Below are 230686 nucleotides of genomic sequence, written 5' to 3'. Positions count from 1 at the left end.
AAGAAGGGAAATAACGCATGAAGATTCATGAGTATCAAGGTAAGGAAATTCTCCGAAGATTTGGAGTGGCGGTGCCTCGTGGCATTCCAGCATTTTCGGTCGATGAAGCCGTTAAGGCAGCTGAAGAACTTCGCGGTTCGGTTTGGGTTGTCAAAGCCCAGATTCACGCAGGTGGCCGTGGTAAAGGCGGTGGTGTGAAGGTTGCAAAGTCGATCGAACAAGTGCGTGAATATGCTAACGAGATTCTCGGCATGCAATTGGTCACGCACCAGACTGGGCCGGAAGGTCAGAAAGTAAACCGTCTGTTGATTGAGGAAGGAGCGGACATTAAGAACGAGCTCTATGTCGGTCTCATCGTAGACCGATTATCGCAGAAGATTGTGCTGATGGGCTCGAGCCAAGGTGGAATGGATATTGAAGAAGTTGCCGATAAAAATCCAGAATTGATCCACAAGGTAATTATTGATCCACTGAAAGGTATACAGGATCTAGATGCTGATGATTTAGCCAAAAAGATTGGAGTCCCTGATACTTCCATAATTCAAGCCCGCGAAATTCTCAAGGCTTTGTACAAAGCCTTTTGGGAAACTGATGCATCTTTGGTAGAAATTAATCCATTAAACGTTTCTAGTGACGGTACGGTTACTGCTCTTGATGCTAAGTTTAATTTCGATTCGAATGCACTGTTCCGCCATCCAGAAATTTTTGCTTATCGCGATTTGGACGAAGAAGATCCGGCAGAAGTGGAGGCTTCAACGTTTGATTTGGCTTACATTTCGCTCGAAGGTGATATTGGCTGTTTAGTTAACGGTGCAGGCTTGGCGATGGCTACAATGGATACCATTAAGCTGTTCGGAGGCGAGCCTGCTAATTTCTTGGATGTAGGCGGTGGTGCAACGACAGAGAAAGTGACTGAAGCTTTCAAGATTATGCTAAAGAACCCGGGTTTAAAAGCTATTCTTGTCAATATATTCGGGGGTATTATGCGCTGTGACGTCATTGCAGAAGGTGTCATCGCGGCCTCGAACGCTGTCTCGTTAAAGGTTCCGTTAGTGGTCCGTATGAAGGGCACCAACGAAGACTTGGGTAAGAAAATGCTGGCAGAATCCGGTTTGCCAATTATTGCTGCAGATAGTATGGAAGAAGCCGCCCAGAAAGTTGTCACCGCGGCCAAGGGCAACTAACAAAAAAATGTTGAAGTGGTAGTTAGGGTGCTATGCTATTTTCTGTGCCCTTTTGCTTTTCGGCAACCGGAAGAGGGAAATCAATCAATGTCGATTCTGATTAATAAAGACACAAAGGTCATAACTCAAGGTATCACTGGCAAGACTGGTCAGTTTCACACTCGTATGTGTCGTGAGTATGCAAACGGTAAGAATGCTTATGTTGGCGGCGTCAATCCGAAGCGAGCTGGAGAAAACTTTGAGGGTATTCCAATTTTTGGTTCTGTCAAAGATGCGAAGAATCAAACTGGTGCGAATGTGTCGGTAATTTATGTGCCGCCTGCAAGCGCTGCTGCTGCGATTTGGGAAGCTGTCGAAGCTGAATTAGACTTGGTGATCTGTATCACGGAAGGTATTCCTGTACGCGATATGATCGAATTAAAGGCACAGATGAAGGAATGTGGTAGCAGGACGTTATTGTTGGGTCCTAACTGTCCGGGGGTTATTACACCTGATGAGCTGAAGATTGGCATTATGCCGGGCCATATCCACAAGAAAGGACGTATCGGTGTCGTCTCTCGTTCGGGCACATTGACGTATGAAGCTGTGGGACAGTTGACTGCATTGGGTTTGGGTCAATCATCAGCTGTTGGTATCGGCGGTGATCCGATCAATGGTTTGAAGCATATTGACGTTATGAAGATGTTCAACGACGATCCCGATACGGATGCCGTCATTATGATCGGCGAAATTGGTGGTCCGGACGAAGCCAATGCTGCATGCTGGATTAAAGCCAATATGAAGAAACCAGTCATTGGATTTATAGCTGGTGTTACAGCACCTTCGGGTAAACGTATGGGTCATGCTGGTGCTCTGATATCAGGGGGCGCTGATACAGCAGAGGCAAAGTTGGAAATAATGGAGGCCAGTGGCATAAAAGTTACGAAGAACCCATCAGAAATGGCTCGTCTATTGAAGTCGGTATTATAGCGAGTTCGCTTTTCGTTATTGAATGTGTGTCTTTGTCCTCGAGTTGGGCGTGTGCACTAAGGTAAAATAGAGGGAATCTGACGGCATGTCCGTTTTGATTCCCTTTACAGTTTTGTGGTTGCGTTTTTTTACCAATGAAAGGTGAGTGTTTTGGAAGAGGCCTTTGGCATGACCTCATTGTTAGAGAATCTCAATTGGATGACAATCTTGAAAATTACCATCATTGACATCTTGTTGAGTGGAGATAACGCGGTCGTGATTGCATTGTTATGTCGTAATTTACCCGAAAAACAGCGTCTAAAAGGGGTCTTGTTGGGTGCCATTGCTGCAATTGTGCTGCGTGTCATTTTGATTTTTTTTGCGTTTAGGTTGCTAAATATTCCGTTCTTGAAGGTGTTTGGTAGTTTGCTGCTATTTTGGATCGGACTAAAAATCTTATCATCCCAGGATGGTTTTAATGATATTAAACCTGCAGATAAGCTATGGGTGGCACTCAAAAGTATCATCGTCGTCGATTTTGTAATGAGTGTCGATAACGTTATTGCACTCGCTGGAGCAACGCAAGAGATTGTCGTTCATTATCGAATGCCTTTCGTGATTTTTGGGTTATTCATTTCGATTCCATTGATTGTTTGTGGTTCCCAAATCGTAATGAAGTTACTTGATCGTTTTCCATTGGTTCGGATCTGTGGTGCTGTATTAATGGGTTGGATTGCAGGTGGCTTATGGGTGACGGACAAGGGTATTACCGAGCATTTACAATTCGATCCTGATAGAATCTACTATGCAGCTGCGTTTTTCGGAGCACTTTTTATGATGGGATTTGGAATAATTCTTAAAAAATGGAAGCCGGTAGACCAGGCCAGTGCATCAGCCAAGGTTTATAACAGTTAGTCAAGAAGGGACTCCGAAGACATTTCGGTAGCGCCGCACATTGGACTCATGTCGAATCAGCGGGTAGACTTGCTAAGTATTAGGTATTCTTGAGGTTTTAATTTGAAGCAATGTTGGCGCGCTACGTTTATGACAGGTATACTTTCAATTAACCTCTTCTTGAACAGCGCTATTAATAGTTTTCGATTTTTTTACGCATTACATTACTTCTTTTCTAAAGGAGTTCACAATGTCTGGTACCAGCGGTCAATATGGTTGTGGCACTAAAGCTAGGGGCTTTACTCTCATTGGTCTGATGATCGTACTCGCGCTTATTGGCGTGTTAATCACAGTTGCTTTGCCGTATTTTCAAAACTATTTGGCGCGCGCGCGCGTACTGGAGGGATTGGGTGCTACAGAGAGTACCAAAGCCTTGATTAATAAGAATGCTATGCTTGGTTTACCGTTCGCAAATGGTTGGGTGATTCCAGAACCGACGGATAATGTAAGAAAGTTGAGCGTTGATGATGTCAGTGGAGCCATCACTATAGTTTATACGAAACGTGCAGGTGATGGTGCTATCGTGCTAGTACCTATGGTTCAGCTGCTCGGCGGTGAAAAACATACGCTTTCTTCATTAAGAAAAGTGCCCAATGGTGAGATTTTTTGGACTTGCTATGCAAAAGGCAAGTTTCAGGCACCTGTAGAAGCGACGTTGCCAGCTAAGTATGCGCCCACCGAATGTCGTGATGTCATCGTAAGAAGTGCTTCTTAATTAGAGCTGAAGATAAACTTGTTTACTTCTTTACGCTTTTTTTTAAGCGGCTTTACTGTCTTTTTGATTTGGGGGTTACCCTACAATTTGGTGCCCCACAGCTATCCCATTCCTACATTCTACTCTGAAACTTTTTCATTCTCATTGTTTATTGTTTTGGCTGGATTCTTAATGTTCGCTGTTTGGCGACAGGATGCGAGACAGCTTCAAACACCAAGTATCGCGTGGCTCCCTATTGGTTTTTTGGGGTTGATCGAGGTACAGATGCTCTGGCTGCGGACGAATGTGCCTGAGCTAGAAATAATCACAATTTTGTATGGCGTCGCTATGTTTCTTGCCATTAATAGCGGGTTTTGGGTCGCCCGACTTGGATGGTGCAATCCTTTTATGTATTGGACTGCTGCTAGTCTAATTTTAGGGGGAATTTTCTCAGTGATTGTGCAGATAGTGCAAGTGTTTCATCTTGAAGCCACGGCGCCATGGCTTTTTGCTCAATATACGACCAAAATGGCTCGCAGAGTTTTTGGAAATATGTATCAGCCTAATCATTTGGCGACTTATCTGTCTTTAGCCACTGCTGGTGCATTTTATCTTTGGTATCAACGGCGGTTGTCCGGCTGGTGCTGGTTATTATTATCTGTGATACTTAATATTGGAATTGTTTTGACGGCATCGCGTATGCCTTGGTTACAGTTAACATTGTTGACGCTTGCTGGAATATGGATGGTGGTGTACTTGGAACGAGTAGAGGGTAACTCAATGCACCATTCGCTGCTACGTTGGTGGGTGCCCGTTGCTATTCTACCCTTAATGGTCATTGTCACAGAAGTGATTCAATGGGCTAATGTAGCCCTCCAGTTACAGCTGGAGGGCAGTGCGTTTGATCGATTGCAACAAGCTGGGCAGGTAAGTGGCCGTCTAAATCTTTGGCGATATGGATGGAAAATTTTTCAACATCACTGGCTTTTGGGGGCTGGTTGGGTGAATTATGCGGACGCACAGTTTGCGTTGGCTGGCAAGCTTGGTCCTGTGGAAATGGCTGACAATGCTCACAATGTCGTGTTCGATGTGTTTGCGAAGGGCGGGGTGATCGGTGCAATTTTAGTATTTTTGCCGTTGCTGCTTTGGGTAGTTCGGGCAGTAAAGCGCTTAAAAACATCAGCACCAACTGCCTTTGCATTCATCATACTTGGAATCTTATTTATACATGCGCTCTTGGAGTATCCTCAAAACTATGCTTTCTTTTTGATGCCATCGATGTTTCTGCTCGGGCTTACCGATACACGTGCATTGCCTTGGATGAAACCGCTGGCTGTTGGTTTTCTGAATATGTTAATCTTTGTCGCAGGTATTGGTTTTTTAGTCTATCTATATCGGGACTATCGACGCGTGGAAGTTGCTTATTGTGCTGGGCAGATCGAGAGATATCGTCGGAATCCATCTTATTTTTTTTCCCCATATGGAGATTACGCCTTGGCGCATGCCTTGGTGCTAAATCGTGATGCATTAAATGCAAAATTAGATGCTCATCGGCGTGCGATGTCAATCGGGGCGGGACCAAGCATGATAAAGCGTTATACGATCTTGCTGGCTTTGGCAGGTCGTGATGATGATGCGCTCCAGGCCGTCCAACGGTTGAAGCAATATAATATTAAACGGTTTGAACGAGAGTATGCGTCATTACTTTTTATGTGCGAAGAGCAAGGTCATGCTTTAGGTGGCTTTGTATCCAAATTAATACAAACGTTTGGTAACGTAATGGATAATCGTTAAAAATTGTTATCGAATTAAACGATGAATTATTCTGATAATTGAACAATTTCAGTTCTATAAACACAGTGAGGTGATGATTGAGAGTCATTCATTAGTATAGTAATTGCTATGACAGAGAAGGTTCTCGATGACTATAGCGACTTCATATTTGGAACGCGTTCAAATATGTTTGAGAAATATGAAGTTGTAAGTTCGTTCTAGGACTTTTCGGCGAGATGAACACGAAGCTACGGCCATATGCCGACAGTCTGTGGTAACGTTTTCTTTAGAGAATTTGCTTTTGCACATAATCGAAATTTTTCGATTATGTATGTTGGTGTCTCTTGGACTAAATGCTTGCTGGTTAATAAAAAAATTGACCACGAAGAGGTGGTTTCGTAATGATCGTTGACAGGTTCTGCGATGTTACCCCATTTGATGGTGGTGTTAAGTTTTTGAAGGTGATTTGATTATGGGTATTTATTCGTGCAACATATGATTTTCTTGAATGATGATCAAGTTGATCGATGGAATTTTATTTGTATCAATTACTATTAGTTTGCAGATGTAGACCTGGTAAGTGATTGGGTTCCACGGTAGCATTATATTTTGAGTTGTTGTAACCGTAACGGAGTACTTGTGTTATTGAAGAAGTATGGAATATAAGAGCTGGATGTGCCTAATTTGTGGGTGGGTGTATGATGAAGTTGAGGGAGCACCTGATGACGATATTGCGCCAGGTACGCTATGGGAGGATATCCCTATGAACTGGATGTGTCCAGAATGTGGGGCGCGTAAGGAAGATTTTGAAATGATCCAGATCTAAATTTTTCATAACTATTTGAATTTTCGTCAACCCTCCTGAAGAGAAGACTCGATGGATCTGGTCTTACATATCTTAGATACCTTGTTCTTCATGCTCAAGGTATCTAACACCATGACTCATGATTTTGAGAGAATACTTTAGCGCTGAGAAAAAACCGATATGCCTGCTGATGTATGTATCGATATTGATCTGACAACTTATGCAGTGCATTGGTGATTATAGATGTGTTGTGTGGCACTTTCGCGAATTTGAATGGGCCATTTTAAGGGTATATAGATTTAGTATTACTGACTTAGATTTTTCCTATTTGTGATTCAGTAATGAACTATGTTGGGGGCGAGTGTATTTGGGTTGAACACATGCCTTATATGTTATGTGTTTGCGCTAACGAAGCATATATTGGAATTTGCTGAGTTAGACTTGATCTGTTATGGGGCTAGGCCGTGGTGAATGATTTTCAGGAAATTCTCGACAGACGGTATAGAGGCTTTGATACACTTGGAGCTATGTCAAATAATCGTATTAACCTTACTAATCAGTTCCTGATTGCTATGCCTGGGATGGCTGACCCCACTTTTTCTGGAACTGTGGTTTATCTTTGTCAACATAATGAACGTGGTGCTATCGGCCTTGTGATTAACAAACCAACTGATATTAATTTGCAATCGCTGTTTGATCGGCTTGATCTTAAACTTGAGATTGAACCTTTAATTCACCAGCCTGTTTTTTTTGGTGGACCACTTCAGATGGAGCAGGGTTTTGTATTACATGAATCGAATGGAACATCTTATAGTTCATCATTATCAGTTGCAGGCGGGCTTGAGATGACCACTTCGAAGGATGTTCTAGAAGCCGTAGCTCAAGGTGAAGGATTCAACCGTTTTTTGCTCACACTTGGTCATGCAGGTTGGAGTGCAGGACAACTCGAAGATGAAATTGGTAAGAATGGATGGCTTACTGTTGATGCTGATTCGAATATTCTATTCAATATACCTCCGGCTGATCGATTTGAGGCAGCACTTGCATTACTTGGTATTTCATCGATGATGCTCTCTGCCGATGCGGGTCATGCATGACAATCGGAAGTGCTACGGTACTTGCTTTCGATTACGGTGCGAGACGTATAGGTGTGGCGATTGGCAACACGGTATTACTTCAGGCCCGTGCGCTTACTATGATTACTAATTTGAATTGTCAAGTGCGCTTTGGCGAGGTTGGTAAACTGATTGCTGAGTGGCAACCAGAATGCATTGTTGTTGGCTTGCCTACTCATCCGGATGGAACACCTCACGATATGACGAAGCGAGCTAAACGTTTTGGTAATCAGCTTAACGGTCGTTTTCATGTGCCTGTGGTGTGGGTCGACGAACGCTATTCATCAGTGGCTGCAAAGATTTCGTTTGTCGAAACGGGAAAAGTTATAAATAGACTTGATGCTCATGCAGCAAAAATTATATTGCAGCAATATTTTGATGAAAGTGTGATGGCCTAATGCTTGCCTATTGTGGGGATGAATAAGGTTGATTTTATAAAAGATTTCTGTTTTAAAAATTTATTATTAAGCGCAGGTCAGATATGTGCTCAAACAACAGACAATACTATTTTCATTGAGCGGTTACCTTTGTAGTAACGAGCGCGATATTCATATAATAGCCATATTCCGATCTTTCCATTGACTTTGGTCTAGCGATAGAAGATTGTAGACACTGGCCTTTACATTTTTCTGGGAAGTTATTATTTCAATCCAACCTTACGCTGGAGCTGAATAAGCAAAGGTTAGCAGAGATGTTAAGGCATATTGAGGTTATGATTAGATAGTAGCTCGAACAGCTGGTCTATTTTAATGATGCCTAGTGAACCAGTGAGGGATCAATATAGTGAACAGAGAAGGTTTTTCATTTTTTTTATCGAATAGGGTTAAAACTTACTAACATTTTTGGCAGTTGACTTGTAAAAAATTGCGCTCAGAAGGCTTTTCCGTTAGTTTGAAAGCTGTGAGTTGGCCGCCCCATACACAGCCTGTGTCGAGGCCGATCAAGTTATCTCGCGTGAGTAATCCCAATGCTGACCAGTGGCCGAAAAGAACCACAGTATCTGCCGTTCGTCGCCCTGGGACGTCGAACCAGGGCATTAGATTGGGAATAGCTGTATCAGGACCGGTTTTGTGATCGAAATCCATCCGGCCTTCTACTGTGCAAAAACGCAAGCGAGTGAGCGCATTGATTGTTAATCGATGGCGATCGTCGTTTTTTAGATTATCTTGCCATTGATCTGGTTGATTACCGAACATCCTTCTGAGAAAGACTTTCCAGTTTTCACTACGCAGTGCATGTTCGACCTCTTGAGCGAGTAGCACCGTTTGTGTGGTGCTCCATTGCGGTAAAACACCAGCATGCACCATGAGATAACCATTGGCGAAATGGGCTATTGGACGATGGCGTATCCAATCGATTAAGATATCTATATCCGGTGCATTCAGGATTTCATCGATGATGTGTGTTTTATTTAGTGGTTGTATCCCTGCTGCGATGGCTAGCAAGTATAGATCGTGATTGCCTAACACAACAGTCGAACGTTGTTCGAGCGACATTACGTGACGGAGCGTGCCGAGTGAGTTAGGACCACGATTGATAAGATCTCCGCAAAACCATAGTTCTGCGTTGGTAGGTAAGCGTGCGAGTATCTGCTTAAGTGCGGGAAGGCAGCCATGCAGGTCACCAATTGCATAAATGGGGCGGATTTTTGAAATGAAAGCTGTCATGTCTCGTGGGAAGTTTTTCGTTGGTGCGTTGATCGTGAACTTATATCACTATTTTTTCTATAGATCAGCCAACGGGGTGCTTTGAAACGTATGATACGTACGTAGAGCCATACATAGATCATCATGAAAGCTAGGCAACACAGGACAAGAATAGTTGTGTTTCGCCAAAAAATTGTTGCTGGGACGACCGCTAATAAGCATAACAGCCAAAGGTAAGGCGAGGTCAAAGAATTACGTTTTGTTAACGCTCGGACCGTTTTTTTACCGCAGGTCGACCGCATTAACCGTTTGTAGACTAGCATGTGTAGATGGACGCCATCTGGGATACTTGGTGATATACCTCGGACGATGAGTTTTCGATAAATTGAAAAGCAGACTTCGAAGACTGGATAGATCACCATTAATGCAGGATACCAAGGAGAAACTTGTGGATTATGCATGACGAGTAGGATTGATAACTCGGCGAGAATAAATCCGATGAAATAAGCCCCACCATCGCCGAGGAAAATCAAACCACTGGGAAAGTTCAGCATGAAGAAGCCAAGAATCGCGCCGATCATAATCATTGATGTTGTTAGCACAATTAAGTCTTGCGATTTCAATCCGACGTAACCAAGGGAGGCGAACATTATCACTGCAATCATTGGTGCGAGGCCGTTGAAGCCATCGATGATATTCAGCGCATTTGCCATACCTGCGGTGCACAATACGGTGAAAATGACTGAGATGCTGGTAAGGGTTAGTAAACGATCAAGTGGTCCAATACCGATACGCGTGATATGAATGTCTAGTATTACATATGCACACAGGGCGGAAATCATCGTCGCGATCAAACGTATACGAGGAGAGAGACTTTTTGTGAGATCTTCAAAAAAACCACTTATGAAGGCAGGTAGACCACAGACACTGAGAAAGAGGATACTCTGCGCCATCTGTGTATGCAGTGGTGCTAAGGCGAGTGTGGCAGTAATGATACCGAGCAAGATGCTGATACCACCAATGCGAGGCACTGTACGTGCATGAAATTTCTGTATGCCGGTGGTATCACTGTCACCCGAGAAACGCTTATGGACATTGGCATAACGAACGATCATCAGCGTACTGAAGAATGAGACCACCATGGCGATAACGAGACTGAGCATTATTGAAAGTGATGCTATCAGAAAACTGTTTTTGGCATATGCCGTTAGACATCATAACGAAAGGTGTTGGGCTATTAATTGATCCTTGTGAGGATTCGGAGGTACTGTGCAATTACCCTATGCTCGCTGAATTCACGCGCTACTTTAGCCCGCCCAGCATTGCCGATGCGTTGTAACTCTTTACGAGGCAGCCTTGCCACCATGCGCATACGGGTCGTGAGGGCGGCTGTATCACGTACTGGGACTTTCCATCCCGTGATGCCGTCATCGACGACATCACGACAGCCTGGAGCATCGCTAGTTATGATTGGACGGCATAATGCTCCAGCTTCTAGCAACGTGCGTGGTAACCCTTCACGATAAGACGGCAACACGATGCATTGTGCCGCCGCAATGAAGGGCCGCACATCAGATGTTGTGTCGAGATACTCGATGCTTCCTTGAAGCTGCCAACCATCTATGGTTTCACGAAGGATCCTGCTTGGGTTCGAGACGTCAGCAGGCCCGAGTATTTGACAGATGACGTTTGGCAGTTCACGTTTTAACGCACGTGCAGCCTCCACATATTCAATGACGCCTTTGTCACGCAGTAAACGACAAATTAACAGAAAACGAAACGGAGTTTCATCTGATGGCCAAGGTGATTTGTCGAAATGGTAGAGATTGATACCTTCTCCGGGGAGCAAACGAGTTTTTTGCTGCGCCACGAGTCCCTCGGATACAAACGTGCGTAGATCTTCTTGATTGAGGAACCAATTTTCGTCAGTATGACGAAACGCGTAGCGATACAAGCCACGTACGATGTGCGTGGTGATCGAATCGTTGATAAAAACATAGCCGAGACCTGTTGTGACTGATACTGAAGGGATGCCTGCCCAATGAGAAACTATCGAGCCGTAGATGTTGGGTTTAATCGTGTAGTGAAAAACTACTCTGGGCTTGATGTGCCGATATAAACGGTATAGCCGATAAACCAATATCAAATCTTGTAGCGGATTTTTGCCATTAGCAGCCATCGGTATCTCGTGAACAATACATCCTATTGCCCGTAACATCGGTGCGAATGTATCATTTTGTGTCGCTGCCGCTGCTACATGCACCGGGTGTCCCACAGAGAGCATGGCTGTAATTGCGCCTCGTCGAAAATTATAGATTGACCAAAATGTGTTGGAACATAGTAAAACTGGTGCTGACGAGGTCATAAGATAGATTTCGGATGAATAATTCGTGCGTAACAAGTGAGCCAGCATTCAACGATATTGTCGAGTGAGTAGTGTGCCACAATACGTGCTCGCTGTGCTGCAGCAATGCGTGATCGCTTCTCAGGGGTGAGTGAGAGCGCTAGGATGAGAGCTTGGGCAAGACCCTTATCATCACCCACTTCGGAAAGCCCTGGGGCGATATTACCCATATCATTTCCGAGCAGCTCACCAACACCGCCGCAATCTGTTGACACGATGGGTAATCCAGTCGCCATTGCTTCGCAAATTACGAGAGGCAAGCCCTCCCAAACCGAGGACATTAAGAAGGCATCAGCCGCAGAGAGTAAAGCTGGTATATCGTCACGTCGGCCAAGTAAAGTAATGGTGTTTTGCAGATTTTGATCGCTTATCTCCTTAGCGATCGAGTCACGCATAGGCCCCTCACCAGCGATATACAGGTGTGCCGAAGGTAAACTTTGTAGAGTGCGTGCGAATGCACGTAACATTGTCGAGTAATCCTTTGCAGGGACCAGTCGGCCAACGGCGAGTACCATCGCCATCTCATCTCCTATCCCAAGGGTTGCTCGGACACGTTGTCGTATGCTTTTATCTGCTCGGAAAAGTGTGGTATCGATACAGTTTGGTATGTTGATGATCCGATGCGCAGGTACCGCGCCCTGTGCAATGAATGCTGCGACGGCATCTTTGCTTACATTAGTTGTTATGCTTGCTAGTCGATCCGTCCAGCGATAGGCTAACATTCGCAAGCGACCTCCTTCATTTCGGCTGTGTGCGCTGCATACCAGTGCTGGTATTGGTGCGAGTAGGCGAGTGAGTCGTGCTATGAGATTAGCGTGTACCATATGGCTATGAACGACATGAGGTCGGATTTTGTGTACATACATAGCCAGTTGTAGGATTGCACTAAACAATGAGATAGGTGATTTTTTTGCTCGTAGTTCAATACATCGAAATCCAGGGTGTTTTGGGAGACAAATTACACAATCACCAGTTAGCGAGACGAGGGTTACATCGTGACCACGATTTAGGATTGCTTTTGCTAAAGTAACAACTTGAGTCTCAGCACCGCCTAGTTGTAGACCAGTGAGGAAAAAAAGGATCTTCATGAAATTGCCTTTTGGTTGGCAGAGTTTCTCAGCATGCAGCAATGTCATTCGTGGTGGCGAAAAAAATGACTTGCTTCGCAATTCTAGCAAACTGTTTTTCGAGTGTTTTGTCCATCGGTAATCACCGACAATACGGGGTTGCTAACCACATGTTGTAAGTCAGTACTGGTCACTAATGAGATTAGGGAAGAGCTGAATTGATGTGTCTTTCTTCGGAGTCCCTTTACTATTGGCATTTGTCAATAGGACGATAACCTCGCTACCGGAAGGATCTAGGTAGCGTATAGGATAAGTAATGGGTCCAAGATTGCTTTTGTAAGCGCTGTTCTCCCAGTCATGCTTTGCACCGATAGACGTAATGTTGCAGGTTCCGTGAATTATATTGCCATGAGCCTAACATCAATAAGTGGTCTACTGATTGCGTCAGTGTGTAAATAATGATGGATGTTATGTAGCACCTACAGAAAATGATGCCATAAAATGATATATGGCAATCGTATAATGACTCGTGGAGTATTACTATAAAATGGCAGCATCTCCTCCATTGTGTTACCAAATACATTGGATGGCTTGAGCGCATTCGTAATGCGCAGTGACCTCTCGCTTTATTCCCATCTCCCCAAAAAGACAGATGGAGTGAAAAAGCAAGATCCCCGATCGAGTGCTGTCATTGATCGCGTCCTGTTAGCCAAACACCCACTGCAATCGCCACGACGTAACCTACTCCATAGCCAGCTAACCCGGCCAAGGCGCCGAGATGTGGCGCGAGTGATGTGACCGTTGCGAAGGCTGCACCGCTTGCGCTTAGCCATTTTGCGATGATCCAATGTCCTTCTCCTCGTCGGACTAAGCTCAAATTGAGCGCAGCATCTGCAAAAACGAGTATGCCAAGTAGAGCAGAAATACGGAGAATTTTGGCCGCTTCTGTGAAAGCTGGACCATAGATGAGATGTATGATAGATGGTGAAAAAAGTGCAATTGGTACTGCTAAACACGTTCCTGATGTCACAATTATTACTGTTGCCTTCCAAGCATTACGTCGGGCAACGATGGTATCTTTTACTTGTAGAAAAAAAGGTGTCGCCAGTGAGTTTGCAATAATTGGTGCCACCAGTACAAAGTTTTCTGTTATCTGCATCGCAGCCACGTAAGTACCGAGTTCTGATAAGGGAATAACCAGTTTTAGCACGAGTTGGTCTATCCGTTTAAAGAAAAACATCAACAGCAGCCCAGCCCAGAATGTCATGCCAGAATGCAGTAATTCGCGGAGTAGCGTAGGATTCCATGATATCCGATGCACCGGTATTTGCCACCTGTAGTAAATGACAAGAATCGCTGCGGCGATGAGAGCTTCGATGGCGTAGACGACAGAGAAAGCGACCAATGAAGCTTTTAAAAAATATAGGATTGTGATCAATAAAACTTTGATAGCTAGTGCAATCAGATTGGCTTGGACACTTGGACGGTTGAAATTTTTTATCTGTAACCATGTTGTGATAACACCGAATGGTTCGCGTAATAGTAAGGCAATACCGAGCCAAAGAATGACACCGCGTAGTATTGGTTCGGAGACAAACAACGCGTAAATAGCGAGTAAGGCGTAAGTGACGATAGCTGCCCCTATCCTTAGCACGAGCGCGTGTACCATGACGTGCTGCCTTACTACTTCTGTTTTGTCGACCAACCGTGGCAGGACGACTTCGGCGCTGCATAGTAGCGTGATTGCACTGGCGAGGAAAACGAGAGATTGACTATATTGGAATAAGCCGAATTGTGCAGCCCCTAGGCCACGTGCTAGCAGTCCTGAAACGATGATGCCGGCGACAATCTGTGAGCTGCGCTCAAGCAGCATCCAGAGAATGTTACGAAGGATGATCCGATATAACATGAATACAACCTGTATCAGCGTAATACTGGAGGGAACTCAGATCAACTAAACGTTTGATAGCGACCGAGGGTGAGTTGGAAATAAGTTAACCTCGATCGACCGAGATATCTGTGAACCCGAAAATTAACAGGCAAATTGTGACATCGATGTTAGATGATTATTTTTACGTGAATTACTTGGGATACTCAGCGTTCCAGGGTCCTTTATAACTGTATCGTAAGGTGTTTTTGCATTTCGGTTTTCACGGGTCAGCAGCTCTCACATGAATTCTTTTCTAAGAATTTCAGTTTCTCAATTATGTATTGTGCGTCGAACACGCAGTATGATGAAACAATATTATTGATTTCCATCCAATTTTCATCAGTAGAAAATTAGCTCATGAGCCAAAACACTCTACCCTCGCATTTAATCTTTAAAGTATATGATATTCGTGGCGTTGTTGGTGATTCGCTTAATGCGAATGTGGCGTATCAGATCGGTTTGGCTTTTGGTACACATGTCCGTCGCGAAGGTGGGCATGCCGTTATAATGGGCCGTGATGGCCGTATATCGGGATCAGAGCTGAGCTGTGCTTTGTCAGAGGGTTTGTGTGCCACGGGTGTTGACATTGTTGATATCGGTATGGTGACTACACCATTGATGTATTTCGCGACGAACGTATTGATAAATGGTTGCAAAGTTGATTCTGGCATTATGGTTACAGGGAGCCATAATCCGTCTAATTACAATGGTTTTAAAATGGTTTTACGTGGCGATGCCATCTACGGTGATGCCATTCAGGCCCTCTACCGCACAATTGAAAAACAGGATTATGAGACCGGTAAAGGTATTTATTCGGTGAGAAATGTTACCGATGCATATCAGACACGTGTCGTTTCAGACATTGTTCTAAAGCGTCCCATGAAAATTGCGATCGATTGCGGTAATGGCGTCGCGGGTGCGTTCGCCCCGCAACTTTTCCGTGCTATTGGCTGTGATGTTGCTGAGTTGTTTTGCGATGTAGATGGGACCTTTCCAAATCATCATCCCGATCCAGCTCATCCAGAGAATCTTCGGGATTTGATTGAATGCATACGTGAGACAAATTCGGAGCTCGGACTTGCGTTCGATGGGGATGGGGATCGTCTGGGTGTAGTGACGAAAGATGGAGAAATTATCTATCCTGATCGACAACTTATGTTATTCGCAGCAGAAGTTTTGAGGCGATTTCCTGGTGAGACTATTATCTATGATGTTAAATGCACACGTAATCTTGCTGCTTGGGTGACAAAGCATGGTGGTTATCCAAAGATGTGGAAAACTGGCCATTCGCTCATGAAGGCTAAGTTGAAAGAGATGGGTGCGCCGTTGGCGGGGGAAATGAGTGGGCATATCTTCTTCAAAGACCGTTGGTATGGTTTTGATGATGGATTATATACTGGTGCTCGTTTGTTGGAAATTTTGTCTGAGTCAGCCCATCCAAGTGAAGTCCTTAATGCTTTGCCAAGTTCGCTTTCGACACCAGAGTTACACATTAAGTGTACAGAAGGAGAAAACTTCCTATTGATTGATAAATTGAGGGAGACTGCAAATTTTGCCAATGCTGAGCAAGTGGTGAAAATTGATGGTTTACGCGTCGAGTACGCAGATGGTTTCGGTTTGGTGCGAGCATCGAATACCACACCCGCGATTGTGCTTCGTTTTGAAGCCGATAACGAGGTCGCCATTCGTCGTATTCAGAAAAGCTTCAGGGAGGCTATTTTGAAGTTGAAACTGGATGCGATTTTGCCTTTTTGAGGGAAAATTAGAGTTCGTGGGGATAGCTAGCAAATAGTGCTCTTTTTATGAAAGTCTATATACGTTCTTCTGATAATATCTTCAATCTCGGGATATCCTTATTTTTGATGGATAAGACATTTTTTTTGAACTGGCGTGAGTATGACGTCAGATTTTCCTGCTACAGGTGCTTTACTCTATTTTTGAGCAGGCCGCCATGCGTTACTTTGAAATATTGAGGCTAATTTATGGCGCTTTATGGTTTTTCATTGCACCGATAGCTCTTGCGCGCCTTTGGTGGCGTGGACGTTTCGAGCCAGGCTATCGTCTTCATGTCAAAGAACATTTTGGTTTTTACGCTACATTACCTTGGGAGGGGCGTCCAATAATTTGGGTGCATGCGGTGTCGGTGGGCGAGACACGTGCCGCTCAACCACTTATCGAGATGTTGCTTTCACGCTATCCAGATCATGCTTTACTACTTACACACATGACACCAACAGGTCGTGCTACCGGTTATCAACTCTTTGGAGAGCGCGTGATACGTTGCTATTTGCCTTACGACATGGCTGGTGCCGTGAAGCGATTTCTGAATTATTATAAACCTCGTTTAGGAGTTCTGCTGGAGACGGAGGTTTGGCCAAATCTTATCCACATTTGCAAGCAATTGGCTATTCCTTTGGTGTTGGCGAATGCTCGTATGTCCGACCGTTCGTTCAAACGTGCATTGACATTTGGACATGCCGTAGTTTCGGTGTTTTCTGGTTTTTCAGGCGTATTGGCCCAAAGCAATGCTGATGCCCAGCGTTTACGTATGTTAGGTGCTGTTAATGTTCATATGCTTGGGAATCTTAAGTTCGATTTGGCACCTTCTATGGCTTTACAAGCAGTAGGTAGACAGTGGCGGTCTCGGTTCAGTCAACGACCTGTTTGGTTAGCAGCCAGTACACGAGATGGCGAGGAAATGTTGCTCTTGCAAGCGCGTCGCGAGCTTATGAGCAATGGAGGGAAAGCGGCACGTGCTTTGTTGATATTGGTGCCGCGCCATCCCCAACGTTTTGATGCTGTCATATCACTCATGAAAAAATCTGGTTTGCGTGTCATGCGTCGTAGTGAATGGGGCGATGGAGAAGATCAGCTTCCTTTGGATGTTGATGTGCTTTTTGGGGATTCGATGGGTGAGATGACTGCGTACTTTACAGCCAGCGATATTGCATTCATTGGCGGTAGTTTGCGTCCTTTTGGAGGACAGAACTTGATTGAGGCCTGTGCGGTGGGTACACCGGTTTTGTTTGGACCTCATATGTTTAATTTTGCGCAGGTGAGTGAAGATGCATTAGATGCAGGTGCTGCTTGGCGAGTATCTGATAATAATCCTACCGAATTAGGAACTGCAATGGCCGCATTGCTTTGTTCGGATCAGAAGAGGGCAATAATGAGTGCGGCGGCGCTTTCATTTGCTCGTGAGCATCGCGGAGCTACCGAGCGGACGGTTCATATACTTGATCACTGGTTAGGATAGTCTGGTAAGTAAATGTAGGTAGTGAGAGTTTTTATGTACGGATTTGCTACAGAGTTAGATGAAATTTACTTGCCTGAGACAGGAACCTCTCGCTGGTCTCTGAGTGCTGGGTGAGCATCAGTCTTTTCAAGCAGTTGTGAAACATGTATTTTAGCAGTCAGTGATTTGGTAAATCCCAGTCAATGTGTTGGTTACATGAAGAGCTATTTAAACAGTTATTTATCTAGAAGATTTTTAAATTTTTTAAAATTTGAATGATGATGGTTGTGGTGCTATGAGGCGCGATATCAGTGTTTGAAACAGATTTTCTGTATGATATTCTATGTTTGAAACGCGTTTGATTAATTGCACTTGCATTGCTGGTGCATTACCCACAACGGCAACCATGCGTCCTCCAACTTTCAGCTGTTCCAGTAATTTTTGTGGAAGTGCAGTAAGCGCCCCCGAAAGCGCAATCACATCATAAGGCGCCATGACTGACCAGCCTTGAGCACCATCGGCATTCACAACTTCCACATTGCTCATCCCGTTATGCTGAAGGATCCCGGCTGCCTTTTCAGAGAGGTTTCTATCGATTTCAAGTGTTGTGACATGGTGAACACTGTAACCTAGCAGGGCAGCCATGTAACCTGAGCCTGTACCAATTTCTAAAGCGGTGTCATTTTTTCGAGGTGCAAGCGCCTGTAGAATGCGAGCTTCGACACGCGGAGCGAGCATATGTTGACCAGTGTTCGGTTCGGATGCACCTAGAAGTGGAATTTCAAAATCCGTAAATGCAAGATCGTGGTATGCATTTGGTACGAATTCTTCGCGTTTAATGAAACTCAGAAGGTCGAGAACATGTGGGTCTAGTACACTCCACGGACGAATCTGCTGCTCGATCATATTATAGCGCGCTAACTCGTGGTTCATTTCGAATATCGTTGGATGAAAAGCCAGAACATACCATGATTTTATCAAATCTTGTGGATAGCCGATACCGACTGGTGTGCGAAGCATTTTAAACAGAGATATGTCTTTGAAATATGCCCTTCGTGATCTATTTATTTGACTTAGAATAGACGTTATATCGCTGGATTTTACACAGGCCAGACCGTGCTGACGTATATCGACGAGTGCGGGATGTGCTGAACTAAACGACGAACTTGTTATTCATGCTGAGTCTACTTTATTGAAGATAAATTTGGATATTTTTCAGATTTTAAAATCCCTAGCTTACCAGGCTTTCTATCAATTTCAGACACAGATGGTTTTTATAGAGAAAATTTTATTCTTTCCTTTATGTTTGATTGAAAAAAACCGGCGTATTTCACTACGCCGGTTGGGAGGAGGAAGACGAGGAAGTTTTTAAGTGATTTTATGCAGTACCGCGTTACGACGTGCGTAAATAAAGTAAATCGCCAGTCCAGCGCCAAGCCACGAGAGAAAGGCAATCCAGGTTTTGGATTGTAAGTGAGCCATTAGAAAGATACAAAGTCCAGCTGACAGCAATGGTACCACTGGCGTGCCTGGGCAACGAAACGCGCGCGGTAGATCAGGGTGCGTTTTTCGCAATACAAGGACGGCAATAGCGACTAGAGAGAAAGCTGCGAGAGTACCAATATTAATAAGTTCAGCTAGGATATCGAGAGGCACGAATGCAGCTATTGCTGCGAAAACGGTGCCTACGATCCAAGTTGCTGCGAATGGGGTTGAGTGCTTGGGGTGAATTTTCGAAAGAATTGGGGGCATTAGACCATCGCGTGACATGGCAAAGATGATACGTGTTTGCCCATATGTCATAACCAAAATGACAGTCGTCATACCGAGAATTGCGCCTAGGTCGATGAAACCTGCAATCCAGTTTTGACCAGCATATTGCAAAGCAAGTGAAATGGGGTGATCTATACCAGCGAAATCAGGAAATGGTACGATACCGGTCATAATCGCAGCAACGGTCACATACAAAACTGTACATACAAGTAGGGATCCGATGATGCCGATAGGCAAATCACGAGCTGGATTGCGTACTTCTTCAGCAGCGGAGGTGACAGCGTCGAAGCCAATAAATGCGAAGAAGACCACTGCGGCGGCATTAAAAACTCCAGAAATGCCGAAAGGCATAAACGGCTGCCAGTTCATTGGTTTTACATGCCAAACACCTACGGTAATGAATAAGACCACCACACTGATCTTAATCGCAACCATGATGTTGTTAAGACGTGCTGATTCACGCATTCCATAGGACAACACCCATGTTATGAGGAGCATGATGAGCAACGCTGGTAGATTAATAAATGTCGTAACGCCACGAAGGCTTCCAGGTGCAGCGGTGATCTCGATGGGTAAGTGTAAACCAAAGCCTGCAGCAAGAGATTGAAAATATCCAGACCAACCGATGGAGACGGCAGAACTTGCGAGACCGTACTCAAGCATCAGATCCCAGCCGATCATCCAGGCTACAATTTCGCCAAGAGTGGCATAGCTATAAGTGTAGATGGAACCGGAAACCGGGATCGTCGAGGCGAATTCAGCGTAACACAGTGCAGCAAAACCACAAGCCAAGGCGGCAATAATGAACGAAAAAGTTAAGCCTGGGCCTGCAGTGAGGGCGCCTGTGCCAGTGAGCACGAAGATACCAGTGCCGATAATCGCGCCGATGCCTAATAGGACGAGGTCCACTGGACCAAGCACTTTTTGGAGGCTTTGATCGGGTTTGGCGGCTAGCATGGCCGAAATATCTTTAGTACGGAATAGACTCATCGATGCGTTTTCCTAATAAGCTAGTCGCTGCTGGTGGCAGTATTCTTTGCCGGTTTGAAATCCTTCAAAGGGTTGAGATGCCGGAGCAGCTAGGAGGGAAGAATGAAGCAGCACGACGCTTTCTTTTAAACGTGACAGATATTGTCATCTACCTGAAGACCGATTATAAAAATACCCCCGTATGATCTCTCATAGAAATTCTAATCGAGCTTTTTGTAATCTGTAAAGATAATTTTTTATATTCTCTTATTGGGAAAGTTCGGGAAGAATTTTTTCTGAAAAACAATGTCCCATACCTTGTGTCCAAGGAGTACTCCACGATTTTCGAATTTTGTGACGGGGCGATAGTTGGGTCTTGTGGTGTAATGATCGGTGATATTTTTGAGACTAGTTTCAATGTTTAATACCTCAAGTATTTGTTCTGCATATTCTTGCCAGTCTGTCGCACAATGTACGTAACCGCCAGGTTTAAGGCGTGAGGCGAGTAGAGCGACAAATGGTGATTGGAGCAAACGGCGCTTATGATGCCGCTTTTTATGCCAAGGATCGGGAAAGAAAATATGGACACCATCAATTGAAGCTTCCGACAACATGTTTTCGACTACCTCGACAGCGTCGTGTTGAATAATACGGATGTTTGAGAGGGGTATTTGACCGATTAGTTTAAGGAGTGCGCCAATTCCAGGCTCATGGACCTCGACAGCGATAAAGTCTTCATTGGGTCGATTTCTGGCGATATGTGCAGTTGTTTCGCCCATCCCGAAACCAATTTCAAGGATGCGAGGGCAGTTGTCGCGACCAAAGGCAGTGAGCCAATTGATCGTGGAGGATTGATAGGCTATTTTGAATTGTGGTCCAAGGGACTCAAACGCGCGTTTTTGTGCTTTTGAGCTGCGGCCACTGCGACGTACAAATGAGCGGATGCGTTGTAGATAAAGCGCTCTATTAGTTTCACTGAGGTCTCCCACATTGTGAGATGCAATGGATAATTGAGCGTTTTTTTTGATTGGGATTCCATTGTTTTGGAGCTTATTCATGGGTGTCTTCATGAAGCAAAAAACCGTTTGCGAGACGGCTTCTTAACAAAGATCAGTTACAAAAAACGGGTGGTGGTGTGAATGCAATCTAAGACTCTGAGTTTAGAAGGCAGAGTCTTATTAAGACACAATAATCAGACGTTTTTATTTTGACATTGTACTCAAATTTTGGATTCTAGTGATTGACATAATGTCTGCATTATATGCCTAGTTTAGGGTTTGGACAGCCAACTCACATTGGCGCCGACGGAACGCAGATTTTCGACGAAATGGGGATGCGCACGCTTGATAGGAAGCGCGTTTTTAATCGTAGATTGTCCGTTGATGCTTGCCGCTACCATCAATAGGGCGATAGCCACACGAATGATATAAGGGCTGTCAACTATAGCTGGTGACAACGATAACCCACCGAATGTAACTAGCCGATGTGGGTCAGCAAGGAAGACATGTGCCCCAAATTTCGACAACTCTGTAGACCAGCCCATTGCTCCATCGTAGACTTTATTCCAAAACATGGCACTGCCTTCCGATTTAACACCGAGAGCAATAAAAATCGGTAATAAATCGACTGGAAAATAGGGCCAAGGCGCGGCTTCAATCTTTGTCAGAATGTTTTGTGTAAAGGGTGGCTGAACCTTGAGTGTTCCATTGCGTTTGGCAGTAGACCAGCCGTCACGATGCTCAACTGTCACGCCGAACTTTGCAAACGTGCGGTCGATCAACGGAAATTGATCCGGCAAAGAGTTTTTAACCGCTATTTCACCGCCGGTGATCGCGCCAAGTGCAAGGAACGTCGTAATCTCATGAAAATCTTCGCTGAAGCGAAACTCTCCCCCACTGAACTGATTATTGCCTTCGATCACAAGCTGTGAGGTCCCGATGCCCTCGATGTGTACACCGAGCATCTGCATAAAATGGCAAAATTCCTGTACATGAGGTTCACAGGCGGCATTCGTTAATTGCGAACGGCCACGTGCTGTCGCAGCACACAATACAAAATTCTCCGTGGTGGTGACTGAGGCATAATCGAGCCAGTGATGTACTGCCGGCCGATCATTACTGGCATGAATGACGAGTGAGCCCACTTTGCGTTCAACGTGTCCGCCAAAGTGATGAAAGACCTCAATGTGCGGATCAATTTCCCGCACTCCTAGTGTACAACCTTTTACGTTGTCTTCGATGCGTGCAGTCCCGAATCGGGCCAATAGGCCCGGCACTAGCATAATCGATGAGCGCATTTCCTCAGGCAAGTGATCGTGTGATGGATCAAAGCGTATGTTTCTATGATGTAGATCGAGTGTACCGGTTGAAAAATCCATCTTGATCTCGCTGCCAAGCTGGCGGAAGATATCAAGGATGTTACGTACGTCAGTGATTTCGGGCACGCCGATGAGACGCACTGGTTCTAGAGTTAAGAGCGTGGCACACAAAATTGGTAGCACAGCATTTTTGTTCGCAGAGGGTGTTATGCGGCCACGTAGCGGCTGGCCACCATGGACCACGAGATTGGACATGAGATTCCTTCAAACAGCTTGTATCGCAGTGGGAGTAGTAAACACTTAAAATATACTCTGGTTCAGTAAATTTTGGTTTATGGATTTGTTTGCAGCACGTAATTTGGGCTTATATTAAGTGTGACCATTGGAGCTGTTTTCATTTTTGGTTAAGATTTGTGTATGATCGGGTCGGCATCGGCACTCGTTATTCGTTAAATAACGGATGAGGGTACTTTCCTTTATATCTATTACGACTTTGTGTTGTACGTCGATACCACTGGCACATTGTTAGTGCGACGGTTATTTCGGTTGCCAGCTTGACGATTTTATGAATAAGTCTGTGGTTTCGGGTTCGATGAAGTAAAAAGACAAGAAAAAAGTCTTGCTAGGAGGAAACGTTTTAAGCCCCAAGATTTTAATTTTTTGCAATTTTTGAAAAGATTTAAATACAAGAGTGATTGCAACATTCTTTGCTAATGTGCTTATTGGAGTGCCTAGAATTTCCGTTTGAGCAGATATTTTTGCGAGTGATCGGGCTATGAGATCGACGAGTCAAAATCAATAAACTCCTACTACAGTGTGTGAAAGAAATTCCTTACAGACCCAATGCACTTCATTTTTACCGAAATAAGCGAATCTGCAGAGATTGCGTAATTTAGGTTTTATCGAGTTTTTTGCGCGAATATTATCCGCTTTATTCAACAAAAATATAAGGGTGAGATTATAGTTTTTCATCAGATCAGTGATGAATTATTTTCGCGATTTAGGGAAAAGACAGGTTTGCAACCATTGATACGAAGATTAGCGTTTGATACGACATTAATTTGGGTGAGGTCGGTGTTTTACTGAATTTTGGATTCGGCATCCCATCAAGGTGGAGAAGGCATCCCATCAAGGTGGAGAAGCACTGATTTTTATTTTGGTGCTCGATACATACTGGTCTCGGTCTGGACCTCCGTTCGGTAATATGTTTTGGAGAAGTATGTTGAGTGGATTGGCGCATGGATACTTCTATTTAGCTTTATCTACTTATTTCTCCTTAGCTGTCCTGAGGGTGATTACTTGATGCTGATCTAATGAGAAATGCATCACTTTGGAGATTTGTACATTGACTAGATTTTTTGGTATTTAGAGTGATTAAGAGAAGAGGTTAATGAGCCGTTAAATAAAATACCGGGATTATAACAATTTTATGTTGACAATAAGTTGTATGCTAGGTATAAAAGCGGCTGCGGATTGTCAAGCAGCGAAGTGTTTGTTCGAGTCAGTATTCAGCGTTTCGCCGGTGCACTAGTACTTCATATTCCCTTGATTTTCAGCGTATCCCGGGGGTTTCGACCTCAGATTTAGTTTTTTTTGGAAAAAAGTATCATGGCAACCGGTATTGTTAAGTGGTTCAACGACGCTAAAGGTTTTGGTTTTATAACCCCAGATGACGGTGGTGAAGACCTGTTTGCACATTTCTCGGAAATTCAATCGAATGGCTTCAAATCTCTTCAAGAGGGTCAAAAGGTAAGCTTTGAAGTGAAGATGGGTCCGAAAGGTAAGCAAGCTTCGAAGATTGCTCCGATTTAAGTTATTTTTTGGCTCTTGTTGGCCGATAGCACATTATGGTGCATGCTTCAAAAGCCTCCCGAGATTGGGGGGCTTTTTCTTATGATAGCCAGATTTTGTAATCTAGCAAGGTTTCTTTTTTGAGAAGGAGTCGTCTTAGTAGGAATAGGTTCCCGTGTTTTTTACTGACGAGCTGTGCGTTTGTTTTTGGGTAGAGGCACATTGAAGTTCGTGCGGAATGGGTTGATATCGAGACCGCCCCGGCGCGTATAACGAGCATATACGGATAACTTTGAGGGTTGGCATTGTCGCATGATGTCTATAAAAATGTGTTCTACACATTGTTCGTGAAAACCAGTATGTTGTCGGAAGGAAATAATATACTTTAGAAGTCCTTTTTGATCGATTGGTTTGCCAAAATAGTGGATTTTTACGCTACCCCAGTCGGGTTGTCCTGTGACCGGGCAATTTGATTTAAGAAGATTTGACATGAGTGTTTCCTCGATGGGTGCCTTATGAGTGCATGTGTTTAGCAGCGAGGAATCTGGTTTATAAATAGTTGTCTCGATATCGAGATCGTCAAGTAAGAGGGAGTCGGGTTTATCAAACTCAATATCCCTGAAGTCGGATTGTTTGGTCAACTGCACTTGTACAGATTTGCCACATGCTTTAGAAAGGTCGTGTTCGAGTAATTCACGCAATGTATCATTACTATCAATTTTTGTTTGCGCGAACGAGCAGAGATAGAGTTTAAGCGATTTCGATTCGATAATGTTAGGTGAATCGGCTGGCACGATCAATGTGGCTATTGTGATTTGTGGTTTGCCTTTTTTGTTAAGCCATGAAAGTTCGTATGCTGTCCAAAGATCCGCCCCGAAAAAAGGCAACTTGACGGGCACACCAATTTCTTTCCGTGCATTATCGCGTGAGATGGAAAATAGTAGCGATGGTTCGTACTGTTCAGTGTGGGCGATTTTTTTGCCGAGAGGTGATTTTTCAGGTGTCATAAGCAACAATGTCAAGAGTCGTTGACTTGCCCGGTATGTGCGGTGCAGGCCAATTTTCAGGCTAGGAAGAGTCGATATGCCGGATTATCGGTTTCATCTTTATAATGATAACCGAGTGTTGCAAGGAAATTTCGGAAGGCGGACATTTCATCTGCTGGCACCTGTATCCCGATAAGAATCTGGCCATAGTCTGCACCTTGGTTTCGATAGTGAAACAGGCTGATATTCCAGTTTGGGTTCATTGCAGATAGAAACTTCATCAGTGCAGAGGGTCGTTCAGGAAAAGTGAAACGGTATAGCACTTCGTCCTTTGCGAGAGCTGATCGGCCACCAACCATATGGCGGATGTGTTGCTTTGAGAGTTCATCATTCGATAAATCGAATGTGCTGAAACCGTGGTGTTCGAAGTTTTCTGCGATCAGGGTGGCTTCATCTCGGTTATGGATTTGCACACCGACAAAAATATGGGCATTCGACGAGTCCCTGATGCGGTAGTTAAACTCGGTGACGTTGCGGTTACCGAGGAGTTCGCAGAATCGTTTGAAACTGCCACGTGCTTCTGGAATTGTCACTGCGAATACACCTTCGCGTGCCTCGCCAACTTCGGCACGTTCGGCCACAAAGCGTAGACGATCAAAGTTCATATTGGCCCCTGAAGTGACGGCGACCAGTGTTTTGCCTTTTAATTTTCGGTTTTCAGCGTAAATTTTTGCCCCAGCAACTGACAGAGCTCCCGATGGTTCCAGCACGCTGCGAGTGTCCTGGAAGACATCTTTTATAGCAGCGCACAGCTGATCAGTATTAACTAGAACCACCTCGTCTAGAAAGGTGCGACAGAGTTGAAAGGTTTCTGCCCCTACATATTTGACGGCGGTGCCATCGGCAAATAGACCAACATCAGATAGTTGCACGCGGTCGCCTTTTTCAATTGACTGGGCCATGGCGTTTGAGTCCAAAGACTGCACACCAATGACACGAATTTCTGGACGTACGGATTTTACGTAGGCAGCAACGCCTGCAGCGAGACCACCACCGCCGATTGGCACGAAAATGGCGTGTAGTGCACCCGGATGTTGGCGAAGAATTTCCATGCCTACAGTGCCTTGTCCTGCAATGACATCAGGATCATCAAATGGAGGTATGAAGGTAAAGCCTTTTTGGGTTTGTAGTCTCATGGCGTGGTCGTATGCGTCGCTATATGAATCCCCAGCCAACACGACTTCGACTGAACATCCGCCATGGGTTTTTACCGCGTCGATCTTTACCTGAGGTGTTGTGATAGGCATTACGATTACGGCATGGCATCCAAGTTTCGCTGCAGAATAGGCAACTCCTTGCGCATGATTGCCGGCGGAGGCAGTCAGTACACCACGTGCGAGTGCGTCCGGATGCAGATTTGCCATCTTGTTGTACGCACCACGAATTTTGAAGGAGAATACCGTTTGGTTATCCTCACGCTTCAGATAAATTCGGTTGTTTAGGCGTGTTGATAGTGTATGTGCGAATGCGAGTTCCGTTTCTCGGGCAACATCGTAGACTTTGGCGGTAAGGATTTTTTTCAAATACTCTTGGGTAGTATATGACATGATGATTTTTTGGGATGGTGGATTGAAAGCTTGAATGGCCAATTCACATGATTGGTTATTCGAATCGTCGACTAAAATGGCACATTATTCAATGGTAGTGAACGGATGCATCGAGACTCGAGTTACCTTGCCGCTTCGGCCAGCGGCTTGACAAGAACATTATGCACTTGCTCTAGCGATTGTGCCAACTGATCAGCCCTTCAGCTCGTAGAGGGATGAATATTTGTGGGACTTTATGGAATATCCTTATTTATTTTAAGGAGCGGATAGTGTGTATTCCAGCTAATCTCGAGTCGGAAAAAATAAATGCATCTTCCTCTATATTCTACCCTCACGACGCTAAGCTTTTTGAGTGCATCCCTATACTTTCACATCGGTTTCATTGCAACTATTTTTTTTGATCGCGAAATCGTTGCTCGCTTTTTGAGTAAGGCTGCCTGTATAAGGAAGTACGCTTTAAAAAGTATAGAAGCCATGTATGCTCTGCGGCGTAATCCTTAATTGAGAAATTTCATGTCCTTGTGTGACTAAATATGAAAGGATTTCAAGTGTAGCTATGATGGCATTGAACAATTGTGTTAGCACGATGCGCTGTTAGGGCGTTTGCTGGCGAGTTTTACGTTAGACGTTCAGGAATTTTCCGTACTGTGGTGATGGAGATTGTATGTCTGATAATTTTTGACACTGCATTCTGCATTACAATGATGCACGTATCTATGGCTACATTGTGCTTTGGTATGAAGTTACTTTTTTGCGTTCGATAACTGGTCTCTGAGCGGAAAATTCTGTTAGCGTTTTGCACATGAAGTGGTTATTGGCTATGGATTGTGTCAGGTTTATTGTTTTTGATCCGGGATTAATTTGAACGAATTAGTATTGATGAGGCCTGTGAAATCGAAGTTGGTGAAGAAGAAAGTGATCCAATGCTCCTATTTCTGATCAAAAATATGATGGTGGCCAGTGATAGAAAAATGTGAAATAGGAAAAATAAAGCCATGGAATGTGCATTCTGCACGACTGATGGAGGGGATGTGTTGTGGCGTACACGACTTCTGCGTGTAATTTTGGCTAATGAGCCCGGTTATCCGGGGTTTTGTCGAGTTATCTGGAATGAGCATGTTGCTGAGATGACGGATTTGTCAGAGATTGCGCGCGAACATTTAATGCACACTGTTTTTGCGGTTGAAAAAGCACAGCGTGCCGTGTTGGTGCCGCATAAGGTAAATATAGTTAGTCTCGGTAATATAGTGCCTCATGTGCATTGGCATGTTATTCCACGTTACATAGATGATATCCATTTTCCTTATTCAATTTGGAGTGTTCCACAACGTGAGTCTAATGTTGCGTCAATGAAGGTGCGTTTTGGTCAGTTACAGGAGTTGCGTGGAACTATACTGGCAGAATTGCATCGATTACCTACATGGCCTGAGTTATTGCTAACTTAATCTGGCCTTGCATGTGCAATGAGGTTTTGTTTGGGTTAGTCTTATGAGGGGTTAACACGTATTCTGTTAGATCGATCACGTGGTATATTTTTGAGAAATCGTCGACTGCTCCTGTAAATTGTAAATACATGTTTTTTCTTATTTCATTCGGAGTTACGAACGACGTTGAGGTGCTTGAGGTTTTGTGATTTCGAATGGAGGGATCTGTCTAAGCAGAAAATGCTTTCCACATTGGAAAATTTGACATTGAATTGAGGAGACTTCAATCAGTTCGGAACCACGTGGTGTCGTTTCTTTGTTTTGGTTGGAGCGACAATGGGATCTATTCCTACATCTTCTAATTCTAACATGCGTGTGTTGATGGTGTTTTGATAAAAAATCAGATTAGCTTTGCAGTTGACTCCGGTTGGCCTGCATCGATTATCGTGGTCAGCTATCCTAGCGATGCTTTCAGTGCTGACCATGTCATTATTAATGAAGGGGTTGAATAGCAATGATGAAGACTCACTTCGGTTTCGAGATGGTCCAAGAGCAAGAAAAGGCAAGTAAAGTTGCGGAAATTTTCGATTCTGTCGCGAGTAAGTACGATCTGATGAATGATCTTATGTCGTGCGGATTGCACCGGATTTGGAAGAAATTTACCATCGCGCGTGCTTCTGTGCGTCCGGGGGATAAGGTCCTTGACATTGCTGGTGGTACCGGTGACCTATCGCGAGTATTTGCCAAAAAAACGGCGCCAAACGGTGAAGTTTGGTTAACTGATATTAATGAATCTATGCTTCGGATTGGGCGCGATCGCCTCCTTGATGCTGGGCAGATTACACCAGTATTACTGTGTGACGCGGAAAAATTACCATTCCAGGATAATTATTTCGATCTGGTCACAGTGGCTTTTGGTTTGCGTAATATGACTTACAAGAAAACCGCACTTGCCGAAATGTACCGTATTATTAAGCCGGCTGGTAAGGTCCTAGTGTTAGAATTCTCAAAGATTTGTCCAGTACTCGAAAAAGCTTATGATACCTATTCCTTCAAAGTGCTCCCGTGGCTGGGATCACGTTTTGTGGGCGATGCAAAAAGCTATCGTTATTTAGCTGAATCGATTCGCATGCATCCAGATCAAGAAATTTTGAAAAGCATGATGGAAGAGGTTGGACTGGAGTGTGTGGAATATCACAATATGACGGCTGGAGTGGTCGCGTTGCATACTGGATATAAATTTTGATAGATAGTGTTGCCTGTTGGCAATAAACCAAATTTTGCTGTTAATATTTATTTGCAGTGCCTAATTCTTAGGAGAATTATAGTGATTTTTCAGTTTTTAAAACATAAGTGTTTTTTGGGTGCGATTGCTGGCATGATGGCACTTGGCATGACGATTGCTGATGCTGATGCTAAACGCTTGGGTGGTGGGCGAAATATTGGTAAACAGTGGAATAACGTTACTCAACGTCAACAAACGCCAAGAAAACCAACACAGGCTACCCCACGACAAACTTCAGGTGCTAGTGGCGCTGCCCAATCTACTCGTAATCGTTGGATTGCTCCGATTGCTGGTTTGGCAGCAGGTTTTGGCATTGCAACATTGTTGTCTCACCTTGGCTTGGGTGGTGCGTTTGCCAGTGTGATCGCCAATATAATTATGATTGCGTTGATTGGTTTTGTGGCCATTTGGTTAATTCGCTTCTTAAAAAGCAGGTTTTCATCGCAACAATTTTCTTACCCGGGCACTTTGCGTCGGGAAGGTGGTAACCGCCAACCGGCACTACGTCAAGTTTTGGATTCTAATAAGGCGTTGTCATCGATACCGGATTATGCCGGATCGATTGTAGAAGGTGGTCAGGTTGGGACCTGCTCTTTAGGCGTGTCGAATGATTTTGATATAGAAAGCTTTTTGCGTCATGCGAAGGTTAACTTTGTGCGTATGCAGACTGCTTGGGATGCAGGTAAGTTGTCTGACATTCATGAGTTTACTACCCCACAAATGTTTGCCGAAATTAGGCTTGATTTCGATGAACGTGGTGATGAAGTGAATCGTACTGACATCGTAAAATTGGATGCCGAAATGTTGGGGATCGATGAAATTGACGGCGAATATCGAGCCAGCATTCGTTTCTCTGGGTTGCTGCGAGAGTCGGAAAATAGTGGTGCGGCGCCATTCGCAGAAGTCTGGAGTTTGACTAAACCGCAACAGGGTAATAGCGGTTGGCTATTGGCTGCTATTGAGCAAGCACAGTAAGCTGTTGTCTATTCTCTCGTGCAGGAACTACAGTAAAGTATGGCATTGGTTACGATGTATATCCTGTTTTGTCTTTCATTCGACGTGAGGCTGATAACAGCCTGCGGCCCGCGCAGTAGGCGCGGGCTTTTATTTTGATGCTGTGCTATAGCTTGTCTTGACGGATATCATTCCTTTTTCTTTCTAATGACCATAACTACCAAAGCTTTTGCTATTGTCGTGAATCACTTGCTTGCTCGTGAGTCGTGGGCGAAGGCCTGTCTTTCTCATCATGCTGGTGCCAGCGCGAAGTTGACAGTTTATCCGTTTGATATAAATGTTTGCATTCGTGATGACGGTTATCTTGTGGCTACGGTCCCAGAACATAATAGCGACGTTAGTATCGACGTATCACTTTCCGGATTGGTCGATTTAGCGGTTGAGGGATATCCGGCCATGATGCGACATGTTCGGATTGAGGGAGATGCTAAATTTGCGAACACCTTATTTTATTTGACAAAGTATTTACGTTGGGAGATTGCGGAAGACTTGAGCGAATGGGTTGGTGATGCTGCTGCATATCGCATTACAAAATTATTTCGCAGTATTCTGAATGATCTATCCTCGAAAGGAAAAACTACGATTCGTAGCTTTGTTGATTATCTAGTTGAGGAAGAACAGTTGCTGATTACGCAGGCGAGTTTGAGGGCACTAAGCGACGAGGTCGCTAGAACGCGTGATGATTTGGCTAGGCTTGAAAAGCGTATTGAATATTTAGAATGTCCCGAATGCCTTTTCTTGCCCTCTCCGGGTTCTGTTCTTACTCAAACCTGAGTTCTATGCGAATTTTTCGTCTGGCTAAAATTTTTCTGATCCTTTATCGATACGGTTTGGATGACATTGTATTGTCTAGTATTCGCCATCCTTCCACTCGCATGCTGCAGCGCTTCCTCTCGATAGGACGTCAGATATCTGCTCCTCGCGGAGAGCGTCTACGATTGGCTTTGGAACATCTTGGTCCCATCTTTGTTAAATTTGGACAGGTGCTCTCTACTCGTCGGGATCTTATGCCAGCAGACATAGTGACCGAATTGACACGACTGCAGGATCAGGTATCACCATTCGATTCCGAAGTGGCACGTGTACAGATTGAGCGGTCACTGGGTCGTCCACTTGATGAGGTTTTCGTCGAATTTGCGACTGAACCTATTGCCAGTGCATCTATTGCTCAGGTGCATTTCGCACGTTTGCGCGAAGGCATCCATGCAGGGAAAGAAGTCGCTGTGAAGGTATTGCGGCCGAACATGTTGCATGTGATTGAAAGTGATTTGGCGCTGCTTCGAGATTTGGCCGCTTTCGGTGAGCGTTTGTGGTCTGATGGAAAAAGGCTCAGACTACGTGAAGTGGTTGCTGAATTCGATAGGTATTTGCATGATGAACTCGACTTAATGCATGAGGCAGCCAACGCGACACAACTGCGTCGGAATTTCATGGATTCTGGGCTATTGATGGTTCCGGAAATATATTGGGAATATAGCAGTAGTAATGTATTGGTGATGGAACGTATGGCTGGTGTGCAGATTAGTCAGATCGATTTGCTGCGCGAAGCGAAAATTGATTTGCAGAAGCTCGCCCGGGATGGAATAGAGATCTTTTTTACTCAATTTCTGCGAGATGGTTTTTTTCATGCAGACATGCATCCTGGTAATATTTTCGTGAGTCTTGATCCAGATACTTTTGGGCGTTATATCGCGCTTGATTGCGGTATCGTTGGTGTATTGTCTGAGTTCGATAAAAATTATCTTTCGCAGAATTTTCTCGCATTTTTTCGTCGGGATTACCATCGTGTGGCAACTCTTCATCTGGAATCTGGGTGGATTCCACGGAATACCCGTGTCGAGGAATTAGAGGGGGAGATACGCGCATGCTGTGAGCCGTATTTTGATCGCCCCCTCAAAGAGATATCATTGGGATTGGTGTTGATGCGTTTGTTTCAGACATCGCGTCGTTTCAACGTCGAGATTCAGCCACAACTTGTTTTATTACAAAAGACCTTACTCAATATTGAAGGTTTAGGACGTCAGCTCGATCCGGAACTTGATTTATGGAAAACAGCGAAGCCATTCTTGGAACGTTGGATGGCTAATCAGATTGGTTTTAATGGCTGGTTCGAGCGTTTAAAAGCGGAGGCCCCACAGTGGAGTCAAACCTTGCCACAACTGCCGCGGCTATTACATCAAGCGCTTGTTTCCCGTACACAGTCGGTGGTGGATGAATCTGTCTGGAAATTGTTGAGTGCACAGCAACGCACAAATAGTTTGCTGACTGGAATATTGGGTCTTATGAGCTGTGTTCTCATAGGGATCACTATAATTTTTATTTTGTTATATTGGTAATGTAAATGTTATTCATGAGTATTCATAACGCTATTGTTGATAGCGTTTATATAGCTCTGCATCTTTATGTTTATCCTCTGGGCTATATTGCTAGCAGTGTACTAAATCCTTGCTTTTGACTGCTAGTCAATCAGGATTGCCGTCGCGTTATTGGTGTCTGATACGTTGATTTTTCGAATAGGATGTTATGGTATTCACAATCTTCCTCTATCTTTAGAATTTGAGGTTGATTTGATTTTATGTGTTCGTTGATAAATTTACCCTAAGGCTAAACAGGAAGAAATTCCGAAAGTTTTCTAGGGTGATTATAATGTGGAATTTTATGTATTTTTTTCCTCATTGGAAGTAAAGAATCATGCCTATCTATGCTTACCGTTGCGAAGCCTGTGGTTTCGCGAAAGATTTCCTGCAAAAAATTAGTGATCTGCCACTTTCTCAGTGTCCTGAATGTGATGAAGGAGTGCTTCATAAGCAAGTGACTGCAGCTGGTTTTCAGCTAAAAGGGTCAGGTTGGTATGCGACCGATTTTCGAGGGGGCGCGTCCAGCAATTCCACGAATACAGATGAGGTGGCGAATGTTGGGGGGGCAACTGCTGCTGGCGCAGAATTAGAAGTTTCATCAACTTGTTCAGCAGGTGATGTATCTGCGTCGAGTTCTATTTCCGGCAGCAGCAGTTGCACTGATGGATGTGTATCATTGTCATCTAATGACTGATCGATGTTAGATATATCTAAACGTCTAATTCTTTTCTACCAAGAGTCGAGAGTGCTCCTATGAGCGTGAAAAAACCGGCGCTAAAGACGATTTTCCTAACTGGGTTACTGGTGTTAGTGCCATTTGCGATCACTTTATGGGTATTGGGGCTTATTATTGGCTTGATGGATCAGACACTTTTGTTATTGCCAGATAAATGGCAGCCAGTACGTCTAATCGGGATGCGTGTGCCGGGTTTAGGCGTTATTGTTACGCTTGCTTTTGTATTCCTGGTTGGATTGTTGTCGCATAATTTTATCGGTCAGAAACTTGTGCTTTGGTGGGAAGCGATCCTGATCCGAATCCCTGTGGTGGGCCCCTTGTATGGGAGTGTCAAGCAAGTTTCTGATACTCTACTTTCTTCTAGTGGAGAAGCATTTCGTCGGGCGCTTTTAGTTCGATATCCACACGGTGATTCTTGGACGATTGCATTCTTGACTGGGGCGCCTCGCGGTGACATCGTGAACCATCTGCAAGGCGACGACTATGTCAGCGTATATGTCCCGACAACACCGAATCCAACATCGGGCTTTTTTTTGATGATGAAGGCTAGTGATGTTATTGAGCTTAATATGAGCGTTGATGTCGCGTTGAAGTACATCGTATCGATGGGTGTGGTTGCACCAGTTAATAACTCTCGTCATTCCCATACTGGTCCACTACTTTGAAGTGACCACACAGGGCGATTAATACATAATTTTTGTGAAAATATCCATGCGTACATCCTACTGCGGTCTGGTGACCGAGCAGCAATTGGGCCAGACGGTCAAGCTTTGTGGCTGGGTGCAACGTCGCCGCGATCATGGTGGTTTGATATTTATTGATCTGCGCGACTATAAAGGTTTGGTACAGGTGGTGTGTGATCCAGAGCATTTAGAAATGTTCAAAGTCGCTAAAGATGTTCGAAATGAGTTCTGCGTGCAGATCACTGGTCTTGTACACGCACGTCCGGCTGGTACGGAAAATACCAACTTGACAAGTGGTAACATCGAGGTGATGTGCTATGAGCTAGTTATTTTGAATGCTTCGTTGACGCCACCATTCCAACTTGACGATGAAAATTTGTCAGAAACGACACGTCTAACACATCGTGTGCTGGATCTCCGTCGTCCGCAGATGCAATATAACTTGCGTCTTAGATATAAAGTGGCGATGGAAGTTCGTAAATATCTCGATGCGGAAGGTTTCATCGACATTGAAACACCGATGCTCACTAAGAGTACACCAGAAGGGGCCCGTGATTATCTTGTGCCGTCACGGATCAATACGGGTCAGTTTTTTGCGTTACCGCAGTCACCGCAGCTTTTCAAACAATTGCTAATGATTTCGGGATTTGATCGTTACTATCAGATCACCAAGTGTTTCCGAGATGAAGATTTGCGTGCTGATCGTCAACCTGAATTCACGCAAATTGACTGTGAAACGTCGTTCCTGGGTGAGCAAGAGATTCGCGAGCTTTTCGAGAACATGATTCGCCATGTATTCAAGGAAGCGATCAATGTGTCTCTCGACAAACCATTCCCAGTTATACAGTATGAAGAAGCGATGCGTTTGTATGGTTCGGATAAGCCTGATCTTCGGGTAAAGATGGAATTCACTGAATTGACGGACACTATGCGTGATGTAAATTTTAAGGTGTTTTCGACTGCTGCGATGACCGAGGGTGGTCGCGTCGCAGCGCTACGCGTGCTTGGCGGTGCGGAGCTATCAAGGGGTGATATCGATTTTTACTCCGAATTTGTGAAGATTTACGGAGCGAAAGGTTTGGCGTGGATAAAAGTCCACGAAGTGATGAAGGGACGTGATGGATTGACAAGTCCAATTGTGAAGAATCTACACGATGACTCCATTGCTAGTATCTTACAGCGCAGCGGTGCGAAAGATGGGGACATCATTTTTTTCTTGGCTGATAAGGCTAAGATAGTCAATGATGCTTTGGGTGCATTGCGTTTAAAGATTGGGCACTCTGATTTTGGTAAAAATCACGGTTTGTTTGAAGCAGGCTGGTGTCCGCTATGGGTTGTCGACTTCCCCATGTTTGAGTACGATGATAGTGAGAGTAGATGGGTAGCGTGCCACCATCCATTTACATGTCCGAAGGATGAACACATCGATTATTTGGATACTACTCCTGGTAAATGTTTGGCAAAATCCTACGATATGGTACTCAATGGGTGGGAAATTGGTGGTGGCTCGGTCAGAATTTTCGAGGAAGAGGTGCAAAGTAAAGTATTCCGTGTACTTAACCTTCAGGAAGAAGAAGCGCGTGCAAAGTTTGGTTTTTTGCTAGATGCCTTAAAATATGGTGCACCACCGCATGGTGGAATTGCATTTGGCTTAGATCGTATTGTTACAATGATGGTTGGTGCGGATTCGATTCGTGATGTGATTGCTTTTCCGAAGACTCAGCGTTCACAGGATCTACTGACGCAGGCACCTTCCCCGGTTCATGATCGTCAACTACGTGAATTGCATATTCGTTTAAGTAAAACAGAAGAATTAACAAAGTTTTAACCTTGTTTCCCTGGTATCTTTGATGAATTACCTTTCATCAATTGTAGCTGTGGTGTTGGGGTCATGTGCTATTTAATCTTTGGGTAGATGACGACTCAAGTGATGGAGCGGATGATCCACGATAAGTTGTGATGATTGTATATATGCAGCTCAGATTTTGGAAAATCGAGAGCATTAAGCTTTTTCGTAAAGCATATCTTGTAGTAAGAAGGTTCTTATCATAAGGATGTGATGGTTTGGAGTAGGCTATCTGTTGGTCCTTGAAAGTAATGTCGACGTTTAGGATTCTTTTGCATTCTTCTGGTTTATTATGGTCATGCAAATTTTATCAATTTGGGCCTACTGCGCTATAGATGCTGAATTTTTATAAATGCTTAGTACAATGACAGTTCCATTTAAGAAACCATGCGTCCTTTTTACTCGATGAAGTCTTTAAAGATTCCAGAATCTGTGCTCGTCGTAATTTATACGCCTCTACTCGATGTTCTCCTTATTGAACGTGCAGATTGTCCTGGTTTTTGGCAATCTGTGACTGGCAGTAAAGATCATGTCGATGAACTCATTGCTGAAACTGCTGCCCGTGAAGTTGCTGAAGAGACTGGAATTATCGTTGGTTCATTTGAGATACCAAGTGATAGACTGGTGGATTGGGATCACTTCATCCAATATCATATCTATCCGCAATGGCGTCATCGTTATGCACCTGGTGTTTTCCTTAATACTGAACACTGGTTTGGTTTATGCGTGCCTGAAAAAACTCGAGTGAAACTTTCGCCCCACGAACATGTCGAGTATGTCTGGTTGCCATGGTCGGAGGCTGCGCACAACTGCTTCTCTCCATCTAACGGTGATGCAATTCGGCAACTTCCATCGCGCCACGGTATGTAGCAAATACGATGGCTAAATATATCTGGACTTTCTTGAGGATAAAGACATTCATTTCCTATGATTGTCCGATAATCTTTTTGCGACTGTTATTCGTTATGAAAAACGTGCTGCATATGAGGTAATGAGGGAGAGTGTCCAGTCTTTGGTCTCATCGGATTGGTTCGTTTAGAGTTAGAGTGACCAGTGTGATTTGATAGGCTGTTGTGTGTCGTATAATCCACTTCAAAGGCGATTCTGAGAGCTTGTATGCTGCCTCCAGATAGTTGCTGGTATTGTTTTGCATTTGGCAGCAGTGCGATGAGCTCTTTAATTATTATTAAAAACTATGCTTTTTATATTGGCGTTTCAGATAATGAAATGAGCGATGTAGAGAAATAAACGTGATCTCATGAAGTTATTTGTAATAAATGATCAGCGAGATTGTAACGGTGTCGATGCAGTGTATCTGATTCATAATTCTTCTCAGAATGAGTGCCACGTGTTTCTGATTTTTTGGTTTTGTCTTTCTTGTCATGACTTCGAAGTTGGAAGCCTGCGCGGTCGACGGCTTTCATCAGTAGCTACGTAAGTCAGGGTTGCCTCTGTGACCTTCACGATCTCATGTGAAAGCCGCATCCGTTGGGCATATGTTTCTACTTCGACGGTGATCGATGTATGTCCTGTTTTTACGATCGTCGCATAAAAGCTTAGTAAATCTCCGACGAAGACTGGCTGTTTGAATAGAAACTGATTGACTGCAATCGTGGCCACACGTCCGTTGGCGAGTTGTGCTGCAGGGATTGAGCCTGCGATATCGACTTGGGCCATGATCCACCCACCGAACACATCTCCATGAGCATTTGCATTTGCGGGCATCGGCATGACACGTAGGGTCAAGAGTTTTTCGTCGGGCAAGCAGGAGGGGGTCGAAACATTCGTCATTGAAGATATCCCTGATTTGAGAGGATTTTTTATAGGAGATGCTATTTTTTGTTAACCTAGAGCCGTCTGGAAAATAGGCCAATGTCGATTTTAACGGAAAGTCTGTTTCTCAATTCAACTCAGTGTTGTGACTAAAAAATGATGCAGAAACGGGAAATGCTTAGTAATAGGCTATTGAGCTTTTTTTGCTGTATTTCTCATTTTAGAATACGCTATTTTCATCTCGCGCTTTTCTTTTTTTATGGTGAAAACAATATTTGGCCACTAAAACCCCCAGATTAAACGAGATTTTCCAGACTTATTAGTAATTTTTGGATTTTTACTGGTAGGAGTTATTTGCTTCGTTTCCCTTTATTGTGCGGAGTATCACAGTATACTTTTCAGGTGTTCAACATTTTGTAAATGAAAACGTAATATAGGCATTGGTTCGGCACAGTTTATTAAAGACAGTTTGAAGATGGTACGAGATAACCTTTGAAATTTTCAATTTACCGTACGTTGCGGTAACCCAGAATACCCATTAAAGAAAATGATATAACAATTGTATTCAAATCCATCGATTCGATAACTGCGAAATTTCATCCGTATTTTAAGTACGCTAACTTGTTGGTAGGATTCCCGCGACCCGTCATGATTCCAAAATTGACTCTTACCCGTCCCGACGATTGTCACCTGCATTTACGTGATGGTGCGCTTTTACAAGGTGTTCTACCTGACACTGCTCGCCAGTTTGGTCGTGCGATCGTTATGCCAAATTTGAAGCCACCAGTGACCACAACTGAACAGGCTGATGCCTACCGCGCACGCATTTTGGCTGCACGCCCGGCAGGCAATACATTTGAACCATTGATGACATTGTATTTGACAGATAACATGGAGGCTTCTGAAATTCGACGAGCCAAGGCATCGGGTTTCATTCATGGTGTCAAGCTATATCCGGTAGGCGCTACGACTAATTCAGAGGCTGGGGTGACCAACATTCTGAAATGTCAGGGGGCACTCGATGCGATGCAAGACTTCGGCATTCCATTGTTAGTGCATGGTGAAATGGCCGATGTGTCGATCGACATTTTTGATCGAGAAAAGGTATTCATCGATCGTTTTCTGGTACCGCTAAACCATGATTTTCCTGCCCTAAAGGTGGTGCTCGAGCACATCACAACTCAGGAAGCAGTCGACTATGTAGCACAGGCTAGTGTTCCGATTGGTGCGACTATCACGGCACATCATTTGCTTTATAATCGAAATGCACTGTTCACTGGAGGGATTCGTCCGCATTATTATTGTTTGCCAGTGCTTAAGGGAGAAAAGCATCGCAAGGCACTCCTTACAGCGGCGACGTCGGGTAATCCCCGTTTTTTTCTTGGTACCGACAGTGCGCCGCATCCACGAACCTTGAAAGAGAATGCTTGTGGTTGTGCAGGTTGCTATACTGCTTTGCACGCTATTGAACTGTATGCGAAGGCCTTTGATGAGGTGGGTGCGCTCGATAAACTAGAAGGATTCGCCAGTTTTTTTGGTGCGGATTTCTATGGTCTACCTCGAAATACCGATACGATTACTTTGGTGCCGGAAGTTTGGCAATTGCCGGTTGAGTTATTCATAGCAGATTCAACCATCGTGCCTTTGTGTGCTGGTGAGACGATGGGTTGGAAGCTGTGGACTAGTATTCCTACGATCGAAATTTAAAGGGCTTCAGTAGCATGCGGGTTGTTTTGCGGGATAGATAAGAATTTTTCGAGACAGCTTAAGATCGATTAGCCACGGTTTTTTATTATAGAGATAGAAAGTGTTGTTTCATGTTTGGAGAAGTTTTAAAAAAGATGATTCACTAATACGTATGCGACCATTGGTGGACTAGCTTTGAAGTTAGTCCACCTAACTAAAATTGCTGTGTGTCTCACAATGAGAATCATTGTTCGACGTATATTGATGAGCGTGAGGATTTAAAATTGATGGTGTTGGTTTTTGAAATATACACGCTATTTATGTTAGACTAGATCTGCAGAGTTAGTCTGACAGTCGCTGCCTTTGAATTTGAAAGAAGGGAGAGGAAAGTCCGGACTCCATAGGGCAGGGTGATGGCTAGCGGCCATCCGTGGCAACACGCGGAATAGGGCCACAGAGAATAGACCGCCGATGATCTCTGGTGTAAGCTGGATATCAGGTAAGGGTGAAACGGTGCGGTAAGAGCGCACCGCGGCGTGCGGTAACGCACACGGCAAGGCAACCTCCACCCGGAGCAATTCCAAATAGGCAGGTGATTGGTGTATGTTTTACTGTACGCCAGCAATGGGGCCCCCGGGTACCTGCGGGTAGGAAGCTTGAGCTCCACAGAGATGTGGAGCCTAGATGAATGACTGTCAACGCTGGTTTCGAATCAGCGTCACAGAATCCGGCTTATCGACTAGCTCTGCGTATTTTGATCTTGATCTTTGTGCTCATCCTCAGTTGGCTTCCTATCGGCCAGATTTTCATCTATCCTCAATACGAGGCATGAGCGTGCTGATGTCATCTTAGAAAGAAAACTTCAACGCTTTCAGGCTTTGACGATCTTGGATCTCATATGGATTTGTATTTTTTATTTATGAAAGTAAGCTTCCAAAGTGAATTTTTGTAAAAGCAGCCTTTTTGATTCACTAGTTCGTGAGCGTTATATCGCTCTATTTCTCTGGTTTCCATTGACACCAGTATTATTTTATTTCCCGACACATTCTCCATCAATGATGGTGTATGGTAGGAATAATACCGTTGTTTATTCGAAGTTCAATTTTGAAAATCTAATTCAAGATTAGAAAAAATGATGAGTTTGTTAGGCTTGCATCAGACATTTCTTGTTAGGTAATGTTGTTTTGCATAAAAATTTACATCTCCTGAGCACTCTGTCTGTTCCATTGAAATTTAACTCTCATTTTGATCAGATTTTTTGTATTAGCAAAAGTCAAGTGCAGAGCCATTGATTGAACCTCTGTATTATTTTTTATCGTCTTTATAAAAACACTGATCCCTAGTTTGAGAACACATTTATTGTGTTTGTTGTTTCGTATATTTTCATATACAATAAGAGACTTTCCCGGGATTGCCCACGGGAGAACATCAGGAAATCTCTGCGGTTAAGGGTGCGCGCGTCGGAAAGATCCTAAGGAACATGATAGAGTGTCCGTGCGGTGGGGTGGTGACGTGGGCGGCAAGACAAGCAGGAAGTTGGTGTCGATCGACGCTTATATGGGCAAGTTTTTCATTTGGATCGATCATGAAGACGTTTTCCGCAAAACCGCATGAGGTGAGGCGCGAATGGTTTGTGATTGACGCGACGGACAAAGTCCTCGGCCGTGTCGCCAGCGAAGTGGCATGCCATTTACGCGGAAAGCATAAACCTGAATTCACCCCGCACGTTGATGTTGGTGATTACATCATCATTATCAATGCTGAAAAGCTCAAAGTGACGGGCGCGAAGCAAACTGATAAGAAGTACTATCGTCACTCGGGTTATCCGGGTGGTATTTATCAAACCACATTTGGCAAAATGCAAGAGCGTTTCCCGGGCCGTGTGCTCGAGAAAGCTGTGAAGGGTATGTTGCCGAAGGGTCCGTTGGGCTATGCAATGATTAAGAAGTTGAAAATTTACGCCAAAAACGGGCATCCGCATGAAGCGCAGCAACCTAAGTCGCTCGAGATCTAAGGGCATCTCATGTTTAAAAATGATTGGAATTACGGAACCGGCCGTCGCAAGAGTGCAGTGGCACGTGTTTTCATGAAGGCTGGTAACGGTGCCATTGTTGTTAATGGTAAAATGATTAGCGACTACTTTGCACGTGAAACATCACTGATGATTGTACGTCAGCCACTGGAATGTACTAACAATGTTAGTACATTCGATATTAAGATCAATGTATCGGGTGGTGGTGAAACTGGTCAAGCAGGAGCGGTTCGCCATGGTATTACTCGTGCTCTGATCGACTGCGATGCATCGCTTAAATCAGCTTTGTCAACCGCTGGTTTTGTTACGCGCGATTCACGTGAGGTTGAGCGCAAGAAAGTTGGATTTCACAAAGCTCGCCGTCGCAAGCAATTCTCGAAGCGTTAGTTTTTGGGATATTGTTTTATCATTTATTTAAAAAAAGAGAGGCCGCATTTAGCGGTCTCTCTTTTTTTAAATAAATGGGCTACGTGCGTTGCAGAAGCTTGTTAGAATCGACATCTATTCAATGAAATTGTGTGAGGGCTTGAATATGATTAAGGTGGGCCTCGTTGGAGGCACTGGTTATACCGGTGTGGAGCTACTAAGGCTTTTAGCACAGCATCCACAAGTGCACTTACACGCGATTACCTCTCGTAAAGAAGCTGGCTTGGCGGTTGCAGATTTATATCCAAATTTACGTGGTCATGTCGATTTGATATTTGCCATGCCGGATGACGCAAGCTTGACTGATTGCGATGTCGTTTTTTTTGCCACTCCACATGGTGTAGCGATGAGACAAACGCCAGGTTTGCTAGCTGCTGGAGTTCGTGTCATTGATCTTGCTGCTGACTTTCGTCTTAAGGATGCGGCGGTTTTTGAGCAATGGTATGGAATACCACATTCATGTCCAAAGCTTCTTGATGAAGCCGTATACGGTTTGCCGGAAATTAACCGCGAACAGATTAGGAATGCCCGTGTTATTGGTTTGCCTGGGTGTTATCCAACCTCTATTCAGTTAGGCTTTGCGCCACTGTTGGCTGGAGGACGTAAGTTGGTTGATCCACGGCATTTGATTGCTGATGCGAAGTCGGGAGCTTCCGGCGCTGGCCGCAAGGCGGAGACATCGCTTATCTTGACTGAAAATTACGACAATTTTAAGGCGTATGGAGTCAAAGGTCACCGCCATCATCCGGAAATAAAGCAGGGGCTAGAGGCGATTGCAAACAGTGAGATTGGTTTGACTTTTGTTCCGCATTTGCTTCCGACGATTCGTGGCATTCACTCGACATTGTATGCGTCCATTTTACCTGATGCACAGGGTACTAATTTTCAACAATTGTTTGAACAGTATTTTTCCAACGAACCCTTTGTGGATGTTCTGCCAGCGGGCAGTATGCCGGAAACTCGATGGGTGCGTGCTTCGAACTACGTACGGGTATCCGTACATCGCCCCAACGATGGGGATATGCTTATAATTCTTGTAGTTGAAGATAACCTTGTCAAAGGTGCTTCTGGTCAAGGTGTGCAGTGTATGAATTTGATGTTTGGTTTGCCAGAGGAGATGGGATTGACTCATATTCCAGTGATGCCTTAGAATTTTGCCCTCAATAAGGGTGTTGATACGCGTGTTCTCCTTGATTTTAAGGTGTATGATTTATCATTTTTGAATGATATCGTATGGAACTGGAGAAGAGATGATGGATGTATCTATTGAGGCAACTGTTGGTGAAATTCCGATTGTGTTTACAGACAGTGCAGCTCACAGTGTCAAGCATTTAATTGAAGAAGAGGGGAATCCTGAACTTAAGTTACGTGTTTTTATTCAAGGTGGTGGATGTTCGGGTTTTCAGTATGGTTTTACATTCGATGAAGATATCAACGAAGATGATACTGTTGTTGATAAGAATGGAGTTTCCTTGGTCATTGACGCTATGAGTTACCAGTATTTGGTAGGAGCAGAAATTGACTATAAGGAAGATATTAATGGTGCACAATTCATTATCAAGAATCCGAATGCTTCTACAACCTGTGGTTGCGGTTCTTCATTTTCGGTCTAATTAGGAAACACTTTTTTTAGATGCCTTTGTGTGGGGTATTCAATCCTTATTTTTCATCAATCAAATTCTTTTGACTTCTTACTGGTTGAAGCAGATTAAAAAATAACTGAGTGATAAATGAGGTGGTAAAGCAATGTGTAAAAATAAAAACTAAAGTTTTCCATTATGGAAGCGAGGTTTTTTATTCGACTTGCTATCCCTTTATTATTCCATTGTCTATAGCAATAGATGACTGCAACTTCAAGTGAGAGATATGCCTGGGGCTTCTCGATTACGTAGATTGATATCTATAAGTCAGAAGCCATGGAAAGATTTAAAAATCAAAACGCCTAGCTGCCATAGACTCTCGATTGAGATAGCAGACTGAAAAAAGTGTGGAGGACTACTTTAGTCGGAGGATAATCGAATTTGCTCATATCGATAAATATTCGTGCACCCGTTCTAGGGAGATGGGTGTTAGTCTCGTTTTTTTGTAACTTTTAGCGCGCGCATTAGGTTGATGTATTTGAGTAAATTTTCTGTATACATATCGAAAAGTTTAAGGCGATGTCCTGATAACGGGGCTACGGCTGCTATGTTTTTTGAGAAAGGGTTGTGCGGTTTGCCTTTGTGGCGTAGTTCATAATGCAGATGAGGGCCAGTGGCCCAGCCAGTTTGTCCTATGTACCCAATGATTTGGCCTTGTGTTACACGTGTGCCAGTTCGAACTTTGGGGCTAAAGGCCGACAAATGAGCATAACGTGTTTGATAATCACTGTGATGATTTATCATGACGATGTTGCCATAACCATTTTTTCTGCCTACGAAGTTTACCACCCCATCACCGGCAGCAAACACACACGTGCCAGTGGGAGCCGCAAGATCGACACCTTGATGCTGTTTCCACTGACGGGCAAGTGGATGTTCACGTCCACCAAAGGTGGATGAAATTCTCGAAAATTCGACAGGTGTGCGTAGGAAAACTTGATTCAACTTGCGGCCATCGAAGCCATAGTATGAACCTTCACTATTACCGTCTGGCTCTGTGTACCAGATTGCTTGATGCGTTTTACCTCGATTTACGAATTCGATGGCCAGTAGACGACCGGCTTCTGCAGTGCGATCTTGCTGCATTGTATTTTCGTATATAAGGTTAAAATAATCGCCAGGCCCAACTTCTTTCTCGAAGTTGATCACCCCAGAGAAAATGTTGACTATTTGAGTAACTACTGTGTCTGGTACGCCCGCATCCCTCATTGCATTGAAAAAATTATTGTCAACGGCGACTGAGCACATTGCCCAGTCGCTATTATTGTTTAGCAACCTATCAATGCGTGCGTGGAAAACACCCGTATCGTTGCGTTCTAGCACCAATTTTTTAGCATTTGATGCCCCATTTGGTGGGATACTTGAAAGTGATATAAGGTGACCATTTTTATCGGTCTTGGCTTGTATTACTCGTCCGGCAGTTGTGCCAACGAGGCGCCGCGCGACGACATTGTTACGGATGAATCGTTGAGCAGCATTATCGTTAACAGACAAACGCGCCAAGATATCATTGAGCGTCTCACCTCGCCGCACAGCGATTTGATGAATGAAGGTCTCGGTTTGTGCGTCGATTTGCTGTTTGGCCAGGCTGGGAAATCGCAATGGCAGGTTTGTGCTTGCAGCAGCATGGGAAGAATTCGGTACCATGGGTGCTACGTTAAACAAGGTGACTATTCCCAACAACGTTAAGGCAAAGCTGACCGTCGCCACGATTTGCACCTTGCGTTTTTGGTGCTCGGATTGGGTGGGATCGATCAAAATCAGCAGTTCGCGTACAAAAAAATCACGGAGGTTAGTATACATCACGTAAAATTCTGAGCAACTGGTTGAAAAAGTATCGGAAAAAGTATCGTCCACTTAGATTTTTTTTGCACTTCTAAGTGTGACATTATTTTCGGCCGATCCAAGAGTTGAAAGAGATTATAACAAAATTGTTGCGTACTCCTGATTTGGAATGCTCTTGATGTCGAATGGACAGAAATATCACAATGAAAAAAGAAAACCTAATCTATGAAAAACTCTTTCCTGTGACCGATACTGTTCAGGCGGCGTTGGCTTTGGTTAAACGAGGCTGCAGCGAACTGCTGCTGGAAGAGCATTTTTTGCAGAAGCTGGCATGGAGTGAAGCGACAGGTAAGCCTTTGCGAATCAAGTTAGGACTTGACCCCACAGCGCAAGATATTCATATCGGTCATATGGTGGTGCTTAACAAGCTGCGTCAGCTCCAAGAGCTTGGACACACTGTGATTTTTCTCATCGGAGATTTCACGGCACTAATTGGTGATCCATCTGGTCGTAATAGTATGCGCCCTCCACTCACGCAGGATCAGATTCGAGAGAATGCTAGAACATATTTTGAACAGGCATCGCTTATTCTTGATCGAGAAAAAACGGAAATTCGCTACAATAGTGAGTGGTTAATGAAGCTTGGTGCAGATGGTATGATCAAGCTCGCTTCCCGCTACACTATGGCACGTATGCTCGAACGGGACGACTTTACCAATCGATTTCAATCAGGGATGCCGATCGCAATTCACGAATTTCTGTATCCCCTGATGCAGGGCTATGATTCTGTTGTGTTGGAATCGGATTTGGAACTAGGCGGAACAGACCAAAAATTTAATCTTTTGGTTGGCCGTGAACTGCAGAAGCAGTATGGTCAAGTGCCCCAATCCATATTGACGATGCCGCTTCTTCAAGGACTGGATGGTGTCGAGAAGATGTCGAAGTCTAAAGGTAATTATATCGGTATCACTGAGAAACCTGAGGAGATGTTTGGTAAATTGATGAGTATCTCAGATGATCTAATGTGGAGCTATTACGAGCTGCTGTCTTGCCGATCGATGGATGAAATTGCCTTATTGATGAAATCTGTCGAATCTGGAGTGAATCCCAAGGACGTGAAAGTTCTGTTAGCACAGGAAATTGTCGGAAGATTTCATTCGCAATCTCATGCAGAACGTGCATTGGAAGACTTCAATAATCGTGCTCGTGGCTGTATTCCAGATGATATACCCGAGGTTCATATCGTGGGGGTTCCCATGGCCATTGCGCAAGTTGTCAAGCACTCTGGACTGGCTCCTTCGACATCTGAGGCTATGCGTAACCTTGAACAAGGCGGTGTCCGAGTAAACGGCACTCAAATTTTGGATAAGGGACTTAAACTTGATACTGGGACTTACGTCGTGCAGGTTGGTAAACGGAAGTTTGTGCGCGTTACTCTGCTATAAAATCAATTTGATTTGCATTCCTGTATTTCGTCTAACCATGTAGATATTAGCGATTGTACGAGTATGTCTTCTGTGAGATTTGGCTAGGATAACCTTTGATTCAGGTCTATTGTCTTCTGTCCAGGATATTTTTATTGCTGTCCTACAGATGTCTAAGACTCACTTTTTGCCTGTACCTCAGTTGCTCGCCCGATACTAGAAATGAAATTTTTATGTATATTTTCAGTTTCACTCGTGCCGTGGGTGCATACATATATTTATCTATTTTTGATATTTTGAATGGGGAAAATCTGATGAAACTTTGGAGTAATTCATTCGTTGATAATGGCGTAATTTCGACAGAATTTGCTTTCTTTAAACTAGATATTGATGGGCATGTTGTTTTGTCGAGTAATAAGAATCCGCATCTAGCATGGGAAGATGCGCCATCAGGTACTCAATCTTTTGTCATCATCTGTCGTGATGTTGATGCCCCGACTCATGGTGATGATATGAATCGGGAAGGATGTGAAATTCCGTTGGATTTGCCGCGAGTGACTTTCTTACATTGGGTACTTGTTGATGTGCCACTTACTGTCAGCGAAATTGCGGCGGCTAGTCATAGTCAAGGGGTTACGCCGCGCGGCAAGTTTGGTCCGGAAGCGCTCGATGGTTTGCGACATGGTACTAACGACTTCACCAATTGGTTTAGATTCTCTGGTGATCAGTCAATGCAGGGTAGCTACTATGGTTACGATGGTCCATGCCCACCCTGGAATGATGCGCGGATTCATCATTACGTCTTCACCCTGTATGCACTCAATATTCCGAAAGTGTTGTTATCAGGGAGCTTTGACGGACATCAGGTGTATAGTTCAATTAAATCTCATGTGTTGGCGGAAGCATCGATTACCGGGACTTATACACTCAACCCTCGTTTAGTTAGGTAATTTCTAATTTTTGAGTTAAAAAGATGGTGTATAGTGTTTTTTTGGCAGTACCGTTTTCATGTTTCTCGATTTTATCTCCATTGGCTCAAAGGAGACCTGTATTGGGTGTCGGGAGACCAAAGTGGCTGTAAGCGAGTTGTGTGGCGATGCGTCCGCGAGGTGTGCGTTGAAGAAATCCTTGTTGGATCAGATACGGTTCAATGATGTCTTCGATGGTGTCTCTTACTTCACCGATAGCGGCAGCGAGGTTGTCGACTCCGACGGGACCGCCATCAAATTTATAAAGCACAGCTTCGAGCAGTTTTTGGTCCATTAGGTCCAAACCGACAGCATCGACATCTAGTATTGACAGGGCTGCATTCGATATGTTGGCGGTAATGATTCCATTCGACTTGACTTCAGCGTAGTCGCGGACGCGTCGTAGGAGCCGATTGGCGATTCGTGGTGTGCAGCGGGCACGTCTGGCAATCTCGGCAGCGCCGTCGTCTGCGATGACGGCGCCCATTAGATTGGCTGTGCGTTTCACGATGTGTGTGAGCTCCTCTGTCGAATAAAATTCGAGTCGTGCGATGATGCCAAAACGGTCCCGAAGCGGATTGGTTAGCATGCCTGCGCGAGTTGTTGCGCCTACCAGTGTGAAGGGCTGTAAATCTAGCTTGACGCTTCTGGCGGCGGGCCCTTCGCCAATCATAATATCGATCTGGTAATCTTCAAGCGCAGGGTACAGAATTTCCTCGACGACAGGTGAGAGGCGGTGGATCTCGTCGATGAATAGCACGTCGTTGGCTTCGAGATTGGTCAGAATGGCAGCTAAGTCACCAGGTCGTTCGAGTACGGGGCCGGAAGTTTGACGCAACTGGACACCCATTTCTCGTGCCACGATATGAGCTAGCGTAGTTTTCCCTAGCCCTGGGGGACCAAATAGAAGTACGTGGTCGAGCGGTTCAGACCTATTTTTGGCGGCAGTGATAAAAATTTCGAGCTGTTCGCGAATTTTGGTTTGGCCGATATACTCATCCAGCATTTTTGGGCGCAATGCTCGCTCGAACGCTTCTTCGCTGCGTGGTGAGGATTGTGTAGGTGAGACGACACGCTCGTTAGAGAATTTATCAGTTTCAATCATGTTTCCATTGTAGCGCTTTCGGAATCTTTTGGAGTTATTCGTGGGTTATAGAGGTAGAGGTATTTGACTTTGATTGACTTATCCAATCAATCGGCCACGTCGCATGTGCAGACCCTTGTGAGCGAGTGTTAGAGAGAAACCACTCAAGGCTGTAAGGCAGTCACTACTGTGTGCGTGACAGATGGCGACGCCGAGGGCATCAGCAGCATCTACGCTTGGTATATCGGATAACATTAGCAGTCGCATCACCATTTCCTGTACCTGGATTTTTTGAGCTTGACCGTGACCAACAGTAGCTTTTTTTAGCTGCAAAGCAGTGTACTCAAAGATTGGAAGTCCACCGACGGCAAGAGCACACATAGCTACACCGCGAGCTTGTCCGAGTAAAAGTGTTGATTTTGGATTGACATTAAGGAAAACTTTTTCGATAGCAGCCTGATGAGGGCGATGTAAGGTAACTAACTCGCTAATATTTGTGAAGATGACTTTTAGACGTTCAGATAGTGTTCCTTCACCAGAACGAATCACCCCGCTCGTTACATATTTCAGACGAGTGCCATGTTTCTCAAGAATACCGAAGCCTGTTACTCTCAGCCCCGGATCGATACCTAATATTTTCATGTTGTGAGAGGTAAGAGTTGTTGCATGTACTCTGAATTAAGGCATTGCATATGTGTATTCTGGCATATACTTGCGAGATATTGTTGTGTCCGAAGGACTGGATGCTGTTAGATAGTTTGTCATATCAGCCGAATACGCTGGTTAGGATCTTTTAAATTCATTCTTTTAAATTCTCATTAAGAAGACTTCGTTGCTATGTTTTGGATCAAAGCCTTCCACATTGTTTTTGTTATCTCATGGTTCGCAGGTCTTTTCTATTTGCCGCGTTTTTTCGTCAATTTGGCAATGGAAAAGAATCAAATATCCAAGAATCGGCTTTTGCTGATGGCTCGTAAGCTTTATCAGTTTATGACGTTGCTTGCGGTACCTGCTCTAATTTTTGGACTGATTCTTTGGATATATTATGGCATTGGCCGTGCGAGCAATTGGATGCACGTGAAATTGCTCTTGGTAGTGTTATTGCTTGGTTATCATCATGCTTGTGGTCGTTTGCTTCGCAAGTTTGAGGCGGGTGGTAATACATACTCGCATCAATTGTATCGTTATTTTAATGAATTTCCAGTTCTTGTCTTACTGGTGGTTGTCATTTTGGTTGTGGTAAAGCCGTTTTGAAGCGTAGCAAACACCCTGCATATATAAAATAAAGCTTTATTTATCATTTTCCAAAGCGCTTACGCGACCAATTGTATACATAATCTTATGGGTTCCTTTGATTTTTTCGCTTCTTGCCCACGTGGTTTAGAGGAGGCGCTTGCCGCTGAGCTGTCGGAGTTGGGTCATCAGGTAACACTGTCGGTTGGTAAGCAGGTGCCAGGTGGCGTCCATTTTTCTGGCCGTTGGGCTGCAGGTATGGCAACGAATTTTCATTCGCATATCGCGAACCGGGTATTTTTGCGGATTGTCGTACAAAGTTACCAAAATGAGCAAGATATATATGATCTTGCTGCTACTCAACCTTGGGAAGAGTGGTTTTCTTACGAACAGGCTTTGCGCATTGACGTTACTGGTATTAAGACGTCCATACACAGTTTAGAGTTTGTTACCTTGCGGATCAAGGATGCCATTTGTGATCGCTTCCGCGAGAGGACTGGGAGGCGTCCTAACATTGATAGGTTCAAACCGGATGTGCGTGTATTCGTTTTTTTGACAGCCACAGACACGACGATCTATATAGATACGTCGGGTGAAGCATTGTTCAAACGAGGTTGGCGACTTAATAAGGGTACAGCACCGTTACGTGAAAATCTTGCGGCAGGTATCCTACGTTTGGCGGGTTGGCGTGCGGACAGCGCAGAATCGATGGTTCTTTATGATCCGATGTGTGGTAGTGGGACATTTCTGGTTGAAGCGGCGCAGATTCTTCTGTCAGTACCACCGGGAGCAAATCGTCGTTTCGGATTTGAGAAATTGAAGCATTGGGATATTTCGGCATGGAAAGAGTTGAAAGCTGCTGCGATGGATGCGGAAAGTGACGCACGTGCGCGCAGGTTGCCTGGTAACATTTTTGGTAGCGATATTTCTGGTGATATGCTCATCAAAGCGCGCGCTAACTTCGAGCGTGCAGGAGTCAGTGATATGATTGGCTTGAAACAAATTGACGCTCGTGATATCAAGCCACCCGTTGATGGTTTTGGAATCCTGGTTACCAATCCACCTTATGGAAAACGTATTGAAGTACGAGGTCGCCGTTCATCTCGCGAAATGAATGATGGTGGTGCGCGGTTTGCGCGTGCACATATTGATTTTCTCGATGCAGATTTTTATCGTACATTTGGGGATACGCTTAAGCATCATTTTTCGGGGTGGAGTGCATTTTTTTTAACGAGTGATATGAATTTGCCAGGTCAACTCCGTTTGCGTGAATCACGGAGAGCACCGTTGTTCAACGGTGCTCTCGAATGCCGGTTATTCCGTTTTGATATGGTCACAGGTCGTTTGCAAAAGAAAAAGGACGTGCTTGGAAATTCTGCTGGCTATGCAAGCGAGGATTTTGCCCTGTGATTTTCAGCTTCAAATAAAAAAGACCGGGATTAACTTAACCGGTCTTTTTTATTTGGACACCATTGCTGGCGGAATTGTAAGACGAAACGAAACTATTGATTGATCCGTCTCATTTTTTGTATGGCTGAGGAAAAGAACTCACTACATTTTATATGACAGTAAGTCAATCTACCGCCTTCACCATATCTTCCACGATTTTTTTGGCATCGCCAAATACCATCATCGTTTTATCAAGATAGAACAATTCATTGTCTAGTCCTGCATAACCAGCCGCCATCGACCGTTTATTAACGATGACGTTTTTCCCCTTGTAAGCCTCGAGTATTGGCATACCCGCAATCGGGGATTGGGGATCATTTGCTATTGGATTCACGACATCGTTTGCTCCAAGGACGAGCACAACATCTGTTTGTGAGAATTCTGCGTTAATTTCCTCCATTTCGAAGACTTGATCGTAGGGTACTTCTGCTTCGGCTAAGAGCACATTCATATGGCCAGGCATACGACCTGCCACGGGATGAATCGCATAACGTACCTGGATTCCTTTTTCAACGAGCTTGTCTGTAAGCTTTTTAAGTGCATGCTGTGCCCGTGCGACTGCTAAACCATAGCCTGGGACGATTATCAGGGACTCAGCATTACTCATTAGGAATGCCGCGTCATCTGCTGAGCCAGATTTAACTGGACGTTGCTGCGGTGAATTGCCGTGAACGGCAATATTTCCGATCGTGGCGCCGAATCCGCCGATCAATACATTGAAGAACGAACGGTTCATGGCACGGCACATAATGTATGAAAGGATCGCCCCAGATGAGCCTACGAGTGAGCCCGAGATAATCAGCATTGGATTGTTAAGTGAGAATCCTATGCCTGCAGCCGCCCAGCCAGAATAGGAGTTCAGCATGGATATTACTACGGGCATATCCGCTCCGCCAATCGGGATGATAATTAACACCCCCAGTACGAATGCAATACCCACCATAACGCAGAATGCAAGCCAGCTCTGTGACAGACAGAAGCTTATTCCAAAGCTGATCATCCCGATGGCGAGTATAAGGTTAACCATATGTTGTCCTCTGAACAATACAGGTGCACCTTGAAACAAGCGAAACTTGTAGCGTCCAGAGAGTTTACCAAAGGCGATGATTGAGCCAGAGAATGTAATTGCACCGACAAAAGTTCCGATGAATAACTCGATTTTATTGCTCATTGGAATTGAAGTTTCCACAGACGAAGCAATACCTAATGCAGAAGGTTCAGCCACGGCAGCTATAGCAATGCAGACTGCGGCCAAGCCAATTAGCGAGTGCATAGCAGCGACTAGCTCCGGCATCTTGGTCATCTCGACTTTACGAGCTAAATATGATCCCATGCCGCCCCCGATAACTAATCCTGAAAGGATGAGGATTAAACCGGAGGTATCACTATTGGATAGCTTGTGTAACTCGAGGATGAGCATAATTGTTGTGAGCGCAGCAATCGACATGCCTATCATGCCAAATACATTACCGCATCGTGCTGTCTTCGGAGTAGATAACCCCTTGAGTGCTTGGATGAAACAGATTGATGCCAATAGATATAATAGAGTTGCGAGATTCATGCTCATTAATGGTCTCCCTTATTATTTTCTGCTTTGCTTGAGGCGTGTTGTGAGCTATTTCCGAGCACAGGAGGACTGCTTCTCTCTGTTTTCTTTTTGAACATAGCGAGCATACGCTGTGTAACGAGAAAGCCTCCGAATACATTGACGGCGGCAAGTGTGACGGCTACGACCCCCATAGTTTTTCCGAGATTTCCTTGGGTGAGACCCGCTGCTAGCATTGCGCCGATGATGATGATCGCTGAGATCGCATTGGTGACTGCCATGAGGGGTGTATGCAGTGCGGGTGTGACATTCCATACTACGTGATAGCCAATGTATATCGATAGCACGAAGATGATTAGATTGGTCATCGTGTGATTAATCATGTCCATAAGGTTTCCTAGTATTTATGCGTTGCGTAGTACTTGACCGTTAAGGCATATGAGACATGCAGCAACGATATCGTCGTTTACATCGATGTTAAGCTGACCTTCTTTGTCAGTGATGAGTTTTAGGAACTCCAGCACGTTGCGTGCATAAAGTGAGGAGGCATCAGCGGCAACCATGCTTGGTAGATTGGTGTATCCGGCGATATGCACACCATGTATATTCACTATTTCGTCGGGGACTGAGAGAGTACAGTTGCCTCCACCGTTAGCGCCGCGTCCTGCTGCTATATCAATTATGACCGAACCCGGTTTCATTTCTTTGACGGTATCTGCTGCGATTAATGTTGGTGCAAGACTTCCAGGAATTAGCGCAGTGGTGATAACAACATCGGCTTGAACGATGCGTGAGTGGACGAGTTTTGATTGACGTGCAAGCCATGCTGCAGGCATTGGCCGGGCGTACCCACCGATTCCCTGCGAAATATCACGTTCTTCCTCACTTTCGAAAGGCACATCGATAAATTTTGCGCCGAGTGATTCTATTTGTTCCCTTACATTAGGGCGTACATCTGACGCTTCAACTATTGCTCCTAAACGCTTAGCTGTGGCAATAGCCTGCAACCCTGCTACCCCTGCACCTAAAATGACCACGCGGGCTGCTTGCACAGTTCCGGCAGCGGTCATTAACATCGGCATGAAACGTTGATGGAGATTGGCCGCAAGTATGACTGCCTTATAACCCGCAATGTTGGCTTGCGATGAGAGTACGTCTATGCTCTGTGCACGGGTGATACGCGGTGCCGCTTCTAGCGAAAAGGCCTGAATACCAGCAGCTGCCATGCGATTATTGTTTTCGGTGTCGAATGGATTGAGCATCCCGATTAGCACACTGCCTGGCGCGATGTGCTTGAGCTCTTCCGCCGATGGTGCACGGACTTTAAGTATGATGTCGGCACCAAAGGCTTCATCTTTTGAGCCGAGGGTCGCCCCGGCCGATTCGAATGCTGTATCTGGCACATTAGCGTTCAAACCTGCATTGCGAGTAACGATGAGCTGGTGTTTGGCGGCAACCAATTTCTTAATGGTCTCTGGTGTTGCCGCGACACGAGTTTCACCGAATATTGTTTCGGCTGGAATGCCTATTTTCATTACATTTCTCCTTGGTAATGGCAAACTTATCCAACAACGGTAAGATTAAGATCTTGTCCGTTGTTGGATAAGTTTCACATATACCTGTTGGCGTTGAAATAGAAATATTTCTAGGAACCCTTGTATGAAGAAGATAAACGATATGGTGTTCTGCAAACTGCATGCTTGCAGAGCTTACCTTAAGATTGGACGAAAGCCTATGCAAAAAATGTATGTTGAATAAAGCCTACGAGGTTATAACACCTATAATGCGACCACCTATGTTATATCATGGTCACCCTGCACAAATTACCGTCTCACAGTAGAATTGGATAGAGTCTCTTGAAGAGAAGCTAGAATATTGTAATTATGCAGAATCCAACACTGGATGCACCGCTATAAAATCGCTTGAGCAAGACAGAAAATTTATTGAGGACACGATGTTAAAAGATATTCTCAATTCGGATATTTCGCGGAGCCTCATCTCGGCTGGATGATTACTGCACTGGGTTGGTAATTATCTTATTCGGCACCATTTTGATTTGGTACTTCTTTATATAATTACCTAGCATTGGATGGGTAAGCAGGACAAATACATGGGTCAAAAGTGTGTAGTGGTTGGAATGTCAGGGGGAGTTGATTCTTCGGTGGCGGCGTGGTTGCTTAAACAACAAGGTTATGATGTTGTTGGACTCTTCATGAAGAACTGGGAAGATGATGACGATGGCGAATACTGTTCGACTCGGCAAGATTGGATAGACGTAGTTTCAGTTGCTGATTTGATCGGAATCCCTGTGGAGGCAGTGAATTTTGCTACAGAGTATAAAGATCGTGTATTCGGAGAGTTCCTGAGAGAGTACTCTATGGGACGCACACCGAATCCTGATGTGCTTTGTAACGCCGAAATAAAATTCAAAGCTTTTCTTAATCATGCTATTTCACTAGGTTGTGAAATGATTGCGACAGGACATTATGCGCGTATTCGAGAACGGGCGGATCATTTTGAATTACTTAAAGCGTGTGATCACACGAAGGATCAGAGCTACTTTTTGCACCGTTTGAATCAGCGTCAGTTGTCGCATACTTTTTTCCCATTGGGAAAAATACAAAAGACGAAGGTTCGTGAGATTGCTGCGAGTATTGGGTTGCCAAATGCCAAGAAAAAAGATTCCACTGGTATTTGCTTTATTGGTGAGCGTTCATTCCGTGATTTTCTTGGCCGCTATTTACCGATCAAACCTGGTCCGGTGAAAAATCCAGAGGGCATAATCGTTGGAGAACACATGGGCTTGGCTTTCTACACATTGGGTCAGCGAAAAGGCATTGGTTTAGGAGGTAGGCGTGATGGTAACGGTAAGCCTTGGTTCGTAGCCAAAAAGGACATAGTGACAAACACATTATATGTGGTGCAGGGTCAAGAGCATCCATGGTTACTGTCAGATGTAGTTAGTGTGGAAGACCTTTCGTGGATATCTGGCGAAGCTCCTGCGGTTGGTGCTGTGTGCGGTGCTAAAACACGTTATCGTCAATCAGACGAAGTTTGTTGGATGAATCTTGTTGATAGTAATCAGGTGATGTTGTCGTTCGCCTCGCCCCAATGGGCGGTGACGCCGGGACAATCAGCGGTGCTGTACGACGGCGAAGTGTGCCTAGGGGGAGGCTTTATTGGAAGTGCCTCGCTTCATGGGATTTGATGTTGTTGAGCTTAATCGTAGATATCGATCAGACAAGAAGACAATCAGATTTATCGTTTACTGCGAAATTGACAGATCATACGGTCTTCCGGCCGTAAACGTTATTTATTCTTAAAACGGAATTAAAAATATCTATAAATAGTTGAGTGAAAAACAAGCAAAGCTATTGACAGTCAATATTGACAGTAGTTTTCGTGGCACCTGGTCTAGTTATTCTCAGACTTATCAACAGCGATTGTGGATATCCTTTTTGAGGAAAGAAAAAGTACACTGGTGTGTTTTTAATTTAGAAGACTTGCTTGTTATACGAGCCACAATAGACATTCGCTGAAAGATAAATCGTTATCCCGTTTTCTTTAAAAAAGATGTGAAAGGCAAGTAGGATGAAACTCGGTCGGTTATACATCACCATCTCCCAATGGTGATGTTCCTTGATATCTTGACAGACATTATTGATTTTTTATGCGTGGATTGCATACAAAATTTTCCCCTTCACTTCTATCAATTTAAAAAGCAAGAGCAGAACTCTGAGAAAAGCTTAGGCTTACTAAACTTGAGAGGGCTATCTGACGGTAAAATGGTATTACATTACGCTCTGTTTAATTAGTGTCATAGAATGAGATGACCATAAACAGCTAGCTTTTCGGATTTTTCACCCAGTTCATAATGATATTATGAACATTATTTTGATAAAGCCATGAAGGCTTAGAGAAGCACATACGGGAGTTGTATAACAGAGCTGTTCAAGAGAAATTTTCTGTCGATTTGCTTTTCTAACTTGATGCAAAATGAAAGTAGATTTGGACGATGCCCTTTTCATAAAGAAAAGGGCATATAACCTTAATATATTGTGGTTTGATCTGGTCGGGGCGAGAGGATTTGAACCTCCGACCACCTGCACCCCATACAGGTACGCTACCAGGCTGCGCTACGCCCCGTGAGTGTAATCTTAAAATTATCTCAGATTTTGATTATATCTGAGCTCTGAGGAGAAAGGAAACGGGGGGAGTGATTTTTTCGTTTTGTGATTTAATTAGATGCTGTTTTTGATCATCTGGCAGTATCTAAAAGTGTCTGTTATTGGACTAAATCCTTCAGTTTCGGTTATGCTCACATTTAACAGTAGATCATTGTACTCATGCTTAGATACAGATGCGGTAGAGCCTCCTCGTACGCGTCATTTAGGCATGAGTGGTTTGTCGAGATCCTGCTTCAAACGAGGGAGGAACGTTGGAAAAAAAGAATTACCTAAATTTAGATTCGGCTCTTTACCAGCGCCGTCTTTCGCTTTTTTCTCAGTTTGATCATCGATCGCTGTTGTGCGAGGGACTGTCTGGTGTCGAGCGTGAAACGTTAAGGATCGATAAGCTCGGTGCGCTTGCATTGACTCCTCATCCACAGGCGTTGGGTAGCGCCCTCACAAACGATGAAATTACTACTGATTATTCAGAGGCGCTTCTTGAATTTATCACTCCTCCTCAGAACGATCCGGAAAAAGTAATTGCACGGCTGGAGGAGATCCATCGTTTCACATATCAGGTGCTAGATGATGAAATGCTTTGGGTCGCCTCGATGCCCCCGACGTTGCCTAGCGAGAGTATTATTCCAATTGCGTGGTATGGGACGTCGAATATTGGGAAGCTAAAACATGTTTACCGCCGTGGCTTGGCATTTCGCTACGGTAAGAGGATGCAATGTATAGCAGGTATTCACTATAATTTTTCTTTGGCTGATTCTCTATGGGCAATTTTTCATAATATTGAAAATTCAGATCTTTCCCTGCGTGATTATCAATCGCTATGCTATATCGGGATGATTCGTAATTTTCATCGCTATAGCTGGTTGCTGATGTACCTCTTTGGTGCATCGCCTGCTTTGCAGGCTAACTTTTTAGACGGTCTCAAGCATGATCTCGAACGTTACGATGACGAGACACTTTACCTGCCATATGCGACCAGCTTACGCATGAGTGATTTGGGTTATCAAAGTAATGCGCAGTCTGGAGTGTCTTCATGTTATGACTCGTTGACTGGCTATATCGCAGCGCTAGTACAAGCCGTTAGTCAACCTCATCCGCCATATGAGACAATAGGTACGCAGCGTGACGGTGAGTGGCTCCAACTATCAACGAATCTGCTTCAAATTGAAAATGAATTTTATGCGACGATTCGTCCAAAGCGTGTGACTTATAGTGGAGAGAAGCCTGTTCAAGCACTTGCTCGACGTGGGGTGCAGTATGTAGAGGTGCGTTGTATAGATATCGATCCTTTCAACCCGGTTGGTATTGACGTGAGCACTGCGCGTTTTATTGATGCATTTTTGTTGTTTTGTGCCCTTGAGGAGAGCCCGAAATGTTCGGTCGAGGAAAACCTTGAGAATCGAAATAATTTCTCGCTTGTTGTGAAGGAAGGACGCAAACCTGGGCTGACCTTGCACTGCAATGGTGCCCCAATCACCCTAAAAAAATGGGCGAATGATTTGCTAAAGCGTATTGATTTGGCAGCAGAACAGTTTGATTCTCAGCGAGGTGGTACCCACTATGCTGAGGCTATGGCGATTAAACGTGCTTTACTCGACGATCCCTCTTTGACCCCATCTGCTAGGGTACTCCATGGGATGGCTGATTTTCGTAATGTGCCGGGAGGTGCTTTCCAAGCGTTTACACTATTGCAAAGTCAACGACATGCTGAGCGATTTCGGTTATATCCACTAGATGCCTTGCAAACGGAACGCTTTCAGTCGCTTGCGCAAAAATCCCTTGACGCTCAGGTTCAGCTCGAGAGTGCGCAAATAGATGACTTTGAGAAATTTTTAGCAGCGTATAATGCGGGGACATTAGGTGCTGTTCCTGCATAGAGTTTTGTCACATGTATGGCTGAATTCGTTGAATTGGCACATTATATTGGGCTGCGCACCCCACCTATTTGGAAATAGAAAAGGTCTTTTAAATGTCTTTAGCAGGAAACGAGTCTTCCTGCTTTAGCCAAATGTGTTCAGGGAATGGATTGCCGAAGAAAGCGAGAGGAGATTATCACTATCCTATATTAATTGTTGGTCCGTTGTTATTGACGCATGTAATGGGCTAGTGTAGCTTTCCATAAAAAAGTACTCTTGATTTTTAGGATCACGTTTTTCTTGACAGGATGTTTTAGCTTTCTTTATTTAAAGATGATTCTTCCTTTTCATATTATTCCTAGATGACAAACTTTATTGAATTCCACTGAAAATTAGAGCTCGCATGCGCGAAGGCCTAAAGTGAACTCAGTAGTGTTTACGCTTCACTATACGGTGAAAGAATTGGATTTTTACATTTGTGTTGACTATTTCAGTACTGTGATCCGGATGCGTAATAGAGTTGAAAATTCGATAGCTGGCAGATATTTCTCTATAGTGTTTAGTAATAGGAAAACGTGATATGCTGCGCAGCGTGATTTACCCGGTCCTTCCGAGCACTACTTGATTCACGCAATCCGCTTCTGGTCAGGCCTTGTCGCGGAAGGTTTCAGTAACCCCCTGTTTCTCGAGACACTCGATGAAAAGGTGAGTGAGAAATGAGTTTGATGGAAAAATTCCAAGCGAACTCGTACTTGTTCGGTGGCAATGCTCCGTATGTTGAAGAACTGTACGAATCGTATTTAGACAATCCTGCCTCGGTGCCAGATAACTGGCGCCAGTATTTTGACGCTCTACAGAGTATCCCTGCGGTGGATGGTTCGAACGCCAACGATGTGGCGCACGCCCCAATCGTGCAATCGTTTGCACAACGTGCGAAGGCCAACGCTTTCTTGCCTCGTACTGGCGCTTCTGAGATGGTGGTTGCACGAAAACAGGTACACGTACAGTCCCTGGTCGCGGCTTATCGATTCCTGGGTGCCCGTTGGGCTAATTTAGATCCACTCAAACGTCAAGAACGTGCGGCAATCCCTGAACTTGAGCCCGCCTTCTATGACTTCACGGAAGCGGATATGGACAGCACCTATAGTGCTGAAAATACGTATTTCGGCTTTGATCAAGCCAGCCTACGTGATATTTTCAAGGCCTTGCGCGATACATACTGCGGTTCGATTGGTGCCGAGTACATGTATATCAGCGACCCTGAGCAAAAGCGTTGGTGGCAAGAAAAGCTTGAGCGTACTCGTGCAACACCGACATTTTCGCCCGAGAAGAAGAAACATATTCTCGAAAGGTTAACTGCAGCTGAAGGTTTAGAACGTTATCTCCACACCAAATTTGTTGGACAGAAGCGTTTTTCATTGGAGGGTAGTGAATCGTTTATCGTGGCGATGGATGAACTGGTGCATCATGCTGGAAGCAAGGGTGTACAAGAAATTGTGATCGGAATGGCGCACCGTGGTCGTCTGAATGTTCTAGTTAATACATTAGGAAAAATGCCGGCGGATTTGTTTGCTGAATTTGAAAACAAGCACGTTGATGATTTGCCAGCAGGTGACGTTAAGTATCACAAAGGTTTTTCGAGTGATGTATCAACTAGGGGTGGTCCTGTCCACTTGTCGCTGGCTTTCAACCCTTCGCATTTGGAAATTGTTAACCCGGTTGTCGAAGGCTCGGCAAAGGCACGTATGGACCGTTGTGGAGAGTTAGATGCTCCCCAAGTGCTTCCTGTGCAGATTCATGGTGATGCTGCTTTTGCGGGGCAGGGCGTGGTGATGGAGACGCTGAATTTAGCGCAAACGCGCGGTTACGGGACACACGGTACTGTCCACATTGTTATTAACAATCAGATTGGTTTTACTACATCAGATCCGCGTGATTCTCGCTCGACAATCTATTGTTCTGACGTAGTTAAGATGATCGAAGCACCGGTCCTGCATGTTAACGGTGACGATCCTGAAGCCGTTGTGTTGGCGATGCAACTGGCTCTTGATTTTCGCCAGGAATTCAAAAAAGATGCCGTTGTTGATATTGTATGTTTTAGAAAGCTAGGTCATAACGAGCAAGACACTCCGGCAGTCACGCAACCGCTGATGTATAAGAAGATAGCACAGCATCCTGGCACGCGTGCATTATATGCCGAGAAATTGGTTACGCAAGGTGTGATTACGGCGGAAGAAGGCGATGGGTTCGTTAAAGCATATCGAAAGGCTATGGATGAGGGTCATCATACTACGGATCCAGTACTTTCGAACTATAAAAGCAAATATGCAGTTGACTGGGTGCCTTTTTTAAATCGTAAGTGGACTGACCATGCTGATACCGCTATACCTCTCGCTGAACTTAAGCGTTTGGCTGAGTGTATTACTACTATTCCAGAGAACTTTAAAGTTCATTCATTGGTTGAAAAAGTCCTCAATGATCGTCGTAATATGGGCCGTGGTGATCAACCGCTCGACTGGGGAATGGGCGAACATTTGGCCTATGCGTCTTTGGTCTCGTCGGGCTATGCAGTGCGTTTGACTGGACAGGATTCAGGTCGTGGCACTTTTACACATCGTCATGCAGTATTGCACGATCAGAATCGTGAACGTTGGAACGACGGTACTTATGTTCCATTGCAAAATATCGCAGAAGGTCAGGCTAAGTTTACAGTCATTGATTCAGTTCTATCTGAGGAAGCTGTACTTGGCTTCGAGTATGGGTACTCAACGGCTGAGCCGAACACTATGGTATTGTGGGAAGGACAGTTTGGTGACTTTTCTAACGGTGCACAGGTTGTGATTGACCAATTCATCTCGAGTGGAGAAGTGAAGTGGGGGCGCGTTTCTGGTTTGACGATGCTGTTGCCTCATGGGTACGAAGGACAAGGTCCTGAGCATTCGTCGGCTCGTATTGAACGCTATCTTCAGCTGTGTGCAGATACGAATATGCAAGTGACGCAACCAACCACACCGGCTCAGATTTTTCACCTACTCCGCAGACAAATGATTCGCCAGTTGCGTAAACCATTAATAGTGTTTACGCCCAAGTCCCTTTTGCGTCATAAGGAGGCGGTGAGCGATTTATCGGAACTAGCGAATGGCAACTTTTTGACATTGATTGGTGAAGTGGATGACACGATTGAGTCGAAGAAGATTAAGCGTGTGATCGTATGTTCTGGTCGTTTGTACTATGATTTAATTGCCCATCGCCGCGAAATTAACTCCAATGACGTTGCAGTTATTCGCGTGGAACAACTGTACCCGTTTCCGCATAAGGCGTTCGAGAATGAGTTGAAAAAATACGAAAATCTTACTGAAGTCGTTTGGGTTCAAGATGAGCCAAAAAATCAAGGTCCTTGGTTTTACATTGAACACCATCTGACAGATGGGATGAATGTGGGTCAAAAGCTTGTTTATGCCGGCCGGCCTGCCTCAGCCTCCCCTGCGGTGGGTTACTACGCGAAGCATTACGAACAGCTTAAGCAATTGCTTGAAACTGCTTTTGGTCGTTTAAGGGGCGCTGCCGTGGTGAAATAACCGGAAGGTATTTGCTGTACTCGCCTTGTGAATAAATCCCGTGGCGATATTTTCGAAATAAACATTTATCGAATCCAGGATTGAAAAATGGCCATCGTAGAAGTTAAAGTCCCGCAGTTTTCCGAGTCTGTATCTGAAGGTACATTGCTTGATTGGAAGAAGAAGGTAGGTGAATCGTTCACACAGGACGAAACAATCATTGAAGTTGAGACCGACAAGGTTGTATTGGAAGTGCCGGCACCATCTGCTGGTGTGTTAGTCGCAGTTTTTGCTAATGTAGGAGATACGGTTACCTCTGAGCAAATCATTGCGAAGATTGATACGGATTTTGATGTTTCTACTATTACTCCATTGGATGCTAATGTTGCACCATTAGCCACTGGATCTGCAGCTGTCACTCCTGCTAGTCCAGCAGCAACTAAGCTACTCACTGAAGGAGGGTTGAGTGCCGCGCAAATACAAATATCGGGTTCCGGTCGTGATGGTCGCGTGACGAAGGGCGATGTGATTTCTGTTTTCGCTAGTGCTTCTAAGTCTAATTCTACTGCTGTGATGAATGCCGCGGTTCCAACACAACGTCAGACACTGCAAACCATTATTACTACCCCAGCGGTTTGTGAAACGTCTTTGGAAGGAAGGTCCGAGCAGCGTGTACCCATGTCTCGTTTGCGTGCACGTATTGCAGAGCGTTTATTGCAATCGCAACAAATGAATGCGATATTGACTACATTCAACGAGGTCAATATGAAGCCGGTCATCGACCTGCGCAATAAATACAAGGAAAAATTTGAGAAAGAGCACGGTGTTAAGCTCGGTTTTATGTCCTTCTTCGTTAAAGCTGCTGTTCATGCACTGAAGAAGTATCCGGCTGTCAACGCGTCGATCGACGGTAACGACATCGTTTACCATGGTTACTTCGACATTGGTATTGCTGTTGGTTCGCCGCGGGGCTTGGTGGTGCCAATTTTACGTAATGCCGATCAGATGAGTCTTGCTGATATTGAGAAGAAAGTTGCTGAATACGGTAAGAAAGCGGCGGACGGAAAGTTATCGATTGAAGAGATGAGTGGTGGTACGTTCTCGATCTCGAATGGGGGTGTATTCGGTTCGATGTTATCAACTCCTATTATTAATCCACCGCAATCAGCAATTCTTGGCGTGCATGCGACTAAGGAACGTCCGGTTGTCGAGAATGGTGAAATTGTCATCCGTCCCATGAATTATCTCGCTATGAGCTATGATCATCGTATTATTGACGGACGAGAAGCGGTTTTGAGTCTTGTTACCATAAAAGACGCATTGGAAGATCCTGCTCGATTACTGCTCGACTTATAGAAAATATTGTGCTTATCCTGGATGTTTCCAGTTTGGATATTGATACACCACATATTTTTCTGCCATCAACCTTACTGAGTCTCAAAAAATGGTGAAAGAATTTGATGTAATTGTTATAGGCGCTGGTCCTGGTGGTTATATTGCTGCAATCCGTGCTGCACAGCTTGGTTTTTCGGTTGCTTGCGTTGAAGAATGGACTAATCCGCAAGGTAAGCGAGTGCTGGGTGGGACATGTTTGAACGTTGGCTGTATTCCGTCTAAGGCGTTGCTCGCCTCGTCTGAAGAGTTTGAAAAAATTCTTCATCACGCGATAGATCATGGGATAACAACCTCAAACGTAAAAATTGACGTTGCTAAAATGCTGGCACGAAAAGATGGCATCGTCAACAAAATGACGGGAGGTATCGAGTATCTGTTCAAGAAGAATAAAATTACTTGGCTTAAAGGTCATGGAAAGCTGATCGCTAAGAACGATGTTGGTTATCAGATTGATGTGAGTAGCGACGAAGTTACTGAGTCCGTCAGTTCGAAATATGTCATTATTGCGACGGGCTCAAAGAGCCGTCATCTGTCAGGTATCGTGGTAGATAACAAACTCATTTCAGATAACGAAGGTGGTTTGAGTTTTGAGAGTGTACCCAAGAATTTAGGTGTGATTGGCGCCGGTGTGATTGGTCTGGAATTAGGCTCAGTGTGGCGTCGGCTAGGTGCGGATGTTACGATTCTCGAGGCTATGCCAAAATTCCTGAGCGCTGCCGATGAAGGTATCGCGAAGGAGGCTGCTAAGCTATTTAAGAAACAAGGTCTGAAGATTGAGATGGGTGTCAAGATTGATGCCGTCACGACTGATAAGGATAGTGTCACTATCTCTTACACTACTATTGATGACAAGGAGCAGACTCTAGTAGTCGATCGGTTGATTGTGTCTGTGGGCCGAGTGCCAAATACTGAAAATTTGGGCTTAGGAAATATTGGTTTGGGTGTTGACGAGCGTGGTTTTATCGATGTTGATGCCTGTTGTCGGACTAAATTGCCGAACGTATACGCAATTGGCGACGTTGTGCGTGGTCCTATGCTCGCGCACAAAGCAGAGGATGAAGGTGTCTTGGTTGCCGAAGTAATTGCTGGACAGCAGCCACATATTGACTACAATTGCGTCCCCTGGGTTATTTATACCTCACCAGAAATTGCGTGGGTTGGTAAGACTGAACAACAATTGAAAGCGGAGGGTCGCGCTTATAATACTGGTCAATTCCCTTTTATGGCTAATGGCCGTGCTTTGGGAATGGGCTCCTCTGATGGTTTCGTGAAAGTGTTGGCAGATGCGAATACGGATGAAATTCTTGGTGCACACATTATTGGTCTGAATGCTTCAGATCTGATTGCCGAAGTGGTAGTTGCGATGGAATTTAAGGCGGCATCAGAAGACATTGCAAGGATTTGTCACCCACATCCGTCTCTTTCAGAAGTTGTACGTGAAGCTGCGCTTGGTGTTGAGAATCGTTCACTGAATATGTAAGTTTACTTTATTTTGATGCTTCGACCATTGTCTGGTGATTATTGTACTTTTGCTTTTTCCTTTGCAGTATGGACGTTCGCGAATATTATCAACAACAGCTATTGGCTCGTGGCTATCAACCCGATCAGGCTCAAGAACATGCCATCGATCGCTTACAGTATTGTTTCGATGAATGGTCTGCCTATAAAGGCAACCACTTCATGAATGAATTCATGAAGTGGTTATGCCGCTTGGATTTACCTAAGGGCGTGTATTTGTGGGGCGGAGTTGGGCGCGGGAAAAGTTTTTTGATGGATAGCTTCTACACCTTGGTACCTATCCAACGCAAAATACGGTTGCATTTCCACGAGTTTATGCGAGAAGTTCATGGCCAGTTACAGGCATTAAAAGGTAAGCCTGATCCATTAGATGAGTTAGCTAAACGTATCGCAAAGCGGTATCACTTGATTTGTTTCGACGAGTTCCACGTCTCTGATGTCGCTGACGCAATGATATTACATCAGCTTCTGGCTCAGTTATTCAGAAATAGAGTGCAGTTTATGATGACATCGAACTATCATCCTAATTTATTATATCCTGACGGATTACATCGTGATCGTGTTTTGCCAGCTATTGCATTGATTGAAGAAAAGCTTGATATCTTAAATGTGGATGTGGGCATTGACTACCGTCATCTCACACGATCGCAAGTGAAGATTTATCATTCGCCACTTGGTAACAATGCAAATTTTGCATTACGTAATGCATTTTCAGAACTGGCTGAGGTATCGGACGAAAATCCTGTACTAAATATTGATCAACGTGAATTGAAGGCGCTGCGCTGCGCAGGTGGTATGGGTTGGTTCGATTTCCATACCTTGTGTGGAGGGCCGTACTCGCAAAATGATTATTTGGAACTTGCAGATCGTTTTCACACAATCATCTTGTCAGATGTACCTAAGATGACGGCGCAAATGGCATCGGAGGCACGGCGATTTACGTGGCTCATCGACGTATTTTATGATCAAAAGATAAAACTATTAATATCTGCTGAAGTGCCCCCAGAACAGCTTTACATTGAAGGAGTGCTCGCTAATGAATTTACACGCACAGTTTCTCGTCTTATCGAGATGCAGTCGCGGGAATATTTAGAAATGCCTCGTCGTGTGGGAGATACGACTCTAATCTAAGAATAAGCGTGAAAATTAGGTATTATTCATTTTCTTTTTGCGCCTTAATTAGTAGCAGTGGTACCGTGGTGATGCGCAGCAGCGTCTCGGCTACGCTACCGAGTAGTAGACGAGTCACGCCACGATGTCCATGTGTGCCGAGAACGATTAGGTCAGCACGCCAATCCTGCGCAGCCCGTAAGATAGTATCAGCAATATCTTTAGTACTTATATCAAGTGAGAGTCTTTGAGTCTCGGCATCAATGCCGATTTGCTTCAATGTGATTTGCGCCGTATCTAAAATTAGGGTAGTTTCTTTTTCAAGGTCTTCCTGATTTTTGATGTCAGTAAAGTCAGCAAAACCAGTGTAGGCACTGGTTAAATAGGTGCTTGTTGGTAAGGACACCACAGAAACCAGACGAACGTTGGCGTGACATGAACTGGCAAGTTTGGCTGCCTCATGAATCGCAAGATTGGATGGTTCACTTCCATCGACGGAAACCAAAATGCGTTCATACATGGTTAACTCCTTTCTGGAGTGATAAAATTCACCATGCTCATTATCTCACGTAGGATAAAGAAAGTCATCCACTGGTGGGTGGTAGTATTTTTTTAAAAAATGAATTGAAGTATGTGGAATTATTTGGTCTATATGAGTAATAGGCGTCGTTATCTTTATGTCTAAAATTGCGCGACGGGCTCTACACTGTAGAGCTATTTAAATAATGCGATTGATTTTTATCAAGATCACCCGATGATTAAGTGGAATGTGTGCTGTGCACATAGTTCATATGCGTAGCACCAAAATCAAAAACAGATGGATTTATGAGGCCGAGGGAGTCTGGGATTGTTATTAGTTCGAGGACGCTTGTTTTACTGGGCTTGATCTGCCTTGTGGTGTATTTATTTTTTATGAGCTATCCGCTTGGGATATTTTACTTCTTGCATTTACTTCAGTATGGTTGCGTTGTGATATGTTATATCTATATAACAGTTAGAGTTGATCGGCGTAATTCATTAGATATCAAAATTTATGGCCAAATGACTTAAGATATTTTCATAGAAACTAAATCAATAGACTTTTGCCTTATTGCTTGGTACATCATATATAGTTTTTACGACTGAAATTTTATTGTACCGCGTCACCAGTTTTTAGGGACAGGCTATAAAATATAAAAAGTTCATTTTTCGAACTTTCGACTTCCTAGCGTTTGCGCGTTGTTAATGCAACGGTCCGCGATGTTAACCTGGCCAGGTATGAGGAAAAATTTAACCTTTACATCTAAGGAGATGTACCTCTGTTACCAATAATTTTTATTTTTGCTTCGAGTTACGGATATTAAGACGTTTGTCTTTCATAATACAGTAAATTGCTGGAATATTTGCCCTCCAGGCTTTTATCATTCATTTATAAACACCGACCTATGGTTTATCCATAAAACGGATCTTGTTTATAAAGCTAATATTTTAATGTGCATCATTGATGGTCCCTCCGACAGGAATCGAACCTGTATCTAGCGCTTAGGAGGAGCTTGTTCTATCCATTGAACTACGGAGAGCATACTTATAATCTTTTCGTAGTATAGCAAAAACATTATTGGCACAGGTATTTCCTTCTAAAGTATGACTTTCGGTATCTCACATTGACTGTATGGTGTTGAAGGAAATGACCTAAAATTGGTTGTTCGATGACTAAGGTGATTTGGATGGTGGCTATTTTTTTGTCTCGTATTAATTCAGTTGTTATGGGATTGAAGAATCCTATCGCTGTATAGCAATAGCGTTGGTGCTAACATCTATTTCTTATGTTCAAAACTTCATTAAGCACGTGAAAAAATTTTCAATGTCTTGAAAGAATAAGGTAAATTTTATATGCATCTTTGGCCCTCAGCTTGAGAATGAAAAATTACTTTCACTTTCGAAGGAATCTTATTGATGAGACATATACGTCGAGCTGATAGGCTTCAATTTATATAAAAAATTTTTTCCTGAGCCGCCGGCGATAAATGACCAATTTCCTGGTCGCGTTTCAGCCTTATGAAGACAGCTATATGCCTTGTACGATGGCCTGCTGTGTATGGCAAAAAATTATCGAACATAAAAAGAGCTAGTTTCATGGCCATGTGGCTAGGACAATCGAGGTCATAACTTTTTTAATTGAATAACCTTATAGATTTTCGACGAGACGATTTTATAAGTTTATATTGTGAATATCCTTTAACTTAAGGGATGTTTTGTATATGAGCTATCAAGCGTGAGTTATCTATTTCTTGCAGTTGCGAAAAGGTAACCTTGGTTGAATTATGCTGTATTGTTTTGAGTATACTTCAATCCGAAAATGTAGTAAGTAGGAGCCACCAGGTCACTTTGATTGATGATTGTGCGGGTTATAGGAGAACCTGTAAGTAAAGCCAGCGGTAAATAAAACCTCGTTCCTTACCAGAATATTCCCTCCATTTATACGTTTGATGACAGGTGCGCTATATATTGCTAATCAATCTCAAATCCGAGTTTTATTTTGCTAAATGCCCAAGCATCATCATCAAAAATGCATATGAAGAGTGATGATTTACTTTGTGGATTCTAATCTCTGTAGCTGTGTTATTAGCGTGAGATATTTCCCTTCCCGTATAATCAAAAAATATTACATGCCTGGTGTCACCAGACCGACTCTTACTTTACGCTATGAAAACTGCAGATATCCGAGAAAAATTCCTTAAATTCTTCGAGTCTAAGGGGCATACGATTGTTCGTTCTTCGAGCCTTGTGCCGTCTAACGATCCGACGTTGATGTTTACAAACTCGGGGATGGTACAGTTCAAGGACGTTTTTCTCGGCCTAGATAGACGTTCATATACTTGTGCCACAACCGCGCAGCGTAGTGTGCGGGCTGGCGGAAAACATAATGACCTTGAGAATGTAGGTTATACAGCTCGTCATCACACGTTTTTTGAAATGCTTGGCAACTTTTCTTTCGGTGCTTATTTTAAGCGTGAAGCGATTCAGTACGCTTGGGAACTTTTGACGACTGGCTATGGTTTGCCAAAAGATAAACTGTTGGTCACCGTGTATAAGGAGGACGATGAAGCTTACGATATCTGGGCCAAGGAAGTGGGCGTGCCTAGTGAGCGAATCATTCGTATTGGTGACAATAAGGGTTCGCGTTACGCATCAGACAATTTTTGGCAGATGGGCGACACAGGACCGTGTGGGCCGTGCACGGAGATTTTTTTTGATCATGGACCAGAATTTTGGGGTGGCCCACCAGGCTCGTTGGAGGAAGATGGCGATCGATATATTGAAATATGGAATCTAGTGTTTATGCAGTTCAACCGTGATGACCGTGGCAAAATGACGACGTTGCCTAAACCGTGTGTGGATACTGGTATGGGGCTTGAGCGTATCACAGCGGTATTGCAGCATGTGCATAGTAACTATCATATTGATTTGTTTCAAAAACTAATTAAAGCGGCAGGACGTGAAACTGGCGTCTGTGATCTCAAAATGAACTCGCTCAAGGTGATTGCTGATCACTTGCGTGCCTGCACATTCCTCGTTGTCGACGGAGTGATTCCAGGTAATGAAGGCCGCAGTTACGTCTTGCGTCGAATTATTCGTCGTGCTGTTCGGCATGGTTACAAGCTTGGTTGCAAAACACCTTTTTTCTATAAACTTGTACCGGACCTTGTGGATGAAATGGGTTCCGCTTATCCGGAACTGTTCGATGCTCAACAGCGTGTGAAGGAAATTTTAAAAAAAGAAGAGACACGTTTTTATGAAACCATTGAGAGCGGTATGGAAATTCTTGATGGTGCGTTGGTTGATTTGCAAAAGCGAGGCCTGACTACACTGGATGGTGGGCTTGCATTTAAGTTGCATGATACTTATGGCTTCTCGCTTGATTTGACGGCAGATGTGTGCAGAGAGCGTCAGATTACTGTCGACGAGAGGTCGTTCGACGACTCGATGGCGCGTCAGCGTGATCAAGCTCGTGCGGCTGGTAAGTTTAAGATGATTAGTGCATTGGAGTATAACGGTGTCAAAACTGAGTTTCTAGGCTACGATATTTTGTTGTTTGAAGATGCTAAAGTGACCGCTTTATACATCGATGATGTTGCGGTTGAAACCATGTCAGCAGGCCAATGCGGGATAGTTGTACTCGACCGCACACCATTCTATGCGGAGTCGGGTGGTCAAATAGGTGATAAAGGTTTGTTGATATCAAATGAGATGCATTTCGATGTGGGCGAGACAAGAAAAATCCTTCCGGATGTTTTTGGACACTATGGTACTGTTACATTAGGAGTTTTGAAAGTTGGTCAAAAGATAAGGGCAAAAATTGACAGGGAGAGACGTGCTTCCATAGCACGTAACCATTCTGCTACTCATCTGATGCACAAAGCACTGAAGGAAGTACTTGGCAGCCATGTTCAGCAGAAAGGCTCTCTTATCGATGCTGAAAAAATGCGTTTTGACTTTGTGCACAACAGGCCTATGACGGCTCATGAGATTCAGCGTGTTGAGCAAATTGTGAACGATGAAGTATTGGCTAATAACGCCACACGTGCCATGATTATGTCATTTGATAATGCGGTTAAGAGCGGTGTGACGGCTCTTTTCGACGAGAAGTACGGTGATGAAGTTCGCGTACTTGAGGTTGGCACGTCACGTGAATTATGTGGGGGCATCCATGTTTCACGTACGGGGGATATTGGTTTATTTAAGATTGTGACGGAAGTTGGTGTTGCTTCAGGTATTCGTCGCATTGAGGCAATTACTGGTGGTAGCGCGTTGCATTTTGTGCAAAAGCTTGATGAGCAAATGCGGGAAGCAGCTACTACACTAAAAGTAGCACCGGCCGAACTTAAGCAACGCATCTTTCAGATGCAGGATCAAGTTAAATCTCTTGAGAAAGTGGTGTCGAAATTTAAATCTCATCTAGTGTTGCATAAAAGTAACGAACTCCTCAAACAGGTAGTAGATGTAAACGGTATACATGTGCTGGCCGCATCGTTGGATGACGCTGATGATAAAACATTGCGTGAAACTATGGATAATCTCAAGAATAGGCTGAAGACGGCAGTCATTGTGCTAGCAACGGTTGAGGGAAGCAAAGTCAGCCTGATTGCGGGTGTGACGGCGAACGTCATCGATAAAATCAAGGCGAGCGAACTGGTGAATTTTGTGGCGCAGCAAGTTGGTGGGAAGGGGTGGGGACGATCTGAGATGGCACGAGGTGGGGGCACGGAACCGATTCATTTGTCCAAAGCTTTAGCTAGTGTCCAAGATTGGCTCACTGCTAGGCAGTAAAGTTTATAATAATATGTCGTAGTTAGTTGATTGTATCTGATTAATTGAGTGGAAATATTTCTATGCATGAGTGCTGCATTCTACATCAACCTTCGCTACTTTTTCTTATCGGTGGTAATGGCATACTATGCAAATTTTCTAAAGGCATTGATGATATGAGAAAGCGTCTCGTGACATGTTCATGGACTTTCATTTCCCAATGTAAAATAGGGCCTAAGCTCTCACAGAACGATCTCGTGAGGATATGAAATGGAATTTCATAGAGAAGTTGATGCACGTGGGTTAAACTGTCCGTTGCCTATTTTGCGTACAAAGAAGGCGCTTGCTACTATGGAAAGCGGAGAAATTTTGCGTATCATAGCGACTGACCCAGGTACGTCGCATGATTTTGCAATATTTGCTAAGCAAACTGGAAACACATTGATCGAGTCACGCGAGGAAGATAAGACTTTTTTCTTTTTGATGCGCCGTCGTTAGTCAATCGATGAGTTTGTCTAAGTGATATTGTCTTGCTAAACTGATCCAGTTAGTCTCTCAAAGAGGTTTTTGAGCAGATCCGTTAATAATTATTAAAGATCTACGCTTCGACATTGGATAGATACTCTCGAAATGCATCTTTCAACTCTGGATGACGAAGGGCAAATTCAACTGTTGCCTTGAGATATCCGAGCTTGCTGCCGCAATCAAAGCGGGTGCCGCGATAACGGTAAGCGAGTACAACTTCATTCTGTAACATCTTTTGAATGGCATCTGTCAGTTGTATTTCACCACATGCCCCTGGCTTGATGGCCCGGAGGCAGTCGAAAATACCTGGGTGGAGGATATAACGTCCTACTACGCCTAGATTCGATGGGACATTTTCTTGGGCGGGTTTCTCGACGATATTGAATAGTTTAACTAGATTCTCATTCCATTCTTCCCCCTCGATTATGCCGTATAAAGAGCTTTGCTCTATAGAAATCTCTTCTACACCAATAATTGAGTTTTGGTAATGGTCATACGTGTTGATCATTTGTTTGAGGATGGGAGGGTCACCGTCCAGTAAATCATCTGCGAGAATTACGGCGAAAGGCTCCTTACCTACTAGTTTTTCAGCGCATAGTACGGCATGACCTAATCCTAGTGGTTCAGGTTGACGTACGTAGAAACAATCGACATTGGCGGGTTTAATCGAACGAACCACTTCAAGTAGTGAGATCTTCCTTTTGGCTTCCAGATCAGCTTCGAGTTCATAGGTTTTGTCGAAGTGATCTTCGATTGCGCGCTTGTTACGCCCGGTTACAAATATCATCTCAGTGATGCCAGCTGCTGCCGCTTCTTCAACAGCGTATTGAATTAGAGGCTTGTCGACAATAGGTAACATCTCCTTTGGACTCGCTTTGGTAGCTGGTAGGAAACGTGTGCCTAAACCAGCCACGGGAAAAATCGCCTTAGTGACAACGTTTTTCATTCGAATCTCCATGTGTGAAATGGCGTTGCACTAAGCCAGTAGCCTAAATAATTGTTCCTGTAATTTGGTAAGGACAGCCTTAAAATCAACCAGTCGCTGTTTTTCAACTTCTACAACGCTTACGGGCGCCCGGGTGATAAAGCTTTGATTGTTAAGTTTCGCGTAACATTTTACCATTTCTCCTTCTATGCGCTTTACTTCTCGAGTTAGACGTTCGCGTTCAGCCACCAAGTCGACATCAACTTTGAGTGCGAATCGATTCACGCCTACGATTGCTAGTGGGGCACCATGTGCCTGACTATCGAGCATGGATTCGTCCGCGAACACTTGTACTTCTGATAGCTTTGCCAGAGTTTGCAAATACGGAGCGATTGCTTTCAAAAATACGATATCGCCTGAGACTAACAATGGTACCCGTTGGGCTGGAGACAGCACCATCTCACCGCGCAAGTTGCGACAGGCGTCGACTGCGGCCTTTAGCCCAGACATCCATGCTTCGTCATCGGTATTTATTTTTTTTAGATCTGCTATCGGATACGGTTGTATCATGAGGCTTGCTTGGCCTGGCTCCTCGTTGACAGGATAACAGCCGGCTAGTGGTGCAACTTTCTGCCATAGTGCTTCGGTGATGAATGGGATGATCGGATGGGCCAGGCGCAATACGGTTTCCAGTACATGCAGAAGCGTATAGCGTGTAGCGCGTTGTTGTGCAGGTGTGCCGTTTTGTATTTGCCACTTGGACAGCTCGACGTACCAGTCACAGTACTCGTCCCATACAAACTTATATATGGCGCTAGCGATGTTGTCGAAGCGATAGTTGTCAAAGTTTTTTGTAACGTCAGCTGTTAAACGGTGTAAGAGTGACACAATCCAACAATCAGGGCGTGAGAAATCAAGTGAGCCATTGTGAGCACAATCGTCAATGTGTGTTGATATGCCACATTCTTTACCTTCACAGTTCATGAGTACGAATCGCGTAGCATTCCACAGTTTATTGCAGAAATTTCGATAACCTTCGCAGCGTGCAAGGTCAAAGTTGATACTACGCCCTAGTGTGGCCATTGATGCAAATGTGAATCGTAGTGCATCGGTACCGAACGGTGCGATTCCATTTGGAAATTCTTTCTTCGTTTTCTTCTCGATGTTCTCGGCCTGTTTCGGATTCATGAGCCCGGTGGTACGTTTTGCCAACAGAGTTTCAAGTGAGACTCCATCGATAATATCTATCGGATCGAGCGTGTTTCCCTTCGATTTAGACATCTTCTGACCTTCGGAATCGCGAACAAGCCCGTGTACGTATACGGTTTTGAAGGGGATCTGACTGGTCAAGTGAGTAGTCATCATAACCATACGTGCCACCCAGAAGAAGATGATATCAAAGCCGGTGACGAGTACTGATGATGGTAGAAAGTGCGAAAGTTCGGGTGTTTTCTCAGGCCAGCCAAGCGATGAGAAGGGAATGAGTGCTGAGGAGAACCAAGTATCGAGTACGTCTTCGTCCCGTTTGAGTGCGTTGTTATAGCCCGCTGCACTTGCTTTTTTTATGGCTTCGGCTTCTGTTTTGGCGACATAGACATTTCCTACATCATCGTACCATGCAGGGATTTGATGACCCCACCAGAGTTGGCGTGAGATGCACCAATCTTCGATATTCTCAAGCCATTGATAGTAAGTTGTGGTCCAATTTTCTGGCACAAATTTGATGTTGCCATGACGCACAACATCAAGCGCTGTTTCAGCAATCGACTTGCCTGGAAAAAATGAGTCATCTGGTGCTGGACGAGTCATAGCAACGAACCATTGATTGGTCAGCATCGGTTCGATGATGGAACCGGTGCGGTCGCTACGCGGTACCATTAGCTTGTGTGGTTTGACGGCATTGAGTAGACCCTGTTCTTTTAAGTCCGCAAGTATCTGTCGACGCGCTTCAAAGCGGTCAAGGCCACGGTACTTGATTGGTGCATTTTCATTGATTCTGGCATCGAGTGTTAAAATATTGATTGGTGTCAGATTATGACGTTGACCAACGTCATAATCATTGAAGTCATGTGCGGGTGTAACTTTTACTACGCCTGTACCAAATTTTTGGTCAACATAATTATCTGCAATGATTGGTATTTCCCGCGTACATAGGGGTAATTTCACATGCTGCCCGATCAAATGACGATAACGTTGGTCTTCCGGATGAATCATTAGCGCGACATCGCCTAGGATAGTTTCTGGGCGAGTTGTAGCGACTGTCACATGGCCAGATTTATTGATTAATGGATAATTAATGTGCCATAAGAAGCCGTCTTCTTCTTCGCTGATGACTTCTAGATCCGACACCGCAGTTAGCAGAGAGGGTTCCCAATTAACGAGCCGCTTGCCGCGATAGATTAATCCTTGTTGGTATAAATGAACGAATACATCACGTACGACACGCGACATTTTTTCGTCCATCGTAAAATATTCGCGTGACCAATCAATCGAAGTGCCAAGACGACGCACTTGATTTGTGATTGTATTGCCAGATTGCTCTTTCCACTTCCATACGCGTTCGATAAATTTTTCGCGTCCCAGATCATGGCGTGAGACTTTCTGTGCGTTGAGTTGGCGTTCCACCACGATCTGTGTGGCGATACCAGCATGGTCAGTACCTGGCACCCATAGGGTATTGTCACCCTTCATACGATGATAGCGTGCCAAACTGTCCATGATTGTTTGATTGAAGGCATGCCCCATGTGTAGCGTGCCGGTGACGTTCGGCGGCGGAAGTTGAATATTAAAGTTTTCACGGGTGGGATCGATAGTAGCTTTCGAATACCCACGTCGTTCCCATTCAGGAACCCAGTATGCTTCAATGGTATGCGGATCGAAATTTTTGGCAAGCGTATTTTCGCTCATGGATAGATGAGAAACTATGTGAAGCGTTAAACCTTTGATTATAAAAGATTTGATGCCGGTTCCGGGGAACATACCGATTTATAATCGCAAATTAATTATTTTTGATGTTGCCATGTCTGATTTACTTATCAATCTGAATTCCGAGCAATTGACTGCTGTTACCTTACCTGATGAACCTGCGTTGATTCTTGCAGGTGCAGGTTCCGGGAAGACACGTGTTCTCACAACACGGATTGCTTGGTTGATCGAGCAAGGGAAGGTTAGTCCGATGGGTATCTTGGCTTTGACTTTTACTAATAAGGCGGCCAAAGAATTGCAGATACGTTTAGGAACCATGCTATCGATTAGTACTCGTGCCATATGGATTGGCACCTTTCACGGATTGTGTAATAGGATGCTACGCACGCATTTTCGTGACGCAGGTTTGCCGGAAGGTTTCCAGATTCTTGATAAGAGCGATCAGCTGTCTGCCATTAAGCGGATGATGAAAGGAGTAAATATCGATGAGGAGAAATATCTGCCAAAAAACCTCCAAAATTTCATTAATAGTGCAAAGGAACAGGGGTTGCGTCCGAATGAAGTCGATGTCAACAATGCTTTCAACAAAAAATTAGTCGAACTGTACCTGCGGTATCAAGATCAGTGTTTGCGCGAGGGCGTAGTGGATTTTGGGGAGCTCTTGCTTCGTTGTTTCGAGCTTCTTAAACATAATGAACCGTTACGAATACATTATCAATCACGTTTTCGACATATCTTTGTTGATGAATTTCAAGATACCAATAAACTTCAATATGCTTGGCTAAAACTCTTGGTTGGTTCCCGGGGTGTGGTGTTTGCTGTTGGAGATGATGATCAGAGCATTTATGGATTTCGTGGGGCGAATGTCGGCAATATGTCGGATTTCGAGCGTGAATTTTGTGTACAACATTTAATTAAGTTGGAGAAAAATTATCGTTCGCATGGAAATATTCTTGACGCAGCTAATGCACTAATTTCGAATAATGCGAATCGATTGGGCAAGAATTTACGCACTGATGCTGGGCATGGCGAACCGATAAGGGTTTTCGAGGCATTAACTGATCTTCAAGAGGCTAGTTGGCTTGTTGATGAAATTAAATTGCTCATTGATCAAGGGTTGTCACGTCAGGAAATTGCTATTTTGTATCGAAGCAATGTTCAATCACGAGTAATGGAACATGCCTTGGTAGGAGCTGGCATTCCGTATCGCGTTTATGGGGGATTACGTTTTTTTGAGCGTCAAGAAGTTAAACATGCTCTTGCATACCTCCGCTTGATCCAAAATCAAAACGATGATACTGCTTTCACCCGTATAGTGAACTTCCCGACGCGAGGCATTGGATTACGTTCTCTTGAATTGCTTGCAGATGCGGCGAGTTTATATCAATGCTCGATGTATGCAGCAATAGCTTATATGAAAGGTAAAGCAAGCACGAACCTAGGTGCATTCGTGAAAATGATCGAGAAAATGTGTTTTGAGATAGAAAACATGACTTTGCCTGATGCAGTGAGGTACGTCATTGAGTCGAGTGGCCTCATCGCACATTATCAGATGGAAAAAGAGGGTCATGAGCGTGTCGAAAATCTGCATGAGCTCGTACATGCAGCAATGGTGTTTGTTGCGGAAGAGGGCTATGGACGAGATGAGTCAGCTCGCTCGTTTGTTCTGGATGCGCGAGTAACGCCGGGTATGTCTTTAGTAGAGAGGGTAACAGATGCAGATGATGTTGATATGACGCCAATGGCCGGTTTTTTATCGCATGCATCGCTTGAAGCAGGTGATAATCAAGCCGAAGCAGGTCAAGATGCAGTGCAACTTATGACAGTACATGCTTCTAAGGGATTAGAATTTTCGACTGTATTTATTGCTGGTTTGGAGGAAGGTCTGTTCCCGCATGAGAACAGTACGTCTGAATCACCTGATGGTTTGGAGGAGGAGCGTCGATTGATGTACGTTGCGATTACACGAGCCAAGGCGCGTTTGTATCTTTCTTTTACACAGAGTCGGATGCTCCACGGTCAGACACGCTTCAATTTGAAGTCGCGTTTTTTAAAGGAAATTCCAGAGACATTGTTGAAGTTTATTATGCCTCGTGGACAAGCTGTCTCCCATCGCTTCTTCAGTTCTACTGGCAATAGAAGCGACTGGGATCGCGATCGATTCTCACGCTCAAAGGTGTTGAGTCACGAGGTATCTACTGCAATGAAGATTGATCAAAACTTAGCTGAACGCTCACGTGCAGCGGATACAGGTTTCAAGATTGGACAAAGTGTATTTCATGCTAAATTTGGGCAAGGTAAGATTATTGCGCTTGAGGGTTCTGGATCAGAGGCTCGTGTACAAGTTAGGTTTTATCGGCATGGGATGAAATGGTTGGCTTTAGCAGTGGCGAAGCTGCAGGCGATCGATTGACTTCATTTTTTAGTTGATAACCTCAATTTATTGAATGTTGAAACAGCCTAGATAGCTTGCGTAAAATGAACAGTAGATGATGGCTGTCAAAACGATGGAATACGGCATGAGCACTAATGCGAGAAACTTTCCTAGATTGAGCAGGAGCATAATGATGCCAATAACCATTGGGACAAGCGTAGCGACAAGAGCTGTAAATAACCCATAAACGATGAAAGCGCGACTGTTGCGAACGCATGCAGTCCAACTAAAAAACATTGCTTTGACGGGTGATATTTCATGCCATGCAACCAGTACTGGAGCAAACCAAAATAACATCGTGATAGGGATATATGCTACTGCGGTAGCTAACATAGCTCCCAGCATTGGTTCCCGGTTAGCAAGAAATTCGCTATCGATCTGTGCACCGAAGATCATTAGACGTAATAGCTGTCCGCCGTCGAATAAAGCTGAAAAGATGAAGATGCACGCGATTGACGCGATATATAAGCTACCGAGGATCAGCAGGTTGCGAGTAGTTATTTTCCCGTGATTGCGAAAACCTTCGAGTAAGATAGTGGGTAAGATTGGTTTTTTCTGAATAATATCGCGACATGCCGCCATAAATCCAACTGACAATCCGGGAATGAAGAGCAGAGGCAGAAAAGATCCAGCGATCGGTAGAATTGACATAAGGAGAACGCTGAAAAGATAAACCGACAGCAGTGTAAGAATCGCGAGAGGATTCTTGCGAAAAAGCCAAGATCCTTGTCGTAGCCAGATGTAACCATTTTTGGGTGGGACTTTAAGCAATTGCATAAGTCAGAGTTCCAGTTTAGAGCTTAAATCCATGGTATTGAAGGTGCTTCGATACCATGGCGTAAGATGCGTTCGAAATGTCTCGGATCATGGGGATGTAGCATCTGGAACGAACGGGGCAAGTGGAAATCATACAGGCGTGAGAGCCAGAAGCGAAGCGCAGCAGCACGTAGCATATTGCGCCAGTTTGCCGCTTCAAGTGCGCTGAGCGGTACGATAGCCTGATAGGCATGTAGCATTGCCAATAGTTTTTCTTGTACAAGCATCCCGGTAGATAAATCTGAACACCAATCGTTGACGGTAACAGCAAGATCGAACAACCATTTATCACATCCGGCAAAATAGAAGTCGAAAAATCCTCCTAAATGTGGGGAGCTGTCCTCTGTGTCTTCGAACAAAACATTATCGCGAAATAGATCACAATGGCAAGGACCTTCTGGTAGTGAGTTGTAATTTGAGGAGTCAAAAAAAGCTGACTGATGTGCAATTTCACTATCGAGGAGTGCTCGTTGGTCTTTAGGTAGAAACTCTCTTACCTTGGTTGCGGTATCTTTCCACCAGGGTAGGCTTCGCAGGTTTGGCTGATGAAGCGGAAATGCCTGGCCTGCCAAGTGCATTTTGGCAAGCATAGCGCCGACCTGAGCGCAGTGCTTGGGTGTCGGTTTAAGTTGGGAGTTACCTGTTAGTTTGGTGACGATAGCGGCAGGTTTTCCATTGAGCTCATTTAAAATGTTGCCTTGTTGATCCTCGGTAGGATTAGGTACTGGTATGCCATGATGAGCAAGATGCCGCATTAGGTGTAGATAGAAGTGTAGCTGCTTTGCTTTCAGGTTCTCGAAGAGAGTTAAGATGAACTCGCCACACTCAGTGGTCAGAAAATAATTGGAATTTTCAATACCCGAGGGTATGCCACGTAGTTCTAGAACTTTGCCTAGATCATAACGATTTAGCCACTGAGTTATCTGCTCAAGTGAGACGGAAGTGAAAACAGCCATGTGAGATGAGGAAGAAAATCAAAAAAAGAGCTGGGTGGAGCGTTGGTGGACATAGGAAATATCTGCGGGTAATTTTTTCATCTGCGCAGGTTGCTGGAATTTGATGCTGACCGACCGATGGAGATCTGCTATACCCAGGGTGCCTGTTCGCAACCTTTTGTGCTTTATTCGCCAGATGAATCAGTTGATAATTGGCGTGGATAGAAATAGTAGCCACTTACTGATTGAGGGACTATCGCTGCTGATTTTTTTTGGGTTATGTTTGGCAGATTAGGAGAAAACCTGTAGCGATTGTCAGAGTCAAAGCGTGAGAAAAGACTAATTTCACTTTTACTTTTCATGATGAGAGGATTCGTTTCTTGTCCTTTATGTATTTTCAGATTTGATAATCGACGTGATCTCATTTGGCTGAGAGGTTGTTTAAATATGATAGAACGATTTTTTGTGATTTGGATAGACTATCTCTTTTATAGATGAAATGTCTTTTCATTGCATGATGGTTCTCGCTCGATTATAGTTTCATAAAAATTCAATACAGCCTTAAGAATTTCGTCTGGATCATCGATGACTTGTATCAGATCGAGATCTTTATCAGCGATGAGCTCCATCGACAGCATAGAGTGCTTTATCCAATCGAGCAACCCTTTCCAGAATTCGCTGCCGACTAAAATAATCGGGACATGGCGAAATTTTTTTGTCTGAATTAAGGTTATTACCTCAGATAATTCATCAAGCGTACCGAACCCTCCTGGCAGAATGATGAATGCATCAGAGTTCTTGACGAAGGTTATCTTGCGTGTGAAGAAATGCTGGAAACGCAATGAAATATCTTGGTACTGATTTTTTTTTTGTTCGTGTGGTAGCTCTATGTTCAGACCAATACTCGGTGAACCACTTCCGTGTGCACCTTTGTTGGCAGCTTCCATAATTCCAGGTCCTCCACCTGAAATGACAGCAAAGCCTGCATTTGAGAATTTTTCAGCGATTTTCATTGCCAATTTGTAGAACAGGGACTTTGTTTTGATGCGAGCGCTTCCATAGATACTCACGGCTGGCCGGATTTCTGACAGATATTCAGTGCCTTCGATGAACTCTGACATAATTGTAGTCATTTCCAACGATACGTCTGCTTTCTTGGTGGTATTGTACTGATGGCCTGCGAGTATACGCAGACTTGATATTACTTTTCTTTTCTTTGTCATATGTCAGAATCTGAACAGCCCCGTCTGGATGGTAAGACACTTTTATTAGTGGATGGCTCGAGTTATGTTTACAGAGCTTATCATGCCCTACCGGATTTGCGTGGTCCTAGTGGAGAGCCCACAGGAGCTCTACATGGCATTGTGAATATGCTGCGCCGGCTTCGAAAAGATGTTGATGCTCAGTTCAGTGCTTGTGTGTTTGATGCTAAAGGTAAAACATTTCGTAACGATTTGTATCCAGACTATAAAGCGAACCGTCCGTCGATGCCTGATAACCTTCGTTCACAAATTAAATTGATTCATGAAGCCGTTCATGCGATGGGTTGGCCTATGATTATGATAGAGGGTATCGAAGCCGATGACGTGATTGGGACACTAGCCAGACGTGCGGCAGCAAAAGGTATGCGTGTCATCATCTCAACTGGTGATAAGGACTTAGCACAATTGGTTGATCAACGTATAACGCTTGTTAATACCATGACGATGGAAATGCTCGACCAGCGAGCTGTCGAAGCCAAGTTTGGTGTCCCTCCTGAGCTCATTATCGACTATCTGACGCTGGTTGGTGATGCAGTGGATAATGTACCAGGGGTTATGAAATGCGGACCAAAGACGGCCATTAAATGGCTAACACAGTATGGTGATCTCGACAGATTGATCGCGAATGCAGAAGAGATAAAGGGCATTGTTGGAGAGAATCTTCGTCAAGCGCTTGATTGGTTGCCGCTGAGTCGTAAGTTGATCACGATTGCTACCGATTGCAATTTGATGCCTCAAGTCGAAACTATCGAAAAGTCGTTACTGGCTTTGCCTGAAAATAGAATGGTGCTTATTGATTTCTTCCGACGTCATGGTTTTAAGATTTTGTCTTCTGAAATGGAAATAGTTGGAGCAGATGTTGATGAACTGTCTTTGACAGCTGTCGATGCTACGATACCTTTATATGATACGGTTCTGACGTGGGCATCATTTGATGCGTGGCTTAAAATCATTCAAACAGCAGCGGTCACGGCATTGGATACGGAAACCACGTCGCTTGATGCGATGATGGCTGAGATAGTGGGGTTGAGTGTCGCCGTTGAGCCAGGGCGTGCTGCGTATATTCCATTGGGTCATCGTACCGGAGATGCAGTGCAGTTGCCGCGTGATCAAGTATTGGCACGCTTGAAACCATGGATTGAAGATGCACAGTACAAAAAAGTTGGGCAGAATCTTAAATACGATACTCATGTACTAGAGAATTATGGCATTCGGTTGAATGGTGTGTCAGACGATACAATGTTGCAGTCCTATGTGTTGGAGTCGCATCGAACTCACGATATGACCAGCCTAGCTTTTCGTCACCTTGGCATGAAGATAATAAAGTATGAGGAAATTTGTGGTAAGGGTACCAACCAGATTTGTTTTGATCAGATTTCGATTGAACAGGCAACAAAATATGCGGCCCAGGATGCTGATATCAGCTTACGCTTGCATCTTGCTTTATCTCCGGAAATTGAAAAAGTACCTGGCTTGAAATATGTTTATCACAATATTGAATTGCCCACCGCATATGTGCTTCAGCGGATTGAACGAAATGGTGTATTTATTGATACTGAATTACTGGCTAAACAAAGCGAGGAGATTGGTATTCGTCTGATTTATTTAGAAGATCAAGCATATGCGTTGGCAGGAAAAAAATTTAATTTGAATTCACCCAAGCAAATCAGCGAAATCTTTTTCACGCAATTGAAGTTGCCAATTATCAAAAAAACAGCAAGCGGAGCTCCATCAACAGACGAAGAAGTATTGCAAAAATTGGCTGAAGACTATCCGTTACCAAAGGTATTACTCAACTATCGTGGGCTTGCGAAGCTCAAGTCGACCTACACTGATAAGCTGTCAAAGATGGTAAATGCGAACACAGGACGTGTGCATACGAATTATGCGCAGGCGGTCGCAATCACAGGACGTCTTGTATCCAATGATCCGAACTTGCAGAACATACCGATACGTACCGCGGAGGGACGTCGCATTCGAGAGGCATTCATCGCTAATAACTCACGCAGTCAAATTGTTTCCGCTGATTATTCTCAAATTGAATTAAGAATAATGGCTCATATTTCTGGTGATGAAAATTTATTGTGTGCATTTTGTAATGGTGAGGATATTCATCGTGCGACAGCCAGTGAAATCTTTGGAGTGACTCTACAAGAAGTTTCTTCAGAGCAGAGGCGTTATGCTAAGGTCATTAATTTTGGTTTGATTTATGGCATGAGTGCTTTTGGTTTGGCTAGCAACCTTGGCATTGAACGTGAAGCAGCGAAGCAATACATTGATCGTTACTTTATGCGCTATCCTGGTGTGGCCAAATATATGGAAGAAACTCGTCGTTATGCGAAAGCCTATGGCTATGTAGAAACGGTGTTTGGCCGTCGTTTATGGCTACCAGATATTAATGGCGGAAATAGTATTCGGCGTCAGGCGAGCGAGCGTGCGGCTATTAATGCACCAATGCAGGGAACAGCTGCTGATTTGATTAAGCTTTCGATGATTGCGGTACAATCTTGGATCGAAGAAAAGGGTATGGAAGCGAAGCAGATAATGCAGGTTCACGATGAACTTGTGCTGGAAGTGCCAGATACAGAGTTAGCTCTTGTCAAGAAGCGACTACCTGAACTCATGTGTAGTGTAGCAAAGCTGAAAGTGCCACTTGTCGCTGAGTTAGGAAGTGGCGTGAACTGGGGGGAAGCACATTAATTTGTGCGTATATTATTATTGATTCTTATGGGTAGATTATGTGTGTAGAGTGAACACGACATTGTAGTGTTCACGATGGTAAGAGTTTGAAATTTTTGCATGAACTTATAAAGTCTTGTTAGAGAAAAGAAATTCAGTACGCACTATATTTGTCAATCCCAATTATTTGCATTTAGGAGCAATTATTCTGTGAATCGGCAGCTGCGGGCTGTGGATATATCTATACCATATCGTTGGTATATACAATCTTCCCGCAAGTTTCTAAAAAGAAGGTGGTGGCACACTGTCCTCCGTCTCCTTAATAATTGACTTCGCGGTAGAGGCATGATGCGGTTAGTTATTTTAGTGATTACAGAAGTGCTCTCGTATTTCTTTCAGGCGAGGTGCTTGTTGCCATGAATGAATATAGTATAGTTGAGTCGGATTGATTTGACCTCCACTTATCTGTGTGTATAGGAGCGAAGATAGTGATAAATCCTGTGGTACGCAGAGTTGAAAATTCTTATCGAAGAAGCTCGAAAATAAAAAATATCAACTGAATTTTGAAATACTACGTGGATGTGGATGTATTCATATGTGCTTTACTGGTTGTTGCAAAAGTTATATTCAGTTTTGAAGCCTCAGGACATTTCACGGGAATCTACGTATAACATTTGCCTTGTTCGCAAAAGCTGGTTAAATTGGCAATTTTTCTCGGAGAATTACCATCGACTCTGTTCTTCTCTTTATCGTGTTGGCTACACTTTCTTCGGGTATTCTAAGTTTGAGCAGTGCTGTTACGTTTTCACTAACACTACTCTCTCGCTTGATTGACAAGATGGTTAGTTTTTCCGTGGGGGTACTACTCGGCACTGCGCTTCTGCATTTGTTACCAGAAAGTTTGGAGTACCAACAGGTTGAAGCGCATATCATCACGCGTTGGTTACTTGCAGGTTTACTCGGTTTTTTTCTGTTAGAAAAATTAGCATTATTACGTCACAATCACCATCATGAGGGTGATGGTCACCACCATGAACACGGCCATGATGCGCATGAAGCAGGTAAGGGCGGTTGGACAATTCTTGTAGGCAGTGCTATTCATAATTTTTCCGACGGGGTGGTGATTGCGACGGCATTTTTGGCAGATTTACATTTGGGTCTTGCTGCTACAGTCTCTATTACTATTCATGAGGTTGCACATAAACTCGGTGACTTTATGGTGTTGCTAAATGCTGGCTTTACACGCAAGAAAGCATTGAGTTTTACAATTGCATCGAGTGCGACTGCCGTGCTTGGAGGAGTTCTTGGCTATGTTATGCTAGATCACTTGCATGGACTAATTCCATATCTACTTGCGTTGGCTGCTAGCAGCTTTATTTATATTGCTGTTTCGGATTTGATGCCGCAGATGCAGCGTAGGACATCTCTTAAGGAGGCGTGGCCGCAGATTATATTGATTTCGGTGGGATTGGCTTTAGTAGTCTTTCTCAATCACAACCACAATCATGATTCCGATGGGCATGGGCATGTATGTAACTGCAACACTCATGCTGAATAGGTGCATCATGAAGATCTAATATCTGTTCTTTTACCTTATAATCAGATTGGGTGTGCGTAAAATCAGGCTAAATAAAATCTTTAGTGGAAAAGAAATACAATGCTAATCGCATTATTAGAAAAACTACGTGATCAATCCATTCAAGAACGGTGTCAAAGAAGCACCAATAAGGCACTACAGACGACTGGTGGGTGCTGAGGGGTTCGAACCCCCGACCTACGCCTTGTAAGGGCGCCGCTCTACCAACTGAGCTAAGCACCCGATCTTGAATAAACCAAAATGTAAAAGCGTTGCATAACCCTCTTATTCACGAAGTCCTGGATCGCGCTAAGCAACATATTAAATTGCATACGTCTTGCTATCGGCTTCGAAATTCTTTTAACTTTGGTAAGTAACTTCAATTGGAGTAAAGATTATACACAACAAATAAGGTTTCGAAAACTGACAATTTTTTAAAAAGACCTCATGCTGAGGTATTGCCTAGAAAATATCAGACCAGCTAATGCCGGATCACGTTTTTCGAAACTAGCGTGAGCCGGAGTATAGCACGCTTCACTTTTATTAAAAGATAAGGTGAGACTCCACCTGTAAATATGATTTTAATAAAAGTCTAGTGACAGAAGATTTTCCATTTTTACACATATCAATGCTTAATGAAATCCTGATTTTCAGAATCAGTCGCAGTTGCAATAGACGTTGCTGTTACCTCTTTATCTGATAAGGGCGATGGGAGAGACTCCAACGCGAACTCAAGGACTTTGTCAATCCATCGTACCGGGATAATTTCGAGTTCATTTTTTATAATATCGGGGATATCTGCAAGATCCTTGACGTTCCCTTCTGGAATCAAGACACATTTGATACCACCACGATGTGCTGCAAGCAATTTTTCTTTAAGTCCTCCAATGGGCAATACTTCGCCTCGTAGTGTGATCTCGCCAGTCATTGCTACATTTGCACGTACCGGAATTCCAGAGAGTATAGAAACAAGTGCTGTGGCCATTGCAATACCAGCTGACGGCCCATCTTTCGGTGTCGCCCCTTCCGGTACATGGATGTGGATATCCTTCTTTTCAAAGTGTTCTTCGGTAATGCCTAAACGAGGAGCACGCGAACGCACCACAGAGCGTGCTGCTTCAACTGATTCTTTCATTACGTCACCTAGTGAGCCTGTACGAATGATGTTGCCTTTACCTGACATCAATGCGGCTTCAATGGTTAGCAGATCTCCTCCTACTTCTGTCCACGCCAATCCAGTTACTTGTCCGATCTGGTTTTCCTTCATAGCTAGACCAAAGTCGTACTTACGAACACCAAGAAAACCATCAAGATTTTCAAAATCAATCTTGATCATCGGTGCTGGTGCTTTTTTTAACAGTAGAATCTTGACCACCTTACGGCATATTTTTGAGATCTCACGTTCAAGGGAGCGCACACCAGCTTCACGCGTATAGTAGCGAATGATGTCTCGGATTGCAGCGTTGGTGATTTCGATTTCTTCTTCTTTTAAACCGTTGTTCTTTTTTTGTTTTGGTAGTAAATAACGGGTTGTGATGTTGATTTTCTCATTCTCGGTGTAGCCTGACAGACGTATAATTTCCATTCTATCCAGCAATGGTGCCGGGATATTCAGTGAATTAGACGTTGCTACAAACATGACATCTGATAAATCGAAGTCGACTTCGACATAGTGATCACCGAAGGTATGGTTTTGCTCCGGATCGAGCACTTCTAACAGTGCGGAGCTTGGATCACCACGGAAATCCATACCCATCTTATCAATTTCGTCTAGTAAGAACAGTGGGTTACGCACACCTATCTTGGACAAACTTTGTAAAATTTTCCCTGGCATTGAGCCAATATAGGTTCGACGGTGGCCACGAATTTCTGCCTCGTCACGAACTCCACCTAGGGACATACGGACGAATTTTCTATTTGTTGCACGCGCAATTGACTGACCGAGAGAAGTCTTTCCAACGCCAGGAGGCCCGACTAAGCCCAAAATTGGTACCTTTACATTATCCACACGCTGCTGTACGGCAAGATACTCAAGAATACGCTCTTTTACCTTTTCTAAGCCTGCATGATCTTCGTCAAGCACCTTCTCAGCATTGATTAAATCATTATTAATTTTACTTTTTTTCCGCCACGGCAATCCCAGCAATGTGTCAATATAATTGCGCACGACAGTAGCCTCGGCCGACATAGGAGACATGAGCTTAAGCTTCTTGAGTTCTGAATCTGCCTTCTTCTTGGCATCTTTTGGCAGATGGGCAGCTTTGATTCGCTTTTCAAGTTCTTCGAGATCAGTTCCTTCCTCACCTTCACCTAATTCTTTCTGGATTGCCTTAACTTGCTCATTTAGATAGTACTCACGCTGACTCTTTTCCATCTGGCGTTTAACGCGCCCGCGTATGCGCTTTTCTACCTGTAAAATATCAATTTCATTCTCAAGCTCCGCTAGCAAATGCTCCAAGCGCTTAATGAGCAACGACATTTCCAAGATTTTTTGCTTTTGCTCAAGTTTAAGAGGTAAGTGTGCAGCAATTGTATCAGCTAGACGATTTGCTTCATCAATGTCGGACAGGGATGCTAGGATTTCTGGAGGAATCTTTTTGTTTAATTTAACGTATTGTTCAAATTGAGCCAAAAGTGTACGTCGTAATGCCTCCGATTCTGGAGAGTTAACATCATCTGGCTCAAGTGGTACAACTTCGCACGTAAATTGTGTTTCCCCCTCTTCGACTGTGGTTGTACGTGCACACTGAAGGCCTTCGACGAGCACCTTGACGGTGCCATCGGGTAGCTTGAGCATTTGTAGGATATTTGCGACACAGCCAATGTTGTAGAGATCTTCAGAGGTTGGCTCATCCTTGGCAGCAGTTTTTTGAGCCACCAACATGATCCGTTTATCACCTTCCATTGCTGTTTCAAGTGCCTTGATCGATTTGGGACGCCCAACAAACAGGGGAATCACCATATGCGGAAACACGACCACGTCGCGCAAAGGCAACAGAGGTAGTTGAATCGCTTCGGGCGGGAGTATTTGGGTGCCTGACATCTCGTGTCCCATAGATAACGATACTGTTTTGTTTCTGCTAGTTGAGGTCTTCTGCCAGAATTGCAAGAGGCGGGGAAAAGTTATTGGCACTTTCCCAATAACTTTCACAGTTAATGTTTATCACAGTCTAAACTTATAAGGTCTGCGCGAAGCCATACATGGCCCATTTATTAAAAAGTACTAAAATTTATTGAGAGCTGGTAACTTTTGTAGACTTTTCTTCATAAATCAACAACGGATTGTGGTCACCGTTAATTGCATTCTCATCAAGTATGACTTTGATTACACCATTCAGCGATGGCAATTCATACATCACTTCAAGCAAGGATTGTTCAAGAATTGAACGCAAACCGCGTGCCCCTGTTTTACGCTTGATGGCTTTACGTGCCACAGCTTGTAAAGCATCAGGATGGATTTCGAGTTCTACATTTTCCATGGAAAATAAGCGTTGATATTGCTTGACCAAGGAATTTTTTGGTTCAATTAAAATAGTGATAAGTGCTTTTTCATCGAGTTTATCGAGTGTGGCCACGACTGGAAGTCGACCGATTAATTCTGGAATCAAACCAAATTTAATCATATCTTCTGGTTCAACATCACACAACAACTCTCCCGTATCACGCTCTTCGATTGTTTTGATCGTCGCTCCAAAACCAATTCCTGTTTTTTCCGTGCGATTCATGATGATTTTTTCAAGGCCATCGAATGCACCACCACAGATAAATAGAATGTTAGTCGTATCAACTTGGATGAAATCTTGATTTGGATGCTTACGCCCGCCTTGCGGAGGTACTGATGCTATTTTTCCTTCGACAATCTTAAGCAATGCTTGCTGCACACCTTCACCCGATACATCACGCGTAATCGATGGATTGTCCGATTTACGGCTAATTTTGTCTATTTCATCAATATACACAATTCCTTTTTGTGCTTTTTCAATCTCATAATTACTGTTTTGTAGAAGTTTTTGAATAATATTCTCAACATCCTCGCCGACGTAACCTGCCTCAGTTAAGGTCGTGGCATCAGCCATCACGAATGGCACATTAAGCAAACGAGCTAATGTTTGTGCAAGTAATGTTTTGCCTGAACCAGTTGGTCCGATTAATAAAATATTACTCTTTGCTAATTCGACTTCATTGTTTTGTGTGTCACCAATATGTTTAAGACGTTTGTAGTGGTTATAAACTGCCACTGCCAAGATCTTTTTGGCACGCTCTTGTCCAATTACGTATTGATCGAGACTTTCGCGAATTTCCTGAGGAGAAGGCAAGTTTGATTTGCTATCTTTTGATCCTTCTTTTTCCGGTGTAGCAACTTCATCACGAATAATTTCATTGCAAAGATCAATGCACTCATCACAAATGAAGACTGATGGCCCTGATATAAGTTTTTTGACCTCGTGTTGACTTTTACCGCAAAAAGAACAGTAGAGAAGTTTCTCGCTGCCAGATGTATTTTTTTGATCCACCATATTGTTAGCCTGTATTTATGCCGCAATCGTATAGCATTTTAGTGCGCTAGGATCACAGTATATTCCTGACTTTCGTTGTAAAGTCATCCTAAACTGAGTGTTGAAGCGTAAAAACCTCACCTTAAATAGGTAACTTTGCTTCCCAACAAGCCTTGGCTCATGAAATCAAGGACGCTTTTCGAGCACGGAATCAATAAGGCCATACTTCACTGCATCTGATGCAGATTTGAAATTGTCACGATCGGTATCTCTCTCAATTACTTCAATCGGCTGCCCAGTATTTTCAGCTAATAGTCTATTTAGGTGTCTCTTTAAAAGAAGAATTTCTTTAGCGTGAATTTCAATGTCCGATGCTTGACCTCGAGCACCACCTAAGGGCTGATGAATCATGATGCGCGAATTTGGTAAAGCAAAACGTTTTCCTTTCTTGCCGGCAGAGAGTAAAAAAGCTCCCATACTCGCTGCCATACCCATGCAAAGTGTAGAAACAGGAGGGTTAACGAAGTTCATCGTATCGTAAATTGACATGCCTGCAGAAATAGACCCTCCAGGAGAGTTGATATACAATGAAATTTCCTTATCAGGATTTTCACTTTCTAAGAAAAGTAGCTGGGCAACAACGAGATTGGCAGTGACGTCATTGACTTCACCTACCAAGAAAATGATGCGCTCTTTTAGTAAGCGAGAGTAAATATCATAGGCGCGTTCACCTCGGCCACTTTGCTCGACGACTACAGGTACTAAGCCAAGCGACTGTGTTTCAAGATTAGAATTGTAAGGAGGTAAGGAGAGCTGTGCTAGCAATTCGGAACGGAGAATCATGTCGGTTTAGTTTTTGTATTAAATGGAGCGATTGGCTACGAAAATAAACTTCATTGGAGCCGCTCAAAACTGCTCTAAAGCAGTTTTCGTGCCAAGCCTATTTATTCATCTAACTATTGCCTGCCAATGTTTCGAAGCTAACTGATTTTTCGGTAACCTTAGTTTTCCCCAAGACGAACTGAACGACATTACTTTCGACAACATAGCCTTCAATTTCCGCCATTCGCTCCTTATCACCATAGTACCAGCGGATAACTTCCTGTGGATCTTCGTAGCTCTTCGCAAATTCCTCGACTTCTGCCTTGATTTGTTTTGGTTCGGCCTGTAGGTTATTTAGCTTGACTAATTCAGTTATAATAAATCCCAATTTAACACGGCGCTCTGCTTGTGCTTTGAAAATTTCAATTGGAATAGGAGTCTTGTCGGCGTTCAGTACACCACGTTGTTTTAAATCTTCACGCGCAATCCTCACCAAGTCCTCTTGAGCTTGTTTTACCAATGTCGTAGGCACATCAAATTCTGATATGGAAATCAGGACATCCATCACTTGATTTTTCAACAAGGCTTTCGTACGACGCTCCACTTCACGTTCCAGGTTATCCTTAATGGCGTTACGCATTACCCCTATATCGCCATTCGGAATACCTAAAGTTTTAGCAAACTCGGCATTAACTTCGGGTAGATGTGCCCATTCAATCTTCTTTAGGGTCACGTTAAAAGTAGCTGTTTTACCTGCCGTTTCCTTGGCGCGATAGTCATTAGGGAACTTTAGTTCAAATTCTTTTATTGCGCCAACCTTTATCCCTAGTAAAGCTTGCTCAAACTCTGGCAACATGCGACCTTCACCCATCACGAACATGAAATCTTCGGCAGTACCGCCCGAGAATTCTTTACCGTCGATCTTGCCTATGAAATCAACTGTCACGCGATCGTTGTTCTGAACTTCCACTATGCCAGGATCACCATGCTCGCTTGCTTCTCCTCGGATGTGATAATGTGCGTTCTGTTTACGAAGGACGTTAAGCGTACGATCGATCTCAGCATCTGTAATTTCCGTTGTCATACGGGATACTTCAGTCAATGAAAGATCACCAATTTTTACTTCCGGATGAACCTCAAACGTGACATCGAATGAGTAATTTTTTTCAAAATCGATTGTTTTTTTCACAAAATGCGGCTGACCGACAACGCGTAATTCTTGCTCACGAATAATATCGAGGAAACGTTGACCAACCTGATCGCTAAGAACTTCGGTTTCGATTTGACCACCATATTTCTGTACAATCATTTTCAGTGGCACTTTGCCCAGACGAAAACCAGGCATGCGAACGCTATTCGACAGTTTCAGAATACGCTTTTGAACTTCTTTTTCAATTTCTTGCTTCGACAGAGCAATCATGAAACGACGCTCGAGCTTGCCGAGATTTTCAACAACGATAGTCATGAGAACGGATGTCCATCTAGAAGGGTTGTTCTATGTCGCGGCGATGATATTTCACGAGCGAACCCCCATCAAGTTAATCAATCTTTCGCCAAATCCAATATTGGGCTGACTCTTTTCTCGTACCGATATTAAGCTGAATACAGCATGATGATGGTTGCGAGGAGAAGAGTACTTACATAGTAAACTTCGCATTCTAGCAAAATATTTAACTTATAACTAAAAAACACCATAAGAAAAGGTGAGAGAGGCTCGAATAGTTATATCAAATTTTACTGTTTTCTCATTTTCTTTAAAAAATAACGAGCCAACCTAATCTTAGATTCAGAAGAAAATATGCATTGATTGTTAAGGCAATGGCTATCATTTTATTCCGATATTAGGCATCGTAGAAAAGTTTAAAGTGGTCTTGGTTTCATTTCCACATAATCTTTCCTGTGACCAACGCCAGATGGCATTATTTATTTTTACCACAAGCACTAGTTGAATTTTATCATCTATAAAAAATGTCGAGGCATGGTGATCAAGCGACGATTCATATACCTAGTTGTGGATAAAACCATCGTGCGGTTGATTACATTTAACATAATTTATTTTTCACGTGCCTGAGCTAAGGGTTAGTCTCCAATCGACTGTAATTATTCTTCGACAGAATTCCCCAAGAGCAGTGGAGTGATAAGCATGCAGCACCTACAACTTCGGATTCTATCATTGGTGCTTAACGATTACACTACACTTGTGGAATTTCAATTTTTACTTCGAGTACTTCAAGGTTCTCCTGACGCTCTAGACTAACTTTGATGTCATCGTTAGCAATCTGAACATACTTAGAGATAACCGAAACAAGTTCACGTTGTAGTGCGGGCAAATAATCAGCTCGAGGTGATATCCCGTTACGCTCGTGAGCGAGAATAATTTGCAAACGTTCCTTAGCAACTGAAGCGGTCTTTTTCTTTTCTCCAAGGAGAAACGACAGTATTGACATACCTGCTCCTCACTTGGTGCCGAAAATGCGCTGCAGCAACCCCGGCTTTTGATAATCGGTAAAGCGCATGGGCATTTCCTCACCTTTAAAACGACTGATTACGTCTTTATACGCTTCAGAAACGTCTGAAGCCTCAATATGAATAGCGGGTGTCCCTTGGTTTGAGGCATCTAACACAGATTCAGACTCTGGAATTACACCAATTAGCTTGATGCGGAGAATTTCCTGAATGTCTTCCAATGAAAGCATTTGTCCATTGTTGACGCGCTTCGGATTGTAGCGGGTGATGAGCAAGTGTTCCCTGATTGGAGCAATACCTTCAATAGCACGTTTAGTTTTAGAGGCAAGAATACCGAGAATTCTGTCTGAATCACGTACGGAGGAGACTTCAGGATTTGTAACAACGAGTGCTTCATCAGCGAAGTACATTGCAAGTAGCGCACCGCTTTCGATGCCTGCTGGTGAATCGCAAATGATGTATTCAAAACCCATCTCACAGAGACTATTTATAACGGATTCTACTCCCTCAAGAGTCAATGCCTCTTTGTCACGCGTTTGCGATGCCGGCAAAACGAACAATTTTTCACAGATCTTGTCTTTGATTAATGCTTGATTTAGGTTGGCTTCACCCTGAATTACATTGATAAAATCATACACCACTCGACGTTCGCAACCCATAATTAAATCAAGGTTGCGCAAACCAACGTCGAAGTCGATTACAACTGTTTTATGTCCATGCAGCGCAAGGCCTGCGGAAAAACTGGCACTGGTGGTCGTCTTCCCGACACCACCTTTACCTGAGGTCACTACAATTACTTTTGTCATCTGTTGGTGTCTTCCCAAACGAATATGTTTTATTCAATGGATACGTTTTTCATGTAGGCAATGAATTTTCTTATTATTCCTCCGCGTCGGATTCAATATCCATGAGTCGTAGACGAATCTACTAGTCTATTTGAGGCCGAGTGGATCGAAAATTAACTTATCTTCTGACAAACGAACCTGAACTGAGCAACCTTGCACATCGGTTAACTGGGCATGTTCGCCCGTTCGATAAATTCCCGCAATCGAAATGAGCTCGGGCTCTAGACAAGTACAGAAAATACGAGCATCGAGCTTGCCAAGAACCCCGGCAAGCGCACGTCCTCGAAGTGGTGCGTAAATATGGATATTTCCTTCTGCCATTACTTCAGCCCCGTAACTCACAAGATCGAGCACAACCAAATCCCCATGCGCATAGACTTGCTGGCCAGAACGTAATGGTTTATCAATGATTGTCGTGCCTCCAGTAGTCCCTCCGAACTCAATCGTTGTTTCCTCCTGTACGGATTCGTGAATAGCATTCCTCTTTTTACTTTCTGTAGAAGAGAGTCGCTTGTGACTTTCGAGTATAGGAAAACCATCTACCTGGTAAGCCCATTCGGCCTGATACGGATCTGCTATGATTCCTATAGGCGCCATCTTAAATTCCGATAGCATGGCGATTAATTTGGACACAGAAATGCTCTGGTTAGCGCCTAGATGCCGGACATCAATAGCGACCACATCACCTGCAAAAAATGCAGGGGTAGCCTGAAATCTTTGCACTAATTCCATGCGCAACTGGTTTAATTGTGGTGTCTTGACGACGAAATGCAGGGCATCAATGGCACCGCTGCGCAACTCGAAGTAAGGCGTACTCTTCTGCGGCATGTTTTTTTCGTTCGTTGATAGGGAGTGAAGGCGTGCTACATAAGGCTGCGTACGAACAATGAGAGCCTCGTAATTTTACCTCGCTCTGGATTAAAAAACCAAGTGGAACATAAAGACTATGGAAATCATGTTCTTCTGGCTAAAAAATCTATTCAATAGCGGGGCTTGAGAAGCTATGAAACCAGTCTCTTTTCACTGTCTGACGAAAAATTCTATCGGAGAAAAATAATTAACGTGATTAAAGCGGTGGCCTATTTTCTTATTTGAACTAATCTATCTGTACAAACTAGCCTGTAGCAGTCGGTCCAGTGCGTAGAATAGAGCATGATGTATTGAAGAAAGCCAAATAAAAGAAAATCCAAAATCAATAAAATTATTTCTTAGTAACTAGAAGATCGATCAAGGCCGAATCAGGAGATTTTCTCATGACAAGGTATTAATTAAAAGGCTGACAAGGAGAATGGAGAAGACTGAATCACTAGGTCTTTTTCATGCCAGCAGACGATGCCTTTAAATGAAGAACCAACAACAGACGAAACCAACGTTCTGACGGACTTTTGAAGAAAAATTTTGGTAGGCCGTGCAGGATTTGAACCTGCGACCAACGGATTAAAAGTCCGCTGCTCTACCAACTGAGCTAACGACCCAATCCCGATAATTATACGGAGTGGGTCGTTAGCTTGTCAATATCGATTTAATCTATATTTTTATTTTCATAAGATTATGTTTGAGATCGCTGCACCCAGGTTGATTTCCACTATGAATATAGTGTTAATCGTGTAGGAGAGGCTACAAAATATTACAAAGTTTATTAAGCTGCTTTGAAGAGGCATAGAAAATGTTTATCGCAATTTTGTGGCACGTTCCTTCGCTACTTGTGCTGATTCGGTATCAGGATAAATTTTTATCATTAACTCGAGTGTTTTTTTTGCGCTATCCTTTTGACCACTTTCTAGTTGGTTGTTAGCAATGGCCAAAAGTGCTTCAGCAGCCTTTGGATGAGTAGGGTAGCGCCTCACGATTCTATGTAATGTTGCATTTGATCCCTTGTAATTCTTCAGTGCATATTGTGAGTTGCCTAGCCAGAATTGGGCTTCTGGTTGGTATGGACTTTTCGGGTAGTGGTTGATAAATGACTGAAAACTATTGGCTGCAGCTTTGAAATTGCTATTGCGAAATTGATTCAATGCCTTATCGAAGGCATCTTTTTCTCCAGGCTGAACGATGCCTACAATGCCGTTAAGCATCACTCTTTCAGGTTCAAATTTCCGTAAACGATTATTAAGATCTTCGTAGAAATTTTTTTGATTCTGTTCAAGAATTTTTAATTGATTGCATATGTTTTCATTGTGACCACGTTCCGTAGCGAGATCATGCTGCAGTTGTTGGTTTTGATTGTTCAGTTCGTATGTGTTGTGTGTAAGTGCGTCGACTCGCACTCTGACATTCTCTAGTTGACTACGAATATCAAGGATTGCCTGACGCGCTTCATTGTCATTGAACAAACTGCCATGTGCAAAAGGTGTTAAGAATAAAATGATAAGCGTACCAATTAAGGAGGATAGGGTGTTGAACGAACGAGATTTCATAGTGAACAATTAATATACGATGTCGGCACGTCGATTCTCTGCGTAAGAGGCTTCGTCTTGAGCGGCAGTCCGTGGTTTTTCCTTTCCAAAACTCACGGCTTCCAACTGGTTATCATCCACACCCAGCAGTGTCAGCCAACGCACCACAGCTTTCGCCCGTTTTTGGCCGAGTGCTAGATTGTATTCGCTAGTACCACGTTCGTCGGTATGGCCTTGAATTATAATTCTGCGGTTATGGTTATTCGTTAGGTAGGAGGCATGCTTTTCAAGCATTAACTTATAATCATTTTTGATGATATAGCTATCAAAATCAAAATATACGCTATGCTTGGCCGACAATCCATTTCGATCGTTTATTGACAGATTTTTTGATGGATGGATTGAGGTATCACTGAGCGCGCCAGTTTTGAATTGGCCTTTTTTGATAACTGGTTGCTCGTCGAGCATTACGCTCGACGAGCAACCAGTTATTGCGATAAAGATAGCTATCGAAAAAATATGGCGAAGTAAGGCATTCATTAGAGCTTCCCTTTTATTGTGTAAATGGCCCCCAGGATGGTTCACGGACTTCGTCTCCACGTATGGAAAAAGTCTTTCGTACGTACCCGTCTACCGATACTGTTGCGATGTTTTTCCGTCCATTGACTTTAGTTGCATAAAGGATATGTTTGCTATTTGCCGAAAAGCTCGGTGATTCGTTCTGATCACTGTCAGTTAAGTTTATTACATCACCACTAATTAGATTTTGTGTGGTTAACTTGTATCCATCCCCTTGACGAGAAATATAAGCTAGTAATTTTCCGTCTGGACTCAGCCGAGGGCTGACGTTGTAGTTCCCTTTGAATGTAATGCGCGTTGCTGCGCTTTCACTTTCTCCCTCGGAAGGCATACGATAAATTTGCGGACTACCGCCACGATCACTGGTGAAATAAATCCATTTGCCATCCGGAGAGAACTGTGGCTCAGTGTCGATGTTATTACCTATTGATAAACGATTGAAGTTGCCGCCTTGTGCATTGACTGAATATACTGAGGTGTTACCGTCACGCGATAGAGCTATGGCTAGTGTTTTGCCATCTGGGGCCCAGCTGGGTGCACTGTTATTCCCCTTTTCATTGGCTAGTACAGTACGATTCCCAGTTGGTAAGTCATGTATGTAAATGATAGGTTTTTGTCGCTCGAAAGAAACGTATGCAATTTTCCTCCCATCTGGCGCCCATGCTATTGAAATTAATGGTTCCAGGCTATTCATTGCAATTTTTGCGTTTTTGCCATCGGAGTCTGAAATTTGTAATTGATATATATTTCCAGTTCGAACTACGTAGGATAGTCGTGTCGAAAATATGCCACGATCGCCTAATAGCTTTTGATATACGTAATCTGCAATTTTGTGCGCAGTTAAACGTAGATTTTCGCTCGTCGCTGTTATCGATAGTCCGCCTAGACTTTGCTGATGAATAATATCGTAAAGGCGGAATTTGACGTCGTATGTGCCATTTTCACGTTTCGTGACGCTGCCTGTAATCAACGAATTTGCACCTTTAGTTTGCCAGGAGCTGAGGCTAACCATATCATTTTCGCCGATGATTTGGCCTTCGACTGGTACTTGAATGAAGCGACCGCTGCTGGTTAGGTCCGCCCGCACGATGTCGACAATGAGTGTATGAGTTGAGTCGTTGATATTCTTAAAGTTTGCAACGGCGATAGGGTGTCGGTTGGAACCGATACCTTTAATGTCCACTGTTAACTGAGCATGGGCAACTGTTGTGGTAACCCAGGTGATTACAAGTGCGCGTAATACATACAAAATAGAATCTTGCATAAATTCGAAAGATCCGGAGGTATATGTTGATGTTCTTTCTATATTGTTCTTTAGCCCTTTGGGCTAAAGAACAATTGCAGACTGTGAGGCGCTTTACCACTGCTGTCGCAAGGCAAGGGATCGGATAGTTTTACTGCCGTTTGAACGGCCTGGTCCCAGCTTCTTTCAGTACTCGCTTGCATCAAGTGCTGAGAGATTACCCTGCCGTCAGGAGCAAGTTCGACTTCGATGATCGCAGTTGGATTGCCAATTATTACTTCGGTATAGATGATGTTTTTTTTAATGTGGTCGCGCAGAAGATCGAGGTAGTCATCAGAAGTGGTAAAGTCAGGATCCACAGTTTTACCATGCTGCTTACCAAGACTTTTACGAGTCTCATTTACCGCACTAATTGCTTTATCTCGTAATGAAGCTAAGTATTGCTCACGCTCACGTGTTTTGCTAACTTTTTTTTTATCTATGTTTTCCTCCTTTGTTTTTTGTCTTACTTGTGTGTGCAGTGTTTTTCGAAAACGACTATATTCAGTAGCTTCTTGAGGCAGTTTATATTTCTTTTGCATGCTGATATTAGCGGTTTCTGTTGCCTGTGTTGGTTGAGTGGAAGCTTGTGGGTTTTGTGAGTAGACTGATGTTGATGTTTCGAGCTTCATCAATTCGGAAGGCGTCAACAGTATTGCTTCAGATTGTGTGGGCAGATTATTTTTCTGGCGCATGCCCTGGGAAAGTAGTATAAAAAGCAGCGCATGTATAAACAGCGCTAAAAGGAAAGCTCCTCGCCCCATTGTTTGCTCGAACTGATAGCTTTTGATTTTTTGTGGGTTTAGGATAAAGCATTTCATTTCTGTTTTACAAGAAGACCAATACGCTTAACACCTTCAGCCTTCAAGTCGGACATGAGATCTATCACGAGCTCATAACGCAGAGTCTTCTCAGCTGCAATCACTACCGGTTGCTCACAATTACTTTGTTCACGGTTTTTTAGGAACGAAAGTAATTCGGGTCCCGACATTTCTTGTTCATAGGGATTATTTCCCTCTTTATATTGGACGAGCATTTGATCGTGGGCTTTAATATTAACCACTATAGGTGTTTTCTCTTGAGAGTCTGCATTCGAGAAGTTAGGTAAATTCACGATTGCAGGACTGATAAGTGGCACTGTTGTCATAAAAATTACGAGCAGCACGAGCATGACGTCAATATAGGGTACGACGTTCATTTGTGCCATCGCTCGGCGACTGTAACGATTGCTTCGCATTGAACATGCCATGTCGGCTCCTCGTGATTGTTCAGTGGATCTGCCGTTGAAGGATATTCAAGAATTCGTCAATGAAGCTGTTGAAACGGATTGAAATCCGATCGATACTGCTCACAAAGAGATTGTATGCTATGACAGCTGGGATTGCTGTAAAAAGTCCAATGGCCGTGGCTACGAGCGCTTCAGAAATTCCAGGGGCAACATTGACTAAGGTGGCTTGTTGCATATTCGAAAGACCGCGGAATGCGTTCATAATGCCCCATACCGTAGCGAATAAACCAATATATGGGCTAACCGAACCCACTGAGGCTAGGAATGCCAGATTTCTTTCGAGACTATCAAGTTCGCGTTGATAGGAAGCGCGCATTGCCCGACGTACACCATCCAAAATAACGCTCGTATTACTTGTTAAACCTTTTTCTTTTAATTTGAGATATTCGTGCATGCCAGATTCAAAAATACGCTCCAATGCGCAAGTTTTCTGGTGCTTGCTGAGCGCATTTTGATAGAGCGATTGTAACTCGCCACCGGACCAAAAATTACGTTCGAAATATTTAGTTTGGATGTACACATGGCGAATGTTAAAGATCTTAAGGATGATATTCGTCCAAGAGAGCAGCGACATTAGCAGCAATAGCGCTATGATAGCCTTCACTGGAAGACTTGCGTGTGCTCCTAGTGAAAGAATGGAAAATTCTTGGTTCGTCATATAGGCAGAGTAAAAGGCCTCAGGCATTCGTTATTATCAGATTGCGAGGAGGCGAGTTTTTCTGAAATCTTTGCGGTACTAAAATGATAAATGAGGGTAATTTTTTTTCGATATAGAGTCATTCCACAGGCGTTACTGAACTAATATTAATACATCTTTTTTAAAAAAATCTTAAAAATAAAGTTTTCTTGTATCGCCAAAAATCTTCGTAGAAAGAGAAATTGGAATAAAAAGAAATCGACTATTACCAGTCTATTTTAAATAAAAACGAGTACCGTTAGGAAATAGAATATCCTGTATTTGCCTTGATAATATTTTAACGCATCGTGCGATGAGCGTCAGTGAGTGATAGTGGCATAAGTGCGTAGAAGTATTGATCAGAGATATCTAACCAGTGTCTGGATGTGATATTTATTGGAAATGGAGTGTATCGGTATTTTGAGAAATTTATTTACTATCACGAAGTATGAAACCTTACTCAGAAACTTTTGGCGAAAATTGATTGTTTTATTTTGGGGTAGCAGTAATATTCACATGTAGGGTATAAGGAGATCGTGTGATTGATTTTCCATCAATATTTTTTGACAGGTACCTCTGCGGATGTCTCAAATAAATAATTGACTAGCGGCACTGTTGATCAAAATTCTGCTAACGCGCCCAATTTTTCTACCTTCTACCTTTGAGACTACTCGTATGCAGTTAGCCACTGGCACTTTACTGCATGTGTTTTCGGCAATTCTTCTAGCACCTGCGCGATCAGACCTTTCAAAGAGTAGACTTTCGCGATATCCAACGTTATTTTTAGTGGTAATTATTTCACTACATGCAATTTATCGAACAAAAATCTTTTTTTGACCGGTTTCAGGAAGTTTATAACGTATGATCGTCTCTTATGTGTCTCGGTACGTTTTCTATTGAGGATATCGGGGCAGGTGTGTTTCCCTGCTGCTGGATGTCTGTTGTAGGGTTATAGCGGCTGTTTGGCGTATAGTGTCCGTTCAGCTGAAATTCATTGATATTGATTGCGATATACGACCTTTGAGCAAACATCCTTACTCGATCCCGAGCCGCGAAGAAATTCTTAGTGTTCTTCGCACCTCTGAGTCTTCGCTTTCGGCTAGCGATATTGGCAAAAAATTGTCGCTCAGAAAGCAGGAATGCGAAGCTTTCTTTAAACGCCTTGCAGCGATGGAGCGCGATGATCAAATTCGATTGGATCGCCATGGTTATTATCAATTGACGAATCCTTCGAATTTCATTGCGGCCCGTGTTGTTGGTCACCGTGATGGTTATGGTTTTGCCGTGCGTGATGATAATGGTGATGACCTTTACCTGTCGACTGAAGAAATGAAAAAGGTCATGCACAGCGATCATGTGTTGTTGCGTGTTATTGGTTATGACCGCCGTGGGCGTCCAGAGGGGCGCATCGTTGAAGTGATAAGACGTGCCAATACACATGTCATAGGTCGTTTATTGAATGAAAATGGTGTGATGCTTGTTGTGCCTGAAGATAAGCGTATTGGTCGCGGCATCTTGATTCCTCGACGTTCACAAGGCAGAGCGAAGGTTGGGCAGGTGGTAAGTGTCGAATTAATCAATTATCCGACTCGCTATAACCAGCCAATTGGGCGTGTTGCCGAAGTGCTTGGCGATATCGAGGATCCTGGGATGGAAATAGAAATTGCGGTGCGTAAGCACGGTGTACCATACCAATTTTCTCCCCAAGCGCTTGCCGAGGCAGATGCTCTTCCAGATGAGGTGCGTGCCTCTGATATTAAATATCGTGTCGATTTGCGAGATGTGCCGCTGATCACTATCGATGGTGAGGATGCTCGAGATTTCGACGATGCTGTGTATTGCGAGCCATGTGAGATTGGCCGTGCTAAAGGATATCGCCTGATTGTGGCCATCGCCGATGTGTCACATTACCTGATTCAAGGTGGTCCGATTGAGGTCGATGCCTTGGAGCGCAGTACTTCTGTATATTTCCCTCGGCGAGTCATTTCGATGTTGCCGGAAAAGTTATCGAATGGGCTATGTTCGCTCAATCCAGGTGTTGACCGTGTCGCGCTCGTGTGCGATATGACAGTCACTCTCAATGGTGATATTAAAGCGTATCAATTTTATTCTGCAGTAATCCATTCTGCTGCTCGCCTTACTTATACGCAAGTTGGGTCGATTTTTGCTAATACTAATAAGACTAAGGGGCTGGAAGCAGAGAGACTGGCCGGGCTATTGCCCCATATATGGCATTTGTACGATCTCTATAAGGTTCTGGCGAAGGCACGCAAGACCCGCGGTACGATCGAGTTTGATTCAATAGAAACACATATTGTTTGCAATACACAAGGCAAGATTGAACAGATTTTGCCACGAACTCGTAACGATGCGCACCGTCTCATCGAGGAGTGTATGCTGTCAGCGAACGTTTGCGCAGCTGATTTTATGAAACTTCACAAACATGTTGGTTTGTATCGGATTCATGGTGGCCCTTCAGGTGAAAAGCTAAATACGCTTCAGAGATTTCTGAAAACAATCGGTTTAAGTTTAGGTGGAGGGGATGCTCCGTCAACAGGCGATTATGCGCAATTGATGAGTCGGATTGACTTGCGTCCAGATGCATTGATGATTAAAACTATGGTGCTTCGATCGATGCAGCAGGCTATCTACAGCCCGCATAATATTGGCCACTTTGGTTTGGCTTATGAAGCCTATACTCATTTCACGAGCCCGATTCGTCGCTATCCGGATTTGCTGACGCATCGTGTTATTAAGGCTATCATCGACGGCGGTAAGTATGTACCAAAGCTGCCTGCAGATCTAGAGCTGGCAACAGGTTTGGCGTTGCGTGCACGAATATTGCAAAAGGATTGTGCTAGAGATGAAACTTTGAATAAGACGTGCTGTGCTGAACAGCAGCACGTAGTCTGGGAGAAACTAGCTGTGCATTGTTCGGCCAATGAGCGTCGTGCTGATGAGGCATCTCGTGATGTTGAGGCATGGCTTAAATGCTACTTTATGCGTGAAAAAATAGGTGAGGAGTATAACGGTACGATTAGCGCTGTAACTGCATTTGGTATTTTTGTACAGCTAGACTCACTTTTTATTGATGGTCTTGTGCATGTTACAGAACTAGAAAGCGATTATTTTGAGTTCAATGAAACTCATCATGAACTCCGTGGTGAGCGTACTGGTATTCGTTATCGTTTGATGGATGCTGTGCGTGTGCAAGTGGTGCGAGTAGATCTCGATGCACGCAAGATCGATTTTCGTTTAGTGCGAGCACAGGACACTAGTTTCGGATTGACCAAAGTACTGAATTCTAAGCGTGTGGGCCAATGTGAAAGTATTCCTGATAGGAAACGAGTACCATCTGTGGTAGTGGACGCACCAGTATCGTTAAGTTCGGGAAATAATTTGAATTTTTCATCAAAAATTGGTTCAAAAATGAGTTTGTTATCTACTCGAGGAGTATTGCTTAATAGTATAAAGCCAGCTCAAACTAAAAAGCGTTTATCTAGATCGAAGGTGAAAAATAAAGGCCAGGGGTGACACATGAGAATTTCCCCAGTATTGTGGTTTTTTGATGGGATATTAAGATGAATCAACTTAAACTACTTTTTGGCTTTCATGCTGTTACGGCGAGATTGCGGCACGATGCAAGTAGTGTCAAAGAAATTTTTTATGATCCAATGCGACGCGATAGAAGGATGACAGAATTTCTTAAGTATGCCGAATCCGTAAAAGTACGTCTTATCCAAGCGGATATGGAGCGACTGGTAGGACTCACAGGAGGTGCTCGTCATCAAGGAATCGTTGCCCGTGTGCAGCAAATTTCACTCGCGTTTAGTCTCGATGAATTGCTTGATGGGATTTTGGGTTTGCCACTGCTACTGGTACTAGATGGTGTCACAGATCCTCACAACTTGGGGGCATGCTTGCGTGTAGCAAATGGAGCAGGAGCACACGCAGTGATCGCACCAAAGGACAGAGCTGTTGGATTAAACGCTACGGTAGTCAAAGTCGCGAGCGGTGCAGCAGAGACTGTGCCTTACATTACGGTGACCAATTTAACACATACGTTGCGCAAACTGCAAGCTCGTGGTATTTGGGTCTTAGGAACGTCTGATTCTGCTACAGACAATCTTTACCAAACGCAACTGACAGGACCATTAGCGATTGTGATGGGTGCGGAAGGTCAAGGTATGCGGCGACTGGTACGCGAGCATTGCGATGAGCTGGCAAGTATTCCAATGGCCGGTGGGGTGGAAAGCCTTAACGTTTCGGTTGCTAGTGCCGTGTGCCTATATGAAGCGGTACGCCAGAGGAATGAAGTAGCAAGGTTTGGGTTAATACCAACTCACTCAATGTAAAACTCCATTTTTAAAGGAGTCTTACGATGAGTTCTTCGAGTTTAATTGCATCCGCTGCAAATAGACGAATTCCCTCAGCGAGTTTTTCGGTGGCCATTGCATCATCGTTTAGTTGGTATCGAAACGATAGCTCATCTGTCTTAAATTTTTCGACTGCGGTGCATTGTGCGTCTGATGCAGTGAGACGACGTGGGACATCACCCTGAGTCTTTTTCAGTTGTTCGAGAAGTTCTGGACTAATCGTTAGTAAATCGCAGCCCGCAAGTGCTAGAATCTGTGCAGTTGACCGGAAACTAGCTCCCATAATTTCTGTTTTATATCCAAAATACTTATAGTAGCGATAAATATTTGCGACGGAGCGCACACCGGGATCATTATCGCCGATATTGACGTTTTCTTCCCAACGATTGCCAGCTGATTTTTTGAACCAGTCATAAATTCGGCCAACGAATGGCGAAATTAACTGTGCTCGGGCTTCTGCGCACGCAGCAGCTTGTACGAGCGAAAATAACAGCGTCATATTGCAACGTATGCCGGCACGCTCAAGTATTTCGGCAGCACGGATGCCTTCCCAGGTTGACGCGATTTTTATCAGTACACGTTCACGTGGAATACCTTCAGCTTCGTACATTTCAATCAACTTGTGTCCACGTAAAACGGTGCTAGAAGTGTCGAATGATAGACGTGCATCGATTTCTGTTGATACGCGTCCAGGCACGATATTGAGGATTTCTCGGCCGAATGCGATCAACAAACGGTCGATTATTTCGTCGAGGGGCGCATTATGGTATGTATGTACGGTACGCTTGAGTATGGGCTGGTAAGCTGGTTTTTGTACAGCCTTAAGAATTAGCGATGGGTTAGTGGTAGTATCGCGTGGTTCGTAGAGACGCAACGCCTCAAAGTCACCTGTATCGGCGACCACGATGGTGCTCTGTTTTAGCTGATCGAGTTGATTCATAACGACGGGTACCATAAGGTTATGAGCGATGAGGAGTCAATTCTAGCGACATCGCTAAAAAGCGAGGAAACTATATCTGAGTCTTATCTGCCGAAGGATGTCAGCCAATATAATTGATGCGTTATTGGGCAAATTCGAATCATAAACGCTACCCTATCAATTGTACTGAATTGAGCCCAACTGTACCAAATTTTACTGAACTTTGCAGGAAATCCCTATGACACAAGATGAAATGAAGCGTTTGGTCGGCGCTGCCGCGGCCGCCTATGTGAATCAAAATATGCCAGAAGGCATTACGTTAGGTGTTGGAACGGGATCTACAGCGAATTTTTTCATTGATGCAATAGCAAAGCATAAAAATCGTTATCGCGGTGCAGTTTCTAGCTCGGATGCTAGTACGGCACGATTACTTCACTACGGTATTGATGTATTCGATCTGAATCAGATTGATGACCTCCCGGTATATGTTGATGGTGCTGATGAAATTAATGAGCTTGGCCATATGCTCAAAGGAGGTGGTGGGGCGCTTACACGTGAAAAAATTTTGGCTTCTGTAGCTAAGGAATTCGTTTGTGTTGTCGATGCATCTAAATGTGTTTCGGTGCTCGGGTTTTTCCCATTGCCAGTGGAAGTAATTCCCATGGCACGGACCAGCGTGGCTCATGCGTTGAGAACGTTAGGTGGTATGCCAAAAATTCGTGTCCGTCCTGATGGGGATATTTATATGAGTGATAATGGCTGCATCATTCTTGATGTCCACAGGTTGAAAATCATCGATCCAGAGGCTTTTGAAGTGGCCGTTAATCAAATTCCCGGGGTCGTGACCGTGGGCCTTTTTGCACATCGAGGAGCAGATATTTGTTTGATGGGAAGTGTTTCTGGTGTCAAAAAAATTGATTATCGTGGTGAGATGACCTAATTATTTGACAGAAGTGGTTCAGGCGGCGCGTACGTCTGTCGGTGTGTAAATTCGGAACATGACGAGTCGTAACCTGGAGTGATTCTTGAATTTATTTATCTGTTTCTGCTATGTAACCTTTCACAGTGTCCGAACCATCTCCAAAAAAATATTTTTCCGTTTGTTTGATTAGGTACTGGCGAGCTCGGGGGTCGGCCATATTCAGGCGATTTTCGTTTATGAGCATGGTTTGTTGTTTAAGCCAGGTGGCCCAGGCTTCTTTTGAAACATTTTCCCACAAACGCTTCCCTAGCTCTCCTGGCAGTGGAGGAGAATCTAGACCTTCAGCCTCATGGTTCAGTTTTAGGCACTGAATTATGCGTGTCATAAAGAGCTCCTTTGAAATAAAAAGTATGATTTAAGTTAATTGAGTGGGTAATTTAATCAAATCGCCGACGAGTGAATGCTCAGAGTTTTTTAATGAGCACAAGGGAGCGCCGTTGCCAGTTATATAGACGGCGGCGCTCTGCTGGTAAGTCATCTACACTGGCTTTTTTAAAACCACGTTTAAGGAACCAGTGTTCGGCTCTAGTCGTTAGAACGAACAAATGTTCTAACCCGTGAGCACGTGCTCGTTGTTCAATATGGTGCAGTAATCTTTCACCATCACCTGCGCTTTGAGCTTCCGAATCCACGATTAAGCAAGCCATTTCGCCAATCTGGTCCGTGGGATAAGAGTAAAGTGCGGCACAGCCAAACAGCCGTTTATCATGCTCAATCACCGAGAAATGATTGATGTCACGTTCCAACTGGTGACGGTCGCGTTTGATAAGGGTGCCATTTTGCTCTAGTGGTTCGATCAGCTGAAGAATACTGCCGACGTCATCAACCGTAGCTTCGCGCAGACTCTCTATATTTTCATATGATATCATTGTGCCGACGCCGTCGTGTGAAAATAGCTCTAGTAGCATGCTGCCATCGAGTGTGAATGGAACAATATGCGAACGACTAACGCCTGCACGACACGCACGCACGGCGTATTTTAAATAAAACTCTGAATCATGATCCAGTTGACCTATGGTTTGTATGCGTTGCGCATCTTCAAGGGTTAATTCGCGTTGCAGTTCATTTTTTTCATTCAGAATACCAGGTGCTTCGGTGATGAAAATTAGTTTTTCGGCCCGAAGTGCGATAGCTGCGGCTGACGCGACATCCTCCATCGTCAGATTGAATGCCTGTCCGGTTGGTGAGAACCCCAGGGGAGAAAGCAAGACGATTTTGCCGCTATTCAACGACATGCGGATAGATTCTGCATCGATTTTACGTACCACGCCTGTATGCTGGAAGTCAATGCCGTCGAGAATCCCAACAGGATGGCCTGTTACGAAGTTTCCGGAAACGACACTGATTCGAGCATTTCCCATCGGTGTATTTGGTAGGCCTTGGCTGATCGAGGCTTCAATATCTAGCCGTAATTCACCGGCTGCTTCTTTGACGGCTTCGAGCGCGGCAGCGTCGGTGATGCGCATTTGTTCTGAGAAGTGCGATTCGATTTGCCGTAGCCGCATTTGTTCTTCGACTTGCGGACGCGAACCGTGAACCAGTACTATATCCATGCCCATGGCACGCAGCAGCGCAACGTCTTGGATTAACGAATCTAGTCCGCCGGCCATGACCAATTCGCCACCGAAGGCAACAACGAATGTTTTGTTACGAAATGCATGGATGTAAGGAGCGACCGACCGCAACCATTGCACAAATTGAGCTTGATGAGCGGCGATCTCTTTGTCTTCGATAGGGGGGGTAGAGTGAGTCAGCATGAGTGTAGGTTCGAACATCCCGACATTATAATGATCAGCCCATGAAAACTGATGGGCCGAATAACCGATAATAGAGCTTTATACTCTTCTAGAGTGTGTTTCGACAGATTTCGTCGAGAATAATCTTTAATTACTTTGCACTACGAGCTTCTTCTTGTCCTTGGGAGTAAGATGCCCAAGATACTACAGAATATCCCCATCTTTAGGTGTAGCGTCGCTGTTTGACATTAAATACTGTGTGTCAGATTGAGAACGGGTTTAAGATACCATACGGCTCAATCGTTAGCTTGAAGTTATGCCTCAATTACAGCTTTATCTGTTTAGAAGCACAGTAGATGGAAAAACATCTTATATTGTGTATATGTAACATCTTATTTCGATGAGCTCTTAAGGTCCATTCGCTTCTCGGATATTTAATCCTATTTTTACAAGATACTCCAATTCGAAAAGGTATTATCAAAACTAGACATGCATTGAATCGTGGACTTTTCGTGTTGATTTTGATTGACACGAACAAAGTTCTTTGCTGAGGTAGATTAAATTTGAGTCTATAAAGGGCTAGCATCGCGACTTGATCGGTGATATGACAGCGATGAGCTTAATTTGACCAGAGCCTATTCTTGAGATTATCCATAGTTTCACGCAATGTTTTATCATCAGCGTCATCCAACGATGCGGCCAGCACATGTATACCGTTTACATCTACTACCTGTTTGAGGAGTTCGTTACCTTTATGCAACACTAGATGAGATTTAAATTTCGACACCACTTTCTCTACTGATGGATTTTCTCTGTATGAACTTAATGCCATCGATGGGTGTGCGTTGTCAGTCCGCAGATACTGCACTAATCGACGAATTAAGTTTAACCCTATGAGTTATATGAGCTTTTGGGTAGATTAGATTGTTGTTGTATACGACCAGTGATTGCTGGCATCGAAAGATTTTGATGGGCGGCGGGAGGGCGAATGAAATTTCGAGACAGGCGGTGTTTTGCTTGAAATTTAGTAGACCATCAAATTTTTTTGCGCGCATAGTTTTTCCTGGATGGCACTTGAAAGTGTTGGGTATAAGCTCGATTAAGTGAAATACGAGCATGCCAGCGGGTTGCTTGCCTATTAAACGACTAATCGGAATGGTCTTAGGTGAGTCCTGTCAAATTTTCTGCATGAACAACCCCTGATTTAGACCTATTTATACCTGGTTTGAATTAATGTGTTAACGAACGGCGTCGGATTTTGACTGAATAAGCGATTAAAGGAACCCTCCATGGCTGTTGGTATCATCATCATTGGCGACGAAATTCTCTCGGGTCAACGAAAAGATAAGCATTTATCGAAATTGATCACATTATTGGCTGAGCGTGAAATGCAACTCGATTGGGCGGAGTATGTTGGCGATGTTCCGGAGCGTCTTATTGAAACGCTTCGTCGTACATTTGCGGGTAACGATATTGTGTTTGTGACCGGAGGTATCGGCGCAACACCTGATGATCACACGCGTCAATGCGCAGCCGCAGCATTGGGGGTGCCCGTTGCTCTCCATCCTATTGCGGAGAAGTTGATTCTTGAGCACATTGCTGAGACGAGTCGGGCGGACGTTATGCATATAAATGGAGGTGATAATTATCACCGTTTAAAGATGGGTGAGTTTCCCATAGGAGCGAATATCCTGCCGAATCCCTACAACAAAATTCCTGGATTTTCGATAGCACACCATCATTTTATGCCAGGTTTCCCTGTAATGGCTTGGCCAATGATGGCGTGGGTACTTGACACCAAGTATGTTGATCGTCAGCATCAGCATACCCATGCCAAACGCTCGATGCTAGTGTTTGGATTGATGGAGTCGACACTGATTCCTTTGATGGAAGCCATTGAACATGAATATCCTGGTATCAAGGTATTTAGCCTGCCGAGCTTAGGTGAGAGGAATTATGGTGAGCTTTGTATGCATCGGCATATTGATCTTGGAGTGAAAGGTGATCCTGCTTTTTTGGCTGCTGCATTCGAACGACTGTTAGTGGGTGTAAGTGAATTAGGGGGTGAAATAAAAATATAAATCAAGAGGCCACTAAGGAGTTGTGTAGTTGAGATCTTCATCCTGTGGTTTTTTAAAAATGATCGAGCTCTTTCCATTAATGTATATCCTAACTTTGGTCCTAGGCTGTATTTTTTGAGGGCTTGTGATGGTCTTCATGAGGGTAGACTTCTATAAGTTTGAAGAGGAGTATTTTTTATCTTCTGTGGGCTAACACTTTTTTGGTGATTAACTTTCGGAATACAGATAATTTCTTGTCTTCGAGACAAATTTATACAATTGTGTTTTGTTGTAGGGTCTGATGTTTTTTATGGAAAACATGTTCCGTTTTTTGTGTTAAAGAGCGTGGCAATAAATATATACCTCAGCTAGTTTTTTGAGGAGACTTGCACATTTCCTGACAAAATATGCCGAGTTACTTTACGGGAGTTAAATTTTCAGTAATAATCGCCCGTAGGTATTTACAGCTACATTTTAAGCCATTCTTGGCAGGTAGCCTTGAAGCAACTCCTTTGTGTCAGTGTACTTCGATGAATATAAAATAAAAGCGCGCGCCGTTCATTCGCGTGCTCATGAACGATTTTTACGTTCCAGTAGGTCTTTATTTTCCTGGTTTTGATTGCTAGACCTAGTTTTGCTTATTCACACATGGATAGATTTATTCTTGAAATTGCGTTGATCCGCTGGCAAGAGCCGCTGAAAATGAGCTAACTGTATCAACTCTTTGTTTGTCTTGTATATTTCAGTGTTGTGAACTTGTTGCTTGAATATGCACTGAGTTAGGAGAATAAGAGACGGTGTTCCCTGAACAGAATCCGATGTTTTGAAGCCAGCCGTTGCTTGATTAATTGATATGTCCAATTTGGCACTAGATGCTGGGAAAGATGGTGCGGGGAGCCTATCGCATGATAGTGAATTAATGGTTTAAGACAGTGTCTTAGTCTTTTTTACTTTCCGTAATGAGTCGGTTTTCCAATGAGGTTGTGTTGAAGCAGAAAGAAGAATCCCAAGATTTACACATGGGCGATGCCGGTGTGACCCATCGTTCCATGTCCGATGCCGACAGTGGTATTGTTGATGAAAAACAATCGCGTCGGGGTTTGCGTCGTGGCCCGCGGAGTTTAATTGTGCGCCGTCGTGCGGCACAGAAGCTCAAGCGTCAGAGTGGGGAAGTTGATCTGAGCGATACTCACACAATGGGAACCACTGAAGGGGTCATGAAAGACCAATTGCTGGTCGAGCAGTCTTATTTGCGAGTGAGCAGCAATCAACATTCTACTCATTCCGTTGTCGGTCAGGTTTTTGATGGTTCTCGTAAACCTGTTACTCAAGGTAATCGAAGACAAAGGGGTCCGAGAAGTGATGAATTACCTCGACATAGCGAAAAAAACGATGGTCATGACGATATTTTTCACTTTGTGGCATCGGGTGGATTTGATGTTGAACAAGGTGATGTCTCGAAAAAAAATGAATTACATGTTCGAAAAAATGTAGGTCGGCGAGTTTTGTCGTCAGGCGATGATGCGCCGAAGTTGCACAAGGTTTTGGCGGAGGCTGGGTTGGGTTCGCGCCGCGACATGGAAGAGCTTATTTTGGCAGGACGTGTATCCGTGAATGCTGAGCCAGCGCATATTGGCCAGCGAATCTTGCCAATGGATAAAGTTCGTATTAACGGTAAGTTAATTAAACGTCGCATTATCGTTAAACCACCACGTATTCTTTTGTATCACAAGCCGGCGGGCGAAATTGTTAGTCACGCAGATCCAGAAAATCGCCCTTCTGTTTTTGATCGTTTGCCCTCGATGAAAATGGCGAAATGGCTTGCAGTCGGTCGTCTTGATTTTAATACAGAGGGGTTATTAATTTTGACCACTTCAGGCGATCTTGCGAACCGTTTCATGCATCCTCGTTATGGCATTGAGCGTGAATATGCGGTTCGCACTGTTGGGGAACTGGATGAATCATCGCGTCAGAAATTGCTCTTAGGTATCGAGCTCGATGATGGCATGGCAAACTTCTTGCGATTGCAGGATGGCGGTGGTGAAGGTTCCAATCATTGGTATCATGTTGCGCTATCGGAAGGACGTAACCGTGAAGTGCGTCGCATGTTTGATTCTGTCGGATTGATGGTTAGTCGTTTGATTCGTACACGATATGGTCCATTAACATTGCCTCGTGGTCTCAAACGTGGTCGTTATGAAGAGTTGAGTGAGGCGCAAGTGCGTTCACTGTTTAGCGCTGTGGGTATGAAATTGCCAGACACTTCTCATGATGATACGAAGCATCGGCGTGGTCGGGGTTCTGTTATATCTCGTCGTCAACCGGATCCGATGCAGACTGCTCTCGGTGTGTTTGATAGTGGCCCCAGTGGTCATATTGAGTGGCGAAGACCCCGGGTGAATCCATTGATGACTTTTGTGGGGCCGAGTGGTGTGCCTGGACAGTCCTACTATGGAGATAATCAGGGTCGAGGAAAGGGTTTTGGCGCTCGAGGTGGTTTTGCTGGCAAGAGTGGCCGACACGAAGGGCGCGCCAGCATACCTAATGGAAATCGCGGGGTCCAGGGAGATCAGGTTGGTAGACGTGGGAAACGTTCACGTTAAGCCTTGGTAGTCGGTATTTAGAAGTGGATTGTATTTTTTCAAATGCCGTCTCGTCGTTGCAAAATATCTCTACATCATATAAAATTTAAAGAACGGATTCGTTTAATTAATGTTTGTCTGATAGCATTCTTTTTGCTATACGTTTGATGAGCAAAGGGATACGGAAATGGGCGTTTTGCCCATTTTTTTTTGCTTTTGACGCTGTTATGCGCTCACGACGAGTGATAAGTTGGCGTTAAGTAGATTTTCGGTGACTTCCTCCTATACGGGGTGATGATAAAGTACTAGAGTAGGAAGTGCGTCGATGGATAATTTTTTAAGGGTGATTTTTTGCAACTGCTAGATTTGATCGAGATCACTGTGGTGAATTTAGGTTACGAACTAGTTGATCTTGAGCGTGCGGGACGTGGTTTGTTACGCATTTACATCGATAAGTCAACAGGAGTTAACATTCAAGATTGCGAGACGGTAAGTCGTCAGCTTTCTCATGTATTGGCAGTCGATAATGTTGATTATGATCGTCTGGAGGTATCATCGCCAGGGCTTGATCGCCCGTTGCGAAAATTAAAAGATTTCGAGCGTTTTTCAGGTGCTGAAGTGACTGTGATGTTGCGTATACCGCTTGACGGCCGTAAGCATTTTCGTGGTATTTTGCAAGTACCAAATGGCAACAACTTGAGTCTGGAATTCGAAGGTAAAAGTGGTCCTGTTCTGCTGGAATTTACTCTTTCCGATATTGACCGCGCGCGCCTAGTGCCGCAGATTGATTTTAGGAGTAGCAAACGATGAGTCGCGAAGTACTGCTGTTAGTCGATGCGCTCGCGCGCGAAAAGAACGTCGATAAAGACGTGGTATTTTGCGCTCTTGAAGCAGCATTGGCTTCAGCTAACAAGAAACGCTACACCGAAGACGTTGACATTCGCGTTTCGATTAATCGACAAACGGGGGAGCATGAAAGTTTTCGTCGTTGGCTTGTTGTTCCTGATGAGGATGGTTTGCAAGAACCGGACAAACAGGTTTTATGGTTTGAGGCCAAGGAAGACAACGCCAACATTGAGCTTGGTTCTTTCATTGAACAGCCGGTGGATTCGATCGAATTCGGTCGAATCGGTGCGCAAGCAGCGAAGCAGGTTATTCTACAGCGAATTCGTGATGCTGAGCGCGAGCAAATCTTATCAGATTTCCTGGAACGAGGCGAAAGGACTATGACCGGTTCCGTCAAGCGTTTGGATAAGGGTAATTTGATAGCAGAGTCAGGACGTGTGGAGGCCATACTTCGCCGTGATCAGTTAATTCCGAAAGAAAATTTTCGAATTGGTGACCGCGTTCGTGCTTACATCTCCAGGGTTGATCGAACTACACGTGGCCCACAGATTGAATTGTCTCGTACGGTGCCGGAATTTTTAATTGAATTGTTTAGTATGGAAGTTCCGGAAATTGAGCAGGGACTCTTGGAAATCAAGTCTGCTGCTCGAGATCCAGGCTTGCGTGCCAAAATCGCTGTTGTGGCGCATGACAAGCGTATTGATCCGATTGGTACCTGCGTCGGTATTCGCGGCACTCGTGTTCAAGCAGTTCGTAATGAGCTAGGCGGTGAAAATGTTGATATTGTTCTTTGGTCAGAAGATCCGGCGCAGTTTGTGATTGGTGCGTTAGCGCCTGCATCAGTGCAATCGATCGTGGTCGATGAAGAAAGGCATAGTATGGACGTTGTAGTCGATGAAGCTGAGCTGGCAGTAGCTATTGGTCGAAGTGGTCAGAATGTGCGTCTTGCATCAGAGTTGACAAAATGGAAAATCAACATTATGACTCTGGATGAGTCGACAGAGAAGCAGAATGAAGAACGTGGTTCATTGCGTGAATTGTTCATGCAGTGTCTTGATGTTGATGAGGAAATGGCTGATATCTTGATTGAAGAGGGCTTTTCTAGTCTTGAGGAAATTGCTTATGTACCACTAGGTGAAATGCTAGAAATTGAAGCCTTTGACGAAGATACAGTACACGAGTTGCGTAATCGCTCACGTGATTCGCTATTGACCCAGGCAATCGCGAATGAAGAAAAGGTCGAGGGCGTTGCTTTGAGTCTGAAGAGCATGGATGGTGTTTCCTCTGAGTTGCTTGCTAAGTTGGCTGTCCACAATATTCAGACGCGAGATGATTTGGCTGAGTTGGCTGTAGATGAGTTGACTGAGCTGACGGGTGTTGACGAGAAAATAGCAAAGGTACTGATCATGAAAGCACGTGAACATTGGTTTCAATGACTTGCTCTGGCATGTATATGGAACGATTAATTGAGAAATTAACCGCAAGGCACGTCGCTTTGCTTGATGAGGTTTGAATGGCGAGTATCAATGTAGCTCAATTTGCCGCAGAACTAAAAGTGCCAGCTGGTGTGTTGTTGGAGCAATTGAAGGCGGCTGGTGTGAAAAAAATAAACGTGAATGATCCTTTGACAGAAGATGATAAGGCTCGTTTGCTGGAGTATCTTCGCCGGTCGCACGGTGCTGGTGATGGAGATAAAAAGAAAATCACTCTAACACGTCGTCAGACCTCCGAGATCAAACAAGCCGATTCGACAGGTAAAGCACGGACAATACAAGTGGAAGTGCGAAAGAAGCGTACCTTTGTGAAGCGTGATGATCTGCCATGTGAGGACATTGACATAGTGGTTGCTGATGATGCTGCTTTGCGTCAGCGTGAAGAAGTTGCGCGTGTCGAGGCTGAGCGTTTAGCTACACAAGTTGCTGCTCAGCTTAAGGAACGTCAGGAACGACTTGAGCGTGAGGAAGCTGAGCGTTGCTTACGCGAAGAAAAAGAAGCCGCTGAGTATCGTGAGCGTGAAACTCTCAAGCGTTTTGCTGAAAAACAAGCTGTAGCGAACGCTCAGGCAAAGGCGGAAGCAGAACAATTGAATGCGACGCTACTCTATCCCAGGAACGCTGGACGCTCGCGTGTTCGAAAAGTGCCGCTATCTGAAGTCGGTGTCAATGTTATGAATATTGCTCATTCCGAGGCAGTGCTTTCGCCCACGGCGAAAACTGAAGCCGTGCGGATTGCTGCTGAAAAGATCAATATTCTTCCAGAGAAGGCTATTGCGGAAGAAGAATTGACCCAGAAGCGTCGCGCGGCCGCAGAGGCTGAAGCGCGGGCGATTCGTGAAATGATAAGTATGCCACGTCGTGTTGTTAAGGCGGCACCCGAAGTAACAGAACCGACTCAATCTATGAAGCCAGGAAATGCTAAGGGCACGCTGCATAAGCCAGCCAAGTCGGTGGATAAGAAACTAGTGACTGCTTCAACAACAATAGGGATTGTTGAAAAGAAAAAGGGAGGAAGTGCTTGGAAAAAAGATAGTGATAGTCGCAAACGAGGTGGCATGAAGACCCGTGGAGATACTTCGGGCGGTGCTGAGAGTTGGAGCAGCGGAGGGGTTGGTAGCCGTGGTCGTCGAGGTGATCGTCATGGGCAAGAGGAACGTAACTCATTTCAGGCACCGAGCGAGCCTATTGTACGTGATGTCCATGTGCCAGAAACAATCAGTGTTGCCAATCTTGCACATAAGATGGCAGTCAAAGCTTCGGAAGTCATCAAATTGATGATGAAATTGGGACAAATGATTACTATCAATCAGGTTCTTGATCAAGAAACTGCCATGATTGTGGTTGAAGAACTAGGTCATAAGGCGATTGCTGCTAAGCTTGACGACCCGGAAACAATGCTTGATTTAGGCAATGAAAAATCTGATGTTGAGCTATTTTCGCGTCCACCAGTAGTAACCGTCATGGGTCACGTTGATCATGGCAAAACTTCTTTGCTTGACTATATCCGTCGAGATAAGGTTGCTGCTAGCGAAGCGGGTGGTATTACGCAGCACATCGGTGCGTATCACGTCGATACACCAAACGGTACTATCACCTTTCTTGATACGCCAGGGCATGAGGCATTTACAGCGATGCGTGCTCGTGGGGCCAAAGCGACGGATATTGTTATTTTGGTAGTCGCAGCGGATGATGGCGTGATGCCACAAACGAAGGAAGCTATTGCGCATGCTAAGTCGGCGGGCGTTCCTATTGTCGTCGCGATTAATAAGCTTGATAAGCCGGATGCTAACCCAGAGCGGGTCAAGCAAGAATTGGTTGCCGAAGGTGTTGTGCCAGAAGAATACGGCGGTGATTCACCATTTGTGAAAGTGTCGGCGAAGGTAGGCACGGGGATCGATGAGTTACTTGAAAACGTTTTGCTACAAGCAGAAGTCCTTGAATTAAACGCCCCTGTGCAAGCCACGGCTAAAGGCATTGTGATTGAAGCTAAGCTCGATAAGGGTAAAGGACCAGTCGCAACAATTTTGGTGCAGTCAGGTACTTTACATCGTGGTGATATGGTGCTTGCCGGTCAAGCTTATGGCCGTGTGCGCGCTATGTTGAGTGAACTTGGAAAGTCAGTGAAGGAAGCTGGACCTTCGATTCCTGTTGAAATTCAGGGGTTGTCGGAAGTGCCAGGTGCTGGTGAGGAAGTGTTAGTGGTTCAAGATGAGCGCAAGGCACGCGAAATTGCATTATTTCGACAAGGTAAGTTCCGAGATGTTAAGCTTGCCAAGCAACATGCCGCAAAGCTCGAAAATATTTTTGAACAAATGGGTGAAGGTGAAGTCAAGAGTTTGCCATTGATTATTAAGGCTGATGTACAAGGTTCCCAAGAAGCGTTGGCGCATGCTATCAATAAGCTTTCGACACCGGAAGTACGGGTGCAGGTGATACACAGTGCTGTTGGTGGGGTTAGTGAAAGCGATGTTAATTTGGCAACTGCTTCGAAGGCAGTCATTATAGGGTTCAATACTCGTGCCGATGCGTTAGCTCGAAAATTGGCGGAGTCAAATGGTATTGATATACGTTATTACGACATCATTTATGATGCCGTGGATGAAGTGAAGGCGGCGATGTCGGGTATGCTGTCGCCGGAGAGAAAAGAGGAAATCACAGGGCTTGTGGAAGTGCGTCAAGTATTTCGTGTCCCGAAGATAGGTACAGTGGCTGGTTGTATGGTGTTAGAAGGTATAGTTAAGCGTGGATCACAATTTCGAGTTCTGCGTAACAACGTTGTCATCTATACGGGTGAACTCGATTCGCTAAAACGCTTCAAGGATGATGTCAAGGAAGTGAAGCAAGGTTTCGAGTGTGGAATGTCCATCAAGAATTTCAATGATATTCGAGAAGGTGATCAATTTGAGGCGTTTGAAATTACCGAAGTTGCGCGTTCATTGTAATAACACCATCATGAAATAATGGTATGACTATTCATACAGAGTGACCCCAGGTCAGTCAGCTTAAAGAGCCACGAGTCTGAGATGCGAAAAAATAATGTTATTCCTGATCGTCATCTCCGTATTGCCGATCAGATTCAAAAGGACCTGTCGTCATTAATTCGAAGTGAAGTTAAGGATCCACGTATTGATCTTGTGACCCTGCAAAGCGTTGTGCTCACAGCCGATTACGCACATGCCAAAATTTATTTCACAACTTTGACCGGAGATCCAGATGCGACGTGTGAAGTATTAAATGAGGCTGCAGGCTATTTGCGTAGCCTTTTATTCAAACGTTTACGCATCCATACTGTTCCGACTCTACATTTTTATTACGATCAATCGATTGAGAAAGCTATTGAAATCTCTCGTCTGATCGATAGCATCAATGATGAATCTGCTATCAAGTAACCGCATGATTTTTATTTTACGTATTTTTTATGACTGTTCGGTGGAACTGCCCTCATGATTCCGAGATTTTTTTGATTTCTGTTACATGATAGATCCTCGTCCGAATAGGCTTTACCAAACGTTGCCACGATTCGCACTTGATGGTGTCTTGCTTCTTGACAAACCTATTGGTCTCTCGTCTAACTGTGCGCTGATGCGTGCCAAATATCTTCTACAAGCATTGAAAGCTGGTCATACTGGTACACTTGATCCTCTTGCCACGGGCCTGTTACCTTTATGTTTTGGTGAGGCAACAAAGTTCTCACAAGGTTTGCTAAACGCGGATAAAACTTATGAAGCTTGTGTGCGTCTTGGACAAACCACTACTACGGGAGATGCGGAAGGTGAGATCATTGAGAGGAAGCCGGTGATGTGTGATGCAGACGTTGTATGCGCTATGTTGCCAAGGTTTGTAGGTCGTATCTCACAAGTGCCTCCAATGTATTCAGCGCTCAAATTCGATGGAAAACCCCTTTATGAATACGCGCGTGCTGGTAAGATGGTAGAGCGTAAGTCACGTGAAGTGACGATCCGTACGTTGGAAATGCTTTCGTGGTTGGGGAACTCTTCGTCGAATAACCAAGGGCAATTCGAAACACCAACGTTTACATTGCGTGTAACATGCAGTAAGGGTACCTACATACGTACGTTGGCTGAGGATATTGGAATCATGTTGGGTTGTGGTGCACATCTCACTGCATTACGCCGTACGGCGGTGGGGCAACTAGATTTGAGTGATGCACTGTCGCTTGATGTACTTAGTGTAATGGCTCATCAGGAGCGGATCGATAAGCTCGCACCAGTGGATACACTACTGAAAACTTTACCTTATATTTGTCTTGACGAATCGTTATCTAAGCGTTTTTGTTATGGACAAAGACTTCGTCTTGATAAAACGCGTTTTGCGCAGATGCTGTATGAGACAGGGATACATAGTGAGATAGAAGTTCGTGTCTATCGTGAATCTGTGCAGAGTGACTTTGACCAGATGAAATCTCGCCATTTTCTTGGTGTTGCCAAGATTGGCCCCGAGGCTTTACTTAAACCGCAGTGCTTATTAGTAGCGTCCACTCAGTGATCAATATATTGTGCTGGATCTCTCCTCAATGAGACTAATATAGTCTCGAAATGGTTTTAAATGCTATCAAGTGATATAATGACCAGTTTATTTCAGAATAAATAATTAAATTATTTCAACTTTCATGGCCCGTGCTCTCCGTAATATTGCCATCATCGCGCATGTTGACCATGGCAAAACAACACTTGTTGATCAACTCCTCCGTCAATCAGGAATTTTTCGCGAAAACCAACACATTGTTGAACGTGTGATGGATTCGAACGACATCGAAAAAGAACGTGGCATCACGATCCTCGCAAAAAATTGTGCCGTCGAATATGATGGGACGCATATCAATATTGTTGATACTCCTGGGCACGCGGATTTTGGCGGTGAGGTTGAACGTGTGCTTTCGATGGTCGATAGCGTACTTTTATTGGTTGATGCTGTCGAGGGTCCTATGCCGCAAACGCGCTTCGTGACGCGTAAGGCCTTGGGATTAGGCTTGAGGCCAATTGTCGTTGTGAATAAGATTGATCGTCCGGGTGCGCGTCCGGATTGGGTTATCAATCAGACATTTGATCTAATGGACAAGTTAGGTGCTAATGACGAACAATTGGATTTTCCAATTATTTACGCATCAGGATTAAATGGATTCTCTGGGTTTGAGTCAGATGTACATGAAGGCGACATGCGGCCGCTTTTCGACGCGATTTTGAAGTATGTGCCGGTACGTGAAGTGGATGTTGATGCTCCTCTGCAGTTGCAGATTAGCTCCCTTGATTACTCTACTTTCGTTGGTCGCATCGGGATTGGACGTATTACACGTGGTTGTATCAAGCCCGGCCAACAGGTGGTTATGCGCTTTGGGCCTGAGGGCGAGATAATGAATCGCAAGATCAATCAAGTGCTTACTTTCAAGGGTTTAGAGCGAGTTCTTTCTGATGGCGCTGAGGCGGGTGATATTGTACTTATTAATGGCATCGAAGATGTAGGGATAGGTGCAACAATTTGTGCAGTAGATTTACCAGAAGCTTTGCCAGTCATAAATATTGACGAGCCTACGCTGACGATGAATTTCTGCGTGAATACGTCACCGCTGGCAGGCCGTGAAGGAAAATTTGTTACGAGTCGTCAAATTCGCGATCGTCTTTACAAAGAGTTAAATCATAATGTTGCGCTGCGTGTTAAGGATACGTCGGAAGATTCAGTTTTTGAAGTATCCGGGCGCGGTGAGCTACACCTTACGATTTTGATCGAAAACATGCGCCGTGAAGGTTATGAATTAGCCGTATCAAGGCCGCGTGTCGTAATTAAGGAACTTGATGGTGTCAAGTGTGAGCCGTATGAAATTCTTATGATTGACCTGGAAGATCAATATCAGGGTAGCGTGATGGAAGAAATTGCCTTTCGTAAGGGTGAAATGTTGGATATGGTGTCGGATGGTCAGGGTCGGACACGGCTTGAGTATCGGATTCCTGCGCGTGGCTTGATTGGTTTTCAAGGCCACTTTCTGTCAATGACGCGTGGAACAGGAATGATGAGCCACATCTTCGACACGTATGCGCCAGTGAAAGATGGTATATTTGGTAAGCGTCGTAATGGAGTGTTAATTTCGCAGGATGATGGTGTTGCCGTTGCCTATGCGATATGGAAGTTGCAGGATCGTGGTCGTATGTTTTTGGAACCTGGAGATGCGCTGTATGAAGGTATGATTATAGGTATTCATAGTCGTGAGAACGATCTCGTTGTAAACGCGATTAAGGGTAAGCAGTTGACAAATGTGCGTGCATCCGGTACGGATGAAGCAGTACGTTTGGTCCCGCCGATTGACATGAGCCTCGAGTATGCAGTTGCATTCATCGATGATGATGAGCTCGTCGAAATTACTCCTCAGATGATTCGTCTTCGTAAGCGCTTCTTGAAAGAGCATGAACGTAAGCGAGCTTTGCGTCAGATTTAAACTAAACTAAAACTATTATTCTTGTTTATGACATAGTGAATTGATTTTCACATGATCGCCTATGATTTATTATTTGTTGTATTTAAGTTTTGAATAGGGAATAAGGCAATATTTTTATCTCTACTATAGATAACATTTAGTTTTTTAAATCCTCCTTAATAAATTGCCGATTTTTATCAAAATGAAGGTCTGTCAGATTACAACAGAATGTACCTAAGCATTGGTTTTAATAAATTGTAATCTGAGAGGAAAGATATCGTTTCATCATGCTAAATCATTAAGAAAAAAAGCTCTATACGGGGCAAAATCATTAATAAAATTTGCATCATTAGAAAAAGTATCATTGGTGATAAATCGAAGCCACCAATCAACGGTGTTAAACGCCGAATCCGACACAGAAAGGGATCCAATAAATGTTGTAGAAGCGACATTGCTATCACACGAGGATTCAGCCACGATAGAATCGCCATTAGCAACGTCAACCACATCACTAGATTCGCGAACCATTTTAGTAATAATACCAATGCCACTGCCATGCAATTAGGGAATGCCACTAATGGTGTTCGACCTGCAATTATCGTTGAAAGTACAAGATAAAGTACAGCACATAGCCATGCGCCTATGATAGAAGCCCAATCGATACGACCCACCACAGGAATGAATCGTCGTAATGGCAACACATACCAGTTTGTCAGTTCAAAAATGCCATGAGAGAATAAGTTGCGTGAGGAAAGGTCTGTGCCCTGTGCCCATGCACGAACGATCAGCAACCCACCAAATAGCGAAAAAACAATGTCAAGAATCAGACGAAAAATGTCGACGAGCATTAGAACTCCAACAGTTAGTTATACAGTAATCCGTAGAAGCAACATTGTGGCATGAGCTATACAACAAGACTATAAAAAAAATATTCTGTCATTTTTGACTAGGGTTTTTAATAGAGGGCCTTCATCTGGAAGAAGGCTCATTCTAGGAAAAAATACTATAGATTAATGCGTTATTATTTATTAATAATAAGTGATGGTTTTTTATCACTATGGTCTATCCGATGCTATCCAAAATTTCGCTGTACCTCAACTTTCGCACTTGTAAGTGTTTTAAAGTTTTATGGATCTCGCAAAACCACCTAAATCCGGCAAATGTCAAACCAAATAAGTAAGACAGGTATTCGACGGATTAATCCCTCGAATACCTTAAAATTGATCTAATAATCAACTGTTATTATTCAAGACACCCAACTTGATGCAATATTAATCAAAAATCTAAACATTGGCAGATTAAAGAAAGAAGACAGTATGGGCTTTGCTAATGTAGTTGAATGCATCTACTTTCAAGCTTACGAATATCATACAAAGTTCAATGAGTGTAGATAATTTATGTTATAGATCATTTTTCCTGGGGATGTTCTTACTTAGTACAAAAAAATTAAACGCAGTCAGTAAGTAAGGCACTACGCATAGAAGATTCCTATCAATGACCAGTTAAAAATTTATGTCATCTTAATAAAGATTACAGGCGCAGATGGTAAATACGATGCATTTTTTATATGGAAATTGTGAGGACTGATAAGTTGATCTTGCTTCTTAACAACGCGTCAACCAGGATTTCAACTTCCATATTTCCCCATGATTAACCATATATTTATGCGATAGGGGAAACGCTTGATACACTTTGGTAAAAGTTAACCAAAAAAGTTAGTGTTACTTGTACATCGACACCAATGCAGAATTTAACGTTTGGCTCGGTCGCATTACTGCATTGAGCTTCTCAAAATCAGGCTTGTAGTATCCGCCGATATCCACAGAGGTTCCTTGCATAGATGATAGTTCTTCCAAAATCATTTGCTCATTGTCGATTAACTGTTTAGCTAATGATGCGAACTTCTCAGCTAGTGTGGAATCTTCGGTTTGTTCAGCTAATGCTTGAGCCCAGTACATCGCCAAATAAAACTGGCTACCGCGGTTGTCTAACTCCCCCGTCTTCACGGACGGATTCTTATTGTTTGACAGAAATTTGTCTGTTGCAATATCCAATGTTTTTGCTAGAATTTTTGCCTTGGTATTACTGGTTTTGATACCCAAGTCCTCTATCGATACGGCTAATGCTAAGAATTCACCCAAAGAATTCCAACGAAGGTGGTTTTCTTCCAGAAATTGTTTAACGTGTTTTGGTGCTGATCCTCCAGCGCCGGTTTCGTACATGCTACCACCGGCCATCAAAGGCACAATAGAGAGCATTTTAGCGCTAGTACCTAGCTCCATAATCGGGAAAAGATCAGTCAAGTAATCGCGTAGGATGTTTCCTGTGACTGAAATCGTATCTAAGCCACGTACGACTCGCTCTAACGTATAACGCATTGCACGTACTTGCGACATGATCTGGATATTCAGATTGGTAGTATCGTGATCCTTTAGATATTTTTCGACTTTCTTGATTAGTTCTGCCTCATGAGGGCGGTATGGATCTAGCCAGAATATCGCTGGCATACCTGAGTTACGCGCCCGTGTGACCGCTAATTTTACCCAATCGCGAATTGCTGCGTCCTTAACTTGGCACATGCGCCAAATATCACCTTCTTCAACGTTTTGTGTCAACAATACTTCGCCGCTTGCTAAATCAACGATCCGAGCCTCGCCAGCTTCGCTAACTTCAAACGTTTTATCATGCGAACCATATTCTTCAGCTTGCTGTGCCATCAAACCTACGTTGGGAACAGTGCCCATAGTCATAGGATCAAAGTTGCCGTTAGTTTTACAGAAATTAATGACTTCCTGATAAATACGGGCAAACGTGCTTTCTGGAATTAGTGCCTTGGTATCTTTCAAGTAACCATCAGTGCCCCACATCCTACCCCCAACACGGATCATAGCTGGCATGGAAGCGTCGATAATCACATCGTTAGGTGCATAAAGGTTAGAAATACCCTTAACTGAATCAACCATTGCTAATTCTGGTCGATGTTGGTGGCAGGCATTCAAATCATGAATGATTTCTTCACGATGTGTTTGTGTCAGAATTTCGAGCTTTTCATATAGATTGACCAGCCCATTGTTAACATTTACTCCCAATTCATCGAACAGATTACCGTGTTTTGCAAAAGCTTCCTTGTAGAATATTTTTACGGCATGTCCGAAGACAATTGGGTGTGAGATCTTCATCATCGTCGCTTTTAAGTGTAACGACAATATGATGCCAGCCTTGCGCGCATCTTCCATTTGCTCTTCGTAGAAGTTGCACAAAGCCTTTTTACTCATAAACATGCTGTCGATGATTTCACCTTCCTGCAGCACGATCTTTGGTTTGAGCACGAGAGTCTTACCTTTTTTTGTGAGAATTTCCATCTTCACATCGCGGATGTGATCAACCGTCATGGATTTTTCTCCATGATAGAAATCTCCATGTTTCATATGTGCTACATGCGTGCGTGAAGCCATGCTCCATTCACCCATTTTGTGTGGGTTACTACGTGCGTAGTTTTTTACAGCTGTCGGGGCGCGTCGATCTGAATTACCTTCACGCAATACGGGGTTCACCGCGGAGCCTAAGCATTTGGAATAACGTTGCCGGATAGTCTTTTCGGCAGAAGTTTTTGGATCTTCTGGGAAATCAGGGATTTTGTAACCTTTGCCCTGTAGTTCATTTATTGCACTAACCAATTGATATACTGATGCACTGATGTTTGGCAATTTAATGATATTTGTATCCGGTAACAGTGTTAAATATCCTAGTTGGGCGAGATTATCTGGTACCTGTTGCGCTTCGGTTAAAAACTCTGAAAACTCTGCCAAGATACGGTTGGCTAACGAAATATCACTGGTAGTTATATCAATGTCTGCTGATTTAGTGAAAGTACGTACGATTGGCAGAAAAGAACTGGTTGCCAGAAGCGGAGCTTCGTCAGTCAGCGTGTAGATAATAGTGGAACGTTGGATACTCATTGCTTATCTCGAGATCAAGAAAATGCAGGTAGGGGAAAGAAACTACCGACTGCATGATAGAAGGATAGAAATCATGGAAACTTCGTAAGTTTACTCCAGAGTATCTCTAGCTATCGAACTTGAGAACATTGAAAATCATTCAATCTTGATTTTTTTCGCAGAGTGCATCTTTTTTTGGTGCGCTATTTCGCAAATTAAGCTCATTGTTATATTAATCACCCATGTCTCGAACGTTGGTTCATCCGTTATCTTCCCCGAAACACGTGGTGTGAAGTCATACACAAGTGGTGAATTCGATGCGCCTACATAGGCATACTTAATAGTACAGGCCTCGGTGGGTATGCTGATCTGATGTAATGTATTTGCTTGTAAAAAATGTTTTTCAGGGTGCAGCATATTGGAATAGTAGGAGGGGGCTACTTGGTGCTGTACTCGTTATGAAGAAGTGTTGGGTGATCAAGATAAATTTACAATATGCGGTGCTTCGTTATTCATTTTTTGGCACGCGTCCGTCATTAAAAAATAAGTGTATTGTTTGGGACGAAGCACGTTAATATTGAGCCCCACACAGCTTATGCATTGACCTTTCATGCTAATAACTCCCTCCGTTTCGGGTACTCAAAAAGAAACGCCAATGATGCAGCAATACAATCGCATCAAGGCCGATCATCCAAACATGCTCTTGTTCTATCGCATGGGTGATTTTTATGAATTATTCCATGATGATGCTGTTAAGGCGGCGCGTTTGCTTGATCTCACATTGACTTCACGCGGCACATCAGGTGGTCAGCCAATTCGTATGGCGGGCGTGCCGCATCATACAGTGGAACAATATCTAGGTAAGCTCGTCAATCTCGGAGAATCAGTAGCTATCTGTGAACAAATCGGTGATTCAGGCGCGTCGAAGGGTCCAGTTGAACGTAAAGTTGTACGCATTGTCACTCCTGGTACAGTGACAGATACTGCACTGCTCAACGAAAAAATCAATCCTTACTTGCTTGCCGTACAAGTATCAGCCAACCGACGGGCGGGAGAGTCAATCGCTGGCCTTGCCTGGTTAAGTTTAAGTAGCGGTGAGCTGCGCTTGATGGAAGTTCCAATAGAACATCTCGCACAGGAGTTGGAACGTATTCGTCCGGCTGAAACTTTAATGCCTAGCCATGCTATTGACCTATTTGCTAGGTTGCCGGTTGGCACTGCGACTCGCATTCCTGACTGGCATTTTGATTTACAAACCGGCATAAAATATCTCAAGGACCAGCTTGGTGTTACTAGCTTAACTGCTTTTGGTTGCGAAGGACTTTCTCTAGCACTTTCCGCTGCTGGTGCCTTGCTACAATATGCCGTTACTACGCAAGGTCAGTCACTACGCCATGTACAAAATCTCAACGTGGAACGGGAGACCGCTTATATTAGCCTGGATGTACCGACACGCCGCAATCTTGAATTGACTGAAACGCTTCGTGGTTGCGAATCGCCCACGCTTATGTCGTTACTTGACACTTGCAGTACCGCTATGGGCAGTCGCTTACTGCGCCATTGGCTTCATCATCCACTACGAAATCAACACATCGCACAAGCGCGCCATCAAGCCATTGGCGCGTTACTTAAGGATGCCGGCATTTGGCGAGTCATAAATCGTGAGTTGAGGCATATTACAGACGTTGAACGCATTACTGCACGTTTGGCTTTGCTCACTGCACGACCACGTGATCTATCTAGTTTACGTGATGCCTTACATCATTTGCCTAAATTACATTCCACGCTACGAGCCGTCATCAACGATGACCCGTTACTCACTGATTTATATAAAAATCTCGCGATTCCAGAGACCCCGCTTTCCTTACTCAAGAACACCATTACCGAAGAACCTTCTGTGATGTTACGCGATGGCGGTGTTATCGCCCGTGGCCATGATACTGAGCTCGATGAATTGCGTGACATTTCAGAAAATTGCGGAAACTTTCTCGTTGAGCTGGAGGCACGTGAGCGTGCGCGTACCGGCATTAGTAATTTACGAGTTGAGTTTAACAAGGTTCATGGTTTTTATATTGAAGTGACACACGGTCAAACTGATAAGGTCCCCTGCGATTATCGTCGTCGGCAGACTTTGAAAAATGTCGAGCGCTACATTACTCCTGAGCTAAAATCTTTTGAAGATAAGGCACTATCGGCGAAGGAGCGTTCACTCGCGCGAGAAAAATTACTGTATCAGGCACTGTTACATGCACTGTTACCACATATCGCTGACTTTAAACGAATTGCCCAGGCATTCGCTCAGCTAGATGTATTAAGTGCTTTAGCAGAGCGTGCTGAAACTTTAGGATGGGTTGCACCAGAATTGGTTGACGAACGCGCCATTATGATTCAACAGGGCCGTCACCCTGTTGTAGAGAGTCATATCGATCGCTTTATAGCGAATGATTGCGTACTTGGTGACATGCGCCGATTGTTACTCATTACCGGACCAAATATGGGGGGTAAATCCACATTCATGCGGCAAACGGCGTTGATTACCCTTCTTGCCTACGTTGGCAGCTATGTACCAGCTCAATCAGCACGGATCGGACCAATCGACGCGATCTTTACACGTATTGGTGCCGCAGATGACCTCTCTGGGGGCCGTTCAACATTTATGGTTGAGATGACAGAATCAGCAGCAATTCTACACACGGCAACGGAAAATAGTCTTGTGCTGATGGATGAAGTTGGTCGCGGTACATCGACCTTCGATGGCTTAGCATTAGCATTTGCTATCGCACGTCACCTATTGACGCACAACCGTGCCTACACATTGTTTGCAACTCATTATTTTGAATTGACACAATTGGCAGATGAGTTTCCGCAATCGGAAAATGTTCATTTTTCAGCCATCGAAGAGGGACATGATAACATTGTTTTTTTGCATGAGGTGCATGCTGGACCAGCAAGTCAGAGTTATGGCCTGCAAGTCGCACAACTAGCTGGTTTGCCAATTTCAGTAATTCGTGTGGCGCGTGAACACCTTGCCCTGCTAGAGCAACAAGTGGTTGATCTCAAAGCGCGACGACTTGATTTATTTTGCCCTCCCTCTTCGGAATTCGCCATAAACTCATTTAGAGATAATTCTATTACGACGGAGAACGTTACCTCGTTGGCTTCCAGATATGGGGAAATCAAAGCCTCAAAAACTCTTTTTAAACAGAATTCAGATGACTTTAATAGTGTGTTAGCAATGACTAAAGTCACTATATTGGAACGTCTAGCATCTATTAACCCGGATGATCTGTGTCCTCGAGAAGCTATGAACTTTTTGTACGAGCTACGTACTTTGTTGAACAGAGACAATTGAATTCTGGATAATTAATATTTGAATTGCACCATATACTACTTCCACTTTTGACTTGCAGTCTATAAACAGTGTGGGAGCGAGATAACAGGTCATCTTCTCCTGATTCCAATATTTTGGGATGTGATAAATTTTTTAAATCTGTGCTTTGATGAAGTCGTTAGTATATTCTCTATAAGTTCAATGAAATGTGGGTTCCGTTAAATCTTCTTCATTCTCATCATTGATTCTAAGATTTATGCTACCACATGCATATGCATCCTCAATTTCCTCTTCGGTTGCTGCACGCACATCCGTCACTTTTAGTAAGAAACGCAGTGCTTTGCCTGCGAGCGGGTGATTACCATCAAGTACAACCTTATCCTCGGAGATGTTGGTAACGGTATAGACTAGCATATCGTCTTCATCATCTATGTCTTCAATAATGCCTTCAAATTGCATGCCTACTTTAAGTGGCTCAGGGAAACGATCACGTTCTTCAATTTTGATTAATTGCGCATCATAATCGCCGAAAGCATCGGATGGCTCTAATTGCAATTTCGTTTCAAAGCCAACATGCTGGCCATCGAGTGCTTCCTCAATTTTAGGGAGCGTTCCATCGTAGCCACCATGTAGATAAAGCATCATTTGGTCACTCGTATCTTCAATTAAATTTCCCTGGGTATCCAACAGCGTGTAAGTGACTGACACAACGGTATTTTTTTTAATTTTCATTAGACTCTCCAAAATAGAGGGTATTCATTATAAAGGGGTCTGTGCATTGGTCCATTTTTGTTCTTACGATAAAGACACTGCGATTTTTCAGATTACTCGATAGTCTCAAAACAGAAATCTTTATGAAGAAGCAACATTAGAAAAATGTTCACTTTTGTTGATTTACGAATCCTTAAAAGACTTTTCTTTCCATTATCTTCGATAATCGTAGTCAATATGATTTGAAATCTACTTTTTTAAAACCACTGATGACAATTTTGATTAGGATTCTTACTTGAAGAGCAGATTCGTCTCCATTGTCACAGATAACTTTTAAAAATTTGGACATAAAAATTGTAAATTGATCGAATCGACTACTTTTCTAATGCGATGATTTTTATCACAGGTATCAATTTCCGCATGTGGCATGTGAAATGAGATTTTTCGAATTGAGTTATATTTTCTCTGGTGCTGTTCGTCAATGAAATCCAATGTTTAAACATCTTTTTTACTCAAAAAAACAGATAAATGAAGAAAAATTTGCTATTAGTGTTCAAAAACAAGTAACCTTTCTACAGAAAAATCACAATTGTTGTACGCTCGCAACCATTTCCCCATTAATGTCTTCTGATGAAGACTGCAATTATTTTGATATAAATATAATGAAAAAACATGGAAATTGCTGGCATTATCATGCTTCATGACTTATTTTTCCATGAGATAGATCCTTTAGTATTCGATAATTGCATACCGAGCAAATAAAAAGCGATGTAAAATGAACGAGATGTTGATGACGCATCTGGGAAAACCCAATATAATTTCTTGCCAAGCAGCTTGCGTGACTTAGGGTAATCCTGAATTGCCATAGTCGAGCACTCGGCTTCGCTTTAGTTAGATCGTATTTGCCAGCCTTTGCTTTATAATTTTATCGCTTATTATCTATCATAAAAGGACGTGATCATGAAGAAGTCTATCCTCGTCGCTTCGTTGTTAGCCATTGCTTTGACCGCTTGTGGTAAGAAGGAAGGATCCACTACTGTCGATGCTGACACCGTGGCGTCAGCACCGGCGGCAGCTGCGGACTTCATTGCTTCGGCTGCTGAAGCTGCTGTTTCGAATGTTGAAGGCGCTGTTTCTAATATTGAGGCTGCTGCTGCCAGCAAGTAAACGTTTTCTATATAGAAAAGGTAGAAAAAAGCCAGCGTAACGCTGGCTTTTTTCTTGTCTCAACCGATGAGAGTGACTAGAAAAAACTGATTGATCAAGAAGATAACGAAGTTATATAAGATTCAATACTACCGGTATCCCTACAAGAGCTATTATCAGCGTATTGAGATACGGATAATGGCTTTTATGTCTGAAATCAATGAAGCTAGATCAAAACAATAAGGTCCTGTAATTTTTAAAATACCTCAAATTGTCCAGTTCTACTGCACGAGAGACACGAGAAGACGCTACACGCTGTAGATCGCTCCCTAGCGCGCCATGTATATTATGGTACTTCTCGTAAAGAATCATCAGGAAATTTGAGCATGGAGTACATTTTTTCGTTACATTGATGTAACTTGCCAAACCTATTAAACATTGTGAAGCACAGTACGAATTCATTTTCGGATTAATTCAATCCATGAGTTATCGTTGTATTTATAGTCGCTAGATTTACCATAAATATTTATTGAATTATAGATATTTTTAATATTAAATTAATAATGGTATATTATGGGTTATTTTAATTATTTATTGTCAGAAACTGCTGAAACTATGCATAAGGTTTTTAGATATCTCGCCTAAATGGTGAAATCCATATTTGCAAGTTAGAAAGCGAAAATACGAAAAATACGAGTGTTACACTATTCCTTGTAATGATTGATGTTCGTTACTAAAAATGAACTAATTTTTTTTTGAAAAAAGTTTGATTTGCAAGATGCAGTTTATCTGCCTAGAATCGAAAACCGTTTCATTGAGTGGCTAGAGGGTAATTCATTTTTTTCTCTTAATTTTAGAAAAAGCGGACTTGAGTTCGCTTTTTTTCTGTATGCTGCTCATAAATATTGAATTATCACGCACTTTCCAATTTTTGTATGTTCGATTTTATTCGCCGTTATAAAAGATTATTCCTCATTTTTCTTGGTATTCTGATTGTACCTTCGTTCGTTTTAGTTGGTATCCATGGTTTTCAGGAATCTTCATACGATCGCAATAAAATTGCGATCGTTGGCAACCAGAACATTACCCGTCAGGAGCTCGATGCTGTTTTATTTGAGCAGACTGAGCGCATGCGCAAGATATTCGGTGAGAAGATCGATATCGATCATCAGGTTGATCAGTCAGAAATATCGCAGGCCGTATTGGATATGTTGATCAATAAACGTTTATTGGAACAAGAGGCATTGAAAAAACATCTCTCGGTATCTGATGAACAGGTGCGTGAAGCTTTGCTCTCGATTCCAGCGATTACACAGCTGCGCAAGTTAGATGGAAGTTTTGACGAAGCGGCTTATTCACAATTGTTGGCGGCACAGCAGTTGACACCACAGCGTCTTGAAGAAAAAATGCGCCTTGAGTTGACATCACAGCAACTGTCGTCGAATTTGCAGGACAGTGTGATCGTTCCAAAAACTGTGATAGATCGTTTTTTGGAATTTCGAATGCAAGTACGTGAAGTTGCATTGATGAAAATTTCCTCAAACTCATATTTGAGGAAGATTCATCCTACGAAAGAACAATTGCAAGCTTATTACAATTCAAATAAGTTTCAATTCCAAAAACCGCAATCTGCCAAAGTTGAATATGTCCTTCTTGATCCGAAGGAGATATCTATCCATGCAGTGATGCAGCCGAGTTATGACGATCTGAAGAAGTACTACAAAGAAAACGTTGCTCGTTTTACTACGAAGGAACAGCGTCGGGTTAGTCATATTCTGATTTCTGCACCATCTGATGCAAGTCATGCTGATTGTATGAAAGCCAAGGCAAAAGCTGAAGCGATTTTGGCGCAATTGCAAAAACATCCAAATAACTTCGTGAAACTGGCTGTGTCAAATTCAGATGACCTGAGTTCAAAGGAAAATGGTGGCGATCTCGGGTACTTTCAGCGTGGTTCGATGGTGAGGGTCTTTGAAGATACTGCTTTCATAATGAAGGATGGCGATTTGTCAGATGTAGTAAAGACAGATTTTGGTTTTCATATCTTAAAATTGACAGGCATTAAACCATCCCAGACTAAGTCATTCGATGAAGTTAAGGAGAAATTAGTTAGTGAGTGGCTCAAGCAGGAGCAAGCGAAGTATTATGCAAAATTTGCAGAACAGTTCAGAAATGGAGTTTACGAAGACCCAGATAGTTTGAGGCCTGTTGCAGAAAAGCTGGGATTGAAGGTTCAAATAGCCGAAGTTGACTATATACCTAAACCGATATACAAGCAGCATCCACTAAATAACGAGAAGCTTTTGCGAGCAATCTTTAGTGATGAAGCTTTGAAAAATAAACGCAACACGGAAGTGGTCGATATTGGAAAGGGTGTGTTGGTGTCAGCGCGTATTGTCAAATATTGTCCAGCGGTCACGCCAGAATTGTTGGCTGTCGAGTCACAAGTGATTTCGAAATTGACATTGGAACTTGCTGCACGAGAAGCTAAGAAAGTAGGTGAAGCGAAACTTAAAGCCTTGAAGAAGGGTGAGTTATCTACTGGATTTGGTGTTGTGCAAGTGATATCGCGTGATAATCAGAGGAAGTTATCGCCATCGGTACTGGGTGCGATTTTTTCTGTCGATACAAAAACTATGCCAGCTTATGTCGGTGTTGATTTGGGAAAGGAAGGTTATGCGATATATCGCATTAGTCGAGTTTCCAAAAATCCTGTACAAGATTCAGAGAGGATTTTTGTTGAATCCCAAAAACTTCGTCAGATGATGGTGCAAGCGGAATGGAATGCCTATGTGGCTAGTTTACGTACACGTTCAAAAGTGAAAATATTGACGCTTCCTCAACAAACGAGTTGAAGCTCATGATGTACTGCTGGTCTTCTTCTATAAGAAATTTTCAACTCTTAATCGGTTGTTACAAAGTATAGATAGATTAGATTCTAGAATGAATCTAGTGGTTAATATGGTCCAAAGGGTTTGGCTGAACTATTGCTTGTAGTTATAATTTTTTGGGAAAAATATTTTTATTGTTCATGTTGTGATAAAATCAAGGGCTAGTTGAAGTTACGGAGCGTGGCGCAGCCTGGTAGCGCATCTGATTTGGGATCAGAGGGTCGTAGGTTCGAATCCTATCGCTCCGACCAGAATTGATACTAAAATTTTAAGAAGCATAATGCATGCAAAAACGCCCCGACGGGGCGTTTTTGCATGCATTATGGTTTTTTTATAATTCAGGTAAAATTGCGTCCTCGTTGCTACTTGGCAGTTATATTCTAATTGGATGAGGCATAGTTCCATAATTCATTTTTAAAAGATATCAGTTAATTAACCAGTGCAGTGACGAGCGAGTTTTCGGGACATAGATGTTGTCTGTCCCTATAACTTTGTATTTGAATCCTGATAGGGAGATCGCAGAGGAGGTGAGTCGCGGTCCCTTCTAGTGTGTGAAGTGAGTTTGTATCAATGGCATGCGTGATCTGAGGTGTCGTTGATCCATTTTTTGGACTTTATATAGTCTATGGTTTAAGTACCCACAAACTATTTTGGATATTGCATGACTAAGGTTGTTATTAAAGATGGCGAGCCTGTTGAAGTTGCACTGCGTCGTTTCCGCCGTGCCGTTGATAGCACAGGTTTGATTAAAGAAGTTAAGGCACGTGGTGCATACGAAAAACCGACAACTGAGCGTAAACGGAAGAAAGCAGCGGCTGTGAGCCGGTTACGTAAGCGTTTGCGTAGCATGACACTGAAAAGGAAAATGTACTAAATTTCGAGTTTTTGATTTTTTAAAAACCGTCATGATGAAAGTCTGGCGGTTTTTTCTTTTTCCATCGTAAAACATTGGAAGTTAGTGCTGGCCATGAGGTAGTTGTTTCTTAAATATGAATTAAGAATTAATTTTTAGTTGTAGAGACATCTGATGCTGTGTATTTTTCATGGTTGATTACAGCGTAAAGAGCAAAATGGTAAAATCAAAGTTCCTTGGAAATTTTCCGAGAGATTTTATCGAACGATTACACTTTATTTCTTTATTTTTTCTGTACTTTTGCCTATGCACGACGATTTTTCCCCTTTGACTGCCCTGTCTCCACTAGATGGCCGATATGCTCGCAAGACTGATGCTCTACGCCTATGGCTTTCTGAAGCAGCATTTATGCGTCACCGTGTGACGGTTGAGATCCATTGGTTGATCGCATTATCTAATGCTGGTTTTCCTGAAATTTCAGCGTTCTCTGTGGAATCGGAAGCGTTTTTATTAGGTTTGATTGACCGTTTTAGTAATGCTGATGCTGCTCATATCAAAGATATCGAACGCGTTACGAACCATGACGTAAAGGCCGTTGAATACTGGTTAAAAGAGAAGGTAAATGGTCAGGCAGAGCTAGAAAAAGCGAGTGAATTTATCCATTTCGCGTGCACTTCGGAAGACATTAATAATACCTCGTATGGGATGATGATTAAGGGGGCTCGAGATCAGGTGTTGCTGCCCTCACTGAGGGCTGTCGCACGCAAGTTAACTGCCTTAGCCCACGAACTGGCTGATCAGCCTATGCTGTCACGTACCCATGGACAGCCAGCTTCCCCGACGACGTTGGGGAAAGAATTGGCTAATATTGTTGCACGTTTGAACAGTGCGATCGAACGCATCGAAAATGTCAATTTGCTGGCCAAAATGAATGGCGCAGTCGGCAACTACAACGCGCATTTATCTGCCTACCCAGAATTCGACTGGGAGAATTTTTCACGTCGGCTGATTCAAGAGCGTTTGGGTTTGATATTTAATCCATATTCAATCCAAATTGAACCACATGACTATATGGCGGAACTTTTTGATGCCGTTGCACGTACAAATACGATTTTGTTGGATCTAAACCGTGATGTGTGGGGATATATTTCGATGGGTTATTTCAATCAAAAAACCAAGATTGGTGAGATTGGTTCGTCGACGATGCCACATAAGGTTAATCCTATTGATTTCGAGAATTCAGAAGGCAATTTGGGTCTTGCTAATGCATTGCTGCGTCATTTAGCTGATAAATTGCCAGTTTCACGTTGGCAACGTGATTTAACTGACTCGACGGTGCTACGAAATATTGGTGTTGCGCTTGGTTATAGTTTATTGGCTTATGATTCTTGTCTGTGTGGTTTGGTTAAACTGGAGGTGAATCGAGCTCGTTTAGAGTGGGATCTCGACAATACCTGGGAAGTTTTGGCTGAACCAGTGCAGACGGTGATGCGTCGTTTTGGTATACCGAATCCGTATGAACAACTTAAGGAGTTAACTCGCGGTAAGGCTATTACGCGTGAAGTTTTACAAAATTTCATTGCGGAGCTGTCGATTCCAGAGACAGAGAAAAAACGTTTGTTAGCGATGACTCCGGCGTCATACATTGGTTTGGCTACTACGTTAGCTAAACGTGTCTGAATTAGTTTAGTAGTGAGTTTTGATGGATGCAGAAAGCAATTTTTATGAGGGAAAAATTGACGTAGGTATAATTTTTCGATGAACGTGAGGATTTGTTTTCTTCTGGGCAGTATTTTTAGTCACTGTTCTATTATTAAAAGTAAGGCCTATGTACAATTTCAAAGGTATGAGGATTTTCTGTGGTAATGTTGATCGCGAATACTTTTGTTGGAATTAGCGCTTGCTTGGTATATATAAGTGTGGTATGTGGTGGTGAGGCACTGTTATTCTTCAACAAGTGATCAATTAATTTGGTTGTTGTCATTGTTAAAACCTCATCACCATATGTTGGTGAAGTGCTAGGGGAAATTGAGCGTAAGTCTTACGTATTCTTAAATACAATTTTTTGATCCCTTGCTGAATGACTTTCAAGTTGATTCCTGGTATTTCTATAACTCCAGAAATAACTACGTCACGAGTAACGTGGCATCATGTGTAAGAAAGATTTCAGCTTCTCAGTTCTATTCTTGAGCCAAGAATAGAACTGAGAAGCTGAAATTCTAAAAAATTTACTGGCCATAGACACTTGAGATTTATGTTCCGCAGGGGGTATGTATTCTTAGTAATGCGAGATTTATCATATTTTTACATTTTTAATCATCACACATGGTATACGATAAGCATTTTGGTCAGATTCGATATATCTATCTTTTGACTAAAAATCCTAGTACCATTTTTATGTATTCATCAATAGCTCGTTTCTATCTCATCGATAGTTGTTACTGCTAATGGGTTATAAATTCAAGAAAGGTCGATGCTAGATGTTCTTATTACTGGGTCGACCGGACAGCGATTGGGTATACTGTGTATTGAATTAAATGTTCATTCAGCCTCTATAACGGTTTAGCAAGAACCTGATTTCGTTGTATATATCAGTGTTTTTCTACCCATCGTAATGCCCCAATGGCTAGCATAAGATACAAAAATCCAGGTAGGGCGGCGGTGAGCCAGGCAGGCCACGTATTGAGCAAACCGAGGTGTGAGAACAAACTATTTAGTAGTTGAAAACTTACACCTAGCATTATCCCGCCAAATACTTTTAGACCAATGGCGCCTGCTCTGGCATGCATATATGCGAAAGGTAGTGCGAGAGCCATCATCACAAAAGATGCGAATGGATATAGTAGTTTTCGCCAGAGTGCTAATATGTAGCGATCTGTATTTTGCTGATTATCTTTCAAATGACCGATGTACTTGTAGAGATTACAGATAGCCATATTATGAGGATGTATCATCAATACCGATAGAATTTGTGGTGTCAGTTCTGATTCCATTCGGAAATCATTGATATGATGTTGGCTTGACTCGATGATATCTTGTAACGCATTGTCATGCGTCATGCGTCTTTTCTCCTTTCTAGTCTCAAAGCGTGTTTCAGAAACATCGTACAGACACCAGATATTGGGCGGCTCGAAACGTCCCTTTGCGGTAAATCTGATACTTTCCAAACGAAAGTCATTATCAAATTCGTAAATCCGGACATTGTTGATTGTACTGTCAGCATTGAGAGTTCCAATATTGATGAAACGTGTTACACGTTTTTGATCTTGTTCAAAGCTATCTTTGACCCAGATGCCTGATCGAAAATCTGAGGAGATTGCTTTTCCTAAGGCTTTGAGGCGAATTTTTTTTGCTAGTACTTCTCCATGAGGAGCTACTAATTCGCCGATTAGAAAGGTTATAATAACTAAAGGGATGCCGATCTTGAGGAGTGAGCGTAAGGCTTGTGTTGAGGAGATTCCCGATATACGTAGAATTGTAAATTCAGAGCTGCCAGACATCTGGGCACAAACATAGATGGCAGCGATTAAACTCGAGACAGGAATGATTTCGTAGAGCCTTTGTGGTGAGAAAAACAATACGTGTACTAAAGCGTGATGAAATTTATAACCACTGTGTCCTACGTGACTTAGTTCACTGATTAGGTCGAAGAAAACAAAAAGACCGACGAAGGTTATTACTATAAAAAGAAAAGCCAGATAGATCTGACGAGCAAGATATCGTTCATAGATTTTCATGACCGTGCAGCCCTTTTACTGCTACGGATAAGATGTATTAGAGTAGCGAAAATGCCCCGTAAGCATGTGCGGCGTATATAGAATATAAAAATAATCCACGCGACCACAGCGTGTAGCAGCCATACTCCGATGGTAAGTGAGAGCTTTTCTTGTGCCACCCATGCTTGAGATAGACTTAGTAGATTGCTATAGCTTAAGTAGACTAGCACGGCAATGACGAGATTACCGGTTCGGCCATGGCGGGGATTTTGATGGGCCAGTGGAATTGCCAATAATACAAGATTAATTGCTAACATCGGCAAACCGAAGCGCCAGACGATTTCTCCCTGATGAATCGGTGTCATGTCCTGTAGTAGGGCGTTTGTTGAGAGACTTTTGGTTGGTGCATTACCGACACTTCTATGTGAGGCATTTTCAATCTTTACTCCATAGCGTTCAAATTCCATCACACGATAGCTCGGTTTATCTGGTTCCCCGTCATAACGGCACCCATTTTCGAGGATGATGTATCGGTCACCGTTGGGTGTTAATTCGATTTGACCATTCTTTGAAATTACAATATTGACTTTGCTATTTTCTGTACCGGATACGAACACATTATGCACGTGAGAAGCATTGGGTGATATGCTCTCAACAAAAAAAACACGCTGATTGCTAGCAGATTCACGGAATTGTCCAGAAGTGATCATGGCAACATCATCACGTTGTGTAAACCGTTGTTTTAGCAAGTTGATGTGTTGATTAGCCCAAGGCCATGCTACTAGTGCACAGAATGCGATGGATGCTATGAATGGAGTAGAAAAACGTAGTACTGGAAGAATAAAATCCGTGCTAGATAGGCCAGAGGAGAACCAAATGATCATCTCAGAATCTTTATGCCAACGGGTCAGTACAAATAGCACAGAAACAAACAATGTGATGATTAGAATGATGGCGAGATAGCTGACAACGGTGAGGCCGATCAACACTAAGATGTCCCGTGGGTCGGCATGACCTGCTGCAGCGAAACCGAGAATGCGAATCATCATGGTGGTGAGTATCACTGTAATCATCACCATAAAGACTGCACCGGCGGTATAGTTCAACTCACGCTGAAGGGAATACTGAAAAATCATCTGAAAAAGTATGTATGGTGATTACAGTTGGGTGAGTGTGAGAAAAAGTGGATAATTATCGATCGAATAAATTCTACCCGAGGATAAGTGCGATGGACTTTAGCATAAAAGTTTACGAACCGAACAAAGGCCATAAGACGGATGAGGCTGTCAGTGAGGATGCTATTCGTGTCAAGACTGAATGTTTGGTGGTGGGAGTATTCGAGGAGAAAGCACTATCTGGAATTGCTAAACACCTCGATATATTGAGTAATGGTATGTTGGGTCGTCTCATTGAGTGTGGCGAATTTGATGCGAAGCTTGGAAGTACGCTCATTTTGCATGAAGTTGTGGGCTGGAGCGCTATTCGCGTGTTATTCGTTGGTTTAGGCTCTGAAAGTGATCTCAATGCGAAGACTTTCACCACTGCGACTCGCGCCGCAGTGCGTGTCTTAATGATGACAAGGGCGACGGATGCATTTTGGTGCCTGACTGCTGTTCCGTTTAAGGAGCGTGATACTGCTTTAGTTATACGCCATACAATAATTACTTTGCATGACGGTATGTATTCCTTTAGTGAGATGAAGACCAAAGGGGAAGTTACTGTACCTGCTTTGCGACAAGTTGCGCTCATGTCCAGCATTGTAGATTTGGGAATTGCTCAGATTGGTGTAAAACAGGGTGAAGCGATCGCTCATGGTATAAAGCTGACGAAAGACCTCGGTAATTTGCCTAGCAACGTTTGCACTCCGACGTATTTGGCCGAGATCGCCAAAAAAATTGCTAAAGATTTTCCGAATCTCACAGCGCAGATTTTGGAGACTGAGCAAATCAGAGCGCTCAAGATGCATTCATTTCTGTCGGTGGCACGTGGTTCAGTCGAGATGCCGCGACTCATTGTACTTAAATATCAAGGTACGGGTGCCGAGGTGTCACCGATTGTCTTGATTGGCAAGGGTGTGACTTTCGATAGTGGAGGTATTTCACTCAAGCCAGGCGAAGGCATGGATGAAATGAAATATGATATGTGTGGTGCCGGTTCGGTCCTTGGCACGATGCGTGCCGTTGCGGAAATGGATCTCAAATTAAACGTCATTGCTGTCATTCCGGCGACCGAAAATATGCCGAGTGGCATGGCAATTAAGCCCGGTGATATCGTGACTAGCATGTCGGGTCAGACTATTGAGGTACTCAATACTGATGCTGAAGGTCGTTTGATTTTGTGTGATGCTCTTACCTACGCAGAACGTTTTAAACCTGTGGCCGTGATTGATATTGCCACGCTGACAGGAGCTTGTGTTGTTGCACTTGGTCATGTCAATTCCGGGCTTTTCTCGAAGAGTGATACATTGGCTACGGAATTGCTAGTAGCTGGGCGTCAGGCGAACGATACAGTATGGCGCATGCCGCTTGATGATGAATATCACGAACTACTCAAGTCTAATTTTGCCGATATGGCTAACATCGGCGGACGTTACGCAGGCTGTGTTACAGCGGCTTGCTTTCTGTCACGTTTCACTGAAAAATATGATTGGGCTCATCTTGATATTGCAGGCACGGCATGGGAGAGTGGTGCGTCTAAGGGTGCGACGGGCCGTCCTGTACCTCTTCTTACACATTTTCTCATACATCGTGAATCCAGGTGACACGCGTCGATTTTTACATACACCCTGCGAAATCCCTTGACTACGCTTGTCGGCTTGCACGCAAGGTTTATGTGAGCGGGCATACATTAGTCGTTGTGGCGGAGCGCCCATTGCTCGAAAAATTTGACTATGCACTTTGGACGTTTGGAGCAATGGAGTTTGTACCGCATTGTCGCTCTGATGATTTACTAGCGGAGAGGACACCAGTTTTGCTGGCGGGTCTTGACGATGAGGTACCCCACTATTATGAAGGAGTGCTACTGAACCTCGCGAGCTCCGTTCCAACTTATTTTGCGTGTTTTGAGCGTGTACTAGAAGTGGTCAGTGATGTACCAGATCAGCTGGCCAGTGCGCGTGCTCGCTACCGTTTTTACCGTGATCGAGGCTATGCTATTAAGAACCACGACCAACGTGAACGAAATTCTTTTGGTATTTGATAAGAAATTTTTCTATAACGTTATAGTAGCTACTTAATTACGTAGCTTGAGTAGCGTGTTTATAACTCGTTACTCAAGCTACTGATGGTAGCGCTTATTCAATGGATAGAAAATTACGAAAAAATTTCTGAAGCAATTGCTTCAAGTAACTCATTAGATAATGCTAGAGAAATCTTATGTATATTATTATCCTGTGACTGCACCCTTGTTGGCTGGTTGTGCCAATGCGGCGTATTTGGCTAACACACCTCTCGTATAACGTGGAGAAGGTTTTTTCCATACCGCCCTGCGACGTATAAGTTCCTCATCCGGAACATTTAATTGTAATAACAATTGATGGGCATCAATTGTTATCATATCTCCTTCTTGAACCAGCGCAATGTTTCCGCCAACAAAAGCTTCCGGAGCAACATGACCAACTACCATTCCCCAGGTGCCACCTGAAAAACGTCCATCGGTGATGAGCCCGACTGATTCTCCCAAGCCTTTACCGATGATGGCTGACGTTGGTGCCAACATCTCCGGCATGCCCGGACCTCCTTGTGGGCCAAGATAACGAAGGACAATTACGTCGTTAGCTTGGATTTTATCTGCAAGAATGGCACTCATTGCGCTTTGCTCATCGTCGAATACACGTGCTGGGCCAGTAATAACAGGATTCTTCAATCCAGTGATTTTCGCAACGGCTCCATCTGGGGCAAGATTACCTTTCAGGATTGCGAGATGTCCCTCTTTGTAGAGAGCATTAGAAATTGGATATATAACCCTTTGGTCTATACGTGGCACTGATGGAACATGTGATAGTTCTTCCTCGATCGTGCGACCAGTAATCGTTATACAATCGCCATGTAAAAGGCCTGCGTCGAGTAAGATTTTCATCACTTGCGGGATACCTCCTGCCTTATGTAGATCTGTAGCGACAAATTGCCCTGATGGTTTTAAATCACAAATGACGGGAACGCGCCGACGGATGCGTTCAAAATCGTCAATGCTCCATTCGACTTCCGCAGCGTGTGCGATAGCGAGAAAATGCAGTACTGCATTGGTCGAACCACCCGTGGCCATTATGAGTGATACCGCATTCTCAATGGATTTCTTCGTGATAATATCGCGCGGCTTCAGGTTTTTTTTGACAGCTTCGATGAGCACACGCGCAGACTCTCTTGCAGAATCGATCTTTTCTTGATCTGGATTTGCCATAGTTGATGAATACAATAGTGACATGCCCAGTGCTTCGAAGGATGAGCTCATCGTATTCGCTGTGTACATGCCACCACAAGATCCTGAGGTTGGGCAGGCATTTTTCTCGATACCTTTGAAATCGAATTCAGTCATTCGGCCAGCACTGAATTCTCCAACAGCTTCGAACGATGAAACAATAGTAAGATCACGACCTTTCCACTGGCCTGGTTTGATTGTGCCGCCGTAGACGTAGATACCAGGTACATTGATACGTGCTAACGCTATCATACCTCCAGGCATATTTTTATCACATCCGCCGATCGCGATGATGCCGTCCATCCATTGGCCCTGTACGGCTGTTTCAATACAATCCGCAATGACTTCACGTGAGACGAGAGAATACTTCATGCCTTCTGTGCCCATAGACATTCCATCTGAAATCGTCGGTGTACCAAAGGTTTGAGCATTGGCATTGGACTCTTTGATTGCAGCTACAGCGGCGTCTGTTAAGCGTTGTAAACCTGCATTACAAGGTGTAATGGTTGAATGACCATTGGCCACACCAATCATAGGATTATCGAAATCTTTTTCTTGATAACCCAAAGCGTAATACATTGAGCGATTGGGTGAACGCGCCACACCTTGCGTGATGTTGCGTGAGCGGCGGTTGTAAGAAACCATGACAATCTCCTTCGTTTCAAGGGGCGCGCCTGCGGACGGCGCATATTTTCAGGAAAGCAAGAATCGTCTTTCCTTATCGACTTGTCAAATATATTATTCAACTCATATGAAATTTCGAAATATGGCAGGAGTTTTGTCAACTTCCTTAGTTTTTTGGAGTCCTTGAAGAGGTATGATTTTTGTCCATGTTTTGCATAACATGACTATGTAATAATGAATTTAATATTGTTACAGCAGCCGAATAACGATGGAAAATTGTCTAGATCAATCAATTATGTGCGCCAAAAAATCTCGGTATCCTGACAACTTTATGATCTATCAACTGTTACCGAAGGTGATATGAATTTCCAGTGATATTGATAGGTGCTAGCATTTTGTTTTTTGTACCCTCCTGAGGTCATCTTCAATTCAATGGATTCCTCAAAATAGTGTGCAGTGCTGTGATATTTTTGCTATTACATCAACAGATGTTTGATATCGAAGTTTATCGTTACAAGCACTATAGGTGATAGCAAATCTAATTTTTGGCCGTAAGGTCGGAAAATAAGCGGTACTGGAATTTTTATCTGATATTCCATTTTATGATTTATGTTGATTCATCCTCAATTTGATCCTATTGCGATCTATTTTGGTCCAATAGAGATTCGCTGGTATGGTTTGATGTACTTGGTCGCATTCCTTATATTTTTGACACTTGGGCGTTTGCGTATTCGTCAATCGCACATGCAGATACAAAACTGGCGAGTAGAGGATCTGGATGACATGTTGTTCTATGGTGTACTCGGAGTACTGCTCGGTGGTCGCCTTGGCTACGTGATTTTTTATAAGTTATCTGATTATCTCCAAAATCCACTGAGTATTTTGAAAGTATGGGAAGGTGGGATGTCATTTCATGGTGGATTTATCGGGGTGTTAGTGGCCATGTACTGGGTCATGCGAAAGCGTGATCAATCATGGTTGATGGGTATGGATATGATCGCTCCATTGATCCCGTTGGGATTGGCAGCTGGTCGATTTGGTAATTTTATCAATGGAGAGTTATGGGGACGAGTCACACATCCTACAGCTCCGTGGGCGATGTTATTTCCGCAGGCAGCACAGGATGATATGTTATGGATAGGAGCACATACTAAATCATTAATTGATTTAGAGGTGCTGCAGTCGGTATGGATACAGTACCACGGGTTGCCACGTCATCCCTCACAACTTTACGAAGTAGCGCTGGAGGGGATTGTATTATTTCTGATTTTATGGTTTTTTGCTTTGTACCGACGTCCGGTGGGTGCAGTTTCAGGGCTATTCTTGATGGGTTACGGGACATTTCGCTTGCTTGTTGAATTTACGCGAGAGCCCGATAATTTTCTGGGATTGTTGCTTTTTGGATTGTCTATGGGACAGTGGCTTTCTTTGCCGATGTTGCTGGCAGGTATCTGGATGTTATTTTTAGCACATCGAAATCCTTCTCGAGCAATAACATAAGAGGCAATGTTTACGAGTACGAGTGTTAATTTCTTTATTCTTTCAATGGATTCGAAAAGATATATTTTTTCTATGTTTTTCCCCTCTGAACTGTATTCTAGTAAATTTTTTTGATAGTGAGAAAAGAATTTTTACTCATTGTAAGTTTACGACTTTGGCTGATTTGGATGCAACTATCCGTCAAGAAAATTTATCGACTGAAGAGTAACTTAGTGCCATCTCAGCAATGCAGAGATAGACTACAAACATGTAGGGGTGCGGGCCACTATGGCAGATTTCCTTTAGAAGAGTTGCGATTTCTCCTAATGGAGACCACAGTCTTTCTTGGTTTCGATAAACTGCTGCCGAAAGTAAATTGTACTTCATCCCAGTTTAAAGAATATCTTGTTACTCACGTTCAGATGCAGAGTAACCGAACCTTATTATGGTAGGGACACTATAAGAAGTGGAACCGCAGATCATGAATGTGGAATAAAAAGCTCTATTGAGGAAGACTTTGTATTATCGAGAGCAGATGACTACCTCTACTACGCAGTATAAGGTAGTCAAAGAAAAACCCGCCGAAGCGGGTTTTTTTGAAATCGTCACTAAACAATCTACTTACTAGTCCCGACAACTTCAACTTCTACGCGACGGTTCGGCGATAAGCAGGCTTTCAGTTTAGTCTTTACAAGACCATTACAGTCTTCTGTGATAACTGGGTTACGTTTTCCCTTTCCTTCTGTGTACACACGGTTGCTGTCGATGCCTTGACTCAATAGATAGGCCTTGACGCTTTCAGCGCGGCGGATCGATAGATGGTCGTTGTACTTATCACTGCCGATCTGGTCAGTATGACCTGTGGCAACGATAACTTCCAAGTCCACATCCCGAATTTTCAAGACTAGATCGTCTAGTTTTGCTTTACCTTCCAAGCTTAAGATAGCTTTGTCAAAATCGAATAATGCGTCAGCTTGATATGTGACCTTGTGGCTTGTTGGAACGATAGGTGCACGAACCAGTACAGGAGTCGGTTTTGGTGCTTGTGTGATGAACGATCCATCGCACTTGGCATTTGATGTTCCCGGAGTCCACGAACTGTCACGCCAGCACAGTTCGTCCATACCGTTCTTCCATACTTGCTCTTCGCCACCATTCACCCAGTTGCCGTTGATTGACTGTTGGGAGACTGGGACTGGACCTGAGACTTTTTGGATATGGTTTTTAGCCATCGTGGATGTGGCCATCACTGCGGTAGCTGCAACGATCGCGAGCTTAGGGAATTTATTCATTTTTTCCTCTCGAAATGAGATTGCTGCAGGGTGACTGCGAGCCTAAACGACGAAACTAAAGGTCTTACTTACACCACCCAAAGTATAGCATGGGCAAAAGTATGCCAAGGTCGGTGCAAAAATACTTAGAGTGGGTTGGAATTATACCTTGCGATTTTGTCATATTGATTCGTCGTAAGAAAAAACAAGAATATCTGTTGGCCATTGCTTTGTTGTTGCTTTTAAACAACGTATCTGATTAAATCGGACCTTCTATTTTTACTCGAGAATTTTTTACCATTTTTTATCTTCCATATTGGTTTTATAAGATAAATCGTCAAGATTTCGGATTGAATGATGGCTCATGTTAGAATCAAAAAATATTTTCACTACTAGGCAGTACTTGCCTGTTGCGATTTGCGTTTTATAGATACGGATAATGGACAAGTTCGCAAAAGAAACGCTCCCGATTTCGCTTGAAGAAGAAATGCGCCAGTCATACCTTAGTTACGCCATGAGCGTGATTGTTGGCCGCGCTTTGCCAGATGTCCGAGATGGTTTGAAACCGGTCCACCGGCGTGTCTTATTTGCTATGCACGAACTGAACAATCACTGGAATCGGGCTTATAAGAAATCTGCTCGTATTGTTGGTGATGTGATCGGTAAATATCATCCGCACGGGGATGTTTCTGTTTACGACACAATAGTTCGGATGGCACAAGATTTTTCTCTCCGTTATATGTTGATTGATGGTCAGGGTAATTTTGGTTCGGTTGATGGTGATAATGCTGCGGCCATGCGATATACGGAAATTCGCATGGCGAAGGTTGGCCATGAGTTGCTGGCTGATATTGACCGTGAAACCGTCGATTTCTGGCCGAATTACGATGGAAGTGAAAAAGAGCCGGTCATTTTGCCTTCGAGAATCCCAAATCTGTTGCTTAATGGTTCTTCAGGGATTGCTGTAGGCATGGCCACAAATATCCCTCCACATAATCTCAACGAGTTAGTTGACGCGTGTTTGCATGTTCTCAAGTTTCCCGATTCATCGATTGATGAACTCATCGAGATAATACCCGCGCCGGATTTTCCAACTGCCGGTATCATTTACGGGGTTTCTGGTGTGCGCGAAGGATATCGCACAGGCCGTGGGCGTATTGTAATGCGTGCTAAGACACATTTCGAAGAAATCGATCGTGGTCAGCGCATTGCTATTATCGTTGACGAATTGCCATACCAGGTGAACAAGCGTTCGCTGCTTGAGCGGATTGCTGAGTTGGTGAATCAGAAACGGTTAGAAGGAATTTCCGATATTCGAGACGAGTCCGATAAGAACGGTATGCGGGTGGTTATCGAGCTCAAGCGTAGTGAGGTGCCTGAAGTTGTGCTGAATAACTTGTACAAGCATACGCAATTACAGGACACTTTCGGCATGAACATGGTCGCATTGGTTGATGGTGAACCAAAGCTGCTGAACCTGAGTTCAATGCTTACCCATTTTTTGGAACATCGCCGTGAAGTGATCACACGGCGTACCATTTTCGAGTTGCGTCGTGCGCGAGATCGTGGTCATGTACTTGAAGGCTTAGCGGTAATTCTTGCGAACATTGATGAATCTATTGCGATTATTAAAGCATCGCAGACGCCTCCGATTGCTAAGTTGGCTTTGATGGAAAGGTCATGGGATTCCTCAGTTGTACGTGAAATGTTGGTGCGCTCAGAAGTTGATACAAAACAAGCTCGTATGGCCTTTCGTCCGCAAGGGTTGGACCCTGCTCTTGGAATACAGCTCGATGGCCTATACCGTCTTTCTGAAACCCAGGCACAAGAGATTTTGCAGATGCGTTTGCAACGTCTGACTTCCTTGGAGCAGGATAAGATCCTTTTGGAATATAAAGAAGTGATGGATCAGATTACCGAGTTGCTCGACATACTTTCTAAACCTGAACGCGTTGCGGTGCTTATTGGTGAAGAACTCAAGGCTGTACGTGCAGAGTTTGGTGATGTGCGCCGTTCGCACATTGAATACAATTCGACCGAACTTGATACAGAAGACTTGATTACGCCTCAGGATATGGTAGTCACTTTGTCGCACTCCGGTTATATTAAATCGATGCCACTGTGCGAATATCGTGCCCAGAAGCGTGGTGGCCGTGGTAAGCAAGCGGCCACAACCAAGGGGGATGACTGGATTGATACGTTGTTCATTGCCAATACGCATGACACGATATTGTGTTTTTCGAACCGTGGGCGTGTATATTGGATTAAGGTCTATGAGGTGCCACAGGGTTCACGGAATTCCCGTGGTCGACCGATCGTCAATATGTTTCCGTTGATGAATGGCGAGAAGATTAATGTGGTTCTACCAATCAAAGAATATTCCACGGATCGTTATGTTTTCATGGCGACAAGCCTTGGTACGGTGAAAAAGACGCCACTCGAAGCTTTTCGTCGTCCCCTTAAGAAGGGTATCATCGCAGTCAATCTTGATGATGATGATGTTTTGATCGGTGCAGCTATTACAGATGGTGATCATGACGTTATGTTATTTTCAGATTCTGGTAAGGCAGTACGTTTTAACGAAAACGACGTTCGCCCAATGGGGCGTGAGGCACGTGGTGTGCGAGGAATGCAACTTGACTCTTCGCAGCAGGTGATTGCTCTTCTAGTCGCTGAGAATGAGCAACAATCAGTGCTGACGGCGACGGAAAATGGTTATGGAAAACGCACATCAATTACCGAGTACACACGTCACGGCCGTGGTACTAAGGGTATGATTGCTATTCAAACGAGTGAGCGTAATGGCCGTGTGGTCGCAGCTACACTTGTTGATCCGGATGATGAGATTATGCTCATTACTACCGGCGGTGTATTGATTCGTACACGCGTTGTAGAAATTCGAGAAATGAAAAGGGTCACACAGGGAGTAATTTTGATTAACTTGGATAAAGGTACGACATTGTCGGGGTTGCAGCGCATCGTCGAAACAGACACTGAAGTTGACGAAAATAGTGGAAATATCCTGGGTCGAGAGAAAGTTGATCCACCAGAATTGTAAATCGCTGTAAGTTTCCAATGAACACTTCTTGTAAAATCAGTAGAATTTAGCCAGATATGGTGGTTTTTACGCAGTAATATATTTATTATGGATTTTTTAAAAAATTTTGGAGTGACTTATACTATGCAAAAAAACGTCAAGAAATGCATATGGCTACTCTTTGGAGTCCCAGTTATGGCTTTGGCTCAACAAAGTGCCTTGTCGGAGATTGATAAGAAAGCAGCTATTAAGGATTTGTTGAATGCGATTGATGCTAATAAAATAGTTGCTGCCATCGGTGAAGGTGCGAAGCAACAGTCTAAGCAGATGGTTCCAGCTATCCTTGAACAGGCTCTGATTGAAGATAAAGTTATGACGGACCAGCAGAAGAAGGATTCTGTCCCAAGGTTACAACAGGATGTAATACCGAAACTGGTAGATCAGGCTGGAAAAGTCTTTTCTTCAGACGGTTTTAAGAATGATGCCATCCAAGCTCAGTACACTGCCTATGGTAAATTCTACACGACGGACGAAATCAAGGCATTGACTGCATTTTACAAGAGTTCGGTTGGGCAGAAGTACATCAAGGTGCAGGATCAGGTTGGTCAAGAGGTGATGGGAAACTTAATGCAAAAGTACATGCCGCAAGCAGTTAAGGCAACGCGTGATATTGCAAGTAAAGATGTCGCCAATATAGGTAAGACTGGTACTTGGAAAGATTTCGGTAAGAAGTGATTTTCTTTCTAAATTTTAGATGAACGGTAATGGTCGTTTTCAGAGTTCTCAAGCGCCATTGCCGTTTTGTTGCAGATATTCTCTCATCTTATTTTTGAAAAGTTGTTGTGATGTTCTGTTCATCCTTCACAAAAAGTGAAACGAGAAACTTCTGCGTTGAGGTGGGTATTTTTCGCTTCATTTTTTGTATATTGCTATGAAACGTGGTTTCAATTTTTCGCCTGGTCCGGGAACCTTACCCTTGGAGGTGCTCGAGCAAGCTGCTGAGGAAATGCTGGATTGGTGTGGTACTGGCATGGGTGTGATGGAAATGAGTCATCGCGGCAAGGCGTTCATGAGCATCCTTAATCAGGCACAGGATGATCTGCGTGAACTGCTCATGGTGCCAGATAACTATAAAATTCTTTTCATGCAAGGGGGAGCTGTTGCAGAGAATGCAATCATTCCTATGAATTTGCTTGGATATTGTGCAGAAACACCTCCGATTGCTGACTATATTGTAACTGGTTTTTGGTCCGATAAATCCCAAAAAGAAGCGCGTCGTTATTGCAATGTAAATATTGCGGCATCTAGCGAAGGCCGGCATTTCACACACTTGCCACGACAGGAAGAATGGAAACTTTCGCAAGATCCTGCATATATTCATATTTGTACAAATGAGACGATCCATGGGGTAGAGTATTTTTGGGAGCCTGATTTGCCAGGTGTTGGTTTGCCAGAGGTTCCACTTGTAGCGGATGTATCGTCGCACATTCTCTCTCGTCCAATGGACGTTTCGAAGTTTGGTGTTATGTACGGTGGCGCACAGAAAAATATCGGGCCGTCTGGAATGACATTTGTGATTGTTCGTGAGGATTTGCTTGACCGTGCTTTGCCTATTTGTCCGTCAGTGTTTACTTGGAAAACTGTGGCTGAGAATAATTCAATGTATAACACGCCGCCGACGTATGCAATCTATATTGCAGGGCTTGTTTTTGAGTGGTTGAAGCGTAATGGTGGGCTAAAGGCGATGGAAAAGCAGAATGTCGCTAAAGCTCAATTGTTGTATGGTTACCTTGATAGTAGTAACTTTTACTGTACTTTCGTAGAGAAAGATTGCCGCTCGCGTATGAACGTGCCCTTCTTTTTGCATGATGATGCACTAAATGATAAATTTTTTGCAGGTGCAGAGTCATATGGACTATTGCAGCTGAATGGACACAGCTCAGTGGGCGGGGTACGTGCTTCCATTTACAATGCAATGCCACTGGCCGGTGTCCAGGCACTCGTTGATTACCTTCGGGATTTTGAACGCATTCATGGCTAATGAAATGTAAAGCATCACATACATAAATTTAAAGGGTTTGCGCACGATTTCGATGCATGGACGTATACATATTCGTAACACACAAAAAATTATGAAAAACGATCTGAATGTATCGTTGCGCCCATTACGTGACAAAATTGACTCTATCGACGAGCAATTATTGCAATTACTGAATGCGCGTGCTTCGATAGCACTTGAGGTGGGCGAAGTTAAGAAGCGTTTTGGTGCCTCGGTATTTCGACCTGAGCGCGAGTTCCAAGTTATATCACGGTTGCAGAAGTCCAATGCTGGTCCATTGTTTGGTGATAACCTCGCTGCGATTTGGCGAGAAATCATGTCAGCAAGCCGTGCGCTAGAAAAGGCATCGACGGTAGTTTATTTGGGACCTGTGGGTACGTATAGTGAGCAGGCTGCCCTATCATACTTTGGTCAAAGTATGATAGGGAGACCATGTCCATCGCTTGATGAAGTTTTTCGCAGTGTTGAGGCTGGGGGTGCTGATTTCGGTGTAATCCCGGTTGAGAATTCGACGGAAGGTGTAGTCTCGCGTACGCTAGATTTATTGTTGCAAAGCCCACTTAGTATAAGTGGTGAAATAGCTTTGCCGATTCATCATAATTTAATGACCCAAAGTGGAAATCTTGATGGTGTTATGCGCATTTGTGCGCATGCGCAATCACTTGCGCAATGTCAGCATTGGTTGACAGCACATTATTCTCATCTTGACCGCCAAGCTGTCTCAAGTAATGCTGAAGGGGCGCGGTTGGCAGCGAAAGATGCTACTATCGGCGCGATTGCTGGTGATGCAGCAGCCATTCAATATGGCTTACAGATTGCATATTCACATATTCAGGATGACCCGCATAATCGTACCCGTTTTGTCGTAATTGGTGTTCTTGATCCTGAAGCTACTGGCTATGATCAAACATCACTTATTTTGTCTGTACCAAATCGTGCGGGAGCTGTGGTGGCTTTGCTTGAACCATTAGCTCGTCATGGTGTCTCCATGACACGTTTTGAATCACGACCTGCTAAAAGTGGGGCATGGGAGTATTTCTTCTATGTTGATATAGAAGGGCATCGCAACGATTTGAACGTTGCTGCGGCCTTAGAAGAATTGCAGCATCATGCCGCCTATTACAAGATTCTTGGATCATATCCCCGTGCGAATTGAGATTTCCAATACCTGTATTTCAACAGTAGTATCCAATGAGTAAAAGAATAACAACTTTTGGCGTAGTACTGCCGTGAGCTGCGTGAACGAAGCATGAAAATTAGTAAGCTCGCCATTTTTGGCGTAGGACTCATTGGCGGTTCTCTCGCGCGTGCATTGAAAATGGCGCAAGGAGTCGATCATATTGTTGGCGTTGAACGTTATTCAACGTCGCTCACACGAGCTTTGTCGTTGGGTATCATTGATTCTGCAACGGTAGATGTTTCGCAGGCGGTGCAGAATGTAGATATTATCTTGTTAGCTGCACCCGTCGCTCAAACACCTATTTTATTAAAGAAAATTGCTCCCTATCTGCATGGTGAGGCAATTGTGACGGATGTAGGTAGCACTAAGAGTGACGCCGTTTCAGCAGCACGGAGTGCACTAGGAGATGCTGCATGGCGTTTCGTACCAGGACATCCGATTGCGGGTGGCGAGTTAAGTGGTGTTGATGCAGCAAAGGCAGATCTCTATGTTAATCGCCGTGTTGTGTTATGCCCCCAGTCTGAAAATCGTATTCAGGACGTCGCACGAGTTCGCTCGATGTGGCATATGGCTGGCGCAGAGGTTTGCGAGATGAGCGCATCGCAGCACGATGGTATCTTTGCTGCGGTGAGTCATTTGCCGCATGTCTTATCTTACGCATTGGTTGCGCAAATACTTGATACGCCAGCCGCATCTCTGAAGTTTGATTTTGCTGGTGGCGGATTTCGTGATTTCACTCGAATTGCTGCATCGAATCCGGAGATGTGGCGTGACATTTGTATTGCTAATCGTGATGCATTGTTGCATGAAATCGATGCTTATCTCAGGACACTAGGAATGCTACGTACGTTGATTGATGCAGGTAATGGCGATTGTCTTGAGAAGATTTTCACGCGCGCTAGTCAAACACGGATGCAGTGGGCAAAGCAACAGGAAAAACCATGAACACTCTCAATCTCGGGCCGTATGAGCACGCTCAAGGTATAATTCGTTTACCTGGATCGAAAAGCATTTCTAATCGCGTTTTGTTGCTTTCGGCGTTGAGCAGAGGTCAAACGCGTGTGCGTGGCGTGCTGGCTTCTGACGACACACGCGTCATGCTTGATGCATTGCGCGCATTGGGCGTGAATTGGATGCAGAAAGATGAGTTTTCGGATGTCATTGTCGATGGTTGTGGAGGAAATTTTCCTGTCAAGGCTGCAAAATTGTTTATGGGTAATGCTGGTACAGCGGTTCGTCCGTTAACAGCAGTTCTGGCTCTTAATGGCGGCGATTATGAGTTGTCAGGCATTGCACGGATGCATGAGCGTCCTATTGGCGATTTGGTTGATGGTCTGCGTCAACTAGGTGCAAGGATAGATTATTTTGGCAATGATGGTTTTCTACCACTACGTATCCATTCTTCTCGGATATCTATTGTGAATAGACCGATTAAGGTGCGTGGATCTGTCTCAAGCCAATTTTTGACTGCTTTGTTAATGACGTTGCCGCTTCTCCCATCGTCCAGTGGCGAGATCGTTGTTGAGGTTGAAGGTCAATTGATCTCAAAGCCTTATATTGATATCACTTTGAAGTTACTGCGCCGTTTCGGTATTGATGTTCGAGAAGAGGAGTGTGGATCACGTTTTATATTGCCTGCCGCCAGACCTGATGGACCAGTTTATCGTAGTCCAGGTGATATCTTCGTTGAAGGAGATGCGTCCTCAGCTTCGTATTTCCTTGCGGCAGGTGTCATTGGGGAAGGGCCCCTACGCGTAGAGGGTGTGGGACGTAATAGCATTCAGGGAGACATTCGTTTTACCGAGGTACTCGAAGTTATGGGTGCGCGGATTGTATTGGAGAATGATGCCATTGAAGTTCAGGGTATCATGTTGGCGAACAGAAAGCTTAAAGCCATTGATATGGATGTTAATCACATTCCTGATGCTGCGATGACGATTGCGATTTTGGCACTTTGCGCTGAAGGCACTACAACACTACGCAATATTGGCAGTTGGCGTGTGAAAGAAACGGATCGCTTAACAGCAATGGCGACAGAATTACGTAAAGTCGGAGCAACAGTTGAAGAGGGCTCTGACTATTTGCGCGTGATGCCCCCCGATAGATTGACCTCGAACGCTATTATTGATACCTATGATGATCATCGAATGGCGATGTGTTTTTCACTGGTGAGTCTTATTGGTGTCGCTGTGACGATTAAAGATCCTCAGTGCGTGGCTAAGACATTTCCCGATTACTTTAGGGCATTCCAGGACATTGTCCGTTGAAATTTATTAGAGGACAAGATAATGCTGATTTTTTTGAGTTTTAATCCGTAAGTTATGTTGTGAGTTGAAAACCTATGCTTCATGACATTGGATTTTTGTGATGAGTGGATGTTGTCGCTGAGGCAGTGATGAGAGTGAAGGATGTTATCTTGGGGAGTAGTGAGCTAAATTATGTGATTGATTGGTTTTCGTGATCATGAACAGTATTTTTGTTTTGTGTGATGATATACGTTTGAGTAATGTGTACTTCTTGAAATGAGGTCTATTCATCAAGAGACATTTTTTAGACGAATGAAATGATTAGGACTATCTATCGGGTGTCGGATTTGATATTGAATAATTTTATCCCAATTATCACTATTGACGGGCCGACTGCGTCTGGTAAAGGAACCATAGCGAAGCACTTAGCCAAAGTGCTAGGTTTCCACTATCTGGATAGTGGGGCGATATATCGATTGACTGCGTTGGCAAGTGTGCGTCACGGTATTGATCCCGAAAATTTTAGCGCACTTGCTGCTTTAGCCAAAAAACTTGACATTCATTTTGAAAATGAACGTATCCTACTATCTAGTGAGGATGTGACTGATATAATTCGCGTTGAAGCGCTTGGCAATCGTGCTTCTGCTATCGCTATCCATCCTACGTTGCGTGCTGCGTTGTCGGATTTGCAACGAACATTCAAAATTCCACCGGGGCTGGTTGCAGATGGTCGAGATATGGGTACGATTGTATTTCCAGAAGCTGATTTGAAAGTGTTTCTAACAGCAACACCGCGGACACGTGCGCAGCGGCGGTACAAGCAATTGATAGAGAGAGGTTTTTCTACTACTATTCGTAATGTTCTGATTGACCTAGGGGTTCGCGATGACCGAGATCGTAATCGGTCTGAAGCGCCGCTTAGGCCGGCAGAAGGTGCGCGAGTGCTCGATACTTCCGAGTTTACTATCGAACAGACGGTGACTCAGGTGTTGGGTTGGTTTTCGCAAGTAAGGTAATTGTAAGCTGTTTGATTGGAACCCGTCTAGACCCGATGTTGAGATCGTGTTTTTATAGACTAATTTGTTAACTTTTTTTAAACCTTTTCTTCCATTGTCGCGACATTGTCTCCTATTCTAGGTTACTGGATGTTAATGGCGTTAACGATGTCGTGCAGTGGTGTAACACACATTTATGTCCGACCTGCAAACTTTGACTAATGAATCTTTTGCGGCTCTTTTTGAAGAGTCACTGTCTTGCCAAGACATGCGTGCTGGTGAAGTTATCAGTGCTGAAGTGATGCGTGTCGACCACAATTTTGTGGTCGTTAACGCCGGATTGAAGTCCGAAGCGTATATCCCTCTCGAAGAATTCCTGAATGATCAGGGCGAGGTTGAGGTTGAGGCTGGTGATTTTGTTTCCGTGGCGATTGATGCTCTTGAAAATGGCTATGGCGACACTGTTTTATCACGTGATAAGGCTAAGCGTTTGGCGTCTTGGCTTCATCTAGAAAAAGCCCTCGATTCCTGTGAGTTGGTGACTGGTACAATTACAGGCAAGGTTAAGGGTGGTTTGACCGTTATGGTTAATGGCATCCGTGCGTTTCTTCCTGGTTCATTGGTCGATACGCGACCGGTGAAGGATACGACGCCATATGAAGGCAAGACTCTCGAATTTCGTGTTATCAAGTTGGATCGAAAGCGTAACAATGTGGTGCTGTCACGGCGTGCTGTCATCGAAGCAACTCAAGGCGAAGAGCGTGTAAAGCTGTTGGAAACCATTAAAGAAGGCGCGATATTCAAAGGCGTTGTCAAGAACATAACTGATTACGGTGCATTCGTTGATCTTGGTGGTATTGATGGCCTGTTGCATATCACCGATATTGCATGGAGACGTGTTCGTCACCCTAGCGAAGTGCTATCAGTTGGTCAAGAAGTCACTGCCAAGGTTCTTAAGTTTGATCAAGATAAGGGTCGTGTTTCCCTAGGCGTTAAGCAACTTGGTGATGATCCCTGGGAGGGAATTGCACGTCGCTATCCGCAAGGTACTCGCTTGTTCGGTAAGGTTACAAATATAACAGACTACGGTGCATTTGTTGAAGTTGAGTCCGGAATTGAAGGTTTAGTTCATGTCTCAGAAATGGACTGGACCAATAAAAATGTTGCCCCAACAAAGGTTGTCCAATTAGGTGACGAGTGCGAAGTTATGGTCTTGGAAATCGATGAAGACCGTCGTCGTATCAGCCTTGGTATGAAACAGTGTAAGCCTAATCCTTGGGATGATTTTTCACGTAATTTTAATAAGGGAGACAAGATTTCAGGCGCAATCAAGTCGATTACGGACTTTGGCATCTTTATCGGACTGCCAGGTGGTATTGATGGATTGGTTCACTTGTCAGACCTATCTTGGAGTGATACCGGAGAAGATACTGTTCGCAAGTTCAAGAAAGGTGACGAAGTCGAAGCCATAGTCTTGGGAATTGATGTCGAAAAAGAGCGTATCTCGTTGGGGATTAAACAGCTCGAAGGTGATCCATTTAATAACTTCGTGGCGATCAATGATAAGGGATCTGTAGTCAACGGTATTGTTAAAACTGTCGATCCGAAAGGTGCTGTCATCGCACTGGATAACGATGTTGAAGGTTATCTGCGTGCTTCGGAACTTACTCATGAACGAGTTGAAGATGCTTGCAATATTTTGAAGGAAGGAGATCCTATCAACGCAATGATTGTAAATATCGATCGCAAGTCACGTAATATTAATCTATCGATTAAGGCAAAGGATTCGGCTGAACAAAAAGAAGTTATCAGCAAAATGGCATCAGACAGCTCTGCTGCTAGCGGTACTACCAATTTGGGTGCCTTGCTAAAGGCTAAGCTAGATAGCCAGAATCACTAGGATTTAGGAGAATACTTATACAATCTCAATTCTGAGTTTTTCGATAAATTGGCGAGGTGATTTTTACCTAGTCATTACATTGATGAAATGTGAGTATTTCTCCTCTTCCTGTTCGCTTGTCAGAAAGAAGTGCCAGAAGGCGCTTCTTTTTCGTTTGGAGATTAAAAATAGGTAATTGAAGTATTAATAGCTGTTCAAATCGAGGTGAGACTTTCTTTTTAACTGCAGATAATATTTTGCAATACATCCGCTACAATGGCCGAAGTGCATAGTTTGATGCTTTGGACCTCCGAATTAATTCTCTATGTATCTCCTTCACAATACCTGGCCATTTTGCTGCAGGAGTTTTTTCGTGAAATTGATTTTTTGGATTGTTCGACTCGTGATTTTCGTATTTCTATTAGGTTTTTCGTTAGTTAATACGAATGAAATCACGTTGAATCTTCTTGTTGATTATAGATTGAAAGTACCGTTTATCATATTTGGTCTGATATTTTTTGTCGTTTGCTGTGTTATCGGGGTGTTTGCTATATTGCCTAGCTTGATACGTTGCCGGGTAGATCTACGTCAAAACCCTTAGTAAAGGCAGAGCGAAGTTCTGAAATTACTGAACCGCTATCGATTTTTTCAATTACCTAAAAAGTACTGCACTCACATTTTTTTCTATGAGTTTCTCTATTTAGACGAAAACGAATGTAAGGATATCATGGAATTTGAAGGTTGGTGGCTGCTTGCCATTCCTATAATTTTCGGCATGGGCTGGGTTGCCGCTCGTTTTGATCTGCGTACATTACTCTCGGAGAGCCGAAGTCTGCCGAGCTCATATTTTCGTGGTCTTAATTTCTTGCTTAATGAGCAGCCGGATAAGGCCATCGATGCTTTCATCGAGGTTGCAAAACTTGCTCCAGAGACGATAGAGCTTCATTTTGCTCTAGGAAGCTTATTTCGTCGTCGTGGTGAGACGGAACGTGCTATTCGCTTGCATCAGAATTTACTATCTCGCGAGGATCTATTGCCTAATGATCAAGCACATGCACTCTTTGAGCTGGGGCATGATTTTCTCAAGGCTGGATTGCTTGATCGTGCTGAGGAGGCTTTTAGCCGTTTACATATTGGAAATTTCTCAAAAGCTGCTCAGCAGAGTGTGTTGACTATTTATCAGATGGAGAAGGAATGGCAGAAGGCGATTGACGTAGCCCAACAGCTTACCAAGCAAGATTTTTCTATTTCCTATCGAAAGGAGATCGCACAATTTCATTGTGAGCTCGCGCAAGAGGCAAGGCAACGTAAGGATATGAGTACTGTCGCTCATGAGCTTGCAACTGCTTTGCAAGTGAATCCCACGAATATACGTGCGATATTACAGCAGGGTGATTTTTTATTGAGTATGGGAGATGCGGAGGGTGCATTACGGACATTGAGTCACATTGAACAGCAAAATCCTATTTATTTAGGACTTGCTGCCAAACGAATGATACAAGCTTATGAGGCTTTGGGTCGTATTTCTGAAGGTATTGCAGTTTTACGAGCGGCGTTGTTTAGACATCCGTCGGACGATTTGCTAGAAATTCTCTATGAAAAGACGAAAGTGTTGTATGGGGAAGCTGCTGCGCTTGCATTAATACGTGAAAGCATGCAGCTAGTACCTAGTGAGAAAGGTATGATGAAGTTGCTTGAGTCACATTCGCTTGAGAGCACAGGTGGTGAGTTTCAGTCTGATTTGCAATTAATGTCCCAATTGGTTTGCCAACGCACCAAATTATTGCCCCGTTACGTTTGTAGTTATTGTGGTTTCCGTGCCCGTTTATTCTATTGGCAGTGCCCTAGCTGTAATTTTTGGGAGACGTACACGCCTCGTCGGAGCTCTATAACAGCCAGCTTCTGATCCATTATTTGATAAAATATTATGAAAGTCACGATTATTGGTACTGGATATGTTGGTCTTGTCACGGGTGCATGTTTGGCTGAAATCGGCAATGATGTATTTTGTCTAGATATTAATCCTATTAAGATAGACATTTTAAATAATGGCGGTTTGCCAATTCACGAGCCCGGATTGCAGGAAATGATTGCGCGGAACACGAAAGTCGGGCGTTTACAATTTTCGACCGATATTCAGGCTTCAGTAGCCCATGGCGAAGTGCAATTCATTGCCGTTGGCACACCTCCGGATGCAGTTGGTTCAGCTGATCTACGATATGTTATTGATGCTGCGCGTAATATTGGTCGTTATGCTACGAACTATAAAGTGGTGGTAGATAAATCGACAGTCCCGGTGGGGACTGCCGATTGTGTTCGTAGAGTGATTGCCGAAGAATTGAAAACGCGACATGTAGACATTGAGTTTTCCGTTATCTCAAATCCAGAATTTTTAAAAGAAGGAGCTGCGGTCGACGATTTTATGCGCCCGGATCGTATTGTATTGGGGAGTGATGAGGATATTCCTGGGCAACGTGCCAAAGCGACTATGCAGCGCTTATATGCTCCTTTCAATCGTAATCATGAACGTACGCTTTATATGGATGTGCGTTCCGCTGAATTTACTAAATATGCGGCAAATGCCATGTTAGCGACACGCATTTCATTTATGAACGAACTGGCGAATTTGGCAGACCGTATTGGTGCTGATATTGAGCACGTTCGACAAGGAATTGGCTCCGATCAACGAATTGGTTATCATTTCTTGTATGCAGGGTGTGGCTACGGTGGTTCGTGTTTCCCAAAGGATGTGCAGGCATTGATACGCACAGCTTCGCATCACGGTTTGCCACTGCGTATTTTAGAGGCAGTGGCAACGGTCAATAATTTACAAAAGGAAATTTTGATTACCAAGATAGTAGATCGTTTTTGTCAAGATCTCTCTCATCACACGTTTGCGCTTTGGGGGCTAGCATTTAAACCGAATACCGAAGATATGAGGGAAGCGCCAAGCCGCCGAGTGATCTCTGAACTTATTGCTCGTGGCGCCCGTGTCAAAGTGTATGATCCAGTTTCAATGGAGGAAGCTCGCCGTGTCATTTCACTTGATTTCGCAGATTCTCCAGATGCTTATGCGCGTATTGAATTTTGTTTGTCGCAAAACGATGCCCTGGTAGGTGCAGATGCACTGGTGATTGTTACAGAATGGAAAGCATTCCGTAGTCCAGATTTTGAACGGGTCAAATCGGAATTGAAGTTACCATTGATTTTCGACGGGCGTAATCTTTACGATCCGACTCTGATGTATAAGTTAGGCATTGAGTACCATGCCGTCGGTCGTGCATGCAATACATCACGCAAGGCATAAATGAGCACAAGCACTGTGAGCGGGACGATGGGTGTCTCATGTTGTATGACATAGAAGGTCGTTATCGCACTAGGCCAATGCTAGAAACAACTGGGGACTCTCAAGTGCTTGTGGCAGGCGATGCTTTTGTATCATCTCCAACAAACTGTTTGTATGTGTGTAGCGTTATCGAGAAAATCTCGGTGGTTGTCCTATTACTCTTAAGAGACTTTCTATAGTTATAGAATCTGCTTCACTAGTTGCTAAACAAAATCCATTGCTCCCCAAAGGAGCTGCTTCTGAAATGTGCTAGTGCTCTCTACTTAGGGTATTGCTAGTACTCCCATGTCGTTCTGGGATACTTTTTTTATGTGTTGATCTTGTGGGATCATGATTGTGGTTGGTAAATTTGGCAGCTCAGTACATCTGTTGATCACGTAGAGCTTGTCCCAAATTGATACAATTATTACGCGTATCGCTGCCGCTAGCATTCTTTAACGATAACATAATTAGGTTTATGCCAATAAATTCCAGAATAATAGTTGAGATACATGCGGTGAGAGTGGCCTAAAAATGAGTGCCTTTAATTTCTGCGTGCGGCTTTGATTGCTTCACTGAGGTCGTAGACGGCCATTGCGTAGAAGAAACTTCGGTTATAACGGGTAAGCACGGAAAAGTTTTTTAAACCGATTCGGTACTCTGTTGGCTGATTTGGAGTAGGTAAATCGACGATTAGAATGGGTGTATTTAGTTCTGTGCTGAGATTAAGCTTCGGCTCGTTTATTAGTAAACCTATCTTGATGAAATTTTCTAGCTTGTGGTGAGGGTCAGGTTGACCATCTGCGCCCTTTTCTGCTATACGCTGGCTATTGAGGTCTGGTGAAATATGCCAGACGATGGGCCTTTTGGTTTCCCAACCATGCATCTTGAGAAAGTTGCCGACACTGCCGATGGCATCGCTGACATTCCTTGTTAAATTGATTTTTCTATCTCCGCTAAAATCAATAGCATATGCCCGGATGCTAGATGGCATGAATTGAGGAATACCTATGGCACCGGCGTAGGAACCATACAGCGAAAATGGGTCGATGTGTTGCTCACGTGCGTAGATCAGCAGGTTGGCAAGCTCGTTGCGAAACAGGGTCATTCGTCTCGAACGGTTGGGTGCTGGTGGATAGTCGAATGCGAGTGTTGTGAGTGTATCTAGTATTCGAAAATTTCCCATATGACGGCCGTAGATTGTTTCAACGCCGATGATGGCAACGATAATTTCTTCCGGTACACCAAATATTTGAGATGCGCGAGCCAACGCGGCTGAGTTTTCATTCCAAAAGCGCACACCATTATTGATGCGTGTGCTGTCGAGAAATCGCGATTGGTATGCTTGCCAATTTTTCTTGGCGGTTGTGGAGGGTGGTGCGACTAGTTTCGCAGTGGTTTCTGAGAATACTGTCTGTGCAAATATTTTTTTCAGCGTGGCGCGATCAAAATCTTCATGGATAACAAGTTCGTTGATGAACGCATCAACCTCTGATCGATTGGCATAGCGATTTGGTCTAACCTCTTCTTCAAAAATCGTAGAAACGAGTTTCTCATACATATCTGATTTAGCTAAGGCAGGTGTGGTGACTGTCAAAGTGATTACGTTGATCATCACCAAATGCAATAGATGTATAAACTTGCGAGAGATGGTTAGGCTAATGTTTGGCAACTCTAATGGATTTGCTTTGACCATGCAATCTCGCAGAATGGATGATTTATATCGGTTATCGTTCGTATTGCATGCTGCGAGTTGTTTCGTATCTGTTAATAGTTCAGATCCCTGAAGGAGTATTTTTTGAGGGATATTTCTGTCTCGGTTTTGTTCAAAAAAACTATGAGTTGCTCTTCTGAAATATGCTTTCTCTATCTCCATTTTCATCTCCGCAAATGGACTTTACTATATCCTGATTGGATCGCTTTGTTCTGCGCGGCTGTAAGTATATAGTTAAGGGCGACTGCGATTCCTCAACCGATAGGTTGAGTTTTGTAGCAATTTTCTAAACTATTTTTTTCTAAAGAGCATAGAACGATATGCTCCCGAAAGAGAGAAGGTATTTTATGATTGTGCTGCCTATCTCGATAGTAAAAATACTGATAAAAATATATTGAGGTGAGACTTTGTGTGTTTCATCTTATTTTACCTCTTTATGGAGGGCGGTTAATTTAGCTTTTTAGGCAGTAGCAATGGGTTTCCACTGATTTTCTAACACGAGGGGACCTGGTGTTGCTGTTCGGCTGACGGTATAGCCAGCTTTTGTCAATAATTTCCGCGTGTCCTTTACCATCTCTGGATTGCCACACACCATGATGCGTGAATTTTCGTGATTTAGTGTTGTTTTGGCGGTGCGTTCAAGTACACCATTTGAAAGCAATGTGGTGATGCGTCCATGGAGCATACCGGGGGCTTCTTCACGTGTTAGAGTGGGAATGTAATGAAGTTTGCCGAGGTGTACCGGGTCTATTTTGTCGTGCTGAAAATGTGTGAGAAGATCAGCGTAAGTGAGATCTTGTGCATGTCGTGCACTATGTACGATAAAAATGTGTTGAAATCTAGACCATACTATGGGGTCTCTTAATATCGAGATGAATGGTGCAAGCCCGGTACCAGTTGCCATCATCCACAAATCTTGACCGCCAGTGAAACGCTCGAGTGTCAAGAAACCATATGCATTGTGTTCAACCAAGAGCATATCACCGACTTTCAGAGTCGCTAGCTGTGGGCTGAATTCTCCGTCGGGAGCGATAATCGAGTAGAACTCCAAATGATCGTCAGTAGGTCCAGAGACGAAAGAATATGCGCGCCAGATTAGACTGCCATCCTCTTTTGGCAAACCAAGAGGAACGAATTGACCAGCAATAAATTGCAATGCGGCAGGGCGTTCCGTTTTAATGGACAAGAGTGAAGGCGTCCAAAACCGAATGTCGGTAATACGTTGTTGTGAGTACTTTTTTTGAACGTCCATGGTGATGCTCTAATGATTAGTGGGTTTCCAGTGTAGCTTAGCTATGGTGATGTTGTTGCCTATAGTAATACGGTTAGCTGTAAGTATTATATTAGAATGTTAAGATCGTTCGAGGTTTCGTGAGATGGCTGGTTGGTATTTATGGGTTGTCAGCCTATAACGCACGTTTTATTTTTTGTAGTCATAAATGCAACCTAATAGAACAGACGTAATTTTTGGAGCGACGATACATGAAAATACTTGTCTCAGTGAAGCGTGTGGTGGATTGCAATATTAAGGTTCGCGTAAAAGGCGATGGTAGTGGCATTGAAAATGCAAATTTGAAAATGTCAATGAATCCGTTTGACGAAATTGCCATGGAAGAAGCTGTTCGTTTGAAGGAAGATGGCATAGCAACGGAAATCATTGCGGTATCAGTTGGTGTTGCGCAGGTGCAGGAAACGTTGCGTATGGCCTTGGCGATAGGTGCTGATCGAGCAATCTTAATCGAATCAGACGAAGAATTAGAGCCTTTGGCTGTAGCTAAACTATTGACAGTACTTGTGATTCGGGAAGAACCAAAATTGGTGCTTTTGGGCAAGCAAGCGATCGACGATGATTCAAACCAAACCGGTCAAATGTTAGCGGCATTGGCTAAATTGCCACAAGCTACTTTCGCGTCGAAGGTCATTATTTCAAATGATCGTGTGCAAGTTACACGTGAAGTTGATGGCGGTTTGGAAACCTTGTCCTTGTCCTTGCCAGCGGTCATTACAACCGATTTACGTTTGAATGAACCTCGTTATATAACTTTGCCAAACCTCATGAAGGCGAAGAAGAAGAGATTGGATATCCTTAAGCTAGCAGATTTATCGGTGGATGTAACTTCCCGTCTAAAGATCCTCAAAATTTCTGAACCATTGAAGGATAGGGTGACAATAAAAGTGCCAGATGTGACCACTCTGGTAGAAAAATTAAAAAATGAAGCCAAAGTACTCTAGGAGAGATGAAATGAGTGATGATTCCAGAAAAATTTTGGTGTTGGCTGAACATGATAATCAGTCAATTAAGGCTTCGACGTTGCATACCATTACGGCAGCGCTGCAATTAGATGCTCCTATACATGTACTGATTGCAGGTTTTGGTGCACGTATCGTGGCGGATGCTGCAACGAAAATTGTAGGAGTTAAGCAAGTGCTGCTGGCCGATGCGCTGCATCTTGGTGATGGCTTGGCCGAGAATATTGCTCTGCAAGTGGTGGCTATTGCCGAAGGTTATACCCATATCCTTGCACCGGCGACATCATATGGTAAGAACATTCTTCCGCGGGTGGCGGCACTTTTGGATGTAGCACAGATCTCGGATATCACAAAAATCAATACAGCGGATACATTTGAACGACCTATCTATACTGGCAATGCAATTGCCACAGTGCAAAGCATTGATCGTGTAAAAGTGATCACTGTGCGAAGTACAGGTTTTGAACCTACTTTAGAAATAGGAGGGAATGCTTCGGTGGAAATGTTGCTACCGGTCAGCGATAGTGGTTTTTCGCAATTTCTTTGGCGTGAAGTAACGAAGCTTGACCATCCGGAGCTAACTTCAGCCAAGATCGTTGTGTCTGGTGGACGTGGTTTGGGTTCTAATCAAAACTATAATAAGGTGTTGAAGCCCTTGGCTGAAAAGCTTAGCGCGGCCTTGGGTGCATCGCGTGCGGCAGTCGATGCAGGTTACGTATCCAACGATTTTCAAGTTGGTCAAACGGGGAAAATTGTTGCGCCAGAACTATATTTTGCCATAGGTATTTCGGGAGCGATTCAGCATTTGGCAGGGATGAAGGATTCGAAAGTGATCGTCGCAATCAACAATGATCCAGAAGCGCCTATTTTCTCCGTGGCTGATTATGGGTTAGTAGGAGATTTGTTTACCATTGTGCCTGAATTGGTTCACGCATTGGGATGAGATATTTTGTGGTTTTAGTTTTAGGTTTCTTTAGCCGTAATCTCCTTGTTTTTTATCTTTTTATACTTTTGCAATTGGGTTGTCACTCAAATGAGCAGACCTATTGTCTTTTGTGAACTACAGCATGAATAATTCAATTTAAGTTTAGTGGTCGGTCGAGAATAATTTAAGTTAATAATTTTTTATGAAAATATCCCATAGATTTAATGTGCCGAATCTGAACATTTTTCTTTTTAGGATACCAATCAAAATTGTTGGTACTGATCAAGTATCGAATCTAGTCGATTATTCATTTCATTTATCCTATGCTGAATTTCTTCCGTGTGGAATGCCTGTCCGGTAACAATACTTTTTTCTAAAGTAAGCAATTCGGATGTTAGTGACAAAGCTGCTATAACAGCAATGCGGTCCATCCCACGCACGGCAGTACTTTCACGTACTTTTCTCATTTCAGCATCTAGGCGGGATACTGCCAAACGTAAATCGGCTTCATGTTCTGGTAGGCACGCGAGCTTATATGACTGAGTTAAGATTTCGACTTCGAGCTGCTTGATAGTCATGTTTTCCTATAGGAACGCCAAGAAGATCCTCTGTCTATCTATTCTGATTGGTTATTGATTGAAGTTCTTCTAGAATAGTACTCAGACGGATATGAGCATCATTAATTTTTCTAGCGAGTTGGTCACGGTTTAGACGCAAAGCATCCCGCTCTTGATAGAGTTGTTCGACATTTTTTAGAGCATTTTCGCATTTGGTCTTGGTAAGTTCTAGTTCGGCAAGCAAGGTTTCATTATGCTGACGTGAGTGTTGATTGACAGAAATCAGCTGTTCTATTTTGCTGGCAAGAAGTTCGAGTTGGGCGAGCATTGGCTTAAATCCTATAATTTTAATATATTTTAACGGAATTATCGAACTTTGAGCGCGCAAAACGTATTGACTGATACCTATAGATATAAAAATTCATTGTACTTTTTTTATTGGTATTTTTATCTCTATTAAAATTAATTTATTCTTTATTTATTGAAAGTTGACTATTTAAATGAAATTATATTTTTTTGATAATTTTTATTATTTATATATAAATAATAAATAGAAAGAAATATTTTTATAGCATAGACAGAATTTTCATTTTTATATGTTACATATTTTAAATATATTCCGTCAATCTTAATTAATTTCTATTTTTACCTATTATCTTGTTTTAATCTAATCTATACAAGATTCTTATTGATAGTGACAACACGAATCTTCGTTATGTGTCTTCGCATAGTATGTTAGGAAGAAAGTTGCGAAGTAATTTTTTATTTTTATACTATGCTGTATATAGCAGTTTTTTGTTAGGAATTTTTGGTATTGTGCAGATATAGATAGGAGTGTGTGATGAAGCACCACTATGAGATCATATTTCGAGATTGTCGATCAAGCGTACATTCCCTAATTTTGCTGCTGCAAGTACAACTAGGCCACCAGCCCATGTAGTCTTTGTGTTGGCTGGTGGGTGTAAATTATTACGTAAGCGAATGGTTATGTAGTCTGGTTTCCAACCGTGCGCTATGAGCTCTGCTTTTGCATTCAATTCTAAACCAATAAAGTCGCTGTTACCATTTAGGATAGCAACACGGATTTTTTGTAAGTGTTCATACAGTCTTGGAGCCTCAGCGCGTTCTGTTTCTGACAGGAAATGGTTGCGAGAGGAAAGTGCTAGACCATCATTCGCACGTACTGTTTCTGCGGCGACGATATCGATAGGTAGTGCAAATTGGTGCACCATTGCACGCAGGATCATCAATTGTTGATAGTCTTTTTTCCCGAATACCGCAACACGTGGTTGAACGCACGAGAAAAGCTTCATAACGATAGTACACACGCCATCAAAAAAATTGGGACGGAATTCGCCTTCCAGGATGCCTCCTAAATCTTTAGGTGGTGTTATCCGATATTCCTGTGGTTCTGGGTATAGCTCTTTTTCTTTCGGAGCAAATAGCACGTAAACATTTTCTTTTTGTAGCTTCTCAATATCCTTATTAAGGGTACGGGGATATTTGTGGAAATCTTCGGTGGGACCAAATTGCAGACGATTGACGAAGATGCTTGTTACGACGGGATCACCATACTGTCGTGCTAGGCGTATCAATGACAAATGACCTTCGTGCAGATTACCCATGGTTGGCACAAAGGCGACGCGATTTTGTCCCCACATTTGGTCACGTAGTTCTTGAATTGATGGTATGACTTTCATAAATTTTCTGTATTCTTAAAGGCGATACAAAGCTGATTCACAGTGATAGGCTATCGTTGTCTGTTCTCATATCGGACCAAGTGGGGCCAGATAAATTATTACAGGGGATTGTAGAGGAAATCCCGATTCACGTGCACAAAAGGATCTTATTTCCACTGGTAAATTCAATTGCTCCAGGCAGTCAGGATTGGGAAGTAATCGGAGGTAGAGAGGATTTTTAACCAGAGACTGGCTGACAGAATCCTCTTAAGAATCTCGAAAATTTTAGAAATGCTGGTTTTGCAAGCGACGCAAGATTTGTATATCAATTTTTTGACGTACTGCAACAGGTATTATTTCTTGACTTGAGTTATTGGAATGACAGGCGCATTGAAATGCTGTTTTTAATTAGAGCAAAAAATCTGATGGACCCTTCAAATGTTTCAAAGAAAATTTAAATAGCGACTGGATACGGTTGCGAATCGTTTGTCTATCTTGAATAGGCCGATATGAATATCGGCACGGTATGGGATATTATTTCAGACGGGACTGGGAGCTCTTAGAGCTGAAAGTGTTTAGTTGCTTTGAGAAAAAGAATGAAAATTCAGACTAAATATTTGATTCTATTTTCTTGGATGGACGTATTCCGCTTGAACATTAGATTGCTTGTTACGTTCGCGTTCATCTAAATCAATCGATCCTTTATCCCAGAGCAGAGAGCGACCATATCGCTGTTCTGCTTCTAGGGTCGGTTTCTTTTTTTTTAGTTCATTAATAAATTGGGTGATGTCAGATTCGTACATGATTACTATGCATAAAAAATAAAAAATACATAATTTGCTAAATTTTACCAATAATTGGCATTTAACTACCCATTTTTTGAAGCCGAAAAACCATAAGATCAAGAATTTATCTAGACGAAAGTGTATTTCTTGTCTTCTATCCACCAAGTTGTCATGATTTCATAGAATGGTTTTTCCCTAGCGTTTTTACTCGTGTGTGAGCCCTAGTGCGAAAAGGTATTGCAGATAACTAATTCGGTTTTTTATCCTTTGACCAGGACCTCACCATATTTTAGAAAAAATATCCTCTTTTTCTGTCTCTACGGTTTTAGAAGAACAATCGTTAATCTCCTCTCTCCGAGTTTTCGGCTTTTTCTGGTCGATTAGCTGATTCGATGCCAGAGAAGATGTAGAGTATTTTTGCTACTTAGGCAGCGCTCGAATTGTAGCGGTTATTAGAACTTTCTATCGGTTGATCATTAACGATTTTTCGCCTCATTCGATTTTGGCGAAATTGACGTATTTGATACTTTATCTTTCACTTTGACTAGCAGGCTTCTTTAGCCTGTATTGAATCGCGGTTTGCCGTCAGAAGTACCTCTATCTGTTTGCTATCGACTCGTGTTATCAGGTGCTTGTATATCGTGATGGTGTTCGCCTTATTAAGTGGTTTATTCACATCTTTCCAGGTGAGTGGGGCGATATTAAAGAAACGTTCGACCGCATTGGCTGTGACCGGTAGAACCGGTTTTAGGTATAGTGTTAGTAAACGGAATGCCTCTAGACAGACGCTGCAAGCTTCATGGAGCGTACTACTTTGACTGTGATTTTTGGCCAGATTCCACGGTTTCACGGTTTCGACATAACTATTTATTTTATCGGCCTGTTCCATTATTAGACGCAATGCTTTGCTGTACTCTCTTTCTTCATAGAGTGATGCGATTTTTGGCGCTGCAGTACGTAATTGTTCGAGTAACAATTTTGACATTGCGCTATCCAGGATACGGCCTTCAAATCGTTTAAGTAAGAAACCGGAGGCACGACTGGCAATGTTGACATACTTGCCGACTAGATCGCTGTTGACGCGTGAGATGAAGTCATCCAGGTTCAGATCGATGTCTTCCATTGTACTGTTGAGTTTTGCAGCGATGTAATATCGTAACCACTCCGGGTTGAGTCCTGTATCGATGAAGCTTTTTGCTGTGATAAAGGTCCCTCGTGATTTCGACATTTTTTGACCATTGATGGTCAAAAAACCATGGGCGAAAATATTCGTTGGTGTTCGATAACCTGAAAATTTAAGCATTGCTGGCCAAAATAATGTATGGAAATACAAGATGTCTTTACCAATGAAATGGAATTGCTCAGTATTCGTAGATGGCTTGACCCATTCCTCGAAATTCAGGTGTTTCTTCTCGCATAGATTTTTAAAGCTTGCATAATAGCCGACAGGAGCATCGAGCCACACATAAAAATATGCGCCTGGCGCGCCCGGGATTTCAAAACCAAAATATGGCGCATCGCGAGAAATATCCCAATCGGTCAAAGTTGAAGTTTTGGCACTATCACCAAGCCATTCCTTCATCTTGTTGATAGCCTCTGGCTGTGCGAGACTCGTTACCCAATGTCGTAAAAAAAGCTCGCAGCGGGGATCAGATAGCTTGAAGAAATAGTGGGTAGATATTTTACGCACGGGTGTGACACCTGATAATACTGAGTATGCGTGCTTTAAGTCCGTTGGTGCATAGGTTGAACCGCAAACTTCGCAGGAATCTCCGTACTGATCTTTGGCATGACACTTTGGGCACTCGCCCTTGATGAAACGGTCCGGCAGGAACATTTCTTTAACTGGATCATAAGCTTGTTCGATATCACGCGATTCGATGAGCCCTTGAGCCTGAAGTGAAAGGTAGATATTTTCTGACAATATGCGATTTTCTTCGGAGTCGGTTGAGTAATAATTATCGAATGAGATACTGAAATGATCGAAATCGCGTTTGTGCTCTTTCCAGATACGATCGATGAGATCTTTAGGGGTGATCCCTTCTTTTTCCGCACGCAACATGATCGGTGTGCCGTGAGTGTCATCAGCACCTACGTAGTGTACCTCATGATCCTGCATCCTCATAAAACGTACCCAGATATCAGTTTGGATATATTCCATCAAATGACCGATATGAATTTGGCCATTGGCGTAGGGCAATGCGGAAGTAACGAGAATACGGCGAGGCATGAATAATCCAGTGGAGAGTGATTAAATATACTGCATGGAATGAAATTCTAGCAGGCTCATGTTCACCTGGTCGTTGTAATGAAAAAGTTTTTATACAGATTAGACGCTATTGCGGATAAAAATTTGAAATTAGACATGGATTAACTAAATTAAATGGAAGGAACACAGCTATCTAATAGAAATCTATTAAAGATTATTTTTTTGGGAAGTACATAATTATATGGGTATATGGTAAAGCGTATTTTGGAGCTCTCGGCAGAGTGCATGATAGTTTGAAGGCAAGCTAAAACGAAAATCAACTGACGAAAACGAGAGAGCAAGAGGTTGGTTATTTAAAATCTTTTAATACACACTATTTTAGAATAATCTGTTTAATAGTTTTTCATTGGTTTTTTTAAAAAAATGGTGGGTATGTCTTTTTTTAGTAAAGATAAGTTGTAAATTTGATATTTTGTTGTTAACAAGGAATTGAATACGATAATTCTTTGAGAGGGCATAAGGTGCCAAAAATTTTTATAGAATCGCAAATTTAAAGCTTAAGATATTAACTCTGGATTGAGATCAAAAGCGAATATCAGAATCTTTAGTGATTTTTTCATTGCTCGTAATGTATGCCGAAAATTATTGTCCTCAGAGACTTTTTACGATTACGAAAAGAACTTACTCTTGCTCGAGAGTATCTTTAGTTAGGAATTCTGTCTTAGCCGGTGATGAGGCCTATATGTGTTTTCTTTAGTTTTAGTTAAATACCATTTATTAAACGCAGGTCTTCGACTAAACTATTGAGACATATCTAATTGAGGCGTGAGATGTAGCATCAAAATTTCGCTTTTCTGGCGACACACAATAGCTAGGGGCAAACCCCTCAGGATTCTGAGACGCTCTCTCCAGTCTAGCAAGGTTTGAGGCATAATTTTTAGACTGAGCGTTTGAACATTGTGATGATGCAGTTCATTCTCCGAGTTTTGCGAGTAAGAGCAATTGGTTTATCAATGGTTGGCGGCGCCAGAATTTACATAAATTACTTGTGCGAACACGCAAGGTCACGCTATGAATATCACCACACAATGTCAGTGTGATTTCCCTGACTTGACCATTGTTCATCATGGCCAATGCAGGAGCGAGCCATTTGGATTCAATCTCGCTCAGGCTATCTCGCCAGCGAGTCCAGTTCCCACTGATGAAATGTGCATTCAATATATCGAGCTGGATTAACGTACAGCCTCTTGCGGCGGATAGCCCTGCATCAGTGCTAAATCTGTCAATCGAGAGATGTATCGCCAGACCGTGTGTCACGGGAGTATCTGAGAGTATCGTCTTAAAAGGTCGATTTAGACGTTCTGCTTCAATGCATTTCCCTCCGCCATATAGCCAAAGAGTGTTGATTGGGGGTAATTCGCGTATTTCACGGTCATGGTTTGTTGAGTGATGATGCCAGGCCATTTGTACTTCATTTTGCAGCTTACGCCAGATCAAGTCAGCATTCCCTTTGGGTAGCCAGATATCGATATTGCGTCCTGCAACGCGTTCGGGGGATGCAGTTACCAGTCCATCTAGCATTGGCCCACTGAGATACCAGCGGTCTGGTCGTGGACTTACCAATTTAACATCGTGCTCTGCAAATAGGTCTCGAGCAATCTCGAACAGCGGAATTGTATCAATAGTCTCGAGAGCTAGTTCGGAGGGGTCAGTTAGTACTAAATGATCAGTGTTGATTTGAATATGTGCAGGTTGCGCACAATACCAAAAGTGATTGTCGTCCAAGTTGTTGTTAGTGTCAGCTATCAGCATAAAAGGCGCCAGCGGCATATGCGCAGGTAGGGTGGGGATTCCAAATATCCTCCCGAGCCATCGCTCGTGTGGTAGCGTCGAGATAAAGGGATCAACCGGTATGTCCGTCCTGGATCTGGTTGAACGTGCCAATAATCTTTCGAAGGTTGGTAGTTTTAATCCATCAAGCAGGATTGGAAGATGGGCTGCCGCTGGCACCGAGAATGGTAAAAGAAAGTGTAGGTCAACAGTATTCATGTTAGACGAATTGTATGACAAACTTAGATTTGTCTGTTATTACTCCATTTATTATTGTCTCATCTGTGAATAGTTTCGTTTCGATCAAATTTTTAATCTATTTCGAATAATTAGGACTCTCATTTGAAATTTCCATACGAGTTCCAAATCGGCTGGCGTTATACGTGTACTAGTAAACGATCGTCTAGCAACGGTTTTATTTCTTTCATCTCATTCATTTCTATGGCAGGTATTGCGCTTGGTGTGGCTGCACTGATAGTTGTATTGTCTGTCATGAATGGTTTTCAGAAAGAGGTTCGTGATCGTATGTTGTCGGTTCTCGCTCATATTGAGGTGTTTGCTCAGGATGGCAACTTGTCGGAGTGGCGTCGTACTGCTGGCGAGGCATTACAAAACAAAGAGATATTAGCTGCGGCTCCTTATGTGGGTGAGCAGGCTATGCTTACTCGTGACGATAGAGTCTGTGGCGTCGTACTGCGTGGCATTATGCCTATTGAGGAGGCTAAAGTTTCTGATCTCGACAAACATGTTACTAAGGGTAATTTGACGAATTTGACGCCTGGAAGCTTTGGAGTTGCGCTTGGCTGTGAATTGGCGCGAGGACTTGATGTGCATGTCGGCGAAAAGATTACCCTAGTGGTGCCGCAAAAAAGCACTGTTACACCTGCGGGGATCTTGCCACGTGTGAGGCAGTTCACAGTGGTTGCGATCTTCACAGCAGGACATTACGAGTACGATAGCAGCCTGGCTTTGATCGATTTAGAGGATGCCCAAAAGTTCTTTCGTTTAACTGGCCCTACTGGCATTCGTTTGAAAGTGAAGGATATGGACCGCGCGCCTTTAGTTGCACGTGATCTTGCAAAAGTATTGAGTGGTGATATGTGGATACGCGACTGGACGCAGCAGAACAAGAATTGGTTTGTCGCTGTGCAAACTGAGAAGCGCATAATGTTTATTATCTTGATGCTGATTATCGCTGTGGCAACATTCAATTTGGTGTCTTCACTTGTGATGACTGTCACCGATAAATATGGTGATATCGCTATTTTGCGCACTCTTGGCGCACAGCCATCGTCAATTGTGAAGATTTTCATTGTACAAGGTGTAACGATTGGGTTTATAGGAACTTTTCTTGGTATTGCACTTGGCTGTGTCATTTCCCTTAATATTTCCACCATCGTGCCATTTATTGAACAACTTTTCGGCATACATTTTTTGCCAAAAGATATTTATTTCATTAGCGAGTTGCCGTCTGATTTGCACATGCTTGATATCACACGTATCGGATTGATTTCTTTCATTCTTGCATTATTGGCAACAATTTACCCGAGCTGGCGTGCGGCGCAAATCAAGCCTGCTGAGGTGTTGCGTTATGAGTAATGTGATAGGAAGTATCACACCGACACCTGCACACAGTAGTGATTTCGTCTTGCGTGCATGTGGTTTACATAAAATTTTTTGTCAGGGCGAACTCAATCTGAAGGTTCTGAGTGGTGTGGATCTTGACGTTGCGCGGGGCGAAAAAATTGCAATCGTTGGAGCTTCAGGTTCTGGCAAGAGCACATTGTTGCATATATTGGGCGGACTCGATGAACCTTCGCAAGGCGAAGTATTACTTTTAGGTGAACCATTTTCAACTCTCTCTGAGAAGGAAAAAACCAATCACTGGAATCGATCATTGGGATTTATTTATCAGAGGCATCATCTTTTGCCTGAATTTTCGGCACTTGATAATGTAGCGATGCCCTTGAAGATCCGTGGCCAGTGTGGGATTGAGGTTCGACAGGTGGCGCATGCGATGCTTGAGCGCGTGGGATTAGGGTCGCGTGTGCAGCATCGACCCAGTGAGTTATCAGGTGGTGAGCGACAGCGTGTGGCGATGGCCCGTGCTTTGGTTACACAACCAGCATGTGTATTGGCGGATGAACCTACTGGAAATCTTGATGGGCATGCGGCGGAGATGATGTTCTTACTCATGCTGGAATTGAGCAATGAATTTGACGTTAGCTTTGTAATTGTGACGCACGATATCGATCTGGCTAGTCGTTGTGACCGCACATTGCGCTTGCGTCAGGGCTTATTAGTAGTTGCGTAATATGCTTTGATATGTCAATCTGGATTTGGATGGTTCGTGAATATAAGTTTTCATTTTCAGGGCCTTTGGTATCACTTACTGATACGATACGTGTAATTGGCTTTTACAAGGTTTGTTGGAGATTGGCTTATGTGGATTGATACCCATTGCCATCTTGACTCTGATAAATTTAGTGCTGACCGTGACGCTGTGATCGAAAAAGCTCAGTCGAAGGGAGTGAGAGGGTTTGTTGTGCCTTCGGTTGAGCGGGTATCTTTCTCTGCAGTGCGTGCGACAGCGATGGGGATACCAGGATGTACTTACACGCTTGGCATTCATCCGATGTATACATCACGTGCGCAGGACGTTGATATCAAGTTTTTGCGAGAAAAAGTTAAGATTGCTATTGACGACGATCCATTTTTTGTTGGTATAGGAGAAATCGGCTTGGATTTTTTTGTCAAGGGATTTGATCTCGAGCGGCAGATGCGCTTCTATACATCACAATTGAAAATTGCTTGTGATTTCGATTTGCCTGTTATTTTGCACGTGCGTCGCGCGCAGGATCTCATCCTTAAACAGTTGCGTGTTTACCACCCACGTGGTGGGATTGTCCACGCGTTTAATGGCAGTCATCAGCAGGCTGAGAGTTTCATCAAGCTCAATTTTAAGCTGGGCATTGGCGGAGCTATGACATTTGAACGGGCGTTGCAGATTCGCCGTCTGGCAAAAAACATATCGTTGTCAGCTCTTGTTCTGGAGACAGACGCGCCTGATATTCCTCCCGCATCGATGCGCAAAGAAGCGCGTAATTCACCAATTTATTTACCGTACATCGCTGCAGAACTCGCGAGTCTCCGGCAATTGTCATTGGAACAGCTCTCAGAAGCAACCTGTGGAAATGCATTTGCTGCATTGCCACGACTTGCATCAGTCATTGCATAACCTTTTTGCGATGCAATATTAAAATTACCGTTATATGGGGAAGTATTGTATGTTAAATGTAACCTTACACGACACCCATATTTGAGATTATCTTATTCGTATCCTTAGATTTCTGATCGATAGAATTTTTCTCAGTTGAATATTTAGACTATTAATATTTTCCCGACGTCAATTTTTTAGTAAACAGATTCGTTTGTTATATGTGTGACAGTCATTTCTTTTGCTATAGAGAGTAGCGTCAGAAATATATAAAAACGCTATATGCTCATGCACCCGGAGTGGATTATGCTATCGCTGTTAAGCTGAATTTAAGACTTATTTTTATCAACTGACTCTAAAAAATCATAATCGGCATGATTTTTGTGATTTTTGTCAATTGTAAAATTTGGCATGAGCGAGAAAGAGAACAGGCTTGGATTCAGATATAATCCGCGTTTCTTGCAAGCAATCACTGCGATGACCAAATTTGTTTTTGTCACAGGTGGCGTGGTTTCATCTCTTGGTAAGGGGATTACTGCCGCATCTCTAGCTGCGATTCTCGAATCACGAGGCCTTAAAGTCACTCTTCTTAAACTTGATCCCTACATCAATGTTGATCCTGGTACGATGAGTCCGTTCCAACACGGCGAAGTATTTGTGACGGAAGATGGCGCTGAAACTGACCTCGATTTGGGACACTATGAGCGTTTTATTAGCGCTAAGATGCGTAAGGCGAATAACTTTACGACTGGCCAGATTTACGAGTCTGTAATTCGTAAAGAGCGAAGAGGCGAGTATTTAGGTAAGACAGTTCAGGTAATTCCGCATATTACTAACGAGATCCAAGTATTCATCGATCGAGGAGTGCGTTCTGCGTGGAATGGCTATCCTGACGTTGCTATCGTTGAAATCGGAGGGACAGTTGGTGATATTGAATCTCTGCCGTTTTTGGAAGCTGCGCGTCAGATGAATCTTCGTCTAGGGAGAAATAGTGTTGCGTTTGTACACCTCACGCTGGTGCCATATATTGCCACTGCTGGTGAACTTAAGACGAAACCCACACAGCATAGTGTTCAAAAACTGCGCGAAATTGGGATTTCTCCAAATGTGTTGCTGTGCCGAGCTGATCGCCAAATTCCACTCGACGAGTGTTCGAAGATTTCATTATTTGCGAATGTGCCGAAAGAAGCTGTTATTTCGGTTTGGGATGTGGATACGATCTATAAGATTCCGCAGATGCTGCATGATCAGGGTATGGATTGTATTATTTGCGATGAGCTAAAACTCACACCAGCACCAGCGGATCTATCGACGTGGAGTCGTCTGGTTGAAGCCGTTGAGCATCCGAAGCATGCAGTCACGATCGGGATGGTGGGCAAGTATGTTGACCTAACAGAATCCTATAAATCGTTGATCGAAGCGCTTAAACATGCATCGATTCATACAGAGACTCTGGTCAATATTGAGTATATTGATTCTGAGCAGATCGAAAAGGATGGAGAAGGTGTGCTTATCGATCTCGATGGTATTTTGGTGCCAGGTGGTTTTGGTCGTCGTGGTACGGAAGGTAAGATTCGGGCAATCCGTTACGCACGTGAGAATTGTGTGCCGTATTTAGGGATCTGTCTTGGCATGCAACTTGCGGTGATCGAATTCGCTCGTCATGTTGTTAATTTGGACTATGCTAATAGTACGGAATTTGAGTTGAGTACAACTCATCCGGTGGTGGCACTGATCACGGAATGGCAGGACCGTGAGGGTAAGAACGAGACCCGAACGAAAGATTCTGAGTTGGGTGGCACGATGCGTCTTGGTTCTCAGTGCGTACCCGTTAAACCTGGAACGCTTGCCTCGAAAATTTATGGCGATACGGTTAACGAACGCCATCGTCATCGTTACGAAGTTAATAACTACTACGTGCCTCTACTCGAAGCTGCTGGGTTAATTGTTTCTGCGCGCACACCGAGTGAGAATCTACTCGAAATTATTGAGCTATCACAGGAAGTACACCCTTGGTTTTTTTGTGTCCAATTCCACCCAGAGTTTACCTCGACACCCCGTTATGGTCATCCACTATTTAAAGCCTATGTTGAGGCGGTATTGTCTGAACGACAGTCCCGGGAAAAAGCGACCTTAGTATCTAAGGACTGAAAAAGGAGTTCTCATGAAAATCTGCGATTTTGATGTCGGTCTCGATAAGCCATTTTTTTTGATTGCAGGAACTTGTGTTATCGAGTCTGAGCAAATGACGATTGATGTGGCCAGTGAGCTTAAGGAAATTACGAATGAGCTAGACATTCCGTTCATTTATAAGTCTTCTTATGACAAAGCGAACCGTAGTTCCGGAAAATCGTTCCGTGGCCCAGGTCGTGATGCTGGATTGAAGATTCTTGAAGCGGTACGCTGTCGGCTTAAAGTGCCTGTACTTACGGATGTACACAAAGAAGAGGAAGTGGCAGAAGTGGCATCTACAGTAGATGTTCTACAAACGCCAGCGTTTTTGTGCCGCCAGACAGATTTGATTCGTGCCTGTGCTCAGTCCGGAAAGATCGTCAATATTAAGAAAGGTCAATTTCTTGCGCCGCACGAAATGGATAATGTAATTCAGAAAGCGCGTGATGCAGCACGTGAGGCAGGCCTTCCTCAGGATGTTTTTATGGCATGTGAGCGTGGGGTTTCCTTTGGCTACAATAATTTAGTCTCTGATATGCGTTCTTTAGTGATAATGCGTGCGACAGGTGCCCCAGTTGTATATGATGCTACGCATTCGGTGCAATTGCCTGGTGGGAAAGGCACTAGTTCGAGCGGACAGCGAGAGTTTATACCAGTTCTATCGCGTGCTGCTGTGGCAGTAGGGGTGTCTGGACTATTTATGGAAACACACCCGAATCCGTCAAAGGCCATGTCTGATGGCCAGAACGCTGTACCTCTTAACGAGATGAGAGCACTGCTGAGTACATTAAAGAAACTTGATCAAGAAGTTAAAAAAGGGAACTTTCTTGAGTGAGATTTGGCAGTATTGTTGTGCTGTGAGTGACCATTTTCTTTTTATATGCTGGGGGATAAATGAGTGCAATTGTAGACATGATTGGACGTGAAGTGTTGGATTCACGCGGCAATCCGACAGTCGAGTGTGAGATATTGCTTGACTCGGGTATAGTGGGACGTGCGGCAGTGCCATCTGGCGCATCCACCGGTTCGCGCGAAGCGGTTGAATTACGTGACGGTGATAGGAGACGTTATCTAGGGAAAGGGGTCCTGAAGGCGGTTGAAAACATCAATACCAAGATTTCGGAAGCTATTATGGGTCTTGATTCCGCCGAGCAGGCTTTTCTGGATAAGACCCTAATCGAACTCGACGGCACAGAAAATAAGTCTAATCTAGGTGCTAACGCTATGTTAGCTGTGTCGATAGCAGTTGCCAAAGCAGCTGCAGAAGAAGCAGGATTGCCGTTATATCGTTATTTTGGAGGTTCGGGAGCAGTTCAACTCCCTGTGCCGATGATGAATATTGTCAACGGTGGTGTGCATGCAAATAACAATTTGGATTTACAAGAGTTTATGGTGGTGCCGGTTGGGCAATCGAGCTTCCGAGAAGCACTGCGTTGTGGCACGGAAATCTTTCACTCGTTGAAGAAAATTCTTTCGGAGCGCGGGATGAGTACTGCTGTAGGTGATGAAGGTGGTTTTGTGCCAAATTTTGGCAGCAATGAGGAATGTTTGACCACTATATTGGCCGCTATCGATGCAGCAGGTTATCGTGTGACTGAGGATGTGCTTTTGGCATTGGATTGCGCAGCATCGGAGTTTTTTAAAGAAGGAAAATATAATCTAGAAGCCGAACGCTTGCAGTTGACATCGGCCGAATTTGTTGACTATCTGACCAACCTATGCGACAAGTTCCCAATTGTTTCAATCGAAGATGGTATGGCAGAAAATGATTGGGATGGATGGAAAATACTGACCGAAAAACTTCGAAAGAAAGTTCAGTTGGTAGGTGATGATCTTTTTGTAACCAACACTAGAATTCTGAAACAAGGCATACAACAGGGTATTGGAAACTCGATTCTGATCAAAATCAACCAAATTGGTACATTGACAGAAACTTTTTCTGCCATTGAAATGGCGAAACGTGCCGGTTATACCACTGTGATTTCGCATCGCTCTGGTGAAACAGAAGATTCAACTATTGCAGATATTGCTGTTGGAACTAATGCTGGTCAGATTAAGACGGGCTCATTGTCACGTGGCGAACGTATCGCAAAGTACAATCAATTACTTCGCATTGAGGAAGACCTAGGTGATGTCGCTTTCTATCCGGGGAGAGATGCTTTTTATAATTTACGTTAAATTACTTGCCTCAATAGAGACAATACGAAGAATTATTTGGTGGCTGGAAGTATGCGAACCGTAACCTTGGCACTGGTTTTGTTATTGACAACGATTCAGTACCCACTTTGGTTTGGCCATGGAGGATGGTTACATGTACGCGAGTTGCGTGGTCAGCTAGTGGCTGAGCAGAAGAAAAATGAGCAATTAAAGGAGCGTAGTGACCGGTTGCGAGGAGAGGTGCAAGATTTGCAGGACGGCACCTCTGCCATCGAGGAGCACGCTCGTTTAGAGCTCGGTATGGTAAAGCAAGGAGAGGTGTTTGTGCAGTTTGTTGCCCCCGGGGAACCCGATTTCTCTGAAAGAAATACAGTCAAAGCGGCTAGTACGTTATCATCAAATAAGCAACATGCTCTCTCAGAATTTATCTCTCCCCCTTAAATGACAGCATATGGCCGCTTTTAAAGCTAATAAAATTTAAATCATTGTAGCTAACGCCACGTGTGAGTATTTTCTTAAAAAGATGCGCCATTTTTTTGTGACAAAGAGGCTCTTAACTAATTTTGATATTAACGTCACATGCCGAAATACATATCGAATTAAAAGGCTATCAACTTAGTTGAAAGTGATTATGGTGGGGTATGATATTCCTTTTTTCTAGCCATTAGCAGTATTTGGCGAATTTAGGCGGTTATGGGTGAGATGTATTCCCCTCAGAGGTCTTTGATGAGATAAGGTTTCGTGTGGGAGAATATAGCGCTTTTCGCATTTTTGCCTCTGCGTGGAAATTTTGATGTTTTTGAAAGCTTCTTGTTTTCTTTGAATTTTGCGTGGAGTAGGTGTGCGAAAAAAATCGAGTTAGAATTCTCAATATCATCCTACAAATGTAAAATTGGTCACGTGCTAATTGGCAATCGTGGGTATTTCTCGACGATGCCAGTCCTGTTTGAATTAGGATTGGCTTGTGTCATGAGGATTGTGATGGGGTCATCTTAGGATGATGAGGTTTTGTAGAAAGAAACGAGGCGGCCAGCTGTGATAAAAATGCCGTTCATACGGCCGTGTAGCATGATCAATGCAGATCTTCACTGTCATTCCATCGTTTCGGATGGAACTTTGGCGCCCGCAGAGGTCGCAAAAATTGCCGCTGAGGCAAGTGTTGAACTATGGGCATTAACCGATCATGATGAGCTAGGTGGTCAGAGTGAGGCACGTGCTGCGGCTGAAGCTTTTGGTATGCGTTATGTTTCTGGAGTTGAGATTTCAATCACTTGGGCAGGTAGAACCGTTCATATGCTGGGATTGGGTATCAATGCTGATGATCCCTTACTAATTCAGAATCTTGCTGCGATGCGAGATGGACGTTCCTTACGTGCCAAGCAGATGGGTCTACAATTATTGAACGCAGTGGGAATTTCCGATGCTTATGCAGGTGCGCTTAAGTACGTTGGTAAGCATGGTTTAATTTCACGTACACACTTTGCACGTTATTTGGTTGAAATAGGACAGTGTAAATCAATATCCGATGTTTTTTCGCGCTATCTGACAGAAGGTAAGCCGGGCTATGTGGCTCATTGTTGGGCCACGCTGGAGGATGCTGTGAAATGGATTCATGATGCACAAGGCATCGCTGTCGTCGCGCATCCAGGGCGTTACAAGTTTTCATCACTGGAATTCAGCGGTTTATTTGACAGTTTTCGTGATCTTGGTGGCGAGGCTATCGAAGTTGTCACGGGAAGTCACACGCCAGAACAATATCGTGAGTATGCAGATATCGCACGTCGTTACAATTTTCTTGCGTCCCGTGGGTCTGATTTTCATGGGCCAACACAAGGCCGTGCGCAGTTGGGTAAATTGCCGCCTTTACCAGAAGGTTTGATACCTGTTTGGTCCCGTTGGTATTAAACCTCGCTCATGTTCAAATTTTTTCAAATTTATCCCGATAGTTCGCAAACTCGATTGCTTAAAAAAGCTGCTCAAATAATTGATGGCGGGGGCGCGACGTTGTGCTACCAACCGATTCAAGCTATGACCTCGCTTGTCGTTTGGATGATAAGAATGTACTCGATAGGCTTCAGTGTATTTGTGATATTACCGAAAAACAGATGCTGTCGCTATTTTTTCGAGATTTTTCTCAATTATCGATTTAACGGAAGCCTCACCAGGAATAGTGAGTGTCGGGAGTCGTTGACGGAATTTGATCACTTTACATGAAGTCACTCACATTTATGTCGCGAAGCTTTTTTGGTTTGCTATGATCCGTACTCGATTGTTCATGAATCTGATGACGTTCATTTTCAATTTATTTTGAGTTTTTCCACTTGATGGTGGCCATATTTCAGCTTTCACATTTTTATTGGCGTGTGCATATGGCTTGAGCCTTATTAATTTTTCATCATATTGGTCTTTTGGGGAGTGGTTTGATTGAGAGTGTCTGGCTGTGAATAATTATGAAGATAGGCCGAGAATCCATTCGTTTTTGGTTAAACCCCTAGCTCGGTTGTTTTCCTGAAGTAAATTACGATTTATTACAATAACGAGATTATGTACCCCGAACGTGTTTTTTCTGGTATGCGCCCGACAGGCAGCCTACATTTGGGTCACTATCATGGCGTACTTAAGAATTGGACTGTACTCCAATCGAAGTATCCATGTTTTTTCTGTGTAGTTGATTGGCATGCGCTAACGACCCATTATGAAACGCCAGGCGTTATTGAAAAGAATGTCTGGGAAGTTTTCATTGATTGGTTAGCCGCAGGAATTGATCCAAACCAAGCGACGTTATTTATACAAAGCAAGGTTCCTGAGCATTCAGAATTGGCGTTGCTCATCGGAATGAGTACGCCATTAAGCTGGCTTGAACGTGTCCCTACATACAAAGAACAAATGGAAAAACTCAAGGAGCGTGATTTGTCTACTTACGGCTTTCTTGGCTATCCTGTGCTTATGGCAGCGGATATTTTGCTTTATCGTGCGATACATGTTCCTGTTGGCGAGGATCAGGTGCCTCATCTTGAGATGACACGTCAAATTGCCCGGCGTTTTAACCGTTTATACAGTAGCGATTCAATCGTCGAAGAAAAATCGTATCAAGTGGCAAAAAAACTCGGTAAGAAGCATGCTCGACTCTATTTCGCATTGCGTCACTCTTATCAAGAGCAGGGTGACGGAGAGGCCCTGGCTCAGGCCCATTCTATTCTATTGGAATCAAATTCCCTTTCCATAAGGGATCGTGAATTTTTATTTAGCTATCTTGAGGTTGCCCGCAAACGAATTCTTGTTGAACCCAAGGCACTGCTTACATCAGCTTCACGCATGCCGGGTCTTGATGGTCAAAAGATGTCAAAGTCTTATGGCAATACGATTGGTTTGCGTGAAGCCAAATCATCGATTGTTCAAAAAATCCGTACTATGCAAACGGATCCTGCCCGTGTGCAGCTTAAAGATCCTGGAGACCCTGAAAAGTGTAAAGTGTGGCAACTTCATCAAGTCTACTGTAATGAGAGCACTCGTGAATGGGTAAAAGTAGGTTGTAAGACTGCGGGTATTGGCTGCTTAGATTGTAAACAACCGGTAATCGATGGGATTTTGCGTGAACAGCAACCGATGCTTGAGCGTGCTCAAAAATATATGGACGATCCATCTTTGTTACGTGATATCGTTGACGATGGCTGTGAAAAGGCACGAAAATCAGCGAAAGAAGTGATGCAGGATGTTCGTGACGCAATGGGGTTGAAATACTCATGAGTTATTATGAGTCTCAGCCGCTGCTGAAATGTTTTTTGCATCGCAAAATTACCTAGTCTTTCTGCATAATTTTGCCTTCAATTGAAGGTGCATTTATTACATTGTTGATTTTTAGATTGCTACTTTAAGAGCAGTATATTCATCGAGTCACGTTATATATGTTTGCAGCATTCATGTGCTGTGTGTTTTCGAGCTTAAATTGATTTTTCAATAATCCTACTTTATGAGAACGGTTAATCCGCTACAATCGAACCTTTATCGCAGAAATTGACTGATAAACTATGGCTACCAAAACCCCGATTCGAGGCAGCATTGTTGCAGTTGTGACCCCGATGTTAGAAGACGGCAGCATTGATAATGCTAGCTTCTGTAACCTGATAGATTGGCACATTGCCGAAGGCACAGATGCAATTGTGATTGTTGGCACTTCTGGCGAATCTCCCACTGTTTCGGTTGAAGAACACTTCGCATTGATTAAGCTTGCCGTTGAGTATACGAGAAAACGGATCCCGATTATTGCTGGAACGGGTGGTAACTCGACTGCTGAAGCAATAGAGTTAACTAGATATGCCAAGCAAGTCGGTGCTGATGCATCTTTGCAGGTGGTGCCTTATTATAATAAGCCAACTCAAGAAGGCATATATCAGCATTTCTGCAAGATTGCAGAAAGCGTAGATCTCCCTGTGATTCTTTATAATGTACCTGGGCGAACGGTTGCTGATGTGAGCAACGAGACGTTGTTGCGTCTTGCGCAGGTTCCAGGCATTGTGGGACTAAAAGATGCTACAGGTAATTTGGAAAACGGAATTCGCTTGATCAATACTTTGCCAGATAATTTTGCCTTGTATAGTGGCGATGATCAAACCGCTGTTATGCTTATGTTAATGGGCGCACAAGGAAATATCTCCGTCACTGCAAATGTGGTACCACGCCTCATGCATCAGCTGTGTTATGCATCAATGTCCGGAGATGTGGTTCATGCTCGAGCCTTACAATTTCGTTTACTTGATCTGCATAGAGCCATGTTCATCGAGGCTAATCCGATTCCAGTCAAATGGGCGCTGCAGCAAATGGGAAAAATTAGTTCAGGCATCCGGTTGCCATTAACTCCGTTAGCTGCACAATTTCATGTTACTGTCCGTAACGCTTTGCGTGATATTGGCATTCTGCTTTAATCGAGATTCTGTAGCATCGCTTGACTACTTTTTTGACTAATGAAACAAATTATCGATTTCTCTAAAGTTCTTCCATTTGGGGTATGGACCGCGATTGCATCTCTGGCACTTTTTGCTGGTTGCAGTTCGCTTTCGTCATCGTTCTCATCCGACAAGGTAGATTATAAGAATTCTAAGAGTGGTCCATCGCTCGATGTGCCTCCTGATTTGTCGCTGCTGGTACCAAGCGAGCACAAGGTCTTATCTAGCAATGCAGCTACTTTGTCAGCATACGAAAAAAAAATGCAGATTAAGTCAATGCAACCAGTTGATATGGTGTTGCCATCAGTCCCGGGTATGAAAGTGATGCGTGATGGCAATCAACGTTGGTTGGTGATTCAAAAAGCACCTAACCAATTATGGGAGATGCTTCGTGAATTTTGGCAAGAAAATGGTTTTATACTGATCCTTGATTCGTCAAACACTGGTGTCATAGAAACTGACTGGGCTGAGAATCGTGCTAAGCTCGATCAGGATATTATTCGTAACTTGTTGGGGAAGGTTTTTGATGGGCTGTATTCAACAGGTGAGCGTGATCGTTTTCGCATGAGAGTTGAACGAGAGACTGATGGTAGTATTGCCATCTACATTAGCCATCGTCGGATGGTTGAGGTTTTTACGAGTGATCAAAGGGATACGACGAAGTGGCAGCCTGCGCCTAGCGATTTCGGCCTCGAGGCAATTTTTCTTACGAAACTGATGCAGCATCTTGGTATGCAGGCTTATCAAGCTAAAACGGAGATGGAAATGGCTAAGTCGGAGAGATTGTCATCCATCCAAGTTGTAAATGATGCGAGCGCGACTTACATCGATATGAGTGAACCATTCGATCAAGCTTGGCGGCGTGTTGGGATTGCGCTTGATCGTTGCAATTTCACGGTGGATAGTCGTGATCGAGCGAAGGCTCTATATTGGATTAGTTATGTTGATTCAATGATGTTGTCGAAAGACAATAGTTTCTTCTATAACTTGTTCCATGCGAAAGAAGTAAAGGAAAGAAAGAAAGCGAAAAAATATGGTGTGAATATCCAGGGTCAGGGCGATAATAAAACTCGTGTGCAGGTTTTGGATGATGAAGGGAAAGTGGATAACTCCATCATCGCACAGGGTATTATTGGTCTGCTCAATGATCACCTTCGATAGGTGAGGTATACTAGTTTAGGCAGTGGTAGTGAGGGTAATGCTCTTTTGGTAGAGGTATCAGAAGGTATTTCTACCACGCGTGTTCTTCTTGATTGTGGTTTTTCTATGAGGGAAGTTGAGAGACGTCTCTTGCTGCGTTCGATTGAAACGTCTACTATCGATGCTATTGTGATTACACATGAACACGGTGACCACATTGGCAGTGCAGTTTCATTATCCAAGAAGTATGGTATTCCGTTGTACATGAGCCGAGGTACCGGCCAGATTGTTAAGGGGCTGGATAATGTCGACGTACGTTGGTGTCGATCTGATAGTATAGTTGTCGTTGGAGATATTGAACTTCATCCTTATACCGTGCCTCATGATGCACGGGAACCTTTGCAGTTTGTATTTAGCGACGGACACTCTCGCTTGGGCGTGCTCACTGATGTTGGCAGTTCAACACCGCATTTGATTGGCGTGTTGGGTGGTTGTGATGCATTGGTATTGGAATGTAATCACGACTGTGAGATGTTGGCGGTCAGCCAGTACCCACCGTCATTGCGTGCCCGTATCGGAGGAGATTACGGGCATTTAGCTAACCATAAGGCTGCAGAAATTCTTGCGGCACTTGATCGTTCACGCTTACAGAGAGTCATTGCGGCGCATTTAAGCGAGAAGAATAATTCTCCTCATTTAGCGAGGGCAGCATTAGCTGACGTGGTAGGTATGGATGCTGTGGAGATCCTTGTTGCTACACAGATTGATGGATTTGCTTGGCAGACACTATAGCATTACAGCGAGATTTATTGTCCTGTTGAGATAAATGACAGATAGTTTCTTATACTTGTTCTGTAAGTGTGTGCAAGAAATCCAGACAACCTTTCATTGACTAATTGCCATCATAATGGCGTCCATCAACTGATTTGAATTATTCTCCTACAGAATAAATTTTACCAGATGTTGAGCGTATGCCAATTGGCATGACACGAATGCTAAATTGGCAACACAAGGAGATACTTGGCACGGTATGCTGTGCACTTAGCTTAATCCTGCATAGGGAAGAAATTGTTTTAAAATTTCCTTGGGTTTATTTTGCTCATCTAAGTGGAGTGATTCGTTTGAATTGCTAACTTTTCTGCTACGAGATAATTAAATATCTCAGAAAACCTAATAATCTGTCCTGAATTTTATCAAATCATGGCAAAGACGCTATACGATAAGTTGTGGGATGCACATATCGTGCATACCGAGGATGACGGTACTACTTTACTTTATATTGACCGTCACTTGCTTCATGAGGTCACTAGTCCGCAGGCTTTTGAAGGGCTAAAGCTTGCGAAACGTCCTGTTTGGAGGCTATCTGCGAATCTTGCGGTGTCAGATCATAATGTTCCCACCACTGATCGATCGCAAGGTATCGCAGATCCTATTTCAAAGTTGCAAGTGGAAACTCTCGACCGCAATTGCGCTGATTACGGAATTACTCAGTTTAAGATGAGTGACCTACGTCAGGGAATTGTTCATGTGATTGGGCCGGAGCAAGGTGCAACGTTGCCCGGCATGACGGTCGTTTGCGGTGATTCGCATACCTCTACACATGGTGCTTTTGGTGCGTTAGCTTTTGGTATTGGTACATCGGAGGTTGAGCATACTCTTGCTACGCAGACATTGCTCATGAAAAAGAGCAAAAACATGCTCGTGAATGTGAATGGTCAATTGCCAAGAGGTTGTTCGGCTAAGGATGTTGTGCTTGCTGTGATTGCTAAGATCGGTACTGCTGGAGGTACTGGTTATACGATTGAGTTTGGAGGGGCAGTGATTCGTGCACTGTCGATGGAGGGTCGTATGACGATTTGCAATATGGCTATTGAGGCTGGTGCACGTGCTGGTCTTATTGGTGTTGACGATACCACTATCGATTACGTTAGGGGGCGTCCGCTATCTCCCAGAGATGAGCTATTTCAGCAGGCTGAAATCTATTGGCGTTCTCTTCGAACGGATGATGGGGCACAGTTCGATCACGTCGTTGAAATTGATGCTTCGAAGCTGATACCACAAGTGACTTGGGGTACTTCGCCGGAAATGGTGGTCTCGATTGAGGATAGGATTCCTGATCCCCAGAAGGAGAAAGATCTCGTAAAACGAGCTGCCATAGAGCGTGCGCTGACGTATATGGATTTAATGCCCGACACCCCGATTGAGAGTATCAATGTCGATAAGGTGTTTATTGGCTCATGTACCAATTCACGTATCGAAGATATTCGAGCTGCGGCTTATGTACTCAAGAAGCTGGGACGTAGGATTGCGGGGAATGTTCGTTTGGCTATGGTGGTTCCAGGGTCAGGATTAGTCAAGGAACAGGCTGAAAAGGAGGGATTAGATAAGATTTTTACGGCAGCGGGTTTTGAGTGGCGTGAACCAGGTTGTTCGATGTGTTTGGCTATGAATGCTGATCGTTTGGAGTCTGGTGAGCGTTGTGCATCGACCTCGAATCGTAATTTTGAAGGGAGGCAGGGTGCCGGTGGGCGTACTCATCTGCTGTCGCCGGCAATGGCTGCTGCTGCTGCCATTGAAGGTCATTTTGTGGATGTTCGACGCCTCGTTTAAAATGGTGCATGGGATGTATGCATATGCACTTTTGTTATGAGTGACGTATCGAAAATCAATAGAGTAATCAGGAGAAATGGCGATGAAAAAACCTCATCATCTGTTGATGGCATTACTAATGTTATGGGTAACTGGATGTAATACGGTGGTCGGCCTAGGGAAGGATACTAAGGCAGCTGGCGAGGCCATCGAGAACGCGGCAAGGAAATAATAAGTGGCTGATAGTGCTTTTTTCATCGCTAAATGTCTGCGATAGGCAGTCAACTGAATATATCAAGTGGGAAATATGGAAAAATTTGTTGTCCATACAGGGCGGGTGGCGCCTCTTGATCGAGATAACGTTGATACGGACGCAATCATTCCGAAGCAATTTCTAAAGTCAATTAAACGCACAGGCTTTGGACAGAATTTATTCGACGAATGGCGTTATCTGGACGTCGGTCATCCGGGGCAAGATTGTAGTAAGCGTTTATTGAATACCAGTTTCGTCCTTAATCAGCCGCGCTATAAAAATGCGACGATCTTGTTGGCGCGTCAGAATTTTGGCTGTGGCAGCTCGCGTGAGCATGCTCCGTGGGCATTGCAACAATATGGATTTCGTGCAGTGATTGCGCCGAGTTTTGCTGATATTTTTTTTAATAATTGTTATAAAAATGGGCTTTTGCCTATTGTTCTCACGGAGTCACAGGTTGATTGCCTATTCCATGAGACTGCCGCTTTCGTCGACTATCAACTTACTATTGATCTCGATAAGCAGATAGTTGTTGCTCGGGATGGTCAGGCCTACACTTTTGATATTACCTCGTTTCGCAAGTATTGCCTATTGAACGGTTTTGATGATATTTCATTGACTTTGCGTCATGCGGATAAAATTTGTGCCTATGAGTGTGATCGCTTGATGAAGCAGCCCTGGCTGAATATGCGTCTACAAGATGGGGACGCAACCCATCTGTGTTGAAAATTGGGGCACACCGTAGAGTAACTTAGAATGCACGTTGACTAGGCTTTTCTGAAAGGAGATGCGAATGAAAATCGCAGTATTGCCAGGTGATGGCATCGGTCCGGAAATTGTTAACGAGGCCGTTGGCGTGTTAAATGCGCTCGATGAATCTTTCGAGATAGAATATGCCCCTGTGGGCGGGGCTGGATACGAAGCCGCTGGTCATCCGTTGCCCGAAGATACACTGACATTAGCGAAAGAGGCGGATGCAATTCTATTTGGTGCTGTTGGCGACTGGAAATACGATGGATTGGCCCGTGAATTGCGTCCAGAGCAAGCTATTCTTGGTTTGCGTAAGCATCTGCAATTGTTTGCTAATTTTCGCCCAGCCATTTTGTATCCAGAGTTGGCAGGGGCATCCAGTTTGAAGCCAGAGATTGTTGCCGGTCTTGATATTCTAATTATCCGTGAGTTGAATGGCGACATTTACTTTGGCCAGCCTAAAGGTTTTCGTCAAGCGCTGACTGGTCCTTTTGAGGGTAGTCGTGAAGGATTTGATACGATGCTTTATACGGTACCTGAGGTAGTCCGTATTGCAAATGTGGCATTTCAGGCTGCAGGAAAACGCGGAAAGCGGCTTTGTTCAGTGGATAAGGCGAATGTTCTGGAGACTTCTCAACTGTGGCGAGACACAATGATGGAAGTTTCAAAGGACTATCCGGATGTGGAATTGTCGCACATGTATGTTGACAATGCTGCAATGCAGTTGGTGAGGGCTCCGAAGCATTTTGATGTGGTGGTGACTGGTAATATGTTCGGTGATATTTTGTCCGATGAGGCGGCTATGCTTACGGGATCTATCGGTATGTTGCCGTCAGCTTCGCTAGATGCTAATAATAAGGGTTTGTATGAGCCATCACATGGCTCAGCACCTGATATTGCAGGTAAGGGTATTGCTAATCCATTAGCGACGATTCTCTCGGTGGCTATGATGCTCCGTTACACCCTGGGTAAGGAAGAACAAGCACATCGTATCGAGGCTGCAGTCAAACATGTGCTTGCGCAAGGGTTACGTACACCCGATATTATGCAAGTTGGGACAACTCAGGTTGGTACGTGTGCAATGGGTGCGGCGGTTATCGCTGCGCTATGATTGAAAGACGGCCTAATTTGGTCGTCTGTGTCAGCTTTATTGAAAAAAGGGGCTGGAGAAATGAGGACCGTAGGTTTGGTGGGTTGGCGAGGTATGGTTGGATCAGTCCTAATGCAGCGGATGCGGCAGGAACAGGATTTTTCGTTGATTGAGCCACTGTTTTTTAGCAGCAGTAACGCTGGTGGTAAGGCTCCGATGATGGCCAAGAATGAAGATTTACTGAAAGATGCCAATGATATTGATGCATTGAAACAATGTGAAATCATATTGACGTGCCAGGGCGGTGACTATACCAGTGAGATTTTTCCAAAATTACGTGCAGCGAGCTGGAACGGTTATTGGATCGATGCTGCATCAACACTGCGTATGGAAGACAGTGCAGTCATTGTATTGGATCCGGTAAATTTGAATGTCATCAAGGACGCGTTGGCAGCGGGCACAAAAAACTTTATCGGTGGCAACTGCACGGTCAGTTGTATGTTGATGGGTTTGGGAGGACTGTTTCAACATAATCTAGTCGATTGGATTACCTCAATGACGTATCAAGCTGCTTCAGGTGGCGGTGCACAACATATGCGTGAACTGATAACGCAGTTTGGCTCACTCAACGCTGAGGTGGAAGGATTGCTGGCTGATCCGGCTTCTTCAATTCTTGAAATTGATCGTAAGGTGCTGACCAAGCAACATGCGTTGACGAAGGAAGAGACCAAACAATTTACTGTTCCGCTGGCTGGCAGTCTGATTCCCTGGATTGATAAAGATCTCGGTAATGGTATGTCGAAGGAAGAATGGAAGGGAGGTGCCGAAACCAACAAAATTTTAGGCTTGGGTACTGGTTTTTCAGGAACACGTCCAATTCCTGTGGATGGATTATGCGTTCGCATCGGTGCGATGCGTTGTCATAGTCAAGCATTGACTATTAAGCTTAAGAAAGATGTGCCGCTAGACGAGGTAAACAGTATTCTTGCTGAGGCGAATGAGTGGGTGAAGGTGGTGCCGAATATCTGTGAAGCGTCGTTGACTGATTTGACACCTGCTGCTGTAGCAGGCACGATGAGAATTCCAGTGGGTCGTTTGCGAAAGATGGCGATGGGTAATGATTATTTATCCGCATTTACGGTTGGCGATCAACTATTATGGGGTGCAGCTGAGCCTCTGCGTCGTATGTTGCGTATTTTGCTCGATATCTAAATATGTTGTTGGTGTGGAGGATACTTCTGTTTTTTCTTTGTTTGGTAATAGCGTGTCTTTACTATCGATAATAAATTTAGGTGATGGTCTTAAATGAAAACTCTGAAAAGAGTAAAGTTAGTTAGATGTTCTAATTTTTTGACAGTTAGTAGTTTTTTTATCTTATGATACAAATTTGGTCTCATATTCGATAGAATTTCTTGGTATTCCTTCTTAAGGAAAGCTAGGACGATGCTTAATTTGATGTGTCAAAAAGACTTACAGCATTTGGAAAATTTTCTCCTTACGCTTGCTAATATTTGACTTGGGTTTTGGGTACTTTCAAATTAGGTGCTCATTTTTTAGTCTTTATGCGAATCGCACTCGGTATTCATTACAACGGAACGGGGTTTTCAGGCTGGCAGTCGCAGCAGCATGGCAATACTGTGCAACAAACGCTTGAAAAGGCGTTGGGTAAATTCAGTGGAGTTAATTTGTCCACGACTGTCGCGGGGCGCACTGATGCGGGTGTGCACGGATTGGGGCAGGTCGTTCATTTTGATACAGCTCTTAAACGTGCTGACTTTTCTTGGATCCGTGGTGTCAATGCTTTTTTACCAAAAAGCGTTGCTATACAATGGGCGCAGGGCGTCACAGAGGATTTTCACGCCCGTTTTTCGGCGTTCGAGCGCACCTATTACTATGTTTTATATGTCCATCCTGTCCGGATGCCGATTTTGGAGGAGCATTGTGGTTGGCTGCATACTCCGCTAGATGTGGAGGTCATGCATACTGCGGCGCAGGTATTGATTGGCAAGCATGATTTTTCGGCATTCCGTTCTTCTGATTGTCAGGCTAAAACTCCTATCAAGCACATGTATGCGATTGATGTGGCGCACCAAGGCTGTTTTTACATTTTTCGTTTTCGAGCAAATGCTTTTCTCCATCGTATGGTTCGTAATATCATGGGATGTTTGACGACGGTTGGCCGTGGGCGTCAGCCACCAGAGTGGATAGGTGATGTACTTTCCAGTGGGGATCGCCGCGAAGCTGCACCTACTTTTATGCCGAATGGTTTGTATCTCGCGCATATTGCTTATCCCACTCGTTTTGCAATACCTGCTCCTAATTGGTCTGTTTGGCCTTTCCCAATGCCATGGAACGTTTGAATGTGCGCACTAGAATCAAGATCTGTGGTTTAACGCGGCCCGCTGATGTCGATTGCGCTGTGGCATTGGGTGTTGATGCCATTGGTTTAGTATTCTATAGACCGAGCCCACGTAATGTAACCATTGAACAAGCTATGCTATTGGCTCGCAGAGTACCACCTTTTGTTACGTTGACAGGGCTTTTCGTGAATATCAGCGAAGATGAAATTCGTTTGGTTGCGCAGGCTGTACCGCTGGCATTGTTACAGTTTCATGGTGACGAAACACCAGAGCAATGTGAGGTATTGGCTGCTGCTGCTGGTTATCGTCCATGGATTCGGGCAATGCGCATTAGTACTCAGACGCATTGCCCTGCAGATTTGATACAATTCGAAGAAGATTATGTTGCCGCGCAGGGTATTTTACTCGATGCTCTGGTTCATCAGGGCTATGGTGGGGGTGGGAAAGTTTTCGATTGGTCTCTTATTCCCGAAAATATTGCGCATAGGGTCATTTTGAGTGGTGGCTTGAACGTGTCCAATGTTGCCGAGGCAGTTGTACGTGTGCAGCCATATGCTGTTGATGTATCCAGTGGTGTGGAAGTTAGATGTGGTGTGAAAGATCACGCCAGAATGACAGCATTTGTACGTGCGGTTTCTGAAGCTGATGCTAGGTGAATCTTTTTGGGACACTGGGTATCGTCCATCTTCCTCGTATTTCTGTGAGTAATTATCATGTACCATTTACCTGATGCTCGAGGCCATTTTGGCCCATACGGTGGTGTCTTCGTAGCTGAAACCTTGATTCATGCACTTGATAAACTGTGTAACGCTTACAAGCAATATTCCAATGATCCGAGCTTTCTTGAAGAGTTTCATTACGAATTAAAACACTATGTTGGCCGCCCTTCCCCTGTGTACTACGCTAAGCGTTGGAGTAGTGAGCTTGGGGGAGCTCAAATTTTCCTCAAGCGCGAAGATTTGAATCATACCGGTGCACATAAAGTAAATAATGTCATTGGTCAGGCACTGCTTGCTCGTCGTATGGGGAAACAGCGTGTCATTGCTGAGACTGGTGCTGGACAGCATGGTGTAGCCACAGCAACTATTGCTGCTCGTTTTGGAATGGAATGCGTAGTATATATGGGAGCCGAGGACGTCAAACGTCAGGCTGCTAATCTGTACCGTATGCAATTGTTAGGTGCCACTGTCGTTTCTGTGGAGTCGGGGTCGAAGACACTCAAGGATGCACTCAACGAAGCGATGCGTGATTGGGTGACGAATATAGAAAATACCTTTTATATAATTGGTACGGTTGCTGGGCCACATCCCTATCCCATGCTTGTACGCGATTTTCAGCGTGTGATCGGTGACGAATGCGTGGTGCAAATGCCTGAATTGATAGGTCGTCAACCAGATTACGTTGTTGCGGCCGTTGGTGGTGGTTCAAACGCTATGGGTATTTTTTATCCATACATCGATCATCACAGTGTGAAGCTGGTTGGTGTTGAAGCAGCAGGTGATGGAATTGAAACTGGCCGTCATGCAGCATCACTGATCGCAGGTTCTCCTGGAGTTCTGCATGGAAACCGCACATATTTGCTGCAAGACAAGGATGGGCAAATTATTCAGACACATTCGGTCTCAGCTGGTCTTGATTATCCTGGTGTGGGTCCTGAGCACGCTTGGCTTAAAGATAGCGGTCGTGCTGAGTATGTTGGTATTACGGATGCAGAAGCACTTCAAGCATTCCATGATTGCTGCCGTATTGAAGGAATTATTCCAGCCCTCGAATCGAGTCATGCATTGGCATATGCTTGTAAGTTGGCGGTATCTTTATCAAAAGACAAAACAATTCTTGTCAATTTATCCGGTCGTGGCGATAAGGATATGCATACTGTGATGGCTATTAATTCATAATGTTAAATTTCCGAATTATGGACGATGAATCTTCCTTATAAGCTTTAATGAAGTTTATATAAAAAATCATATAAACTTCCATTCGAGGACTTTTGACTCGAATTTATGGCTGGCTCGAAGTGTTACTACTGAAGCTTAACCACGTATTTTTATACTTACTTTTTATAGGGCAGTACCTGCTACAATTCTTTTTATCCTACTGAATAATTATTTCGGATAAGTGTCTGCGTGTCGTGTGGATGAGACTCAGGGGGTTTTGACTAAGTTCAAAAAGCATCTGAATTTTTGCAGTATTGCAACTCTCTTACTTTGAATTTAATGTAGTAGGAGTTCCTTTATACCGTCCTGATCTGAACGATCAGCTACTTATTTATTGTGTTGCTACAAAGAAAGCAGGTGTCCGTCAATTTTTGAGTGAGGGTAGTAAGTGATTCGAGCTGGTATAAAATCCTAAGGGTGTATCGTCTTTTTTTTGTTTAAATCTTTAAGATCCAGATCGCGTGGATGATCCTACACAGAAATGAACTCCATATTATGGAATTGGTTCTTCTACATAGTTTTCCGCTGAAAGGTTCAGTGCTTTATCTTTTTATCGGAAGTTCCCCAGTGGCCGTCTATTCGTCGACCATGAGATCAATCCGTACTACCATGTGATTGCCTATCAACGACTTCAGAGATTGTAGATCATGTCCCGTATTCAAGCGACGTTCCAAGCCTTGCAGACGCAGGGTAAGAAAGGCCTTATCACGTTCATGACGGCCGGTGATCCTGAGCCAGAATGGACAGTTCAACTGATGCATGTATTGGCTGATAACGGTGCTGATGTTATCGAACTTGGTATCCCGTTTTCCGATCCGATGGCTGATGGCCCGGTTATTCAGCGTGCCTCTGAGCGTGCGCTTGCGAAAGGCGTGAACTTGCCTCAGGTCTTGACCTATGTGTCTGAATTTCGACGTACTAATGCTCACACTCCTATTGTGCTGATGGGCTACGCTAACCCAATCGAACGTATGGGGCTTGATATGTTTACGCAGTGTGCAGCAGAGGCGGGCGTCGATGGTGCGCTGATTGTCGATTATCCCATAGAAGAATGTGAAGGGTTTGTCAAGTCAATGCGAACACATTGCCTTGATCCTATTTTTTTGCTGGCACCAACCTCAACTGATGAACGCATCTTGGCCGTGGCGCGTGTTGCCACTGGTTATTTGTATTATGTTTCATTAATTGGTGTAACGGGTGCGGGAAGCTTAGATATTGAGGCCGTGGGGGCACGTATCCCAGCGCTTCGCGCGGCTGCTAAATTGCCTATTGGTGTTGGTTTCGGTATTCGTGATGCCAAAAGTGCACGCGCCATCGCTTCTGTTGCTGATGCTGTAGTGATTGGGAGTGCGATCGTCCAATGTTTAGAGGAGAATACCTTTCCTGATAGGGGTAGCGAGAAAGCCTTCCAATCATTGACTGAATTTATGACTGATATCCGAAATGCTCTCGATGAATGAGTCTGACGGATTTGGGAAAGAGTGAATTTTTCGCATTGATCCATGAGTAAAATTTTTTTATATGCCCCTGATTGGGGATGCTTACCAAATATATGATCGCAACAAAGATTGAGTAGAAACGATGAGTTGGCTTGATAAATTACTTCCTCCGAAAATCAAACAAACCGACCCGACACAGCGGAATAAGAGTATTCCTGAGGGTCTTTGGATAAAATGCTCATCCTGCGAAGGAGTTCTATACCGACGGGATGTTGAAGAGAATCTTCACGTTTGTCCGAAATGTGATCATCACATGCGCATTGGTGCGCGTGAACGTCTTGATGCTTTACTGGACCCAGAAGGTCGATATGAACTTGGGGAGGACGTTATTCCAGTTGATGCGCTGAAGTTTAAAGATAGCCGAAAATACTCGGAACGTATTAAACAGGCTACGGAAGATGCCGAGGAAACTGATGCCATGGTGGTCATGGGTGGTTCGATTCATGCGTTACCAGTTGTGGTCGCATGCTTCGAATTTGCGTTTATGGCTGGCTCAATGGGTTCCGTTGTTGGTGAGCGTTTTGTTCGTGGCGCACAAAACGCCTTAGAACAAAGTGTGCCGTTTATCTGTGTGACCGCTTCTGGAGGGGCTCGTATGCAAGAAAGTCTGCTGTCGTTGATGCAAATGGCTAAGACTACAGCGATGCTGACAAAGTTGTCGGAAGCTAAGCTACCGTTTATCTCAGTTCTCACAGATCCAACAATGGGCGGTGTGTCGGCAAGTTTCGCATTCCTTGGTGATGTTGTGATAGCTGAGCCTAAAGCGTTGATTGGATTTGCTGGGCCACGCGTGATTGAGCAGACGGTGCACGAGAAGTTGCCAGAAGGTTTTCAGCGTTCCGAGTTTTTATTGCAAAAGGGTGCGATTGATATCATTGTTGACCGTCGTCAGATGCGTGAAAAAATTGCACGTTTAATTGCTTTGATGGAGCGAAAGTCATTTGGCACGTTTGCCTGAATCACGGCGTATCGAATGACATTCTGCGTTGCGGTAAATTTACCGCTTGCACTTGTAGTAAAAGAAGTATGCCAGAAGGTTTGTATACCCTCTGTGTTTTTTCTTTTTTAAAATTCATGGCCACTTTTTCCAGTCTTGATGCTTGGTTGTCTCATCTTGAAACAGCCCACTCTATCCCGATTGTAATGGGATTGGCACGCATTAACCGCGTCAAGGAGCTTCTTGGTCTAACGTTTCCATGTCCTGTTTTTACCGTTGGTGGTACGAACGGCAAGGGTTCGACTTGTGCTATGCTAGAAGCTATTCTGTTGGCTTCGGGGTATCGGGTCGGTGTTTATACATCCCCACATTTACTCAAATTCAATGAGCGCGCTCGGATTAACGGTGATACGGTAAACGATGATCTATTGCTGCAGAATTTTGAGGCGGTAGAGGCAGCACGTTGTAGTTTTGATGTTCCTGTTTCACTGACCTATTTTGAATTCACAACACTTGCTATTATGCATTTGTTTGCGACGAGCGCTATTGATGTCGTGATCCTTGAGGTGGGGCTTGGTGGGCGACTTGATGCAGTCAATATCATTGATACAGATTGTGCCATCATCACCAGCATTGATGTTGATCATCAGGAGTTTCTTGGTGACACGCGTGAGGCAATTGCCATAGAGAAGACCGGGATTTTCCGTATTGGTAAACCAGCCATCTGCGGTGATCCGGTGCCACCTGAGACTTTAATAGGAGAAGCTAAACGCATTGGTGCTGATTTATGGTTATTCGGTCGTGATTTTAATTATCACGGGGATAAGCAACAGTGGAACTACGTTGGTCGTGGTATGCGCCGTTCGGCGCTAGCTTACCCTGCGTTACGTGGTACTAATCAGCTGCTTAATGCTTCGGCAGTCCTGGCAGCACTCGAAGCGATGCGTATGGTTTTACCAGTTTCGGCACAGGATATCCGTTTGGGCCTTGCGTCGGTTAAATTATCGGGGCGTTTTGAAGTTCTCCCAGGGTCGCCAAGTCTCGTGCTTGATGTTGCTCACAATCCTCATGCGGCAGCAGTACTGAGTCAAAATCTCGATGGTATGCGTTATTTCCCCTCTACTCATGCAGTGTTTGGGGCGATGGCTGATAAAGATATAAAGGGTGTATTGCATCAATTGATTCATCAAGTGGATCATTGGTATCTTTGCGATTTACCGATTCTTCGTGCTGCTGATACACAGCATCTCGAAACTTATTTGCGTGCTGCGGGTTTTGTAGAAGATGCCAATCATTCCGTGACACATCATGCTTCGCCAGAAGATGCAGTTTCTACTGCATTAAAACTTTCCGGCGAGAATGATAGAATTGTGATTTTCGGTTCATTTTTGACGGTGGCTGGCGTAATGCGCTATCAAAAATTATGTCACCACTAAATGCATTCTAGGGATGCTGGAAATGTCTTGCAATTTGCTAAGCATCGATGACTAAAGTCCTACACTTTTTTGTATTTTCCGCTGAATTTTTCTAATTTTTGTCTTTTGAATATTTTCTTGACATATTAAAAAAATTTCGATATTTCTTATTCTCATGTCATGACTTGAGTCTCGTTTATGGGCTTATTTTCGTTCTTCAGAAAATATAATGCTGAAAAATCCCCTACAAGGGATCCTGTTGGGCGTGGGAGATCTCGTCTTTCTGAACGAGCGGTTGGTGGTGAGCACGCACAGTCCGATTTACTTTTTCCTGAAAAGCAGCGTGCGCGGCGCCGTTTTGTCGGGGCGCTTGCGTTGGTCTTCTCCACGGTCATTGTATTGCCGATGGTACTCGAGCCAGATCCAAAACCAGCAACTGAAGATGATATTGTTATACGGATTCGAACGAAAGACACAACGTTGTCAGCGCGATCCGATTTGAAAGCATTGCAGCAAGATATTGATAACGAAGAGAAAGGAGTGACTGATCTTTGGAATGCTTCTCAAGACATTACGAATACTGTTTCTCCTAAACAAGATATTCATAATTTGCCTTCTCTTGAAAGTGCTAATTTGGATAATGCTCCTTCTGCGAAGGAACCAGTCCAAACATCATTGTCTTCTGCTATGGCACAAACTTCTTCTGCCAAACTTGCATCGAAATTATTGGAAAAGAAGCATGATGTGGGATCTACATCGCCACATAAGAGACCTACCAAAGATCATTGTCAGATTCAAATTCGTATTGGCGCATTTGCTAGTGAAGAACGTGCCAATGCCTGGCTTATCAAACTCAAGCTCGTCAATGTGCCAAGTTATATGGAAAAGAAAAAAGTTGGTGATCGCGAACTTTACTTGTTGCGTGCAGGTCCTTTTTCGGATACACGAAACGCGGCATGGGCAGCGAAAAAGGTTCGTGATATCGGTCTGAGCGCACAGATTGTCGAAGGTTAAATTAAAGAAACCGTGAATACAGAAATTTTAACAGGCGTTGATTATGTCGTTATTTTTATCCTCCTCGGTTCAGTGCTGTTGGGTATGTTGCGCGGAATTATTCGTGAAATTTTTAGCCTTGTGGGTTGGGTAGTTGCATTTTTTGTTGCACGTGTTTTTGGAGGGACTGTCGCTCAATGGCTACCTGTGATAGATTTCCCGAATGAACTTTTGACACAGGGTGGGTTTGGTTTTTTGTTGGTGTTCCTCACCGTGCTTTTTAGTGGAGGTATCATCAGTGCTCTGATTGGACGAATAATTAATGTTATTGGATTACGTACCATAGATCGTGGTTTGGGTATGTTATTCGGTATGGTACGTGGAATCGTGATTTTGATGATTTTATTGGTTGGTGCTACGTTTACTGAACTGCCACAAAAAACTATGTGGCGGAATTCTGTTCTGCTACCTTTGGTAGAGGTAGTGATTAACCAGATTCGTCCTTGGCTGCCAGAAGCTATATTAGTATATGTATGAAGTAGCTTAGAATACACCGCTGTGCAAAAGATTTTAAGGTGAAGGTTAATAACGTAACTTTTTCGTAGGTTTCGCTTTTTTGAGGAATTTATGCCATGTGTGGCATTGTAGGTGTCGTTTCCAAGTCTCCGGTCAATCAGTTGATTTACGACAGTTTGTTATTGCTACAGCATCGTGGGCAGGATGCTGCGGGCATTGCTACGTCGAATGGTCAATCTTTCTCGATGCAAAAAGGTAATGGCATGGTGCGGGATGTGTTTCAAACTCGCAACATGCGTAGCTTATCAGGAAATATCGGTATCGGTCAGGTGCGCTATCCAACTGCTGGTTCGTCAAGTTCAGAAGAAGCTCAGCCATTCTATGTGAATGCGCCATACGGCATTGTGATGGCGCATAACGGGAATTTGACGAATTGGGAACAACTTAAGGATGAGATGTTCCGTATTGACCGGCGGCACATCAATACTACTTCTGATTCCGAAGTACTGCTAAATGTTTTGGCGCATGAGTTGCAAAGGTCTTCTCGTGAGGGTTTGACGCGTGACGCTTTGTTTACAGCTGTAGCGGGTGTACATCGTCGATTGAAGGGTTCGTATGCGATTGTGTCCGTGATTGCTGATTTTGGTTTATTAGGTTTCCGTGACCCAAATGGGATTCGTCCTTTGTGTATTGGACGTTTTGATGGACCTCGTGGCACTGAGTGGATGCTTGCTTCTGAGTCAGTCGCATTGGAAGGAATTGGTTTTACCTTTGTACGAGATGTAGCACCAGGAGAAGCTATCTTTATTAGCAATGAAGGCGAATATTTTGCACAGTCGTGCGCAGATGCTGCTGTCTTATCTCCATGTATTTTTGAGTTAGTTTATCTGGCACGTCCAGATTCGAGTCTTGATGGTGTGGCAGTGTACGACGCTCGTCTGCGAATGGGAGACTATTTGGCGGAAAAAATACGGCGTACCATTGATACGTCGGATATCGATGTGGTGATGCCAATTCCAGATTCGAGTCGTCCAGCAGCGATGCAAGTAGCCAAACAATTGGGGTTGAATTATAGGGAAGGTTTTTTTAAGAATCGTTATGTTGGCCGCACATTTATTATGCCTGGCCAGGCGGTCCGTAAAAAATCAGTCCGTCAAAAACTTAACGCGATGTGCATTGAATTTCAGTCGAAAAATGTACTGATTGTTGATGATTCGATTGTGCGTGGTACAACGAGTAAAGAAATTGTACAAATGGCGCGTGATGCTGGTGCAAAGAAAGTGATCTTCGCTTCCGCGGCACCTCCAGTAAAATATCCTAATGTTTATGGTATCAATATGCCGACTCGCAGTGAGCTTGTGGCACATGGCCGCACAGATGAGGAAGTGGCACGTATCATTGGCGCGGATAAGCTGATTTATCAGGATGTCGAGGATATAGAAGCAGCGGTGCGTGATATTAATCCGGCACTCCGTGAATTTGATTCATCTTGTTTCAATGGAAAATATATCACTAGCGATGTTACGCCAGCGTATCTTGACCGTTTGGAGAAGTCGGGTCAAGTATCTGAAATGTTGGTTAACAATCATATGATTGAGATGGGTGCGGGTGAGGAGGTGAAAGGTTGTCAATTAGATTTGTAGTTCTGTCTTTTTTAAAAGAGTTCGTGATGAATTTAACGACAAATTTATTGAAATCTTTTTCTCCTAAGATTATTTAGCTTGATCTTTATGGCACGAATTTTTCATTGCTAAGATATTTTGCATATCCAGCAATGAAGTATCTTGATCGACAGAAGTGGATATAGAACGGAATGTTCTTTTACTCGAGTGTGTTTACCATGAAATATGAGTTTTATCCTCCTATTTTAGGAAAAATGTAATTGACGGCGTAGCGCATTTAAGGGGTCGATGCAGGGTATTGATTCTCTGAGCAGATTATTCATCAATTTTGCTGAAGAGCGATTTCTCTCGTGGTCTTGCAGACTAAATTAGTATTTAGTAGTTTGCATCGGCAAATATGCCATTTTTTCTTTCTTCTTTTGACATCTCTACAAATACCTCATGAGTCAATTTTGGAGCGCTGGTATCGCTGATTTGACACCTTATGTGCCTGGCGAACAGCCAAAGATGCAGTCCTTAATAAAGCTGAATACAAATGAAAATCCCTACGGGCCATCCCCACGTGTGCTTGCATCACTGCTCGACGAAATTGGTGTCGACGCCAATAAGTTGAAATTATATCCAGATCCAGATGCCTTTTTTTTCAAGAATGCTATTGCTAAGCGTTTTGATCTGGAAACATCACAAATACATGTGGGTAACGGTTCAGACGAGGTCCTTGCGCATGTATTTCAAGCATTGTTAAAACATAAAAATCCAATATTGTTTCCAGATATTACGTATAGTTTTTATCCTGTATATTGCCGATTGTACAAAATAGATTTCGAGTCAGTGCCTTTGACACCCGGATTTGAGATTTTGGTGGACGATTATCTCAAGCCTAACGGCGGAATTGTTTTTCCTAATCCAAATGCGCCGACGGGCTGTTTAATGGAAACTAGAGATATTGAAAGATTATTGTGTGGCAATCCGAGTTCGGTGGTGGTACTTGATGAAGCATATATCGATTTTGGTGGCGTTAGTGCGGCGGCACTCATTAAGGATTATCCAAATTTGTTAGTAGTGCAGACTCTTTCAAAATCACGTTCACTTGCTGGATTACGTTTGGGATTTGCTTTGGGACATCCTAATTTAATCGATGCCCTGGAGCGGGTTAAGAATAGTTTCAATTCTTATCCTTTAAACCGCCTTTCTTTAGTCGCTGGGGTTGCAGCCATAGAAGATGAGTCGTACTTTGAAAAAATATGTTCTGCAGTGATAAAAAGTCGGACTGTTTTGGCCACCGCTTTGCAAAGGCTTGGCTTTGAGGTCTTGCCATCCACTGCCAACTTCTTGTTTGTTCGTCATCCACAACATGATGCTGCTTCGTTATTGGAAAAATTACGGGAGCGTGCGATTATCGTGCGACATTTTAAGCAAGTACGGATTGTCCAGTTTCTTCGGATTACAATTGGAACAGATCATGAGTGTCAGAGGCTTGTTGATGCATTGTGTGAGATTTTGACTGAGTAGCATTTAGTGTGTGTAACTTTTCATGTGTTATATCAATAATAATGAAAAAAATCGAGGCGAGATTGTATTATTCAACGGAGATTTTAGGTATGTGTTTTTTGATCTTCACAATCTTCGAATATATGTGCTTTTAAAGTGATGACTGGTTTGCGAAAGTAAAACTATGGAACTTTTTTTAGAGAAGATTACAGTACGTACTTAGGGTGAGATTTCAAGGCAATCGAAAAAATTTCTTACTTTTGATTCTATGTCCCGAGATTTTTTTATTTTTATAATCTCTGAATTATAATATTCAAATAGATCTTTCTCGATCGATACCAGATTTATATCTAGTCCTAAATTTGGTGGGTGGTACAGGGGTTGAACCTGTGGCCCCTGCCGTGTGAAGGCAGTGCTCTACCGCTGAGCTAACCACCCAGGTAAAATTTTTAGACTACTTTAGGTTATCAACATAAAAGTCGACAGAATTGGATTCCTTTTATAAAAAGGAATCCAATTCTATCGACTTTTAATATATTTGGGAACATCTTGTTTGGGAAAGAATTCGACTTTTTCTCTCATGTCTTTTAGGAGAAGGGTTTTACCTCGTGTCAAGTGATTAAAGTACTAAGTAATATTAATATATGCGGTTTACTCAGTGTGTGCCTCCCGTGCTCTGCGCCACAGGCTGGTACTTTCACATTTTTTTTCAATATTGTGAATAATGTTATTGTGATCATCAATTTCGTCGGCGACGGCGAATAAGATCGGTAAATCAAAATGTGTTAGGGAAATATGTTCGGCTTTAGTGTCACTATTCACTGAATCAATATTATTACTCAGTAGACTTTCTTGGCCGCGTGTCATCGATAAATAGACATTGGCAAGTAATTCAGCATCAAGTAAAGCACCGTGTAACGTTCGATGGGTTTTATTGATGTTAAGTCTTTCACAAAGGGCATCAAGCGAGTTACGTCTGCCTGGAAAAATTTCACGTGCATACTGCAGCGTGTCAATTAAACCGCTGCAGTAACTCATAAATGTTGGCCATCCGAGTCGGCTGAATTCCATATCAAGAAAACACAAATCAAACGCTGCGTTGTGAATGATAATCTCAGCTCCGCAACAGTAATCTCGTAATTTATTGGCGATATCTGAAAATTTCGGTTTGTCACTGAGAAATTGTGTCGTAAGTCCGTGTATAGCCAAAGCTTCTGGATCGCTGTCGCGTTCGGGGTTAATGTAAAAATGCAGATTGTTGCCAGTGAGTCGTCTACTCACTAGTTCTACACAGCCGACTTCCAAAAGTCTATCGCCTTTTTGGGGATTCAATCCAGTTGTTTCAGTATCGAGAATCAGTTGTCGTGTCATGGTGCGACTAAAGAATTATGTTGTTACATCCTAAGATGACTTGATCTAAGGGGAGTGGGAGGTGTTATTTGTTACTGTGCATGAGATTAAGCTTTTGTAAAGATAATTCAGAGTTTAGGTCCTTTATATTTATAGTATTTCTTCCATATATCAGAGATTAATCCGGAAAATGAACTCACTATTTTCAGATTAATCAATCTGTAGCATTAATGATATAGGATTGCTCTCAGCACTTTTTAAAACGTAAATAAAGCCTATATCCAAAAATATGTCCTCCATGATTTATCTTGTATACTGATAGAGCTATTATCGAAAATAGCTCTATTCGTGTGATCAAGAAAACTGGGTTTGCCATCGATTTTGATTAATTTCTTGCGAATATGGCATCATAGATTTTACGATTTTCAAAACAATTATTCGTACTAGCCATGGAGTAGTGTTTCCACTCCATGCTTGGCAAGTTGATCGGCACGCTCGTTGCCAGCGTGACCCGCATGACCTTTGACCCAGCGCCAATCTATTTCATGGGGCTGACGTACAGCATCGAGCATTTTCCAGAGGTCAATATTTTTGAGAGGCATTTTAGAGGCTGTTTTCCATCCTCGTGCTTTCCATCCTTCAATCCACTGACTGATGCCTTTTTGCACGTATTGTGAATCGGTATGTAGCACGATCTTGCAAGGTTTTTTGAGTGCTTCGAGTGCTCTGATTACGGCTAGCAATTCCATTCTATTATTAGTGGTATTAACTTCATTGCCAAACAATTCTTTTTCATGAAAACCTGATTTGAGCAATGCCCCCCAGCCTCCAGGTCCTGGATTACCTTTGCAGGCGCCGTCCGTATATATTTCGACTTGTTTTAACATTTTTCACTTATTTTGAGCAGTGGATTCTGTGGTTTCGTTGTGTGTGATGTGTTGGATACGTGGACTGAGGAAGTTGCAGGCTGAAGGGCTAGTATACCTTTTCGAATTTTTCCAACTAAGCGCATGCTGTGAACACGCTTGACCGCGCGAACTGCGTATAGGGCCCCAAAAATTGGCCACCAACGATCACCAATTTTTTCGATAAAAGCGAAACGTTCTAACCAGCCTATGCCGCGTAAAGGAGGGCGATAGCAACCAAAACGGCCACGGTCGATTTCGAAGTTCAAAAGTTTAAGCCAGTCTTTTATCCTGGTGAATGCAATAAGATCAGCACCTGGAGGGAGAAATGGTATACCGGTCAAATGGCCTAATTTCTCACGTGCAGACCATAGGCTTAAATTATTGAAACCGGTAATGATGACTTTACCATCCGGCACAAGAATGCGCTCGACTTCGCGTAAGATTGCATGGGGATTTTCTGCGAATTCGAGAGTATGTGGCAGTACAACCAGATCTATGCTGGTGGTAGCGATGGGTAGTTCGTGAAAATGACTTACTAAGATGCTTTGAGGGGTTGGCTCATAGGACGGAGCGTTTGGACTCGGTTCTACCGATGTCTTAGGTGATTGCGAAGTATTTAGCACAAGGGTGCGGCACGATATACGATTTTCACGTAGTGTGTTGAGTTCATAGTTGCCTAATTGCAATGCGTGATAACCGAAGAGATCTCCAACCCATTGATCGACAAGGGTGGTTTCCCATCTAAATGCGTAACGCCCTGCTGGTGATTTAAGCCAAGCGGACCAGTCTATAATTGCACTATTAGGCATTTTTTTCAGTATACAGGATCTAGATAATATGGATTTGAAAGTGATACCAGTGCCTGCGTTCGAAGATAACTATATTTGGGCAATTGATAATGGAAATTATGCTGCTATTGTTGATCCTGGTGATTCGCGTCCAGTTTTTGACTATCTTGCGAAGAATAGTCTTACGTTAAGTGCTATTTTACTGACACACCATCATAGTGACCATATTGATGGTGTTGGAGATCTTCTCAGGCAGATGCCAGTTCCTGTTTATGGACCTTCTGACGAATATATTTTATGGGTCGATCATCCACTAGCTCATGGCGAGTACTTTGTACTTGAGCATCTTGCAATTGAGTTGCTCGTGATGCATGTGCCTGGACATACTGTAGGACATATCGCCTATTGGTTTGAGGGTGATGCGATGAGTAGACCACGTTTATTTTGTGGAGATACGTTGTTTTCTTGCGGCTGTGGGCGTTTATTTGAAAGTGCTGCCTCGCAGAAAATGCTTTACTCGCTAGATCGATTGGCAGCGCTACCTGGTGAAACATATGTGCACTGTTCACATGAATATACAATGTCGAATATCCTTTTTGCGCTGACATGCGATCCACGAAATGTTGCTTTGAAGACTTGGCAAGGTCGTGCGCAGTATTTGCGCGATCAGAGGTCTCCAACTTTACCGACAACCCTAGCACAAGAACGTGTAACAAATCCATTTCTACGCAGCGATGCTCCTGAAATAGTTGCTTCTGCACAATATTGGGCAGGCAAGTTGCTGCATTCGCGTGAAGAAGTTTTTGCCACCATTCGGGCCTGGAAAGATGTCTTCTGATAGTTTGCTTGGCGAAAAAGATTGACGTGACAAAACGGTTTCCTTAAGATTCATCTGGATTTCATGAAGATGTTACTAAATTTGAGTCTGATCAATGCGAATTATCGTTAGCTTGCTGTTCATGCTGATTTTGACAGCGTGCGCTGGCACAGCTCCGACAAAAAGAGAGGAAAGTGCTGTTGCTTTCTTGAAAAACAAAGCCTGGATTGCACCCCCTCCGTTTCAAAATATTTCCAAGCAAAAAGCTTTCGATAATCAAGCGATTGAGCTTGATGTGATCGAAGAACCTCCTTATGCTGAGGATGGCGATGTTAACCTATGGTCTCGTATTCGAAGTGGTTTTGGTATGCCTAACCTCGATACTGATTTAGCAGAAGATCGGACACATTGGTACGCCGCTCGCCCAGATTATCTAGAGAGGATGATTTATCGATCAAAAAAATATTTATTCCATATCGTAGAAGCGCTCGAACATCGGGGTATGCCTACTGAATTGGCCTTGCTACCGTTTGTAGAGAGTGCATATAACCCGCAACTTTTGTCAACTGCAAAAGCTGCGGGTATTTGGCAATTTATTCCGAGTACAGGAAAATCGTATAATCTAAAACAGAACATTTTTCAGGACGAGCGCCGTGACTTGCTGGCTTCTACTACTGCTGCCTTAGATTATCTTTCTAAGTTATACGATCAGTTTGGTGATTGGCATTTGGCGCTGGCAGCTTATAACTGGGGTGAGGGTAATGTGCAACGTGCTATAGATCGCAATCAATTAAAAGGGTTGCCGACGGATTATGTTAGCTTGCGAATGCCTACGGAAACTCGTTACTATGTGCCGAAGTTACAGGCGATGAAAAATATCATTGCCTGTCCTGAGCAATATGGATTGAATTTGCCCGTTATTCCGAATCAACCATATTTTGTGAGTGTTTCCACCAAGCGTGATATCGATTTGGCACTTGCTGCAAAGCTTGCTGATTTGCCGCTTGATGAATTTTGCGCACTCAATCCATCATTCCGCAAGCCCTTGATTCTTGGTGCGGTAAAACCAAAAATCCTTTTGCCGTTTGATAGTGCCGAAGTGTTTCAACGTCGTTTGAAAGACTATGATAAACCCTTGTCATCATGGACGACTTATACTTCGTCATCGCGGGAGCGTCCGGAAGATATTGCATTAAAGCTTGGCATCGATGCCTTAGTTCTGCGGAGGGTTAATAGTATCCCACCGCGCGTGCGTTTAAAAGCTGGGTCAACGCTATTAGTGCCGCGCTCCAATAGCGTTGATGGCGATATCAGTAAGTCTGTAGTTTCAAATGCTGTTTTGGCAGTGGAGCCAGATGTTCCCTGTACGCGAAGGGTACTGGTGCGTGCACGTAAGCGCGATACACTGACAGCAATTGCGTCTCGTAGTGGGGTATCAGTCGCACAAATTAAGAATTTTAATCGTTTGCGCAGCACACGTGTTAGCCCGGGACAGTTGTTAGTTCTGCATGTGCCGGTTGTTCCTGTTCCACCCCGGTTGGTGGCAGCGAGAAAGGTCATCAATACTGCCTCTCGTGTCACACGAACCGCATGTTGTAAAAATAAGAGCGAAGTTATCAAAGTGCAGGCAAATCGATCTATGTCTTCTACTGTGAATACAAAATTCAAACAAAAAGGCAAAACTCCTGCTGCGAAGGTGAAAAAAAATATCGGCAAGGCAGCGAAGGCGATACACCGTTGATTGAAATCTTTAATGTTTTAAAAGATAAGTGTGTGCCACTAGATGGCTAATATTTTTTATTAAAATAGTTGGAATTTCAGGCGCGTCGAATGCTGTCGATTCATTTTTTTGATTGAACAAGTGTTTCTGGGCGTGTGTGTAGTACAGGGATTTTTAATCTTATCAAGCTTTATTTTTTGAGCATCGTTGTGTGGTTGGTCGATCTATTTGAGAGTAATGGTTTTATATCACAATGGTCTTTCTCACTGCATCCTTGGTTTTTTGCTGAAATCCCGGTATGGTATCTGTAGTTTACAGATTTTTTTAAAAAGAAATATTTTTAAGAGATTGGGGATGCCCTTTACCTTGATATTCTAGAACTGGAAATAACGCATAGAGAAACATTGAATCCAGTGAATTAAATGTTGCACATCAGTCTACCGCTGAGATTAACTCCAAATCTTTGTGATTCACCCTGCGTAGTTTGTTAAGTATTTTTTGCAAAAAATATGAACGCAAGGCACATCAGGTCGCTTGCTTGGCTTTTGAAAATAAGCATTTTTATGCTATCATTAACGAAGATTGCGTTCAGTTATTTAAAACATTTACCCTAGCAGCTATCCGCTTGCTATCTCGTTTTTGGTCCGAAATCTCACTTGTTTTTGTGGAACCTTTAAACAGGGAAATCGGTACTGATCATCGTTTTGCATGTTGCATTGGTCGCATGGGTGAAATTTTTAGGAGTTTTCCGTGCTGCCGTCATTCCAACCCGCTATTCTTGCGCTCGCTGACGGCACGGTCTTTCGTGGTTATGCCATTGGCGCTACTGGCTGCTCCGTTGGCGAAGTAGTGTTTAATACAGCTCTTACCGGTTATCAAGAAATTCTTACTGATCCGAGTTACGCCCGTCAGATCGTCACATTGACGTATCCACATGTCGGCAACACGGGTGTGAATCGCGAAGATGTCGAATCTACGAAAGTCCATGCCGCCGGTCTCATCATTCGTGACCTTCCAATTTTATCGTCGAGTTTTCGTCAAGAAAAGACGCTATCGGCCTATCTAAAGGCTGAGGGCGTTGTTGCGATCGCGGGCATCGATACTCGCTGTTTGACTCGTCTTTTGCGTGATAAAGGTGTCCAAAATGGCTGTGTCTTGGCTGGAGAAGACGTCAGTGAAGATGAGGCTATCGCTTTGGCTCAGTCTTTCCCTGGTTTGGCGGGCATGGATCTGGCTAAGATTGTTTCTACAAAAGATCGCTATGATTGGCGAGAATCAGAATGGCGTTTGGGGAAAGGTTATGGTGAGCAAATCGCCCAACAATACCATCATGTTGTGGCTTTTGACTATGGAGTTAAGCGAAACATTTTACGGATGCTGGTTGAGCGTGGTTGCAAAGTTACAGTCCTGCCAGCGCAATCGACTGCCCAAGATGCACTAGCACTGAATCCAGATGGAATTTTCTTATCGAATGGTCCTGGTGATCCTGAGTCTTGTGATTATGCTGTTTCAGCAGCCAAAGTTTTCCTGGAAAAGCGGATTCCTACTTTCGGCATTTGTCTTGGGCATCAGATTATGAGTCTCGCTATCGGTGCGAAGACGTTAAAGATGAAAATGGGTCATCACGGTGCGAATCATCCTGTAAAGGACCTCGACTCAGGGCGTGTGGTGATTACATCTCAAAATCATGGCTTTTCGGTTGATACTGACAGTTTACCTTCGAATGCTCATGTCTCTCATGTGTCGCTATTCGATGGTACTTTGCAGGGTTTTTCGCTAATAGATCGACCTGTTTTTTGTTTTCAAGGGCATCCAGAGGCATCGCCTGGGCCGAGTGATGTGGGATACTTGTTTGACCGTTTCATCCAGTTGATGAGTGAGTCACGTTTTTCTTGAATCGCGATGAATGTGATCTTGGCAAAAATATATTGCAAAACGAAAAAGGAGAACTAAGTCATGTTTTTCGAGTCGCTAGGTGTGATTAATATTGGAACTTATCTGGCGGGGGTTGTTGTGATCGTTTTGCTGCCAGGGCCGAATTCGTTTTATGTCTTATCAGCCTCTGCCAGGCATGGCGTGCGCTTGGGATACTTGAGTGCATGTGCTGTATTTGTTGGTGATGCTGTATTGATGGCACTATCAGCAGCTGGCGCAGCATCTTTACTGAATAGTAGTCCTACTCTATTTCTTGGTGTTAAATCCTTGGGTGCGGCGTATTTATTCTGGATGGGCTTCAGTATGCTGCGTGACGCTTGGCGTAATATGAGGCAGAAAACAACGGTTGAGGCCACAGAACAGGTGATGGATAATGTCTCATTATCTAGCGATGCTAAGCCAGGTCTTTTGTTCCGTCGTTCGTTGATGATCAGTTTACTTAACCCGAAGGCGATTTTGTTTTTTGTGTCATTTTTTATTCAGTTTGTTGATCCTAGTTACGCTCATCCTGTTTTGTCATTTGCCGTTCTTGGTGCAATTTTGCAGTGCTTTAGTTTTTTGTATTTGAGCATGTTAATTTTGGCCGGCGCTCGCTTGGCTAAACATTTCCGAGAACGTCGTCGATTAAATGTTGGTGCGACTGGCGGCGTAGGCGCGTTGTTTGTTGGCTTCAGTGTGAAGTTAGCGAGCGCGACGCTGAATTAATTATTTGTTGGGAACCGTTATGCCAAAGCACACAGACATTAAGAGTATCCTCATCATTGGCGCCGGCCCTATCATCATTGGTCAGGCATGCGAATTCGATTATTCGGGTGTGCAAGCGTGTAAAGCTCTGCGCGAAGAGGGTTACAAGGTTATTCTGATTAACAGTAATCCAGCTACCATTATGACAGACCCGGATATGGCTGATGTAACTTACATTGAGCCTATCAGTTGGGAAGTCGTTGAATGCATTATTGCCAAAGAGCGTCCGGATGCAATCTTGCCTACGATGGGTGGACAGACAGCGTTGAATTGTGCGTTGGATCTGTACAAACATGGAGTATTAGACAAGTACAAGGTCAAGTTGATAGGTGCATCGCCGGAGGCGATTGATAAGGCCGAAGATAGATTGAAGTTTAAAGAGGCAATGACCAAAATCGGCCTTAGTTCGGCAAAGTCGGGTATTGCTCATTCAATGGAAGAGGCTCTAGCTGTTCAAGCACAGATCGTTGCTGAAATTGGAGGAAGTGGTTATCCAATGGTGATCCGTCCATCGTTTACGTTAGGTGGATCGGGCGGTGGTATTGCCTATAATCGGGAGGAATTTCAAGAAATTTGTAAGCGCGGTCTCGACTTGTCTCCGACTTCCGAGTTATTGATTGAAGAATCATTGCTCGGTTGGAAAGAATACGAAATGGAAGTCGTACGTGATCGAGCTGACAATTGTATCATCGTGTGCTCCATCGAAAATTTGGATCCGATGGGGGTGCATACTGGTGACTCAATTACAGTGGCCCCAGCGCAGACTTTGACTGACAAGGAATATCAGCTCCTTCGGAATGCTTCTTTGGCTGTATTGCGAGAAATTGGCGTGGAAACTGGCGGTTCAAACGTTCAGTTTTCGATTAATCCCAAAGATGGTCGGATGGTTGTCATTGAAATGAATCCCCGGGTGTCGCGTTCGTCAGCTTTAGCTTCCAAAGCTACTGGATTCCCCATCGCAAAGGTGGCTGCTAAGCTTGCTGTTGGTTATACGCTCGATGAGCTTCGCAATGAAATTACTGCTGGTGCGACGCCAGTATCATTTGAACCAACTATCGATTATGTCGTTACTAAGGTGCCGCGTTTTGCTTTTGAGAAATTTCGAGAAGCCGATGTTCGATTGACTACGCAAATGAAGTCGGTAGGTGAAGTGATGGCTATAGGTCGCACTTTTCAGGAATCGTTTCAGAAAGCGATACGTGCTTTGGAAGTGGGTGTTGATGGTCTTGATGAAAAATCGACTGATCGCGATGAGATCATTGCAGAGATTGCAGAACCTGGGCCAGATCGCATTTGGTACGTTGGTGATGCTTTTCGTTTGGGAATGAGTCTGGAGGAAGTCTACAATGAGACAGCAATTGATCCTTGGTTTCTTGCCCAACTGAATGATATCGTTAAAAAGGAAAATACGCTGCTGGATCGCAACTTGGCGAGTCTTACTGCATCTGAATTGCTTTTTCTAAAGCAAAGTGGTTTTTCGGATCGTCGTTTAGCAAAACTGCTTGGTACAAATCAGGATGAAGTTCGCCGTGTCCGTATTGCTAAAAAAGTCAGGCCAGTCTACAAACGGGTCGATACGTGTGCGGGTGAATTTAGAACCAATACCGCCTATATGTACTCGACTTATGAAGAGGAGTGTGAAGCAAAGCCAAGTGACAAAAAGAAGATTATGGTGCTTGGCGGCGGTCCAAATAGAATCGGACAGGGGATTGAATTTGATTATTGCTGTGTTCATGCGGCCCTGGCAATGCGGGAAGATGGTTATGAGACCATTATGGTCAACTGTAATCCAGAAACCGTTTCGACTGACTATGATACCTCAGATCGTTTGTATTTCGAACCGGTGACGTTGGAAGACGTACTGGAAATTGTTGATCTTGAAAAACCGTATGGTGTGATTGTTCAATATGGTGGGCAGACACCATTGAAGCTAGCGCTTGATCTTGAAGCTAATGGTGTGCCGATTATAGGAACCAGTCCTGATATGATCGACGTAGCGGAAGATCGTGAGCGCTTTCAGCAGTTGTTACAAGACTTAGAGTTGCGTCAACCATCTAACCGCACTGCACGTGTTGAAGATGAAGCGCTTATATTGGCAGATGAGATTGGCTATCCACTAGTGGTGAGACCATCTTATGTGTTGGGTGGTCGTGCCATGGAAATCGTTCATGAGCCGCGGGACCTTGAGCGTTATATGCGTGAAGCGGTGAAGGTTAGTCACGATAGTCCAGTGTTGCTTGATTGCTTTCTCGGAGATGCTATCGAGTGTGATGTCGATTGCATCTCGGATGGGACAGATGTGTACATTGGGGGTGTGATGCAACATATCGAGCAAGCGGGTGTTCACTCGGGTGATTCGGCATGTTCATTGCCACCATATTCTCTATCGGTTGAAACTATTAATGAATTGAAGCGTCAAACGGTTGCGATGGCAGAGGCTTTGAATGTTGTAGGGCTGATGAATGTGCAATTTGCGATTCAGCAGGAAAAAGGTCTTGATACTATTTACGTTCTCGAAGTTAATCCCCGCGCTTCACGTACCATACCTTTTGTATCCAAGGCCACGGGTCGTCAGTTGGCAAAGATTGCTGCTCGTGTGATGGTTGGGAACACACTTAAGGCGCAAGGAGTAAGCTCTGAAATTATTATTCCACCATATTTCAGTGTGAAGGAGGCTGTCTTTCCTTTCGTGAAATTCCCAGGTGTGGATCCGATACTCGGACCAGAGATGCGTTCCACTGGAGAAGTGATGGGTGTTGGAAAGACTTTTGGTGAAGCACTATTTAAGTCTCAATTGGCCGCTGGTTCCAGGTTGCCAGATTCGGGTACTGTTTTACTTACAGTGAAAGATGCGGACAAGCCACGTGCCGTTGAAGTGGCTAAGATCTTACATACTCTTGGATATCCGATTGTTGCTACGCGTGGTACGGCGGCAGCAATTCAAGCAGCTGGGATTCCTGTTCGCCTTGTTAATAAAGTGAAGGATGGCCGTCCTCACATTGTTGACATGATTAAAAATGGAGAAATTGCACTTATCTTCATGATGGTCGAAGACACTCGTGCGGCAATTGCTGATTCACGATCGATTCGCATTTCGGCACAGGCGCATAAAGTCACATACTACACAACGATTTGGGGTGCTCTTGCGGCAGCGGAGGGTTTGAAATACGTGCGAAATTTGAAAGTATACGATTTGCAAAACCTTCATATGCAGCTGTCTGTTTAGACTCACAAGTTAGTTGGAAACTGAAGGGGTTACGGTTTTTTTGATCATTTTGCTATAATATGGGAAAGGTGTTGCACCTTATTTTAGAAAGATATTCCAGGCTAATATTACTTGGAAATTTTCAACTGTAGGGTAATCCTGCTAAACTAGTGCAACACTGTTGTCACAGCCGCGGTCAAGCGGCGTTCGCAAAAAATGCGAATGCAGCTTTATCTGCGGCAATTTTTTTGTTTTTTGGAATATATGTATGAGTACCATTCCTCTGACCAAACGAGGCGCTGAGAATCTCAAGGAAGAGTTGCACCGCCTAAAAACTATTGATCGTCCAGCTGTCATTATTGCAATCGCTGAAGCGCGTGCACATGGGGATCTTTCAGAAAATGCCGAGTATGATGCTGCGAAAGAAAAGCAGGGTTTTATCGAAGGGCGAATTGCTGATCTTGAATCGAAGTTATCGGCAGCGCAAATTATCGATCCGTCAGTTTTGGATGCAGACGGACGGGTGGTCTTTGCATCGACCGTTGAGCTAGAAGATCTAGAAAATGGAGGTACGGTGAATTATCAAATCGTAGGTGACGATGAGGCAGATATCGAACAAGGTAAGATTTCTGTTAGTTCACCGGTTGCGCGTGCGCTGATTGGTAAGTATGCGGGAGATGTTGCTGAGGTTCAGGCACCGAGTGGTATCCATCAGTATGAAATTATTAATGTTAGATACATCTGAGTCTTTGCTAGTAGAAATAATCTTTGTCTACTAGCAAAGTTTTTTTGGGTGATTTTTTCGTTTACTCACAACGTTTTGGTATGACAGTGAGTGACCATTATTGGCTATCTGGTACTTCCTATCTTGTTTACAACATTGTTGTCGCGTACTTTAGTCAGTGCTCTTGATAAGTGCGTTAGTTCACGTTCATATGGTTCACCCAGATAAGGATTCCTGGGATTGGCATGGAGGTTGTCACATCCTCCTGTGCCTGTTGCTTTTTCATGCTACATTGTACTTTTTATCATTTATTTTTTAAAAACGTTGCTTGTTATGATGTTCATTTCTTATGAACAGTTATATTAACGTTGAAACGACGGAGATCAGTTATGTTTTTCATGCATGATCTTTTTATGCATGAAAAACATACATTTGAAAGCTAAACTTCTAGTAGTTCAGTGATAATAGTTCTTGCTTTAGGTATTTTTTTGACGTTTTATACTGGTTCTGTATTTCTTCGCTTTTTTGATAAGACCACCGCTGGTAAGACGTTCATTGCCTCGAACGATAACTTTGGAGACGGATGGACGACCTCCTCCTACATATCCACTCGATTTGATAACTTTGAAGGTTCGTGGCGCACCTCTTACTTTGACATTTGCTATTTCGCTTAGAGCTTCTGTTTTTTTAGAAATTGGACGATAGAGTACCAATAGTTTCCCGATGTGCTGTACTGGCGCAGCATCTAATTGATTACAAATTGATGTATAGATAGCGATGCGAGTATTACGTTCGTTAACAAAAACACGTACTTTGATGAGTTCATGTGAGTCCAGAGCATTATCTATTTCCTTCAGTACTGAGGTACTCAAGCCGTCACTGCTAATTAGTACGATGGGATTCAGTGCATGAGCAGCACTGCGCAGTTCGGCCCGACGGCGTGGGTTGAGGGGGAAAGTAGGCATAGGAAATAAAATAGATAAAAATTTCCAACCATTCATCGATATAAAAAATACGAAACGGCGGTAGTTGGAAGTCACTAAGTATGAGAACTGATAATTCAGGAGTATTATCTCGCAAACTCGTAGAGTTTTTGATAAAGATGACAAAAAATCGTTTTAGGACTACGTGGTTGCATGACCACATAAATGATCCATATGTAAAAATGGCACAACGCGAAGGCTATCGAGCTCGCGCCGTATATAAGTTAAAGGAGATCGATGAGCAAGACCGGCTAATCAAGCCGGGACAGATCATCGTTGACCTTGGTGCAACACCTGGCAGTTGGAGTCAATATGTGCGTAATAAACTAGCGAAAAGTAAATCGCTCGCACATGGCGGTATCCATGGCACTATCATTGCACTTGATCTTCTCAAGATGCAGCCCATTCCAGATATCACCTTTTTACAAGGTGATTTTCGGGAAGATGCTGTGCTTCAACAACTCGAAGAAATAATAGGTAGTCGCTATGTCGACCTTGTACTTTCTGATATGGCCCCAAACTTATCTGGAGTTGTATCTGCTGATATGGCTAGAATCGAGGATATTTGTGATTTGGCGCTGGATTTTGCCAAACGCCGTTTGAAATTTGATGGGACTTTGCTAGTGAAATGTTTCCATGGTAGTGGCTACACTCAAATTATCGAGAAGTTCAAACAGCAGTTCAAGATGGTGGCGCCGAGAAAACCGAAGGCCTCCCGTGATAAGTCTTCAGAGATTTTCATCTTAGGGCGGTGTTTGAAAAGCAAGCCTTTCGATCGTTAAGTTGACTTATATTCGCTGTAGCGGTGCTAAAGAATCACTATGGTGGTGTATATCGGAGTGGATTAAAATGAACGTTAATGCGAAGCGAATTCATCAAGGAGTAGCGCTTTGAATAATAATATGTTTTCCAAAGCGGCGATATGGCTAGTCATCGCACTGGTTTTATTTACTGTTTTCAAGAAATTCGATAGGCCCCATGTGCAAGATGGGGTAACGTACTCTCAATTCATGGATGATGCCAAAGGTGGCAAGATTAAGAATGTCATTGTCCAGGGACGTAGTCTGCAGGTGGCTTCAGTCGATGGGAAAAAGTACACTATCGTGTCACCAGGCGATATCTGGATGGTAGGTGACCTTATGAAATACGGTGTACAGGTATCTGGGAAAGCCGATGACGAGCCGAGTTTTTTGATGTCTGCATTATATTACCTTGGTCCAACTATTTTGATTATCGGATTCTGGTTTTACATGATGCGACAGATGCAAGGGGGCGGTAAGGGTGGCGCTTTTTCCTTTGGAAAATCGCGCGCACGTTTGCTTGATGAGAACACAAACTCTGTAAATTTTGGTGATGTCGCTGGTTGCGATGATGCAAAATACGAAGTCAGCGAGCTCGTTGATTTTTTAAAAGATCCGCAGAAATTTCAGAAATTAGGTGGTCGCATTCCGCGGGGTATTTTGTTGGTAGGGCCACCAGGTACCGGTAAGACCTTGCTTGCTCGTGCCATTGCTGGTGAAGCTAAGGTACCATTTTTCAGCATTTCAGGTTCTGATTTCGTTGAAATGTTTGTTGGGGTTGGAGCGGCACGTGTACGTGATATGTTTGAAAACGCGAAGAAGCAATCACCCTGTATTGTATTTATTGATGAACTTGATGCGGTTGGTCGTCACCGTGGTGCCGGCATGGGAGGAGGTAACGATGAACGAGAACAAACATTGAATCAGATGCTAGTTGAGATGGATGGCTTTGAAGTCAATTCCGGAGTCATTGTGATAGCGGCGACTAACCGTTCTGATGTGTTGGATAGGGCGTTATTGCGTCCTGGACGATTTGATCGTCAAGTCTACGTTGGCTTGCCGGATATCCGAGGTCGTGAACAAATTTTAAAAGTTCATCTGCGTAAGGTGCCGATTTCGAACGATGTTAATGCTTCGGTGATTGCCCGTGGAACGCCCGGCATGTCTGGTGCTGATTTGGCAAATCTTGTCAATGAAGCCGCGTTGTCTGCAGCGCGCCGTAATAAACGTATCGTCGAGCAACTTGATTTCGAAGACGCAAAGGACAAAATTTTTATGGGTCCGGAGCGTAAGTCAGCTGTAATGCGTGATGAAGAGCGTCGTGTTACAGCCTATCACGAATCAGGGCATGCGGTTGTTGCTATGTTATTGCCGGGAGCTGATCCGGTGCATAAAGTCACAATTATCCCTCGTGGTTATGCGCTTGGTGTAACCATGCAACTGCCAGAGCATGATAAGTATTCGGAATACCGCGATACAATGTTAGTGCAAATTGCGATGTTGTTTGGAGGTCGTGCTGCAGAAGAGGTGTTCTTGAATAAGATGTCTACTGGAGCCTCAAACGATTTCGAACGTGCAACAAAATTGGCTCGTGATATGGTGACTCGTTACGGCATGTCCGATTCCTTGGGTCCGATGGTCTACATAGATAAAGAGCAGGACTCGATGTTTGGGAGCATGTCTACTAAATCGATATCAGAAGCTACTCAGCAGAAGGTTGACGCAGAAGTTCGCCGAATTTTGGATGAGCAATATGCGCTGGCGCGTAAGCTGTTGGAGGACAACCGAGATAAAGTTGAGATCATGGTTCAGTCCCTAATGGATTGGGAAACTATCGATGCAGAACAGATCAGGGACATTATGGAAAATCGTCCACCACGTTCGTCATCCGGTAGTGATCATTCAGGTGATGATACTTCAACAGGCGGTAATGAATTGCTGGAGCCGACCAATAAACCTGCGACTATATAAATTTTTGCATGTAAATAAAGTGAGAGAAAGGTCGGCGAAAGCCGACTTTTTCGTTGCTCAGTTTTTCTACCTATCTTTTTTAAATTGTGCATACTTACTCTGTTTTACCTCCAAAATTTCGGTTTGGTCGCTTTTGCCTTGCCGCTGATCAGCCGAAAGTTATGGGTATCCTCAATATTACTCCAGACTCATTTTCTGATGGAGGGAAATTTTTGAGGCTCGAAATGGCATTGCGTCATGCCGAACAATTGATTGCTGATGGCGCAGATATCCTTGATATTGGAGGAGAATCCACACGTCCTGGTGCGCAGGCACTTTCACTTGATCAGGAGCTTGAGCGTGTGGTGCCAATAGTCGAGGCATTAAGCGGCTGCGGTATACCGTTGTCTGTCGACACGTATAAGCCTGTTGTGATGCAGGCTGTATTGTCGGCAGGTGCGGATATGATCAATGACATTTGGGGCTTTCGTAAGCCAGGAGCGATTGATGCTGTAAAGGAAAGTCATGCTGTGCTATGCGTGACACATATGAGGGGTGATCCGAAAACGATGCAAGAAGCACCTCTGTATGAAGATGTTGTCACGGAAGTAGGATCATTTCTTGATGATCGCGTTAAAGCATTGGTAGCAGCGGGAATTGAACAAACACGTATTTTTCTTGATCCTGGGTATGGTTTTGGTAAGTGTCTCGCGCATAATCTGTCCCTAGTGAAACATTTGCCGATGTTCATGCGAGATGGAATGCCAATATTGGTTGGTATGTCACGAAAACGAATGTTAGGTGAGATCACCGGTCGTAAGGTTCCGGCTGAACGTCTTGCAGCTAGCATAGCAGCGGTGTTATGTGCGGCTGAACGTGGTGCTACGATTGTTCGAGTACATGATGTTGCTGAAACCGTAGATGCACTGAAGGTATGGCAGGCTGTACGCATGGCTGATTGAAACATCTGGGAATAAAGAAAATCGATAAAAAACGGATGACTCATATGAAGTTATACGAATGACACCAGCTTGCTCTATTTAGAGTATTACTTGAGGGTACAGGGATGGAACGGCGATATTTTGGTACTGACGGAGTCCGTGGTACGGTCGGTGAGATACCGATTACGCCAGAATTTGTTCTGCGGTTGGGCTATGCGGCAGGAAGAGTGTTGGCAGGACATCAGACTAATGGGCGCCCAACTATATTGATTGGCAAGGATACACGCGTGTCCGGTTATATGCTCGAGGCAGCGCTCGAAGCTGGTTTTTCTGCAGCCGGAGTCGATACGATGTTGGCGGGTCCAATGCCAACGCCAGCAGTTGCTTACCTCACTCGTGCATTACGTCTTGCCGCTGGTGTTGTGATCAGTGCATCACATAATCCTTACCAAGATAACGGTATTAAGTTTTTTTCGGCTGATGGAAATAAATTGCCAGATACGGTAGAAGTTGATATTGAGACAGCTTTGGGCAAGCCATTGCGATGTGTGCATTCCGAGCACTTGGGTAAAGCACGTCGCTTGGATGATGCTGCTGGCCGATACATTGAATTCTGTAAAAGCACTTTTCCTAATGAACTCGATTTACATGGCATGAAAATCGTTGTTGATTGTGCCAACGGAGCAGCTTATCACATTGCACCACATGTTTTCCACGAACTAGGTGCGGAAGTTATCGCTATTGGTAATCAGCCAAATGGTTTTAACATCAATAAGAAGTGCGGTACGACATCTCCTGATGAACTAGTGCGTGCTGTACGAGCAAACTGTTCGGATATAGGGATAGCGCTGGATGGTGATGCAGACAGATTACAAATGGTTGATGAGACCGGTCGTCTGTATAATGGCGATGAGCTCCTTTACGTGCTTGTGAAGGATCGTTTGGATCGCGGTCCTGTAGGTGGGGTGGTTGGCACATTAATGACTAATATGGCTATCGAAGTAGCCTTAAAGGATTTAGGAGTTTTGTTCGTTCGAACTGACGTTGGTGACCGTTATATTTTAGCGAAATTACGCGAATATGGTTGGCAACTTGGTGCTGAAGGATCCGGCCATATCCTATGTTTAGATAAGCATACGACTGGCGATGGTATTATTTCCGCACTACAGGTTTTGGCAGCGATCCGCCGCTCTGGTCATTCACTTGGCGAATTGATAGGCGGTATTCGTTTATTTGCGCAGCATATGATCAATGTTCGGACATCGCCAGATTATGATTGGCAGACTGATGTCCGTCTGAAGTTGACACGTGAGAAGGTAGAACAAGCCTTGGATGATCGAGGGCGTGTTCTGATTCGAGAGTCTGGTACCGAACCAGTATTGCGCATGATGGTCGAGGCACATGATGTTGAGCTGGCGGTTAAAAGTGCTCAATGTCTGGCCAGCGTTGTTAAAGGCGTTTCATGACCAATGTGTAAATAAGTGAATTCTTGCTAAGAAAAGAGAATGTCTCTTACATTTGACTCTTATCTATTAAGAACGTTGTATTTATCTTTCTTTGAATACCACTTATCTGAGGGAGACTGTGGTCAATAATTGTATTGACATCCTTTTTGCATACAGTATGCGAATGGTGAGCTAAATTAACAGTGTTGATGCTGCCTTTTTCATACGTATTCCTACTATTAATGTGGAATAGTATCTATTAAAAGAGAGAAATTTTAAGTGTAAGACTACACAAAGCGATAGATTTATTTTTTGCTGATTTCTTGATGTGCTACTTAAATTATTGGTCAGGGATTTGGTAACAATACTCGCGATATTTGGAAACAGTGTTTGTGGGTAAATGCTTATCTTCCTTAGAAGAACTTGGTATTTAAAGTCGTGACAAGCAAGGACTGATCGACGAATTTAACCCGCCAACTTTTTAAAACGCCAAACTATGAAAGAGTTCTGGCTTGCGTTTTTTCGATGCGTCATTCTTGAATCAAGAACCAGGAGTTGTTGAAATAGGAGGTGTATTGCTGTTTTCCATCGCCTTGATAATTCAAAGGATGTACGACAATCTTTGGATTTTTGAGAGAAATAGAAAGAAAGATGTTTTCTCAAAAAATTTCAACAAGAGTTTGCAAGAAGAGCACCATCATTATAGATGATGGTGCTAGATGAATGATCTTTTTGTCCCTATCATTTAACATTCTAGGATTTATTTGAGGTTGGCTAATGTAATGATTGATTGAAACATGCCAGTTTTCCTACTGTATCATTCTTCTTTAAATATTTTTTAGAGACCTGGAGTCTCAATATTTTCTATCATGAGTTTTTTTTGCTTCAAAATGGCCTAATTATTTTTCCATAATGTAGTGATAAAATGGGAAGTATTATGGTTTTCTTAAAAAGAAAAATCTCAAGTCGGCTTTTCGTTACCGCTATGTTTATTTTGGTGCTTTTATTGCTTTCTTTATCTATAGTGGTTCTGGGTGGGTGTGCAGCAGATAATCTTGTGTTTTCTTCGGGGCAGATCGATGCTCGTAAGTCTCTTTTTGATGCTAGAGCATGTGGCGTTCGTCAGAATTATGTTAGAGAGCTGACAGTCACTTCAGCTATATTGTTTCCTCATTATCAGATTCCCCTGAGTTTACATTCAGAATCATCGGATTTTGATGGACGGCGTGCTTTCCTGGAACGTCAAAAAGCTTCGGCTGAGTATCGATACTCAGATGCAATATACGGTTGTCATTCGAAGTTCTTCGTCAATGCTTGCCTCGATAGGGCGAAAAATAAGCACCGTAAGGTTTTATCATGGATCCGTAGTCAGCGATTAGCACTTGAGGCTGATTTGCGACGCGCTCGTGCGCAAGCGCGTGATGCGCGTTTCAATGATCAAAATAAGCCTTAATAGGTCTATAACAGAGAGCAGACATTCAACGTAAGCGGCACTTTATCACGCAACCAACCAGGTTGAGCGTCAGTAAGAGGTATTATTCGCTAAAATAACATACCAGAGCATTTGATTCTGCTAGTAACTAAGTTTAGCGATATCAATCGCGAGTGATAGAATATATATTGAATCTATTGTTCTCTCATAAGAGAAGCAAAAGAAGTCGATCGAGCGTTTAAAGAAAGATAAAAAGTGTTTTGCCAAGTTCAGATAAGCGTCTTTGACTGTCAGTCAAAGAAATGAAAGGTCATTAAGTTGACAAAACTTTTATTTTTAGATCATAAGAGTCATATTTGCTTCTATATACAATCGTATTGTAAAAATAAAGATTGTGATTATTTGATCAAGATGTTTATTTGAGTGAAGACACAGAAATCTTCATATCCAGCCGTATTTAAGAAAGCAGGGATTAGAATGATAAAGTTTTTCAGATATCCGCGACCAGCTTAGTCTAAGATGATTTTTTCATATCTCGTCCCAGTTCACTATATCAATTGACGTTTTTTGACAGAATCTTCTATAACCCCTGTGAGACTGGATGAAGTCTTACCCAATGATGTCAGTACCGATACGTTTCATGGACTTTCGCCACTTACACTGAAGCGTCAGTGCGAGCTCGACCACATTTTTGAAGAACATGGCATGCTTTCCCGTGTGATAGATGGGTATCGTTGGCGTGAGACACAGTGTGAAATGGCTCGAGCGGTTGCTTCTGCAATCGATACAAATGATACGTTGATCGCGGAGGCAGGCACTGGAACGGGGAAAACCTATGCATATCTTGTTCCTGCTATGTTGTGGGGCGGAAAGACGATTATCTCTACTGGCACTAAACATCTTCAGGATCAATTATTTGAGCGTGATATTCCTATAGTGCGTGCTGCATTAGCAGTACCAGCAGTAACTGTTGCCATTCTCAAAGGACGAGCTAACTACTTATGCCACTATTATTTAGAGCGCACGCTGCAGGATGGCTTCCTAGTATCGCTTCAAGAGATCGCACAGTTGCGCGAAATTGCCGCCTTTATAAAGATTACCAATAGTGGTGATAAAGATGAGTTAACCAGTGTACCGGAGGATTCACCGATTTGGTCACATGTAACATCTACTCGTGATAATTGTCTTGGGCAAGATTGTCCTCGTTATAAAGTTTGCTTCGTAATGCTTGCTCGTAAAGAAGCGCAACAGGCTGACATCGTGGTTGTGAATCATCATTTATTTTTTGCTGATGTTATGCTGCGAGATACTGGTATCGCAGAATTGTTGCCGAATTCGAATACAATTATATTTGACGAAGCGCATCAACTTCCTGAAACAGCTACCATATTTTTTGGGGATGTGCTTTCTACAGGCCAAATGCTTGAGCTGGCACGAGATACGTTAGCTGAGGGGTTGACTCATGCGCGCGAAGCTGTGGATTGGATCAAGCTCTGTGGTGATATTGAGCATGCTGCGCGTGACGTTCGACTGACTTTTGGTATTAACAATGTTCGCATAGCTGCGGAGAAATTACCGCACAGTCACGAATTTTTCGATGCTCTCGATGTTCTAAACATCTCACTTCAATCTCTCATCTCAATACTCCAACACCAAGCTGAACGAGCAGAATCATTGGGTACTTGTTTGCGTCGAGCTATCGAATTACATCAGCAACTTGAACGTTGGATAACAGTGAAGACACTTCCTGAGTCAACTGAAATACTCGAGAATTCACGTATGAGTCACAATAATCATAAAAAAAAGATAGGAAAGATGATCCATGAATCTGATGAGAGTTCTACCGAATTCGAAGCAAAAGTGCTAGCAGAACCAGGGCCTGGTGCGCATGTACAAACTTTTTTAGAAATGCAGGCTTCTTCGAGCCTCAAGTCCGATTACTATGACGTGTTGCAAGAAAGTGTTCGTTGGATTCAAGTGTTTTCACAAGTAGTTCAATTGCATCAGACACCATTATCGATTGCGCCAATTTTTACTAAGCAGAGAAATAGTCTACCGCGTGCGTGGATTTTTACTTCAGCTACCTTATCTGTCAAAGGAAACTTCGCTCATTATGCAGGACAATTAGGCTTAGATGCTAAAAAATCACTGACATTGCCGAGTCCATTTAAGTACGAAAAACAGAGTTTGCTGTATGTGCCACGGGGTTTGCCGAAACCATCTGCGCCAGGTTTTAAGGATGCTATGCTGGATGCAGTATTACCTGTGATAGAAGCCAGTGGCGGGCGGGCTTTTGTTTTATGCACGACATTACGGGCCGTTAATCAAGTGGCTGATCAGTTGAATTATGAATTTGAGCGCCGTGGCTGGTTATATCCATTGTTGGTACAAGGGACAACGAGTCGAACGGAACTGATTGCCCGCTTTCGTATGTTAGGCAATGCAGTGCTGATAGGTAGCCAGAGTTTCTGGGAAGGTGTGGATGTTGTTGGTAATGTACTATCTCTTGTGATCATTGATAAATTGCCGTTTGCACCTCCTGATGACCCGGTATTGGAGGCACGTCTTGAAGCTTTGATACAGAAAGGTTTGAGCCCGTTTTTTGCACATCAGTTACCTCAAGCGGTTATTACACTTAAGCAAGGTGCTGGACGTTTGATAAGGTCTGAACGAGATCGCGGGGTATTGATGATCTGTGATTCACGGCTAGTCGAAAAGCCATATGGACGTCATATCTGGCAAAGCCTGCCACCTTTTAAGCGAACTCGTGAACTGCAAATGGTACGAGATTTTTTTGATGAAGATGCTACTAAACGCTTTAGTAAGCAGAGTATAAGTGAGTAAAAACGATGACTGATTTTGGCTCTCTTTTTTATTTCCAGATTTGCCACCATGACTTATCGGAAGATTTACGTTGATAATGTAACCCTAGCTTATCACTGTTTGGATAGGTTGCCATCATCACACGTTTTGCATCATTACTTAATTGTGTCATCCCGAGAGCATCGTAGCAGCGGATCATAATTATGAGTGCATCTTCATTGGCAGGTGCCTGATCATATTCTTTTAATGCGTTTTGCGCACGATTCACAGCAGCGAGATATGCACCACGATGATAGTAGTATTGAGCGACATGGGCTTCATACGCTGCCATAGCGTTGAGAGCGTAGCGCATTCGTAGAGCTGCATCTTTCGAATACTTGCTATGAGGATAACGTTCGACTAGATATTTGAAGTCGTTATATGAGTCTCGAAAAGCTTTTTGATCACGTTCTGAAGGATCTTGTCCACTGAAGCGACCAAATAGACCCAAGTCATCATTGAAGTTTATGAGGCCCTTTAGATAGTAAGCATAATCGATGGACGGACTGGTGGGGTAGAGTTGGACGAAATGGTTGATAGAATTGAGTGCTTGAACGAGATCACCATCTTTGTAATAACAATAAGCAGCGTTGATTTTCGCTTGTTGCGAAAGTTTACTGAATGGATCGCGGCCTTCCACTAGTTCATAGTACTTCGCTGCTTTGGTGTAATTACCCGAATCGAAAAAAATCTTAGCTTCCGAGTATAATTTTCCGGTTGACCAGCTAGCAGTTTCGTCGACTTTCTCTGGTAGGATACTGCAGGAAACAAGGCTCAATCCTAAAATGGTGGATATCGTTAATTGTTTTAAAAAAATAAGGGTTTGCATGCTCACTGGTTTCATTTTTCAATGACCCATTCAATATTTGGTAATTATAGCCTAAATCCTTCAATTTCTATTGAAAGTGAAGGAGATTATCCTAATGAGGATGTTTTGCCATCCCATGGTAGTGTTTTGCAAGAATCATTGCAGGTTGAAATTCCATTTTTCCTCGCAGGACATCGTTTAGATAAGGTACTGGCGTATTTGTTTCCAGATTATTCTCGTAGTCGTTTACAAACGTGGATTGAAGCGGGTCGTGTAACGGTTGAAGGTGTCCAGGCGAAAGTTCGTCAACGTGTACTCGAGGGGAATATTGTAGTCTTGATGCCTGTTGCATTGCCTGAGCAGAAAGCCTTTACCCCAGAACCGATTGAAGTGCCGATTGTCTATGAGGATGAAACGCTGGTAGTTTTCGATAAACCATCAGGACTTGTGGTGCACCCGGCAGTAGGTAATTGGTCCGGAACGTTGCTAAATGCCTTGTTATATCGTTATGGGCAGGACGCGTCTACTTTGCCACGTGCGGGTATTGTACATCGGTTGGACAAAGACACATCTGGTCTGATGGTAGTGGCAAGAACGTTGATTGCCCAGACCGACTTAGTTCGTCAGCTACAAGCACGTACTGTCAAGCGATATTATGTTGCTTTGGTTTGGGGACGGCCAGCAGATCGTATGATGATCAATGCCCCTATCGGACGCCATCCACGTGAGCGCACTCGGATGGCCGTGGTTGATGGTAACGGTAGCAAGATGGCTCGCACACGCGTTGTAACTCTAGCGACGGCAAATCTTGAGAATGTGCCCGTATCGTTGGTTCTGTGCTCTCTTGAAACGGGGCGAACACACCAAATTCGTGTACATATGTCGCATCTTGGACACTCTCTACTTGGTGATCCGTTGTATCATCCACGAATCAAATATCCCAGATTGCCGGGCAGCTTTGCACGTCAGGCATTACATGCTTGGCGACTTGGTTTAATTCATCCCACGGATCAGCGTACGCTGTATTGGCAGACTCCATTACCTTCCGATATGACGGCGTTAATGTCAGCACTTCGGCTTGAGTTTCCTCTAATTCCAGATTCTCTTGATGATTTTTTCTATGATTGAGCCTTCGTCGATGCCTGCTGACTGGATTGTGCCTGAATGGCCCGCACCAGCGAATGTTCGGGCAGTATTTACCACACGTTCGGGAGGAGTGAGTATTGGTTCGTATGCAACTTTTAATGTTGGTACACATACAGGGGATGAGGCTGTTGCAGTTGAAAGCAATCGGGTGCATTTCACAGCTATTACTGGAGTCACGCCAGCCTGGATTTTACAAGTACATGGTACACATGCCATTGATGCTACTGTTGTATTACGCGAATCTGCTGCTGGACGCTTGATCCAAGCGGATGCCAGCGTGACGAGTGCCAAAGGTGTTGCATGTACCGTTATGACGGCTGATTGTTTGCCGGTGTTGTTATGTGATATTGCTGGGAGAGTTGTCGGGGCCGTACATGCTGGCTGGCGTGGTTTGTGTAGTGGCGTGATTGAATCAGCGGTCGTGGCGATGCGACAGCATTTATTCGGTATTCCTCACAAGAGTGGGACCTTGTTGGCGTGGCTTGGTCCTTGTATTGGTTCTACGATGTTTGAAGTCAGTGCTCAAGTGCGTGAGGCATTTCTCACAGCGGCATTACGAAGTGAAAAAATAGCAACAGAGGCCGCATTTGTTTGTAAATTAGGTACAGACAGTGATAAATTTTTCGGCAATTTATGCGCATTAGCACGCTTGAGACTAGCTCGCGTGGGTGTTGATGAAGTCTATGGTGGGCAGTGGTGCACCGCCAGTGATTCTGTACGTTTTTATTCTTATCGTCGTGCCAAAATAACTGGCAGACAAGCCGGATTTATTTATTTATTGTGATGATGACATATTCCTCTGAATGTATGTTCTTGTAACGATTGATGTGTACGATTTCTGGTTAGACTGTAACCGACATACCTTATTTTTTCGGTATATTGATCCAATTGTCCGCTCACTCCAGCCGAAAGATTAATTTTATCGGGTTTGTTATAGTTTACGTGTGCATATTGCAATTTTGGGATTATAGGATTTGACACTAAGTTTGCTCAAGATAATATTCTTACGCATCATACATCATGGGTTGTGCTAGATTACGCAGTGTCTCTTTAATTAATTGTACTCTTGCATCCAGTTTGATTTCTGTTGTTTGGATATGCAGCTTGTCTTGCCCCGCGAGTTTGATGTGTTGATTTTTCTGAAGCATT

General features: G+C 43.7%; 176 protein-coding genes, 6 tRNA genes, 1 other RNA gene and 1 pseudogene (1 of these 184 cut by a window edge). 116 read left to right on the top strand and 68 right to left on the bottom strand.

Annotated elements, in window-relative coordinates; genetic code table 11:
• Nucleotides 1-17: 17 nt before the first annotated feature.
• From sucC to ruvX, 8 genes are all read left to right on the top strand, one after another.
• On the top strand, nt 18-1184 hold the full coding sequence (gene sucC, locus BZL35_RS02905) for an ADP-forming succinate--CoA ligase subunit beta (RefSeq protein ID WP_106182683.1): 1167 nt from the start codon (nt 18-20) through the stop codon (nt 1182-1184).
• An 87-nt stretch (nt 1185-1271) separates the two neighbouring features.
• The gene (gene sucD / locus BZL35_RS02900) at nt 1272-2153 is read left to right on the top strand and encodes a succinate--CoA ligase subunit alpha (protein ID WP_106182682.1); all 882 of its coding nucleotides are present in this window, start codon (nt 1272-1274) and stop codon (nt 2151-2153) included.
• A gap of 168 nt (nt 2154-2321) precedes the next feature.
• The gene (locus BZL35_RS02895) at nt 2322-3047 is read left to right on the top strand and encodes a TerC family protein (RefSeq protein WP_106182681.1); all 726 of its coding nucleotides are present in this window, start codon (nt 2322-2324) and stop codon (nt 3045-3047) included.
• A 229-nt stretch (nt 3048-3276) separates the two neighbouring features.
• Nucleotides 3277-3801, top strand: coding sequence for a pilin (locus tag BZL35_RS02890; RefSeq protein ID WP_106182680.1), 525 nt, complete (start codon nt 3277-3279; stop codon nt 3799-3801).
• A gap of 171 nt (nt 3802-3972) precedes the next feature.
• Nucleotides 3973-5574, top strand: a complete 1602-nt coding sequence (locus BZL35_RS02885; protein ID WP_106182679.1) for a PglL family O-oligosaccharyltransferase — start codon at nt 3973-3975, stop codon at nt 5572-5574.
• 634 nt (nt 5575-6208) lie between these two features.
• Complete coding sequence (locus BZL35_RS02880) at nt 6209-6379, top strand: rubredoxin (protein WP_106182678.1); 171 nt, start codon at nt 6209-6211, stop codon at nt 6377-6379.
• A gap of 506 nt (nt 6380-6885) precedes the next feature.
• Nucleotides 6886-7455, top strand: a complete 570-nt coding sequence (locus tag BZL35_RS02875; protein ID WP_106182872.1) for a YqgE/AlgH family protein — start codon at nt 6886-6888, stop codon at nt 7453-7455.
• Nucleotides 7452-7871, top strand: coding sequence for a Holliday junction resolvase RuvX (ruvX, locus tag BZL35_RS02870; protein ID WP_106182677.1), 420 nt, complete (start codon nt 7452-7454; stop codon nt 7869-7871). Before BZL35_RS02875 ends, ruvX begins: the two co-directional genes overlap by 4 nt.
• Nucleotides 7872-8306: 435 nt before the next feature.
• On the opposite strand, the gene BZL35_RS02865 is transcribed toward ruvX, so the two are convergent.
• From BZL35_RS02865 to BZL35_RS02845, 5 genes are all read right to left on the bottom strand, one after another.
• Nucleotides 8307-9140, bottom strand: a complete 834-nt coding sequence (locus BZL35_RS02865) for a symmetrical bis(5'-nucleosyl)-tetraphosphatase (RefSeq protein ID WP_106182676.1) — start codon at nt 9138-9140, stop codon at nt 8307-8309.
• Nucleotides 9137-10282 (bottom strand): MraY family glycosyltransferase, encoded by a 1146-nt coding sequence (locus tag BZL35_RS02860; RefSeq protein ID WP_106182675.1) that lies wholly within the window; start codon nt 10280-10282, stop codon nt 9137-9139. Before BZL35_RS02860 ends, BZL35_RS02865 begins: the two co-directional genes overlap by 4 nt.
• Before the next feature lie 74 nt (nt 10283-10356).
• The gene (locus BZL35_RS02855) at nt 10357-11484 is read right to left on the bottom strand and encodes a glycosyltransferase family 4 protein (RefSeq protein WP_106182674.1); all 1128 of its coding nucleotides are present in this window, start codon (nt 11482-11484) and stop codon (nt 10357-10359) included.
• Nucleotides 11481-12611 carry a glycosyltransferase gene (locus BZL35_RS02850; protein WP_181276534.1) on the bottom strand — a complete coding sequence of 377 codons (1131 nt, stop codon included), beginning with the start codon at nt 12609-12611 and terminating at the stop codon, nt 11481-11483. Before BZL35_RS02850 ends, BZL35_RS02855 begins: the two co-directional genes overlap by 4 nt.
• Before the next feature lie 667 nt (nt 12612-13278).
• Nucleotides 13279-14499: an oligosaccharide flippase family protein gene (locus BZL35_RS02845; RefSeq protein ID WP_106182672.1), complete on the bottom strand. Its 1221-nt coding sequence runs from the start codon at nt 14497-14499 to the stop codon at nt 13279-13281.
• Between the two features lie 378 nt (nt 14500-14877).
• On the opposite strand from BZL35_RS02845, the gene BZL35_RS02840 reads away from it, so the two are divergent.
• Entirely contained in the window at nt 14878-16275 is a 1398-nt protein-coding gene (locus BZL35_RS02840; protein ID WP_106182671.1) for a phosphomannomutase/phosphoglucomutase, read from the top strand.
• A gap of 211 nt (nt 16276-16486) precedes the next feature.
• On the top strand, nt 16487-17776 hold the full coding sequence (waaA, locus tag BZL35_RS02835; RefSeq protein ID WP_106182871.1) for a lipid IV(A) 3-deoxy-D-manno-octulosonic acid transferase: 1290 nt from the start codon (nt 16487-16489) through the stop codon (nt 17774-17776).
• Between the two features lie 243 nt (nt 17777-18019).
• Here the strand turns inward: waaA and BZL35_RS02830 are convergent, their stop codons facing one another.
• Both BZL35_RS02830 and BZL35_RS02825 read right to left on the bottom strand, forming a co-directional pair.
• A complete protein-coding gene (locus BZL35_RS02830; protein WP_106182870.1) occupies nt 18020-18688 on the bottom strand; it encodes a protein-L-isoaspartate O-methyltransferase family protein in 669 nt (222 codons plus the stop codon).
• 435 nt (nt 18689-19123) lie between these two features.
• Nucleotides 19124-20518 carry a branched-chain amino acid transporter BcaP gene (locus BZL35_RS02825; protein ID WP_106182670.1) on the bottom strand — a complete coding sequence of 465 codons (1395 nt, stop codon included), beginning with the start codon at nt 20516-20518 and terminating at the stop codon, nt 19124-19126.
• 2 nt (nt 20519-20520) lie between these two features.
• Here BZL35_RS02825 and BZL35_RS02820 point away from each other — a divergent pair, with 2 nt between their 5' ends.
• Nucleotides 20521-20703 (top strand): hypothetical protein, encoded by a 183-nt coding sequence (locus tag BZL35_RS02820; protein ID WP_106182669.1) that lies wholly within the window; start codon nt 20521-20523, stop codon nt 20701-20703.
• A 51-nt stretch (nt 20704-20754) separates the two neighbouring features.
• On the opposite strand, the gene trmB is transcribed toward BZL35_RS02820, so the two are convergent.
• A complete protein-coding gene (gene trmB, locus BZL35_RS02815) occupies nt 20755-21555 on the bottom strand; it encodes a tRNA (guanosine(46)-N7)-methyltransferase TrmB (RefSeq protein ID WP_106182668.1) in 801 nt (266 codons plus the stop codon).
• A 212-nt stretch (nt 21556-21767) separates the two neighbouring features.
• Entirely contained in the window at nt 21768-23069 is a 1302-nt protein-coding gene (locus tag BZL35_RS02810) for a UDP-N-acetylglucosamine 1-carboxyvinyltransferase (protein ID WP_106182667.1), read from the bottom strand.
• Between the two features lie 1353 nt (nt 23070-24422).
• Between BZL35_RS02810 and BZL35_RS02805 the strand changes: the two genes are divergently transcribed.
• Nucleotides 24423-24626, top strand: a complete 204-nt coding sequence (locus BZL35_RS02805) for a cold-shock protein (RefSeq protein ID WP_106182666.1) — start codon at nt 24423-24425, stop codon at nt 24624-24626.
• A 161-nt stretch (nt 24627-24787) separates the two neighbouring features.
• Here the strand turns inward: BZL35_RS02805 and queF are convergent, their stop codons facing one another.
• Nucleotides 24788-25612, bottom strand: coding sequence for an NADPH-dependent 7-cyano-7-deazaguanine reductase QueF (gene queF / locus BZL35_RS02800; RefSeq protein WP_106182665.1), 825 nt, complete (start codon nt 25610-25612; stop codon nt 24788-24790).
• A 56-nt stretch (nt 25613-25668) separates the two neighbouring features.
• Nucleotides 25669-27198: a threonine ammonia-lyase, biosynthetic gene (gene ilvA, locus BZL35_RS02795; RefSeq protein ID WP_106182869.1), complete on the bottom strand. Its 1530-nt coding sequence runs from the start codon at nt 27196-27198 to the stop codon at nt 25669-25671.
• Between the two features lie 995 nt (nt 27199-28193).
• On the opposite strand from ilvA, the gene BZL35_RS02790 reads away from it, so the two are divergent.
• The 9 genes from BZL35_RS02790 to nudB all read left to right on the top strand — a co-directional run bounded on the left by BZL35_RS02790 (nt 28194) and on the right by nudB (nt 37413).
• Nucleotides 28194-28643 carry an HIT family protein gene (locus tag BZL35_RS02790; RefSeq protein ID WP_106182664.1) on the top strand — a complete coding sequence of 150 codons (450 nt, stop codon included), beginning with the start codon at nt 28194-28196 and terminating at the stop codon, nt 28641-28643.
• A 493-nt stretch (nt 28644-29136) separates the two neighbouring features.
• Nucleotides 29137-29868: a bifunctional demethylmenaquinone methyltransferase/2-methoxy-6-polyprenyl-1,4-benzoquinol methylase UbiE gene (gene ubiE, locus BZL35_RS02785; protein WP_106182663.1), complete on the top strand. Its 732-nt coding sequence runs from the start codon at nt 29137-29139 to the stop codon at nt 29866-29868.
• 81 nt (nt 29869-29949) lie between these two features.
• Nucleotides 29950-30882, top strand: a complete 933-nt coding sequence (locus tag BZL35_RS02780; RefSeq protein WP_245916325.1) for a Tim44 domain-containing protein — start codon at nt 29950-29952, stop codon at nt 30880-30882.
• 186 nt (nt 30883-31068) lie between these two features.
• Nucleotides 31069-31695, top strand: a complete 627-nt coding sequence (locus BZL35_RS02775; protein WP_106182662.1) for a ubiquinone biosynthesis accessory factor UbiJ — start codon at nt 31069-31071, stop codon at nt 31693-31695.
• 5 nt (nt 31696-31700) lie between these two features.
• Nucleotides 31701-33257 (top strand): ubiquinone biosynthesis regulatory protein kinase UbiB, encoded by a 1557-nt coding sequence (gene ubiB / locus BZL35_RS02770; RefSeq protein ID WP_106182661.1) that lies wholly within the window; start codon nt 31701-31703, stop codon nt 33255-33257.
• Nucleotides 33258-33612: 355 nt separating this feature from the next.
• Nucleotides 33613-33972 (top strand): FmdB family zinc ribbon protein, encoded by a 360-nt coding sequence (locus BZL35_RS02765; protein ID WP_106182660.1) that lies wholly within the window; start codon nt 33613-33615, stop codon nt 33970-33972.
• Between the two features lie 59 nt (nt 33973-34031).
• Entirely contained in the window at nt 34032-34679 is a 648-nt protein-coding gene (locus tag BZL35_RS02760; RefSeq protein WP_106182659.1) for a DUF502 domain-containing protein, read from the top strand.
• A gap of 46 nt (nt 34680-34725) precedes the next feature.
• Nucleotides 34726-36525, top strand: a complete 1800-nt coding sequence (aspS, locus tag BZL35_RS02755; protein WP_181276533.1) for an aspartate--tRNA ligase — start codon at nt 34726-34728, stop codon at nt 36523-36525.
• 423 nt (nt 36526-36948) lie between these two features.
• Nucleotides 36949-37413, top strand: coding sequence for a dihydroneopterin triphosphate diphosphatase (gene nudB, locus BZL35_RS02750; protein ID WP_106182866.1), 465 nt, complete (start codon nt 36949-36951; stop codon nt 37411-37413).
• A gap of 510 nt (nt 37414-37923) precedes the next feature.
• On the opposite strand, the gene BZL35_RS02745 is transcribed toward nudB, so the two are convergent.
• On the bottom strand, nt 37924-38334 hold the full coding sequence (locus BZL35_RS02745) for an acyl-CoA thioesterase (RefSeq protein WP_106182658.1): 411 nt from the start codon (nt 38332-38334) through the stop codon (nt 37924-37926).
• Between the two features lie 630 nt (nt 38335-38964).
• Here BZL35_RS02745 and pyrC point away from each other — a divergent pair.
• From pyrC to erpA, 6 genes are all read left to right on the top strand, one after another.
• Complete coding sequence (pyrC, locus tag BZL35_RS02740) at nt 38965-40023, top strand: dihydroorotase (RefSeq protein ID WP_106182657.1); 1059 nt, start codon at nt 38965-38967, stop codon at nt 40021-40023.
• A 317-nt stretch (nt 40024-40340) separates the two neighbouring features.
• Nucleotides 40341-40753: RNase P RNA component class A (gene rnpB / locus BZL35_RS02735), an RNA gene on the top strand.
• Nucleotides 40754-41587: 834 nt separating this feature from the next.
• A complete protein-coding gene (gene rplM, locus BZL35_RS02730) occupies nt 41588-42016 on the top strand; it encodes a 50S ribosomal protein L13 (protein WP_106182656.1) in 429 nt (142 codons plus the stop codon).
• A gap of 9 nt (nt 42017-42025) precedes the next feature.
• Nucleotides 42026-42421, top strand: coding sequence for a 30S ribosomal protein S9 (gene rpsI, locus BZL35_RS02725; protein WP_106182655.1), 396 nt, complete (start codon nt 42026-42028; stop codon nt 42419-42421).
• A gap of 145 nt (nt 42422-42566) precedes the next feature.
• The gene (gene argC, locus BZL35_RS02720) at nt 42567-43610 is read left to right on the top strand and encodes an N-acetyl-gamma-glutamyl-phosphate reductase (RefSeq protein ID WP_106182865.1); all 1044 of its coding nucleotides are present in this window, start codon (nt 42567-42569) and stop codon (nt 43608-43610) included.
• Nucleotides 43611-43713: 103 nt separating this feature from the next.
• On the top strand, nt 43714-44073 hold the full coding sequence (gene erpA, locus BZL35_RS02715; protein ID WP_420837015.1) for an iron-sulfur cluster insertion protein ErpA: 360 nt from the start codon (nt 43714-43716) through the stop codon (nt 44071-44073).
• Between the two features lie 456 nt (nt 44074-44529).
• Here the strand turns inward: erpA and BZL35_RS02710 are convergent, their stop codons facing one another.
• Nucleotides 44530-45903 carry a M23 family metallopeptidase gene (locus BZL35_RS02710; protein ID WP_106182653.1) on the bottom strand — a complete coding sequence of 458 codons (1374 nt, stop codon included), beginning with the start codon at nt 45901-45903 and terminating at the stop codon, nt 44530-44532.
• Nucleotides 45904-46088: 185 nt separating this feature from the next.
• Here BZL35_RS02710 and tyrS point away from each other — a divergent pair, with 185 nt between their 5' ends.
• Both tyrS and BZL35_RS02700 read left to right on the top strand, forming a co-directional pair.
• Nucleotides 46089-47330 (top strand): tyrosine--tRNA ligase, encoded by a 1242-nt coding sequence (gene tyrS, locus BZL35_RS02705; protein WP_106182652.1) that lies wholly within the window; start codon nt 46089-46091, stop codon nt 47328-47330.
• Between the two features lie 293 nt (nt 47331-47623).
• Nucleotides 47624-48259, top strand: coding sequence for a YbhB/YbcL family Raf kinase inhibitor-like protein (locus BZL35_RS02700; protein ID WP_106182864.1), 636 nt, complete (start codon nt 47624-47626; stop codon nt 48257-48259).
• A gap of 85 nt (nt 48260-48344) precedes the next feature.
• Here the strand turns inward: BZL35_RS02700 and ruvB are convergent, their stop codons facing one another.
• Both ruvB and ruvC read right to left on the bottom strand, forming a co-directional pair.
• On the bottom strand, nt 48345-49382 hold the full coding sequence (ruvB, locus tag BZL35_RS02695) for a Holliday junction branch migration DNA helicase RuvB (protein ID WP_106182651.1): 1038 nt from the start codon (nt 49380-49382) through the stop codon (nt 48345-48347).
• 78 nt (nt 49383-49460) lie between these two features.
• Nucleotides 49461-50003, bottom strand: a complete 543-nt coding sequence (gene ruvC, locus BZL35_RS02690) for a crossover junction endodeoxyribonuclease RuvC (protein WP_106182650.1) — start codon at nt 50001-50003, stop codon at nt 49461-49463.
• A 195-nt stretch (nt 50004-50198) separates the two neighbouring features.
• Between ruvC and BZL35_RS02685 the strand changes: the two genes are divergently transcribed.
• Complete coding sequence (locus tag BZL35_RS02685) at nt 50199-50615, top strand: CopD family protein (RefSeq protein ID WP_106182649.1); 417 nt, start codon at nt 50199-50201, stop codon at nt 50613-50615.
• Nucleotides 50616-50702: 87 nt separating this feature from the next.
• A complete protein-coding gene (locus tag BZL35_RS02680; RefSeq protein ID WP_106182648.1) occupies nt 50703-52004 on the top strand; it encodes a THUMP domain-containing class I SAM-dependent RNA methyltransferase in 1302 nt (433 codons plus the stop codon).
• A gap of 163 nt (nt 52005-52167) precedes the next feature.
• Here BZL35_RS02680 and BZL35_RS02675 read toward each other — a convergent pair whose 3' ends face one another.
• From BZL35_RS02675 to BZL35_RS02665, 3 genes are read right to left on the bottom strand one after another with little or no spacing between them, the layout of a single operon-like run.
• Nucleotides 52168-53610, bottom strand: coding sequence for an NAD(P)(+) transhydrogenase (Re/Si-specific) subunit beta (locus BZL35_RS02675; protein ID WP_106182647.1), 1443 nt, complete (start codon nt 53608-53610; stop codon nt 52168-52170).
• Nucleotides 53610-53978: an NAD(P) transhydrogenase subunit alpha part 2 gene (locus tag BZL35_RS02670; protein ID WP_106182646.1), complete on the bottom strand. Its 369-nt coding sequence runs from the start codon at nt 53976-53978 to the stop codon at nt 53610-53612. The genes BZL35_RS02675 and BZL35_RS02670 overlap by 1 nt, the downstream gene beginning before the upstream one ends.
• Nucleotides 53979-53993: 15 nt before the next feature.
• Nucleotides 53994-55124, bottom strand: a complete 1131-nt coding sequence (locus BZL35_RS02665) for a Re/Si-specific NAD(P)(+) transhydrogenase subunit alpha (RefSeq protein WP_106182645.1) — start codon at nt 55122-55124, stop codon at nt 53994-53996.
• 575 nt (nt 55125-55699) lie between these two features.
• On the opposite strand from BZL35_RS02665, the gene mnmA reads away from it, so the two are divergent.
• On the top strand, nt 55700-56797 hold the full coding sequence (mnmA, locus tag BZL35_RS02660) for a tRNA 2-thiouridine(34) synthase MnmA (RefSeq protein WP_106182644.1): 1098 nt from the start codon (nt 55700-55702) through the stop codon (nt 56795-56797).
• Nucleotides 56798-57658: 861 nt separating this feature from the next.
• Here mnmA and BZL35_RS02650 read toward each other — a convergent pair.
• Nucleotides 57659-57735: transfer RNA gene (locus BZL35_RS02650), tRNA-Pro, on the bottom strand.
• Between the two features lie 292 nt (nt 57736-58027).
• On the opposite strand from BZL35_RS02650, the gene gshA reads away from it, so the two are divergent.
• The 5 genes from gshA (at nt 58028) to zapE (ending at nt 67233) form a co-directional block, all read left to right on the top strand.
• Nucleotides 58028-59653 (top strand): glutamate--cysteine ligase, encoded by a 1626-nt coding sequence (gene gshA / locus BZL35_RS02645; protein ID WP_106182642.1) that lies wholly within the window; start codon nt 58028-58030, stop codon nt 59651-59653.
• Nucleotides 59654-60348: 695 nt separating this feature from the next.
• A complete protein-coding gene (locus tag BZL35_RS02640; protein WP_106182641.1) occupies nt 60349-63210 on the top strand; it encodes a 2-oxoglutarate dehydrogenase E1 component in 2862 nt (953 codons plus the stop codon).
• An 87-nt stretch (nt 63211-63297) separates the two neighbouring features.
• On the top strand, nt 63298-64545 hold the full coding sequence (gene odhB / locus BZL35_RS02635; RefSeq protein ID WP_106182640.1) for a 2-oxoglutarate dehydrogenase complex dihydrolipoyllysine-residue succinyltransferase: 1248 nt from the start codon (nt 63298-63300) through the stop codon (nt 64543-64545).
• An 88-nt stretch (nt 64546-64633) separates the two neighbouring features.
• Nucleotides 64634-66064 carry a dihydrolipoyl dehydrogenase gene (gene lpdA, locus BZL35_RS02630; RefSeq protein ID WP_106182639.1) on the top strand — a complete coding sequence of 477 codons (1431 nt, stop codon included), beginning with the start codon at nt 64634-64636 and terminating at the stop codon, nt 66062-66064.
• A 68-nt stretch (nt 66065-66132) separates the two neighbouring features.
• Nucleotides 66133-67233: a cell division protein ZapE gene (gene zapE / locus BZL35_RS02625; protein ID WP_106182638.1), complete on the top strand. Its 1101-nt coding sequence runs from the start codon at nt 66133-66135 to the stop codon at nt 67231-67233.
• A 22-nt stretch (nt 67234-67255) separates the two neighbouring features.
• Here zapE and BZL35_RS02620 read toward each other — a convergent pair whose 3' ends face one another.
• A complete protein-coding gene (locus tag BZL35_RS02620; RefSeq protein ID WP_106182637.1) occupies nt 67256-67732 on the bottom strand; it encodes a universal stress protein in 477 nt (158 codons plus the stop codon).
• 964 nt (nt 67733-68696) lie between these two features.
• Nucleotides 68697-68771 (bottom strand) — tRNA-Arg (locus BZL35_RS02615).
• A gap of 1126 nt (nt 68772-69897) precedes the next feature.
• On the opposite strand from BZL35_RS02615, the gene alaS reads away from it, so the two are divergent.
• Complete coding sequence (alaS, locus tag BZL35_RS02610) at nt 69898-72522, top strand: alanine--tRNA ligase (protein ID WP_106182636.1); 2625 nt, start codon at nt 69898-69900, stop codon at nt 72520-72522.
• A 249-nt stretch (nt 72523-72771) separates the two neighbouring features.
• Nucleotides 72772-72999, top strand: coding sequence for a sulfurtransferase TusA family protein (locus BZL35_RS02605; RefSeq protein ID WP_106182634.1), 228 nt, complete (start codon nt 72772-72774; stop codon nt 72997-72999).
• A 100-nt stretch (nt 73000-73099) separates the two neighbouring features.
• On the opposite strand, the gene galU is transcribed toward BZL35_RS02605, so the two are convergent.
• Together galU and BZL35_RS02595 are read right to left on the bottom strand one after the other, a co-directional pair.
• Entirely contained in the window at nt 73100-73972 is an 873-nt protein-coding gene (galU, locus tag BZL35_RS02600; RefSeq protein ID WP_106182632.1) for a UTP--glucose-1-phosphate uridylyltransferase GalU, read from the bottom strand.
• A gap of 30 nt (nt 73973-74002) precedes the next feature.
• A complete protein-coding gene (locus tag BZL35_RS02595; RefSeq protein ID WP_106182630.1) occupies nt 74003-76858 on the bottom strand; it encodes a valine--tRNA ligase in 2856 nt (951 codons plus the stop codon).
• Between the two features lie 112 nt (nt 76859-76970).
• Here BZL35_RS02595 and BZL35_RS02590 point away from each other — a divergent pair, with 112 nt between their 5' ends.
• Nucleotides 76971-79289, top strand: a complete 2319-nt coding sequence (locus BZL35_RS02590; RefSeq protein ID WP_106182863.1) for a UvrD-helicase domain-containing protein — start codon at nt 76971-76973, stop codon at nt 79287-79289.
• A 27-nt stretch (nt 79290-79316) separates the two neighbouring features.
• On the opposite strand, the gene BZL35_RS02585 is transcribed toward BZL35_RS02590, so the two are convergent.
• The 3 genes from BZL35_RS02585 to BZL35_RS02575 form a co-directional block, all read right to left on the bottom strand.
• Entirely contained in the window at nt 79317-80087 is a 771-nt protein-coding gene (locus BZL35_RS02585; RefSeq protein ID WP_106182627.1) for a BPSS1780 family membrane protein, read from the bottom strand.
• A gap of 23 nt (nt 80088-80110) precedes the next feature.
• The gene (locus tag BZL35_RS02580; protein ID WP_106182625.1) at nt 80111-81082 is read right to left on the bottom strand and encodes a homoserine kinase; all 972 of its coding nucleotides are present in this window, start codon (nt 81080-81082) and stop codon (nt 80111-80113) included.
• A gap of 467 nt (nt 81083-81549) precedes the next feature.
• Entirely contained in the window at nt 81550-82284 is a 735-nt protein-coding gene (locus tag BZL35_RS02575) for an LOG family protein (RefSeq protein WP_106182623.1), read from the bottom strand.
• Here BZL35_RS02575 and polA point away from each other — a divergent pair, their 5' ends adjacent.
• Complete coding sequence (gene polA / locus BZL35_RS02570) at nt 82285-85023, top strand: DNA polymerase I (RefSeq protein WP_106182621.1); 2739 nt, start codon at nt 82285-82287, stop codon at nt 85021-85023. It abuts the gene before it with no gap.
• A gap of 730 nt (nt 85024-85753) precedes the next feature.
• Entirely contained in the window at nt 85754-86560 is an 807-nt protein-coding gene (locus tag BZL35_RS02565; protein WP_106182618.1) for a ZIP family metal transporter, read from the top strand.
• 185 nt (nt 86561-86745) lie between these two features.
• Here the strand turns inward: BZL35_RS02565 and BZL35_RS02560 are convergent.
• The 15 genes from BZL35_RS02560 to tolQ all read right to left on the bottom strand — a co-directional run bounded on the left by BZL35_RS02560 (nt 86746) and on the right by tolQ (nt 101410).
• Nucleotides 86746-86821 (bottom strand) — tRNA-Val (locus tag BZL35_RS02560).
• A gap of 382 nt (nt 86822-87203) precedes the next feature.
• Complete coding sequence (lon, locus tag BZL35_RS02555; protein ID WP_106182616.1) at nt 87204-89621, bottom strand: endopeptidase La; 2418 nt, start codon at nt 89619-89621, stop codon at nt 87204-87206.
• A gap of 187 nt (nt 89622-89808) precedes the next feature.
• The gene (gene clpX / locus BZL35_RS02550) at nt 89809-91095 is read right to left on the bottom strand and encodes an ATP-dependent Clp protease ATP-binding subunit ClpX (RefSeq protein ID WP_106182614.1); all 1287 of its coding nucleotides are present in this window, start codon (nt 91093-91095) and stop codon (nt 89809-89811) included.
• A 165-nt stretch (nt 91096-91260) separates the two neighbouring features.
• On the bottom strand, nt 91261-91917 hold the full coding sequence (clpP, locus tag BZL35_RS02545; RefSeq protein ID WP_106182611.1) for an ATP-dependent Clp endopeptidase proteolytic subunit ClpP: 657 nt from the start codon (nt 91915-91917) through the stop codon (nt 91261-91263).
• Nucleotides 91918-92026: 109 nt separating this feature from the next.
• A complete protein-coding gene (gene tig, locus BZL35_RS02540) occupies nt 92027-93361 on the bottom strand; it encodes a trigger factor (protein ID WP_106182608.1) in 1335 nt (444 codons plus the stop codon).
• Between the two features lie 727 nt (nt 93362-94088).
• Entirely contained in the window at nt 94089-94343 is a 255-nt protein-coding gene (gene minE / locus BZL35_RS02535) for a cell division topological specificity factor MinE (protein WP_106182605.1), read from the bottom strand.
• Nucleotides 94344-94352: 9 nt separating this feature from the next.
• The gene (gene minD / locus BZL35_RS02530; protein WP_106182603.1) at nt 94353-95168 is read right to left on the bottom strand and encodes a septum site-determining protein MinD; all 816 of its coding nucleotides are present in this window, start codon (nt 95166-95168) and stop codon (nt 94353-94355) included.
• Between the two features lie 126 nt (nt 95169-95294).
• Nucleotides 95295-96035, bottom strand: coding sequence for a septum site-determining protein MinC (gene minC, locus BZL35_RS02525; protein WP_106182600.1), 741 nt, complete (start codon nt 96033-96035; stop codon nt 95295-95297).
• A gap of 571 nt (nt 96036-96606) precedes the next feature.
• Nucleotides 96607-96682 (bottom strand) — tRNA-Lys (locus BZL35_RS02520).
• 195 nt (nt 96683-96877) lie between these two features.
• Nucleotides 96878-97624, bottom strand: a complete 747-nt coding sequence (ybgF, locus tag BZL35_RS02515; protein WP_106182597.1) for a tol-pal system protein YbgF — start codon at nt 97622-97624, stop codon at nt 96878-96880.
• Between the two features lie 9 nt (nt 97625-97633).
• Nucleotides 97634-98143 carry a peptidoglycan-associated lipoprotein Pal gene (pal, locus tag BZL35_RS02510; protein ID WP_106182595.1) on the bottom strand — a complete coding sequence of 170 codons (510 nt, stop codon included), beginning with the start codon at nt 98141-98143 and terminating at the stop codon, nt 97634-97636.
• A gap of 13 nt (nt 98144-98156) precedes the next feature.
• A complete protein-coding gene (gene tolB, locus BZL35_RS02505) occupies nt 98157-99446 on the bottom strand; it encodes a Tol-Pal system beta propeller repeat protein TolB (protein WP_106182592.1) in 1290 nt (429 codons plus the stop codon).
• A gap of 50 nt (nt 99447-99496) precedes the next feature.
• Nucleotides 99497-100285 (bottom strand): energy transducer TonB, encoded by a 789-nt coding sequence (locus tag BZL35_RS02500; RefSeq protein WP_106182590.1) that lies wholly within the window; start codon nt 100283-100285, stop codon nt 99497-99499.
• Nucleotides 100282-100701: an ExbD/TolR family protein gene (locus BZL35_RS02495; RefSeq protein ID WP_106182862.1), complete on the bottom strand. Its 420-nt coding sequence runs from the start codon at nt 100699-100701 to the stop codon at nt 100282-100284. Before BZL35_RS02495 ends, BZL35_RS02500 begins: the two co-directional genes overlap by 4 nt.
• A 31-nt stretch (nt 100702-100732) precedes the next feature.
• Nucleotides 100733-101410, bottom strand: a complete 678-nt coding sequence (tolQ, locus tag BZL35_RS02490; protein WP_106182861.1) for a protein TolQ — start codon at nt 101408-101410, stop codon at nt 100733-100735.
• A gap of 1038 nt (nt 101411-102448) precedes the next feature.
• Here tolQ and rnr point away from each other — a divergent pair.
• Together rnr and rlmB are read left to right on the top strand one after the other, a co-directional pair.
• Complete coding sequence (gene rnr / locus BZL35_RS02485; protein ID WP_106182860.1) at nt 102449-104962, top strand: ribonuclease R; 2514 nt, start codon at nt 102449-102451, stop codon at nt 104960-104962.
• 47 nt (nt 104963-105009) lie between these two features.
• The gene (gene rlmB / locus BZL35_RS02480) at nt 105010-105783 is read left to right on the top strand and encodes a 23S rRNA (guanosine(2251)-2'-O)-methyltransferase RlmB (RefSeq protein WP_106182588.1); all 774 of its coding nucleotides are present in this window, start codon (nt 105010-105012) and stop codon (nt 105781-105783) included.
• Between the two features lie 10 nt (nt 105784-105793).
• On the opposite strand, the gene tal is transcribed toward rlmB, so the two are convergent.
• Nucleotides 105794-106744 carry a transaldolase gene (gene tal / locus BZL35_RS02475; RefSeq protein WP_106182585.1) on the bottom strand — a complete coding sequence of 317 codons (951 nt, stop codon included), beginning with the start codon at nt 106742-106744 and terminating at the stop codon, nt 105794-105796.
• 217 nt (nt 106745-106961) lie between these two features.
• Between tal and rpiA the strand changes: the two genes are divergently transcribed.
• Nucleotides 106962-107663 (top strand): ribose-5-phosphate isomerase RpiA, encoded by a 702-nt coding sequence (gene rpiA, locus BZL35_RS02470; protein ID WP_106182582.1) that lies wholly within the window; start codon nt 106962-106964, stop codon nt 107661-107663.
• 91 nt (nt 107664-107754) lie between these two features.
• Here the strand turns inward: rpiA and BZL35_RS02465 are convergent, their stop codons facing one another.
• From BZL35_RS02465 to BZL35_RS05015, 3 genes are all read right to left on the bottom strand, one after another.
• Entirely contained in the window at nt 107755-108030 is a 276-nt protein-coding gene (locus tag BZL35_RS02465) for an oxidative damage protection protein (RefSeq protein ID WP_106182580.1), read from the bottom strand.
• 79 nt (nt 108031-108109) lie between these two features.
• The gene (gene argA, locus BZL35_RS02460; RefSeq protein ID WP_106182577.1) at nt 108110-109480 is read right to left on the bottom strand and encodes an amino-acid N-acetyltransferase; all 1371 of its coding nucleotides are present in this window, start codon (nt 109478-109480) and stop codon (nt 108110-108112) included.
• 580 nt (nt 109481-110060) lie between these two features.
• Nucleotides 110061-110273, bottom strand: a complete 213-nt coding sequence (locus BZL35_RS05015; protein WP_106182575.1) for a hypothetical protein — start codon at nt 110271-110273, stop codon at nt 110061-110063.
• Between the two features lie 457 nt (nt 110274-110730).
• On the opposite strand from BZL35_RS05015, the gene BZL35_RS02445 reads away from it, so the two are divergent.
• From BZL35_RS02445 to typA, 8 genes are all read left to right on the top strand, one after another.
• The gene (locus BZL35_RS02445; protein WP_106182571.1) at nt 110731-111522 is read left to right on the top strand and encodes a competence/damage-inducible protein A; all 792 of its coding nucleotides are present in this window, start codon (nt 110731-110733) and stop codon (nt 111520-111522) included.
• A gap of 998 nt (nt 111523-112520) precedes the next feature.
• Nucleotides 112521-114104 (top strand): pseudouridine synthase, encoded by a 1584-nt coding sequence (locus BZL35_RS02440; protein WP_106182859.1) that lies wholly within the window; start codon nt 112521-112523, stop codon nt 114102-114104.
• Between the two features lie 330 nt (nt 114105-114434).
• A complete protein-coding gene (gene rimP, locus BZL35_RS02435; RefSeq protein WP_106182568.1) occupies nt 114435-114893 on the top strand; it encodes a ribosome maturation factor RimP in 459 nt (152 codons plus the stop codon).
• Nucleotides 114890-116365 carry a transcription termination factor NusA gene (gene nusA, locus BZL35_RS02430; RefSeq protein ID WP_106182566.1) on the top strand — a complete coding sequence of 492 codons (1476 nt, stop codon included), beginning with the start codon at nt 114890-114892 and terminating at the stop codon, nt 116363-116365. The genes rimP and nusA overlap by 4 nt, the downstream gene beginning before the upstream one ends.
• A 77-nt stretch (nt 116366-116442) precedes the next feature.
• Nucleotides 116443-119367 carry a translation initiation factor IF-2 gene (gene infB, locus BZL35_RS02425; RefSeq protein ID WP_106182564.1) on the top strand — a complete coding sequence of 975 codons (2925 nt, stop codon included), beginning with the start codon at nt 116443-116445 and terminating at the stop codon, nt 119365-119367.
• An 81-nt stretch (nt 119368-119448) separates the two neighbouring features.
• Nucleotides 119449-119814 (top strand): 30S ribosome-binding factor RbfA, encoded by a 366-nt coding sequence (rbfA, locus tag BZL35_RS02420; protein ID WP_106182561.1) that lies wholly within the window; start codon nt 119449-119451, stop codon nt 119812-119814.
• 121 nt (nt 119815-119935) lie between these two features.
• Nucleotides 119936-120931, top strand: a complete 996-nt coding sequence (truB, locus tag BZL35_RS02415; protein WP_181276547.1) for a tRNA pseudouridine(55) synthase TruB — start codon at nt 119936-119938, stop codon at nt 120929-120931.
• 124 nt (nt 120932-121055) lie between these two features.
• Nucleotides 121056-122873 carry a translational GTPase TypA gene (gene typA / locus BZL35_RS02410; RefSeq protein WP_106182557.1) on the top strand — a complete coding sequence of 606 codons (1818 nt, stop codon included), beginning with the start codon at nt 121056-121058 and terminating at the stop codon, nt 122871-122873.
• Between the two features lie 269 nt (nt 122874-123142).
• Here typA and BZL35_RS02405 read toward each other — a convergent pair whose 3' ends face one another.
• The 3 genes from BZL35_RS02405 to BZL35_RS02395 form a co-directional block, all read right to left on the bottom strand.
• Nucleotides 123143-123700, bottom strand: a complete 558-nt coding sequence (locus BZL35_RS02405) for a YggT family protein (protein WP_106182555.1) — start codon at nt 123698-123700, stop codon at nt 123143-123145.
• Between the two features lie 873 nt (nt 123701-124573).
• The gene (locus BZL35_RS02400) at nt 124574-126811 is read right to left on the bottom strand and encodes an NADP-dependent isocitrate dehydrogenase (RefSeq protein ID WP_106182552.1); all 2238 of its coding nucleotides are present in this window, start codon (nt 126809-126811) and stop codon (nt 124574-124576) included.
• Nucleotides 126812-126946: 135 nt separating this feature from the next.
• Entirely contained in the window at nt 126947-127207 is a 261-nt protein-coding gene (locus BZL35_RS02395; RefSeq protein ID WP_106182549.1) for a hypothetical protein, read from the bottom strand.
• A 193-nt stretch (nt 127208-127400) separates the two neighbouring features.
• On the opposite strand from BZL35_RS02395, the gene mutS reads away from it, so the two are divergent.
• Nucleotides 127401-130142, top strand: coding sequence for a DNA mismatch repair protein MutS (mutS, locus tag BZL35_RS02390; protein WP_245916324.1), 2742 nt, complete (start codon nt 127401-127403; stop codon nt 130140-130142).
• Between the two features lie 177 nt (nt 130143-130319).
• Here the strand turns inward: mutS and BZL35_RS02385 are convergent, their stop codons facing one another.
• Nucleotides 130320-130853, bottom strand: coding sequence for an FKBP-type peptidyl-prolyl cis-trans isomerase (locus tag BZL35_RS02385; RefSeq protein ID WP_106182543.1), 534 nt, complete (start codon nt 130851-130853; stop codon nt 130320-130322).
• A 939-nt stretch (nt 130854-131792) separates the two neighbouring features.
• On the opposite strand from BZL35_RS02385, the gene BZL35_RS02375 reads away from it, so the two are divergent.
• From BZL35_RS02375 to purB, 5 genes are all read left to right on the top strand, one after another.
• A complete protein-coding gene (locus BZL35_RS02375; protein WP_106182538.1) occupies nt 131793-131999 on the top strand; it encodes a hypothetical protein in 207 nt (68 codons plus the stop codon).
• A gap of 914 nt (nt 132000-132913) precedes the next feature.
• Nucleotides 132914-134833: a SurA N-terminal domain-containing protein gene (locus BZL35_RS02370; RefSeq protein WP_106182535.1), complete on the top strand. Its 1920-nt coding sequence runs from the start codon at nt 132914-132916 to the stop codon at nt 134831-134833.
• Between the two features lie 210 nt (nt 134834-135043).
• A tRNA-Pro gene (locus BZL35_RS02365) sits at nt 135044-135120 on the top strand.
• Nucleotides 135121-135530: 410 nt separating this feature from the next.
• Nucleotides 135531-135743 carry a 30S ribosomal protein S21 gene (gene rpsU, locus BZL35_RS02360; protein ID WP_106182533.1) on the top strand — a complete coding sequence of 71 codons (213 nt, stop codon included), beginning with the start codon at nt 135531-135533 and terminating at the stop codon, nt 135741-135743.
• Between the two features lie 285 nt (nt 135744-136028).
• Nucleotides 136029-137402, top strand: a complete 1374-nt coding sequence (gene purB, locus BZL35_RS02355; protein ID WP_106182858.1) for an adenylosuccinate lyase — start codon at nt 136029-136031, stop codon at nt 137400-137402.
• Between the two features lie 911 nt (nt 137403-138313).
• Here purB and lptG read toward each other — a convergent pair.
• Both lptG and lptF read right to left on the bottom strand, forming a co-directional pair.
• Nucleotides 138314-139459 carry an LPS export ABC transporter permease LptG gene (lptG, locus tag BZL35_RS02350; protein ID WP_106182530.1) on the bottom strand — a complete coding sequence of 382 codons (1146 nt, stop codon included), beginning with the start codon at nt 139457-139459 and terminating at the stop codon, nt 138314-138316.
• The gene (gene lptF, locus BZL35_RS02345) at nt 139456-140574 is read right to left on the bottom strand and encodes an LPS export ABC transporter permease LptF (protein WP_106182528.1); all 1119 of its coding nucleotides are present in this window, start codon (nt 140572-140574) and stop codon (nt 139456-139458) included. The genes lptG and lptF overlap by 4 nt, the downstream gene beginning before the upstream one ends.
• A 92-nt stretch (nt 140575-140666) precedes the next feature.
• On the opposite strand from lptF, the gene BZL35_RS02340 reads away from it, so the two are divergent.
• Together BZL35_RS02340 and BZL35_RS02335 are read left to right on the top strand one after the other, a co-directional pair.
• On the top strand, nt 140667-142199 hold the full coding sequence (locus tag BZL35_RS02340; protein WP_106182525.1) for a leucyl aminopeptidase: 1533 nt from the start codon (nt 140667-140669) through the stop codon (nt 142197-142199).
• On the top strand, nt 142196-142636 hold the full coding sequence (locus BZL35_RS02335) for a DNA polymerase III subunit chi (RefSeq protein WP_106182523.1): 441 nt from the start codon (nt 142196-142198) through the stop codon (nt 142634-142636). The genes BZL35_RS02340 and BZL35_RS02335 overlap by 4 nt, the downstream gene beginning before the upstream one ends.
• Nucleotides 142637-142822: 186 nt before the next feature.
• On the opposite strand, the gene ilvD is transcribed toward BZL35_RS02335, so the two are convergent.
• Nucleotides 142823-144499, bottom strand: a complete 1677-nt coding sequence (gene ilvD / locus BZL35_RS02330; protein WP_106182520.1) for a dihydroxy-acid dehydratase — start codon at nt 144497-144499, stop codon at nt 142823-142825.
• A gap of 588 nt (nt 144500-145087) precedes the next feature.
• On the opposite strand from ilvD, the gene lgt reads away from it, so the two are divergent.
• Nucleotides 145088-145978 (top strand): prolipoprotein diacylglyceryl transferase, encoded by an 891-nt coding sequence (gene lgt / locus BZL35_RS02325; RefSeq protein ID WP_106182517.1) that lies wholly within the window; start codon nt 145088-145090, stop codon nt 145976-145978.
• A gap of 596 nt (nt 145979-146574) precedes the next feature.
• Here the strand turns inward: lgt and ompA are convergent.
• Entirely contained in the window at nt 146575-147249 is a 675-nt protein-coding gene (gene ompA, locus BZL35_RS02320) for an outer membrane protein OmpA (protein ID WP_106182515.1), read from the bottom strand.
• Nucleotides 147250-147667: 418 nt separating this feature from the next.
• Between ompA and gyrA the strand changes: the two genes are divergently transcribed.
• The 11 genes from gyrA to BZL35_RS04985 all read left to right on the top strand — a co-directional run bounded on the left by gyrA (nt 147668) and on the right by BZL35_RS04985 (nt 162149).
• On the top strand, nt 147668-150286 hold the full coding sequence (gene gyrA / locus BZL35_RS02315) for a DNA gyrase subunit A (RefSeq protein ID WP_106182512.1): 2619 nt from the start codon (nt 147668-147670) through the stop codon (nt 150284-150286).
• A 123-nt stretch (nt 150287-150409) separates the two neighbouring features.
• Nucleotides 150410-151000 (top strand): DUF2059 domain-containing protein, encoded by a 591-nt coding sequence (locus BZL35_RS02310; RefSeq protein WP_106182857.1) that lies wholly within the window; start codon nt 150410-150412, stop codon nt 150998-151000.
• Between the two features lie 196 nt (nt 151001-151196).
• Nucleotides 151197-152306, top strand: coding sequence for a 3-phosphoserine/phosphohydroxythreonine transaminase (gene serC / locus BZL35_RS02305; protein ID WP_106182509.1), 1110 nt, complete (start codon nt 151197-151199; stop codon nt 152304-152306).
• 91 nt (nt 152307-152397) lie between these two features.
• Nucleotides 152398-153480, top strand: a complete 1083-nt coding sequence (pheA, locus tag BZL35_RS02300) for a prephenate dehydratase (RefSeq protein WP_106182856.1) — start codon at nt 152398-152400, stop codon at nt 153478-153480.
• A gap of 93 nt (nt 153481-153573) precedes the next feature.
• Nucleotides 153574-154449, top strand: a complete 876-nt coding sequence (locus BZL35_RS02295) for a prephenate dehydrogenase (RefSeq protein ID WP_106182507.1) — start codon at nt 153574-153576, stop codon at nt 154447-154449.
• Nucleotides 154446-155771 (top strand): 3-phosphoshikimate 1-carboxyvinyltransferase, encoded by a 1326-nt coding sequence (aroA, locus tag BZL35_RS02290; protein ID WP_106182504.1) that lies wholly within the window; start codon nt 154446-154448, stop codon nt 155769-155771. The genes BZL35_RS02295 and aroA overlap by 4 nt, the downstream gene beginning before the upstream one ends.
• Nucleotides 155772-156088: 317 nt before the next feature.
• Nucleotides 156089-156766: a (d)CMP kinase gene (gene cmk, locus BZL35_RS02285; protein ID WP_420837019.1), complete on the top strand. Its 678-nt coding sequence runs from the start codon at nt 156089-156091 to the stop codon at nt 156764-156766.
• A 175-nt stretch (nt 156767-156941) separates the two neighbouring features.
• On the top strand, nt 156942-158645 hold the full coding sequence (gene rpsA / locus BZL35_RS02280) for a 30S ribosomal protein S1 (RefSeq protein WP_106182500.1): 1704 nt from the start codon (nt 156942-156944) through the stop codon (nt 158643-158645).
• Nucleotides 158646-159351: 706 nt separating this feature from the next.
• On the top strand, nt 159352-160530 hold the full coding sequence (gene lapB / locus BZL35_RS02270; protein ID WP_106182494.1) for a lipopolysaccharide assembly protein LapB: 1179 nt from the start codon (nt 159352-159354) through the stop codon (nt 160528-160530).
• 21 nt (nt 160531-160551) lie between these two features.
• Nucleotides 160552-161931, top strand: a complete 1380-nt coding sequence (locus BZL35_RS02265) for a UDP-glucose dehydrogenase family protein (RefSeq protein WP_106182492.1) — start codon at nt 160552-160554, stop codon at nt 161929-161931.
• A 38-nt stretch (nt 161932-161969) separates the two neighbouring features.
• Nucleotides 161970-162149 carry a hypothetical protein gene (locus tag BZL35_RS04985; RefSeq protein ID WP_146128572.1) on the top strand — a complete coding sequence of 60 codons (180 nt, stop codon included), beginning with the start codon at nt 161970-161972 and terminating at the stop codon, nt 162147-162149.
• 344 nt (nt 162150-162493) lie between these two features.
• On the opposite strand, the gene mltB is transcribed toward BZL35_RS04985, so the two are convergent.
• Nucleotides 162494-163645 carry a lytic murein transglycosylase B gene (gene mltB / locus BZL35_RS02260; RefSeq protein ID WP_106182490.1) on the bottom strand — a complete coding sequence of 384 codons (1152 nt, stop codon included), beginning with the start codon at nt 163643-163645 and terminating at the stop codon, nt 162494-162496.
• 478 nt (nt 163646-164123) lie between these two features.
• The gene (locus BZL35_RS02255; protein WP_106182487.1) at nt 164124-164915 is read right to left on the bottom strand and encodes a ferredoxin--NADP reductase; all 792 of its coding nucleotides are present in this window, start codon (nt 164913-164915) and stop codon (nt 164124-164126) included.
• Nucleotides 164916-165145: 230 nt separating this feature from the next.
• Between BZL35_RS02255 and BZL35_RS02250 the strand changes: the two genes are divergently transcribed.
• Together BZL35_RS02250 and BZL35_RS02245 are read left to right on the top strand one after the other, a co-directional pair.
• Nucleotides 165146-165895, top strand: coding sequence for an electron transfer flavoprotein subunit beta/FixA family protein (locus BZL35_RS02250; protein WP_106182485.1), 750 nt, complete (start codon nt 165146-165148; stop codon nt 165893-165895).
• 10 nt (nt 165896-165905) lie between these two features.
• Complete coding sequence (locus tag BZL35_RS02245) at nt 165906-166856, top strand: electron transfer flavoprotein subunit alpha/FixB family protein (RefSeq protein ID WP_106182482.1); 951 nt, start codon at nt 165906-165908, stop codon at nt 166854-166856.
• A gap of 245 nt (nt 166857-167101) precedes the next feature.
• Here the strand turns inward: BZL35_RS02245 and BZL35_RS02240 are convergent, their stop codons facing one another.
• From BZL35_RS02240 to BZL35_RS02215, 6 genes and pseudogenes are all read right to left on the bottom strand, one after another.
• A complete protein-coding gene (locus tag BZL35_RS02240) occupies nt 167102-167416 on the bottom strand; it encodes a cell division protein ZapA (protein ID WP_106182480.1) in 315 nt (104 codons plus the stop codon).
• Nucleotides 167417-167450: 34 nt separating this feature from the next.
• Entirely contained in the window at nt 167451-167723 is a 273-nt protein-coding gene (locus tag BZL35_RS02235; RefSeq protein WP_106182477.1) for an ATPase, read from the bottom strand.
• Nucleotides 167724-168255: 532 nt separating this feature from the next.
• The gene (panC, locus tag BZL35_RS02230; protein ID WP_106182475.1) at nt 168256-169095 is read right to left on the bottom strand and encodes a pantoate--beta-alanine ligase; all 840 of its coding nucleotides are present in this window, start codon (nt 169093-169095) and stop codon (nt 168256-168258) included.
• A 602-nt stretch (nt 169096-169697) separates the two neighbouring features.
• Entirely contained in the window at nt 169698-169877 is a 180-nt protein-coding gene (locus BZL35_RS02225; protein WP_106182855.1) for a DUF3460 family protein, read from the bottom strand.
• A gap of 532 nt (nt 169878-170409) precedes the next feature.
• Nucleotides 170410-172089, bottom strand: a pseudogene (metG, locus tag BZL35_RS02220) (methionine--tRNA ligase); the annotation flags it as partial.
• Nucleotides 172090-173040: 951 nt separating this feature from the next.
• Nucleotides 173041-174117, bottom strand: a complete 1077-nt coding sequence (locus BZL35_RS02215; protein ID WP_146128571.1) for a regulator — start codon at nt 174115-174117, stop codon at nt 173041-173043.
• 123 nt (nt 174118-174240) lie between these two features.
• On the opposite strand from BZL35_RS02215, the gene BZL35_RS02210 reads away from it, so the two are divergent.
• The 27 genes from BZL35_RS02210 to hisC all read left to right on the top strand — a co-directional run bounded on the left by BZL35_RS02210 (nt 174241) and on the right by hisC (nt 205000).
• Nucleotides 174241-175497, top strand: a complete 1257-nt coding sequence (locus BZL35_RS02210; RefSeq protein ID WP_106182470.1) for a lipoprotein-releasing ABC transporter permease subunit — start codon at nt 174241-174243, stop codon at nt 175495-175497.
• Nucleotides 175490-176212 (top strand): ABC transporter ATP-binding protein, encoded by a 723-nt coding sequence (locus BZL35_RS02205; protein ID WP_106182467.1) that lies wholly within the window; start codon nt 175490-175492, stop codon nt 176210-176212. The genes BZL35_RS02210 and BZL35_RS02205 overlap by 8 nt, the downstream gene beginning before the upstream one ends.
• A gap of 129 nt (nt 176213-176341) precedes the next feature.
• A complete protein-coding gene (locus BZL35_RS02200) occupies nt 176342-177136 on the top strand; it encodes a TatD family hydrolase (protein ID WP_106182465.1) in 795 nt (264 codons plus the stop codon).
• Nucleotides 177137-177592: 456 nt separating this feature from the next.
• The gene (locus BZL35_RS02195; RefSeq protein ID WP_106182854.1) at nt 177593-179266 is read left to right on the top strand and encodes a CTP synthase; all 1674 of its coding nucleotides are present in this window, start codon (nt 177593-177595) and stop codon (nt 179264-179266) included.
• A gap of 13 nt (nt 179267-179279) precedes the next feature.
• Complete coding sequence (kdsA, locus tag BZL35_RS02190) at nt 179280-180122, top strand: 3-deoxy-8-phosphooctulonate synthase (protein WP_106182462.1); 843 nt, start codon at nt 179280-179282, stop codon at nt 180120-180122.
• A gap of 59 nt (nt 180123-180181) precedes the next feature.
• Nucleotides 180182-181465, top strand: a complete 1284-nt coding sequence (eno, locus tag BZL35_RS02185) for a phosphopyruvate hydratase (RefSeq protein WP_106182460.1) — start codon at nt 180182-180184, stop codon at nt 181463-181465.
• A gap of 51 nt (nt 181466-181516) precedes the next feature.
• Nucleotides 181517-181885 carry a cell division protein FtsB gene (gene ftsB, locus BZL35_RS02180; protein WP_106182458.1) on the top strand — a complete coding sequence of 123 codons (369 nt, stop codon included), beginning with the start codon at nt 181517-181519 and terminating at the stop codon, nt 181883-181885.
• A gap of 627 nt (nt 181886-182512) precedes the next feature.
• Nucleotides 182513-183349: a PHP domain-containing protein gene (locus BZL35_RS02170; RefSeq protein ID WP_106182453.1), complete on the top strand. Its 837-nt coding sequence runs from the start codon at nt 182513-182515 to the stop codon at nt 183347-183349.
• 639 nt (nt 183350-183988) lie between these two features.
• Nucleotides 183989-185191: a tryptophan--tRNA ligase gene (locus BZL35_RS02165; RefSeq protein WP_106182451.1), complete on the top strand. Its 1203-nt coding sequence runs from the start codon at nt 183989-183991 to the stop codon at nt 185189-185191.
• A 281-nt stretch (nt 185192-185472) separates the two neighbouring features.
• The gene (dapA, locus tag BZL35_RS02160) at nt 185473-186366 is read left to right on the top strand and encodes a 4-hydroxy-tetrahydrodipicolinate synthase (protein ID WP_106182448.1); all 894 of its coding nucleotides are present in this window, start codon (nt 185473-185475) and stop codon (nt 186364-186366) included.
• Nucleotides 186367-186405: 39 nt separating this feature from the next.
• Entirely contained in the window at nt 186406-187548 is a 1143-nt protein-coding gene (bamC, locus tag BZL35_RS02155; protein ID WP_106182446.1) for an outer membrane protein assembly factor BamC, read from the top strand.
• Nucleotides 187549-188319 (top strand): MBL fold metallo-hydrolase, encoded by a 771-nt coding sequence (locus BZL35_RS02150; protein WP_106182444.1) that lies wholly within the window; start codon nt 187549-187551, stop codon nt 188317-188319.
• Nucleotides 188320-188727: 408 nt separating this feature from the next.
• Nucleotides 188728-190137 carry a 3-isopropylmalate dehydratase large subunit gene (gene leuC / locus BZL35_RS02145; RefSeq protein ID WP_106182441.1) on the top strand — a complete coding sequence of 470 codons (1410 nt, stop codon included), beginning with the start codon at nt 188728-188730 and terminating at the stop codon, nt 190135-190137.
• An 82-nt stretch (nt 190138-190219) separates the two neighbouring features.
• Nucleotides 190220-190348 carry an entericidin A/B family lipoprotein gene (locus tag BZL35_RS02140; RefSeq protein ID WP_106182439.1) on the top strand — a complete coding sequence of 43 codons (129 nt, stop codon included), beginning with the start codon at nt 190220-190222 and terminating at the stop codon, nt 190346-190348.
• A gap of 75 nt (nt 190349-190423) precedes the next feature.
• Nucleotides 190424-191095: a 3-isopropylmalate dehydratase small subunit gene (gene leuD / locus BZL35_RS02135; RefSeq protein WP_106182437.1), complete on the top strand. Its 672-nt coding sequence runs from the start codon at nt 190424-190426 to the stop codon at nt 191093-191095.
• A gap of 67 nt (nt 191096-191162) precedes the next feature.
• Nucleotides 191163-192230 carry a 3-isopropylmalate dehydrogenase gene (gene leuB / locus BZL35_RS02130; RefSeq protein WP_106182435.1) on the top strand — a complete coding sequence of 356 codons (1068 nt, stop codon included), beginning with the start codon at nt 191163-191165 and terminating at the stop codon, nt 192228-192230.
• 60 nt (nt 192231-192290) lie between these two features.
• Nucleotides 192291-193421 carry an aspartate-semialdehyde dehydrogenase gene (gene asd / locus BZL35_RS02125; protein WP_106182853.1) on the top strand — a complete coding sequence of 377 codons (1131 nt, stop codon included), beginning with the start codon at nt 192291-192293 and terminating at the stop codon, nt 193419-193421.
• Nucleotides 193422-193771: 350 nt separating this feature from the next.
• Nucleotides 193772-194569, top strand: coding sequence for a tRNA pseudouridine(38-40) synthase TruA (gene truA / locus BZL35_RS02120; protein ID WP_106182852.1), 798 nt, complete (start codon nt 193772-193774; stop codon nt 194567-194569).
• Nucleotides 194557-195225, top strand: coding sequence for a phosphoribosylanthranilate isomerase (locus BZL35_RS02115; protein WP_106182433.1), 669 nt, complete (start codon nt 194557-194559; stop codon nt 195223-195225). The genes truA and BZL35_RS02115 overlap by 13 nt, the downstream gene beginning before the upstream one ends.
• A 57-nt stretch (nt 195226-195282) precedes the next feature.
• A complete protein-coding gene (gene trpB / locus BZL35_RS02110) occupies nt 195283-196467 on the top strand; it encodes a tryptophan synthase subunit beta (protein WP_106182431.1) in 1185 nt (394 codons plus the stop codon).
• Nucleotides 196468-197153: 686 nt separating this feature from the next.
• Nucleotides 197154-197966 (top strand): tryptophan synthase subunit alpha, encoded by an 813-nt coding sequence (trpA, locus tag BZL35_RS02105; protein WP_106182428.1) that lies wholly within the window; start codon nt 197154-197156, stop codon nt 197964-197966.
• A 121-nt stretch (nt 197967-198087) separates the two neighbouring features.
• The gene (gene accD / locus BZL35_RS02100) at nt 198088-198963 is read left to right on the top strand and encodes an acetyl-CoA carboxylase, carboxyltransferase subunit beta (protein ID WP_106182426.1); all 876 of its coding nucleotides are present in this window, start codon (nt 198088-198090) and stop codon (nt 198961-198963) included.
• Nucleotides 198964-199079: 116 nt separating this feature from the next.
• Nucleotides 199080-200378, top strand: coding sequence for a bifunctional tetrahydrofolate synthase/dihydrofolate synthase (gene folC, locus BZL35_RS02095; RefSeq protein ID WP_106182851.1), 1299 nt, complete (start codon nt 199080-199082; stop codon nt 200376-200378).
• Nucleotides 200379-200555: 177 nt separating this feature from the next.
• A complete protein-coding gene (locus BZL35_RS02090; protein ID WP_106182424.1) occupies nt 200556-201371 on the top strand; it encodes an SPOR domain-containing protein in 816 nt (271 codons plus the stop codon).
• Between the two features lie 12 nt (nt 201372-201383).
• The gene (locus BZL35_RS02085; RefSeq protein WP_181276531.1) at nt 201384-201887 is read left to right on the top strand and encodes a CvpA family protein; all 504 of its coding nucleotides are present in this window, start codon (nt 201384-201386) and stop codon (nt 201885-201887) included.
• 95 nt (nt 201888-201982) lie between these two features.
• The gene (purF, locus tag BZL35_RS02080; protein ID WP_106182419.1) at nt 201983-203509 is read left to right on the top strand and encodes an amidophosphoribosyltransferase; all 1527 of its coding nucleotides are present in this window, start codon (nt 201983-201985) and stop codon (nt 203507-203509) included.
• A gap of 420 nt (nt 203510-203929) precedes the next feature.
• Complete coding sequence (hisC, locus tag BZL35_RS02075; RefSeq protein WP_106182417.1) at nt 203930-205000, top strand: histidinol-phosphate transaminase; 1071 nt, start codon at nt 203930-203932, stop codon at nt 204998-205000.
• A 342-nt stretch (nt 205001-205342) separates the two neighbouring features.
• Here the strand turns inward: hisC and BZL35_RS02070 are convergent.
• From BZL35_RS02070 to BZL35_RS02055, 4 genes are all read right to left on the bottom strand, one after another.
• Nucleotides 205343-205417 (bottom strand) — tRNA-Val (locus BZL35_RS02070).
• 213 nt (nt 205418-205630) lie between these two features.
• Nucleotides 205631-206350, bottom strand: coding sequence for a DNA polymerase III subunit epsilon (dnaQ, locus tag BZL35_RS02065; RefSeq protein WP_106182414.1), 720 nt, complete (start codon nt 206348-206350; stop codon nt 205631-205633).
• 422 nt (nt 206351-206772) lie between these two features.
• Nucleotides 206773-207216, bottom strand: a complete 444-nt coding sequence (rnhA, locus tag BZL35_RS02060; RefSeq protein WP_106182412.1) for a ribonuclease HI — start codon at nt 207214-207216, stop codon at nt 206773-206775.
• On the bottom strand, nt 207210-208046 hold the full coding sequence (locus tag BZL35_RS02055) for a class I SAM-dependent methyltransferase (protein WP_106182409.1): 837 nt from the start codon (nt 208044-208046) through the stop codon (nt 207210-207212). The genes rnhA and BZL35_RS02055 overlap by 7 nt, the downstream gene beginning before the upstream one ends.
• Nucleotides 208047-208074: 28 nt before the next feature.
• Here BZL35_RS02055 and gloB point away from each other — a divergent pair, with 28 nt between their 5' ends.
• The 6 genes from gloB (at nt 208075) to greA (ending at nt 217191) form a co-directional block, all read left to right on the top strand.
• Nucleotides 208075-208863, top strand: coding sequence for a hydroxyacylglutathione hydrolase (gene gloB, locus BZL35_RS02050; RefSeq protein ID WP_106182407.1), 789 nt, complete (start codon nt 208075-208077; stop codon nt 208861-208863).
• A 94-nt stretch (nt 208864-208957) separates the two neighbouring features.
• Nucleotides 208958-210583 (top strand): transglycosylase SLT domain-containing protein, encoded by a 1626-nt coding sequence (locus BZL35_RS02045; protein WP_106182404.1) that lies wholly within the window; start codon nt 208958-208960, stop codon nt 210581-210583.
• Between the two features lie 729 nt (nt 210584-211312).
• Nucleotides 211313-212458, top strand: coding sequence for a glutamine-hydrolyzing carbamoyl-phosphate synthase small subunit (gene carA / locus BZL35_RS02040; protein WP_106182402.1), 1146 nt, complete (start codon nt 211313-211315; stop codon nt 212456-212458).
• Between the two features lie 60 nt (nt 212459-212518).
• Entirely contained in the window at nt 212519-213202 is a 684-nt protein-coding gene (gene leuE / locus BZL35_RS02035; RefSeq protein ID WP_106182400.1) for a leucine efflux protein LeuE, read from the top strand.
• A gap of 19 nt (nt 213203-213221) precedes the next feature.
• Complete coding sequence (gene carB, locus BZL35_RS02030) at nt 213222-216467, top strand: carbamoyl-phosphate synthase large subunit (protein WP_106182398.1); 3246 nt, start codon at nt 213222-213224, stop codon at nt 216465-216467.
• Nucleotides 216468-216714: 247 nt separating this feature from the next.
• On the top strand, nt 216715-217191 hold the full coding sequence (greA, locus tag BZL35_RS02025; protein ID WP_106182395.1) for a transcription elongation factor GreA: 477 nt from the start codon (nt 216715-216717) through the stop codon (nt 217189-217191).
• Nucleotides 217192-217646: 455 nt separating this feature from the next.
• Here greA and BZL35_RS02020 read toward each other — a convergent pair whose 3' ends face one another.
• Entirely contained in the window at nt 217647-218135 is a 489-nt protein-coding gene (locus BZL35_RS02020) for a YhbY family RNA-binding protein (protein WP_106182850.1), read from the bottom strand.
• A 137-nt stretch (nt 218136-218272) separates the two neighbouring features.
• Here BZL35_RS02020 and BZL35_RS02015 point away from each other — a divergent pair, with 137 nt between their 5' ends.
• From BZL35_RS02015 to BZL35_RS01990, 6 genes are all read left to right on the top strand, one after another.
• Nucleotides 218273-218935 carry an RlmE family RNA methyltransferase gene (locus tag BZL35_RS02015; protein ID WP_106182849.1) on the top strand — a complete coding sequence of 221 codons (663 nt, stop codon included), beginning with the start codon at nt 218273-218275 and terminating at the stop codon, nt 218933-218935.
• Between the two features lie 108 nt (nt 218936-219043).
• Entirely contained in the window at nt 219044-220924 is a 1881-nt protein-coding gene (gene ftsH, locus BZL35_RS02010) for an ATP-dependent zinc metalloprotease FtsH (protein ID WP_106182393.1), read from the top strand.
• A gap of 161 nt (nt 220925-221085) precedes the next feature.
• Entirely contained in the window at nt 221086-221865 is a 780-nt protein-coding gene (gene folP / locus BZL35_RS02005) for a dihydropteroate synthase (protein WP_106182390.1), read from the top strand.
• Nucleotides 221866-221969: 104 nt separating this feature from the next.
• Nucleotides 221970-223310, top strand: coding sequence for a phosphoglucosamine mutase (gene glmM, locus BZL35_RS02000; RefSeq protein ID WP_106182387.1), 1341 nt, complete (start codon nt 221970-221972; stop codon nt 223308-223310).
• Between the two features lie 916 nt (nt 223311-224226).
• Entirely contained in the window at nt 224227-224742 is a 516-nt protein-coding gene (locus BZL35_RS01995; protein WP_146128570.1) for a hypothetical protein, read from the top strand.
• Between the two features lie 570 nt (nt 224743-225312).
• A complete protein-coding gene (locus BZL35_RS01990; protein WP_420837014.1) occupies nt 225313-227565 on the top strand; it encodes a DNA repair helicase YoaA in 2253 nt (750 codons plus the stop codon).
• Nucleotides 227566-227593: 28 nt separating this feature from the next.
• Here the strand turns inward: BZL35_RS01990 and BZL35_RS01985 are convergent, their stop codons facing one another.
• Entirely contained in the window at nt 227594-228412 is an 819-nt protein-coding gene (locus BZL35_RS01985) for an outer membrane protein assembly factor BamD (protein WP_181276546.1), read from the bottom strand.
• A gap of 21 nt (nt 228413-228433) precedes the next feature.
• Here BZL35_RS01985 and BZL35_RS01980 point away from each other — a divergent pair, with 21 nt between their 5' ends.
• Both BZL35_RS01980 and pgeF read left to right on the top strand, forming a co-directional pair.
• Entirely contained in the window at nt 228434-229519 is a 1086-nt protein-coding gene (locus BZL35_RS01980; protein ID WP_106182846.1) for an RluA family pseudouridine synthase, read from the top strand.
• Nucleotides 229512-230321: a peptidoglycan editing factor PgeF gene (gene pgeF / locus BZL35_RS01975; RefSeq protein WP_245916323.1), complete on the top strand. Its 810-nt coding sequence runs from the start codon at nt 229512-229514 to the stop codon at nt 230319-230321. The genes BZL35_RS01980 and pgeF overlap by 8 nt, the downstream gene beginning before the upstream one ends.
• A gap of 220 nt (nt 230322-230541) precedes the next feature.
• Here the strand turns inward: pgeF and mfd are convergent, their stop codons facing one another.
• Nucleotides 230542-230686 carry the 3' portion of a transcription-repair coupling factor gene (mfd, locus tag BZL35_RS01970; protein WP_106182382.1) on the bottom strand. It continues 3326 nt past the right edge of the window, so 145 of the gene's 3471 nt are visible here — the last part of the coding sequence; its start codon lies off the right edge, out of view; it ends in the stop codon at nt 230542-230544.

The sequence above is a fragment of the Candidatus Pandoraea novymonadis genome (assembly GCF_003004665.1).
GTDB lineage: Bacteria > Pseudomonadota > Gammaproteobacteria > Burkholderiales > Burkholderiaceae > Pandoraea > Pandoraea novymonadis.
Note: the sequence above shows the minus strand (reverse complement) of the source record. Positions and strands in the feature narration are given on the sequence as shown.

Excerpts from the sequence above, each read along its gene's own strand:
- BZL35_RS05015 (WP_106182575.1), bottom strand. The coding sequence starts at position 110,273 with ATGGCATTAAGTTCATACAGAGAAAATCCATCAGTAGAGAAAGTGGTG.
- serC (WP_106182509.1), top strand. The coding sequence starts at position 151,197 with ATGAAACGTGGTTTCAATTTTTCGCCTGGTCCGGGAACCTTACCCTTG.
- BZL35_RS02045 (WP_106182404.1), top strand. The coding sequence starts at position 208,958 with ATGCGAATTATCGTTAGCTTGCTGTTCATGCTGATTTTGACAGCGTGC.
- BZL35_RS02775 (WP_106182662.1), top strand. The coding sequence starts at position 31,069 with ATGACCATAACTACCAAAGCTTTTGCTATTGTCGTGAATCACTTGCTT.
- pyrC (WP_106182657.1), top strand. The coding sequence starts at position 38,965 with ATGATTCCAAAATTGACTCTTACCCGTCCCGACGATTGTCACCTGCAT.
- BZL35_RS02745 (WP_106182658.1), bottom strand. The coding sequence starts at position 38,334 with ATGACGAATGTTTCGACCCCCTCCTGCTTGCCCGACGAAAAACTCTTG.
- BZL35_RS02240 (WP_106182480.1), bottom strand. The coding sequence starts at position 167,416 with ATGACTATCAAGCAGCTCGAAGTCGAAATCTTAACTCAGTCATATAAG.
- BZL35_RS02020 (WP_106182850.1), bottom strand. The coding sequence starts at position 218,135 with ATGCCTACTTTCCCCCTCAACCCACGCCGTCGGGCCGAACTGCGCAGT.
- BZL35_RS02090 (WP_106182424.1), top strand. The coding sequence starts at position 200,556 with ATGGGCTTATTTTCGTTCTTCAGAAAATATAATGCTGAAAAATCCCCT.
- BZL35_RS02845 (WP_106182672.1), bottom strand. The coding sequence starts at position 14,499 with ATGTTATATCGGATCATCCTTCGTAACATTCTCTGGATGCTGCTTGAG.
- nudB (WP_106182866.1), top strand. The coding sequence starts at position 36,949 with ATGAAGTCTTTAAAGATTCCAGAATCTGTGCTCGTCGTAATTTATACG.
- pgeF (WP_245916323.1), top strand. The coding sequence starts at position 229,512 with ATGATTGAGCCTTCGTCGATGCCTGCTGACTGGATTGTGCCTGAATGG.
- kdsA (WP_106182462.1), top strand. The coding sequence starts at position 179,280 with ATGAAAATCTGCGATTTTGATGTCGGTCTCGATAAGCCATTTTTTTTG.
- leuD (WP_106182437.1), top strand. The coding sequence starts at position 190,424 with ATGGAAAAATTTGTTGTCCATACAGGGCGGGTGGCGCCTCTTGATCGA.
- BZL35_RS02255 (WP_106182487.1), bottom strand. The coding sequence starts at position 164,915 with ATGGACGTTCAAAAAAAGTACTCACAACAACGTATTACCGACATTCGG.
- BZL35_RS02465 (WP_106182580.1), bottom strand. The coding sequence starts at position 108,030 with ATGACACGCATAATTCAGTGCCTAAAACTGAACCATGAGGCTGAAGGT.
- queF (WP_106182665.1), bottom strand. The coding sequence starts at position 25,612 with ATGACACCTGAAAAATCACCTCTCGGCAAAAAAATCGCCCACACTGAA.
- tyrS (WP_106182652.1), top strand. The coding sequence starts at position 46,089 with ATGAAAAAAGAAAACCTAATCTATGAAAAACTCTTTCCTGTGACCGAT.
- BZL35_RS02830 (WP_106182870.1), bottom strand. The coding sequence starts at position 18,688 with ATGAACCACGAGTTAGCGCGCTATAATATGATCGAGCAGCAGATTCGT.
- BZL35_RS02295 (WP_106182507.1), top strand. The coding sequence starts at position 153,574 with ATGAAAATTAGTAAGCTCGCCATTTTTGGCGTAGGACTCATTGGCGGT.
- BZL35_RS02055 (WP_106182409.1), bottom strand. The coding sequence starts at position 208,046 with ATGCCTAATAGTGCAATTATAGACTGGTCCGCTTGGCTTAAATCACCA.
- nusA (WP_106182566.1), top strand. The coding sequence starts at position 114,890 with ATGAGTCGCGAAGTACTGCTGTTAGTCGATGCGCTCGCGCGCGAAAAG.
- tal (WP_106182585.1), bottom strand. The coding sequence starts at position 106,744 with ATGAATCAACTCGATCAGCTAAAACAGAGCACCATCGTGGTCGCCGAT.
- lapB (WP_106182494.1), top strand. The coding sequence starts at position 159,352 with ATGGAATTTGAAGGTTGGTGGCTGCTTGCCATTCCTATAATTTTCGGC.
- BZL35_RS02620 (WP_106182637.1), bottom strand. The coding sequence starts at position 67,732 with ATGTATGAACGCATTTTGGTTTCCGTCGATGGAAGTGAACCATCCAAT.
- leuB (WP_106182435.1), top strand. The coding sequence starts at position 191,163 with ATGAAAATCGCAGTATTGCCAGGTGATGGCATCGGTCCGGAAATTGTT.
- BZL35_RS02670 (WP_106182646.1), bottom strand. The coding sequence starts at position 53,978 with ATGGACATGATTAATCACACGATGACCAATCTAATCATCTTCGTGCTA.
- BZL35_RS02850 (WP_181276534.1), bottom strand. The coding sequence starts at position 12,611 with ATGAAGATCCTTTTTTTCCTCACTGGTCTACAACTAGGCGGTGCTGAG.
- BZL35_RS02790 (WP_106182664.1), top strand. The coding sequence starts at position 28,194 with ATGGAATGTGCATTCTGCACGACTGATGGAGGGGATGTGTTGTGGCGT.
- purB (WP_106182858.1), top strand. The coding sequence starts at position 136,029 with ATGCACGACGATTTTTCCCCTTTGACTGCCCTGTCTCCACTAGATGGC.
- accD (WP_106182426.1), top strand. The coding sequence starts at position 198,088 with ATGAGTTGGCTTGATAAATTACTTCCTCCGAAAATCAAACAAACCGAC.
- trpB (WP_106182431.1), top strand. The coding sequence starts at position 195,283 with ATGTACCATTTACCTGATGCTCGAGGCCATTTTGGCCCATACGGTGGT.
- alaS (WP_106182636.1), top strand. The coding sequence starts at position 69,898 with ATGAAAACTGCAGATATCCGAGAAAAATTCCTTAAATTCTTCGAGTCT.
- BZL35_RS02495 (WP_106182862.1), bottom strand. The coding sequence starts at position 100,701 with ATGCGAAGCAATCGTTACAGTCGCCGAGCGATGGCACAAATGAACGTC.
- BZL35_RS02215 (WP_146128571.1), bottom strand. The coding sequence starts at position 174,117 with ATGAATACTGTTGACCTACACTTTCTTTTACCATTCTCGGTGCCAGCG.
- rpiA (WP_106182582.1), top strand. The coding sequence starts at position 106,962 with ATGACACAAGATGAAATGAAGCGTTTGGTCGGCGCTGCCGCGGCCGCC.
- BZL35_RS02575 (WP_106182623.1), bottom strand. The coding sequence starts at position 82,284 with ATGACAAAGAAAAGAAAAGTAATATCAAGTCTGCGTATACTCGCAGGC.
- BZL35_RS02855 (WP_106182674.1), bottom strand. The coding sequence starts at position 11,484 with ATGACCTCGTCAGCACCAGTTTTACTATGTTCCAACACATTTTGGTCA.
- infB (WP_106182564.1), top strand. The coding sequence starts at position 116,443 with ATGGCGAGTATCAATGTAGCTCAATTTGCCGCAGAACTAAAAGTGCCA.
- BZL35_RS02340 (WP_106182525.1), top strand. The coding sequence starts at position 140,667 with ATGGACTTTAGCATAAAAGTTTACGAACCGAACAAAGGCCATAAGACG.
- purF (WP_106182419.1), top strand. The coding sequence starts at position 201,983 with ATGTGTGGCATTGTAGGTGTCGTTTCCAAGTCTCCGGTCAATCAGTTG.
- galU (WP_106182632.1), bottom strand. The coding sequence starts at position 73,972 with ATGAAAAACGTTGTCACTAAGGCGATTTTTCCCGTGGCTGGTTTAGGC.
- BZL35_RS02310 (WP_106182857.1), top strand. The coding sequence starts at position 150,410 with ATGCAAAAAAACGTCAAGAAATGCATATGGCTACTCTTTGGAGTCCCA.
- lon (WP_106182616.1), bottom strand. The coding sequence starts at position 89,621 with ATGTCAGGCACCCAAATACTCCCGCCCGAAGCGATTCAACTACCTCTG.
- folC (WP_106182851.1), top strand. The coding sequence starts at position 199,080 with ATGGCCACTTTTTCCAGTCTTGATGCTTGGTTGTCTCATCTTGAAACA.
- panC (WP_106182475.1), bottom strand. The coding sequence starts at position 169,095 with ATGAAAGTCATACCATCAATTCAAGAACTACGTGACCAAATGTGGGGA.
- gloB (WP_106182407.1), top strand. The coding sequence starts at position 208,075 with ATGGATTTGAAAGTGATACCAGTGCCTGCGTTCGAAGATAACTATATT.
- lpdA (WP_106182639.1), top strand. The coding sequence starts at position 64,634 with ATGGTGAAAGAATTTGATGTAATTGTTATAGGCGCTGGTCCTGGTGGT.
- sucD (WP_106182682.1), top strand. The coding sequence starts at position 1,272 with ATGTCGATTCTGATTAATAAAGACACAAAGGTCATAACTCAAGGTATC.
- erpA (WP_420837015.1), top strand. The coding sequence starts at position 43,714 with ATGGATGTATCTATTGAGGCAACTGTTGGTGAAATTCCGATTGTGTTT.
- BZL35_RS02675 (WP_106182647.1), bottom strand. The coding sequence starts at position 53,610 with ATGAGCATGAATCTCGCAACTCTATTATATCTATTGGCATCAATCTGT.
- ruvB (WP_106182651.1), bottom strand. The coding sequence starts at position 49,382 with ATGATTGAAACTGATAAATTCTCTAACGAGCGTGTCGTCTCACCTACA.
- ybgF (WP_106182597.1), bottom strand. The coding sequence starts at position 97,624 with ATGAAATCTCGTTCGTTCAACACCCTATCCTCCTTAATTGGTACGCTT.
- odhB (WP_106182640.1), top strand. The coding sequence starts at position 63,298 with ATGGCCATCGTAGAAGTTAAAGTCCCGCAGTTTTCCGAGTCTGTATCT.
- BZL35_RS02500 (WP_106182590.1), bottom strand. The coding sequence starts at position 100,285 with ATGAAATGCTTTATCCTAAACCCACAAAAAATCAAAAGCTATCAGTTC.
- ubiE (WP_106182663.1), top strand. The coding sequence starts at position 29,137 with ATGATGAAGACTCACTTCGGTTTCGAGATGGTCCAAGAGCAAGAAAAG.
- ruvC (WP_106182650.1), bottom strand. The coding sequence starts at position 50,003 with ATGAAAATATTAGGTATCGATCCGGGGCTGAGAGTAACAGGCTTCGGT.
- rnhA (WP_106182412.1), bottom strand. The coding sequence starts at position 207,216 with ATGTTAAAACAAGTCGAAATATATACGGACGGCGCCTGCAAAGGTAAT.
- tolQ (WP_106182861.1), bottom strand. The coding sequence starts at position 101,410 with ATGACGAACCAAGAATTTTCCATTCTTTCACTAGGAGCACACGCAAGT.
- gyrA (WP_106182512.1), top strand. The coding sequence starts at position 147,668 with ATGGACAAGTTCGCAAAAGAAACGCTCCCGATTTCGCTTGAAGAAGAA.
- truA (WP_106182852.1), top strand. The coding sequence starts at position 193,772 with ATGCGAATCGCACTCGGTATTCATTACAACGGAACGGGGTTTTCAGGC.
- BZL35_RS02605 (WP_106182634.1), top strand. The coding sequence starts at position 72,772 with ATGGAATTTCATAGAGAAGTTGATGCACGTGGGTTAAACTGTCCGTTG.
- BZL35_RS02140 (WP_106182439.1), top strand. The coding sequence starts at position 190,220 with ATGAAAAAACCTCATCATCTGTTGATGGCATTACTAATGTTATGGGTA.
- mutS (WP_245916324.1), top strand. The coding sequence starts at position 127,401 with ATGCTAATAACTCCCTCCGTTTCGGGTACTCAAAAAGAAACGCCAATG.
- BZL35_RS02880 (WP_106182678.1), top strand. The coding sequence starts at position 6,209 with ATGGAATATAAGAGCTGGATGTGCCTAATTTGTGGGTGGGTGTATGAT.
- BZL35_RS02865 (WP_106182676.1), bottom strand. The coding sequence starts at position 9,140 with ATGACAGCTTTCATTTCAAAAATCCGCCCCATTTATGCAATTGGTGAC.
- argA (WP_106182577.1), bottom strand. The coding sequence starts at position 109,480 with ATGTTCGAACCTACACTCATGCTGACTCACTCTACCCCCCCTATCGAA.
- BZL35_RS02400 (WP_106182552.1), bottom strand. The coding sequence starts at position 126,811 with ATGAGTATCCAACGTTCCACTATTATCTACACGCTGACTGACGAAGCT.
- lptG (WP_106182530.1), bottom strand. The coding sequence starts at position 139,459 with ATGAAAATCTATGAACGATATCTTGCTCGTCAGATCTATCTGGCTTTT.
- BZL35_RS01980 (WP_106182846.1), top strand. The coding sequence starts at position 228,434 with ATGACCCATTCAATATTTGGTAATTATAGCCTAAATCCTTCAATTTCT.
- leuC (WP_106182441.1), top strand. The coding sequence starts at position 188,728 with ATGGCAAAGACGCTATACGATAAGTTGTGGGATGCACATATCGTGCAT.
- ompA (WP_106182515.1), bottom strand. The coding sequence starts at position 147,249 with ATGAATAAATTCCCTAAGCTCGCGATCGTTGCAGCTACCGCAGTGATG.
- ubiB (WP_106182661.1), top strand. The coding sequence starts at position 31,701 with ATGCGAATTTTTCGTCTGGCTAAAATTTTTCTGATCCTTTATCGATAC.
- BZL35_RS02710 (WP_106182653.1), bottom strand. The coding sequence starts at position 45,903 with ATGTATACTAACCTCCGTGATTTTTTTGTACGCGAACTGCTGATTTTG.
- tolB (WP_106182592.1), bottom strand. The coding sequence starts at position 99,446 with ATGCAAGATTCTATTTTGTATGTATTACGCGCACTTGTAATCACCTGG.
- BZL35_RS02580 (WP_106182625.1), bottom strand. The coding sequence starts at position 81,082 with ATGGCTGTTTTCACTTCCGTCTCACTTGAGCAGATAACTCAGTGGCTA.
- dnaQ (WP_106182414.1), bottom strand. The coding sequence starts at position 206,350 with ATGACACGACAACTGATTCTCGATACTGAAACAACTGGATTGAATCCC.
- BZL35_RS02685 (WP_106182649.1), top strand. The coding sequence starts at position 50,199 with ATGTTTTGGATCAAAGCCTTCCACATTGTTTTTGTTATCTCATGGTTC.
- ruvX (WP_106182677.1), top strand. The coding sequence starts at position 7,452 with ATGACAATCGGAAGTGCTACGGTACTTGCTTTCGATTACGGTGCGAGA.
- BZL35_RS02235 (WP_106182477.1), bottom strand. The coding sequence starts at position 167,723 with ATGCTCGCCCAACTCGAACTTCTTGCCAGCAAAATAGAACAGCTGATT.
- sucC (WP_106182683.1), top strand. The coding sequence starts at position 18 with ATGAAGATTCATGAGTATCAAGGTAAGGAAATTCTCCGAAGATTTGGA.
- eno (WP_106182460.1), top strand. The coding sequence starts at position 180,182 with ATGAGTGCAATTGTAGACATGATTGGACGTGAAGTGTTGGATTCACGC.
- ftsB (WP_106182458.1), top strand. The coding sequence starts at position 181,517 with ATGCGAACCGTAACCTTGGCACTGGTTTTGTTATTGACAACGATTCAG.
- rlmB (WP_106182588.1), top strand. The coding sequence starts at position 105,010 with ATGAATCAACTTAAACTACTTTTTGGCTTTCATGCTGTTACGGCGAGA.
- BZL35_RS02665 (WP_106182645.1), bottom strand. The coding sequence starts at position 55,124 with ATGAAAATAGGCATTCCAGCCGAAACAATATTCGGTGAAACTCGTGTC.
- trpA (WP_106182428.1), top strand. The coding sequence starts at position 197,154 with ATGTCCCGTATTCAAGCGACGTTCCAAGCCTTGCAGACGCAGGGTAAG.
- tig (WP_106182608.1), bottom strand. The coding sequence starts at position 93,361 with ATGACTATCGTTGTTGAAAATCTCGGCAAGCTCGAGCGTCGTTTCATG.
- BZL35_RS02590 (WP_106182863.1), top strand. The coding sequence starts at position 76,971 with ATGTCTGATTTACTTATCAATCTGAATTCCGAGCAATTGACTGCTGTT.
- trmB (WP_106182668.1), bottom strand. The coding sequence starts at position 21,555 with ATGAATAAGCTCCAAAACAATGGAATCCCAATCAAAAAAAACGCTCAA.
- BZL35_RS02195 (WP_106182854.1), top strand. The coding sequence starts at position 177,593 with ATGACCAAATTTGTTTTTGTCACAGGTGGCGTGGTTTCATCTCTTGGT.
- BZL35_RS02375 (WP_106182538.1), top strand. The coding sequence starts at position 131,793 with ATGAAGAAGTCTATCCTCGTCGCTTCGTTGTTAGCCATTGCTTTGACC.
- BZL35_RS02895 (WP_106182681.1), top strand. The coding sequence starts at position 2,322 with ATGACCTCATTGTTAGAGAATCTCAATTGGATGACAATCTTGAAAATT.
- BZL35_RS02885 (WP_106182679.1), top strand. The coding sequence starts at position 3,973 with ATGTTCGCTGTTTGGCGACAGGATGCGAGACAGCTTCAAACACCAAGT.
- BZL35_RS02445 (WP_106182571.1), top strand. The coding sequence starts at position 110,731 with ATGGCTGTTGGTATCATCATCATTGGCGACGAAATTCTCTCGGGTCAA.
- BZL35_RS02875 (WP_106182872.1), top strand. The coding sequence starts at position 6,886 with ATGTCAAATAATCGTATTAACCTTACTAATCAGTTCCTGATTGCTATG.
- hisC (WP_106182417.1), top strand. The coding sequence starts at position 203,930 with ATGAGTCAATTTTGGAGCGCTGGTATCGCTGATTTGACACCTTATGTG.
- rplM (WP_106182656.1), top strand. The coding sequence starts at position 41,588 with ATGAAGACGTTTTCCGCAAAACCGCATGAGGTGAGGCGCGAATGGTTT.
- lptF (WP_106182528.1), bottom strand. The coding sequence starts at position 140,574 with ATGATTTTTCAGTATTCCCTTCAGCGTGAGTTGAACTATACCGCCGGT.
- BZL35_RS02225 (WP_106182855.1), bottom strand. The coding sequence starts at position 169,877 with ATGTACGAATCTGACATCACCCAATTTATTAATGAACTAAAAAAAAAG.
- ilvA (WP_106182869.1), bottom strand. The coding sequence starts at position 27,198 with ATGTCATATACTACCCAAGAGTATTTGAAAAAAATCCTTACCGCCAAA.
- pal (WP_106182595.1), bottom strand. The coding sequence starts at position 98,143 with ATGAATGCCTTACTTCGCCATATTTTTTCGATAGCTATCTTTATCGCA.
- mltB (WP_106182490.1), bottom strand. The coding sequence starts at position 163,645 with ATGGTCAAAGCAAATCCATTAGAGTTGCCAAACATTAGCCTAACCATC.
- ilvD (WP_106182520.1), bottom strand. The coding sequence starts at position 144,499 with ATGGTTTCTTACAACCGCCGCTCACGCAACATCACGCAAGGTGTGGCG.
- BZL35_RS02760 (WP_106182659.1), top strand. The coding sequence starts at position 34,032 with ATGAGCGTGAAAAAACCGGCGCTAAAGACGATTTTCCTAACTGGGTTA.
- BZL35_RS02170 (WP_106182453.1), top strand. The coding sequence starts at position 182,513 with ATGATCAATGCAGATCTTCACTGTCATTCCATCGTTTCGGATGGAACT.
- rpsA (WP_106182500.1), top strand. The coding sequence starts at position 156,942 with ATGTCCGACCTGCAAACTTTGACTAATGAATCTTTTGCGGCTCTTTTT.
- BZL35_RS02700 (WP_106182864.1), top strand. The coding sequence starts at position 47,624 with ATGAAACTTTGGAGTAATTCATTCGTTGATAATGGCGTAATTTCGACA.
- BZL35_RS02205 (WP_106182467.1), top strand. The coding sequence starts at position 175,490 with ATGAGTAATGTGATAGGAAGTATCACACCGACACCTGCACACAGTAGT.
- carB (WP_106182398.1), top strand. The coding sequence starts at position 213,222 with ATGCCAAAGCACACAGACATTAAGAGTATCCTCATCATTGGCGCCGGC.
- BZL35_RS02200 (WP_106182465.1), top strand. The coding sequence starts at position 176,342 with ATGTGGATTGATACCCATTGCCATCTTGACTCTGATAAATTTAGTGCT.
- lgt (WP_106182517.1), top strand. The coding sequence starts at position 145,088 with ATGTTGATTCATCCTCAATTTGATCCTATTGCGATCTATTTTGGTCCA.
- BZL35_RS02680 (WP_106182648.1), top strand. The coding sequence starts at position 50,703 with ATGGGTTCCTTTGATTTTTTCGCTTCTTGCCCACGTGGTTTAGAGGAG.
- bamC (WP_106182446.1), top strand. The coding sequence starts at position 186,406 with ATGAAACAAATTATCGATTTCTCTAAAGTTCTTCCATTTGGGGTATGG.
- BZL35_RS02840 (WP_106182671.1), top strand. The coding sequence starts at position 14,878 with ATGAGCCAAAACACTCTACCCTCGCATTTAATCTTTAAAGTATATGAT.
- BZL35_RS02370 (WP_106182535.1), top strand. The coding sequence starts at position 132,914 with ATGTTCGATTTTATTCGCCGTTATAAAAGATTATTCCTCATTTTTCTT.
- BZL35_RS02165 (WP_106182451.1), top strand. The coding sequence starts at position 183,989 with ATGTACCCCGAACGTGTTTTTTCTGGTATGCGCCCGACAGGCAGCCTA.
- rpsI (WP_106182655.1), top strand. The coding sequence starts at position 42,026 with ATGTTTAAAAATGATTGGAATTACGGAACCGGCCGTCGCAAGAGTGCA.
- leuE (WP_106182400.1), top strand. The coding sequence starts at position 212,519 with ATGTTTTTCGAGTCGCTAGGTGTGATTAATATTGGAACTTATCTGGCG.
- BZL35_RS02115 (WP_106182433.1), top strand. The coding sequence starts at position 194,557 with ATGGAACGTTTGAATGTGCGCACTAGAATCAAGATCTGTGGTTTAACG.
- BZL35_RS02250 (WP_106182485.1), top strand. The coding sequence starts at position 165,146 with ATGAAAATACTTGTCTCAGTGAAGCGTGTGGTGGATTGCAATATTAAG.
- dapA (WP_106182448.1), top strand. The coding sequence starts at position 185,473 with ATGGCTACCAAAACCCCGATTCGAGGCAGCATTGTTGCAGTTGTGACC.
- pheA (WP_106182856.1), top strand. The coding sequence starts at position 152,398 with ATGAAAAACGATCTGAATGTATCGTTGCGCCCATTACGTGACAAAATT.
- clpP (WP_106182611.1), bottom strand. The coding sequence starts at position 91,917 with ATGATTCTCCGTTCCGAATTGCTAGCACAGCTCTCCTTACCTCCTTAC.
- zapE (WP_106182638.1), top strand. The coding sequence starts at position 66,133 with ATGGACGTTCGCGAATATTATCAACAACAGCTATTGGCTCGTGGCTAT.
- typA (WP_106182557.1), top strand. The coding sequence starts at position 121,056 with ATGGCCCGTGCTCTCCGTAATATTGCCATCATCGCGCATGTTGACCAT.
- BZL35_RS02595 (WP_106182630.1), bottom strand. The coding sequence starts at position 76,858 with ATGAGCGAAAATACGCTTGCCAAAAATTTCGATCCGCATACCATTGAA.
- BZL35_RS04985 (WP_146128572.1), top strand. The coding sequence starts at position 161,970 with ATGTTGTATGACATAGAAGGTCGTTATCGCACTAGGCCAATGCTAGAA.
- BZL35_RS01985 (WP_181276546.1), bottom strand. The coding sequence starts at position 228,412 with ATGCAAACCCTTATTTTTTTAAAACAATTAACGATATCCACCATTTTA.
- BZL35_RS02585 (WP_106182627.1), bottom strand. The coding sequence starts at position 80,087 with ATGCAATTGCTTAAAGTCCCACCCAAAAATGGTTACATCTGGCTACGA.
- minE (WP_106182605.1), bottom strand. The coding sequence starts at position 94,343 with ATGTCAATACTGTCGTTTCTCCTTGGAGAAAAGAAAAAGACCGCTTCA.
- BZL35_RS02440 (WP_106182859.1), top strand. The coding sequence starts at position 112,521 with ATGGGCGATGCCGGTGTGACCCATCGTTCCATGTCCGATGCCGACAGT.
- BZL35_RS02765 (WP_106182660.1), top strand. The coding sequence starts at position 33,613 with ATGCCTATCTATGCTTACCGTTGCGAAGCCTGTGGTTTCGCGAAAGAT.
- rbfA (WP_106182561.1), top strand. The coding sequence starts at position 119,449 with ATGCGAAAAAATAATGTTATTCCTGATCGTCATCTCCGTATTGCCGAT.
- folP (WP_106182390.1), top strand. The coding sequence starts at position 221,086 with ATGGGTATCCTCAATATTACTCCAGACTCATTTTCTGATGGAGGGAAA.
- aspS (WP_181276533.1), top strand. The coding sequence starts at position 34,726 with ATGCGTACATCCTACTGCGGTCTGGTGACCGAGCAGCAATTGGGCCAG.
- BZL35_RS02245 (WP_106182482.1), top strand. The coding sequence starts at position 165,906 with ATGAGTGATGATTCCAGAAAAATTTTGGTGTTGGCTGAACATGATAAT.
- BZL35_RS02395 (WP_106182549.1), bottom strand. The coding sequence starts at position 127,207 with ATGCTGCACCCTGAAAAACATTTTTTACAAGCAAATACATTACATCAG.
- minD (WP_106182603.1), bottom strand. The coding sequence starts at position 95,168 with ATGACAAAAGTAATTGTAGTGACCTCAGGTAAAGGTGGTGTCGGGAAG.
- BZL35_RS02640 (WP_106182641.1), top strand. The coding sequence starts at position 60,349 with ATGAGTTTGATGGAAAAATTCCAAGCGAACTCGTACTTGTTCGGTGGC.
- greA (WP_106182395.1), top strand. The coding sequence starts at position 216,715 with ATGAGTACCATTCCTCTGACCAAACGAGGCGCTGAGAATCTCAAGGAA.
- rpsU (WP_106182533.1), top strand. The coding sequence starts at position 135,531 with ATGACTAAGGTTGTTATTAAAGATGGCGAGCCTGTTGAAGTTGCACTG.
- argC (WP_106182865.1), top strand. The coding sequence starts at position 42,567 with ATGATTAAGGTGGGCCTCGTTGGAGGCACTGGTTATACCGGTGTGGAG.
- BZL35_RS01995 (WP_146128570.1), top strand. The coding sequence starts at position 224,227 with ATGGTTTTCTTAAAAAGAAAAATCTCAAGTCGGCTTTTCGTTACCGCT.
- BZL35_RS02820 (WP_106182669.1), top strand. The coding sequence starts at position 20,521 with ATGCGTTTTCCTAATAAGCTAGTCGCTGCTGGTGGCAGTATTCTTTGC.
- BZL35_RS02860 (WP_106182675.1), bottom strand. The coding sequence starts at position 10,282 with ATGCTCAGTCTCGTTATCGCCATGGTGGTCTCATTCTTCAGTACGCTG.
- minC (WP_106182600.1), bottom strand. The coding sequence starts at position 96,035 with ATGCCGCAGAAGAGTACGCCTTACTTCGAGTTGCGCAGCGGTGCCATT.
- polA (WP_106182621.1), top strand. The coding sequence starts at position 82,285 with ATGTCAGAATCTGAACAGCCCCGTCTGGATGGTAAGACACTTTTATTA.
- BZL35_RS02385 (WP_106182543.1), bottom strand. The coding sequence starts at position 130,853 with ATGAAAATTAAAAAAAATACCGTTGTGTCAGTCACTTACACGCTGTTG.
- asd (WP_106182853.1), top strand. The coding sequence starts at position 192,291 with ATGAGGACCGTAGGTTTGGTGGGTTGGCGAGGTATGGTTGGATCAGTC.
- aroA (WP_106182504.1), top strand. The coding sequence starts at position 154,446 with ATGAACACTCTCAATCTCGGGCCGTATGAGCACGCTCAAGGTATAATT.
- BZL35_RS02015 (WP_106182849.1), top strand. The coding sequence starts at position 218,273 with ATGACAAAAAATCGTTTTAGGACTACGTGGTTGCATGACCACATAAAT.
- BZL35_RS02825 (WP_106182670.1), bottom strand. The coding sequence starts at position 20,518 with ATGAGTCTATTCCGTACTAAAGATATTTCGGCCATGCTAGCCGCCAAA.
- glmM (WP_106182387.1), top strand. The coding sequence starts at position 221,970 with ATGGAACGGCGATATTTTGGTACTGACGGAGTCCGTGGTACGGTCGGT.
- BZL35_RS02890 (WP_106182680.1), top strand. The coding sequence starts at position 3,277 with ATGTCTGGTACCAGCGGTCAATATGGTTGTGGCACTAAAGCTAGGGGC.
- BZL35_RS02265 (WP_106182492.1), top strand. The coding sequence starts at position 160,552 with ATGAAAGTCACGATTATTGGTACTGGATATGTTGGTCTTGTCACGGGT.
- BZL35_RS02810 (WP_106182667.1), bottom strand. The coding sequence starts at position 23,069 with ATGTCCAATCTCGTGGTCCATGGTGGCCAGCCGCTACGTGGCCGCATA.
- BZL35_RS02805 (WP_106182666.1), top strand. The coding sequence starts at position 24,423 with ATGGCAACCGGTATTGTTAAGTGGTTCAACGACGCTAAAGGTTTTGGT.
- mnmA (WP_106182644.1), top strand. The coding sequence starts at position 55,700 with ATGGGTCAAAAGTGTGTAGTGGTTGGAATGTCAGGGGGAGTTGATTCT.
- clpX (WP_106182614.1), bottom strand. The coding sequence starts at position 91,095 with ATGGTGGATCAAAAAAATACATCTGGCAGCGAGAAACTTCTCTACTGT.
- BZL35_RS02405 (WP_106182555.1), bottom strand. The coding sequence starts at position 123,700 with ATGCTCGTCGACATTTTTCGTCTGATTCTTGACATTGTTTTTTCGCTA.